Raw genomic sequence first — 230,686 nt, forward strand, 5'->3', positions numbered from 1 at the left:
TTACTCGGTTTTGGATTCGGAGGAACTTTACTAGCATTATTCATGAGAGTTGGCGGCGGTATCTATACAAAAGCAGCAGATGTTGGTGCTGATCTTGTCGGTAAAGTTGAAAAAGATATTCCTGAAGATGATCCGCGTAATGCCGCAACAATTGCTGATAACGTTGGTGATAATGTAGGCGATTGCGCAGGTATGGCTGCAGATATTTTTGAGAGTTATGAAGTAACAATAGTTGCAGCAATGATTCTTGGTATGTCAACATTCGGTCATAAAGGAGTAATCTTTCCATTGTTAGTTCGCGGTATCGGTGTTCTTGGTTCAATCATTAGTACTTACACTGTGAAAGCCGGACCAAACGATACATCAGATACAGCACTTAAAAGTGTCCATCGCGGGTTCTGGATCGGATCTATGATCAGTGTTCTTGGATTCTTTTTACTCGGATTCGGTTACTTGCATTTTGATGCAAATTATTTTTTGAATAATCCAATGGCTCTTGCAGGATTTCCAAACGGAGATCCGGCTAACTTAGGATGGTTCGCAAATTTTGGAATGATGGGTTTGGATTTACGTCCAGCTTATACTTGTTTGATCGGAGTTTTTCTGGCAATCGCATTAAATAAATTAACAAGCTACTACACACACACAAGCCATGCACCGGTAAAAAGTTTGGCAAAATCTTGTCAGACCGGACATGCAACAAACATCATTCAAGGATTTGCAGTTGGTTATGAAAGTACTGTTGCAGCAATCGTTGTTATTGCAATTGCTATTCTACTTTCAGTTTTAGTTTATGCCGGAACGCCGCCTCTCTTTATTGCATACGGTGTAGCTATGACCGGTATCGGTATGCTTACACTAACCGGTAATACAATTTCGATGGATGTTTTTGGACCAGTAGCAGATAATGCAAATGGTATTGGTGAGATGGGCTACGATAAAGAAGAAATGGAAAAAGCACAACCCGGAAGTTATAAGAGAGCAAGGCAAATTCTTTCTGATCTTGATGCTGTTGGCAATACAACAAAAGCTGAAACAAAGGGAATTGCAATTGGCTCCGCTGTAATTGCTGCTGTATCGTTGTTCTCCAGTTTCATAGCTATTATTGCTGTGGGAAGTGAAGAGAAAATTAATATGATGACGGTTAGTCAATATCTTACTGAAGCTGGAAAGATTACAGTTGCTAATCCAACAGTGTTCATCGGATTCTTAATTGGCGGCGCTGTTCCATTCTTGTTCAGTTCAATGTTGATTCGCGCGGTTGGGCGTGCTGCTTTTTATATTGTTAACGAATGCCGGATTCAATTCCGCGATAAAGAAATTTGGGCCGGAACAAAGAAACCTGATTACGGCAGAGTTGTAAATATTTGTACAGTTACTGCTCAGAAAGAATTAATTGGTCCTGGGATCCTTGCAATAATGACTCCAATTTTTGTAGGATTTATTTTAGGTCCTTATGCACTTGGCGGATTTTTAGCTGGAATGATTCTGGTTGGTCAGTTACTTGCAGTATTCATGGCTAATGCCGGCGGTGCATGGGATAATGCTAAGAAGATGATAGAAGATGGTCTTTATGGCGGTAAAGGTTCTGAAGCTCATAAAGCTGCAGTAACCGGCGATACAGTTGGCGATCCTTTAAAAGATACTGCCGGACCTGCGATCAATCCATTGATAAAAGTTATGAACATGGTTAGTTTATTAGCGCTTGGACTTGTTCTAAACTATAATTTAATTGCACCGAAATCAGATGGAAGAGTAATCGGAGTAATTGTTGTTCTTGTCTGTGCTGCTGCAATTGGATGGGCTATATGGCAAAGTAAACGAGATACAGGTGATTTTGAAATTGAATCGTAGTAATGAATAAATCACTGATTTGAGAAAAGCCCGTTATGATATAACGGGCTTTTTGTTTTAACTAAAGTGCAAAACCAAATGCATAACGGATGGATAAGAAAAGTAGAAGTGCTCCAATTAAAGCTAAATTTTTTGTAAAGTTTACCGTATCGCCCATCTTCTGCTGTATATCTTGAACAGCCCAGAAGTTGTGCATCATGAAAGATGTTGGTATTAAGAAAAGAAGTAAGATGATTGTACCTGCTGTTACATGAAAATTTAAAATGTAACTTAATCCTCCGGCCAAAAGCATAAGTCCGGCGCCCATTACTGCAATGTTAGCCATTGGAACTTTTTTACTTGCAGCATAACCGGTCAACATTTTCAAGTTTATGAAATGATTAATACCGTTATAGACAAAATAACCTCCGAACAATATTCTGCCTAAAATGTTTACATATTCCATTTCATTGCCTCCTTTTAATGATTGTTATTTATTTTTTCTATTCCTTATGAAGCAGATTCTGTTTATTAATTAACGAAAAAATACTATTACTGCAATAAAAATTTTTTGGCCTCACCCCAGTAAAAAACACCGGGCAGACCCCAACCCCTCGATACTCTGAGCTTGTCGAAGAGAAGGAGAGGGTGGCCTGAAAGGTCGGGTGAGGTCGGAGTGAGGTTGAGTTTAATGATAGGGAAGGAGATTAAATCTCTTTCCCTTTTTTGCTAGTATATCAATGGTTTGCTGCTGCAGGTTTCGGTGCGTTCTTTTTTAAGTAAGCAATTATTGTTGAATAATTTTCATTACCTAAATGTTTAGCAGATAATTTTATAATTTTTGCGAAAGCGGTAATTTCTTCATCACTTCCCGGGTAACCAATATTTTGATTCTCCGGCATTACATTAGAGTCAGCAAGCTTTTTCCCGGCAGCATCAAGGAAAACGTAGAAAGGCAGTCCGGATTTTTCTCCACCAAAACTTTTCATTACTTCATTACCACCCGGATTTTCCAATTCTTTTATCTTGTCTCCACGTTCTTGTACATCTAAGTGAGTTATAATAAAATTATCCTCAAATATTTTTTTGAGTTCATCGCTTTGCATTGCATTTTCCAATCGTTTGCACCAACTGCACCAAGAAGCATGGAAAATAAGAAAAACATTTTTATCAGATGCTTTTGCTTCTTTATATGATGCTTTTAGAATGTTATCTGCGGTCTGAGGTTTTGTATCTTGTCCAAGTAAAAAAGTAATAGTAAATAAAGATACGAGCAGAGTTAATGTTAATTTTCTGAACATGGAATAATCTCCTAATTATATTGACTAAGATTTGCGAATCAAATATACAAATACATTTTAGCGGCAAAAAGAAAAAATAATAATGTTGTCATTACGAAGATCCCTACAATGCCAAGGAATATTTATTGTGAATTTAATTCGGTAATTTTAAAATAGAGCGGACAATTATTACGTATTAAAAATAGGATATGTTCTATGTATGAGTATCAGAAGGATAATGTTTTTTTTGCTCAAGTCCCGGGAATGATGGAATCACTTTGTGAAGAGGAACTAATTGAGCTTGGTGCAAAGAATACTAGAGTCGCATATAGAGGTGTTTATTTTGAAGTTGACTCCGCTTCATTATACAGAATAAATTATTTATCACGATTGATCTCACGTGTGCTTGCGCCATTAATTACTTTTCATTGTCAGAATACAAATGTACTTATCAAGACCGCAGAAAAAATTCGTTGGGAAGAAATATTTAATATAAAACAAACTTTTGCTATTTCTGCTTCAGTAGCAAAAAGCAACATCACCAATTCGTTGTATGCTTCTCAATGTTTGAAGGATGGAATTGCAGATTATTTCCGGAAAGTTAGCGATGGTCTTCGCCCTGATGTTAGTACTGTAAATCCGGATGTGCGGATTAATCTTCATATCGAAAAAGATGAAGCTGTTATTAGTTTAGATACATCGGGTGAATCGCTTCATAAAAGAGGATACAGATTATTGGCGGGAGAAGCACCAATGCAGGAAACACTTGCCGCAGCAATTATCCGCATCAGTAAATGGGATGGACAAAATCCTTTATGGGATTGTATGTGCGGATCGGGGACAATTCTTTGCGAAGCGTTAATGCATTATTGCAGAATACCCGCTCAGAAATTGAGAACAAACTTCGGATTCTTTTATATGCCAGATTTCGATAAACAGATTTGGGAAAAGATAAAAGATGAATCTGATCAGAAAATTCGTCCGTTACAAAAAGGATTGATCAGCGGCAGCGATAAATCTCAAAGAGTAATTGATGTTGCAAAAGAAAATCTATCCCGGCTTCCATTTACCGATGCTGTAGATTTATCATGTCATCCATTTCAACATGTTAAACAATTTGAAAACGGAACACTAATAACAAATCCTCCTTACGGAATCCGCATGGGTGAGTTCGAGGATGTGAAAATACTTTATACCGAGCTTGGTGATTTTATCAAGCAAAAATGTAAAGGCACAACCGCGTTTATTTATACAGGCGATCCGGTACTTCGAAAATCAATAGGATTGAAGACATCGAAAAGAGTTCCGTTAGTTAATGGAAAACTTGAAGGAGTGCTGGTTCAAATTGACAGCTATGAAGGAAGTAAAAAAAAATATTATGCTGAATATAAAGCCGAGGAAGAATTATTAAAGAAGAAATCTGAAGATGAATAAAAAATATTTTATTAAAAAGTTATTAATAGCAATAAACAACGAATCATTCTTGATTACTCATCAAATCTAACTCTTAGCAGTATAGTTCTCTTTTCATCCCTTGGGAGTATTGATTGTCGTCCAATCTCTTGGTACATTATTCTGAAAATAATTCAAGCAACCTCTCTATCTGTTTTGGAACTAATAGAATATGAAAATGGTTAGAGATGAAAACTAAGAAAGGACTTCAATGAATAATTAATACAATTGTCTTAAAGAGGAACCTGATTATGAAAAAGCCGGTCATAAGTAAAAGCAATCTATTTGATTTTTTCCAGAAGAGCGATGGTTATGCAAAATATTTTCTTGCCATCATATTTCTATCCTTATTTAGTTTTCCCATTCTAAAAGCACAAGAATTGACATTTAATTCTAGTAAATTACTAACACCTTCCACATTCAAATTCTCAGATTCATTAAGTAGAGGTGAATCACTTGCATTCGCAAATACAGTCCTATCTGATACGACAATTCAGACATTCAAACCAAAATTATTACCTGATAAAATGAGTTTTTTCGAAAGAGGATTGTGGGGAGAGAATGGATTGATGAGAGGAATTGGTCTTGCCTCACCGCTTACACCTGAAGTTAGGAAATACGAACTTGAAGTTCGCAGAACTATGTTAACAGCACATCAAATAGGTGGTTTTGCTACTCTGGGATTGATGTTGGCAACCTGTTATTATGGTCAGCGCATTATTGATGGAGGAGTTGATGGAAGAAGAAATTTTCAATCAACAAAAAATACTTTAGTTGCGGCTACAATAACATCATATTCAATTACAGCTTTACTATCAATTCTTTCGCCACCACCACTTATACGCCGTGATGAATTTAGTACAACTACGTTACATAAATTTCTCGCATGGTTTCATGTTGCCGGAATGATTGTTACTCCTATTCTTGGTTCTTTGATTAACTCTAACCGCACGATTAATTCTGACAAGGAACATTTTCATCAAATCGCCGGTTATATCACAACAGCAATATTTGCCACAGCCATGATTGTAATAACATTCTAACAGGAGAGAAATAATGAAATTAAAAATAAATGTTGTTCTCATATTACTCTTAATTCAATTTTCTATAGTGCTATCTCAATCCAAACAAATTGAAGCAGTAAAACAAGAATCTTCTATAACATATCAACTTACCCATCCGCTACATGAAATTGAATCAACAAGTAAAGAAGCATACTGTAAAATTGATTTTGATCTTAGCAAAAAGGAGATCAAAAATGTTTTTGTTCAGGTAGATGTAACAACCTTCAACAGTGGAAATTCAAGTCGCGATTCTCATGCTATGGAAGTAATTGACGCTCTTTCTTTTCCTGATTCAAGATTTACAAGTTCATCTATTACACAAAAGGGTGATAGCTTGAAAGTTTACGGCAAGCTTACTTTTCATGGGATTACAAAAGATATTATGATCTCCGCTGCTACCAAATGGTCGGATAATAAATTAGTGGTTAATGGAAATTTTGATATTAGTTTAACTGCATTCAAAGTTGAGAGACCATCATTATTGTTAATTCCATGTAAAGACATTTTAAAATTTACTCTCACTCAAGCATTTAATCTGTAGTAAGAAGTAATCGGTTTTAAAAAATAATTAATGAAAAAGGGAAATATATATGGATAGAAAAGAATTTTTAGTAACACTTGGTAAAGGAGCAGCAGTTGCCGGATTAGCTTACTGTGTTGGTTGTGCTGCCAACGGTAATGATGTTCCAACAGCACCATCCAACGTAGATATGACACTTGATCTCAGTCAATCGGCTAATAGTGCCCTAAACAATGTAGGCGGTTCAATTGTGAATAATGGCATTATTATAGGTCGTATCGGTGCATCATCATTCGTAGCTGTTTCTTCCGCGTGTACACATCAGGGAACAACAATACAATTCCAGTTGAACAATAACAGATTCTATTGCAATAACCATGGATCAACTTTTGCATTAGATGGAAGTGTTACTTTAGGACCGGCCACCCAGTCTCTTGCAAAATATAATACAACTTTTAGCGGGAATAGTTTGAGGATTTACAGCTAAGATCTCCCTGTTATAAAACAAAAAAAGCCAACTCACGTTGGCTTTAGTAAATTTATTTTATTGAATCGTGATTTTACATACCTAGGATTACCAAACAACTCTTTGCCGCATCTACCAAAGGCGAAAAGTAAATTCCAAAAACAAGAATTGCTGCAACTAATACTGAAACAAGAATTGTATTTGGAAGTGATGTGATAATAGTTAGAGTTTCTTTTTCAGGTTTGGTTAAGAACATATGTTTAAGAACGCGTATATAGTAATAAAGAGAAACAACCGAATTTAATAAAGCTATTACTGCAACGGCAATCATTTTTGCATCTACAAGCGCAATGAACAAATATAATTTACCGATAAATCCCGCAGTTGGCGGAAGCCCGGTTAACGAAACTAAAAATATTGCAAGCGATACGCCAAGAAAAGGTGATGTAATTCCAAGACCATTATAATCATGAATATCTTCCGATCCGATCTTGTTGGCAATCAACATCACAACCAAAAACGCACCGAGGTTCATTATCAAATAAACAGAGAAGTAAATTAAGATTGCGAGCAATCCTTGATTTGATAGAACAACTAAACCGAGAAGTAGGTATCCTGCATGAGCGATAGAAGAGTACGCAAGCATTCTCTTCATATTGTTTTGCCAGAGAGCAGAGAAGTTACCAAGAGTCATAGAAAGGATTGAAATTGCGATAAGCAAAGTTTTCCAATCAAAGACATTGATCAATTGCCACATACCGTTTGCATCGGCATAAGAAACAAAAGTTGTTCTTATAAATCTTATAAGAAGAGCAAATCCTGCGGCTTTACTTGCAACAGATAAAAACGCGGTAATTGTTATCGGAGCTCCTTCATAAACATCGGGTGTCCAAAAGTGAAATGGTGCAGAAGAAATTTTGTATCCAATGCCGGCAAAAATTAAAAGACATGCAAATGCGAGTGTAAAAAGATTGATATGCGGATTTTGAATCAGCGAATTAATTATATAAAGATTTGTACTACCGGTTAATCCATAAATTAAAGAAATACCGAAAAGCATTAACCCGGATGATATTGCACCGTATAATAAATACTTCAATGCTGCTTCGCTGTTTCTCTCTCTTAATTTTGTAAATCCGGAAAGCACATAAGATGAGAGCGACATTAATTCCATTGAAAGATAGATCAGGATAAGATCTGAAGCAGAAATCATGAAGAACATTCCTAAAACCATACCGAAGATCAAAGCATAATATTCACCGATTCTATCTTTGATCTTAATAATTTCTTCCGAGCCAAATGAGAAGAAAATAATAAAGATAGTTGCGACGACTACAATCACCTTGAAGAAAACGCCGAAAGAATCTACCGCAACCATGCCATACGTATATAATGCTGGCTGGAATGCAAATCCTTTTTCTCCGAATTGATTTAATACAAAGTAACCGGTAATTAAAATACCGGCGAGAGCAACGTAAGGGATAATTTTTTTGTCTTTATGAAAAATCAAATCGGTAAGAACCAGTACAAGCAAAACAACAGAGAGAACAATTTCCGGTATTATTAAACTAAGTGAATGATATAGATTTGTATTTGCCATCAGTAAATTAAAATTCCGCTATTGGTGAATTAATAGCTCCGTCTTTTAAGACGGAGATTAAATTTGACCACCCCCTTTAATTCCCCCTCCTTATTAAGGAGGGGGATATAGGGGAGGTTAAATAATTTTTCCCACGACATAAATGTCGGGGCTATTAAAAAATATTAAAGAGCATTCGTTACAAAATTTACTAGAGAATTTACAGATGAATTCATAATGTCCAGCATTCCCGAAGGATAAACTCCTAAGAAAATAATAATTATAGTAAGAGGAATGAACATAGCATATTCTCGTTTGTCTAAATCTTTAAGTGTTGCCCATTTTTCATTTAGCGGACCGAAGAAAATTCTTTGAAGAGTCCACAACATATAGCCTGCACCAAGAAGAATTCCAAGAGTGGAAATTAATGTGAGAACTCTAATTGCACTAACACCAAATGCACCGATGAATACAAGCGCTTCAGAAACAAATCCGCTCAAGCTTGGTAAACCGATTGCAGCAAAGAAAGCAACAGTAACAAATCCAGTGTAGATCGGCATTTGAGTAGCAAGTCCGCCAAAATCATTTAATCCTCTTGTATGAGCTCGATCGTAAACAACTCCGACAATCAAGAAGAGCATTGCAGTAATTGTTCCGTGATTGAACATTTGGAATATTGCACCGTTAATTCCGATAGTTGTAAGCGATGCCATTCCAAGTAGAACGTAACCCATGTGAGAAATAGATGAGTAAGCAATTAATTTTTTGAAATCTTTTTGTGCAAGTGCAACAAGTGCACCGTAAACTATATTTATCATTCCAAAGAGAGCAATGTACCACATCAACTGTCGCGTAATATCAGGAAAGATTGGATAGCTGACTCTCAAAATTCCATAAGTACCCATCTTTAAAAGAACGCCGGCAAGAATAACAGAGATTGGTGTTGGTGCTTCAACGTGTGCATCAGGTAACCATGTATGGAACGGGAACATTGGAATTTTAATTGCAAAGCCGGCAAACAATGCGATGTATGCAATTAATCTTAAGTTGTTTGGATTCAATGCAGATAAAATTCCATCTGCCGAGTAATTAGCCGGGTTCATTAAAGCAAGTAAACTGAATGTATGAACTTTACTTCCGTCTAACATTAATTCTGTTGCGCTGAAGTATAATCCAATCATAACTAAAAGAATGAACACACTTCCAAACAATGTATAAATGAAAAACTTTATAGCGGCATATTCTTTTCTTGGTCCGCCCCAAATACCGATTAAGAAATACATCGGCAGCAACATCAATTCCCAGAAAATGTAGAATAGGAAAAAATCGAGAGAGACAAAAACGCCCATCATTCCGGCATCAAGAAGAAGGAAAAGTGCAAAATATCCTTTAACAGATTTTTCAATTGTCCATGATGAAATAGCAGCGATAAATGAAATGAGCGCAGTCAAGAGAACCATCGGCATACTCAATCCATCAATTCCCAAGAAGTAATCTACCTTAACATTACCGATCCATGAAATTCCGCTGATATTTATCCATCTAAATTTTTCTATGAATTGAAATGACTTTTCTTCATAAATACCTGCGGCTGAGTAATTATAATGTGCAAGAAGAATTACTGCTAATACAACTTGTAGTGCAGTAATACCAAGCGTCAAGTATTTTATTGATTTGGGCTGTTCTTTTTTCATGAATAAGATTAAGAACATTCCCAGCACAGGAAGAAAAGTAATTAACGAAAGTATCGGAAATCCAATCATACAACTAACCTATATTTTTTAATTTTGTAATTGTCATTCTGAGAAGTGAAACGACGAAGAATCTCTAAATCAATTAATTAGGAGATCCTTCGCTCCGCTCAGGATGACGTAAAACGTCAAAACGGTTTAAAGAACATCAATAAAATAATTATTGCAAAAATTACAAAGACAATGTATGTCTGAACTTTTCCGGTTTGCAATCTTCGGAAAGATAATCCTACAAAACCGCTGAAGAAAGCTGTAAAGTTTACAAAACCATCTACAACAAATGTGTCGAACAAACCGCTCATCTTAGAAACGAATCTTGTTACAGTTGCAGATCCGTTCACAATTCCATCAACAACTTTGTTATCGAACCATGCAAGGATTGAACTGAAACTTAATGTACCTGCAATTGCCGTCATATCGTAAAGTTCATCAAGGAACCATTTGTTCAAAGAGAAATTGTAGAGAGGTTTAAGCTTCTCTGCAAGTTTATCGGCATTAAGTTTTTTCCATTGGTAGAACATGAATGCAAGTAATATTCCTAATCCAGCTACTGCAAGAGATAAAAACATAGCAGGGTAATGCGCCCAGTGCATTGTTTCTGTATATTCAATGGAATGAGTTACTTCTCCGTGTATTTCAGCTTTTGCTTCTTCAGTGCTTGGTTTCATAAAGTCGAAACGAGTTGTAATCGGTACAACCTGCGCAGGAGTTTTAATCCAATTCTTTATTACCCAACCGTCTGCAGCACCAATTGGATTTGGTGTGTACCAAATAAAAATTGAAAGTGCCGCGAGAACAACAAGCGGAGCCGTCATAACAAAAGGTGATTCATGTGCATGATCGAACTTGTGCTGATCCCTTGGTTCTCCATGGAATGTTAATATTACCAAACGGAACATATAGAACGCAGTTAATCCCGCAACTGCAAATCCTATGAATGGTATGAGCCAGTGTCCGGTAAGTTTACCGAATGCTAAAGTGCCGGCGAGAATTCCGTCTTTACTTAAGAAACCTGAGAAGAGTGGAATTCCGGAGATTGCCAAAGTAGAAATTAAAAATGTGTAATAAGTAACCGGCATTTTCTTTCTCAATCCGCCCAAGTTGCGTATATCTTGTTCATGATGCATTGAATGAATAACAGATCCGGAACCTAAAAATAGACATGCTTTGAAAAATGCGTGAGTAATAAGATGAAAGAATGCAAATGCATAAGCACCGACTCCAAGAGACATAACCATATAACCTAATTGCGAAACCGTTGAGTAAGCTAAAACTTTTTTAATATCATTCTGCGTGAGAGCAATTGTAGCAGCGACTAGAGATGTAAATGCACCTACTACTGCAATGACTAACATTGCATCAGCAGTAAGCATAACAAAAATTCTAACAACTAGATAAACACCAGCAGCAACCATTGTAGCGGCGTGGATTAATGCACTAACCGGAGTTGGACCTTCCATAGCATCAGGTAACCAAACATGAAGAGGGAACTGAGCAGATTTACCAACGGCTCCCATAAAAATCAAAATACCGGCGGCTGTTAACCATGCATTACTTCCAAAAGGAATATTTCCTGCTGCAATCTGTTGATATATAACATCGAATGTAAATGTTTTGTATTGAGTAAAAAGAATAAGTATACCGGCAAACATTCCGATATCGCCGATACGGTTTACAATAAATGCTTTCTTAGCAGCATCGGAAGCGGATTTTTTCTCAAACCAAAAACCAATTAATAAGTATGAAGAGAGACCAACTAATTCCCAGAAGATGTACATCATTAACAAATTGTGTGTAAGAACTATCCCAAGCATAGAGAAAGTAAAAATTCCGAGATAAGCAAAGTAACGTGTGTAAAGTTTATCACCACGCATGTATTCAATAGAGAAAACATGAACAAGAAAACTGATAAGATTTACTACTAAGAGCATCAGTACTGTTATGTTGTCAATCTTGAACCCGAGTTCTATATTAATTGCACCAGGTGATGGAGCGTTGCCCATTGTTATCCAAGTGAATGCAGCAACTATATCTTTTGTATTGTAAAACGAAAGTTTTGCATAAGCAGCAATTATTGATAGAAGTAATGCAATCCCAAGAATCGCAACTTCGAACAGATATAATTTTGGAATTCTTTTACCAAAGAAAACAACAATAGTAAATCCAAGTAAAGGAAGAAAAAGAATAACAATGGAAATATTGATTAGTAAACTTTCGCTCATAGCCTATTCTTTTAAGTGATCTATTTCGTCAACATTAACGTTTGAAAAAGTTTTATATATATTTAAAACTATAGCAAGTGCTATTGCTGCCTCTGCTGCTGCAAGGACAATTACGAACAGAGCAATAACTTGTCCGCCTAAACCGAAATTACCATACTTAGAAAAAGCTATGAAATTGATATTAGCGGAATTAAGTACAAGTTCTATTCCCATTAAAACCATCACAGCATTTTTTCGGGTTACTATTCCATAAATGCCGAGAGAGAACAAAATTGCACTGACAATCAAAAAATGTGTTAATCCTACTTGTAACAACTTATTTCTCCTATTTTATTCTGATCCCGATTATAAGGGAAGAGAATCTCGACTATGTGAAGGATAGAGACTCTTCACTTCGTTCAGAGTGACAAAAAATTTATTCTTTATCTCTTCGTGCTATAGATGCCGCACCAATCAATGCTATAAGCAATAAAATTCCAAGTAATTCAAAAATCAAAACATAATCTGTTAATAATAAATGACCGATATCTTTAGTTGTAGTTAATGGTATTACTGACGGTTCGGATTTCCATTCAGTCCAAACCATAACTGCAACAACAGCACCCATAAAAATTCCTGTAGCGATTGCTGCTGGTAACATATGAATGGTACCTGTACGGATCTCAACATTAGTAATTTTATTAGTAAGCATCACACCGAACAATAACAAAATTAATATACCACCGACGTAAATCAGTATTTGTGAGATTGCAATAAAATCAGCACCAAGTAAAACATAAATTCCGGCAACACCAAAAAAAGTAAACAGCAAATAAAAAGCAGAGTGTACGATATTTCTTGTTGTAACTACAAATAAAGCAGATAATAAAGTAATGGCTGCGAATATGTAAAAGATGATATCGTAAAAATTCATTGAATCAATTCTCTAAAATATTTACTCAGATTTATTTTCAGTTTGTGCTGGTGTTTCCGGTTTTGGTTTTGCAGCTGCAGCAGCTTTTTCAGTTTGGAATTTTTCATAATTTATTTTTTTCTGTACGGCTTCTTCATCAGTTAATGTTGCAAACTTGTAAAGAAAATTACTTCTTTCGTATTCAGCAAATTCATAAACGTCCGTCATGTAAATGCATTCGGTTGGACAAGGGAAAACGCATAATTGGCAATAGCAGCATTTTGCAATATCTATATTAAATTTTGTAACCCAGAGAGCTTTCTTTTTCCCGTTGGAAGTAACACCCAAATCTTCTCCAGGAATACTTTTTACAGTTTCAATTTCGATACAACTTACCGGGCAAGCACGTGAACATTGATCACATCCAATACAATCATCCATATTAACGTATAATCTGTTTCGGACTCGTTCCGGCAATTTAACTTTTACATCGGGATACTGAATAGTAACAGCCGGCGTAAATAAATGTTTGAAGGTAACCTTCATTCCAACGAGAACAGTAAAGATGCCATCATATGTATTTTTGAAATATTGTTTCATCTATTTATAGTATAGAAATTATTCCAATGATAATTAAGTTTATGAATGCGTAAGGAATTAAATATTTCCAGCAAACGGTCATAAGTTGATCAACTCGTAATCGGGGAAGTGTCCAACGTAACCACATCTGGATAAATACCAATGTTACTCCTTTTACTATGAACCAGAATCCTTGTTCAAATGGAACGAGCCATTGAGCGCCAATCGTATTTCCTAAATAACCAAACGGAGATTGATAACCACCGAAAAATAAAATTGAAATAATTGCACTGACGGCAAACATATTACCGTATTCAGCAAGCATGAACATTCCCCATTTCATCCCGCAATATTCGGTAAAATAGCCGGCCACTAATTCTGATTCAGCTTCGGGAATGTCGAATGGTACTCGATTAACTTCTGCAAGTGTGCTAGTAAAGATGATCAATGCACCTACAATCATAAATGGGATCAATAAAAATTTTGATAAACCGAAAACCGCTCCGCCGAAAATATTCCAATTCCAAAAAGAAGCTGTTTGCATTTGGCTTATTTTATCTAAGCTTAATGTTCCGGTAAGCATAACCATTGAAAGTACAATCAAAGCAGTCGGAATTTCATAACTAATAATTTGAGCAGCTGCACGCATTGCACCAAGTAAAGAATATTTATTATTTGCCGACCATCCGGCCATTAATATTCCAGCTACAACTAAACTGGAAATTGCAAGAACATAAAAAAGTCCTATTTCAACTTCACTACCGAGTAGTTTACTAGAGAAGGGAATAACTGCATATACAGCAAAACTTCCGGTGAAGACAAGAACAGGAGCGATATTATAAAGAGTTTTGTCTGCATCCGTTGCAATAATATCTTCTTTCTGCAGCATCTTCATTAAATCTGCAACAGTCTGAAGCCAGCCATGCCAACCCGTGCGCATTGGACCTAACCTATCTTGCATATGTGCTGAAACTTTTCTTTCCAACCAAATACCAAAGAGTGCAAAGACAAGAATTATGGTAAGCGGAACCACTGCAACAAGTAATCCTGCAATTATTTCGTTACCAATCAAGTTGTAAAAGAATTGATACATTATCTGTCTATCTCTCCTAAAACAATATCTAAACTTCCAAGAATTGCAATTACGTCTGCCACTAAATGACCTTTACACAATTCTCCCATGAGTTCAAGATTTACAAATGATGGTGCGCGAACCTTCACTCTGAATGGATTTAGGTTACCATCGCTAATTATAAAATATCCTAATTCGCCGCGCGGATTTTCTACGCGGGAATAAACTGTGCCCTTAGGTGGTTTAATTCTTTTAGGAATTGCAGAATGAACATCTCCTTCAGGGATATTATCAATAGCTTGTTCGATAATTCGTAAACTTTGTTCCATCTCTAGAACTCGAACATAATAACGATCCCAGCAATCACCAACAGTTCCAACTAAACCTTTACCTGTTGGAATCTCAAAATCAAAACGATTATAAATTGAATAAGGATCCTCTCTACGAACATCAAATGATAAACCGCTGCCTCGCAATACGGGACCGCTTGCACCAAAATTTATTGCTGTGTCAAGAGGAAGAATACCAACATTTGCAGTTCGTTCAATAAAAATTTTATTGAATGTTAGAAGATTATTCAACTCAACTATTGTAGGACGGAAATGATTAATGAATTCTTTTGTTTTTCTTATAAAGTCTGGGTGTATATCATGTGAAAGCCCACCAATCCACATATAATTATATAGCATTCTCGCACCGCAAGTCATTTCAAAGAGACTTAAAATATATTCGCGATCACGGAAGAGATAAAGAAAGGGTGTCAGAGCGCCTATGTCTGCACCATTTGTAGCAATTGCAACCAAATGCGATGCAATTCTCTGTAGTTCAGCCATAATAACACGAATATACTCTACACGTTCAGGAATTTGAGTACCTAACAATTTTTCTACAGCTATAACGTAGCCAAAATTATTACCCATAGCTGCCAAATAGTCTAATCTATCTGTATATGGAATTACTTGAGGATAAGTCATCGCTTCAGCGTGTTTTTCAAAACATCTATGTAAATAACCAATATGAGGTTTGACACTTAATATTAGTTCGCCTTCAATCTCAAGCTCAAGTCTCAATACACCATGTGTAGATGGGTGTTGTGGACCCATATTAAGAACCATTGTTTCTGTTTTGAATGCCATATCAGTAGGGGACCTTCATACCTTTATAAAATTCGGGGTTCTTATAATCCTTTCTAAGCGGGTAACCTGCTTCCCAATCGTAAGGCATTAATATTCTTCTTAAGTCTGGATGATTTAGAAATATGATCCCGAGCATATCGAAAGCTTCACATTCGTGCCAATCAGAAGTTCTCCAAACATTATAAACAGATTCAACTTTAGGATTTTCTCTTGGTGTAGAAACTTTTAAGGTAATTTTTTGTTTCAAACTTGTTGAATGTAAATGATAGTAAACACTTAGAATACCACCACTTATCATATCTGTTCCATCTTCATCTTTAGCCTTAGTTCCATTAGCATCATCGACTCCGGAGAGAACCATTAGACTATCAAATTTTAGCTCATCACGATCACGTAAGAATGCTCCGATTTTATGTATTTGCATAGAATCAATGGAAATAATAGGTTCTGTGGGAGTTTCTTTATCTAAACCCAAAATCGCTTCGGCAAACTCATTCTTTAATAATTCAAAGATTTCTTCAGGATTCTTCATGCAATTTTCTTTCTTAAAGATTCATTACGAATTTTTTCTTGTAATTTGAGTAAACCTTCTAATAATGCTTCGGGTCTTGGTGGACAACCTGGAACGTAAACATCAACCGGGATCACGCGATCAATTCCTTTTAGTACATGATAACCGTGTTCCCAATAAGGACCACCACAGTTAGCGCAGCTACCCATAGAAATTATATATTTTGGATCGGGCATTTGTTCGTAAAGCCTTTTTATGCGGGTAGCCATCTTTAATGTAACAGTGCCTGAAATAATTATTGCGTCAGCTTGTCGAGGAGTATTTCTGGGGATAACACCGAAGCGATCAAAATCGTAGTGTGAAGCGGAAGTAGCCATCATTTCAATTGCACAGCATGCAAGACCGAAACCTAGCTGCCAAATTGATGAAAGTCTAGCCCAGTTCATTAAGTCATCAACTTTTGCGAGGACTATATTACCGTCAGAAAACTCTTTATCTAATAAACCCATTAATATTCTCTTTTCGAAAAATTAAGACTTCGGTTTTAATATTTCATCTAACTGTGGTGGTTTCGGATGCGGACGAGCCCATTCCAAATCGCCTTTTCGCCACTCATAAGCCATACCTAGACCTAAAACTAAAAGAAATATTAGCCCGACAAGAAAGCCATAAACACCATATTCTTTATAAATAAGTGCCCAAGGGAAAAGTAGAACGACTTCTACATCAAAAATGAGGAAAATTAGAGCAACAACATAAAATCGGATGTTAAATTTTACCCAGGGTGAGCCTTGAGGATTTTCACCACATTCATAAGTTAAATATTTTTCGCGGGTAGGTCTATTTGGGCTTAAAAGTTTTGAAATAATGAATACTGCAACCACAAAAACGATTGCAAGCATAATAAAAATCAGAATTTTCCCGAATTCAGTAAGCATCAAGTTTCAAAAAATGTTGCGTGCAAAATAGCACATCCAAGTATTTTTGTCAAGAAATTGTATAAGATTTCATCCATTGAATAAAAATTTTTATGAATTTTTTTTTAATTAAATTTGTATCAGTTACTAAGAAAAGTTTTAGAATGAGAAAACAAAACCTAATTATTTTTATTCTTGTTTTGTGTGGAATAGAACTTTACGCACAATCACCCGGACAAAAGTGGGAAAGTGTTTTCGAATCTAAAGATCAAATAGTATATGTTGATACTTCCAGCATAAAGCAGTTCGAAAATCAGATTTCGGTCTTAAGCATAACTTCATATAAACAACCGCAATTAATTGAATCCTTAAATAAGGAAGCAAAAAGTGTAAAATCGCAAATACTTTTTAATGCGGCTTCTAAAAAGTACACTGTTATAGGAACACTTTATTATGATAAAGATCTAAAAATACTTGGTGAAACGTCATTACCAGGATTTACATCCGGCAGCGAAAATTTTTCGATTCCCTTGGAAGGAAATGAAACTATGACAATTGTATTCAACAAATCAGTCGAATTCTTAAAAAGCGGTGTTGCAGTAATTGAACAGAAAGATTTTTCTAAAAGCAGTGATAAGAACAAAGAACTTTCAAATGCTGATTCTCGGAGAAGTAAATTGTCAGGTAATCAGTTAAATAAAACAACAAAAGATTCTGTAAATGCAAAAGATCGAGTAGCTCTTTTCCTTAGTAAAAAAGATTCTATTCAAAAATCTTCACAGATAAACAATAATATCAAAACCTTCGATGACAAGACGAAATCAGGCACTAATTTGAAAGTCTCTATAACTGAGAAGAAAAAGGATAAACTCTTACAGAAGGGAAATGAAAGTGAAACAAATCCCAAGAGCACAATATTTACAGATGGAACAAAATATTCCTTTCAAGTTTCATCATGGAAAAATAAATCAAAAGCCGAAAGTGAAGTTGCAAGATTAAAATCCGAAGGTCACAATTCCTTTATCACTGAAGGGTATGTTAAAGGTACTACATGGTACCGTGTTCGAATCGGATATTTTAATTCCCTCGAAGAAACTGAAAAGTACATGAAAAAAGTAAAATAATTTTTTGTAAGGTATTACTTACTCTACATTCCGTCTCTACTAATGATTCAAAAAAAAAAAAGGTTTACAATGAAGAAGAATATATTTCTTTTCATGTTGTTGATTCTTGCAACAAGCATAATCATCTGTGCACAGCAAAATATAAAATTAGATAATTCGAAAGGGAAAGAAATGAATGTGAAAGTTCAAAAGACAGATAAGGAATGGAAAGAATCCTTAACTCCCGAACAGTATCAAGTATTGAGAGAGAAAGGAACTGAAAAACCATTTACAGGTAAATACTGGAACTCTGATGAAAAAGGGATATACAATTGTGCAGCATGCGGACAAGTTCTATTTGATTCCGACACGAAATTTGATGCCGGCTGCGGATGGCCGAGCTTTTCAGATGTTGTAAATAATAAAAATGTGATTTTAAAAGATGATAATAGTTCAGGTATACACAGAATTGAAGTTATGTGCAGCAATTGCGGCGGACATTTAGGGCATGTGTTTGATGATGGACCGAAACCTACAGGGCAACGGTTTTGTATCAATTCTGCTTCAATAGTGTTTGAGAAAAAGAAAAATGATGTGCACTAATAAATGTATTGCCGCAATAATTTTTCTCTTCTAAATTGGAATACAAAAAGACGAGGGACTATGAAAAGATATTTGTTTGCTCTGATATGTCTTGTGCTTGTTTACACAAATAATGCTCAGATAAAAAATCCTAATCTTAATGCTTTGATTGCAACAGAATATGCATTTATATCTTCTGCTGCCGAAATCGGAACTAGAGATGCATTCCTAAAATTTATAGCAGATGACGGAATTATCTTTAGACCTAATGCAGTTAATGGAAAGACATATCTAAGTAACGCACCCAAAAGACCAGGCTTACTTAGCTGGTATCCAACATATGTAGGGATTTCACGTGATGGAGATATGGGTTTTACAACCGGTCCGGCAGATTTTAAAAAAGATAAAGACAGTTCGGCTATTTGGTTTGGTAATTTTTCTACAGTTTGGCAAAGACAATTAGATGGTAAATTTAGATTCGTTATTGATATGGGTAGTAGCAATAATAAACCGACGGAACAATATATTCCCCTTAAATATGAAATGATTAGTTCGAATTCATCTTATCTAAGAAAGGGAATGAAAAGAATAAAATCTGATGAACTTTTTAATAACGATAAAAAATTTACAATGATAATTTCTAAAATTGGTGTTGCATCAACATATAAGAAATTTATTAATGAAGAATCACGATTACTTCGAGATGAACTTTATCCAATAATTGGAACTACCGCGATTACGGATTATTTTACAAAAAATATCGGAACCTATATATTTAATCCTATTGGAGGAAAAATTTCTTCATCAAAAGATCTTGGTTTTACTTATGGCGAGTTAAAGATTACTAACTCCGATGAAAATAAAAACGGAACTTACAATTATATGCACATCTGGAAGAAAGAAGGGAGGCGATGGATAATCATTATTGATGTTGCGAATAAACTGGAAACAAAATAAAAACTAACTCTTCACGTTGTTAAGATTGATTCGCGAAACTTTTATTATACTGAAGATCAACACTGCCACACCAATCCATTGAACCGGATTCAAAATATTACGATGAATAAAATATTCAAGTACTACTGCTGTTAGAGGAAATGCCAATTCGCAAATTGTTGCAACAGAAGCTGTGATTTTTTTTAGCCCGTAGTAATATAAAAAAATTGCAGCTCCGCCCGTCGTAAATGCAATTATTAAAAAGATCATCCATTGATAAGAAGATACACTTGAAATTGTTTTAATATCTCCCATCAAAGTTGCAATTACTATCATTATAATAGTAGATAATAAAAATCTTAAATAAGTACCCATTTCAAAACCAACATCTCTTAATGCTCTTTTACTAAAAACTGTTGATGAACTAAAACTTACTGCGGCAATCAATGAAAAACCTGCCGCAACTAATGTCTTATCTCCGGTTAAAAAATTCGGGAGTGAAAAACCGAATGTCATAAAATATGCACCTGTTACAGCAAGAAATGCCCAGAAGAAAAATATTTTTGGAAGTTTTTCCTTCAATAAAATTCCGGCAAGCGACAATGCAAATACAGGTTGAAGTTTTTGGATCAGTATAACGATTGAAAGATTTACAAAATTGACATAGAAAAGAGCTTTTGTTATTGCCATCGTTCCAATGGCTCCGCCAAATAGTGCAACTCCAAAAAAAGCAAGCCAATCTAGTCTGGAAAGAACTTTCATCTTGGAATATTGTCTTATAAATATTGGCGATAATAATATAGCAACGATTGTACTTTCAATAAATACTACCAGCGGGACTGGTAAACTATAAAGAGCTGGACGTAAAACAATTCCATCGAATCCCCAAAGAGCTGCGGCGACAATAACAAATAGTGGGGCTAATCTTCCCATTCATCCTTCTTTCTATTAATTAGATTATAAAGTGTGGACAAAAATAAATATTATTTCACTATTAAATAGGATTTAGACGGTCTAATCCAAAAATATTTTTTTACTTTTAATATTAAATCTGAAAAGCATTGTTATACCTAATGAAGCTAATCCTAAAAGTAAACCGACCCAAATTCCAGCCGCACCGAATTTGAAAACAAAACCAAGAAGATAAGATATGGGTATTGCAACGACCCAATAAGATAATATTGATATCAATAATGGAATTTTTACATCAGTCAATCCTCTTAGAATTCCAATTCCAGTAGCTTGTAATCCGTCAAAGAGCTGAAATAATCCTGCTATAATTAAAAGTACACTTGCAACTTCGATTACTTCCGGGTTACTATTATAAAATGTTGGAAGAATATTCCTAAATAGAAAAAAGATAGTAGCAAATGTTAACATCACGGCTGAAGCCAAACCCAACGCACTGAATCCAGCCAAACGAATTTGGCTTATGTTCTTTTTCCCAACTGCATCACCGACACGAATGGTACCCGCAGATGCGATTCCCAAAATAATCATATAAGTTGCCGAAGCTAAACTAATCGCAATCTGATGCGCAGCAAGTTGTTTTGCACCAATCCACCCGATCATTATTGCACCGAATGAAAAAGCTCCGACTTCCAACAAATATTGAAAACCACTTGGTAATCCAATGCTGATTAATTTTCGTATTAGATTATTATCTACAGGTTTAATTTTGAATTTTGGTTCATAAATTTTTACTCGTACATATTTTAAAGTGAAGATCATAAGAGCAGCAGCCATAACCCAACGCGTTGTTGTTGTTGCAATACCGGCGCCAGATAGACCCATTGCCGGGAAACCAAAATTACCGTAGATAAAAATCCAGTTTAGAAATGCGTTCAATAGATTTGCAGCGATTGCAATTACCATCGGCGGATTTGGAATTGATAACCCTTCCAGAAATTGTCGATAACACTGAAAAACCATAAACGGAATTACTGATAGAGTTAAAATCTGTAAATATGGTATTGCTTCTCTAACAACTTCTTTTGGTTGATTCATGTGTGGGATAAGAAATGATAATGAGAAAGTGCCTAACATTAATACTATTGAGAATATCACATTGACCAGTAATGAATGATTCAGAATTTTTCCGCAATCATTTTGATTATTTGAACCTTTAGCAATTGCAATTAAAGGAGTTGAAGCATATGTCATTCCAATGCCAACAACTATAACAAGAAAAAATAATCCATTCACTAGTGAAGCAGCGGCAAGAGAAGTATAACTGACTTTACCAACCATCAAACTGTCAACTACACCCATCATTACATGTCCCAATTGTCCTAAGGAAATTGGTAATGCAAGTTTGATAGTCTCTTTTATATGCGTTCTAAAATTCATCTTCTATGTTTTGTTAGATAAATAACTCTAAACGAAAATTAGTAAATTGTAGCCACAACTCATTATTAATATAGAAATGAAATACTCAAAAATATTTGCATACGGTTTGCTTGCAATAATTATTGCTCTCTTTATTTCTAACATGCTTGATGTAAGATTTATTCAGGATGATGCTTATACTTCTTTGCGTTACGTAAAAATTTTTTTGGAAGGGAAGGGTTTGGTATTCAATGAAGGAGAGCGGGTAGAAGGATATACAAATTTTTTATGGATTATGATTTTAAGCGGAATAGAATTTCTAAAACGAAATTTCCATCTTGCTTTTGATCTTGAAAATACCGCACAGTTATTGTCAATTATTTTTAGCATTTGTGTCTTAATCTTAACATATATCCTTTCTAAAATGATAAATCAAGAAAGAGAAAATGAGTCTTCATTAGAAAGAATTATTTATGAATTAAAAAATCTTTTACCGGTTTTCCTCTTAGCATTTTCAACTCCAATGGTTTATTGGGGAGTGAGTGCGATGGAAACAACTTTATTTGTTTCCTTAATCTTACTATCTATTATATATTACTTAAAAGGAGAGAACAGCAAGCCAAACATTGCTTTTGTTATTGTCTCGGTTTTGAATTCACTTCTACGTCCCGAAGGATTAATATTTTTTGTCCTGATAATATTTCATAAAATATTATTCAATTTTTTCGAAAGGAAAGTACAGGAAGAGAAAAAATCCATATCAGTGATATTTGATAAGATTACCCGTAAAGAAATTTTATTTTTCCTTGTTCCTTTGGCTACCTACATTATTTTCCGATGGGTTTATTACGGTTATCCTTTGCCCAATACATTTTACGCAAAAACAGAATTTACTCTTCAATTCTTACAGCGCGGAATAAATTACTTCTATGATTTTGCACGCTCATATTTGTTATACGGATTTGTTTTAATTCTGCCGATAGTTTTATTCAGAAATAAAATCACTATTAAAAATTTCACACTATTGTTTGGGTTGAACATTTCATGGACAGTTATTGTAATTTTAATAGGCGGAGATGTTCTTCCAATCCATCGTTTCTTTCTTCCTATTATGCCGATAATTATGATTCTATTTGTTAAAGCTGTTGTTGAAATTATCGAAAAAATCTTTTCACGAAAAAAAATAATTCTTCAACCGGTTCTCATATTTGCTTTTGTTCTAATATCTCTGTTTGGTTATCTGAACTATGGCAATCAAAAAAATGAAATTATGAATAAGCGATCTTATGAAGCGGGGTTAGTGAAGAAAATGAAAATTTATGCGGAATGGGTAAAAGAAAAGAGTGACCATAAAGAAAGAAAAATTTCCGTTGCTTTATCAACTATTGGCTCATTCTCATATTTCTCTGATGCAAAAGTAATTGACCTTGTTGGACTAACAGATGAATATACTGCACATAACCCGAAAGAAGTTTATGGAATTAATGATGAACTTCCCGTTTTGTGGAAAGAAAGACATTATAATTCTGAATATGTTCTTTCGCAAAAACCGGATTATATAATTTTCCCCGCCGGGGCAAAACCAAGCGCATTTGCAGAATGTGCCGTCTTTGTCCAAAAAGAATTTCAAAAAAATTATTATACACAATTGTTTTATTCTGAAGAATTGCATCAACTCTTACCTATATTCACTCGCCGGGAATTTCCAGTTGAAATTGAAGCATGTGATGTTAAGTTTATGAAATATTATATAAACGCCTATAATGATTTATTGAATATGATTTCAAGCGGAAACAAAAATAGTCTGCAAATGATTTTACAAGATTGCGATTTAATAATTCAATTTTGTCCGTCAAGAAAATCAGACGCACTTACAATAAAAGGTTTGGCATTCTATCATGCAGGGCAAATACTTGTAGCGGAACAATATTTAACAAAAGCTGTTGAACTTGATGAAACAAATTCTATTGCACGGATTTACTTAAAAAATATTTTTGTTAAACTTGGCAAAATTAATGAAGCCGGAAAACTTCTTGCTCAAATAAAAAGATATTCTCCCGATGCTCTGCCTAATTTGGAATAATCTAAAAAGATTATGAAACTTTTTTTGAAAAACAGTTTTGTAAACAATGTAATTGTATCTATTTTTTAATCAGATAAAAAAGAAAGGTTGCTATATGGAAAATATTGGCTTTGGGGAACTTCTTATAATCGTACTAATTCTTGTTTTGTTATTTGGCGGTAAGAAAATTCCGGAATTAGCAAAAGGAATTGGACAGGGTATTAGATCATTCAAAAAAGCATTAAGTGGAGAAGAAGAAGATAAATCCAAAAAAGAATAATTAAATGAACTTTAATTATTCGGGTTGATGGAATAATCTTCTCTTCTTATTTTTGCACCAAATTAAACAAACAATATTTGTTTATCATTTCTTAGCAATTTCATTTAGCATTATGGAGGAAAGAATGAGCGGGAGTCAAACTGCAAAAAAATATGAGTTCAAAGCGGAAGTTAAAAAGCTGCTTGATATCCTTGCCCACTCACTTTACACGAGTAGAGAAATATTTCTGCGGGAATTAATTTCAAACGCTTCAGATGCATTAGATAAATTTCGTTTCGAATCGAACCGTGGCTCAGAAATATCCGATAAAGATTTACCGTTAGAAATTAAAATTGAATTCGATGAGAAGAATAAAATTCTCAAGGTTATTGATACTGGAATTGGAATGACTCGCGATGAATTGATAGCAAATATTGGAACAATTGCAAAATCCGGTACTGAAGAATTTGTAAAGATGATAGCCGAAACTAAAGCTGATGCGGGTAATATTATCGGAAAATTCGGAGTCGGTTTCTATTCTGTTTTTATGGTTGCAAAAGAAGTTGAAATACAAACAAAATCTTTCCGCATTGATGAACCGGCTATCAAATGGAAGTCTGACGGATTAGGCGATTATGAACTTGAAGAACTTAAAGGTAAGCATTTACGCGGGACAGAAATTGTTATTCATCTTAAAGATGATTCAGCAGAGTATGCACAAAAATGGCAGCTTGAAAATATTATTAAAAAACATTCCAATTTTATTTCCTATCCGATCTTACTCGGCTCTGAAAAGATAAACACTGTAACAGCACTTTGGCGTGAACCGAAAAGTTCGATCAAGAAAGAACAATATGATGAGTTCTATAAGTTCCTTTCGTATGATAATGATCCGCCGATGGATATTATTCATAAATCAGTTGATGCACCAATTCAGTTTAATGTACTTTTGTTTATTCCAAAAAAGAGTAGCGAGTTTTTCTGGTATGACCGCGAGAATTACGGTTTAGATTTATATGTACGAAGAGTTTTAATCCAGCATAAGAATAAAGATTTATTGCCGGAGTATATGAGTTTTGTAAAAGGCGTAGTTGATTCCGAAGATCTTCCGTTAAATATTTCGCGCGAGACGCTGCAAGAAAATATTGTCTTCTCAAAAATAGCATCGAGTGTAACTGCGGCTGTATTAAGTTATCTCTCTGATAAAACTAAAAATGATTTAACTGGTTATATTGAATTTTGGAAAGAGCATGGGAAAATATTCAAACTGGGTTATCAAGATTTTACTAATCATGAAAAATATATTGAATTGCTAAGATTCAATTCTTCTACTTGTAAGGATAAGGATGAACTTATTTCTTTAGCAGATTATTCTTCTCGTATGAAGGAAGGGCAGAAGGAAATTTATTATATAACCGGAGTGAATCGGGAAGCGATTGCTCTTGATCCTCACATGGAAATATTTAAGAGTAAAGGTTTGGAAGTTTTATTCTTACTCGATCCAGTTGATGAATTTGTTATTCAAGCTATCCGTAAATACAAAGAATATGATTTTAAATCGGCAGATTTGGTGGATTGGAAGAAACTGAGCGACTTAAAAAATATTGAAGAGAAGAAAAGTGAATTGGATGATTTGAATAAAGATGATGAAAAGCATTTTTTCAGTCTGCTTTCTAAAATGAAAAGTATTTTATCCGATAGAGTCGAAGACGTAGTAAAGTCTAACAGATTGGTTGACAGCGCTTCCTGCGTTGTATCAAAGGATGAAGGGTTATCGGCTTCGATGCAGAAAATATTGAAAATGGCGAACAAAGAAATGGGCGAGCAGAAAAAAATATTTGAAGTTAACCCAAATCATAAATTGGTACGTAACCTTCTAAAAATATTCAAAGCTGATGCAGACGATGATTTTATCAGAAATGCAACCGAACAGCTTTTTGAATCCGCACTATTGCAAGAGGGAAGTCTGGACGATCCGCACAAACTTGTAAAAAGAATAAATCAGTCTTTAGAGCAATCAAGTGAATGGTATGTTGAAGTAAAAAAATATAATTGATTATCCCGTAAAAGGTTTAATGCACCTGCACTTTGTGCGGGCTTTTTTATTTTAAATCAATTATGTTATGTTAGTTCTAATAGAATTCATTATTACACAAAATGGAAAAGAAATTTGTTGAATAATTTTATCAATATTTATGATTTCTTTGAACTGATCCGCATGTTAAAAACGAATCCCAAAATAATATCTAAAATTACAAACAAAATATTTTTTGGGCAGAAACAAAAAGTAAAATCAACATGGGCACATACGGATTCCGCCCCAATTCATTGGTGGAATATACCGGAAGTTATTTCCCGGTGGAATTTTATGATTACCGGCGATCCGCAAAAAGAGTATTACTGTTATTTCTCTGAAAAATATTTATCAGGATCGTCTCTATTAACTGCTTTATCTTTAGGGTGCGGGACAGGTCATAGAGAATTGAAATGGGCAGAGACGAAAAAGTTTAAAATGATTGATGCATACGATCTTTCTGAAACAAGAATTGAGTTTGCTCGAAAGATGGCAAAACAGAATAAAATGAATAGTATGATCAGCTATCATGCTGAGGATATCTATAAAATTCCTCTTAAAGAAAATTATTACGACGTAATCTTTGGCGAACAATCACTTCATCATTTTACACCATTAGAAGAATTATTTGTTCGGGTAAAAAAAATGATGAAACCAGGCGGTTATTTTGTTATAAATGAATATGTAGGATCGAATCGATTCCAATGGAAAGAAGAGCAATTGAAAGCTGCCAATGATTTGTTGAACCAGCTTCAAACAAAATATAAAACATACTGGCAGCAGAATACGATAAAAAAAAGAATTTTTAGTCCCAGCCGATTGCGGATGTTATTAAATGATCCGTCGGAAGCTGTTGAATCTGAAAACATTCTACCGCTGATGGATAAACATTTCCAATTAATAGAATTAAAAAATTACGGCGGAACAATTTTACAATTGGTATTTGATAAAATTGCGCATAATTTCTTGAGTGATGAACTTGAAACAAAAGAAATTCTATCGCGTTGTTTTAATTATGAGGATAAACTTATTGCAGACGGTATATTGAAGAGCGATTTTGTTTTTGCCGTATTCAAAAATAAAAGCTAATTGTTTTTGCGGCACTTTATTAAATTATAAAGTAAAGTCATTTTAAAAACGAGGGACTAAATATGGCAAACAGCCCAACCTCAGTTCATCAAGAATCATCACAAGGATTTAAACGGGAACTCGGTTTATTCGATTCCACTATGATCGTCATCGGCTCGATGATCGGCTCCGGAATTTTTATTGTCAGCGCCGATATTTCCAGAACAGTCGGCTCAAGCGGAATTTTATTATTGGTTTGGCTGATTACCGGAATAATTACACTTATCGGTGCATTAAGCTACGGAGAACTTGCTGCTATGATGCCCAAAGCCGGCGGTCAATATGTTTATCTCCGCGAAGCTTATAATCCGCTTGTTGGTTTTTTGTACGGATGGACTTTATTTCTTGTTATTCAAACCGGAACAATTGCCGCCGTTGCCGTTGCGTTCTCAAAATTCACTGCAGTAATTATTCCTTCTGTTAGCACAAAAAATATTCTTTTCTCTCTATTAGGATTAAAAATTTCCGCCGGACAAATTCTTGCGATCTGCTCGGTAATTATTCTTACATACATAAATATCCGCGGACTTCGTGAAGCAAAATTCGTTCAGGATATTTTTACAATTGCTAAAACACTTGCGCTCTTTGGTTTAATATTACTTGGGTTATTTATTGGTGCTAATGCACAAGCTATCAGCGCAAATTTTTCAAACATGTGGGATGCAAAATGGCTGCACATTTCAAATGGAAAAATTGATTGGGTGGAATCTCTTACCGGTTTTTCAATTGTTATAGCAATAGCAGTCTCAATGGTTGGTTCTCTTTTCTCCAGTGTAGCGTGGGAGAATATTACATTCACTGCCGGAGAAATAAAAGATCCTAAAAAAAATATTCCACGAAGTTTGTTCTTAGGAACCTTGGTTGTTACAGTTCTCTACGTACTTGCCAATGTGGCTTATCTTTGTGTCTTGCCATTAGTAGGTAATATTAATGGGAATGATGTAATGAGTTCGGGAATTCAGTTCGCTGCTGAAGACCGTGTTGGAACAGCCGCAGCAAATTTATTTTTTGGAGAACCTGCCGCTATAATTATGGCGCTCTTAATTATGGTCTCAACATTCGGATGTAACAATGGATTGATCCTTGCCGGTGCAAGAGTCTATTATGCAATGGCAAAAGATAATTTGTTTTTCAAATCCACCGGAACTTTAAACAAAAATTCCGTTCCGGCAAAAGCGTTGATCTTTCAAGGTGTGTGGGCAAGTTTACTTTGTCTCTCAGGTACTTATTCTCAGCTTCTTGATTACGTAGTTTTTGCTGTACTGTTATTTTATATTCTTACAATATTTGGGATATTTATTTTAAGAAAGAAACGACCAGATGCAGAGAGACCTTATAAAGCTTTCGGTTATCCGGTTCTCCCGATTCTATATATAATTCTTGCCGCAACAATTGCTGGAATTCTTTTAATAGAGAAACCAGATTATACCTGGCCAGGTTTAATTATTGTTTTGCTTGGTATTCCGGTTTATATCGGATGGAATTATTTCCAAAAGAAAAAATCTTAATAGAGTTTGAATGGAACTGGGATCTGTATCTGAACTTTCGCATATCGTCCTTTATCTTTCCCCGGTTTAAATCTTGAAGCTGATACTGCTCTAAGTGCAGCTTCATCACATCCTCCGCCAATACCTTTTGTTAGAAGAGTTTTTCTTACGGAGCCGTTCTCATCAACAAATGCAAGTACAAATACTGTTCCGGCAACACCATTTCTTTTTGCTTCAGCAGGATAAACAACCTGTGAAATAATTTTTTGCATTCCGCCAATTGGTTCAGGCATTTCATCAACAGCTACTAAATATATTTCTTCCACTTTTGGCTTTGGTGGAATAAGTAAACTGGGTGATATTCCGGATTTATTTTCAGTTCCTGTCCCATCTCCGGTGCCAGTACCTTTAGTTCCGCTATCATTTAATGGCGTGGATAGTTTTTCACTATTAACATTTATCTTCTTGGTATTAATAAATTCATCAGCGGACTTCTTTGGTAATTCTGCTTTTTCACTTTTATTAATAAATGAATTTCCTTCACCGCTAGAACCTGAGTCTAAATGGAATTCAATTAATTGATTTGATTTTCCCAGTGAATGAAGCGCAACAAAATAAAAAAACAGAATTAGCAGCGAATGTACAACAAATGAGATAATTGAAGAAAAGTATTTATACGGAATTTCATACATAAATCAATTTGTATTATTCATTTTCATTAAGGAGTTTCTGTCTCAACACGAGTTGTTGATATCAAAAGTTTCACAGCTCCGGCTTTTTTAAGTTCATCAAGTAACTTAATAAATGAACCGTGTCTTACATTTTTATCAGCTTTTATAATAACATCCTTTGTTCCTTTGCTCTCAAATTCATTCTTCACATTCCATCCCACATCCAGAAGTTGAATTACTTTGCCGTTGATTATTACTTCATTGTTTTCTGTTAAATAAACTTCTATACCTTTGCTGACATCAGTTGCAGAATTGGTTGACTGAGGCAATTTGACTTTATAGGAACCCATTATAAGGAACGGACTGGTTATCATAAAAATGATTAGCAGAACTAGAACAACATCTGTAAAAGGTGTAATATTAATTTCAGAAAATTCTTTCTCATCTATTTTATATCGTCTCATTTCTTATCCTTTAGAATTTTTCAAAGTGCGGATCAAATTTTGAATCGCTTCATCAAATAACGGTAAAGTAAGTTTTATTCTTTTTGTAAAATAATTGTAGAATAATACGGACGGAACCGCAACGAATAAACCCGCCGCTGTTGCTATCAAAGCTTCTGCAATTCCGCTCATTACATGAGCATAGTGTGAAGTATCAGTTGATGAGAGTGCACTGAATGATTTTATAATTCCTACAACGGTTCCGAACAAACCGATAAAAGGAGAGATGGCGCCTAATGTTGCAAGTACACCCAATCCTTTTTCTAGTTTTACAATTTCCTGATCAAGTTTGTTATATGCTGATTCAAAAAGTTCTTCTTTAGTAAGATGGGTATTGTGAAATATATATTTAAATACATTAGCTAATGGAAGGCTCAATTTAAAGTATAAAGAAGGGACTCTGTAAGTCTTGCATACAGATAGTGCTCCTTTTAAATCCCTTTCTTTTAACAAATCAGTAATTATATCTGAAAAATCGGTTACATATTTCTCCTTTAAGCAATTGAACTGGATAAATTTCTCGATAATAACTTTTATAGAGAGTATAGAACAAACTAAAAGTATGAAAATAGTAAAACCGCCTTGCATTAATAATCCAAGTAAATTCTGGTCAAACATAATTCTCTCCTAAGGGAAAATATTATAAGATTAATTATTTATTAATATTTTTTTGTCGATGCTTTATAAATTCAATGAGTGCTGGTAATGTCGAAATTATTATTATTGCTATAATAACAATTGAAAAATTATTTCTTATAACTGGAATATTACCGAAGAAAAATCCTCCATAAACAAATAATCCACACCAAAGAACTCCACCGGCAATATTAAAAAGAATAAACTTTGAATATGTCATATCTCCAATTCCGGCAACGAAAGGTGCAAACGACCGTACTATAGGAACAAATCGTGCTATGATAATTGTTTTGCCGCCATACTTTTCAAAAAATTGATGAGTACGATCAAGATATTCTTTCTTCAAGTAGCGTGAATTTTTTGCAAACAATTTTGGCCCGATATAATGACCGATCCAATAATTAACTGTATCACCAATAATAGCAGCAATAGAAAACAGAAAGAATAAATAATGAACATTTAATGATCCTAATACTGCAAAAGTTCCGGCTGCGAATAAAAGCGAATCACCGGGAAGAAAAGGAACAAATACAAATCCAGTTTCGGCAAAAATAACCAGAAATAATATTCCATAAGTTAAAGTACCATACTGGTTAATTATTTCATTTAAATATTTATCTAAATGAAGAAATAGATCAATTAAATATTGCAGAAATTCCATAACAGGCTACAGTTTTGAATTGTTAACAAAATTATAATTTCAACTTCTTAATACAAAAGTAAATAATTAATAACGGATTCCGAAAAGAAAAGAGATTAGAGAAATAAAAGTGGTCTGTGTGCAATAGCAAATAAGTCGAACCGTTTAAAAGTGTTTAATCCAAAAGATGGGACAAAATAACATAAATGGATTCCCTTAATTATACGACTTTTCATCAAATAGCAATGAAAGATTTATTGATCTATAAAATCTTGAATTGAAAATGGAGCTCAAGGGATTTTTAATTGAACAGAATATTAAATACCGAACCGATATTTTTTTCACTTTTCACTAACATGGTTAAATTATTTAAATCCGCATATTTTTTTATCAAAGCTAATGCTAGCCCGTTACCTTCATATCTTCTTGTATAACCGGTTTGTTCTTGTGTAAATGGTTCAAAAATATGATTTAAATAATCAGAAGAAATTCCAATTCCAGTATCAGTAATGCTAACACAAAGTTTTCCGTTCTCATCTAAAAATTGTCTTACTTGAATACTGCCTTGCTCTGTAAATTTAACGGCGTTTTCAATTATCTCGGCAAATATCTGATGAATCATAAACTTATCACGAATGATTTGATTGAGATCAGTTGTTTTTTCAAAATGTATATCAACATTTTTCTTATGTGAAATATTTCGAAAATGTTCTAAAATAGGAAGCAGTATATCTTTTTCAAGTTGGATGATCTCATTATTCAGTTCATAATCACCGGAATTTATTTTTGACATTTCAATAATACCTTCGATCGTTCTTATTATTCTTTGACTGCCTCTTTCTAACATTTCCAATAGATCATTCATCTCATCAGCGTCAAGATTGGTGGAGTTCATTTTCAATAATTGAGATCCGCTTAAAATAATATTTAAAGGAGTTCTGATTTCATGGGACATCTGTGCAAGAAAATGCGTTTTGAGAAGTGCGGTTTTCTCAGCTTCAATTTTAAGTAATTTCAATTCTTCATTAATAGAAATTTGTTTCTGAAGCATAAGAGCATTATTAATAGCAATAGCTGAGTGAATTGAAAGTGCAATTAAAAATTTTTCATCTCGTTCGCTAAATTCTCCATTCTTGTTGTTTAATAATTGTAAGACTCCAATGATTTCATCCCTATTATTTTTAATAGGGAAACAGATCATATCTTTTGTATCGTAACCTATTATCGAATCGAATTCCGGTTTGAATCTTGGATCAGATCTAACATTTTTAATATTAATCGTTTCACCTGTTTGAGCACAATAACCGGCAAGACCTTCGCCAATCTTTAAACGAATTTCATAAGTTCCGGTGCCCATTGCTATCATTGACCATATTTCATTTTTGTTTTTATCAACAAGATATAATGTTCCCCTGTCGGCATTGGTAAGATCAACTGCAACATTTACAATATTTTTTAGGACTTCTAGAAGTTCTATGTTGGAATTAACAAGTTCGGCAGCTTTAATTATTTTTTGAAGCTCATAACTATCCATGTTTACTGCTTATGAATTGATTATTAGAACCGGAGATAAGTTAAAAGATTGTTTTTAGAATTCCAATAAATATTTTTTTGAAAAAAATGAACTGAAATAAAAAAATCTTGCAAGGCAAGGTTTTTTTAACGGAGAGAGAGATTCGAACTCTCGGTAGCAGTTTCCCCTTACAGCGGTTTAGCACCCGGCAACTACCGGGTCAGCCACTCCATAAAATAAAAAAAATCTCAAGTGATTTAGAACTCTAAGAGCGGAGAGAGAGATTCTTCGAACTAGGGGGAAAGTGTGCGTTTTTACTTCATAATGTGGCTTTTTTAAAAGTGATGTCCTAAAAGTGTCCCAACTTTTTTTGATGATTTTATAGATAAAGAGAAACCAGAAATTTCTTTAAGGATTCTTCGGAAAATCATGGATCTATTTTCCCTTTGTGAAAAATTTATCCGGGACTGAAAAATTTTAATGCTATTCCTTCATTACATTTTTGCAGAGTTATTGATTACTAATTAATTATAGTATTACATGGAGTTTTAGACATGATAGAAGATTTTTTCGAAATATGGATCGGGTCTTTGATCGTATAGATTTGCAAAGTGCAAAAGGGTGATACATCGGTCATCCTTTCAATATTGCGATTTTTTTGTGAATGGAGTTTTGGATATTGAATATCAGAAGTACTTCTTGACATTAATAGTTAAAATCACTAACTATACAAAGTTATTCCCATATTAATTCCAGCCGCTATCAAAGAGAAATCTTTTAAGATTTATTTTCCCAAATGAAGATTTGTATTTGATATAGATTCTTCCTTTTCTCCTCAAAAAACTTATTCCAATCTAGATCTAATAAAAATAATATGTTGTATCTATTCTTGCATATTTAAATAGTAAAACGAAATTGAGTTGACTTTACTATTAACAGATTAAGGGAAGGAATAAACCCATGAAATCTTATCATGTATTTATGAACAAAATTATAACGGTAATGATCATATCATTTCTTCTTTTCTCAGGATCATTACTAGCACAGATGACACCTCCTGGTAATGCACTCCAATTTGACGGAAGAGATGATTATGTAAATACCACTCTTTGGGCTAACGGTGGAACCTTCCCAAATACGATTTGGACAATTGAGTGTTGGGTAAAAGGAACACACGACCCCGAGAGCTCAAAAATGGATGGACCCATTTATGGAGACCAGTCATTCGCAATACTCTGGGACTATCAACCAAGTGAATTCAGAGGAACCGCATCAGTCTGCACTCGGTCAGGGAGTTATAGTTTTGCATCCTTTGGACCTCTCGTGGGTGGAGTCTGGTACCATCTATCGGCAACATATGATAGATATAACTTAAGAGCATATAAAAATGGTGTCTTAGTTACTACAACATATGCACCTGGGGCTGCACCATATTACGCTGGTTATCCAGTATCAATTGGTAGCCATCCCTTACCTAGCAATGGTCACTTCCAAGGATTTGTTGATGAAGTTCGTATCTGGAATGTTGTTCGCACCGAAGATGAAATTCGTTCTAATATGAATAATGTTGTGAGTTCTTTATCGCCTGGACTTTTAGCATACTACAACTTCGATCAAACAAGAGGAGAAACTTTACCAAATTTAGTTTCAAGCAATTATACCGGTACATTGAGCAACGGGCCTATGTGGACCGAGAGCTATGCAATGGTTGTACCCGTCGCCAAACCTGCAACTGACGTAATGAAACATTCTTTTACTGCAAACTGGAATGCGCCGGCAATTGGAACTGTTGAAAAATATTTCATAGATGTTTCTACAGATCCTAATTTCAATTCTTTTTTCCCGGGGTACAGTAATAAAGATGTTGGAAATACGCTTAGTTATAATATATCTGTGGTGAATTATGGCACTTACTATTATTACCGGGTTCGGGCTTATAAAGCTTCTGTTGGATATGGAAATTATTCTGCCGCGATTACTGTAGTTACTCTTCCGAACACACTTCCGATTGCAAATGCTGGTCCTGATCAGACTATTGATTGCGCTCCGATCTACGGTGCTACTTATGTTACCTTAGACGGAAGCCGTTCATACGATCCAGATCATGATCCGATCGCTAATTACGAATGGAAGGATTATACAGGAAGAATAATTGATACCGGAGTTAATCCTCAGATTTATTTTCCCAGCGGAGTACATTCAATTTTTTTAACCGTGAAAGATGCGGAAGGGTGGCCAGGAGTAGCTGATGAAGTTATTATTACTATAAATTCCGATCGCACTCCTCCGGTGCCTAACGTTCCTCAAGTTCCTGATATTGTTGGAGAATGCAGTGTAACACTTGTTTCACCAATGGCAAGAGATAATTGTTCAGGAACAATTATTGGAACAACAACTCAACCGCTCTCTTATACTGTGCAAGGAACTTATACTGTAACTTGGAGCTATGCTGATGCAAATGGCAACACCACTCAACAAATTCAAAAAGCAATTGTAAAAGATATAACTCCGCCAGTATTGACTGCGCCGAGTGCATTAACAACTTACAGAAATTCTATAGATGGTTATACAGGATCGATAGGCAGAGCATCGGCAATTGATAACTGTAGTGCAGCACCTGTGATTGCATGTGACGCGCCGCAGCTTTTTCCACTTGGAGTTACAAAGGTAACTTGGAGAGCAGTAGATGATGTTGGAAATATTTCAAGTGCAGAACAATTAGTTACAGTTGTTAACAGAGAACCGGTTGCAAATGCTGGAGTAGATCGACAATTTAATTGCATTTCAACTCCACAAATAAGCGTTACATTAAATGGCAGTGCATCGAGCGATGCTGATAGTGATCAACTTATATATACATGGACTGAAAATGGAAATTCCATTGCTGGAGGAGTTACTCCTTCAATTAATTTAGGAGACGGCACTCATTCAATTCTACTTACAGTGAATGATGGCAATGGTGGAATTGCTAACGATGAAGTTCTTGTAATTGTCAATTTAGATAAACAAGCTCCAGTTATTACTCTTCCTCCAGATGTTATTGTGGAAACAAATATTTCTGGTGGATATATTGGAAATACTGGAACAGCTACTGCAATAGATATTTGTGATGGGCAAGTTTCTGTGACAAGTAATGCACCTCAAACTTTTCCAATTGGAATAACAAAAGTAACTTGGACGGCAAAAGATGCCGCTGGAAATATTGCAAACGCAATTCAACAAGTTACAGTTACAACCCATCCTCCATTTGCAAATGCAGGCAACGATCAAAAATTTGATTGCGCTCCAAAGAATGGCGTAACAGTTCAGCTTGACGGCAGCGCTTCAAGCGATCCGGATAACGATCCATTAACTTTTGTTTGGTTGGAAAGTGGAAATACAATTGCATCTGGAGTTAAACCGCAAATAAATATATTCGGTGGTGTTCATACAATTAAATTAACTGTGAATGATGGTTTTGGTGGAATTGCTGTTGATGAAGTTATTGTAACAGTAAATGTGGATAATGAAGCTCCGAAAATAATAGCGCCAAATGCGATAACAAAAATTGCAAATATAGCTGGAGGATATTCTGGTTCTATTGGAACAGCGACTGCGATAGATAATTGTGATGGCTCTCCAGTAATCTCAAATAATACACCACAAATACTTCCACTTGATATTACAAAAGTTGTATGGACTGCAACTGATGCAAATGGTAATTCAAGTAAAGCAGAACAACTTGTAACAGTTGAAGCCATACCGGTTATAGTTGATGTAAAACCGGGTGAAGGTGATGCGCCTATTAATCTAAAAAGTAAAGGTAAAATTCCAGTAGCTATAATTACGGGTGGAGGATTTGATGCTGCAAATGTAGACAAGGCAACAGTAAAATTTGGGCCGAACAAAACTCCTGTATTGATGGGGAATTTGGAAGATGTAGATAAAGATGGTGATCTAGATTTAATGCTGCATTTTGATAATGAATCAACCGGTATTATTAAAACTGATACAAAAGTTGAACTGATAGGCAAAACAAAAACCGGAGTTGATTTAAAAGGTAGTGATAATATTAAGATAGTAGGAAACTTGAAAAAAGAAAGAGCCGAAAGTGAAATTGATGAATTATTGCCAACCGAATATATGCTTTCACAGAATTATCCTAATCCTTTTAATCCAGTGACAGTGATAAAATATCAATTACCGGAAGCTGGATATGTTTCTTTAAAAGTCTATGATGTGCTTGGACGAGAAGTAGCAACTCTCGTTAATGAATATCAGCAGCCGGGTAATTTTGTAAAGATCTTTAATGGAAAATCTCTACCGAGTGGAATTTATTTCTATAGAATACAAACAGAACAATTTACCCAAACAAGAAAATTAATTTTAATGAAGTAAGTTTACATATGTAAATAGGGAGTAACCTCTTTTGGTTATTCCCTATTTATTATTTGATTAGGAAGAAAGAAAGTTACCTCTGTACGTTATATTCCAAGTCGTTGTATGCAACTCAAGTCACTATTTAAAATAAAAAAGTTCTCAAGTCATTGAGAACTTTCTTGCGGAGAGAGAGAGATTCGAACTCTCGGTAGCAGTTTCCCACTACGACGGTTTAGCAAACCGTTGGTTTCAGCCACTCACCCATCTCTCCGTGCTGAAATTTTTTCAGTAAATTTTCGATGCAAATATAATACTTAACCCTGAATTATGTAGGGAAAAATTATTTATAAATCCGGACTTGTATTATCCTCTTAACTTCTTTATTAAAAATACTATCAAGAATAAAATGAAAGCAGTTACAACAGCAGTAGGACCGCTTGAAAAATCAAATTTGAATGCAAAGTAAATTGAAATCGGCGGAACAATAGCTCCTACCAAAACTGCAATTAGAAAAACATTTTTAACTTTTTTCGAAAGCAATATCCCGATGGAAGAAGGGATTATCAAATAAGCAAATGCAAAAACATCACCCACGAAACGAGTTGTAAGAGAAATACCAGTTCCAACTACTATATAAAAAATAAGCAGCCATGTTTTGGAATTAATACCGTGTGCACTTGCTGACTCAGCATCAAAAGTAACAAACTGTAATTGTTTTCGAAAAATAGCAAATACAGAAAATGTAAAAATTAATATCATAGCAAGAATAAAAAATTCCTTTTGACTTATGAATAAAATATCGCCTTTAAGAATTGTTTCCACTTCCGCAATATCTGCAATTGGACTTTTTTGAATAAACATTATTCTTGCGGCGATTGCTACAACGAAAATAATTCCGAGAATTCCATCTTGAGTTAAATATTTTTGGTGGTGTGTTTGTGAAAAAACTATCACTGTCGAAATAGCAAATAACAATGAATAGAATATCGGTTCAAAATTATTGAGGAAATCATTTCCTTGAACTGTTATGCCCAATATGTTCGCAATGAAAGTTTCGATGTGAATAACGTGCAAGAATGAAAAAGCAACTCCTGCAATTGCGACTTGGGTTAATACGGCACCAAGGAATACCACTCTTTGTGATACGATAAATATTCCGAGAAAGCTGCAGATAATTCCTGCCAAGATACTTCCTAAAATTGCATAAGGAAATAATTCAATTAGTTGATGTATTGTTTCCATTAATTTTTCTTTAAATGTTTTGGTGTAATAATATATTCGCCGTCAATCTGTGATACGTGAAAGTCCGAAGAATAAGTGTTGCGCAAATTTGTCTCGGAAAGTATTTCTTCGATATTGCCGAATTGAAAGTAATTTTGATCTATTAGAATAATTTTCTTGACGATGTTTGCTACATCAGTTAAGAGATGGCTTACGAGAAAGATCGTTAATTTTTTTTCGTTGTGAAGTCTTGTAATCAAATCTAAAAGGGAATAATGCGAAGGTGTATCCATTCCGTTGGTTGGTTCATCAAGAATTAATACAGTCGGTTCAACTGCTAACGCACGGGCAATTAATGTACGCTGTCTCTGTCCGCCGGAGAGCGAATTGTAATTTTTATCTTTCAATTCACTCATCCCGATATACGCAAGACTTTCTTCTACAATTCTTTTGTCTTCAGCACTTATTTTCTTAAACGGACCGGATAGAGAATATCTTCCCATCATAACAACATCGAAAACAGTATAAGGAAGAAGAGGTTGTACAGTATCGCGCTGAGGTACATAACCAAATCGAATCTGATCTTTATATAGATTACCGCTGATAAGTTTGATATTTCCTAAAAGAGATTTTAGCAGTGTTGTTTTCCCGGCACCGTTCGGTCCAACAATTCCTACAAAATCATTTTCGACTATTGAAAGATTAATACCTGATGCAATAACAGTTTTACCGTAACCGATAGATGCATCAGTAAATTTTATTATTTCCTTATTCATAATCATTAACTGTTTTGAATGATTTGATTTATTATGTTATCCATCATATCAAAGTATGAGTTCACACCTTTTGATCCATAGATCGCAGTCGCAACTTTTACAACCTTAACTCCGGTTAACTGAGAAAGTTGATTCGGTGCGGAGTCGCTGTAGAAATTTTCCATCACAATTGTTTTGATTCCTTTACTCCTAATTATTTGTACTAACTCAGCATTGTGAGAAGGTGATGGTGCTATACCTGGTTTAGGTTCAACAAATCCAGCGGCTTTTATGCCAAATCTTTCTGTAAAATAAATCCAACTTGCATGAAAAAATAATAAAGATTTCCCTTTTACTTTTTGCATAGTGTTCGTCCACTCTTGCATTTTTTTATCTAGTCTGGAATTAAATTCATCTAAGTTCTTTTTAAAGTAAGCTTCGTCTTGATGAGATTCACTTGCAAGAGTTTCATAAATTTCTTTAGCCATTACTTTTGCATTTTCCGGGTCAAGCCAATAATGTGGATTCCCAAAAGGGTGAACATCTCCATAACTTGCATCCGGTTTATAATTTGGGACTTCTTTTTTATCTATATCTGTTGCGAGATCAATAACTTTCAAATTATTGTTTCGCGATCCATCAATAAGCTGATTAGACCACATTTCTAATCCCATTCCGATTCTAAAAAAAATATCTGCGTTGCGGAGTTTCAACATGTAACTTGGTAAAACTTCTACAAAGTGCGGATCTTGATCACCGCGTGCGATGAAATCAACAGTAACTTTATCTTTACCGATTTCTTTAACTAAATCATAAATAACAGTTGTAGATGCTACAACTTTTATATTTGCAAAATTTGTGCTGACGATTGCTATGAGTAATATTAAAATTATCTTTTTCATTTTATCCTCTTAACTTAAAATGGATGAGCTTTATGCGGCCCAAGTGAAAATAAAAATTGCAATTTAATTGTTGTTTCTGACGGACGGTTTGTACCATTGCCATAATTATAAAATAGATTCTGCAAACCTAAACGCACTACTGATGTTTCTTCAACCGGGTAATATGCAAACCAAGTTTCAATTCCTTGTGTGGAATTTTTATCATCATTACTTAACGAATAAAATGTTGGTAAGTCTCCTAAGATGCCTGCTGTGTAATCATACTTAACTCCAAAACTAAATTGTTTTTGGAATTTATAATCTGCATAGATAAAAAAGCCTGAGTTCGTTATTGTTTGTGTGGAAGCTTTGGTGAAATCAATTCCAATATTATCTATACGCGGTACACTGCGGTGATTTAAAATTCCTTCACCTTGCAAAGTTAGAACAGTGTATGCGTCGGGCGAATACTTAAACTTAAAATCGAGACCGCCATAAAGATAATTGAATGTTTCTATGTCTGTTAAATTTCTTGGGATACTAAAAAGGATTAAATTTCCTTTTGAATAAGCTCCGTACGAACCGCTCAATCCGACCTCAAGATTTGTGTAATCATCAAGTGACCAAAATGTACTAAGTCTTCCTACAAAAATTGGATTGATACCGCGATCTACAGCACTGCTATCCTTTTGCGGGATCATTGATCTTCCTTTAAATATTCCAAGATCAAGATTTGTAAAAACATCACCCGTTGGCAAAAGAAAATTGAAACTAATTCCTACATCATTGAAGCCGCCGTCACCAAAAAATACCTGATGATATAACGGTCGTTCTAAAAACGGCCAAGCATGGGGGTGTACCGTATTCAACTTTCCAAAACCGACTAAAAATTTACCGGCTTTGATCTGCATATCAAAAGGAAGACCTCGTAAAATGTTTCCATAAAGTTCTTCCACACTAAAAGTATTTTGTTCGTATGAAATATTTGCTGCTGCCCGTGAATATGGATTTAAATATCCCTCAACAAATAATTCCATTTCGGGATCGTTAAAATTTAATTTGCCGTATCCCGGTGAACCTTTTATGAAATTGGTAAATGTATTGAACGTCCCTATTAAACTAATATCCGGGTTTATACTTGATTGTGCGTATATGCTTCCGGTTACAACAAAAAATAACAATAGTGCAAATAATAATTTCTTCATAATAATTCCATTATTTATAAATAAAAATATTAATTAATACGGAATTGGATTATGAAAGCGGTGGTGCCCTTAAATCGAAATTGTAGAAATATTTGGTGAGATAAAGATTTGTATAATTTTTTTGTTGGATGGAAGATACTTCCGGTATTTCAACAGATAAATCAATTGTAGGTGTGTAAATAAATTTGTCTGTAGTAAAATAATAAAGCCGGCATTTGGAATTTTCATCAAGGAAAGGATCTGCCTGTTTGTTGGAAGATTTTGATTCTTCTAAACGGTAGGAATTTCCATTTTGAAGATTGATCTTATGCGTATGAAAAGCGGCAAAAACTAAAAAGAAAGAATAGAAGATGAGAAAGGAGGTTGCTATTCTATTTATAAATATTTTTTTACGTTTCATCAATTATTTTTATTTCTCACTTATGAAGATATAAAATAGAGTTCAAATAAAAAATACATTCTAACTTCTTATTGATTTTCTTACCATCCAAACGTAACTTCGTTCCCAAAGTAACAATTAAATAATTCTAATTTCTTTCTAGCCTGGAGTCTATATGTCTAACAAAAAATTATCCGGAGAAGTTTACTTTCCATCAGAAAAAGTTATCGAGCAAGCTCATATTAAGGATAGGGATGATTTAGATAATAGGGCTAAAAAAGATTATTCCGGATTCTGGGGTGAAATTGCTAATGAACTTCACTGGTTTCAAAAGTGGGATAAAGTGATTGATGATTCAAACAAGCCATTTTACAAATGGTTTACAGGTGCAAAAACAAATATTGTTTACAACTGTTTGGATGTTCATATAAAAACATTTCGTAGAAATAAACTTGCACTTATTTGGGAAGGCGAAAATGGAGAAAGTAAAACGATGTCTTACTTTGCTCTTCACCGTGAGACATGCAAGTTTGCAAATGTATTAAAAAGTATGGGAGTTCAGAAAGGTGATAGAGTTACAATTTATATGGGACGAACACCTGAGATTATTATTGCGATGCTCGCTTGTGCAAGAATCGGCGCTGTTCATTCAGTTGTGTATGGCGGTTTCTCAGTTGAATCCCTTGCAGAAAGAATTGAAGATAGTAATTCAAAAGTGTTGATTGTTTCAGACGGCGCTTATCAACGCGGAAAAATTGTTCCCTTAAAACAAATTGCAGATGAAGCTCTTCAGCGCTGCGGGACTATTGAACATTGTTTAGTTGTTAAGCGTACCGGACAAGAAATTAATATGGAACAAGGTAGAGATATGTGGTATCACGAATTGATGAATCTTCCGATTGCAACAAAAAATAACAATCTGGAAATAGTAGATTCTGAAGACCCGCTTTTTATTTTATATACATCCGGCACAACCGGAAAACCGAAAGCAATTCTTCATACTCATGGCGGATTTATGGTCGGCACATACGCTACTCTAAAATATGTTTTTGATATTCATGAAGAAGACCGTTACTGGTGTGCCGCCGATCCCGGATGGATTACCGGGCACAGCTACATTGTGTATGCACCTCTTCTTAATGGAACAACTTCTTTTTTGTATGAAGGCGCTCCAAATTTTCCGTATCCAAATCGTTGGTGGGCAATGATCGAGAAGTACGGAATTAATATTCTTTACACTGCGCCAACTGCAATTCGTGGATTAATGCGGTTTGGGGAATCGTGGGTAAACCGGCATGATCTTTCTTCTTTGCGTTTGCTTGGTTCCGTTGGCGAACCAATTAATCCTGAAGCTTGGAAATGGTATTACCGTGTTGTAGGAAAAGAAAAATGTCCGATCATGGATACATGGTGGCAAACGGAAACCGGAATGTTCATGATTACTCCGATGCCAAGTGATCCGCTGAAACCGGGTTCAGGTACAAAACCATTTCCTGGAATTGAAATGGATATTGTAGATGAATCTGGAAAATCTGTTAAGGCAAATGAAGAAGGTTTTTTAGTTATCAAAACTCCCTGGCCTGCAATGATAAGGACTGTTTACAGAGATGACGAACGTTATGTGAGTCAGTACTGGAGTAAATATCCCGGAGTTTATTTAACCGGTGACAGCGCACGCAGAGATGAAGACGGATATTTCTGGATTATCGGCAGAGTTGATGATGTTATAAAAGTTTCCGGTTACCGTTTGGGTACTGCAGAAATTGAAAGTGCATTAGTAAGTCATCATAGCGTTGCGGAAGCTGCTGCTATTGGTCTTCCTCATGAATTAAAAGGGAATGCAATTTATACTTATGTTATTCTGAAATCGGGAATAGAAAAGAGTCAACAACTTATAGAAGAACTTCGTCAACATGTTAGTCATGAAGTTGGGCCGATAGCGAAACCGGAACATATTGAGTTTGTGGATTCACTTCCGAAAACTCGCAGCGGAAAAATTATGAGACGTGTGCTCAAAGCAAGAGCTCTTGGACAAGATCCGGGAAATATCTCAACGTTGGAAGAATAACCGCGTAGTATAAATTTAGATAGAGAAGAAATACTGCTTTAATTAAAGTTAAATAATGTTAAAAATAAATTTCGTTACTACTTTTATCCTCTTATAAACAGTATATACTTTTTTTGGACTGGAAATTATCCAATAAAGGCTTATCTTTCTTTCTAAAGTTTATACTAATTCAGCTCTAGTCATTAATATTAACATTTAATGAGAAAGGTTTTTTATTCACATCTGATTCAGCTTTTACTTTTCTTTCTGTTATTGCTTCCGATAAAAAATTTATTAGCACAAGAAACCGGAACTCTACGCGGATTAGTTGTAGATTCCACTACTTCCGAAGCCCTCGCATTTTCCAGCGCATACATTAGAGAATTAAAAATCGGTGCCAACACAGATGCACGTGGTTATTTCTTAATTACATCCGTTCCGGCAAATCAAAATTTAACTTTAGTTGTTTCTTACGTAGGATATAAAACTAAAAGTTTAAAAATTAGAATTTCGGAAGGAAAACTAACACACTATAATATTTCCTTGTCTCCCACTCAGATTGAATTGCAAACCATTGAAACAATAGACAAACGCAATGTGGAAAAAAATGAAACAAATATAAGTTTACAAAGAATTGCCATACGTGATCTCGAAGCATTACCAAAAGGTGTTGAGACAGATGTTTTTCGATCAATAAAATATTTACCAGGCATTCAATCAACAGGTGACGTGTCAGCACAATATTATGTACGAGGTGGTGCAAGTAATCAGAATCTTGTTATGATAGATGGGATAACTGTTTACAATCCTTTTCATGCGCTAGGTTTATTCAGTGTTATAGATCCAGATATGATCAACAATATTGAATTTTATAAAGGGGGATTCAGTGCTGAGTACGGAGGAAGGCTTTCGTCTGTAATGAAAATTGTGACTAATGATGGTAATAAAAATACTTATGGTGCTAAAGCAACTGCAAGTTTACTTTCTGGTAAATTACTTCTTGAGGGGCCAATTCCTTACGGTTCATTTATTATAACAGGTAGAAAAAGTTATTCAAATGATATCATAAAAAAATTTATGAATAATCAAACTATTCCGATTGATTTTTATGATCTCTCATTCAAATTGAATTATTCCAATCCTGAATTTATTTTAGGAAGTAAATTTTCAGTAAATGGATTTTCAAGTGCTGATAATATAATACACAATGATCCTCGTATTGAAGATTATAAATGGTCAAACAACATTTTTGGATTCAAATGGTTTCAACTTAGCGATAGCCCACTTTTTTTTGAGGTTGGTGTTTCAGTAAGCAGTTTCAAAGGCGAAGTACTTCCTAAACTTAGCGATGCACGGTCAACAAAAAATGCTGTTAATGATATAGGCATGCAAATGGATTTTACATACATGTTTGATTCTAAAGATGAGATTGATGCAGGCTTTCATATAAAACAAATCCAAACTGATTTATTTCTTGAAAACTCAACTAATATTCCGGTTAATTTGGGCTCTTCAGCAGCCAACATTATTTTTTATTCTAAATATAAATTAATGCGATGGGATTTCTTTGGTCTCGATGCGGGAATTAGGATTAATCTTACCTCACTATCACGCAATCCCAATGCAAACATAGTTGAACCAAGACTAAATTTTACTTTGCGTCTGTTGTCTCAGGTATCTTTAAAAGGGGCAGTCGGAATATATCAACAGGAAATAACAACAATTAGCGATGAGAATGAAATCATTAACATTTTTGAACCTTGGATAATTACACCTCCGTATTTAACACCATCAAGAGCTATACATTATATACTTGGTCTCGAAGCAGAACCACTTAATAATTTTAGTCTTACAGTGGAAGGATATTATAAGTATATAAATAATCTTCCGTTATTAAATGAAAATAAAGTACTTTGGTCTGATCCGGATTTTGTAGCAGGTAATGGAGAATCATACGGTTTAGAAGTATTTACAAAAATTAATCCTGATCCAATAAATTTTACGATTTCTTATACATATGCACATGCTTATAAGGAACTGGATGGATTACGTTATTACCCGCGATATGATATTCGTCATTCTTTAAACGTAGCACTAGAGTTCAATTTGGGTGATGGTTGGAGATCGAGCGCAGTATGGATGTATAATTCAGGATTACCTTTTACTCAAATCCTTGGGTATTATGATAAATATTACCTCAGTAATATTTTTGCAGCCTGGAATCGGTACGATCCACGACAGCCATTTACTATTCTTGGGATTCAGAATCTTGGTAGATTGCCTGATTATCATCGCCTCGATTTAACATTATCAAAGAAATTTAAAATAAACCCTTTGACAGTGACCATAGATTTGAGCGTAATAAACGTTTACAACAGAGAAAATATATTTTACTTTAAACGCGATACAGGAGAAAGAGTAAACATGTTACCATTTCTTCCTTCTGCGACAGTTAGAGTTGAATTATGAAGAAATGCTTTTTTACAATTGTCATGATAATCACTTCGGTCCTATTTTTTTCTTGTGAAGAAAATTTAAATCCTTATGGTGATTTCAAGGAAAAATATGTTCTAAACTTTATCATACGGGGAGATACAACTTTCCAAACAGCTACGTTAAGTAAAGATTATGTAGTTTATAATGCGGATCCATACTCCAATACCGATGACCATTCGGTGAAAGGAGCAATTGTTAGAATTTGGCAAAAAGATCAAGTACATTTTCTCCGCGATACAACCATTCAGAGACCTGGACCGACAAACTATCAAACGCCTTATTCTGTTTATTATATTAATAATTTTCAACCTGAAGAGAATTCAAAAATTGATATTGAAGCGTTGCTTCCAAATGGAAAAAGATTAACGTCTTCATCAACAGTACCAAGCAAGGTAAATTTTAATTATACACTTACCGATACGATTATACCAATGCCCGGTAAGAAAATAGTTAGTACATTTTGGGCAACTGATAAACAAAATGAAGTTACATTACCAAGATTAATGATCCTATATTATACTTATTCCACAGGAGTAAAAAAATTAAATAAATTTATTATTCCTCTTAGCTATTTGAATATAGATAATAATCTAGTACCTAATTATCCCACACCTTCGTTGATGCAAGGATATACTGTTGATCTTGCAACCGTAAACAAATCCATGGAGTTGCTTTCGGCAGGAGACCCAAACAAAAGTGGTTATGAAATATTAGTTGCGATTATAGAAGTGTATTCGTTCGATACAAATCTTAGTCTTTATTATAATTCAACTGCTAGAAGTGGGGATGTTTATTCAATTAAATTAGATGAAACCGATTATTCCAACATTAATGGCGGTTTTGGCATTTTTGGAATTTATATGAAGAGCCAATGGGCAATTAGATTTTCAAACGACTTTATTAAATCATTCGGATATACACCTGCTTTTAACAATTAGTTCAATGATTATGAGAACAAAAATATTTTTAGCAATTTTTTCACTTATTATTTTTTGTATTAGTTGCGACAAAGAAGTTTTCACTGGTGTAATAGAATCTTCTATAGAACAAGATGGTAAAATCTTTATTCAAAGCAATCCTTCAGCTGCAAAAATATTTTTAGGTACACATAATATGGGGCAGATTACTCCAGATACATTGGTATGGCTCAGATCAGGTGATTATGATATAACATTAAAATTAGATTTTTATAAAGATACATTAATAAGAATAAATGCAAATGATGGTAAAGTCACAAATGTTTTTGTAGACTACACTACTAATCCCGGTCACTATGGAAAAATTGCCTGTTATTCTATTCCTAATGGTGCTGATCTCTATTTGAATAATTTGAAGATGAATAAAAAAACGCCTTATACAATCTCTGGTTTAACCCCAGGATATTATAATGTCAAATGTACTTTCCCTGAGTTCAGATCTGATAGTTTAAAGGTTGCTGTATATGGGGGAAAGGTATCAAATGCTAATCTTATCTTGGAGGATACTACTAAGTATGTGAGTTATACAACTCGTAATTCCGGAATAAACGATGATTATTTAACGTCGATTGTAATCGATAAAAACAATAATAAATGGATTGCTACTGTTGATAAGGGTCTAAACAAATTTGACAGCAAGAATTGGTTTTCTTACAATACTAATAATTCACTTAGGTCTAGCTACATAAACTGTTTGGCTATAGATAATCAGAATAATCTTTGGGTTGGATTTTCAAACGGTCTAATGATGTACAACGGGACTAACTGGACTGATTTTTCTGGGGATATTCAAAATCGTTTTGTAACAGCTATAAAATTTGATAAAGTTGGAAATGGTTGGATTGGAACGCAAAAAGGATTAGTAAAATATGATGGAATTAACTGGCGGATTTACTCAACTTCTAATTCTGGTTTAGCCTCAGATTATATAACATGTTTGGATATTGCTACTGATGGCAAAATATGGATTGGAACTGATTTAGCTGGTATATGCGTTTTTGATGGGTTAAATAGTTGGCAGGTTTGGAACATGCTTAATATGCAGCTAGGGCAAAATTTAGGAAATGTTATTTATTCTATTGCATGTGACTTTTATGGGACGATTTGGGTCTCTCATGCTAGCGATGATAAACTTGGTTACCGAGGAGGTATTAGTCAATACAATGGTAATAAATGGAATATTGCTTCATTTGCTGGATTCTCAAATGATGGTGTTCATTATATTTATGTTGATGAAAATAATGCTAAATGGTTTTGCAGTGTTGGAGGTTTAGGTAAGTTTACATCTGCAAATGGATTTTCATATTATAGTAAAATGTATACCGGTCTACAATCCAATAATATAGTTAGTGTTGCTCTGGATAAATCCGGTAATCTTTGGATTGCAACTTATGGCGGTGGCCTTTCAAAATTTAAGAAAGGAAATTTTTAATTTTATTAGATTCATAAAATTTACATCTGAAGTTGATATACGGAATCTAGGACAGTTCCATCGACCCATTTAACAACTGCAACTGCTTTTTTCTTATCAACTTTTGGTTTTGCAGGTGGACCGCCGCAGATTTCGTATACTTCTTTTTGAATCTCCTTTATAGAACGAATTGGTAACGAAGAATTTTTGACTGCGTTTAATAAATCTTTTCTTTTTGGATTAATGGCAATTCCTCTTTCTGTAACGATTACATCAATTAATTCTCCCGGTCCGCAGAGTGTTGTTACTTCATCAAGTATTACCGGAATTCTATCGCGAAAAGAAGGTACCGCGATGATTGTACATTTTGAGTAAAGGCAATTTTGCCATCCTCCGATTCCATGAAGCAAATATCCATCCGAATGCGAAACAACATTTGCATTAAAGTTTATATCAACTTCCGTTGCACCAAGAATAGCAGCATCAACCATAGAAGCAAAATTTCCTTTACCATGATAATTGTAACTTGTAAACGGAGTTGTCATAACATGATTCGAATTATCACGCATTGATCGTACACCATCAAGATCGAAAGTTTGTCCGTCAAGAATGTAATCTGTCAGTCCTTCTTCCAATAATTCAACTAAATATTTTGTAGAGCCGCCTCGAATGAAACGAGCTTTAATTCCTTTTGCTTTCATGATTTCTTTTAAGAAAAGAATAACAGCTAAGTTTGTTCCGCCTGCACCTGCTTGATATGAAAATCCGTCCTTAACAATTCCAGCTTCGTTCATAAACTTTGCGATATATTCAGCAATTAAAAGTCTATCCGGACTTTTAGTCATTTCAGTTGTACCGCTAACAATCTTTGAAGTATCGCCAAGAGAATCAACATGAACAACATAATCAACATTGTTGCCTTGGATTTGCCAAGGTACACATGGAAATTGAACGAGGTTATCTGTAACAACAATAACTTTGTCAGCATATTCTGAATCAGCAAGTGCAAAACCAAGTCCGCCGCAAGCAGATTTACCATTTACACCATTTGCATTTCCAAATGGATCGGCAGTTGGTGCTGCGATTACTGCAATATCAATATGAACTTCACCATCTTGGATTGATTGATATCTTCCTCCGTGAGAACGAAGAACGCCGATACCTTTCATCTTTCCCTCGGTTGTAAATTTTCCGAGAGGACCATTCATGCTTCCTTCAATATGGTGAATTGTTCCGTCTCTTAAATATCTAATTAAATACGAGTGACAAGGAAAAGATGCGCTTGGAAACCAACGAATATTTTTTACGCTCATCGAATGAATTGTATCAAATAAAATATTTGTCAGTTGATCTCCATTTCTAAGGTGATGATGTGTAGAAATTGTCATTCCATCTTTTAGTCCCGCTTTCTTAAGAGCATCTTTCAAACTTTTTACTTCTTTATTTCCATCAGCAGGATATTCTGCGCATGATCTGATTGGAGGGTTAGCAATTCTTCCACCTGATTTATATTTATCAACACCCTTAAACGAAATTTGTTTTTGTCCGTTGATAATTGTTGGAACTAATCTTCCGACAGCATTTTTTATCAGTTTCATTACTTATTCCAATTTTTATCTAAAAGATTATTTAAGATCGCTAACTTAATTGTATGTTGTGCACGTTTAACAACCGGTGCATCTATCATTTTACTGCCGAGAGCTACAACGCCAAGTCCGTTCTTTTCAGCTTCATTGAATGCAAGAACAATCTTTTTTGCTTTCTCGATTTCTTTTTCAGGTGGTGCAAATGCATCATGTACAACTTTTATCTGACGAGGATGAATACAACCTTTCCCTTCAAATCCAAGAGCTTTGGCTTCAAGAACACTACCTTTTAATCCTTCCATATCATCAACATCTGAAAAGACAGTATCAATTGCTTGAACTCCGGCAGCTTTTGCTGAATTAACAACAGCGCTTCTTGCATAAAAACTTTCTTTACCTTCGTTTGTTCTTTCAACCCCAAGATCGGCAGTGTAATCTTCAAGTCCAACTGCAAGAGCACAAACTTTATCGGAAGCATTGGCAATCTCGTAAGACTTAACAACTCCGAGCGCACTTTCAATTATCGGCATTAAATATATTTCTGCCGAGATATTATTCATCGCTTTAATAACATTTATTTCTTCCTCAACATCTTTAACTGTTATTGCGGATTCACACTTCGGTATGAGAATAACATGTATGTTATGAGGTACAACAAATTTCAAATCATTTAATCCCATCGGCAATTGATTGATTCGTACCATTCTTTCTGCGCCGTAGAAATCAACTGCACAAAGGGCATTACGTACTAAATATCTTGCAGAATCTTTTTCAGTTGGTGCAACACTGTCTTCGAGGTCTAGAATTATTCCGTCAGGTTTATGCAGACCGGCATTCGAATAAAATTTTGGCTCATTACCCGGAAGATAAAGTCTGCTTCTACGCATTCTATCTCTTTGAGTTAAGTAATAATTATTTTTATTCATTGATGGGAGAAATTCTCTTGGATCATCCGGTCTAAGTTTTTTATAAGCAGCTTCAAATCTTGCAGCAAGTGTAAACGGAAGTGCACCATAATCTTCAACCAATATTTCGGCATGCTTGATTTCAAAGAAATCGCATATCAATATTATCATATCATTGATGTCTTGACCGTACATTGAATTAACTTTGCTCTGAACGGAAGATTTAATCCCTTTGATTTTTGTTAACTCAATTTCAACGAAGCAATCGGAGCGGACATTACTTCCGCGTTTTCCTGCCGATCCCTTTTTTACTCCTAGCATTTTTCACCTTTTTGTTTACTACAGATTTCTTTTTCTTAACTGCAGATTTTTTTATTGTAAGCTTAGACATAAAATACCTTGCATTCAAATTATCACAATTAAAGATCATCTCTTTAATTTCTTGCTGTTGTTTCTTTGATAGGATATTATCTGATAATCCATTGAATTTATTTTCTAGGTCTTCGATTGTCATCGGTTCGCGCGGATCACCTTTCGGATATTCCAAATATTTAGAAAACTCTTTTCCGTCTTTTGTCCTTATAACAACTTTTGATGGCTGCTTTGCCGGGAACATATTTCCAAATTCCAAAGATGCTTCACCTTTGATCTTATCAATCACTACCCAGATTCTTGGGTCTCTCATTTTTTCATCACTGAACGATTGAGTTGTGATCTTTCGGTCTACTATTACCGCTGCGATACAGTAGGGGAGTGAGTGATCTGCAGTTTCTCGGGATTCCGGACGATATTTATGAGGATCAAATAATATATCATAAGCTCTTGCGATAGTTGTTAAAGTTACAGATTCGATTTCATCATATTTAATATCGTTATATTTTACAACATCAAGAGTAGCCGAGATGTGAGTATGAGTTAGCGCTTCGGTCGGGTATGCTTTCATACTGCATTCTAAAATTTTCCAACTCTTACCCAAATCTTTAGTCAACGCATCCAAATCCCAAGACCATTCCGATTTACCTTCTCTTCCTTTCATTATTACAGGTTTTAATTTTTCTTCTTTTGAATTCCATCCGCCGAAGCAATCCATAAATCCTTCTTTGCCTTCAAAAACTTTTTCTGTTCCGGTATAACCCTTTTGCGCCATCAATGCGGCAAATACTCCGCTTTGTGTTGCCATCGGATCAACAGTATTTTTCATCATTGTAAGTTTGCCGGCAGTCGGACAGCCGATTGTATGATTATGTGAGCCGCTGATTCCAATTACATTTACCATTTGATCAACTGTTAATCCTAAAATTTTTCCGGCAACAATAGGAGAAACAAATTGTGTCAATGTTGCATGATGCCATTTGCGTTCTCGTACTCCCGGTTTTGCAAATAAGCATAATCTTTGTTCGAACTCGTAGGCAAGAACGATTGCAACGATTACCTCTTTCATTGATGCGCCAACTAACTCAGCAACAGAAAGTGCGGCTGGAATTATATCTGAAGGATGTGATGGATCTTCCTTCCAATAAATATCATTGAAGTCGAGTGAACGTATCATCAAAGAGTTTACAAGCGTTGCATTTACTGCCGGAATTTTTTCACCAAAGGCAAATACAGTTGCTTCCGGTTTACCTCCCATCTGTTTATAAATATTGCGGATGATATTTACATCTTTTGTTTTGTAAGCACCAAATGCACAGCCGATCGAATCATATAAATATCTTTTGACTTCATTGATTACTTCCTTCGGTAAATCTTCATATTTCAAGTTGACTGCAAACTCTGAAATTACTCGTGAAATGGATTTTCCCATGTTTGTTTCCATAGTTTTTATATTGATGAATTTCTAAAAGAAAAAGAAAAGCGTGAGAACTATTTATTTTGCCAGTTAGTTTCGAAAACTTTTGGAAAGTTGAGCCAAGGGAAGAGTTGTTTTGAAGTATTTGATTTTTTCTTTTGCATAAAAATTTGTCAGACTGAAATATTTTTGATGCTAAATTATCGTTTTGCTTTCAGTTTAGCAATTCGTTTCTATCGTCTAAAAATGACTTAAATATTAAAATTCTCAATTATAAATTTCTCTTGACCCATTCTTCCAATCCGCCGGTAACAATAAGTTCTTGAGCAGCTTCGCCCACCGGATCAATAGAATAAGTTTTGTTATTTGCTTTCAAGACAGAATTTTGAAAATCTATCTTGGCAGTAATTTCTGTCTTAACAGTTAGTTTATCTTTGCTGTACTTAGCTTTCAAATCATCAACTAATTCGGGACATTCAATAACAAGAAAACCGTTGTTGAGTGCATTGCGTTTATATGTTTCGTTGAACGAACCGGCAATTACTAAACTGATACCGCGATACTTAAGAGCTGTTGCAGCTTGTTCACGCGAACTTCCGGTTCCAAAATTGAATCCGCCGACAAGAATATCTCCGTCATTTACAATCTTGCCAAACTCAGAATCGTAATTTTCCATTACAACTTTAGCTTGATCTTGCGGGGTCATATCATCATTGTACGTGTACTTGCCAGGATAAATTCCATCTGTGTTCAAATTATCTTGATAGCAGAAAATTAATTCACCGCTAAGTTGAGAAGGGAATCCATCTATGATATTAACTTTCGTTTTAGTTTTTTCTTTTTTGGAATTTATTTTTATTTCACCAAGTATTTTGCCTGGAGAATCTTGAAAATCGAAACTAATAAAACCGGCTAAAGCAGAAGAAGCAACAACAGCCGGAGAAGCGAGATATGCTTGAGCATTCGGCGAACCCATTCTTCCTTTGAAATTTCTGTTGGTTGCAGAAATACCAACTTCACCATCTTCAAGCAAACCAGTTCCAAGTCCGATACATGGACCGCAGCTTGGCGGGAGGGGAATTGCACCGGCATCAATTAAAATTTTCCAATCACCTCGCCTTTCACTTTCTGCCTGTACTTCACTCGATGCTGCGGCAATATAAAATTTAACATGCCCGGCAAATTTTTTACCTCGAACAACTGATGCAGCTTCTGCAATATCATCAACCCGGGAATTCACACATGAGAGTAAATATGCTTTGTTGATCTTCACTTGTTTCTTCTTGATCTCTGAAATCGAAGTCATAGTTTTTACTGTGTTCGGACCGGAAACATGTGGTTCAATTGAGGAGAGATCAATTGAAAGCTCTTTTGCATAGAAAGCATTTGCATCTGCTTTCAATTCTGACAATTCTTTTTCGAGTTGAGCAATTTTTTTTTCATTTATGCGTGGATGAATACCATTCCCATCAATATCAGAATGAACTCCTTCTAATCCGCGAAGAGCAATAAGTTTTGCGCGACGCTTCAACCATTCGATTGTGATTTCATCAATTGGAAATACGCCTGCCATTGCACCCCATTCTGTTGTCATGTTCGAGATTGTAAGTCTCTGATCAATTGCTAATTGTTTTATTCCATCGCCGACAAACTCAATTGCATGATTTAAAACTTCATCATGATTAAAAAATCCACAGAGAGCAATAATAATATCTTTACCTGTCACACCAGGTTGGAGTTTCCCTTCCAATTCTACTTTTGCAATCGGAGGAACTTGCCACCATGTACGCGATGTCGCCCAAATAGCAGCAGCATCAGTACGGACGATTGGAGTTCCAAGACAACCAATTCCGCCATACATATTTGAATGACTATCGGATGCAACCGCCATAGTTCCGGGCCAAGCATATCCTTCTTCGATCATAATTTGATGTCCGATACCACGACCCGCTGGATAAAAATCTGCACCCATTGATTTTGAAAATTCTTCTATCTTTTTGTACTTCTGTAAATTTTTTTCATCTTTGTTTTGAATATCATGATCGAGAGTGTGAACAACTTGCCTGGAATTTGCAAGTTTAGTGGCGCCAATACTTTTAAATTTTGGAATTACAGCACCGGTGTTATCGTGTGTCATTACATAAGCAGGACGAATTGAAATGTAGTTTCCTGCATGAACAATATGATTGGGTGATAATCCTACTGCATGTTTCTGAGCAATCTTTTCGATTAATGTCTGGTTCATAATTTATTCCGTGAAAAGTCAAAGGTTAAAAGTGAAAATGATTAAGTCCTTTGAATTAATTTTGACATCATTGCAAATATTTGATTTATAAGAATATTTAATTTATCAATTTGTTCAATATTGATATAAGATAATCGCTGAGCAATTTCAATCTGCGCATCTATTTCAACCAAAGATGATCTTGATATTTCATAAAATCGTTTTCTTTCGAGACTACTTTTACGAGCAGAACCTTCTGCAATGTTAGATATTACTGAAACCGCAGCTCTTCTAAGCTGACTGCTTAATCCAAAAATTTCTTCTTTTGGAAAATTTTTTGTAATACGATATATCTCGGTAACTAATTCAAAACTTCTATTCCATACCTCTAATTTTTTATGATTAAGCTCCAGCATTTTACCCCCTCATTTATTTTTAAAGTTACTGTATTCTTTTCACGTTTGATGATTGACCTTTCACCTTTGACTTTTCACCTTTCACGCCTTAAACGGTTCGAATGAAACAAAATCTGCATGATGAACAATTATTGATTCAACACTGCGTTTGCCTAGATCACCTTCTTTTGAATGATAAGCGATTATGTGTAAAACTTCTGGCGGTAAACCGAAACGATCTGCTATTGCAACTCCACTGAATGGATGGCGAAGTAATTTACCTGTTGGACTTGTAGTTAACTTACCATCAACTTTATCATATTCGATCAACTTTCCTACATCAATTAAAATTGCACCGGCAATAAGATAATCCATATTGATTTGTATCGAATCGCCGAAATTTCCTTTCATTCTTTTTGCAATTTCAACTGCAAGCTGTACACAAGTACGCTTATGATTCATGAATGAAATGTTGCAGTCTTTTATCAGTAGAGAAAATGGGATCACTTCTAGATCTTCAATTGATAAAACTGAATTTTCTATTGCATATATCCAGCAATCAATTACTTTCTCTCTAAGCACACTATCGTTAAGCAACTCAATTTCCGGCCAGAGTTTTTTTACTATTTCTTTCATGGTTACTCCGTAAGAGGTAAGAGGCGAGAAGCTAGAGGTTTAACTTCTAACCTCTTGCCTCTAGATTTTTATAATTTATTAATAACGGCATCCGTCAATTGTTGTGTAGAAACTGCACCACGTTGGAAAACATCCGCCCCACCTTTTAATTTTAACATATCATAAGTGCGGACTTTTCCTTCCTCAATAACTTTTGCAATTGCATTTTTTATTTTTGAAGCAATTTCTTTTTCACCAATATGTTCCAGCATCATAACAGCACTCATAAACATAGCAATTGGATTAACAATTGATGGATTTAATTTTTCATATTTTGGTGCTGAGCCATGAGTAGGTTCAAACACTGCAACTTCATCACCAAGATTTGCACTGCATGCAAAGCCAAGTCCGCCTATCAATCCGGCAAAACCATCGCTTATAATATCTCCAAACATATTTTCTGCAACGATAACTCCGTACTCTTCCGGATTTTTAGTAAGCCACATCATCTGCGCATCAATATTAGTATCCCACAAAGAAATTTTTGGATATTCTTTCGCAATTTCTTTTGCAATCTTAAACATCATACCTGATGTTTCTCGAAGTACATTTGGTTTTTCGCACAGGGTAACATTTGAATATCCAAATTTTTTGGCATACTCAAAAGCCGCACGGATAATTCTTTCACTCGCTTTTTTTGTTACGATTCTTGTTGAGATAGCCATCTCTTCACTTGGCACATGTGCGAATGTTTTCATTCTTGGATTTGTTTCAAATGCGTCACGAACAACTTTAGGCGGATTAGTCCATTCAACACCGGCATATAATCCTTCCGTATTTTGTCTGAAAATAACTGTGTTCACCATCGGTTCTTCAAATCCACCTTCTGCACTTCTACGTATAAAGTTTAAAGGATTTCCCTTAAAAGAAATACAAGGACGAATACAAATATCTAAATTAAATTTTTGTCTTAGCGAAACGATTGGTGAAAAATAAATGTATCCTTTTCCTTGAAGTGAGGCACTAAGTTCTTTTTCAGCAGCATCTTTAGGTTTGCTTGTAATAGCACCAAACAAAGCAATTTTGTAATGTGAAATTAGATCAACAGTTCTTTGCGGAAGTGCGTTTCCTTCTTTGCACCAAAAATCCCATCCGATATCGCCCCAAACATAATTAGCTTTGAACCCGGTGGCTTCTAATAATCTTATTGATTCTGGTAATACTACTTTTCCAATTCCATCTCCGGGAAGGGCAACAATTGTTCTCATGATAAGTCCTCAATAATTAGAAAATTTTGTAATGCAACTTAGAGAGTATAGTACAATTTGGCAAGGTAAAGAGATTAGAGTTGAATGAATTGTAAAATTATTTTTGATCAAAACTTGAAATCCAACTGAAAACTTAATCTATTATCAACATTACTGTTAATAAGTGTATCACCACTTCCCATAGTTTTATCATTTGGTTTGATTAGCTCTGAATATTTCATCGAAAGTGATAGACCGAATGATGTGTTGTATCTCGCAACCAGATACCATCGCATTCCATCGCCGTAAAGAGCAGGGTTAGACATTACTCCTGTCAGATCATTTTCAAATTCATAAACACGTGAATCATATGAATCAGTTTGGAAGAAAACTATTCTACCGGAAAAACTTAGCGAAGCTGTAGGCGCATATTTTACATCTTGAAAAATCAATAATCCTCTTTCACTTTCACTAATAGTAGTTGTATAAATTTTCACAAATTCAATTCTTGATCTCATCTGGACGAAATTAGACAACTTGTAAAGTAATTCCGTTCTCAAATTGTCTTTTCTTCTACTGAGTACACCGTATTCTCCATTTAATGCGGCAACACTTTCTTTTAATTGATTTGTATATCTTAAACGGAATTCCGTATCACGGAATGGTTTTACAGAATAGTAGATTAAAAATTCATTCCCTTTAATCGCGAGAGGTAATTTTTCATCACCGATCGGATACTTAAATTGATCGTAATAGAAATTAAATTTACCGTAGATTGTCTGCCACCTAAAACCGGTATAAAAACCGGATTCATTTTGAGTTCCATCTTTCTCTCCAAAACCGTTTGAGTGTAAGCTCCAATAATCATAAGGATAATTTCTGTAAGAAAAGAGAAGAGAGAAATTTTTATCAACGGCGATTTCTGCGCTGTTTATTGTAGCAAGAGAGATTTTATTATATGCAGCTTCTCCGCTTAAATAAATTTTTCCAAATGAAAAATTGTAATTACCAGCAAAGTAATCGAATCTACTTCCGGATGGATCAAGCAAGGAGTTATATTGAAAATCATTTCCAAAAGTTGAATTGTAGTATAGAAGACCAACCGACCCGGTCTCACCAAAAGTATAATCGGCAGATATTCCAAATAATTTTTCATTTATTATTCTTTTGTGTGCAACTTCGGAAGAATCGCGGTGAAGTCCGTCTAATCTTATTGAAGTGATTTGATTTGTAGATTTATCAATCGAACCGTCTAAATTTCTTACTGAATAAAATGTATAGAAGTTTATATTATTAAAACTAAACTGCACTGCAGCACCGCGTAGGAACATGTTCTCATCTGGACTTAAATATGGAATGATACCTTTACCATTTCTTGGAAGTATCCCAACAGTTTCAATTCCTTTGCTGATTGAATACCGGCTCCAAAGCGCAAGACCATGACCAAACTCGAACAAGAAATCTCCCGCAACAAAATTTTTAATAAAACTAATATCTCTTGCATAGAAATGAAATGTAGTGAAATCGTTAAATGATTTTTCTCCGGGATCTTTTTCTGCTAAAACTCCAACACGAATATTATTGTCTTTGCTCACAACGAAACGATTATAAATTTTCCAGCTTGAGCCGTAATATTTCCCATCACTAAAAGCTTTGTCCTGTTGAAGATCATAAATACCACGGGAACGAAGTGTGAAATCAATTGCCTTAAAACTTTTATTTATCGAATCAAAAAAAGATACATCTTTAACATCGCCAAAAATCAAATAGGGAATTATTCGATCAATCAATTCCTCGCTAACACCTTCGACCGATCTTAAATCGTTCTCGTTTTTAATTCCACCCAATAAATTTCTCTGTCTAACAATTGCTATTGCCGATTGCCTATCAATATTTGGTATCTTCATTAATTCTGCAATTGAAGCTGTGTTGACAGCAATTTTATTTTGCATCAGATATTCAACCAGATCATAGTACTCCACACCTTCTTTATCTGTTGTTGCATCCTCGAGGACATCGTAAAGATTTTTTTGCAAAGCGGTGCTATCAACTTGTGAGTGTATTGTAAGTGTAAAAGAAAATATTATTATTAGTAGGAATAAGAAGTTCATCAAAGATTAATTATTTGTAAAATGAATGATTAAACCAAACTGATGAGTTAAACCAAGATCGGGATGTGAGAAAAAAGCATAATCAACTTGAACGAACTGATAAATAATTCCAATACCACCCGAGTAAGTATTCGGTTCGTTCGATGTCCCAATCCTAAGTTTGAAAAAATCCACCATTGAATATTCAGTACCTAATCTGATTGATGGATTAAAACCAATTTCCTTTTTTACGGCTGCACTGAATACAAGATCTTTAACAAATTTTAGATCTGCACCAAGCCAAAATACAGTTGGTATATCGTTAGATTCATTTGTTATTGATGATCTGGTTACATTATTAATAGCAAATCCAATTCCTATCTGATCATTCAACTTTGCAATAGCTCCAACGTTGAAAACAATAACACCTTTACTACCGTAATTTTTTATCGAGATGCTATGATAAACTGAGCTCAATCCGATGAAGAAATTATTTGCGATCTTTTTTCCGTAGCCGATAGCAAACTTATTTTCTTTATAAAGTTCGAAACCATAATTACTGTAACCTGCGCTGAAAGAGCCAAATTGGGTTGGTTCGCAATATGCAACAAATGCATTAGCAAGTTCTTTAACTCCAAACGGAGCGGGTGAATAATAAAAACCAATTTCACGCGTCTTTAATAGAGCCAAACCTGCGGGATTATTAAATAATGAAAAAACATCATTAACTGAAGAAACATCAGAGTGAGCTAAAGCAATTTGTCCTGCCCCAGGTTGTTCTTGCGCGAAACTTTCACCCACAAACTTTAGTAGAAGGCAAAAGAGTACAAAAACGTATTTCATATATCTAACTTAAATGATTGTTTAATTTTTTCCAAATCTCTATTTTGAAATGTGAAATAAAGATTGGAGTGCAGGTATGAAAAAAATATTTGTTGTTTTTTGCATAATTACCTTTCTTCCTGCTTTTCTTGTTGCTCAGGAACTTGATGCAACTGTTATCGTGAAGGATGAACAACTTGATATTTCTTCGCGTGAACGAGTGAACAATTTTAAGGATCAAATCCAGGACTATCTTAATAACACAAAATATACCCGCAAAGCATGGGAAGGTGAAAAGATCAAATGTACATTCAATATTTTTTTTAACGGATCGAGCGATGAAGTAAGTTATTCAGCGCAATTAGTTGTATCCAGCCAAAGACCAATCGAAGGAACTCAACTCAATTCATTAACGATGAGCATTCTCGATAATTCATGGTCATTCAAGTATCAGAAGAATCAAGCAATGTATTTTAATCAAACAGATTTTGATCCGCTTACCAGTCTTCTCGATTTTTATGCATACATAATAATTGGATTCGATTTTGATTCTTATTACAAATTAGGCGGTACTGAATATTTTCAAAAAGCACTAGACATAGCAGCTAAAGGAGGCAGCAGTTCACCTAAGGGCTGGCAATATGAAAGCACTGCATATAATAGAAGAGCATTGGTTGATAATTTATTAAATGCAAAGTATCAGCAATTCCGCCAAGATTATTTTGATTACCACTATAACGGACTCGATCTTTTCCATACCGAAGACCAAAAACAAAGTGCATACAATAATATTGTGAAGTTGATTAATAATTTAGAAAAGATGAGAGATCAGATAGATACGAGAAGTGTTTTGATGAAAATATTTTTTGATGCTAAGGCGGGTGAGTTTATAGAATATTTAAAAAACTATCCTGATAAATCAATTTTTAATACTCTAAAAAAACTTGATCCGCCACATATTTCAAAATATGATGAAGCGATGAAGTAGTTAAATACCAATTTCATAAACTCGGTATTTTTTATAAATCTCACCATTCATTACCTGAGCACCGCGGTTCATCATATCGTTATCTTCTAATATCCAGCTTGCTTCACCAAGAAAAATTCCGTTTTGTGCAGCACGGTTAACTATCTCCCAATAAAATACTGCATCAAGTCCGCGCTTTTGGTATTCAGGAATTATTCCAAGTGTTAGAATTCTTGACCACGTCATTTTTTTCTTTTGTGTATAAAGTTTTAAGAACCCAAATGGGAAAAGTTTTCCGTTCATAGATTTAAAGATTTGATTGTAATCCAACATAACCAAAGCAAAACCGGCAAGTTTATTATCAATCTCTCCAAATAAAAGAAGAGAAGGTTCAACAAGCGGTTTTAAATCTTTTGCCATAGCATCAACTTCTTCTTCTGTGAATGGAACAAAACCCCAGTTCGGTGCCCAAGCTTTATTATAGATATATTTAATTTTTTCTACTTCTTTCTTGTACTCTTTCATGTTAATTGGATAAACTTTTATTCCGGAACGTTTTTGTGCAATCTCAGCAACACGTTTTAGTTTATCAGAAGAGAGAACTTTTTTGCTCTCTAGTTTGTATGCATAAAGATCTTTTGCTTTTTTGAATCCGTAATTATCACAAAGAGCTAAATAGTATTTCGGATTGTAAGTCATCAGTAAACGCGGTTCGTCGTCGAATCCATCAAGTAACATAGCGTACTCATCGTTTGAAGAAGGATTTGCCGGTCCGCGCATTGCATCGCATCCTTTGGATCTTAACCATTCTTTTGCAGTTTCAAAAAGTTTGTTCGCAACTTCTTGATCATCTATACATTCAAAAAATCCGAAGAATCCTACTTTATCATTATGATATTTATTGTGAAGATCATTTTTTATTGCAGCAATTCTCCCGACAAGCTCACCGTTTCTTTCGGCTAAGTACATCTCCATTGCGGCATGTTTGAAGAATGGATTTTTATTCTTATCAAGAATTTTTTTCTTATCGAAGATTAAAGGCGGGACCCAATGAGGATAATCTTTGTAGATTTTCCATGCGAATTTTATGAATGTATCAACGTCCTTTTTAATGCGGACGGTTCTAATATTTATTTGTGACATCGAAATTCCATATCTAATAAATAAGGCTGCTGAGATTTTTGTTCTAGATATTAAATCACAAAGCAGCCTTTCAAAGATTTTTTAGATTAAGCCGATTTCTTTACCAATTTTTTTGAATGTGTTAATTATAAAATCTAAATGTTCATCTTCATGAGTTGACATATAGCTCGTTCTCATCATCTGTCGTCCTTGAGGAACACCAGGAGAAATAAATACATTTACGAAAACACCGGCATCATAAAGTTTACGCCACATTGCAAAAGCTAATTCATCATTTCCAACAATAACAGGAACGATAGCTGTTCTCCCATCAATTATCTTAAAGCCGGCTTCGGTTAATTCTTTTCTTACTTTGTTTGCATTATTAATCAACTTTGGAACTCTCCAAGGTTCTTTTTTCAAAATATCTAAAGCAGCAAGAGCAGCAGCAACAGCCGCTGGAGTTGGAGATGCACTGAATATTAATGCTGCTGAATGATGCTTGAGATAATTAATAACTCTTTCTTTACCGGCTACAAATCCGCCGAGTGATGCAAATGTTTTACTGAAAGTTCCCATTGTTAGATCAACCTCATTTTCCAGATTGAATTCGCTTGCTGTTCCTCTTCCACCTTTACCGATTACACCGACAGCATGAGCATCGTCTATTAATGTTTTTGCATTGTATTTCTTAGCCAAAGCTACAAGCTTTTCTAGATTAACAATTTCTCCTCCCGTACTAAAGACACCATCGCTAACAATTAGCTTACCTGCATCTATTGGTAATTTCTGTAAAACTCTTTCGAGGTCATCCATATCGTTATGTTTGTAACGTTCAAGATTTGCAGTAATTCCTTTAGCCATCATCTGTCCGGCAACAATACAAGCATGATTATCTTTATCGGAAACAACGTACTCATCTCTCCCTTGAACCAAAGTTGGAATTATTCCTTGAGCGGTTTGATATCCAGTAGAAAATAGAAGGACTGCTTCAGAACCAAAAAATTCTGCAAGTTTTTTTTCTAGCTCTATGTGTAGATCTAAAGTTCCTGTAAGATAACGGGAACCTGAACAACCGGTTCCATATTTTTCAACAGCTTTAATAGCAGCTTCTTTAACCAATGGATGAGCAGTGAGTCCTAAATAATTATTTGACCCCGCCATTACCATTTTTTTGCCTTCGATTTGAACAACTGGACCTTCGTTCTCTTCTATGGCGCGGAAATATGGATACAACCCCAATGCTTTGACATCGTCTGCACGCGTGAAATCATAACATTTTTGAAATAGGTCCAAAATTCCTCCGGATTATTTTTCTTGTATTAAATTTTCTATTTTTAGATTGCTTGAAATTCGAGTAAATGATTTTACGAGCGTCAATATAATGAAATTATATTTATAATTAATAAAACGTATATGAAAAATATCTCTGTTGTAACCGGTGCTTCAGGTTTCGTAGGCAGTCACCTTGTTGATAAACTATTAGCTGAAGGTCATCAAGTTAAGTGTATCTTAAGAAAAACAAGCTCTAAGCGCTGGTTAGAAAATAAACCTGTAGAAATTATTGATACCGGGTTATTCGATAAAGATACTCTTAAAAAAATCCTCAAAGATGCTGATTATCTTTTTCATGTGGCAGGAGTAGTAAAAGCAAAAAATAAAGAAGATTACTTTAAGGGGAATGTTGAAACAACACAAAATCTTTTGGATATACTTTCTGAAGTTAATCCAAATATAAAACGTGTTGTTATTGTAAGCAGTCAAACTGCATGCGGTCCTTCGCTTGATGGGAGACCTGTTACAGAAGAAACAAAAGAGCATCCCATTACAACTTACGGAAGAAGTAAGTATGCCCAGGAACAATTAGCAAAAAAGTATATGGATAAACTTCCGATTACTATTATTCGTCCGCCTGCTATTTATGGTCAGCGCGATACCGAGATCTATCTTTTTTTCAAAACTTATAAACAAGGATTAATGGGTCTAATCGGTTTTGATAAAAAACAAGTTAGTATTGTTCATGTTGAAGATTTGGTAAACGGAATTTATTTGGCGGCTACATCTAAGAAATCAATTGGACAAACATATTTTATTGGAAGTGAACAATATTACAATTGGAAAGAAATCGGTGAAGTTTGTCATAAAGCATTCGGGAAGAAAGCTTTCACAATAAAAATTCCTCACTTTATTGTTTACACTGTAGCGGCAATTGCACAATTTTTTGCACTCTTCAGTTCGAAGGCTGCAACATTTAATTTAGAAAAAGCACGTGATTTTGTTCAGAGCGCTTGGACGTGTGATGTTTCAAAAGCAGTTGATGATTTAGGATTTCGTCAGAATGTTTCTTTGGAAGATGGAATGAAGCGGACAATTGATTGGTACAAAGAAATGAAATGGCTATAATTAATTGAGAATTTAGAATGGCGAATTGAGTCTTAAATTAATTATCAATTCTCAATTCGCAATTTTCAATTATCCTTAGCTCCTTCTTGAATCCATATTTTTATTCCATTAATCTGATTTGTATTAAGTGGCTTATAAGGTGAACCAAGCGGCGGCATTATATTTCCGCTTGTTCCTTCTATAGACCAAACAAGTTTACTGTTCTGCGGCAATCCGGGAAAAACCACTTGACTGTTTGCTCTTGTGTTTGACCACGATGTTAAACTTAATCCCGCTGCACTTGTCTGATCATCATGGCATCCGGCACCTGTGCAATGTGCTGTTAGTACCGGTTGAATATATTGTGCGTATTTAACATTAGACGATGGAATTATTATGTTATCAATTCCTGTTATGTTCGCTGTGTCATCGCATGCTGATATAAACATTATACTGAAAAGAGAGAGTATTAAAAAAATATTTATTGCTGATCTATATTTCATTTATTCTAGCCGTTGTTTAATACAAAGATATTTTTGTTCTCTATCTAATTCAATTCTTTTATTGGGGTATCAAAAATTATTCATTATTTTTCTATTAATGAAAATCATTATATAAGGAATATGAAATGAAAGTTCCTGTCAAAATCTATTTTATCTGTATTCTCTTTTTCTTATCGGCTGAGTTATTTGCTCAAGATCTCTTGCAAGCCGGTCCGATGGTTGGTTATAGCTCAATGCGAGAATCAGTACTTTGGGTACAAACTAAATCATCCGCAAAAGTTAAATTCGTTTATTGGAATGTAAATGATCTCCAGAGAAAATATTCTACAAAAGAAATAATTACAAAAGATGAAGATGCGTTTACTGCTAAATTGATATGTGATCAATTAGAGCCGGGGCAAAAATATAATTATGAACTTTATCTTAATGGGAAAAAAGTTGTACGTCCATATGATCTGAAATTTCAAACTCAAGAACTTTGGCAGTGGAGAAAAGATCCGCCGGAATTTAATTTTGTAACCGGAAGCTGTTTGTATATAAATGAACCTATATATGATAGACCGGGAAAACCTTATGGTTCTGAATTCGAAATCTTAGAAAGTATTTATGATAAACATCCTGACTTTATGCTTTGGCTTGGTGACAATCTTTATTTACGTGAAGTTGATTTCGATTCTTGGACTGGAATTATTAAAAGATATACACACGACCGCGCTTTGCCTGAACTGCAACCGGTTCTTGGTTCGATGTCTAACTATGCAATTTGGGATGATCATGATTATGGTCCCAATGACAGCGACAGAGGGTTTTATTTAAAAGATAAAACTTTAACAGCATTTAAACTTTTCTGGGCAAATCCTTCTTATGGAATTAATGGGAAACCGGGGATTACAACTTTTTTCCAGTGGGGAGATGTAGATTTCTTTTTGCTTGATGACCGTTATTACAGAACTCCTAACGATCGTAAAACCGGTGATAAAGAAATGTTTGGCAAAGAACAAATTCAATGGTTGATTGATAACCTTGTTAAAAGTCAAGCGCCCTTTAAAATAATTGCAACCGGCGGACAAATGCTAAATCCCGTTGAAAAAGATTACATAGAACTTTATAACAGATTTCCTGAAGAGAAAGCCAAACTTCTTAAACTAATTCAGGATGAAGGTATTGAAGGCGTAATATTTTTAACGGGTGATAGACACCATTCAGAATTAACAAAACTTGAGAGAGCCGGGGCTTATCCGTTATATGATTTTACTATTTCGTCTTTCACTGCCGGAGTTTCACCCGGTAAAGATGAATTAAATAATTTGAGAGTGCCTGGTAAAATTTCCGATGAGCATAACTTTGCAATTTTCAACATAAGCGGAAAAAGTAAAAACAGAGTTATGAAATGCACAGTATATGATGTAAAAGGGAAAGAGTTATGGAATTATATTATCAATGAAAATGATTTGAAGAACAAATGATGTTTTGATTGGTGATGAGTTGTTAGTGATTGTTTCAATGATTGACAATTCGAATACTGATTATTAGTTTTGATTCATTCGAATTTGTTTTTTGCAATTCTCAATTAGCAATTCTCAATTCTGAATTGCATTTGGGGCTATAGCTCAGTTGGGAGAGCGCTTGAATGGCATTCAAGAGGTCATCGGTTCGAACCCGTTTAGCTCCACAAAAAAAGCGACATAAGTCGCTTTTACTTTAATAACAAGTTCCTTATTAACCAACTTGTTTAATGCCCACTCTCAGCTTTTTTTGTTAGGTCCGCTATTTGTGTAAAACTTGATTGCAGCTTTCTTAATTCAGTTTCTAATTTGTAAATCTTGTAAGATTCAATTGATTCTTTTCCGCCAAGAAGCCAATTAACATCGCATCCTAATTTTAAAAGTTTAACTAAAATTCTTGTCCCAGGTTCTCTTTTTCCGCTGATGTATTGTTGTAACTGCTGCGGGGAAATCTTCATTGCTTCGGCAAGCTTTTTTAATGTGCCGTATTTTCTTTTTGCAAACAAGCGCAACCTTTCACCAACGCCAAGTTGAAGTTTATCATCAGTGAACAAATCTATACTGTCAACGTAATCGCCTTCAAAAAGATTTAGCTCAAATTGGTAATCATCAATTATTTTTTTTATTTGATGATAAAGTTCATCATCAAATTGCGGACTCTCGTTGAGTAAATAGGTAAGTGTTTGGACTTTAATACCAAGTTTCTCGGCAATCATGTTTTGTTTGATGCCGAGCGTGTGGACAAGATATTTTATTTCTTCCTGCTTTGTCATTTTTATTTTAGACCTTTTATAAAGCAGTTGCTTATGCAAAATAGCAAACCTGATTCCATCTGGCAAGTTTTATCTATACCTGTAACATTAATGATGGCGATAAGTCTAAATTTCACAATAAATTCTGTTATGAAGTTTCATTGTTAATTCAATATCTTAGTAACATATGAAATTACAGTTCAATAAAGATCATAAATACATTCTTCACTTAGCCCTACCTGCAATTGCTGGATTATCAACTCAAATGGTTGTTTCGCTTGTTGATACTGCAATGGTTGGCCGTCTTTTTAACGCCGAGTATTATCTTGCAGCAATGGGTATTGGTGTATTTGCCACCTGGGCTGTTGTAAGTCTATTCTCAAGTCTTGCAACCGGAACTCATGTATTGATTGCAAGAAGATTTGGTTCAAAAGAATTTGATAAATGCGGTGATGTTCTTAATACTTCTCTTATTATAGCTTTGTTAATAGGAACTGTTATTGCTTCCATTGTTGTTGCATTTTCTTTCGACATCGCTAATTTCTTTGCAGTTGATCCCAAAGTTGGATTCTATGCCGGACAGTTTTTGCATTACCGTTTTATGGGGATTCCGTTTTTTCTAATAACAGTTTCCTATCGTGGATTTTTCTTCGGGATAGGGAAGACAAAGATTTTTATGTATTCCGCAATTCTTATAAACTTCCTGAACATAATCTTCAATTATTTTTTCATCTATGGCGGATTTGGTATGAAGGGCATGGGTCTCGCCGGATCCGGACTTGGTTCTACAATCGCAACAATTTGCGATGCTTTTTTTTATTTCACTGTTTCATTGTTACCTTCATTCAGACATAAATTTAATTACTTCAGAAATTTTAGATTTAATAAATCAATTGCTTCTTCGATAATAAATATTTCACTTCCGGTATCACTTCAAAATATTTTTATACTTGTTGGATTCTTAAGTTTTATATCTATTACCGGATTTATCGGAACAGCAGAACAAGCAGCAAGTACAATTATTTTTTCTGCACTACAATTTTCTCTTATGCCTTGTTTCGGATTTGGAATTGCCATTCAAACTCTTGTTGGCAATAGTATTGGAAGTGAAGATATTGATAAAGCAAAATATTATGGTTATGAAACTAGTAAACTTGCAAGCATATTTACTCTTTTTGTAGCAATCATTTTCGTAACTATTCCAAGATTAGTTCTTCATCTTATTACTAATGATCAGGTTGTTATTGAAACAGCTGTGCCGGCATTAAGAATAGCCGGAATTGGACAAATATTTTATTCGGTAGGAGTTGTACTCGCAAATGGATTACAAGCTGCAGGTCAGACTCTTTATGTAATGTTGTCCGAGGTAATTGTTAATTGGTTTGTTTTTGTCCCCATCGCTTATTTCTTGGGAGTCTATCTGAAATTTGGTTTGTTAGGCGCTTGGTCTGCACTTCCGTTTTACGTCGTCCTTTATGCGGGTGTTATTTTTTTAAAATTCAAATTTGGCAATTGGAACAAGTATAAGCGTGTGTGACATAAAAAACTTGACAATCTTATCCACGAAGGATATATTTATTACGTAAAAATGAAGAAAACTACATATTTCATATTGTTTATCATTCTTTCCGCTTTAATAACCTACGCGGGAGTTGATCTGTTAAAATTTTCGGCACACAGCCAAGATGGAAATGTTGTTGTTTCGTGGCAGACTATAACTGAATCAAATCTTAATTATTTTGTTGTTGAAAGAAAAACTGTTAACGGCAGTTTTATGGAAATTGGAAATGTATCGCCTCGATCAGATAAAAATTATGAATATGTTGATCAATCTGCATTTAAAACTTCAGATCAATTATACGTTTATAGATTGAAGATAGTTGATAACGACGGTTCTGTTTCATATTCTCAAGTAGTATCGGTTACACATAGTAATATATCAAGCGTAAAGAGAACATGGGGAAGCATTAAAGCTTTATTCCGTTAATCTTTTCATCCGCATTGAACCACTTCTTATTTTAACCGATAAAAATTTTTCATGTTCAAAACAAACCTTCAAATATATTTAGCTTCAAAATCGCCCAGACGGAGAAAGCTGCTTAAACAATTAGGCATTTCCTTCAAATCATTTTCAGTTGATCTTAAAGAAGAAGTCTTAGACGGAGAACATCCTGTACAAACAGTCCGCAGACTTGCTCTCCACAAATCTGAAGCAGCTAGTTTGAAAGTGAGGAAAGGAATTATAATAACTGCCGATACAATTGTAGTTCTTAATAAAGAAATTATCGGAAAGCCCAAGGATGAAAAAGATGCTTACAATATCTTATTAAAACTAAGTGGAAAGACACATCTTGTTTTTACCGGATTTGTTGTGAAAAATTTGATGAACGGGAAAAGTGTTGTGGATTATGAAAGAACAAAAGTTACATTCAGAAAATTAACATCAAAAGAAATTAACGATTATATTAGAACTGGCAGTCCAATGGATAAAGCCGGAGCTTATGGTATTCAAGATGATTTCGGTGCAGTGTTTGTAGAAAAAATTGATGGCTGCTATTATAACGTTGTCGGTCTTCCGCTGGCAAAACTTTATGGATCACTAATGGAAATTTTGTGACTTGTTTGAAAAACTAAAAAAAAATCTAATAATATCTCTTCTTCTTACCGCACTAATTATTTTTCTCTTCGGTGTACTCACTGATTTTAATTCTATAATTAATTCTTTCAAACAGTTTAACTGGCTTTTACTACCTGCCTTGTTATGTCTGTCTTTAGGTAATTATGCATTTCGATTTATTAAATGGGAATACTATTTAAAATTATTAAAGATCAAAATTTCAAGATTACTCTCTATTAAAATATTTTTTTCCGGTTTGGCAATGAGTGCATCTCCTGCAAAAATGGGAGAGGTACTAAAATCATTATTGCTTAAAGAAATAATAAATGAACCGATCTCTAAAACGGCATCAATAATTTTTGCAGAACGATTAACAGATCTTTTATCACTAACTTTTCTTGCATTAATAGGCGGATTATATTTCCATTATAATAGTGTATTAATTTACGTTGTCGGTTCTTTCTTCATCATTTTGATAATTGTAATTAGCAACCGGGCAATTGCTGAACGCATAATAATGTTTTCTGCAAAAATACCTTTCATAAAAAAACAAATTTCTAATATTAAAAATCTTTATGAAAGCGCTTATATATTACTGCAACCTAAAGCAATTTTCTCAATGCTCGGTGTAAGTATTTTTTCATGGTCCTTTGAGTGCTTTGGATTTTATTTGATTCTCTTTAACTTTGAACAGGGTTTTTCGATTCTATGGACTACATTTGTTTATGCATTTTCTATAATAGTCGGTGCGGTTTCTATGTTACCGGGTGGATTAGGTGTAACGGAAGGTTCATTAAGTTTAATCTTGATTAAAGGCGGTATTCCTAACGAGACCGCAATTGCTACAACGATTATTATTAGAATGGTAACTTTATGGTTTGCGGTAATTCTGGGTTTAGTTGTTTTGTTCTTTCTTCGCAAAGAATATAAAAATTCATTGAATAAAACACGGAGTAATAATGGCTAAGTACAAAAAAATAGTAGTTCCAAAAGAAGGCGAAAAGATTACGATTAAAGACAGTAGGTTGTCAGTTCCAAATAATCCGGTTATTCCTTTTATAGAAGGAGACGGAACAGGCCCTGATATTTGGTTTGCATCTAAAATGGTTTTTGATGCCGCTGTTGAAAAAGCTTACAATGGAAAAAAGAAAATTGTTTGGATGGAAGTGTTTGCTGGAGAAAAAGCTGTAAAGACTTACGGAAAGAATCAATGGCTTCCGGGTGAAACTCTTGATGCAATCAAAGAATACATGATTGCAATTAAAGGTCCGCTTACCACGCCTATCGGAGGCGGTATTAGAAGTTTAAATGTTGCTCTCAGAAAAGAACTTGATCTCTTTGCTTGTGTCCGCCCTGTAAAATATTACAAAGGAACACCAAGCCCGGTAAAGCGTCCGCAAGATTTAGATATTGTAATTTTTAGAGAGAACACGGAAGATGTTTACGCAGGAATAGAATTCAAAGCTGAATCAAAAGAAGCAACAGATCTCATCAAGTACATTAACAAAAAATTTCAGAAAAAAATCCGTATGGAATCCGGTATAGGAATTAAGCCGATGAGCAAGTTCGGAACTGAAAGACTTGTAAAGAAAGCAATTGAATATGCAGTCGCTAACAAAAGAGAAAGTGTTACACTTGTTCACAAAGGTAACATCATGAAGTTTACCGAAGGTTCTTTTAAAGAGTGGGGATATGAAACTGCTAAAAAATATTTTGGCGATGTTACTGTTTCTGAAGATGATCTCTGGAAGAATTATAATGGCAAATTACCTCAAGGAAAAATTTTGATCAAAGATCGTATCGCTGATAGCATATTCCAACAAGTTTTGCTACGTCCAACCGAATATTCCATTTTGGCTACACCAAACTTAAATGGCGACTATTTATCTGATGCAACTGCAGCTCAAGTTGGCGGTTTAGGAATTGCGCCGGGCGCTAATATGAGTTATTTCGGCGGAGTGTTTGAAGCTACACACGGAACCGCGCCAAAATATGCCGGACTTGATAAAGTTAATCCGGGTTCAGTTATTCTTTCTGGCGTTATGATGTTTGAATACATGGGCTGGAAAAAAGCTGCTCGATTAATTGAAAAAGCTATCGGTAAAGCAATCAAATCTAAAACAGTTACTTATGATTTTGCACGTTTGATGAAAGGTGCAACCGAATTAAGTTGTTCTGATTTTGGAAGAGCAATAATTAAAAATATGTGACAAAAAAGCCGTGAGACATGAAAGGTCAGAGGTGAAAAGAATTAAAGATTTTACTTTTACCTCTCACTTTTCACCTTTCATGTTTGATTAACACCCGTTCACATCAAATTTTCCTACAGACCTTTCTATCCTTGATTTTAGAGCCCACTGTTTATATTTTAACACCACTTCAAATAAAACTGATGGAGGTTTGAGATGAATAATGAAGAAAATGGAATTGGTAAAGGATTATTGATAGGTTTTTTGACAGGCGCTGCTGTAGGTTCAATCATCGCTCTTCTATTTGCGCCAAAGTCCGGTAAAGAATTACGCGAAGAAATTAAAAACAAATCGCAGGATTTTATGGAAGATGCGGAGAACTATGTAGCAAACGCAAAAGACAAAGCATCACAACTCATAAATGAGGGTAAAAAAAAATCCGAAAAATTGGTATCTGATACAAAAGAAAAAGTAGATACTCTTTTAGGTGAAGCTGAAAAGATTTTAAGCGATGCAAAAGGTAAAGTCGGTAATTATACACAAGCCGGTAAAGAAAAAATTGAAAAAGAAGGTGAACGGCTGAAAACAGCAATTAGAGCTGGCATGGATGCTTATAAAACAGAGAAGGACTCATAAAAATTTATGAATATAATAGATATTCTTCTTATCATATTAATCCTATCGGCTTCTACTTTATGTATTTTCCTAATTATTTATTTGAAGAAATTAGTCGATCATGTAGAAGCTGTACGCAAAGATGTTCACGAGCTGGTTGAAAAAACAACTCCCGTTTTTGAAAATCTAGATGATGTAACGCGAAGAGTAAATCGCATTGTCTCGGAAGTCGAAAATTATTGGAATGAAATTGACAGCTCGATCAAAAAAGTGCGTGAACAGATTTCCGGTCTCACTTCTCTAAAAAGATATATTGATGCGGAGAATCCAGTCTCAGAACTCATCAAAAATGTTAAAGCTTTCACAAAGGGCTTCATTACTTTTTGGAAGACGATAAAACACAGGTAATTTTTCTTGTTCAAACATAAGGAGAATCAATTTTGAAAGAGTATAACGCAGATGCTATTAGAAATATAGCGTTTATTGGTCACGGTGGAAGTGGGAAAACTACGATCTCGGAAATTCTTTTATTCACTGGCGGAGAAATTAATCGTATTGGTAAAGTAGAAGAAGGCAACACTACTTCCGATTTTAATGCAAACGAAATCGAAAAACGGATTTCAATTGCAGCTTCAACTCTTCATCTGGAATGGAATGCTACAAAAATAAATATCCTCGATACGCCGGGTTTCCCTGATTTTATCGGACAGGTTATTTCTTCTCTGCATGTAGCAGATTTGGCTGTTTCAGTCATAAAAAGTTTTGAGGGAATTGAAGTAGGTACAGAACAAACATGGGAGTATGTAAGAAAGTATAAACTACCGGCGGCAGTTATTATTAATAAAGTTGATAATGAGCATTCAAAATTTTTTGAAACTATTGCACAAGCTAAAACTCGTTTGAGCCATGATATAACTGTTGTTTCGTTCCCGGTAAAAGAAGGTTTGAATTTCAATTCTGTTATTGATCTGGTAAAAATGAAAATGATAACGTATGCAGATGCCGGTTCTAAAAAATTTACTGAAGAAGATATTCCTACTGACTTAAAAGTACACGCAGATAAACTTAGAGAGGTTCTTGTTGAAAAAATCGCTGAGGCAAACGAAGAATTAATGAATAAATTTTTTGAAGAAGGAGCTTTGAGCGATGAAGAAATTCAGAAAGGATTGAAAGCTTCGATACTAAGCGGCGGATTGATTCCGGCTTTTGCCTTTGCCGCAACTAAAGGAATTGGACAAAACACTTTTCTCGATTTTGCAGTAAAATATTTTCCAGCACCGAATGAAAGAGAACCAATTGAAGCATCAATGAAAGACGGCGGTAAAAAAGTTAAATTAACTTGCGATGTAAAAGGCGAACCCGCTCTGCTTATTTTCAAATCATTATCTGAACAGCATGTTGGAGAACTTTCAATATTCAAAGTTTACTCAGGCTCATTAGCACCAGGACTAGATCTTCAAAACACTCACAGAGATAAAATCGAACGGCTAGGACAAATTTATGTATTGAACGGACATAACAGAAAAGATATTACAAAATTAAATGCAGGCGATATCGGCGCAGTTGTAAAATTGAAAGATAGTCACACCGGAGATACTCTTAGTTCGAAAAATTTTACAATACTTCTGCCTGAAATCCAATATCCTGAACCTGTAATACGTTTTGCTGTCAAACCTAAAGCAAAAGGCGATGAAGATAAAATTTCCGCCGCATTACATACCGCTCACGAAGAAGAACCAACACTGAGAACAAAATTTGACCCAGAAATTTCACAAACTGTAGTTTCAGGACAGGGTGAGCTTCAACTTAATCTTGGAATCAAATTATTAAAAGATCGTTACGGTGTTGAAGTTGAATTAGTTGAACCGAGAATTCCGTACCGCGAAACTATAAAAGGAAAATGTGAAGACTCAGAATACAAACACAAAAAACAATCGGGTGGACGCGGACAGTACGGGCATGTTCATTTAAAATTAGAACCAATGCCGCGCGGAAGCGGATATGAATTTGTTGATGACATCGTCGGCGGTGTTGTCCCGGGTCGCTTCATTCCTGCTGTAGAAAAAGGATTGAAAGAAATTATGACCAAAGGAATTCTTACTGGAAGTAAAGTTGTTGATGTTAAAGTTTCTTTGTTCGATGGAACTTACCATGCTGTTGACTCTGACGAAGTTTCATTTAAAATTGCCGCATCAATGGCTTTTAGAAAAGGATTTATGGAATCTAAACCGATGCTTCTTGAACCGATCTATGATATCAATGTTAAGATTCCTGATAAGTATATGGGCGATGTGATGGGCGATATTTCCGGAAGACGCGGTAAAATCCAAAACATGGATTCGGAGAATTCATTTCAAATAATCAAAGCTAAAGTACCCCTGGCAGAACTTCACAAATACTCTACTCAACTTCGCAGTTTAACTTCAGGGCGCGGAATGTTTTCGATGAGTTTCTCTCATTATGAAGAGGTTCCTAAGGAAACAGAAACAAAAGTAATCGAAGAATATCAAAAACATAAAGAAGAAGAAGCAGAATAAATTTATTCTGATTAAATTGCGGGTGGAAGTAACATCAACTTCCGCCTTTTTTATTTATGGATAAACTCTGGTCACCTTGGCGGTCTAACTACATCGAATCTTTCAAAACAAAAAAAGATTCTGATGCATGTATTTTTTGCGAGGCGTTAAAGCTTCCAATCAAAAGCAACAAATCGTTAATTGTTTTCAAAAACGATTTATGTTATGTGATGCTGAATTTGTATCCTTACAACAGCGGACACTTAATGGTCATTCCAAATAAACACGTTAGTGATATTCATGCTTTGAGCCGGAATGAATTGAATGAAATGATGAGTACAGTTCGTCTTTCAATGAAAGTTTTGGAAAAATCCATGAAGCCGCAAGGGATGAACTTTGGTGCAAATCTTGGTAAAGCCGCCGGCGCCGGAATAGATTCGCATCTTCACTTTCATGTTGTACCGAGATGGAGCGGCGATATTAATTTTATGCCGGCTATCGGTGAAGTAAAAATTATTTCTCAAGATTTACTAGTAAAAAAAAAAAAACTTATTAATTCTTTTAACGAAATTCTAAAAACAGACAAATAAAAATAATGGACGTAAAAAAATTTAATATCTTAATTGCCCCGAACAGTTTTAAGGGATGTGCTGACTCGGTTGAGATTACTGAGTATATCAAAGGATCATTGTTCAAATTACTGCCGGAAGAGATAAAATCTAAAATTGATTTTTTACTGAAGCCAATTTCTGACGGCGGTGACGGTTTTCTACAAGTATGTCAGAGAAACTTTGGTGTGGAATTTCTTCATTTTGAAATCTCAAATCCTTTCAATGCAGACAAATTTTTCTGCCCGGTCGGATATTATCAGGAAACTAAAACCATTTATATTGAATCGGCAGAAGTCTTAGGTATGAAATTAATTCCGGAAGAATTTAGAAGACCAATGTCACTTTCATCAAAAGGTATGGGTGATTTGTTACTTCAGATATATGATTTTGTGATGGACGGAATTATGGATGTTGAAAAAGTAATTATTGGAATTGGCGGGACCGGGACTAATGATCTTGGTATGGGAATGATGGAAGCATTTGGTCTTGAGTTATACGATTCGAAAGATAATATGTTGGAAGTCAAGCCAAGAAACTTTTCTAAGGTGGAGAAAATTGTTGTCCCGGAAGTAACACTGCCATACAAAATAGAAATGATTTTAGATGTTGAAAATCCATTACTTGGAATTGACGGAGCCAGTTTGCTATTTGCCGAACAGAAAGGTGCTACCGATGAAGAAGCAAAGGAAATGGAAAAAGGATTTTCACATATTCTTGATGAACTTGAGATAGATGATGATTCACAATCCAATATGAATGGTGCAGGCGGCGGTTTAGCTGCGGCAATGAAAATGTTTTTTAATGCTGATGAAAAATATGCAGATCAGTTCATAAAAGAAGATTTGAAAGTTGATGCTGCTAATTATAAAGTTGATCTTGTCATTACCGGTGAAGGTAAATTAGATTCACAAACATTTCTAAACAAAGGTGCTTTCATAGTCGTTAATGAATTCGCGCAAAAAGATATTCCGATTATTTTTCTATGCGGTGCGAGTGAAGGCGATCTGCCTAAAGTGGAAAATCTTAAAGTGATAGAGATTTCGGAATACTTTGATACAATTGAAGAATCAATTGAGAAGATTGATAAAGGCATTGATATAGCAAGCAGAAAGATCAGCAAAGAAATTATACAGCTTTTTGCGAAAAAGAACGCTATCTAAAAATGTTGATATTCACTTTGCGATCTTTGCGAAAAACTTTGCGCACTTTGCGTTTTGCTTTTTAACCGCAGAGAACGCCAAGAAGGCGCAGAGTACACAAAGATTAAATCCTATAATCATAAGACAGAATTAAAATGGAAAATCAAACAGAGACTTTTGAAAAAATAAAAATAGATGCGTTAGAAGAAATTCTTGGGAAGAAATTTCCCGTACTAGATGATGGTTTTGTCCGCGTTGTAGATTATATGGGCGGTGATGAAGCTATTGTTCAGGCAGCACGAGTTTCTTATGGCAAAGGAACGAAAAAAGTTTCTGAAGACCGCGGGTTAATTCGATATCTGTTAAGAAACTTCCACACTACTCCTTTCGAAATGAGTGAAATAAAATTGCATGTTCGTGTTCCGATGGATGCATGGCGGCAATGGATACGCCATAGAACTGCAAATGTTAATGAATACTCAACTAGATATTCAATTGCAATTGATGCATCACAAAAAACTGATGCAGGTAATTGGAGAATTCAAGCAATGGATAATAAGCAGGGAAGTGAAGGATTTTTTGATAACGCGATTGGCAGCAAACTAACTGAACGTGAAGTAGAACTTCAGCAATTTGCTCGCGAGATCTATCAAGAAAGATTACAGCTTGGTGTTGCAAGAGAACAAGCACGTAAAGATTTACCGCTTTCAACTTACACAGAAGCGTATTGGAAAATTGATTTACACAATCTTTTAAATTTTCTTGCCCTTCGTATGGATAATCATGCTCAGTTCGAGATCCGCAGTTATGCAAATGTCATTGGCAATGAAATTGTTTCGAGATGGTGTCCGATAGCTTGGGAAGCATTTAAGGATTACAGAATGAACTCAATGAGTTTTTCTTCTCTTGAACTGCAGATACTTAAACAATTAGTAACCGGTAATAAACAAGCAGCACTTAAATTGGCGGAAGATTTCGGCTGGCTCAATAAAATTAATGATAAACTTTCCAAAAACCGTGAAAGAATTGAGATGGAGGAAAAGCTTATTGAGTTAGGTATTGAAAAGCCATGGTAAGAGAAAGATTCTTTTTGTGAATTAATTATTGGATTGTAGGTTTCTTTCGAGAAAAATATATCAACATCAGCTTTAGCGGGTATTAGTTATTGGAAAAAATAATTATCGCTGCCATTTCAAAGAACAACGTAATCGGGAAAGATGGCAAGGTACCTTGGCATTCTAAAGAAGAGTTACAGCATTTCAAACAAACTACAATGAGCTTTCCGGTAATAATGGGAAGAAAAACATGGGAAGCTATCGCTAAACCGCTCAAAGGAAGATTAAACGTAGTAATAACCCGCGATCAGAGTTTTTCAACGCAATTTCATGAAGTAATTGTTTTTCAGTCACTTCATCTTGCGTTTAGTTATTTTAGCACCAGCATTTATAATAAAGTGTTTATTATAGGAGGCGGTGAAATATTCTCGGAAGCTATTGATAAAGTTGATTCATTAATTTTATCTGAAATGAATTTTGAAACTGAAGGAGATATATTCTTTCCGGAAATTGACGGAACGAAATGGACACTTGATACAAACGAATTATTTACTGATTTCACAGTCCATCATTATATTAGAAAACAAAATTAGAAAGTATAGGTACTGATTGTCTCAGAAAATAAAAATATTACCGGAAATTCTTGCTAACAAAATAGCAGCCGGCGAAGTTGTAAACAGGCCTGAATCCGTTGTAAAAGAGTTAATGGAAAACGCGATTGATGCAGGAGCGTCAACTGTTGAAGTGATGATAAAAGGTGCAGGCAAAACTTTAATACAAGTTTTTGATGACGGCGAAGGAATGAGTGAGCAAGATGCGGTTCTTTCTATTCAAAGACATGCGACGAGTAAAATTACAACACTTGATGACCTTGAGGGAATTAGAACATTTGGTTTCAGAGGTGAAGCGTTGGCCTCAATTGCCGCTGTTAGTATTTTTGAATTGAAAACTGAACGTAGAGATGAAGAGCTAGGTACTTTCTTAAAGATTGATGAAAACTCCAACATCGTAAAAGAAAAAGGATCTTTTGCAAAAGGCACGTCTATCGCCGTGAAGAATCTTTTTTACAATGTTCCTGCACGCCGTAACTTCTTAAAGACTAATCAAACCGAACTTAAACATATTATTGAAACATTTAAGAAAATTTCTCTCAGTCATCCTGAAATTGCTTTCAAGTTTTACAACGATGATGATATAGTTTTCGATTTTCCTATCGGAACTATTCAAGAAAGAATGAAACATGTCTTTGCAGAGAATATTCTAGATGCAATTCTAGAAGTAAAAGAAATTACAGATTATATTTCCATCACAGGATTCGTAACCAAACCCGCCTATCTACGCAGAAGTAAAGGTGAACAATACTTTTTCCTGAACAAAAGATATGTACAAAGTAAAATTATTAATCATGCTGTTTTTACTGCTTATGAACACGTTCTGGAAAAAGGCGATTATCCATTCTTCGTTTTGTTCATGACAATTGATCAGAAAAAAGTGGATGTAAATGTTCATCCGTCAAAATTGGAAGTTAAGTTCGAAGATGAAAAAGAAATTTATTCTTTCGTTCAGGCTGTTATTAAAAAAACACTTGGAAGTTATGATCTTGTTCCTAACATAACTTTTGATGGGTCACAAACCGAGAAAGAATCTTTACGATACCGGAAATATTCTCCGAGTGATCGTCAAGATTTTAGCGACAGACCATTTACTGCCAGATCTAGTGATGGAGAACGCCGCGCTCCAATAATGAGCGAAGAAGAAATGGACCGGATGTTCGATGATCTGAATCAAGAAATAAAATCGTCAGCGCCATCTTCGCCGGTTTCTACTCCCTTCGATGAAAAACAAACAACGGAAGTTTATCATGAAAGCGGGATTTCACAAGAATTCGAGACACCGTTTCTAGTTTTGCTTCACAATAAATACATTCTATCACAAATAAAAAGCGGATTAATGATAATTGATGCTCACGTTGCCCATGAACGTATTCTTTATGAAGTAGCGATGCAATCTTTTGAAGCAAACATTCCGTTTGCACAGCATCTTCTTTTTCCGCAGACAGTGAATCTTGATCCGGCTGATTACCAGTTGATGAAAGAATTAGAACCTTATCTTACAAATCTGGGCTTTGAAATTAAATTCCAAGTAAAGAATAAAATTGTAATTGTTGGAATCCCATCGGATGTAAAAGTTGAATATGAAGTTGAAACGTTGCTGGATATTCTTAATGAGTATAGGAAAAACGAACAGCATAATCAGCTTGAAGTACGCGACAATCTTGCAAAATCTTTTTCATGCAAAGCAGCTATTAAAGCCGGAGATAAACTTACCGAAAAGGAAATGAGAATTCTTGTTGACAAACTTTTTGCAACGTCTATGCCATATGTTTGCCCACATGGCAGACCAATAGTAATAAAAATTCCTCTCGAAGAGTTTGATAAAAGATTTGGAAGGACTTGATCACTTTCGTATTTTTTCTACAATTCACTTTAGAAATATGAGTAATTCAATTTGAAAGTCGAGGTTTTAATGTCTTTAGATAAATATAATAAAGCAAAAAAAGCATACATTAATAAACTTTTGAAGTCGGATGAAACCGGAATGAAATTTTCTACAGTATCCGGCGAACCGATCAATCCGCTTTATACTCAAGATGATATTGGAAATAATAATCAACTTGAAGAAATTGGATTCCCGGGAGAATATCCTTACACACGGGGGATTCATACAAACGGTTACCGAGGGAAGAATTGGACAATGAGACAGTTCGCCGGATTCGGAACGCCTGAAGATACAAACCAGCGGTTCAAATATTTACTTGAGCATGGACAGACCGGACTTTCTGTTGCATTCGATCTTCCCACATTAATGGGGTGGGATGCAGATTCACCGATGAGTCAAGGCGAAGTAGGAATTTGCGGAGTTGCTGTCTCTTCACTTCAAGACATGGAAATTTTATTTGATGGTATTCCACTTGACAAAGTCTCAACATCAATGACGATCAATTCTCCGGCAGCAATGATCTTTGCATTTTATCTTGCAGTTGCTCAGAAGCAAGGAGTAAGTTTTGATAAACTTCGCGGCACTCTTCAAAACGATATTTTAAAAGAATACATAGCTCAGAAGGAATTTATTTTTCCACCGCGTCCTTCAATGAGAATTATAACTGATATGATAGAGTACTGTGCAAATGAAGTACCTCAATGGAACCCGGTTTCAATCAGCGGTTACCATATTAGAGAAGCCGGATCTACTGCTGCACAAGAACTTGCATATACTTTAGCGGATGGATTTGCATACATTGAAGCTTGTCTGGAAAGAGGAATGGATATAGATTCTTTTGCACCGCGTCTTTCATTTTTCTTTAACTCACATTTAGATTTCTTTGAAGAAATTGCAAAGTACCGTGCGGCAAGAAGAATTTATGCAAAGAGATTGCGTGAAAAATATGGAGCTAAAAATCCAAGATCGTGGTGGCTGCGGTTCCATACTCAAACTGCGGGATGCACATTAACCGCTCAGCAACCTGAAAACAATATTGTCCGCACTGCTTTTCAAGCAATGGCAGCAGTACTTGGCGGTACGCAATCGCTCCACACAAACTCGATGGATGAAACATTGGCATTGCCGAGCGAGAAAGCAGTTAAGATTGCTCTCCGCACGCAGCAAATTCTTGCTTATGAAACAGGAATAATAAATACTGTTGATCCTCTCGGCGGAAGTTATTTTGTTGAATCACTTACGAATAAAATGGAAACGGAAGCAAATAGAATTTTCGGTGAGATTGATTCTCTTGGTGGAGTTATAGATGCAATCGAACACGGATATTTTCAGAAAAATATTGCTGATTCGGCTTACCGATATCAGAGAGAGTTGGAGAAAAAAGAAAAATTTATTGTTGGGATTAACGAGTTTGTAGAAGAAGAAAGCAAAATTGATATTCCAATTTTAACAATTTCTCCGGACGTGGAAATCCAACAGAAAAAAAGATTAGCGGAACTGCATCAGAGCAGAAACCAAAATGAAGTTGAAATTAGTTTGAAAGAAATAAGTGAAGCTGCACTTAATGGAAATAATTTGATGCCGGTTTTTGTAAAGGCGGCAAATAATTATGTTACTCTGGGCGAAATGGTTGGTGAATTGAAACAACACTTCGGGACTTATGAAGAAACTGTGGTTTTCTAATATATCTGTTTTTATAAAATTAATTAGAGTTACCAGCTGGCCTAAGAATTTTTTTGTCTTCGTACCGGCAGTCTTCTCAAAACATATTTTTAGTTTAGATTATTTTCTTACTGTATTGCTGGGATTTTTTACATTCTCGATCGCTTCAAGTGCAGTGTATGTATTTAATGATATTATTGACGCGCCAAAAGACAAATTCCATCCGTTAAAAAAGAATAGACCTATTGCAAGCGGGACTGTCTCCAAATTTACTGCAACAGTAATATCGGCTATTTTCTTTTTAACACTTGCAGCAATTACATTGCAAATGTCTCTTTATTTTAGTTTGATCGTATGGGCTTATGTTATCATAAATATTTTTTACACTTCATTCTTAAAAGAAGTTGTGATAGTTGATATATTTTGTATTGCATCGGGATTTATGCTTCGTGTAATTGCCGGTGCATTTTTAATTTCGGTTGATATATCAAATTGGTTGATACTTACTACAATGTTCCTTTCACTTTTTCTAGCTGTAATGAAACGACGTGTGGAGATTGCAAATAGTTCTAATCCTTCAGAGCAAAGATTAGTTCTTAAAGACTATTCTCTAAGTTTCATTGATCAAATTGCAGCTATGACCGGAAGCGGAGTTATTTTAAGTTATGCTTTGTATTCTGTTGCTGATAGAACAGTCCATTTTTTTGGTTCTGAAAATTTAGTATTTACAACTACGTATGTGATTTTCGGAATTTTTAGATATATGTACTTGGTCTATAAAAAAGACAAAGGTGAAAACGTAATTGAAGTATTAATGACTGATATTCCCATGATAATTAATTTAGTTCTGTACATAGTAACAACTATGTTTATCATTTACTCAAGATAATATGATTAGGAAATTGAAATGACCGATTATCTGCTAAGCTTATTTATTTTACTTTTACTAAGCGCATTTTTCTCATCTTCCGAGATTGCTTTTATTGTTGGGAATAAAATTAAAATAGAAATTCGCGCACGGAAGAAAAATTTATCCGCTCTGAACGCAAGATATTTTATCAATAACCCCGATCAATTTTTCTCCACAATATTAATTTCAAATAGTACTGTTAATATTGCTTTTGCATCACTCAGCTCTATATTTCTTCCTAAATTATATGGATTCAAGGAATTCGAAATTCTCTTGATATCCACTGCACTAATTCTTCTGTTTGGTGAATTGATCCCGAAATATTTTGGTAGAGAACTTGCGGACCGGCTTGTTATGATCGTAGCAATTCCATTGAGGGTGATTGCTATTGTACTATATCCGTTGGTAAAAATAACATCTAAAATATCTTCAGTCTTAAGTAGAACGAACTTAAAAGAGGAAGAAGAGATACAGCATCTATTCGATAAAGAAGATATCCAGAATTTAATTGAAGAAAGTTCCGAAGCCGGAAAAATGGATGAAGAACAATCTGATATTATCAGCAAAGTTATTGACATACGCGAACAGCGGGTCTACGAAGCAATGACCCCGCGTACCGATATTGTTGGAATTGAGATTACATCAACAATGCAAGAAGTATTAAAAACTTTTATTGATTCCGGTTACTCAAAACTTCCGGTCTATGATGAAAATTTGGATGACATCAAAGGTGTGGTTTTTGGTAAAGATATTTTTAAGCAGCCGACTGATCTTAAAACCGTTATGCGTGATGTTGTCTTTGTACCTGAAACCAAAAAAAGTTTGGAAATGCTTAATGAATTTTTAGATAAACAATTTTCAATTGCAATTGTGGTTGATGAATTTGGCGGGACTGCAGGAATGCTTACCGTCGAAGATTTGATAGAGGAATTATTTGGCGAGATACGAGATGAGTTTGATGATGTAGAAGAAAAAATTGCCAAAAAGATAGATGCTAATTCTTACTTAGTTAATGGTAAAGTAGAAATAGATTATCTGAATGAAGAATTAAATTTTCAAATACCCGAAGGAGATTATGAAACTATTGCCGGTTATGTAACGTTTAGAATTGGAAGAATCCCTGTAAAAGGAGAATCATTCAAGATTCATAATTTATCGGTTCAAATATTAAAAGCAGACAAAACTAAAATAGATTTATTGAAACTTACACTAATTCCGGAAACGGAAATTTAACCAGATCAAATTCAGAAAGTAAAAAATATGGCATCACTCTTATCCTCTCTCTTTGAAAATCATAATTATATACCTCACTTTGATTCAGATTCATTTGAAAGAATGATGAATGAAGAAAAGAAATCTATTCTTTTAGATGTGAGGACACTTGAAGAGAATAAAACTTTAAGAATACCTAATTCAAAGCTAATAGATATTCATAAACCTAATTTCTTAGATCAAATACGTAAACTTGATCGTTCAAAATCTTATTTTATTTATTGCCGTTCCGGAAGTAGAAGTTATTCAGCTTGCAGACAAATGAAAAGTTTGGGATTTGAGAAAGTTTACAATCTAAAAGGCGGGATTATTAACTGGGGTGGTGAGACTGAACAAGGATAATTACTTTTTCTCGACTCAGTTCCTTTTGCCTTTGCATGCAAATCATGTTATGAATTCATTCCAATCTCAAATGGAGAATGTTCATATTTTCCATTATCTTTAGCATCAAATTTCTATTAAGTGTTTTGTTAAATTTTACAGTAAATCACACAGATAAAAATTCTAAAGCAAGAGTAGGCGAGTTCAAAACAGATCATGGTGTTGTGCAAACGCCAATATTTATGCCGGTTGGAACTCAAGGTACTGTTAAAGCTATAACTCAGCGCGTTCTTGAAAATGATATTAATGCTGAGATCGTTCTTTCAAATACTTATCATTTGTATTTAAGACCGGGAACAACAATTCTAGAAAAAGCCGGCGGTCTTCATCAATTTATGAATTGGAACAGACCGATTCTTACAGATAGCGGTGGATTTCAAGTTTATAGTTTATCGGATCTTCGCAAACTCAGAAAAGATGGTGTTGAGTTTCGTTCGCATCTTGACGGTTCAACTCATTTTTTTTCTCCGCAAAAAGTAATTGAAATTCAGCATAGCATCGGTTCTGATATAATGATGGTATTAGATGAGTGTACACCATTTCCTTGTGAATATGAATATGCGAAAAAATCTAGAGAGCTAACATCAGATTGGGCTGTGTTGAATAAGAAAGCTTTTGATGAAACTAAACCGCTCTACGGACATCAACAATTTTTATTCGGGATTATTCAAGGAAGTGTTTACAAAGATTTGCGTGAAGCATCTGCAAAAGATTTAGTGAAATTGGATTTTGACGGATATGCGATAGGCGGACTTGCAGTAGGCGAACCGATGGAAACGATGTACGATCTGGTTAATTTTACAACTGATTTTATGCCCGTTGATAAACCCAGATATTTGATGGGAGTAGGCAGACCGGAAAATATTTTAGAAGCAATCGCTCTCGGTGTTGATATGTTCGATTGTGTAATGCCGACACGAAATGCGCGTAATGCATATCTGTTTACATCGCAAGGAATTGTCTCGATGAGGAATGCGGCTTACAAAGATGATATGGATCCACTAGACAAGGAATGTGATTGTTATACATGCAAAAGTTTTTCAAGAGCATATTTAAGACATTTATTTAATTCAAAAGAAGTTCTTGCTCTTGAATTGGCAACAATACATAATTTAACCTTTTATCTTAACTTAGTTCGCGAAGCAAGAAAAAGAATTGTAGACGGAAGTTTCATCGAATGGAAAAATTATTTTTCTAAGATCATTTCAATAAACGTTCAATCAATAGAGGAGCAGTAATGGAAATTCTTTTAGCAATGGCACCTTCACCGGATGGATCAGGCGGCGGAGGAAGTATGGTCAGCACTTTGATCATGTTCGGTGCAATCTTTGCAATCTTTTATTTCATGATTATTCGTCCCCAGCAAAAGAGAGCAAAAGAAAGAGCAAAACTTTTATCAGCAATTGAAAAAGGCGATAAGGTTATAACAAGCGGCGGTATGCACGGTACAATTGCCGGCATTGAAGATAAAATTGTTTTACTTGATGTTGGAAATAATGTTAAAATGAAATTCGACCGCTCTGCAATTGCTACAGTATTAAAAGAGAACTCAGACAATAAATAATTTACTTCCCCAAATCCCCCTCTTTAGCAAGCTTGTCTACCGGCAGGCAGGGAGGGGGAACTAAAGAGGGTGGGTGGAATAATTGAAGTTATGAAAGAACTCGGCATAAAGGAAAATTTTCTTGCAATAGAAAAAGAATATTCCAATTACAAAGATTCTAAGATTGTAATCGTTTCCGCTCCGTTAGAAAAAACTGTTTCTTATGGTAAAGGTACAAGCAAAGGACCGGGAGAAATTTTAGAAGCTTCTCATTACGTTGAATTTTATGATGAAGAGCAGAGCAGGGAATTATGTTTTGAAAAAGGGATTTGCACGCTTGAAGCATTAAACTTTCAAAAGCTATCTGTTGAAAAATCATTTGATAAAATTTATAAAGAAGTATCAAAACACTTAGATGCCGGAAAATTTGTTGTAACGTTAGGCGGTGAGCATTCATTATCTGCTGCACCAATTAAAGCACATCATGAAAAATTCCCTAATCTTTCTATTTTACAAATTGATGCACATTCCGATCTCCGTGATAGTTACGAAGGATCAAAATATTCTCATGCAAGTGTAATGTCGAGGGTTGCTGAATTCAATTCTAATATAGTGCAGGTTGGTATCCGCGCACAGTGTAAAGAGGAAGTCGAGTTAAGAAAACGCAAGTGTATAAAAACTTTTTATGCCCGTGAAATTAAACTAGGTATGTATGGCAACAATTGGCAAGAATTAGTTGTGAATAATTTATCTGAAAATGTTTACATCACATTTGATGTTGACGGATTTGATCCATCGCTTATGCCGGCGACGGGCACAACAGAACCGGGCGGATTATTCTGGGATGAAACTATGAATCTTCTGAAAATTGTCGGACTCGAAAAAAATATTGTTGGATTTGATGTTGTAGAATTGGCTCCATCGAAATATATGCCGTCATCAAATTATATCGCAGCTAAACTCGTTTACAAAATTCTGAATTATGCCTTCATAAATCGGTAATCATTTCTATTGAATAATTTCTTGTTTTTGAGTAAGTAGATCATGGAATTATTCACTTCATAAGAGAAAACCTTGAAACGTTCAATTTTATTTTTTGTTCTCGTCACTTTGGCTTTGTTAAATAGTATATCTGCCCAGCGCCAGAAAATTTATATTGGAAATATTGAAGGTGAAATTGATCTTGGAATTGCACCATATGTAAAACGAGTTGTTGAAGAAGCTGATAAGAATGGCGCCAATGCAATTATTTTTAGAATTAATACTTTTGGCGGAAGAGTTGATGCGGCAACACAAATTAAAGATGCTATTCTCAACAGTAAAATCAGAACTATTGCTTTTATTGATAAGCGCGCAATATCAGCCGGTGCATTAATTGCGTTATCATGCGAGAAAATTGTAATGGTACCCGGTGCTTCGATGGGTGCTTCAACAGTTGTTGATCAATCCGGACAAAAACAATCTGAAAAGTATCAATCATACATGCGTTCTGAAATGAGAGCAACGGCAGAGAAGAATAAAAGGCGGACGGATATTGCGCAAGGTATGGTTGATGAAACAATTTCCGTTGCTGATCTTAAAGACGACAGTACTAAATTAATAACACTTACCGCCGAAGAAGCTCTTAAATATAAAATGGCTGATACAGTTCTAACAAGTATTCAAGAGACCAAAAAATATTTTGGATTAGAAAAAGCAGAAGAAATTTCGATCAATTCAAACTGGGCTGAAGGATTTGTCCGCTTTCTAAATAATCCGATCGTTTCTTCCTTGTTAATTATGATTGGACTTCTTGGAATCTTTACGGAAATAAAAATGGGAGTCTGGGGTTTTCCCGGAACAATTGCTGTTATTGCTCTTGTACTATTTTTTGGTTCGGGATATATTCTTCAGCTCGCTTCGGTGATTGAGATTGTAATATTTATAGTTGGTGTAATTCTGCTTCTGATTGAAATATTTATAATACCGGGATTTGGAATCGTTGGTGTTTTAGGAATTATCATGATGATAAGCGGATTATTCCTCGGTTTGATTGGAGATTTTGAATTAACAGACCGGTCATTAATATCCGTTGCAATTATTCAGTTAGCAGCAGTTTTTATAGGAACAGGAATATTTATTTATCTACTTTCAAAAATATTACCTAAGTCAAATATTTGGAACAGATTAATTTTGCAAGAACACAGCCCCGGTAAATCGGGATATACAGCTAAACCAATCTTTGATCATCTCATTGGTGTTGAAGGAATAGCATTAACAAATCTACGTCCGGCCGGCTCTGCAATAATCAATGGACAAAGAATAGATGTTGTTACGGAAGGTGATTATATAAGCCATGATTCCAAAATTATTGTCAAAGCAGTAGAGGGATCTAAAATTGTAGTTGGGATAAAAAAATGATCGTCATTCCGAACAGAGTGAGTGTAAAGACATTCACTCTGTTCAACGTGACAGTGAGATTATAACAATTCAACAATATTTTTGTTCACAGAAATATCCTTGCGGAAAGTTCTTTTCATTTTTTTCGTAGCATCCTTTGCATCAATCTGAACGCCCATTTCGATGTTGGTAGTTGTTTCACCGCGAATAACTTTGCCTTTATCAACATTAAAAAGAATTGTACCGCCTCCGGTAACTTTAGGATCTTCAAACAAATAGTTCATTCCATTCTCAGTCCCTTTTTTATCGCCTGACCATTTTACGGAAAGTACCGCTGAAAGCTTAGCAGCTTTATCATCGCCAACCTTTACGAAATCGTTTACTTTATAGTTGATAATATTTTCAAGTTTGAAAACACCCAAACTAGCCGGTGTAGATTTCTGCCATGTTGAATCCTTACCAACTTCGTTTGTTGTTAATTCTCTAAATAAAAGTTGTGTCCTCGGTTTAAGTTCGCCTTCGCTAATATTTTTTATCAAAGAAGCTTTTTGATCGGCGGGCATTTTTTGCATTTCGGGCTGGAGCGAAATCATTTTATCAACCATCTTATCAATTCTTGTCACTTCTAAAATTTCTCCCTTTTGATTTACTCTTGCTCTGAATGGAGTATTTGATACAGTTTCAAATTCTACATATTTCACTTTATCTTCTTTGGATACATTTGCTTTGGAATCATAGTGCAATTTTTGTCCGTTAACTTGTCCGTCAAAAATAATTTGAGAAATATTAAGTGAAAGCTCAGCAATATTATCGGCATCAACTTCTAAAACTTCGATATTGAAAAAGTAAGTCAATGTTTGATCACCGGCAGATTTCATAAGTGAATCTACTTTGATTGTTTGTTGCGATGTAGTAACCGTAATGAGTTTATAACGGAGTTTTTCACCTTTCTCGAATTTATATTTCAGAAAAACTTTTTGTCCATTCAAGTCAACACTTTTCAGATTATTTAATTCCTCTGAACTTACAGCAGGCTGATTATTTTGTTTCTCATCTTTCTTACCGCATCCTATTCCTATAACAATTAACAAAAGAAGTAATGCTATTCCGGTTAATTTACTTTTCATTTGATTCTCATTTTATGATTATAAAAATCTTCCCTTGATCATTTCACAGAAGAAGGGGAGTATGTTAAATTTTAGAAACCATTTATATCAAGAAGTTCTTTGCGTGAGAAGAAGTGTGAAATTTCAATTGCAGCGTTCTCACTAGAATCAGAACCATGAACAATATTTTCTTGAATACTATCAGCATATAATTTTCTAATTGTTCCTTCTGCAGCTTTTGCCGGATCAGTTGCGCCTATTAGTTTCCGGAAATCTTCAACTGCATTTTCTTTCTCAAGTGCGATTGGAACACACGGACCTGATGTCATATAAGTAATGAGATCATTGAAGAACGGTCTGTCTTTATGTATCGCGTAGAATCCTTTTGCTGCATCCGGTGTTAACTTAACCATTTTCATTGCTGAAACTTTAAATCCGGCTTTCTGTATTAATGTTACTACTTTACCGATCAAATTCTTTTTTACACAATCAGGTTTAAGAATTGCGAGTGTCTTATTGTTCAATTTTCTCTCCATTATTTTTTCTTTTTCTTTGTTGATATTTTTTTCTTTACAACTTTCTTAGTAATTTTTTTCTTATTGGATATTTTCTTCTTCACGATTTTCTTCTTTCCTTTATCCAATGCTTTTTTCATTGTTATACCAATCTCTGCCGGGCTTTCTACAACATGAATACCGGCTTTTTTCATTGCAGCCATTTTTTCTGCAGCAGTTCCTTTCCCACCGGAAATAATTGCGCCAGCATGACCCATTCTTCTCCCTGGAGGTGCTGTCCTTCCGGCAATAAATCCAACAACAGGTTTCTTAACATTTTTCTTTATGAATTCTGCTGCTTCTTCTTCTGCACTTCCGCCGATTTCACCGATCATTACAATTCCTTCTGTATCTCGATCTTCATTAAATAATTTTATTATATCAATAAATCTTGAGCCGATAATCGGGTCACCGCCGATTCCAACGCATGTTGATTGACCGATTCCAAGATCAGTAAGTTGTTTAACTGCTTCGTAGGTTAACGTACCGCTGCGCGATACAACTCCAACTTTACCTTGCTTGTGAATGAAACCAGGCATGATGCCGATCTTTGCTTTGCCCGGAGAAATTACACCGGGGCAATTTGGTCCAACCAATCGTACATTTTTTTCTTTGATCGAATTATAAACTGCGATCATATCTTTTGTGGGAATACCTTCAGTTATGCACACAATAAATTTAATTCCTGCATTTGTTGATTCAAGTATTGCATCGGCTGCAAACGGTGGCGGAACAAAAATAGCTGATGCATCAGCTTTGGTTGCTTTAACTGCTTCAGCTACAGTGTTAAAGATCGGAACATTTGTGTCTTCAAATTTTTGACCGCCTTTACCCGGTGTTACACCTGCAACTACATTAGTGCCATACTCAATCATTTGTTTGGTATGAAATGAACCTTCACCGCCTGTAATTCCTTGAACTACTACTCGTGTTTTTTTGTCGAGAAGAATACTCATATCTATTCCTTAGATTATTGATTTCAAAAATTGACTGGACAAAATTAAGAAAGGTTAAGGAATTTTACCTATCTAAAATCTATACAGAATGTTATTAATTTATTTTCATCAAACTGATTTGCCATAATTTGCATACCAATCGGTAAACCTTGATTATCTTTTCCAATTGGAATACTAATCCCCGGAATACCGGCAAGATTTGCCGAAGTTGTATAAATATCTTCAAGATACATTTCGAGCGGGTCGTTAGATTTTTCCCCTAACTTAAATGCAGTAGTTGGAGTTGTTGGTGTTAGAATCAGATCAACCTTCTTAAAGGCATCATCAAAATCATTCTTAAGTAATCTTCTAACCTTTTGAGCTTTGCGGTAGTATGCATCGTAATAACCGGCTGATAAAACATAAGTGCCGAGCATGATTCTTCGTTTCACTTCAGCACCAAATCCCTCAGTCCGGGAATTGAGATACATATTTTTCAGAGTGTTACTTTCTTTTGAGCGGTAACCGTAACGCGCTCCGTCAAATCGTGCAAGGTTGGATGAAGCTTCTGCTGTTGTAAGTATATAATAAGTAGCGATTGAATATTCTGTATGCGGAAGTTCGATGTTAATTATTTCATGTCCGGCTTTTTTAAACTGTTCAACTTTTTCAAGAATGGCATTTTTAATTTCTTTGTTCAATCCTTCTGCAAAATATTCTTTAGGTAAGCCGATCTTAAATTTTCTCTCTGATCTTAGATAGGAATTGAATTCCGGTACTTCAACATTCTGACTGGTAGAATCTTTTGGATCATAACCGGAAATGACAGAGAGAACAAGTGCAATGTCATAAATATTTTTTGCAAATGGACCGATTGTATCAAATGATGAAGCAAAAGCTGTTAATCCGTAACGCGAAACTCGTCCGTAAGTTGGTTTGAGTCCGTAGACACCGCAGAATGCTGCTGGCTGGCGTATTGAACCGCCGGTGTCTGTTCCGATTGAAACATCACAAAGATTTGCCGCCACCGCTACTGCAGATCCTCCGCTTGAACCACCTGGTACGCGCGAAAGATCAACCGGATTTTTTACTGCGCCAAATGCTGAGTTTTCATTTGATGAACCCATAGCAAATTCGTCGCAGTTTGTTTTACCGATAATGATTGCGTCTTCATCAATCAATTTCTGTATTGCAGTTGCTGTATAAAGCGAATTGAAATCTTTTAGAATATTTGATGAACAGGTTAACGGTCGGTCTTTAATTGCAAGAACATCTTTAACAGCTATAACCATCCCGGCTAATTTACCTGCGCTGTTATTCTTTATTTTCTTCTCAATAAGATCAGCGCTTTCGATACAATCTTCAAAAACAAAATTATAAGCATTAAGATTGAAATTATCTTTAATCCGATTTAGAAAGGAAGCAACATTCTCGCGCAAAGAAAGTTTGCTCTCTTTTATCAAAGAAATTTTTTCGGAGTGATTTTTGTAACTCAGCAAATTAAATCACCGGAAGGATTTTAGAATCAGTTAAATTATTTTTTTTCGTCTGAGGAATCTTTCTTATCAGTAATCTTTATGTCTTCCTGAACATCATTAAGAGCTTTTTTGAATTCTCTCATTCCTTTACCAATCCCTTGAGCAAGTTCCGGAATTTTTTTTGCACCGAAGAGTATTAAAATTACAAGGACTATTATAAGTACTTCACCAGCACCTACGTTTCCAAACATAATGACCTCTATTTGTTGTTATTAATTATTATTTAATTAAGAAAATGCTGAGCGACCGATCTAAATATTAATGAACCATCGGTATCTCCAAGAAGAGGATTACAGCACCGTTCGGGATGGGGCATAAGTCCCATTACATTTTTTCTCTTGTTCATTATTCCTGCAATGTTCATAAAAGAACCGTTCGGATTAGATTCCAAATTAACTTTTCCATCTGATGAAACATAACGAAATAATATTTGATTATTCTCTTCAAGTTCTTTCAGCGTTACTTCATCTGTAAAATAATTACCTTCTCCGTGAGCAACAGGTATCTTTAAAATATTTTGTGAAATAGATTTTGTGAAAATATTTTCTTTATTCTCTATGTTAAGATGAACATCCTTGCACACAAATTTTAACGATTCGTTTTTTATCATAACGCCGGGTAATAATCCTATCTCTAAAAGAATTTGAAATCCGTTACATATACCAATTACAACACCGCCGTTTTCGGCAAACTTATATACAGAATCCATTATTGGTGAAAATCTTGCAATGGCACCTGTTCGGAGATAATCTCCGTACGAAAAGCCGCCGGGTAAAATAATAACATCGCTTCCTTTCAAATCTTTTTCTTTGTGCCAAAGAAATTCTGCATCATAACCTAAAACTTTTTTCACGGAGTAATAAGCATCATGATCGCAATTAGAACCGGGAAAAACAACAACTCCGAATTTGGGTTTCATTTCACTTCTTCCAAAGTATAATCAAAATCTTCCATGATCGGGTTCGAAAGAAGTTTTTCGGAATATTCGCGGACTTCATTTTCCGCTATTTTTTTATCAGTTGTATCCACAAAAAATTCTATGTATTTGCCAATCCGTGTTTGTTTAACATTATTAAAGCCAAGAAGTTTCGCGCCTTGTTCAACTGCTTTCCCTTGCGGGTCCAAAATCTTCGGTCGTCTCTTTACAATAACTGTGGCTTTAAACACTTTAATTCTCCGTTACTTTTGATCCATTACCGTTCTCATCTTTAATATTGAAAACTAAATAATAAATTTTTCTAAATATTCCGAATAGAACGATCCAAATAAAAATATAAAAAAGAATTTCTCCGTTTGTTACAATCGCTAAAATTAATGCAACTATTAGAATTGCAAATAAATAAATCTTCTGTTTAATATCTTTCTTTCGCAATTTTGGCAGAGCATTATATCTTATCTTGCTAACCATAAGAAGCGATAACAAAATGATCAATGGGATTACCATTTTATTATACGGTTCAATAATAATACCATTTCTAAAAAATGATAAGACAAAAAGAGAAATTGTTATTGCTGATAACGGAATTGGCAAACCTTTGAAATCAGTTTTGATATTTAAATCTTCAACTTGAATATTAAAACGAGCCAGGCGTAAAGCGCCAAAAATCAAAAGGCAAGAACTCAATAATATTCCAAGACCGCCAAGTTGGAACATATAGGATTTGTAAATTAAAAATGCCGGCGCAGCACCAAAACTAACCACATCGGAAAGAGAATCAAGTTCAACACCAAACCGGCTTGATGTGTTAAGTAATCGCGCAACTATTCCGTCAAGTAAATCAAAGCTTGCGGCAGCAATTATCATAATTGATGCAAGGCGGAATTCGCCTTGAGAAGCATATACGATTGATATAAAACCGCATACTACATTTAGAGCAGTAACTGTATTAGCAATAAATGATTTTGAAAATGGAATTTTATTCATTATTCGATCTCGAATAGTATTGTTTCGCCTGCTGTTACTTTATCACCGAGTTTTACTTTCAATTTCCAATTTGAAGGAGCAATTACATCGGAACGGCTGCCGAATTTTATCATTCCAAATCTTTCTCCCATCTTAACCGAATCACCTACTTGAAGTGAACATACAATTCTGCGTGCAATAAATCCGGCAACTTGTGTAAAAAAAACTTTTCCGTAATTACTTGTTATACCAATTTCAGTTCGTTCATTTCGTTTATCGGCTTTTTCATGATATGCAACAAGGTATTCACCTTTTACGTAATTAACATAATCAACTTTACCGTCTATTGGAATACGATTTACATGAACATTAAGAGGTGACATAAAAATAGAAATCTGTTTGCCATTTTCTTTCAAGAATTCATTTTCAACTACATCTTTCACAATAACTATTTCGCCGTCTGCCGGTGATACAATAACATTTCTTTTGTTTGGTGGAATTCTTTCCGGATCCCTAAAGAAATTAATACAAAATAATAGGAAAGTAATACTTAGAATTAATATCGGGTATTTTATCCAGTGATTTTGAATAAACAAAGAAATGATTATTAATATTACCGAAATGCCGGCACAAAATAGAAATGTACTTAATCCGTATTTAGTTATCATCATTTGAATAGTTAACTGTTGAAAAATGGAAAGCTTTTTTCTGAATAACAGCACAAATGTAATATTTTCTACGTTTAATTTCTTGTGAAACTTTTTTTTGCTAACTTTCGTCCGCAATTAAGATGAAAGAAATCATTAAATTTTACAAAAAAGCTAATCAATTTGTAATCCGGAGGAAGAATGAAGTTGAATATGCAGGATATGCTAAAACAAGTACAGAAGATGCAATCTGACATGGCAAAAGTTCAAGCAGAATTGGAAAATAAAACTGTTACTGAAGAGAGCGGCGGCGGAATGGTTAAAGCAACAGCAAATGGTAAAAAGGAAATCATTTCGATTGTTATAGATGAAGAAATTGCAAAAAGTGGTGATAAAGAAATGCTGGAAGATCTTGTTGTTGCCGCTGTAAATAAAGCTCTACAATCAGCCGGAAAAATGGCTGAAGAAGAGATGGGTGTTATAACAAAAGGAATGATGCCTCCGGGCATGAATATACCGGGATTTTAAATGTTAATAGCCGAGCCGTTACAAAAAGCAATTGATGAATTAAGTAAGCTGCCATCCATAGGCCGAAAAACTGCACAGCGATTGGCAATTCATATTCTGAAAAATGATCAGCAAAATGTTGATGCATTAGTTAGGTCGTTGATAGATTTAAAAGAGAAAATTCGATTTTGCGATGAATGTTTTAATATATCTGAAGAAGAAAAATGTGATGTTTGCAAAAGTGCAAAACGTGATCGCTCAATTATTTGTGTTGTGGAAGATGCAAGCGATGTCATTGCAATTGAAAAGACAAATGAATACAATGGACTTTACCACGTACTGGGTGGTGTATTAAATCCGTTAGCAGGAATAACTGTTGATTTACTAAAAATTAAAGAACTTCTCACACGACTTAAGAACGATAATGTAAAAGAGATTATTCTTGCCATGAATCCCGATTCGGAAGGTGATACTACATCATTATATCTTATGAAAATTTTGAAAGATCTACCTATTAAAGTTTCTAGAATTGCAAGAGGACTTCCAATCGGTGGCGATTTTGAATTTGCAGATTCGGCAACAATAGGGCGTGCATTTATAGGAAGAATTTCTCTTTAATGGAAAACTGGTTTAAAGATTGGTTCAGTTCTGAAGAGTATTTAAGTGTTTATCAACACCGCGATGATGAAGATGCAACTAAGCTACTGGAATTAATTCTTAAACAAACAAATCTAACTCGACAAAATTCTATCCTTGATGCAGCATGCGGTGCAGGCAGGCATTCAATATATTTGGCATCGAAGGGATTTAATGTTTTTGGTTTCGATCTGAGTAAAACCCTTCTTTCCAAAGCCAAAGAGAATGCTAAAAAGAGATCAGTAGAAAATAATTTTGTATGTGCCGATCTAAGAAATATTTATTTTAGGAAAAAATTTGATTTGATTATTAATCTATTTACAAGTTTCGGCTATTTTGAAAATGATGAAGAAAATTTCAAGTTTATTAATACTGCATACAGTTTATTAAATGAAAACGGTTTTTATGTTTTAGATTTTTTTAACAAAAATTATCTTTTGGCAAATTTAATTGCAGAAAATAAAAAATTAATTGACGGTAAAATAATTATCGAAAAAAGGGAAATTGTTAATAATCGAATTATAAAAGAAATCCAAATTAAAAATGGTCTTGAAGAAAAACGTTTTATTGAATCGGTACGGTTATATTCAAAAACTGAAATTGAAAATGAATTTAAGAAAATTGGTTTTATACCGGTATCTGTATTCGGTGACTATGATGGGACCAAATATGATGAACAATACTCTTCCCGATTAATATTATTTTTCAAAAAATGAAAAAAATAATAACTGCATTTTTAATTTTTTCTCTTGTCTCTTGTGATTTATTAACTACAAGAGATCCAGAACAGCCCAATACTGCGGGTAATAGTAATATCCCGGCTATAAGTCCAGATATACTTTTCAATAATTTCAAATCCTCTATACAAGACAAGATATTAGAAAATTATATGCAGTGTTTTGTCGATCAATCTTTCCTTCAAAAAGAATTTAGGTTCATTTCATCAACTACGCAGTACCCGATTCTTAATAATTGGGATCTTGATTTGGAAAAACAAAACTTTGTTAATCTGAAATCTCGGTTAGGGACAGGCAACTCAATTGTACTTGAATCATCATATGCCACTACAACCCAAATCGGAGATAGTGCAATTTATCAATTTGATTATACCTTAACTCTCTCTGCAATTGGTCAGGATATCAATGGGGTTTATAAAGGGAGAGGTGAATTCAAAATATTTCTGGATAAAAGAAACCCACCACAATGGGTTATTGTTGAATGGCGTGATTTTGCAATCGAAAATTCATCAAGTTGGAGTGAATTAAAAGGGAGACTCTCTCTATAAAAAGGTTAATTATATATTGCTTAATAATTTTTGCTATGAACAGTTGCGTTAACCCGTTTGCACCAAGCATTGATGAGAATTTAGGAAGCAATGAAGGATTGATAAGCGATCAAACCGAAATTGGAGGAGTTTTTCAAAATTTTCAATATGCTTATACGTTTAAGGACACTTTGATTTATCGCCAGGTCTTAGATAAAAACTTTACATTTACTTATCGTGATTATGATCTTGGTGCTGATATTTCTTGGGGGCGTGATGATGAAATGAAAGTAACAAATGGCTTATTCCAAAATTCTCAACGGTTGGATCTTATTTGGAATAATATTGTTTCAATGACAGGCGATTCAACAAGAATAGTAAGGAGTTTTAATTTAACAATTACATTTAACCCGACAGATATTATTTTTGTAGACGGCAGAGTGAATTTGACTCTTGCTAAAGACGAAAATAAAAAATGGAAAGTACTTCGTTGGGCTGATGAATCAAATTTCTAAACTTTATGATAATATTTTATTTTCAAGAAGCATTTAGAATATTTAGAAAATCATCACTTGCTACTGCAATTACAATAACTATAACTACTATTGCAGTAATCTTGAGTACTATCTCAATTTTTCTTGTATTCAGTGCAAATACATTTTCAGATCAAATAAAACGTTCCATTGAGGTTAACGTTTATTTAGATGATGATTTAACACAAAACGGTATAGATGAATTAAAAATTGAAATTCAAAAAATTACGTTGGTCCTTTCTGTTGAGTTTGTAAATAAAGATCAAGCTGTTAAAAATTTTGTAAAAGAAACCGGACAGGATTTTAGATCTGTTATTGATGAGAATCCTTTACCTAATTCTTTTATTGTTAAATTCAAACCACAGCCGTTGGATGAAACAAGTATTGAGCGATTAACCGATCTGATTAGAAGAATGAAAGGGGTCACCGATGTTATTTATGATTACAAAACAGTTTTGCGGATTTTAAACCTGTTAAAATCATTCGAGTACGTTATTTACTTCCTATCAATCACTTTAATACTCTTAGCAACTTATCTTGTCTATAGTAATAATAAAATACAGATGTATGGTAATAGAAATCATTATCTGACTATGAAATTAGTTGGCGCCAAAATTAGTACGATGAAAATTCCTCTGATATTGAATGGAATAATTATTGGGATTATATCATCTCTAATTTGTGTGATCTTATTCAATGTAATATCGGTTTTATTGACTAAAGCTCTGATTAATTTTAATTTCACTAATCCTATTAAGCTAATGGATTTATTTATTCTGTTGATCGGGGTCGTATTAGGTCTTGTTGGTAGTTTTATTTCTTCCTTAAAAATTTCTCAATTACTAGAAGAGAAATAAATAAAAAATATTAGAACATATTTTGAATCTATGGATAATGATTTTATTAATCCTCAGCTTATTAACCAAGAGCTTAAAAAAACTAATTTAGAGTATAGTAAATGAAAAAAAAAGTTGCTGTAGTTACTGGCGGTGTTGGATTTCTTGGTTCTCATCTTTGCGATAGATTAATTTTAGAAGGAATGAGGGTTATCTGCTTGGATAACCTTCTTACCGGAAGATTAAAAAATATTGAACATCTCATCTCCAACAAAAATTTTCAATTCATAAAACTCGACGTCACAAATTATCTTCATGTTCCGGATGAAGTAAATTATGTTCTGCATTTCGCTTCGCCTGCCAGTCCAATTGATTATCTAAAATATCCCATTCAAACATTAAAAGTCGGTTCATTAGGAACACATAAAGCTCTTGGTTTAGCTAAAGAAAAGGATGCAATATTTTTATTAGCTTCAACATCAGAAGTTTACGGAGATCCGCTTATTCATCCGCAAAGCGAAGAGTATTGGGGAAATGTAAATCCTGTTGGACCCCGGGGAGTTTATGATGAAGCAAAACGTTTTGCTGAAGCATTAACAATGGCTTATCATAACTTTCATAATCTTAATACAAGAATCGTTCGTATTTTTAACACTTATGGTTCAAGAATGCGCCTTGATGACGGACGTGCTCTACCGGCTTTTATTTCTCAAGCTTTGAAGAATGAAGATATTACGGTGTTTGGTGATGGCTCACAAACAAGAAGTTTCTGTTACGTTGATGATTTAGTAGATGGAATTCTTAAACTTCTTTTATCCCACGAAACATTACCTGTAAATATTGGTAACCCAAATGAAGTTACTATAGAGAATTTTGCTAAAGAAATAATTCGTTTAACTAATTCTAAAAGTAAAATTGTTTATAGAGAATTACCGATAGATGATCCAAAAGTTCGTCAACCTGATATCAGTAAAGCTAAATTAATATTAGGATGGGAACCGAAGGTCAGCAGGGAAGAAGGACTTAGAATTACTTTGGAATACTTTAAGAAGGAATTGAAACAAAAGTAGTATTACTGAGATTGTATTTTAATTGTAATCCAAAAAAACCCCGACATAATCGGGGTCTTTTTTGAACATGAATCTATGCTAATCTTAATACATCCCGTCCATACCGCCGCCGTGAGGCATCTGAGGCATTGCTTCTTTTTCTTCTTTCTTTTCGTAAACAACAGCTTCAGTTGTTAGTAACAATGCAGAAACTGATGCAGCATTTTCAAGCGCAGTTCTTGCAACCTTTGTTGGGTCTATAACTCCACTCTTGATTAAGTTCTCATATTTTTCTGACGCAGCATTAAATCCATAATCACCTTTACCTTCAAGTACTTTGTTTAATACTACTGCACCTTCAAAACCAGCGTTAGCAGCAATTTGTTTTAACGGTTCTTCTAATGCTTTAGCGATGATCTTGATACCGGTATTCTGGTCTGGATTCTCGCCTTGTAGTTTGTCTAGAGTAGCAATAGCTCTTACCATAGAAACTCCACCACCGGCAATAATACCTTCTTCAACTGCTGCACGTGTTGCATGAAGTGCGTCTTCAACACGAGCTTTTTTCTCTTTCATTTCAACTTCCGTAGCTGCACCGATCTTCAATACAGCAACACCACCGGAAAGTTTTGCAAGTCGTTCCTGTAATTTTTCTTTATCGTAATCTGAAGTTGTCTTTTCGATCTGAGATTTGATTTCGTTAATTCTTTTCTTGATGTCGTCGGATTTACCTGCACCTTCAACAATTGTTGTATTGTCTTTATCAACAGTGATCTTTTTAGCTTTGCCAAGATATTCAAGTGTAGCGTTTTCAAGTTTGAATCCGCGTTCCTCGGAAATTACAGTCCCATTTGTGAGAACTGCAATATCTTCCAACATAGCTTTTCTTCTATCTCCGAATCCAGGAGCTTTAACAGCACAGACTTTTAATGTACCGCGTAATTTATTTACAACCAATGTTGCAAGAGCTTCACCTTCAAGATCTTCAGCAATAATTAAAAGTTGTTTACCTGCCTGAGCAATCTTTTCAAGAATAGGAAGAAGATCTTTCATAGCTGAGATTTTTTTATCGTGGATTAAAATGTATGTATCTTCTAAAGAAGCTTCCATCGATTCTGAATTTGTAACGAAGTATGGTGATAGGTAACCGCGATCGAACTGCATTCCTTCAACAACATCAAGAGAAGTTTCTGCAGATTTGCTCTCTTCAACTGTGATGACGCCATCTTTACCAACTTTTTCCATTGCATCAGCAATCAAGTTACCGATTGTTTTGTCGTTGTTCGCTGAGATAGAACCAACTTGAGCAATTTCTTCTCGTCCGCCAACTTCTTTACTGCTTGATTTCAAAAATTCGATTACTTTTACAACTGCGAGATCAATACCGCGTTTCAAATCCATTGGATTTGCTCCCGCTGTTACATTCTTTAATCCTTCACGGTAAATTGCTTGTGCAAGAACAGTTGCTGTGGTTGTTCCGTCACCGGCAACATCGCTGGTTTTTGAAGCAACTTCTCGAACCATTTGAGCGCCCATATTCTCAACCGGGTTTTCAAGTTCGATTTCTTTCGCAACTGTGACACCGTCTTTTGTTACTGTTGGTGCACCGAATTTTTTGTCAATAATTACATTTCTTCCTTTAGGTCCAAGTGTAACTTTAACTGCATTAGCTAGTTTATCTACACCTGCTTTAAGTGAACTTCTAGCATCACTGCTATATTCTACGATTTTTGCTGCCATAATTATTCTCCAATTTTATTATTCAAACTTTTTTATTTAACTATTCCGTAAACATCGCTCTCGCGCATGATTAAATATTCTTCACCATCAATTTTTATTTCTGTACCTGAATATTTACCATAAAGGACTACATCTCCAACTTTAACATTCATTGCTACAAGCTTACCTTCTTCCGTAACTTTTCCTGCACCAACTGCAACTATGGTTCCTTCAATTGGTTTTTCTTTTGCTGTATCCGGAAGAATGATTCCTCCTTTGGTAGTTTCTTCTGCTTCTTTTGCTTTAACAATTACTCTGTCGCCTAATGGTTTGATTTTAAAATCTGCCATAGTTTGACCTCCTATTAATGATTTGTTTGATTAGCACTCTAAATTAGCGAGTGCTAATATATGGAAGGTTAATTTATTTGTCAAGAATTGTTAGTAAATAAGCAGAAAATGAAGAAAATAATTGATAAGAGAAGGAAGATGCTAAACTTTTAATAAGGTTGAATTTAGCTCATTTCTATTGATCTTGAAAAAATATAATCAACATTCTTCAAGAGTTTATCCGGATCGAATAATTCATCAATATCTTTTTGGGATAGGAATTTTTTCACTTCAGATGAATTCAATAGTTCGTCTTTGAGGTTCTTAGATGAATCCTCCCAAACTTTCATTGCTGAAGTTTGAACTACTTGATAGGCGTCTTCACGCAACATCCCTTTCTCAGTTAGTTTGAGTAGAACTGTTTGAGAGAAAATTAGTCCGCGTGTTAGATTAAGATTCTTCAACATATTTTTCGGATAAATGATTAAATTATCTATTAGTTTGATTGTAAGACCCAAAGCATAATCAAGTGCAATACATGAATCCGGAATAATAACTCGTTCAACAGATGAGTGAGAAATATCACGCTCATGCCAAAGTGCAACATTCTCTAAAGCGGCAATAGAATTTCCGCGAAGAATTCTTGCAATGCCGGTAATTCTCTCGCTCACGATTGGATTTCTTTTATGCGGCATTGCAGAAGAACCTTTTTGTCCTTTCGAAAAATATTCTTCTGCTTCTAAGACTTCTGTCCTCTGAAGATGTCGAATCTCAATTGCAATTTTTTCTAATGAAGAACCAATTATTGCAAGAACAGATAGAAATTCTGCATGACGGTCTCTTTGCACAACTTGGGTTGCAACGGGCTCAGGTCTTAATCCGAGTTTTTTACAAACATATTCTTCAACCTTTGGTGAAAGATGTTCAAACGTACCAACTGCACCGGAGATTTTTCCAGTACTTACTGAATCAACAGCATGCTGAAGACGTTCGATATTTCTTTTTGATTCTTCATACCAGAGAGCAAATTTCAAACCCATAGAATAAGCTTCTGCATGAATTCCATGACTTCTTCCAACGCAAATTGTTTTTTTATGTTCAAGAGCTCGTTTTTTCAAAACTTGTTTTAGATCGTATAGATTTCTTAATAGTAATTCACCCGCAGCTTTCATTTGACAAGCAAGAGCAGTATCTAAAACATCGGAAGATGTCATTCCATAATGAATGTGCCGCGAAGCAGGACCGACATATTCAGCGACATTTGTTAAGAAGGCTATTACATCGTGTTTTGTAGTCTCTTCAATTTCTAATACTCGTTTAAGATCGAAATTGGATTTACTTTTTATTTGTTCTAAGTCAGACTTTGAAATTTCTCCCAATTCTGCCCGTGCTTCGCATGCAAGAATCTCAACCTTCAACCAAGTTTCTAATTTGAATTGATCATTCCAAATTTTTCCCATCTCGGGACGAGTATACCTTTCAATCATTTATTTCTTCTCCAATTTCATCGAATGGATTTGTTCTTTTCCATCTCTCAATATTTTTATTTTGACTTCATCACCGGTTCTGTATTCCTGAAGAATACCGATCAAAGTAGTCTCATCATTAATCCTGAAATCATTGACGGAAGTAATAATATCTTCAATTAAAAGTCCGGCTTTAGATGCAGGTGAATTCTTTGCTATCTGTGTAACCACTACTCCTCTTGATGATTTTAAGTTATAAGTTTTTGCTATTGATTCATTTATTGTAAGTATACTTAATCCTGTCCAAAAATCACGATCCACTTTTCCTTTTTCTTTTATTTCAGCAACAACTTTTTTGATTTTGTTTACCGGAATAGCAAAACCAACTCCAATACTTCCTAAATTTAGACCATACCTTTGAGCATCTTGTGATTGTAATATAAGAGTATTCATTCCAATCAAATCACCAACAGCATTTACTAAAGGTCCGCCACTGTTTCCGCTGTTAATTGCTGCATCTGTCTGAAGCATATTTACATAGTAGCGATTGTTATCAGTCCCTAAATTCATACCGGTTGCACTGATCACTCCAACAGTTACAGTAGGTTTATCATTTATATCGAATAATCCAAACGGATTGCCAAGAGCTATAGCCCATTCGCCGGGCATAATGTCTTCAGAATTACCAAGTCTGATGTATGGAAGATTCTTCGCATCAATTTTTAATAAGCAAATATCAGACGTTGGATCAGTGCCGATAAATTTTGCGTTATATTGGCTGCCGTCTGTTAGTGTTACAATTGCTTCGAGTGCATTGCCTGCAACGTGATCGTTTGTCAAAATAAATCCATCGGGAGAAATGATAGCGCCGCTTCCTAAACTTTTTATTTGTTGATTATAAACTCGATCACCAAAAAATTGCCGCCAGAAAGGATCCATACTCCAGTAATCCCGTATTTGGCGAATCTCAGTAACATTAATTCCAACAACAGCCGGACTAACTTCTGCAACAGTTTTTGTAATAATATTTTGTCTTTCATTTAATAATGTAGAATTCATTTGCTGACGTTGTAAATAATTTGATGAGGGTTGATTTAAGATTGAACTGAGATAATCACGCCCTGTTGAATCATTCTTGATAAAGATTGTAAAAACAACAGATGCTATAATTAAAGTAACAGCAGATGAGAATAGAATATGTTTTAATCTGTTCATAATAGTAGATCCCTAATTTATTTTTTTTTCATTAATCTTTCTTTTAAAGGGGATGAGTGTTTGGAGATTATAATTAACATCACTACAGATACTAAAAATCCAAATTCAAAATTGCTGCGGGCATGAAAATAAGAAAATTTATTCATGACTGAAAAACCAAACACAGAAGAGACTGCTGTCATAATCGAAGCATAAACACTTGCAAAATTAATATCTCTACGAAATTGATAAAGGACACTCCACATAAAAATCCATATTACAATAACCGGAATTGATAAACCGAGTGAACCGCCAGTAGCAGTTGCTAAACCTTTACCGCCTTTTAAATTGAGCCATGGAGAATAACAATGTGATAATACTGCTGCGGTAATGCTAAGCATAGGGAAAATAAATTCAGGTCCAAATAATAAGATTGTGAGTATTGCACTTAGGAACCCTTTTAAAAAATCTATAATTAAAATTAGTAAAAAAATCCGTTTTGATTTTGTTATTCGAAATGAATTTAATGCTCCTACATTTCCGGAACCGGTTTGGGTAATATCCAAACCATGAGATTTTCTTAAAATAATAAACGCAGTTGGAAAAGAACCAATTAAATATCCGATTGTTAAACTTATTAAGTAATTCATTATTCCAAAGACTTAGTTACGGAACAAATTTACTAAAAATCATTAGGTTGTAAAACATTATTATCTCGATATAATTTATACTTTTATATTCATAGATAATGAATTGTTCCCAAAAGTAAAATAATGTGTTACCAGTTATATCGGATCATTAAGATTGCCGGCCATGTTCACAAATTTTATCATACATGAAAGATATACGTAATTAAGAAATAGTTAATTATTCAAAAAATATATATTAAATTTACTCTGCAAATGTTATTTGCTTACAAACGGAGAAATTGATGGTAGATTATATTGGAAGATTTAATGTTATTCCTTCTTTACCGGAAAAATTAGAACCATTACGTGAAATAGTTTATAATCTATTCTGGACTTGGAACCACGATGCCATTGAGCTGTTCAGAAGACTAGATCGGAAATTATGGGAAGATACCCATCATAATCCGGTATTATTGCTTGGTAAGATTAGCCAAGACAGACTAAATGAAATCGCAAATGATGATAGTTATATATCTCATATGAACCGTGTTTCGGTACATCTTAATGTTTATCTTGAAGAGAAAAGCTGGTATCAAAAAAATTATAAATATAACGGCGATAAATTTATTGCATATTTTTCTGCCGAATTTGGTTTAACGGAATGCTTGCAAGTATATTCAGGTGGTCTTGGCGTTCTCTCCGGAGATCATTTAAAATCTGCAAGTGATCTTGGATTGCCATTAGTGGGAATTGGCTTATGTTACAAAGAAGGATACTTTCAACAATATCTTACAAACGATGGCTGGCAGCAAGAGCGTTATGAATTAACCGATTTTTTCAATCAACCCATCTCGTTGGTTACAAACAAAGACAATTCACCATTAAAAATTGAAATGGAATTTCCCGGACGAAAAGTTGTTTTACAAATTTGGAAAATTCAAGTCGGTCGTATTCCTCTATTTCTTCTTGATACAAACGTTGCTGAAAATTCAGAAGAAGATAGAAAAATTACTCGCACATTATATGGCGGTAATATAGAAACAAGAATTCAACAAGAAATTGTTCTTGGTATAGGTGGTATGCGTGCATTACGTGCAATGAATATTAAGCCCTTAGTATGCCATATGAATGAAGGTCATTCTGCATTTCTTTCGTTAGAGCGGATCCGTCACTTAATAAAAAACCACAATCTTACTTTTGATGAAGCGAAAGACATTGGTTTTTATTCAAATGTTTTCACCACCCACACTCCAGTTCCAGCAGGAATTGATATTTTTCCAAATGATCTTGTTGAAAAATATTTCGGGCAATATTATAGAGATGAATTAAAAATTAGCGACAAAATATTTTACAGTCTTGGTACTATCATTAGAGAAAAACCAGCAGCTAACTTTAACATGGCACATCTTGCTATGAATATGGCAGGATTTGTTAATGGTGTAAGCAAACTTCATGGAAAAGTATCTAAGAAAATGTGGATGACCGGATTTGTTGATGTTCCATTTGATGAAATCCCTATTGACTATGTTACAAACGGTGTGCATATACATTCACATTTATCGAACGATATGCAGGAATTGTTGTACCGTTACCTAGGTGAAAAATTTATGCAGAACCCTTCCGATAAAGATGCTTGGAAACGAGTTGATGAAATACCCGATGAAGAACTCTGGCGTACTCATGAAAGAAGAAGAGAAAGATTAGTCGCTTTCGCAAGAAACAGATTAATAAAACAAATTTCCGAACGCGGCGGTTCTGTTTCGGAACTTGCATTTGCAAAAGAAGTCTTAGATGTACAAGCACTAACTATTGGTTTTGCACGAAGGTTTGCAACTTATAAACGGGCTACACTAATCTTTAAGGACGTTGATCGTCTTAGCAATATACTTAGCAATCCTGATTATCCTGTTCAACTAATTATTGCGGGTAAAGCTCATCCTAAAGACGAAGAGGGGAAGAAACTTATCCAAGAGGTTATTGCAATATCTAAAGAACCTCATTTAAGAAAGAAGATTGTTTTTATTGAAAATTACGATATGAATATTGCCCGCTACATGGTTGCCGGTTGTGATGTATGGTTGAATAATCCGCGCCGTCCTTTTGAAGCAAGCGGGACTTCCGGAATGAAAGTAATTGCAAACGGAGGATTGAATTTAAGTGTGATGGATGGTTGGTGGGACGAAGCGTTTACACCTAATGTAGGCTGGAGGATAGGCAATAGAGAAGAATATGATGATTTGGATTATCAAGATGAAGTAGAATCTCGTTTGATTTATGAAACAATTGAAAAAGAACTTGTACCAATATTTTATAATCGAGGTGAAGATAAACTACCGCGCAACTGGATCTCAATAATGAAAAATTCCATGAAAACTTTGGGATCAGAATACAATTCACACCGAATGGTTGAAGAATATGCTAAGAAATTTTATTTCGAATCTTATGAAAAACGAATGAACCTTATGAAAAATAATTGGGAAAAAGGAAAAGAATTTTCTCATTGGAAAAGTATTTTGTATGAAAATTGGAACAAAGTAAAATTTTTAAGTGTTACCGAAGAAGAAAAAAACGGCGATCTGAAATTTGGGCTTAAATATCCAATTCTTGCTGAAGTGGAACTTGGCGAACTTACTCCTGATGATGTAGAAGTTCAGATATATTACGGTAAAGTTGATGAGGGTGTGAATGGTTCTAAATATTCAATTACTATGGCTCATGTTGGCAAAAAATCAAAATCGGCTAAGTATGCATACCGCGGACAAATTGAATGTAACGATACCGGACAATTTGGATTTACCTTAAGAATACTTCCAAAACATCCTCAGTTAATTAATCCTTTTGAATTAGGTTTAATACGCTGGGCTGAAAATTAATAAACATATAACTAAACGGAATATTCAGAAAAAAAATGTTATTAGAAACTCTTGATTTGCGAAATAATGATCTACTGATTTACTCTCAGAATCTATTCAACTTCAATGATAGCTTTAAGATCATATTTAAGAATGAAAAGCAGAGAAGGCCGAATCGTATTAGTTACTTTGATGTTTGTTCTTATGTGAAAGATCCTTCACCAAAAAATTTGATCATTTACAGACTTCTTACTAATGTCAATCAACTAGACGCTTATTCAACTAAGTACGGATATTTTATTAAGATTAATAACAAAGTGGAATTAATTTATTTTGACCCGATCTTTGCAATTAAAGATTTACGCCATTTACGATTTGATCTTGATCCGTCAAGATTTAGATTTAAGATACAGCAAGTAGGATTAACTTCGTTAACAAAAAAAGAAGATGAACCTAACTTTGCAGAAGTTTATTGTTTTGATCTAAAAGCTGTTGAAGCTCAAAGTCAAAATGATAAAATATTTGCAGATGCAATTTTTGCTTTCGATGAAAATTATTCTGATAAAGAAATTCCAGAACAATCGGAATATGAAAAAGAAAAACCGGTGCAAGATTCTATAATTTCTTCTGATTCAAAGCAAGAATTAATACCCAAAGGGAAAAATATTTCCGAAGATGATGCTGATGTTAAAACTTCATTTAGATCTCCTACACCGCCGGATATTAGTAGAATTCAAGATTTACGTGAAGAAATTATTGTGATTTTAAAACAAGCTCTTGGAATACCAGAAGGCAGCCAAGATGTTTTGGCTTCATTCCGAAAAACTACTAATGTGATAGATGAAAATCCGTTTCAAAAAGAAAAGGATGAAATTAAAAAAGCTAATGCAGAAGTCCATAATATTTTTGATTTGTTCAAAACAACTAATAAATCAGACGAACTTTCTGCACGAGAGAGAGATTCTATTATTCTTAAGTTCGATTGATCTAACAAAACAAATTAGTATTTACAATCAAGCTATTTAATTTATTGGAAATCAGTTAATGGAAAATAAATACGACGTAATTATTATTGGCAGCGGACCGGGAGGCGAGGGCGCTGCAATGACTTGTGCAAAAGAAGGGAAGAAAGTCGCAGTTTGTGAAGAGTTCTCTCTTGTTGGAGGAAACAATACTCACAAAGGTACAATTCCAAGTAAAGCATTAAGACATGCAAGCCAAATTTTATATGACAGTAATAAGTTTGAAGGGGCTACTTACCAAGAATTATTAGTACAAACCGGAACTGTTATTAGATCTCAAGTTGAATTAAGACATGGTTTTTATACTAGAAACAATGTTGATTTGATTATCGGCCGTGCAAAATTTCTTGATAAAAATACTGTTGAAGTAACTGAATCAACAGGACTAAAAAAGAAGTATCGAGCAGATGCATTTATAATTGCTGTCGGTTCTCGTCCATATCACCCGCCAGACGTCGATTTTTTACATCCAAGAATAATTGATAGCGATAAACTTTTAAAAATAAAAGAAAATCCAAAAACGTTAACAATTTATGGTGCCGGTGTAATTGGTTGCGAATATGCTTCTATCTTCAGAGGATTAAGTGTAAAAGTTAATCTGATAAACACACGCAACCAGCTGCTGGCTTTTCTTGATGATGAAATTATTGATGCATTAGCATATCATCTCAGAGAAAATGGAGTATTGTTAAGACATGGTGAGGAATATGAAAAAGTTGTACCGGATGATTGCGGAGTTACAATTTATTTAAAGTCTAACAAAGAAATTAGAAGTGATTATTTATTGTGGGCTCAGGGTAGAACCGGTAATACACAAAACATTGGTCTTGAAGAACTTGGAATTAAAACTGATGCAAGAGGTTCAATACCGGTTAATGAATTTTATCAATCATCAGTTCCTAATATTTATGCTGTAGGTGATGTAATTGGTTATCCAAGTCTTGCCAGTGCTGCTTATGATCAAGGAAGATTTGCCGGAAGACATTTAATTTTAGGTGAGGGCACAACTCTAAAAATCGAAGATATACCAACCGGAATTTATACCATTCCAGAAATTAGTTCTGTTGGATTAAACGAACGGGAATTAACTGAGAAAAAAATTCCTTATGAAGTTGGGCATTCATTTTTCCGACATTTAGCAAGAGCACAGATAACCGGAAGAACAGTCGGTATGTTAAAAATTCTTTTTCACAGAGAGAATTTAAAAATTCTTGGTATCCATTGTTTTGGATATGAAGCTTCGGAAATAATTCATATTGGGCAAGCTATAATGTCACAAGAAGGTGATGGGAATAGTTTGATGTATTTCATCAACAGCACGTTTAATTATCCTACTATGGCAGAAGCTTACCGCGTTGCAGCTTTAAATGGATTGAACAGAGTTGAGTTGGGTAAAAAGTCTCACAACTAGTTTTGATTATTAATCCATTGAATCAATTTTAACTTTACCTCTGAATATTCATTATCATTTCAAACCGAACAAACGACACACCGATCAATGCTATTATCAGCATTAATTTTAGAATCTGTTGAAAAAGGGAAGTGAAACTTCCAAGACAATTCAAATAGAGAACATAATTTAATATTTCTGACCTCACCCGCCCGGCTTAGCCGGACACCCTCTCCTTACAAAGGAGAGGGGCAGGGGTGAGGTTGTCGATAATTATTTGTGCATTTTTATTATTGACATAGTCTTATTCAATTCTTTTAATTCGATAGTCTTAGGATCAATTGATGCTAAAGTTTTGATTATCGCCTTTAATCCTTCCATATTTTTTTCAGCTTTCATTATTATTTCTTCGTGTACGCCTTCATCTTTCATATCCATTATTAATAACTGTATGGAAGAAGATGAGTTGTGCAGAATGTCCTGCACTGTACGCATGATTGCATTAAATACTTCTATCCTTTCATTAATAACTTTTCTATTCATACTCATATAGAACAGCAATAATCCGAATAATAATAAAATAGTTGTAGGAATTATCCAGTAGTATTTTTTACTCTCTAAATACTTAATGAAATCAAGAAGAGGGTAGATGCCAAGAACATAATTTACAAATAGTGTCAGCAAAACAACTATTACAAATAGAATGATGATTGTGGAATTATTTTTTAATAATTTCATTGTACACCTGAATATGCATTGAGAATTTTATTAACTATCTATCGGCTGGCTGGAACGATTTTATTTTAAGCTTGCCCACACCTTTTTGGTGGGAATCTGTTTTTGTAATGTAAATAAATAATTACAAAAATACCGTATAGAAAAAGCGGTTGCTGTTGAGGCGCGGGTTAGGCGATTATTATTTTGCTAATGCTTCTGTTCCAATTCTTTCACTATAATATTCTATCGAAAGTATATGATGAATATATTTCTCAACTTCCACAATGATTTGTTTTGCTGTTTTAGCATTAATTTGTTTTTGAGGAATCGAAGGAGTATAATCTTTTAAACAGTCTACGTAAAGTGAATCCATTCTTAATTTGAAAAGTGGCTTTGCATTTTTATTATTGTATTCAACCGTCCAAGGTGAAGTTCGATCAGTATTTATTACTATTTTTCTATTATTATATGAAGTTTTAAGATCGTGACTTCGAAATGATAACCAAAATTCTTCTTCCGAAGCTACTCCCGTAATATAATCCGAAACTAATTGTCCTTTACCAAATTCTTCATAAGATGTAAAAGCAAGCGCGAAAGCCCTTGGATATCTACGATGTTTATATAATAGTTTTGCATCATTAAGTAACTCAATTGAATTTTTAATACAAGAACGCCTTAAATTCCACAATTGTGGAATATCTCTCCATTTTTTCCCAGACGATTCAAGACGACTTTTGATTGTTTGCATAAAATATTTTTTCGCCTAACTATTAATTATACTGCATAAAATTAATGTATAGACGCCACATGTGGCGTCTAAAAAACAAATGAGACGGGATGTACCTGCCTGCGGTAGGCAAGTCCCGTCTCTACGAAAAAAATTATTTTTCTTTCACAACAAATTTATTATACAAGTACATAAAGAAAGCTGCAGAGAGTCCGATGGCAATCATTGAATACCAAACATATTCCGGATGACCAGACGCTTTCGAGTTTTGATATAACCATCCTCCGAACGGATCTCCTACAAATCGTGCAATAGCAATTGGTAAGAATGCATAACCTTGATATAATCCTTGCTGACCTTCGGGTGCTATCTTAGAAATATATTCATAATATCTTGGTGCTTGCATAGCTTCGCCGATACCAAATGCAATAATTCCGGCTGCTATTGTTATAATACTCGGCTGAATCCAAATAATAATCCAAATCAAACTTGAAACTGCAAATCCGCTTAGAATAGCATTCGGGGTTGACATTTTTTTTGTCAATCTATTAATTGGTATTTGAAAAAGAATTATAGCGCCTGCACCGGACCAAGATTGTAGAATTTCGTAAGAGAAAAAATTTGGTATGTAATCAGTTACATAATAAGGAACTATGATAAACTCTTGCCAAAAAATAATCCAATAAAGCGAGTAGATTAATAAAAAGATCATGAATTTGAAATTGCCAAGTACAACAAACAAATTGGTAATTTTTTTCCCGAGTGATTCAACTACAACGGCTTCTTTTGCATTCTTATAAAACAATGAATTAACTGCAAGCATTGCAATACAACTTGCTGCTGATACCAGATAAACAAATTCATTACCAAAACTATCTCGTACAAAGTAAGCTATTGTTGGTCCAACCATTGCACCGATATTTACTAACCAATAATAAATTGCATAACCGAGAGATTTAACTTCTTCTTTGGAAGTTACTGCAACTGTTCCGAGAACCGACGGTTTAATAAATGATCCGCCGAATGCTGTAAAAACTAGAAAGCTCATTAGCAGCCAGTAATTTGGAGCAGTTCCATATATACCGGAGAATACCGACATTCCCATCGAGCCGATTAAAAAATATCCTATAGCAAGAATTGAAAATGCGATACTGAATGCGCGGCGGAATCCCCATTTGTCAGCAAGTGTACCGGCAAGAATTGGTAATAAATAAATCAACCCTCCAAACATACCGGAAAGTTGTCCGGCTTCGGATTCAGAAAAACCTAAGTTGTTTCTTAAGTAAACCATAAAAACAATTTGCTGACCGTAGTATGCTAAACGTTCGAACAATTCCATTCCGTTTGCAACCCAGAATGAACGGTGAAAACCGGTTTTTACTTTTTGAATTTCTGCAGTAAGACTCACAATGACTCCTGTACGATTTGAAGTTGGGCAAATTTAATCTAATTCCATATAGTTATTCAAACACTATTTGCTAAATTTGACAATAAAATTATTGCACTTAGTTATGAAAAAGTTTGCCTTAACGGGAACAGCCGGATACATAGCTCCGCGCCACTTGAAAGCAATAAAAGAAACCGGGAATCTTCTTGTTGCTTCGTTCGATCCGCATGATTCCGTAGGTGTGTTAGATCAATTCTTTCCGCATGCTGATTACTTTAATGAGTATGAAAGATTTGAAAGATATCTCGTAAAACTTTCACAGCACAATAATTCTAAGATTGATTTTCTAAGCGTCTGCTCTCCAAATTATTTGCACGATTCACAGATCAGATTGGGATTAAATCTTGGTGCAAATGTTATTTGTGAAAAACCAATTGTTCTATATCCTCAAAATTTAGATTCGCTGGAAGAACTTGAATCGAAATCCGGGAAAAAAGTTTATACAGTTATGCAGTTGAGATATCATCCTTCGATAATTGAGCTTAAAGAGAAATTAAAAACTGCTGCAAATAAAAAACATGAAGTAGAACTGACTTACATTGCTTCACGCGGAAATTGGTATCATTATTCATGGAAGGGTGAAGATGAAAAGAGCGGAGGCATTGCAACAAATATCGGGATACATCTTTTCGATCTGTTAATATGGTTGTTCGGAGATGTTCGAAAAAGTGAAGTATATCTTTCTGATAATAAAAAAATGTCCGGGTCACTCGAATTAAAAGATGCAAATGTTACATGGTTTCTATCTATTGATGAAAATGATCTACCGGCTGAAATTCGATCACACAAAAAAATGATGTACCGATCTATAAATATTGATGGTAATGAAATAGAATTCTCAGACGGATTTGCAGAACTTCACACAAAAGTTTATCAAGAAATATTAAAAGGAAACGGATTAGGAATTTCAGATGCTCGTCCTTCGATCGAGACAGTTTATAATATCCGTTTTGCAAAAGTTTCTACTAAGAAAGATTTTATTCATCCATTACTTCGAAAATAATTTGAGGTGGAAATGAGTTACTTCAAACATGATTCCGCTTACATTGATGAAAACGTTGAAATTGGTGACGGAACAAAGATATGGCACTTCTCTCATGTTCAGTCGGGTGCAAAGATCGGAAAGAATTGCATCTTAGGTCAGAATGTAAATGTCGGTTCGAATGTTGTAATAGGAAATTTTGTAAAAATTCAAAATAACGTTTCTGTTTATGAGGGTGTTACGCTTGAAGATTATGTTTTTTGCGGTCCTTCAATGGTCTTCACAAATATTATTGACCCAAGAAGTAAATATCCGCAAGCCGGTTCAAAATTTTATATCAAGACATTAGTAAAAGAAGGAGCTTCATTTGGAGCTAACTCAACAATTATTTGCGGACATACAATTGGTAAATTTGCATTTATTGGTGCCGGTGCAGTTGTAACGAAAGACGTTCCCGATTATGCTTTGGTAGTTGGTAATCCGGCTAAGCAAGTCGGATGGTTAAGTGAAGCAGGACAGAAATTAATTTTTGATAAAGATGGCATGGCTAAATGTAGTAAGTCAAACAAAAGTTATAAACTGGGAAAAGGTAGAGTGGTTGAATGTTAGAATGAATTAATGCTTGGATGTTTGATTGTTTGGATGATTGTAAACAATAGAAAATAATTTTTGGGGGAATTATGAAGAGTGAGTTTTTAGAAAGAAACAAAAATATTAATCGTGGTTTTCGAAAACTTGAAATATGGAAAAAGGCGGTGGAAATATATCGTCTAGTTCATAATGTGATACAGAAGAATCGAGATATACCATTTAAAGTAAAAGCTCAGATTGAAGATTCAGCTTTATCAGTATCCAGTAACATCGCCGAAGGTTATTCAAGAAGAAGTATAAAAGAAACTTTAAGATTTTATGAAATAGCTTTAGCATCATCAGCTGAAAATTATTCACAAATATTTACACTCTTTAATGCAGAGCAGATTATGGAAGATGACTTTAATGATTATGATGCCAAATCATATGAATTTGAAAACGGACTAATTAAAATGAATAAGAGTTTAATCAGCAGAATGAATTCCGGGCAAGAGTGGAATTTAGATTATGAATAAGATCATTTGTTCATCCAAACAATCAAGCAATCAAACATTCAAACAATCATGCATCCCAAATACAAAACTGTAATACATTATATAGCATGGTTATTTCTTATACTTTAAACCGGAGTAGAAATGAAAGTCCCTTTGTTAGATCTTAAACCTCAGTATCTATCGTTAAAAAAAGAAATTGATGAAGCTGTTCAACGCGTTATTGATTCGCAATATTTTATCATGGGTCCAGATATTCAAAAACTTGAAGAAGAAATTTGCCGATATCTAAAATGTAAAAAAGCAATTGGTGTTTCATCAGGTACAGATGCATTACTGTTGGCTCTGATGGCGCTTGATATTCAACCGGGTGATGAAGTTATCGTGCCGACATATTCTTTCTTTGCAACTGCAGGAGTTGTTGCAAGATTAAATGCGATTCCGGTTTTTGTTGATTGCGATCCGGTTACTTTTAACATTGATCCAAAAAAGATTGAAGAGAGAATAACTTCAAAAACAAAAGTGATTATCCCGGTTCATCTTTATGGACAAAGTGCTGAAATGGTTGAGATAATGCTCATCGCAAAAAAACATAATATAAAAGTTGTTGAAGATGCGGCTCAAGCTATTGGAACACAATATAAAGATGGAAGGTTTGTCGGAACGATCGGTGATATCGGATGTTTCTCATTTTTCCCGAGTAAAAATCTTGGCGGATTTGGAGATGGCGGGATCGTAACAACAAATGATGAAGCACTTGCAGAGAAACTTAGGATTATGCGTGTTCATGGAATGGAACAGAGCTACTATCATAAAGTTGTTGGTGGAAATTTCAGACTTGACGCACTTCAAGCAGCAGTACTTAGAGTTAAACTTCCTCGTCTCGATTCATGGTCCTCAAAGAGAAGAGAAAATGCTTCTGCATATACAAAATATTTTATTGAAGAGGGTCTTGCTGTTGGTGAAGGGTTGCTAAATTTTGATGACAAGAATAAAGTGCTTTTACCAAAAGCAATTTATCAAAATACCGGACATAAAAATTTTCACATTTACAACCAGTATATAATAAGAGTACAAAATAGAAACGCACTTTTGGAATTCATGAAAAAGAAAGAAGTTGGTTGTGCAATTTATTATCCCGTTCCTTTTCACAGACAAGAATGCTTTGCCTATTTGAATTGTAAGGATGCAGAATTTCCAAATTCAAATTCAGCTGCAGAAGATTCTTTGGCATTACCGATTTATCCTGAGTTATCAAACGAACAAATTAAATATGTAGTTGATTCGATTTCAGAATTTGTAAAAAATAAATAAAAAAAAAGCCCCGATCAGATCGGGGCTTTTCACATCTTTATTTCATCAGCATTATCTTTTTCGTTACAGAGTAATTACCTGCATTCATTTTAATAAAGTAAACACCACTTGCTAAATTATTACCGTTCAATTCTATCTCATGATTTCCAATCTGCTGTTCAGAATCTATCAAAGTTAATATTTGCACACCAAGAACATTATATAAAACTAATTTAACATGAGTTGTTTGAGGTAGTGAATAACGAATCTTTGTAGATGGATTGAATGGATTTGGATAATTTTGATATAAAACATAATTGGAAGGGATCTCATTTATATTATCTTCAACACCCGTTGAAACACTTAAGACGGCTGCAATCCACATATCGGCATCTAAGCTTACGCTTTGGATGGAATATTGTGAAAACATATCGTGGTACGTTCCATCACTCCACTTTTCCCAAGCCCTTTTTTGATTTTCACCTTGAAGGTTCGGATCTGCAAGAATTGCGAATGAGTCATCAATACTTCCAGTCCATTCAATGCCAATGAAAAATGGAGAGGAAACGGAAAGCGGGGTATCGAGTACAAATGTATTATAAACTACACCTTTGTTGGAAGTATCAATTATAGAAACTGAGTAAGTTTTAGAATATAAAAGATTTTGCGGTGCACCAGCGGTCCCTACACTTCTAACAACAACATTAAAATTATCAGTTGCCCCAACAATTTTCTTAACGGAAAAATAAATTCTAGCTGCCGTTAATTGACCACTGCCTGTAAAATCGAATCTTTGATATTTGCCAATGTCTAAATAGGAATTTGCACCAAAAACATAACCTGTATTTGCACCAGATAAGGTATATGTTGTGCCGTTACCATTTCCATAGAATAAAACTTGAGTAGTTGTTGAACCGCTAATCGCTAATTGAACAACTAGACTTGCACTACTAAGATTATTGGATGTGTCAAAAGCTTTTAACATGAACCAATAATTTCCTGCCGCTAAGCCGGTTAATGTTATTGATGTTGAATTGATAATCAGAACAGGGGAGTTACCTTGATTTGCACCGGTCGCAGTAGTATAATTAATTCCGTCGGTGCTATAATATAAAAAGTAGCCTGCTAAATCCGTTGCAGTATTAGCATTCCAAGTGAATGAAGCAGAACCTGATCCGGCAACTTGACCGCTGAATCCTTGAGGCGCAGATGGCGGGACTGCATCAGGTACATTAACAGCCCGGTTAAGAATCTTTGTAGTTAAACCGGTGGCGGCGATCGATAAATTGTAACGATTGAATCCGGATATTGCTGGATTAGCAGTGATAGAGAAGTCGGCTGTTGCAGTTGTACTTGCATTTATAGTTCCCACAGTTCTAACAAGAGTTACTGAAGACAACCCTTCAAATAATGCTAAGGTTACAACTACATTCGTTGCAGCAACAGCACCTGTGTTAAAAATATCAAGGTGAACAGGAAAAGGATTTGGAGTTAACACCCCACTTGAGAGTAATAAACTAGATGTGGCAGTAACAGAAATTGCTAACGGCGGTTGAAGATCAACGCTGGGTCTTATACTTCTTTGCGCTTTATTATTCGATTCGTTTGATTCTATAATTTGATTAGTAGGATCAACTTTAACAACCAGCTGATGATACTCCGGACTTGTTGGAACTTTGTAAGTAAAACTAAATGTACCGGTTCCATTAACAGCGATTGTTGAAATAGTACCATTGCCAATTAATGGTGCATTTCCACCGGCATCCGGGTCACCATCATAAGCATAGCACAAAACATTTGATGCCGCTATACTTCCGTAATTATGAACAGTTACGGTAACGGTAATATTATCGCCCGCGTTAATATCCGCATCTGTTTTACTGTATGCAATATCACCTGTAGATACCGCTAAGTCAGGATAATCTGATGAATAAGCTAACGGCATAAAATCAGCACCGTATCCACCATTGCTTTGTACTACAGAGGAATTTTTTGTGGATTCGATTTTATAGACATAATGACCATCAGTAGAAGTGAAATTGTAATATTGACCTTCATTTAAAGTACCGGTATAAACTTGTGTTGGAGTTGGATAAGGGAACAGAGTATAGTCACCAAGTCGAGTTATTGTTACATTATTTCCTGCTTCGAAAGAAAATACATAAATGCTACTCCCAATAGTAGGCATAAAAAATAGTTTCCCAAATCCATGACCTGTTTCATCAATAGCTCTCGTCATATATTGGTAAGCACCGGTGAATTCCGGGGCAAAAGGAATATTCGCTGCCGACACAGATCCAGTAGATGTAACAGACCAAAAAGTTGGAGCTGTAATCCTCTCGCTATAAACTTGACTCCTTTGAAGAGTAACTGATTTAATTGTAGCGCCTGTAGCAAGATTTTTTATTACAATATTATTATTATCTGCATAAGATGTTACCGTAATAGTGTTTGCCCAAGAACCTATATATGCAGAATATCCATAGAATAAAGTGCCAACGAATGTTCCATTACTTGCAGGCACATAATAATCTTGATCGGTATAAGACAATGCTGAAATCGGTTTTGTGCCGATGACTTGAAGAGGCGTGCTAAACGGAATAGTTCCAGATGCATTGAAAGAATAATATTGTCCTGCATTCAATGTACCTGCTGCAAGAACAGCACCTGTTGTTAGGTTTTTAACTGTGAACCCGGTGTTATCATTATAAGCGAACACAATAAAATCATTTCCCGTATCTCTATATCCCATCATCCAGGTACTTAACTTTGTTGAAACTCCTCTACCGGCTTCATCTATTGCGAAATAACCATTTGTTGTATTTGTAAATGCATCTCCAACAAGTACAGTATATGTTTTATTGCCGACAATTCTATAAACTCCGGCTCCGATTGAAGTCCAGCTTTTATAACTGTCCACAGTTAGTGTTTGACTATATTTCAATACATTGGATGCATCATATACAGATATTTGTGTGTTATCGAAATAGGAAAAAACAGCAATATCACCAAAAGTATAAACAGTAGTACTGAAATCACCGTTAGTTTCTTTTGGCGTTAAAAACTGATTAGAACCAAGTGAGGATTTAAATATTTCCGGTGTCTTTGTTGCCTCCGGGTAAGCCTGCCGTAAATTTTGAGCTTGATAATTAAGTGAAGTGAAAAGAAAGATTAAGAATAAAAACAACAATTTGGATTTATCGTAAATTGGTTTCATAGTTGCTCCTCCTTCAGTTGAAGAAATTGTTATGAGAGTAAAAGGAAATATTTATATATAAAAAACTTATTAACTGAAGATTATTCACTCTATAAAACAGCGACAGATGATTCAAATATATTTAATTCTCTTATATAAATTAGGATTGAAGCGTGCAATAGTCAAGATAGATTTTGAAGGTCTGTGTCCAACATCAAATAAAAAAAAAGCCCCGTCTCTCGCCAACGCTCGAGATGGGGCTTTCTGCATCTTTATTTCATTAGCATTATTTTTTTTGTAACTGAGTAATTGTCTGCATTCATTCTAACGAAGTAAACACCGCTTGCTAAATTACTGCCGTTCAGTTCTGTCTCATGATTTCCAATAGTCTGTTCAGAATCTACCAAGGTCATTATTTGAACTCCGAGAACATTATACAAGATAATTTTTACACGGGCAGATTGCGGAAGTGAATATCGAATCTTTGTAGATGGATTGAATGGATTGGGGTAATTCTGTTCTAACGAGAATTGAGTTGGAATAATATTGTTCTCGTTTTTAACATTTGTAGGTGTATAATTAAAACCAAAAACACCGCCACCATATGTTGCTACTAAAAATGAACTCGTTGACCCGGGTTGATTTCTAACCATAAAACAATTTTGGTAAGTAAGACCAACATTACTTTGTGCCCAATTTGTACCGCCGTCTGTAGTTTTATAAACGCCCGAACCCCATGAACTTGCATATAACGTGTTAGCTGCACCTGGTACAGAATAAATATCCCGTATGTAAAGATTAGGATAAACAATATTCCATGTTACTCCAGAATCAGTAGATTTTGAGATATTATCTTGCGAATTAATATATTGATCAGCATAAAGTATACTTGGATTTGTAGCATCAACTGTAATACTGTATAGATTAATTGTCGTACTTTGTAATGTCCAAGTTGAACCATAATCGGTAGATTTATAAATTTTACCACCTGATGCAGTATATGCATACCAAATATTTTTGGAAGAAGGACTAATGTCCAAAGCTTTAATACTTTCATTATTCACTTTGTATTCGGTCCAACTATCGCCTGAATTAGTTGAGGAAAATATTTTTGATGAACCTTCTAATAAGAAAACATTGGTGGGATTCTGCGGATGAAACCCAAAAGCATTTATAGAACCAGCAGTTAATCCTGTAAGACCTGTGGTTTTTTCTATCCAATTCTCACCGCCGTCCGTAGTTCTATAAACTACACTTCCAAACGAACCGGCAAAAATAGTATTAGTATTTTGCGGATTGATACCAAGACTAAAAATATCATTATCATATATTCCGTTACTTTTTTGTACCCATGTTTGACCACCATTTGTTGTTTTAATTACTCCTCCAAGACTTGCTAAATAAATTACACTGTAATTTGCTGGACTAAAATGAATTTGGAAAATATCAGTATTTACTAGATCACCCGATAAAGACTGATAACTAATTTCGTTTGTTGTTTTGTAAATATTACTTCCTGTAAACACATAAAGATTATTTTGAGAATCAAATTGTATCCCGTAAACATAACGATCAATTATACTCGGCATAATATCGGTCCAGTTTACCCCAGCATCTATTGATTTCATTAGACTTGTACCACTTCCACAAGCGTAAATAATATTTGAATTAGTGGGATGAAAAGCTATAAAAGAAATTTTTGAAAATTTTCCAAATCCTGTTGTGGCAACTGTCCAGTTATTTCCGCCATCTACACTTTTCAGGAATCCGTAACCTCCAGTAGCTGTTCTATCTGTTGAGCCGGCATATACTTGACTAAAATCGTTTGTTGAGATTTTTATTGCACCATACCAATAACTTAATGTTTTAATTTTTGTCCATGTTACACCACCATTCAACGAATAGAATAATTCATAGTTGTATGGGGATGCGGGTTGGTAGGCAAAGGCATATAACTTGTTCGGATCTTGATCAAATACATCATATGTTTCAATTTTCGGTAGACTAGTATATTCTGTCCATGTAACTCCAGCATCACTACTTCTGTAAAGATAGTAACCTTCAGAATAAATAATACTTGGATCATTTTTAGCAAAAACAATTTTCCCATCATTTAAACCATTAGTTGTTTTTACAATAGTCCAATTAGTCCCTCCATCAGTAGAGCGATATATATAACTACTACCTGTTGTGTAACTATATCCGTTAGCAATTATTATATTATTATATGTAGGATGGAATTTTACTCCTCCAATCCGAACATTATAAAACATACTGTTGGCAATATTCCAATTAGTACCGCCATTTGTAGTTATGTACAATCCTGATAATCCTCCCGCAATAATTTTATTATTGTTTAGAGGATCAATTGCTAAATCCTGAACACATATACCTTTTGGGCCAAGAGCATTCCATATATCGGCATTGGTTTTTTCTAGAAAAAGATTATTGGAATTAGAAGGGGAATAGATTTTAGAAGATTGTTTTGAATCAGGTTCTCTTAAATCTTGAGCTTGATAATTAAGTGAAGTGAAAAGAAAGATTAAGAATAAAAACAACAATTTGGATTTATCGTAAATTGGTTTCATAACAGATCCTCCTTCGGTTAAAAAATAGTTAGGAGAGTAAAAGGAAATATCTATTTATATAAAAAACAAATTAACTGAAGATTATGAACGGAATAAAACCGCAGTAAATGATTCTAAAATATCTAAATTTCTAATATAAATTAGGATTGAAGCGTGCAATAGTCAAGATAGATTTTGAAGGTCTGTGCCCAGCATCAATTGAGTATTTACAGAAAACTTGAAAATATAAATCTTCACAAATAATCGAGACCGGACAAATAGCTCATTAATATTTAATTAAAATCATTTATTTTCCCACTGTCATATTTCAGGTTCATATCTATTCCGATGAAGAATTCTTAAATAAAAAGTGAATGGTAAAATGAATGGAAAATTAGTAATACTTGCCGGAGGGATTTCCTCCCGAATGAAGAAATCACAATCACCTGATAGTGAATTAGATCCGCAATTAATAAAAGATGCTGATTTAAAATCGAAAGCTATGATTCGTATTGGTGAGAATGAGAGACCATTTTTGGATTATCTATTACTTAATGTTTATGAAACCGGTTACCGGGACATTGTTATTGTGATCGGAGAAAAAGATGATTCAATAAGAAAATATTATGAATCGAAAGAAAGCAAGAAATTATTTCAAGAGCTTTCATTCAGTTATGCTGTTCAACCTATACCTGACAGAAGAGAAAAACCTTTAGGCACTGCCGACGCATTGTATCATGCTCTTAAATTAAAATCTAATTGGAGTGGTTCTTCATTCACTGTTTGCAACAGCGATAATCTTTATTCTAAAAATGTGCTTAAGCTGATGCTCGAATCGAAATATAAAAATGCAATGATTGATTATGACCGCGACGGGTTGAATTTCGAAAAGGAAAGAATTGAAAAATTTTCTGTTACCAAAAAAGATAATGAAGGATTTCTTGTTGATATAATTGAGAAACCAACGATTGAAGAAATTGAATCAGCAAAGAATAAAGATGGAACGATTGGTGTTAGTATGAATATTTTCAAATTGAATTATGATATGATCTTTCCGTTTCTAAAAATCGTTCCTCTTCATCCGGTTCGAAAAGAAAAAGAATTACCTATTGCAATCAAAATGATGATAGATAAATTTCCAAAATCACTTTATGCTTATCCAGTAAGTGAAGAAGTTCCTGACCTGACTAGTAAAAGTGATATTAATAAGGTAAAAATCTTTTTAGAAAAACACTTTCCCAATCTTTCGTGAATGGAGAAATGAACAAATTAAAAATTGTTGTAACCGGCGGTGCCGGATTTATTGGAAGCCATATTGTAGAACACTGGATTAGTAAAGATGCTGAAGTTCATATCTTCGATAATCTTCGTACAGGATATTTATCTAATGTTGAAATATTTCCTAAAGCAATTTTCCATAAGGGGAGTATTACGGATCGCGATCTTGTTTTTCAAGTATTAAAAGATACAGATTACGTTCATCATCTCGCCGGATTCGTTTCTGTCCCCGAATCAATTGAGAAGCCGGAAGAATGTTACGATATAAATGTAAACGGACTGATCAATGTATTAGATGCATCCAAAGAATTTAGGATTAAAAAAATAGTATTCAGTAGTTCTGCTGCTATATACGGAGAAAATCCGATTTCGCCAAAAACAGTTAATCTTAAACCCGATCCAAAATCTCCATACGGTGCAACTAAACTTGAAGGTGAATCATTACTAAAACTTTATAATGAACAAGGAGGTGTCGGAGCTACATCGTTGAGATACTTTAATGTATTTGGACCAAGGCAGGATCCCAAAAGTCAATATGCAGCGGCAGTACCGATTTTTATTGAGAAAGCATTGAAGAACGAATCAATTATTATTTATGGAGATGGCGAACAAACACGCGATTTTATTTTTGTGAAAGATGTTGTATCGGCAAATATTTTAGCCGCTACTAATGAAAAAGTGAATGGAGTTTTCAATGTCGCATCGGGTAAGGCAATTACAATCAATGAAATTGCACGTGTTGTTATTACTGAATTACAAAGCAGTAGTAAAATAGTTTACGAAAAAGAAAGAGCAGGTGATATTAAACATAGTCTTGCTTCAATAAAAGAAACGGAAGAGCAACTCAATTTTCATCCAGAATATGATTTAATGGAAGGGTTGAAAGAAACAATAAAATATTTTACAAAGAAAAAAGTCTAGATTTTATAAGTTGTTTAAATGAAAAAACCCTCTATAATAGAGGGTTTTTTGTGGGCCCTGAAGGACTTGAACCTCCGACCCGCTGATTATGAGTCAGCTGCTCTAACCAACTGAGCTAAGAGCCCAAAAGCGGTGGTAAAAATAGTTATTCTTTAAAACGTTTGCAAATCATGAATGAAATTATGAAAAACGATTGCATTGTATCTTAAGTAATATAGTTTCGTTCATAGTTAATCATCTTACCTAAAGAAAGTTATTAATTGAGAGCCTAAAAGAGCAAAACATTGCAACGAATTGAAAAAAAAGTTTATATTTGCACCGCGTTTTTGCCGGGGTGGCGAAACCTGCCTACCGGCAGGCAGGTTGGTAGGCGCATATAAAAATATATATACAGTTTATGCTATCGAAAGTGTAAAGAGAAATTATATCTATGTTGGGTTAACAAATAACCTTGAACGACGATTTCTGGAACATAATTTAGGTTATAATAAAACAACAAAACCCTATAGACCTTTTAGAATTTTATATTTTGAAGAAGTTTCTGGAAGAATAGAAGCTCGTAAAAGAGAGAAGTATTTAAAATCTGGAATTGGGAAACAGTTCTTAAAATCAGTGAAGTAATATCTGCCGGGGTGGCGGAATTGGTAGACGCACAGGACTTAAAATCCTGTGGGTGGTTTCACCCGTGCCGGTTCGAGTCCGGCCCTCGGTACTTTAATTTGTGATATGGGTTTTATAACAATGACGAAGTAATTCTGCGGGTTCTTAGCTCAGTTGGTTAGAGCGTCTGCTTGACGTGCAGAAGGTCATAGGTTCGAATCCTATAGAACCCACAATCTATCGGAGGATTCTCCGTTTTTTTTTAATATAGGAATGATGGAAAAAATAAAAATTACATTTCCTGATGGATCAGTTAAAGAATTTGATAAAGGCATAACTGCTTTTGAAGTTGCAAAATCAATTTCTAATCGTTTAGCTGATGAATCTCTCGTAACTAAGATCAATGGTGAGATACGAGATCTTTTGACACCAATCAATAAAGATGTTTCTTTGCAAATTTTCACTTTCGAAAATCCGGAAGGAAAGCATACTTATTGGCATTCAACTTCTCATTTAATGGCTCATGCAGTTCAATCAATTTATCCTGAAGCAAAGTTTGGAGTTGGTCCGGCAATAGACGCAGGATTCTATTATGATATTGATATTAACTCAAACTTAACAGAAGAAGATTTGGTTAAGATTGAGAAGAAGATGATGGAAATTGCATCACAAAAAAATCCATTTAAGAGAACAGAACTTAGTAAAAATGATGCTGTAAACTTTTTCAAAAAGAAGGGCGATAATTACAAATTAGAAATCTTAAGTGAACTTGATGATAAAGCAGAAGTAATCAGCATTTATGATGAAGGTGATTTTACCGATCTATGTTTAGGTCCGCATGTCCCTGATGCAGGTAAAATTAAATTTGTAAAGTTGTTAACTGTTTCCGGTTCATATTGGCGCGGTGATGAAAAGAATAAGCAAATGCAAAGAATCTACGGCATTTCATTTCCTAAAAAGAAAATGCTTGATGATTATTTAATTTTCTTAGAAGAAGCTAAAAAAAGAGATCATCGTAAACTTGGAAAACAACTTGATCTTTTCAGTGTACATGAAGAAGCAGGTGCAGGTCTAATCTATTGGCATCCGAAAGGTTCTAGAGTTAGAAATACTGTTGAGACATTTTGGAGATCAGAACATTTTAAAAATGGTTATGATCTTCTTTATTCTCCACACATGGGTAAAAGCTGGTTGTGGGAAACAAGCGGACACTTAGTTACATATAAAGAAAATATGTATGCACCAATGAGTGTGGATGATCATGATTATTATATTAAACCTATGAACTGTCCGTTCCATATAATGATCTATAAAACAAAACTTCGTTCATACAGAGATTTACCTTTACGTTGGGCAGAATTAGGAACAGTCTATCGTTATGAAAAGAGCGGAGTGCTGCACGGATTACTTCGTGTACGTGGATTTACTCAAGATGATGCACATATTTTTTGTTCGCAAGAACAAATCGAAGATGAGATTATAGAAGTAGTAAGATTTTCGATTTCTATTCTTAAATCATTTGGTTTTAGCGACTTGAAATTTTACGTTGCTACTAAACCGGAAAAAGCAGTTGGAGAAGATAAAGACTGGGAAAAAGCAACCAACTCACTTAAACATGCAATGGAAAGAGAGCATCTTCCGTACGAAATGGATGAAGGCGGCGGCGCATTCTACGGACCAAAGATTGATATTAAAATTAAAGATGCATTAAACCGTGAATGGCAGTTAAGTACAATTCAGTTTGATTTCAATTTGCCACAACGATTTGATATGAAATACATTGGTGAGGATGGAAAAGAACATCAGCCATATATGGTTCACAGGGCATTGCTCGGTTCTATAGAACGTTTTATGGGTATCTTGATTGAACATTACGGTGGTGCATTCCCTACATGGTTAGCGCCGGTTCAAGTTGCTGTTCTGGCAGTCTCTCAGAATTTTATGGAATATGCCGGACAAGTAAGAGATATTCTTGCTAAGAATGATATTATTGCCGAACTTGATGAGCGAAATGAAAAGATTGGTTATAAAATACGCGAATGGGAGATGCAGAAAGTTCCTTACATGTTAATCTTAGGTGAAAAGGAAAAAGAATCCGGAACAGTTTCTGTAAGACAACATAAACTTGGAGACAAAGGAAGTTTATCTATAGATGAATTTGTTTCTAAAATAAAAAATGAAATAGATAACAAAGTAAATCACAATTAAGAGAGGTCTTTTATCACTCAAATTAAATACCGAGTCAATCAGGAGATTAGAATTCCTGAAGTTAGACTCATTGGACCAAACGGCGAAGTGTTAGGTGTTGTATCATCAAAAGAGGCAATTAAAAGAGCAGAAGAAGTTCAGATGGATTTGGTTGAGATCGCACCGCAAGCAACTCCTCCGGTTTGTAAGATCATTGATTTCGGAAAATTTGTTTATGAACTGCAGAAAAAAGAGAAGCTACAAAAAAAGAAACAAGTTGTTAGTGTTCTAAAAGAAATTCGTTTACATCCAAATACAGATACTCATGATTTTGATTTCAAAGCAAGGCATGCTGTTAATTTTATAGAGAATGGTGATAAGGTTAAAGTTTCAGTAATATTTAAAGGAAGAGAATTAGCTTATACGGAAATCGGCGAAACATTGCTTAGAAAATTTCTTGAAAGACTTTCTGACGTTGCTAAAGTTGAACAAGAACCAAAATTTGAAGGACGAGCAATGCACGCAATATTAGCGCCTCAAAAAGGTAAAAAGAAAAAATAGATAGGTGGAATAATGCCAAAGATGAAAAGTAATCGTGGAGCGGCAAAAACTTTTAGAAAAACCGCATCCGGAAAAATTAAAAGAAGCAAAGCATACAAATCGCATATTTTAACAACAAAATCTACCAAAAGAAAAAGAGGGTTGAGAAAATCAACACTTGTTTCTAAGGCAGAGACCAGAAGAATTACAATTTTGTTACAATAAGGAGTAGTAAGTCATGCCAAGAGCACAAAATAAGGTTGCATCCCATAGACGCCGTAAAAAAATTATGGCAATGGCAAAAGGATATTGGGGCGCCCGCAGTAAAGTATTAACCGTTGCAAAACATCATATTGATAAAGGTTTGCAGCACGCATATCGTGACCGTAAACTTAAAAAGAGAGAATTTCGATCATTATGGATTATCAGAATAAATGCAGCAGCAAGAATGCATGGAACAACTTATTCGCGTTTGATTCACATGCTTGATGAAAAAGGAATTGTGATCAACAGAAAAGTACTTGCAAGCATTGCAGTTGAAAATCCGCAAGCTTTCTCTGATATAATTAAATTTGCAACGAACTAATTTTTTCCCTCTCGAACTTTTAGCTTAAGTTTCGGGAGGGAATTTTTTTAAACTTGCCTGCCGCAGGCAAGTTCTCGGGATTGTTGCTATGATAGATAAAATTAATGGAACCCGAAAAAGTTTTGATGAAGATTTATCAAAAGTTGAAAACCTAACTTCACTTGAAGACCTTCGAATAAAATTCCTAAGCCGTAAAGGATTAGTCTCACAACTTTTCGAATCGCTAAAAGATGTTTCAAAAGAAGAAAAACCTAAAGTTGGGCAAGCTCTTAATCAACTTAAGATTCATACTCAATCAAAATTCGACGAGTTAAAAGAGAAATTAGAAAAAGGTCAGAAAAGTTCGGATGAATTTGTTGATCTTACTTTACCCGGAAGAAAACGGGTAATAGGAAGTAAACATATTATTACTCAAACGCTTGACGAAATAAAAAATATTTTTAAAGGGCTCGGCTTTTCAGTTTATGAGGGACCGGAACTTGAATCGGACTATTATAATTTTGAAGCATTGAATTTTGCACCAGATCATCCCGCAAGAGATATGCAGGATACTTTTTTTGTTACTGATAAATTCTTACTCAGAACTCACACATCGCCCGTTCAAATACGACTGATGAAAGAAAAGAAACCGCCGCTAAGAGCAATAATGCCGGGAAAAGTTTTTCGGAATGAAGCCATCAGCGCAAAGAGTTATTGTTTGTTTCATCAAGTTGAAGGACTTTATGTTGATACAGATGTTACCTTTGCAGAATTGAAAGGAACTCTTGTTGCATTTGTAAAACAGTTTTTTGGTCAAGATATAAAATACAGATTCCGTGCAAGTTTCTTTCCATTTACAGAACCAAGTGCTGAAATGGATATTTGGTGGGAACCAAAAGGCAAACAGGGTAGATGGATGGAAATTCTTGGCTGTGGAATGGTTGATCCAAATGTTTTAGTGAACGTGGGAATTGACCCCGAAATATATACAGGATATGCTTTTGGAATGGGTATTGAAAGAACAGCAATGCGCAAATATGGTATTGATGATATCAGAATTTTATTTGATAACGATAAACGATTCTTGACGCAATTCTAAGCGAGGATACAAAGTGAAAATTTCTATTAACTGGTTGAATGATTACGTTGACTTAAAAAATATTTCCGTTAGCGAAATTGTAGATAAACTTACCTATGCTGGATTGGAAGTTGAAGAAGTTAATGATCAAGCGAAAAAATTTGAAAATATTATCATCGGTTATGTTCAAGAAGTAAAGAAACATCCTAATGCTGATAAATTATCTCTTTGCAAAGTAAATGACGGTAAAGATGATTATAGCGTTGTTTGCGGCGCCCCAAATGTTGCTGCCGGGCAAAAAGTAGCATTTGCTAAAGTAGGTGCTGTAATTCCTAATGGCGGAATGAAACTTGAAAAAGTTAAAATTCGCGGTGAATTATCTTTTGGTATGATCTGTTCGGAACGGGAATTAGGTCTTGGCGATAATCACGAAGGTATTATGGTTTTAGATCCTTTATTAAAAGAAGGATTATCTTTTGCTGATGCAATGGAAATGAAGGATACGATTTTAGAAATTGCAATTACTCCAAATCGGGCTGATGCGTTAAGTCATATAGGAATTGCACGTGAGTTATCCGCATTGTTCAATCTGCATTTAAAATATCCCGATGTTAATTTGAAAGAGTCCGGGAAAAAATCAGAAGAATTGGCGTCAGTCGAAATCAAAAATCCAGGTAATTGTCCCCGCTACATTGGTAAAGTAGTTAGCAAAGTTGAAATAAAAGAATCACCTGATTGGCTACAGAAACGATTGAAAAGCATTGGCTTACGACCTATAAACAATGTTGTTGACGTAACGAATTTTGTTTTACATGAAGTAGGACAGCCGCTTCACGCATTTGATCTTGATAATTTAGGCGGAAAGAAAATAATTGTTCGAGATGCCGGTAAGGATACAAAATTTACTACTCTTGATTCTAAAGAAAGAAAATTGCAACCGGATGATCTAATGATTTGTGATGCAAATAAACCTGTAGCAATTGCCGGTGTTATGGGCGGAGAAAACTCCGAAGTAATATTATCAACTAAAAACTTGCTTATCGAGAGCGCATATTTCAATCCATCATCCATACGAAAGACTTCAAAGAATCTTGGATTATCAACTGATGCTTCCTACAGATTTGAAAGGGGAACTGATCCTGGGATTACTAAATGGGCTGCAAGACGCGCTGCTCAGTTAATCCAACAAATATCAGGCGGAGAAATCGCAATAGGTGAAATTGATGCCTATCCACATAAAATTACTCAACGAAAATGCGAACTACGCTTCAATCGTTTAAATAAAATTTTAGGTTATCAAATCGGAGCAACAAATGTTGAAAAAATTCTTATCAAACTTGGTTTTATCATTGGGAAAAAATCAGCTGATGAATTAACAGTCACAGTCCCTTCTTATCGGCACGATATCGAACGTGAAATAGATTTGATCGAAGAAGTAGCAAGAATATATGGTTATAATAAAATTCCTGAGGTAAGTAAGATCTCAGTTACATTGGAAGAGAAAGTAGATCATTCTGCATTTAATGATAGAGTAAGAGAATTATTAACCTCGCTTGGCTTTTATGAGATTATTACCAATTCACTGTTAAGTGAATATATTGCAAAACGTTTTGGCAATGTTATTAATCTTTTAAATCCACAAAGTAGTGAACTGTCGCACTTAAGGACTTCTTTAATTCCTGGGTTATTAACATCTATATCTAATAACATTAAAGTAAATGAAAAAGATCTTCAGTTATTTGAACTTGGAAAAATTTTTGAGAAAGTATCAGCTTCAAACATTAGTGATTTCAAGGACTTTAATGAATCGGAGCATTTGCTTCTCGCATTGACAGGAGACCGAATTAGAAATGAATGGTTTGAAAAAGATTCTCCTGTTGATGTTTACGATCTTACCGGATTTGTAGAATCATTCTTTACTAAAATTTTACCTGAGGTTACAGTTAATGTAAAATCTATGAATGATTCGGGATCGAGATTTGATCATTCGTTTGGTTTGATCTGTGAAAATCAAAATATCGGTTTCGGAGGAAGTCTTAAAAAAGAATTATGTTCATTATTCGATGTTGATCAAGATGTTTACATGATTCAAGTTGATCTATCTGTTTTGAAGGGTATTAGTATTACAAAAAAAATATTTAATGAATTACTGAAATTCCCTAAAGTTTATAGAGATGTGGCTTTTGTTTTAGATGTTAACATTACTTCTGACCAAGTTATGAGTATTATAAAAGAAGTCAGTTCTAACTTGTTGCATAATATAAAGTTATTTGATATCTTTCAAAGTGAAAGCTTAGGTAAAGACAAAAAGAGTCTTGCTTTTCAATTAGAGTTTTTTAATTCGAGCGGAACTCTTACTGAAGAAGAAGTTGAAAAAGATTTTAGAAATGCAATTAAAGCAGTAGAAAAAATATTTAACGCACAACTCAGAGGTAGTTGATTGGCAGAAACAACGAAATATGATTTGTTTATTGATGAGTTGAATACTCTCGAAAAGCAGATATATTATTTCATTCAAAAAGGAATAGAAACACTCGAATCCAATCAAGCGTTAAATAATAGAATTACTTTACTCGAAAGAGAAAACGATGCACTTAAAAAGAAAATTTCAGAAATCGAATCAAAAGTTAGTAAGTCATTTGTTAATAGTGAAAACCTTTTTGGTAATGAATCATTTAACTTAGAGGAGAAAGAAGCACTTAAGAACAAAATAAGTGAACTGATAGCTAGAATTGACTATCATTTACGTTCTTAAATTAGTTTTTGAAGATGGAATAGACATAACATGAACGAAAAAAAGAAGCTTAAAGTAAAAATTTTTGATAAAGAATATTCCCTTCTTGTGGAAAACCAAGAAATAGCGGCAGAACTAGCTGAATATGTAAATACAATGATGGAAGAAACAAAAGATGAATTACCTGATCAATCAAAAGATACAATTGCCATCATTGCTGCGTTAAACATTGCTTATGATTTATTTGTAGAAAAAAATAAATATCGTGAATTCAGCATTCAAGCCACAGATAAAATCAAAAAAATAAAGCTTCTTTTGAACGAATCTAAATTTATGTCCTCTCCATCCTAACTTTTTCCACACTGCCGGTTCATTTATAAAAAAGAACTAATAGTAAAACTATAGGGTTATCGACTCACGTCGTGTATTACAGGCCTCATCCCGACTTGTCGGGATCTCGTAATACGGGACAGTGGAAGTAAAAAGCGGCGGGCGGTTTCCCACATTGTTATAGGAAAAATGTTCTTTTCCTATAATAGGATCGGCAGTTGTGGTTTAAATATACTGTTATATTGGAGGAAAGATGCAGAGCGATTTAATTATTGTAATAGCGGTTGCTGCCATATTGGTAGTGTTGTCTTTTGTTCTTGGCTGGTTTATTAACTCAAAGATGGGCAGAAATAGTCTTTCAGTTGCCAAAGAAAAAGCACAAAGTATTATTGATGATGCTGAAAAAGAAGCTAAACATACTAAGAGAGAAAAATTATTAGAAGTAAAAGACGAATGGTTAAAAAAGAAACAAGAATTCGATACGGAAGTAAATGCTAAAAAACAGAAACTACAGAATCATGAAAAGCAGTTGGAATCACGTGAAGAAAGTCTTGAGAAGAAATATGAGGTTGTTACTCAGAAAGAAAAGGTATTAAAAGATGCCGAAAAGACCTTCACTACTCAAAAAGAAGATTTTGATAGAAAGCATACCGAATTAGATCACTTGATCTCTGAACAAAATGTACGACTTGAAAAAATTGCCGGATTAACTTCCGAAGATGCTAAAAAAATGCTGATGGAAAATATGGTCAACAAAGCAAAAACCGATGCCGCGCAATCTATCAAAGAGGTTCGTGATCAAGCAAAAATTGATGCTAAGAAAGAAGCACAGAGAATTACAATCCAAGCAATTCAAAGAACTGCAGTAGATCATTCAGTTGAATCAACTGTCTCAGTTGTGCAAATACAGAACGATGAAATGAAAGGCAGAATAATTGGCCGTGAAGGAAGAAACATCCGCGCATTTGAAGCCGCTACAGGAGTTGATGTAATTGTAGACGATACACCTGAAGCTGTAATCCTTTCTGCATTCGATCAATTTAGAAGAGAAGTAGCAAGAATTTCTCTCGAGAGATTGATTGCTGATGGAAGAATTCATCCGGCTCGTATCGAAGAAATTGTTGCTAAGGTTGAATTGGAATTAGATGAAGAAATTCAGAAAGAAGGAGAGAACACTTTAATTCAATTAGGTTTACACGGACTTCATATAGAACTTGTAAAACATATTGGTCGAATGAAATACCGTTCAAGCTACGGACAAAATCTTTTGCAGCATAGCATTGAAGTTGCATACTTAACCGGAATTATGGCAGCTGAACTTGGCTTCGATACAAATCTTGCACGCAGAGCAGGACTCCTTCACGATGTCGGTAAAACAATTGATAGAAATGTTGAAGGTCCGCATGCTTTGCTCGGTTATGATCTGGTAAAGAAATACAATGAGCATCCTATCGTTGTAAATGCTGTAGGAAGTCACCATGAAGATATTGAAATGGAACATCCGATTGCAGCTTTAGTCCAGGCAGCAGATGCAATAAGCGGTGCAAGACCGGGTGCAAGAAGAGAACCTCTTGAAAGTTACGTTAAGCGATTGGAAAATCTGGAAGCTATTGCAAAATCTTTCGAAGGAGTTGCAAAAACTTATGCTATTCAAGCGGGAAGAGAAGTGCGTGTTATCGTTGAACCCGATAAAGTGGATGACGTATTTTCAGATCGTCTTGCAGCAGATATTGCGCAGAAAATTCAGGAGGATATGGAATACCCGGGACAAATTAAAGTAACGGTAATTCGGGAAGTTCGAAAAATAGCTTACGCAAAATAAAATTATAACCTAAACCCGATTTATATCGGGTTTATTTTTTTTGAGTGTGATATGAAAAAGAAATTAAAAATTGCAATAACCGGTGGAATTGGTTCCGGAAAATCTTCTGTATCAAAAATAATTGAGTCATTCGGATTTCCAGTTATTAAAACAGATGATCTTGCTAAAGAATTGATGCTGAAGGATGAATCAATAAAAAAGAAAATTATTAAATCATTCGGCAAGGAATCATTCACAGAAAAAGGAATTAACACAAAATATCTTGCTGATAATGTTTTTATCAACAAAGAAAAAGTTGAAAAGATTAATTCCATAATTCATCCTCCAACAATCAGAAAGATTGAAGAGATTTCAAAAAAATTTTTTAAAAAACATAATTTAGTATTTGTTGAATCCGCTTTAGTTTATGAAGCTAAGATTCAGAAATTATTCGATTACGTAATTCTTATTTATGCTGAAGAAGAAATTAGAATTGCTCGTAAGATTGAAAATAATAGTATGAACAGACTTGATGTTGAAAAGCGAATGAGTTTTCAGATCCCCGATGAAAAGAAAACTGACCGGGCTCATTTTGTAATTGATAATAATTCAACATTCGATAAACTGGAAACCAGAACCAAGTTTGTTATTGAATTGATAAAAGCTGCAATTGTTTAATCGAATTAAAAAGTTGAAAACATCCTTCCTTGATTTATAACTCCTCTTGCTCTAATTTTACCCTCACATTTTTCAAAATAAGGTGCTTTGTGAAAGTAATTAATGATGCTCTTGTAGGTTTTGTAAAATTATTACCAAGATCAGTAGTTCATATCTTCGCTAAAAAGTATATTGCCGGTGAAACATTAGAAGACGCTGTGCGTGTAGTTAAAGGATTGAATGATAAAGGTATTTTAGCCACGATAGATGTTCTCGGAGAATCTGTAAACACAAAAAAAGAATCTGGACAAGCAATGAAAGAATGCTTGATGGTCCTCGATACTATCAATGAACACAAGCTCAATTCAAACTTATCTCTTAAACCAACTCAATTGGGATTGATCATTGATAAACAATTTTGTTTTGAACAGATCTCTGCAATATTAGAAAAGGCGAAAAGTTATAACAATTTTGTCCGCATTGATATGGAAGATTCATCAACAACTGATGCAACTTTGGAACTTCACAGCAAATTGAAGAAAAAATATTCCAATGTTGGTGTTGTTGTTCAATCTTACTTAAAGCGAACGTACAGTGATGTTAGAGAACAAAATAAGCTCGGAACAAATTACCGTATCTGTAAAGGTATTTATGTTGAGCCGGCTGAGATCGCATTCAAAGAACGCCAGCAGGTAAGAGATAATTTCTTAAAAACTCTTGAGAAAATTTTTGACGATGGAAATTATGTCGGCATTGCCACGCATGATGATTATTTGGTAAAAGGCGCTTACGAATTGATCAAGAAGAAAAATATTCCTAAGGACAAATACGAATTCCAAATGTTGTACGGCATTAATGAATATCTGCGCGATAAGATCAAAGCGGACGGACATAAAATTCGGATCTATGTTCCTTTCGGCGAACATTGGTACAAATACTCGATTAGAAGATTGCAAGAGAATCCGCAGCTTGCCTGGTATATAACAAAAAGTATTTTTTCTTTTAACTGATAAATGATGAATGTTTTAGGAATAGAAAGCTCGTGCGATGAAACTTCTGTTGCGGTAATTTCTGATGGTAAGCTCTTATCAAATTTAATTTCATCTCAAGATTTCCATAATATTTACGGTGGAGTTGTGCCTGAACTTTCGAGCAGAGCACATCTCCAAATTTTATTGCCGCTAGTAAAAAAATCTCTACAAGAATCCGGAATTTCTCTTAATCAAATTGATCTTGTTTGTGCAACAGCTGGACCGGGATTGATCGGTGCACTTCTCGTCGGTTTAACTTTTGCAAAAGGACTTTCATATTCATTGCAAAAACCATTTGTTCCGGTTAATCATATTGAAGGACATATCTTTTCCGGATTTTTAATGAAGGACAAACCAGCATTTCCATATTTGTGTCTTGTTGTTTCCGGCGGGCACACATTACTTCTTCTAGTGGAAAGCGACACACAGATAACTAAGCTCGGTTCTACAATTGATGATGCCGCCGGTGAAGCGTTTGATAAAATTTCAAAATTGTTGGGGCTTGGTTATCCAGGCGGACCTAAGATACAAGAAGTTGCAGAAGACAGGAAAACTGATTTTGCCGATTTCCCAATCGCACGATGTAAAAATGAATACGATTTTTCATTCAGCGGATTAAAAACCTCTGTATTACGATTCATTCAGAAAGAATATGGTGATGCTTCCAAGATTCCGGCTGCAGATATTCCTTTGATAGCGGCTTCTTTTCAATACTCTGCTGTAAGAGCACTATTAAATAATACTGAAAAAGCGTTGAATAAATTCAATGTGAGCTCAATTTCGCTTGTTGGCGGTGTAGCAGCTAATAAAATGCTTCATGACGAATTCCAAAAGTTAGCTTTGAAGTATAAAAAGAATCTGGTTATTCCTTCTCTTGAATTCTGCGGTGATAATGCCGCTATGATAGCTTACCGCGGTTTGAAACTTCATCAAGCCGGAATTAAGTACCGGTATGATTTTAATGCTTATCCTAGTTTAAGCGATTACTCGTTTATTAAGTAGCTGATTCAAGCCGGATAAATTCACACACCGCATAAGAAAAAAAATCTATATATTGGAATTGTTCTAATCAAAAAAACTGAATGACTAAACAGAAAATATCTGCAAAACGGTTTTTATCACGCACTCAATTTTATGTTGTTGCGCTTTTCTTTGTATTCATTCTTGCCGCTCTTCTCTTTACATTTTATTCTCCGAATTATTACGAACATGAATCACCTTACCGGATTGATATCAAGCGTGGTGAATCATTAACGAATGTGATTGATAGTTTGTACGAGCACAAGATTATTCCAAGTAAATTGAAGATGAAGATCATCTCTTTCGTTTACGGAGTTGAGAAAAAAGTGAAAGCGGGGAGATATGATATTCCAAACGGATTGAGCTACGTAAAACTTATTGAACTTTTGGTAAATGGTTCTCCGGCAGAACAAGTTTCTGTAACTTTACCGGAAGGAATTTGGCAAAGCGAGATTGCACAGATTCTTAGAGAAAAATTAAATATTGATTCTTCACGAGTTATCGGTTTAAGTACAAGCAGATCATTTATCAATTCGCTTGGTTTGAATACAAAAAGTTTGGAAGGATATCTGCTGCCTGAAACTTATTATTTTTATCCCAACAGTACTGCCGAAGAAATTTTACGGAAGTTAAAACTGCAGATGGATAAAGTTTTTACTCCGGAAATTGAAAAGCAGATGGCTGAATTAAAAATGACGAAGCATCAAATCTTAACACTTGCTTCGATAATTGACGGCGAATCGAATTTGGTCTCTGAGTTTAAAACAATATCCGGTGTTTATCACAACAGATTAAAAATCGGAATGGCGCTTCAAGCTGATCCGACCGTGCAGTATCTTATCCGCGAAAAACATAAAAATAAAATTCTTAAGAAAGATTTGTTAATTGATTCAAAGTTCAACACGTACAAATATACCGGACTTCCGCCCGCACCGATTAACAATCCCGGTAAAGATGCAATTATGGCGGCGCTCTATCCAGAAAAACATAACTATTTATTTTTTGTTGCGAATGGAGACGGAGGGCATACTTTTTCCAGGACAGTAGAAGAACACGAAAAAAATGTAATGAAGTATAGACAATGGCGAAAAACTCAAAATCAATAATTAAAATTCTTGCTGTAATATCTCTGATATTATTTGCAAGATGTGCAAACCAGCTTCCGCCGGGCGGCGGGGAAGTTGATGCTGTTCCTCCGAAGATTATTGAAGTCTATCCGGAGAACGGAACCATAAATTATCACGAAGATTATTTTGAAATTTCTTTCAGCAAATATGTTGATAAGCGTTCTGTTCAAGATGCAATTTTTATTTCTCCAGCTTTGCAGAAACCACTTAAATATAATTGGAGCGGAAAAACTCTTACAGTTTATTTCAACGATACACTTAAAGCAAATACAACTTATACAGTAAGCATCGGTACCGATGTGAAGGACGTGAACAACGGCAACAAGATGGCTGAATCTCTAACGTTTGCTTTCTCAACCGGAAATAAAATTGATAAAGGAAAGATCAAAGGAAAAATTTATGATACATCGCCTGAAGGCGTAATGATCTTTGCTTATCAAACGAATGGGAAAGAAGCCGATCCTACAAAACAAAAACCGGATTATGTTTCTCAAGCCGGGAAGAACGGAATTTATTCTTTGCTCGGTCTCAGAGATGGTGATTATTCCGTCTTTGCAATCCGCGATAAATTCCGCGATCTGCTCTATCAAAAAAATGAAGATGGTTTTGGCGTGCAGAATAAAAAAATTGAGTTGAAAGATAAGACGGCTGAATATGATAATGTTGATTTCTTCTTAACAATGGAAGATTCGATTGCACCGAAGATCTCGAATGTTATTATGAAAGACCGGAATCATTTGCAGATCGAATTTAATAAACCGGTTGACAGCACAAGAATCTCCGGTGATAATTTTATTCTTTATGATTCTACCGCGAACAAAAAAATAATTCCGAAATATTTCTTCAAAGGTGAAGGAAGACCAAATCAGTTTTATGCTTCGTTTACAGATTCACTTGAAAAGAAAGAAGGTTGGGTGCTGATCTCTAAGAATATTCCCGATATGAAAAACAATTTATCTTCCGAAGAAAAAAATTCTTTTGCGATCAAAAATGACCGCGACACACTCGCATTGAGAATAATTAAATCTGCCGGATTACTTCCCGGAGAAAAAGTTGATTTCGAAGAACCGATATTAATGCTCAACTTTAATGATGCGGTAGAATTCTCAACTGTGAAAGAGAGACTTAGCATTCAAGATGCGAAAGGGAAAAAGATTCCGCTTGAAGTTGAACGAGCTGATGATGCTTCTTTCTTAATTCGTTTGTCTGAAAAATTAAAGCAGAGTACGGATTATACTTTAAAACTCAATCTGAAAAATTATTCCGATCTGTCCTGGAATAAAATTGATTCAGTATTCCAGAATAAATTTTCTACATCTAACGAACTTGATTTCAGCGGGGTAAGCGGGACAGTTTCGGTAAATGATTCAACGCAGACTTTTGTTGTGCTCGAAGCAGCAGAAATGGTGAAGAGAACTTACAAACAAAAAATTGATACGAAGAAAAATTTTGATTTCAAAAAAGTTATACCGGGGAAATATTTGGCTTGGAGTTTTAAGGATAAGAACAAGAACGGCAAATATGATTTCGGTACAATCTTTCCTTTTAAACTTTCCGAAGAATTTAAGTTTTACCCAGATACATTAAATCTCCGTGCACGCTGGCCAGTTGGCGGAGTGAATATAGATTTTCAAAAATAAATTACCCACCCCTCCGGCTTCGCCGTTTCCCCTCCTTGGAAGAGACTTAAGGGGTGGGTGTGTAAAATATTTCTTGACAACCTTCAATCTTAAATCTATGTTAAACCAAGATTATATTTTCTCCTTCTTCTTATCTATTACAAATATTCTTATAGAATTTATTTTCGGAAATAAAATATCTATAGATCTTTCTGCCTGGGAAAAAATAATAATGTTTCTTATTCCGCGTTAGTTTTTGTTTAATTAAAAATATATTAATGAGGTGATCTATGTTAAATAAAAAAATAACACTCTTTATTTTCTCGTTCGTACTTCTATTAAGCACTACTAAAATTTATTCACAAGGCTATAAATTCGAATCAATTAAAACTTATGAGGGTGGTCGCGATGATATTAATAGAGAAGCAAGAGTTTATGAAAATTCCTACAACCAAATTAGCACAAGATACATAAGGTGTGAGGTTGCACTAAAAAATAATTTATACGGAACTCAGTCACAGACACATAAGGCAAAATGGAATTATTACAAACCGGATGGGAGTCTTTTTGGAACAGTATCAGATGATTGGACAATTGAAAGTAGTTGGGAAACTACCTGGTTTTCCAGAGGTTGGGGATGGGATGAACCCGGCAATTGGGAAAACGGCAAGTACTTAATAGAATTTTATTTGGATGATAATTATATCGCTTCAATTAGTTTTTTCATTGTGGGTACTAATAGAATTTCTCCTACTATTAGTTATAAATCTTTAAGGTTTTTTGAAAATCCAATTGTTGCGGTGGAACAGGATAAAAGAATTTATTCAACAACATTTTCTAAAAGTAAAGCGCGGTATATTCGTTATGAAGTTTATGTAGATAACCTGCTTTATAATATTAGCGATAATCAGATTACTCTAAATGCTACTTATTATAACGGAAATAATGAGATAGTGGGTCAACCTGTATTAAACTTTAATATTCCAATGAGCTGGTCGGCGGGTTATCTTCATCATGGTTGGGGATGGGATGAACCTGGAAATTGGAAGCCTGGTAATTACAAAGTTGAGATTAGATATTTGAATGACTTATTTGCAGTTAGTTACTTTACAATTACGAATGATTAAAGAGTCAGAATAATACTTTTGAATTGATTGAACCGGTTGCTTAAACGAAAAGTTTTAGTCAATGTATGGACCTTGACTGCTAAGAAAAAACTTCTTGACAACCTTCTTCTATAAATTTATGTTGATGAAGGGATAATCTTCTTAAACTTCTTTTTACCCCGGGGAAAAGATGATGACTACTTTTTTTGAAATAGATTATTGGCAGTAGAATTAATAGTTATACAACAAAAGAGAATATCAATTGGAAACCAAAATATTAAAATGGTTGGAAAAACAAGGCTATCCATTAGAGATGTATGTTTCTCAAAAATTTAGAGAAAGAAAATTTACGGTTTCTCAGTCGATCTATTATTATGACTATGAATTTAATATAAATCGAGAAATTGACGTGTTAGCTCATAAAGGAATATGTATTGAAGATAGATTTGCTTCGATAGATTATATAATCGAATGTAAATCGTCAAAAAAACCTTGGTTATTGTTTTCAACTAAAAAAGAAATTTCTTACGACCCTATTATTGAGGCAGAGCGATATATACACAACGAAAATGCTACCTCTCTTATTGTACATTTAAGCTCAACCGACCTAATAAAAAAACTATATCCTTTTTACTATGACTTTGGTACAACTGGTTATGGTCTCACTCAAGCATTCACTTCGGGAAATGATATAGCTTATAAAGCTATTAATACTCTGTCAAAATATTGTAATTCTGCGATTAGATCCTCAAATGGTAAAATGTATCCCGATAGTAAAATTATTATTCCAATTCTCGTTATTGATACTCCTCTTTTTGAGGTTACACTGTCTGAGAATTATGAACAAAAAATTGAAAGAAAAAATATTGGTTGTTTGTCTTTTAATCATGTCACAATTATAGTTGTTATCAGAGAATATCTTGATGAATTTTGCATATTGATAAATGATTCTTCTGAGTGGTTACTTGAATACTGTAAAGCCAATTTACAAACTATACAACTTGAACATGAAAAATCGATAAAAAGTCTTTACAATAATATGGATAAGTAATTGATTGTCGTTGCAAGCCACTCAACACGGACAGCGTTTTTCAAAGTGGCATTTGTTCAATTATAAAGTTGCATTTGGAAAAGTTAGTTGCTCTTTAAAGTAGGTTGTTCTTAGAAATATTTTTATAAATAAAAGTTGCAACTGTTAATTGGCATTGCTGTTCTGCTGCCGGTTAGTTGAGACGACGTTCAGTGGCTAATAAAACGGAGGATTTATGTTTTGTCCTAAATGTGGAAATCAAAACAGTGAAGAAGTCAAATTTTGTTCTAATTGTGGTAATAGTCTTGTGAGTGTGAATACTCAACGGTTATCTACACATGCATTTGAAGAATCAGAAGAAAAAGATACTCCGGTTGCACTTATTATTATTACTTGGTTACTAATAATTTTTAGTCTTTTCCCGATGGGGCAAGTAAGTCTGCTGATAAGTATCGCCATTTTATTTTGTTCCGTTTTATTACTTTTTTCAAAAAATTCTACTGGGAAAACTAATGGATGGGTGGTTTTAATAATTTGGATAATTACATTTATCATAGGTTTTTTAGGTGCATTAAATAAAGGTATTCACTACAACTAGAGGCATTTGCACGGTAGTCAAGGACCACTCCTTGACGAAAATAAATAACTCTCAATCAAGGTATGGACCTTGACTGCCAAGGGAAAGATTGGATTCAGCTAATTGTATAAGTAATATCTCTTAGAAAGTTTTCTGAACCAGTCAATATCTTTGTGTAGAAGTTTCTTTATATCATCCACTTGGAATCGCTTCGAGAATTTTAATCTTACTCTATCAGTTCCCATTACAAGATCAAACATCTTCATACGATTTGTTGTTGCAAGAGTAAACGGGTTTGTATCGGGATATAGTTTGTGATAGACTTGCAGAAAATAAAATTGAAGTTCAAGCAAGTTAACTTTTTCAAAATCGGTGATATGAATCTGCACACCGTTAAGTATTTGATCTTTCCAATCACCGTAAAGAACTTTGTAAGAAATCGGACGGAATAAAACTCCGGGTAAATCAAGAGCGTTCATTTTAACAGCAAGAGTATCGGCATCAATCCATTCAGCCGCAAATGTTTGAAAGGGAAGTGTATAAGTAATTCCAATTCCAAAAACGACAAGTTCACCCAGCACTCCGCTTGCAACAAGATAAGAAGGAGTTTCCATATACGGAACGTTCGGGGAAGTAGGAACCCAGATCAATCCGGTATCCTTAAAAAGCATATTTCTTTCCCAGCCTTCCATCTTAACAACTTTGAGTTTGCACTTAACTTTGTTGCCGAGCGCACTTTTTGTGTTGATAAGATTTGCAAGTTCGCCGCAAGTTAATCCGTACACATAAGGAATTGCATAATTGCCAACGAAGGATCTGAAATCATCTTCAACAACATTTCCTTCAATTCGCAATCCACCTAAAGGATTAGGACGATCTAAAACTATGAATTGAATTTTATTTTCTGCTGCTGCTTCCATTGCAAGTCCAAGTGTAGAGATGTAAGTATACGAACGAACGCCGATATCTTGAATATCATAAACTAGTGCATCAATTCCTTCCAACATTTCTTTTGTAGGTTTAGCGGTCTTGCCGTAGAGTGCAAAATATTTTATTCCGGTTAATGTATCTGTGTAGCTTTCGAAAGATTGTCCGGAACCAACTAATCCTTTTAATCCGTGTTCGGGAGAAAATACTGCGGCGAGTTTAAAATTATCCGCGTGTTTGAAAAGATCGAGAGTTGATTCTAATTTACTGTTAACTCCGGTATGGTTTGTAATTAATCCTACGCGTTTACCGGTGAGAAGGGAAAAATGATCTTCTTGAAGTACATCTATACCGAGAGAGACTTTCTGTGCTGAACAAACATTAACAAAAAAAACTGCTAACAAAAAAAATCTTTTCATTTCGTTCGCACTACTTTCACAACTTGTTCTACTAGTCTATCGCTAGTAAGTGTAATCTCTTCAATTAAAATGTCAGCGGTCTTTTCCAATTCAGCGGCGATAGTCTGATTGCTCAAAGAAGAACAATTGATCAATACATTCAAGTAAGCGCCTTTGGCTGCCGTTCCTACTAGTGCGGCAGCAACTCCGGCATCAGAAATAGAATTTTTATTTCCCTTATCAATTATGATTTCCAAAATAGGAAGAAGTGCTTTCGATGTTTGAATAACATCCATCGGAGCTGAAGTTGCGCCGATAGTTGCTTCTTCAATTGCTTTAGAGCGGATATTTTTTTCTTGTTCAGTTTCTTTCGGCAATTTAAATGCATCCATAACTTTATCGAATGATGCATTATCCTGTTGCCCAAGTTCTATAAATTTTTTTTGTATTTTTTCTAAATTATCTTTTAAGTTGATCATTTGCAGTTCTACATCTGCATATTTCTTTTTACCGATCGTAAGATTGCAGACCATTATTCCCAAACTTGAAGAAAGAGTTCCGCATAATGCAGCTACATTTCCTCCACCTGGAGTTGGTGAGTTGGATGAGAGTTCGTTGAAATATTCTTGTAAAGTTTTTGAGAGATTCATTTAATATCCTTTTTTTTGAACCACCCCCTTTTATTCCCCCTCCTTAGTACAAGGAGGGGGACAATGGGGGAGGTTAAATCATATACTCAATTATTTTTTCTTCCGGCTTAAACGGATGAAGCGCGCTTAGTCCTAATTTTTCAATGGCAATGTTCACTAAACTCTTTTCATCTTTCTCTTTACCATTCGAATAGAATCTTCCTGCTTGCAGCATTGCCTCAAGCGGAACCAATCCGACAATCTCACTTCCATTAACTTCAACACCGAGTCGTGCGGCTTCTTTCTTAACTTCTTCGAATGCAACATGCATTGGTGTTATATTATAGTTAGTTAAGTTCATCGAAACTTGTGAGATGCTATATTTTTCAAGAGCAACTCCCATTCCTTTTACTTCTTTCAACCGTCCAGGAACTTTTATTGTCTTTCCGTCAACTTTTATAACATTCCCATTCTCATCACGTTTAGCATAACCACTCTCTCTTAATATTTCGCCAATCTCTTTTGAGTATTTAACATCATTAGATTTAATGTTTACATTATATGCAATTAGAAAGAACCGTGAGCCGGTAACTATTGCACCAAGTTTTGGATTAAAAACGGGTTCACCATAATCGGGAAGCCAATTATTATCTTTCAATTTTTCTTCAAGACCTTCGTATTCACCCTGACGTATACTTGATAAACTTTTTCTGTCTACTTTACGGGCGGCATTTTCATAAAGATAGACCGGAACTTTTAAATCTTGAGAAATAATTTTTGCAAACTCTTCCGAAATCTTAACGCATTCTTCCGTAGTTACATTTGCAACCGGAACGAATGGAACGACATCAATCGCACCGAGACGCGGATGTTCTCCTTTGTGTGTGCGCATATCAATCAATGATGCAGCAGTTCTGCAAGCATTTAATGTTCCGTTTAATATTCCTTCTTCATTTCCTGCTAATGTTACAACAACACGATTATAATCTCCATCCGGTTCAAGACTTAATAATTTTACATCTTTAGTTTTAGCTACGGCTTCTTTTATCGCTTCAAATGTTTTTTGATTTTTCCCTTCACTGAAATTCGGGACGCACTCAATAATTTTCATAAAGTATCCGCTCTCTGAAAAATGATTTGACCTTTTTTAATTGTGTATTTGTTCAAATTGATTCCAATGCTATAAATTATTTCTTGGTAATCTTTAGCAGCAAAAACTGCAAAATCCGCTTGCTTACCGACCTCAATGCTTCCCGACTTATCATTTAATCCGAGCGCTGCAGACGCATTTATGGTAACAGCAGAAATAATTTCTTCGGCACTCATTTTCATTTTAAGTGTGGCAAGCTGCATAATAAAATGAAGATTGGAAATATGTGATGATCCAGGATTATAATCAGTCGCCAAAGCAACAATCGCATTATGTTCGATCAACTTTCTTGCGGGCGCATAATCATAATCTAAAAAGAATGATACACCTGGCAATAGAACTGAAACTGTTTCGCTCTTTGCTAATTTCGGGATATCATCTTCGTTAATTACTTCAAGATGATCAACAGAAAGGGCTTTGTGTTTCAATGCAACTTCTAAACCGCCGATATTATTAAACTGTTCTGTATGAAGACGTAATTTGTAACCAAGTTTTTTTGCTCTGGTAAAAATCTTATCAACTTCATCGGAAGAGAACGCAGACTTCTCACAAAATGCATCAACAGAATCTGAAAGTTTATTCTTAATGATGTAGGGGAGAAGCTCTTTAATGATAAGATCTAAATATTGTTTGTGATCGTTCTTATATTCGGGAGGATAAGTATGAGCACCTAAAAATGTAGAAATTATTTCTATCTGTGAATGAGTTTTAAAATAATTTATAACTTGAAGAAGTTTTATCTCATCGTAAAAACTTAATCCGTATCCGCTCTTGATCTCTAAAGTAGTAATTCCTTGCGTAATGAAATAATCAATTCTTGGTTTAAGTATTCTAACCAATTCTTCAAAAGATGAATTGCGGACAGCTTTAACTGTAGAAATTATTCCGCCGCCGGATTTTGCAATTTCTTCATAAGTTGCACCGTTAAGTCTCATCAAAAATTCGTTTGCACGTGAACCGGCAAAAACGGAATGTGTGTGACATTCAACTAATCCCGGAAGTAGAATTAAGTCTTTTAGATCAATAGTTTTATCGGCAGATGTCTTTGAAGTAGACGAATTAGGTATTAAATCTTTAATTATACCATTCTCAACTAGTATAGAATGATCGGTAATTGGATTAATATCACTTAATTCGGAACCGCGCTTTAAATTCTTGCCGTTAGTATTAACTGTAATTATCTGAGATGGGTTTTTAAAGAGTGTTTTCATGCTTTTTTAGTTATTAATAAAGGTAAACTACTATTAATCATAGATGAACGTTTCAAAAATAGAGAAATCGAATCTTTATTTGCTAATAATTTTGTCAATGCCGACGTATTTTCGTAATTTTGCATGTTAAAAATCGAAGGGCTTAAAAAACATGTCTTCAGGCAAAAAATTAAAGATTCTTTTCGCAACTTCAGAAGTAGTTCCTTTCATTAAGACAGGCGGTTTAGCAGACGTGTCGTCTGCATTACCTCAAAAATTACAAGAGATGGGGCATATAGTAAGAATTATAGTTCCAAAATACGGCGCTATTGATGAGAGAAAATTTAAGATTCACGAAGTTGTTCGCCTGAAGGACTTAAAGATTAACATTGGTAATAAAGAAGTAATCTTTTCTTTACGGTCTTCTTTTTTAATTGGACCAAAAACAAGAGTACAGATTTATTTCTTAGATAATCCAGAATACTACGGTAGCCGACATAGTCTTTACGCAGACCCAATCACAGGTGAAGATTATCCCGATAACGATGAAAGATTTATTCTTCTTTCACGTGCTGTTTTTGAACTGATCACAAAGTTAGGATGGACACCGGATATAATTCACTGCAATGATTGGCAGACGGGATTAATACCGGCTTACTTAAAATCCACGTACAAAAACGATCCTACATTTAAATCAATAAAAACTATTTTCACAATTCATAATCTTTCATTCCAGGGTATTTTCCCAAAAGCAAATTTTGCTAAGACAGATTTACCAAAAGAGTTGGAAAGTGAAAAAGGAATTTTACATAAAGGTAAAATCAATTTTTTAAAGAGCGGATTGCTTTATTCCGATATGATAAATACAGTTAGTGAAACTTATGCAAAAGAGATTTGTCAGCATAAAGATTACGGGCTGGGCTTAGAAGCAATTCTACTCAAACGGAAAAAAGATCTTTACGGAATAATAAATGGAATTGATGATACAATTTGGAATCCGGAAGTAGATTCTAAAATACCGCACAAATTTTCTATGAAAAATATCGAAATGAAAAAAGAGAGTAAAAAAGCTCTTGCAAATAATTTCCACTTCACAGCAAAAGATGATGTACCGGTTATTGGAATGATCTCTAGACTTTATGATAATAAAGGAATGGACCTTATAGAAAAAGCATTTCCAAGTTTAATGAAAATGAATATTCACTTTATTCTACTTGGCACCGGCGATAAGAAATATCATAAATTCTTTACCAGCATGGCTTCAAAGTATCATAATAAATTTTCGTGCTATATCGGATTCGATGATGAGCTAGCACATTTAATTGAAGCAGGTTCTGATATTTTCTTAATGCCTTCTAAATATGAACCATGCGGTCTGAACCAAATGTATAGTTTAATGTATGGGACCATACCAATCGTTCGTCATACAGGAGGACTTGCAGATACAGTTCAAGCATATAATCCAAAAAATAAAACCGGCAATGGATTCGTCTTCAAAAAATATTCTGCATCAGAAATGTTAAAAGAAATCAAAAATGCAGTGAAGATTTTTACCAAAGATCAGGATAAATGGCAGAACATTATGCGTAACGGAATGAAATCCAATTTTACTTGGATGAATTCTTCCAAGAAATATGTTGATCTGTATAAAAAGCTTACCGACTAATTGATGAAACGCCATGCGATTTTTTTAGATCGTGACGGAACTATTAATCACGATTCCGGTTATATAAAAGACCCGTCTGAAGTTGTTTTACTTTCCGGAGTATCAGAAGGAATTAAGAAACTAAAGAATGAATATGGTTTCAAAGCGATTGTCATATCAAACCAGGCAGGTGTCTCTAAAGGAATTATGACGATCGGGGATGTTGATTCTGTAAATGATCGCATCAATCATCTTTTAAAAAAGAACGGGACTGAAATTGATGCATTCTATTATTGTCCTTTTCATCCTGATTTTGATCCGCCTGAAAAATCAAATTGTAGGAAACCTTCTCCGGTTATGATTGTTCAAGCTGCAGAAGAACATGAGATCGATCTTTCTAAATCATTTATGATAGGCGATAAAGCAAGTGATATTGAATGCGGCATTAATGCAGGAGTGAAGACAGTACTAATAAATAGTGAAGACAATCGTAATGAAATTTCTATCTTGCATAATCTTGGAAAAAAGCCCAATTTTACAGCCGCTAATTTCAAAGAAGTATGCGATTTTATTATCAATGATTTTTCCGGAGGAATTTAATTGATCAGATTTTTGAAACTTGCCTTTTATCTATTTGCAGTTATAATTCTAATTGTTTCCTGTAGTCAAGATCCTACATCAGTCGGTTCAGAATTAATTTCCCAAAATGAAAAGATTGCATTTCAGGAATTAGACAGTTATCAAGCAAACGTTTTTCAGAAGTCGGTTAACTATCAAGATAAATTTAAGTTCGGTTTATCTAATGTGGTCTTAATGGGAAAGAATTCTTTTGCAGAATCTTCTATTCTAATGCGTTATCATATTTATTTGCCGGATTCTCTATTGGCATTAGTTAAGAGCGGGCAATACACTGTTAAATCAGCTACGATGAAAATGATTCCGCGTTATCTCTTGGGAGATAAAACTGCGACTTTAGATTTTTCTGTGTTCCAAGTTCGAAGTGATTGGAGTCCTAGTGGATTTGATAGAGATAGTATTCCAAATTTAATTTATGATCCTGTTGATGTTTCATCAGGATTAACTGTAAATGATACACTTGTAAAATTTAATTTAAAAAATGATGTTGTTACTCAATGGTTAAAATACGCAGCTGATAGTAATTCAGCACCAAAGAATTTTGGTATACTTCTAAAACCAAAACTATCATCACAAAAAATTGTAGGTTTTAATTCAGCCATTGCAAGTTCATCAACAAACGAGACAGTTCTTACGGTTGAACTGGAAAGACCTTCAATAAGAAAAGACACACTGGGAATATCTCCATTTTTTCATATTTATTATTTAACAGGACAGGTACCTCAACAAAATAGTAACTTAACTTTTCAAGGTGGTATAGGATTAAAAGGGACTTTATTTTTTGATTTAAGTTTGTTGCCTAAAAATATAATTGTTAATAAAGCATATCTTGAATTGAATGTTGATACAACTTCAACTTTAGATGGAAATCCTTCTTCAGATTCTCTTTTTGCGCAAATACTTGCTGACAGTACAACGAAAAAATTGACAAAAGATAGTACTGTTGTTACCGTACTTGCTAAGAAAAATAAAATTTATACCGGTGATATTGCATGGATGGTTCAGAAATGGCAAAACGGAGAATCGAACCAAGGAATTTTACTTTCTCTCTGGGATGAATATGCTTCGGCTGCACGTATTGCATTCTTTGGAAGCAAGGATCAAAACAAAGCACTTAGACCTAAATTGAAAATTATTTATATGCAAAAAAAGTAGTCTAAATGAAAAAAATAAAAATCATAATGTTATTACTTCTTGCTACAATCCCATTGATGGCGCAAGGAGGTTCGCTTTATTCGGGGTTTGGTATTGGTGATTTAAGAACATCATACTCTGCACGCAGATTTGCAATGGGTGAAATGGGAATTGCATTAAGTGATGTTGACTATTTAAATTCTATGAATCCGGCTGGATGGAACTCGCTTAGATTAACACGTTTTGAATTAAGTATGAATTATAACGGAAGTAATATACAAAGCGCTTCCTCATCTGCATTTTACAGCAAGACAGGATTTAACGGAATGATGTTAGGATTTCCTGTTGAACATGATTTGGGCTTATCAGTTACATTAGGACAAGTACCATATTCGCAAGTCGGTTATGAAATCAAAACAAATGTTAATGATACTTTAGTAGGGAATTATAATTACAGTGATCAAGGTGAAGGCGGAATTTCAAAAATGTTTATTGGTACTTCATACCGTTTACCTTTTGATTTCTCAATCGGCCTTTCCTATGATTATTATATTGGCAGAGTTACTCATAATCTCGTCGCTAATTTTGATGCTACTTCAACTTTTAAGAGTGCAACTTTCGAAAAAGAAACCAGTTATCATGGAATGGGTTTTACTTCAGGAATTATTTCAAGCGATCTTTCAAAATTATTTGGATCTACCGAGTTTAAGGATTTTAGAATTGGATTCGTATATACTCCATCAGTTACTTTAAGTGCAGATTCTGTAAATAATTCTACAACGTCTATTGGCACAATTACTACATCAACAGGTTCTATAAAAAATAATCTTCCTTACAAATTGGGAATCGGTACTACCTTTAAGTATACGAACAATTATACGTTCACACTCGATTATTTATACCAGCCCTTCAGCGAGTATACTTCAAACGGTAAACAAGATATCAATTTGCAAAATTATTATAAGCTGGGTTTAGGATTTGAATATAGAAATGCCGATACACGATCAAATGCATTTTGGGATCATGTCATGTATCGTACCGGATTAAGTTTTGAACAGACTCAATTTAAAATAAAAGAGACTGGAATAAATCAATATTCAATTTACGGCGGTATTTCACTTCCGATAAGTTTTGACAACACAATTGATCTTGCTTTTCAATATGCAAAAAGAGGAACTACCGATAATAATTTATTACTTGAGAATATCTATAAATTTACTGTAACAATAAGTATTGGCGATCTCTGGTTTATCCGTCCTGATAGATAAGATTATCACTTACTGATTATTTATGATATCAATTTTGAATTATTCTCCCATTCCTACTAACAATTACATCTTATCATTCAATCACTTTTCTTTTCGTAAACTTTATTTTGAATTGAATTTCCAGAACAGCATATTTGAAAGAGAAATTTCTATTCACTAATGCAAATTAATTTTATCAAATAAAAATGAAGTGATATGTACAATCAATTACAAAACGACAAAGAAGCTTTTAGAATTTCTCAATTAGAACTTAATCGTCAAGAAACACAACTTGAATTAATTGCGTCAGAAAATTTTGTTTCCCAGGCGGTTTTGAATGCAGCCGGTTCAGTTCTAACTAACAAATATGCAGAAGGTTATCCTGGTAAAAGATATTACGGCGGATGCGAATTTGTTGATTTGGCTGAAGACCTTGCCCGTAACCGCTTAAAAAAATTATTCGGTGCGGAATATGCTAACGTGCAGCCGCATAGCGGTTCTCAAGCTAATATGGCCGTCTACATGACATTGTTGAAACCCGGTGATACGATTCTTGGATTGAGTCTCGATCATGGCGGACATTTAACTCACGGTTCACCCGTAAATTTTTCCGGACAAATTTATCACTCAGTTGGTTATAGCTTAAATAAAGGAACTAAACTTTTAGATTATAACTTAGTTGAAGATCTTGCAAAGAAAGAAAAACCAAAATTAATTGTTATGGGTGCGAGTGCATATTCACGTGATTGGGATTATGCAAAGTTCAGAGAGATCGCCGATAAAGTTGGTGCATTATTAATGATGGATATGGCTCATCCGGCAGGATTAATTGCAAAAGGTTTGCTGAATAATCCGCTTCCATATTGCGATGTTGTAACATCAACGACACACAAAACTTTGCGCGGTCCAAGAGGCGGAATTATTTTAATGGGAAAAGACAGAGATAATCCTTTCGGAATAAAAACCTTAAAAGGAGACCGCTTAAAATTAATGTCGGAAATTTTAGATAGTATGGTAATGCCCGGAATTCAGGGCGGACCGCTTATGCATGTAATTCTTGCAAAAGCAGTTGCATTCGGAGAAGCTCTTGAAGATTCATTTACAGATTATGCAAAACAAATAATTAATAATGCAAAGATGTTATCAAACGAACTGACAACTTTAGGTTATAATATTGTTTCCGGCGGAACAGATAATCATTTAATGCTAGTAGATCTAACTAATAAAGAATTAAGCGGGAAAAAAGTTGAGAATACACTCGGAGCTGCCGGAATTACAGTAAATAAAAATATGATTCCGTTCGATACTAAAAGTCCTTTTGTTACAAGCGGTATTAGAATTGGAACGCCTGCAGTTACAACGCGCGGTATGCAAGAAAACGAAATGAAAAATATTGCATCGTTCATAGATAAAGCAATAAAAAATGTTGAGAACGAATCAGTATTGTCTCAAATAAAAAGTGAAGTTGCAGAACTCTGTTCCAAGTTCCCTTTATATCCTCAATTAAAACAAAACTAAAATGACAGAGCAAGAAGAAAATAATATTGACAGCGAGGATCCGAAAGAAGAAGTGGAGATGACTTTTCTTGATCATCTTGAAGAGTTAAGATGGAGAATAATTTATACTGTAATTGGAATTTTTATTGGGACAATTATAGCGATGATATTTATTGATTTTTTCGTTGATAAAATTCTTCTTCTTCCGGCTCGAACAGCAAATTTTAAATTACAAAACCTCCGACCTTTCGGTCAGCTTTTTCTCTACTTCCAAGTGGCTATTATGCTCGGTTTGATTTTTAGTTTCCCCAATGTAGTCTATCAATTATGGAAGTTTATTGCACCGGCATTGAAGTCTAAAGAAAAAAAATATATAAAATGGATTGTATTGTTCACTACTTTTTGTTTTATGTGCGGGGTAGTTTTCGCTTATTACATCATGCTTCCGCTTACATTAAAATTTGCTGCAGGATTCGGCTCTGCTGCTATACAAAATAATTTTTCAATAGAGGAATATCTCTCAATAGTTCTTAATATCATACTTGGTGCAGGTCTAATATTTGAACTTCCGATGCTTTCATTTTTCCTTTCTAAGATTGGTTTACTTTCACCAAAACTGATGAGAAAATATAGAAGACATGCTATTGTGGTTATAATGATAGTAGCCGCATTTCTATCTCCAGGAACAGATCCAGTCTCACAAGTGCTTCTTGCTGTTCCATTGGTTTTGTTATATGAAATAAGTATTTTTGTTTCAAAAATATTCCAAAAGAAATCTTGATAAATAAATCCTTCGCAGAAATTACACTCCCGATTGAAGACGAACTTTCGAAATTTAGTGAGCTCTTCAAGCAATCCTTAAAATCGAAAGTTACCCTCTTAGAATTAGTAACAAGATATATTCTAAAGCAAAAAGGGAAAAAAATTAGGCCTATCTTAGTTCTACTTTCAAGTGATTTATGCGGCGGTATATCTGAACGCAGTTATCGAGGTGCTACTTTAGTAGAATTACTTCATACAGCCACTTTAGTTCATGATGATGTTGTTGATAATGCAGAAACAAGAAGAAATTTCCCTTCGATCAATGCTGTTTGGAAGAATAAAATTGCTGTATTAATGGGTGATTATTTATTGGCGCGCGGTTTAATGCTTGCAGTAGATGGAAACGATTTCGATTTTCTCAGAGTAATAACAAATACAGTTAAGAGAATGTCGGAAGGGGAATTGCTGCAGATTAGTAAAACAAGAAAATTAGACATAGATGAAGAAACATATTTTAGAATTATTTCCGATAAGACTGCATCGCTTTTATCAACATGCTGTGAAATAGGAGCGCGTGCGTCTACTGATGATGGAAAAAAGATAAATGCAATGAAGGAATTCGGTGAAAATCTTGGAATTGCATTTCAAATCCGCGATGACATTTTAGATTTCATCGGCACTAAAAATATATTCGGCAAATCGCTCGGTGCTGATATCAAGGAAAAGAAAATAACACTTCCGTTAATATATGCGTTAAAAAACGCACCTCAAGAAGAATCAAAAAAAATCATTAATTTACTAAAGAGTAAAGAGAGAAAAACAAAGGTAGATGTTGTAATAAAGTTTGTTAAGATGTATGAAGGTATAAAATACTCTGAAAAAGTTGCTCTTGAATATTCTAATACGGCTTTATCTAAATTAGAACAGTTTCAGATATCCGAGTCACGATTATCATTAGAATCATTAGTAAGTTTTGTTGTCGAAAGGAAAAATTAGATAAAATTATTTTTTAGAAGTTAAAAATTTTTGATTTTAAATTTCGTTTCTTATCTTTGGCAGTAATTTTTTAGCTAATTGTATATCTTATCTCTTTAATAATTTCTAGCGAAAGCTAAGCTAAATAACTCAAGAAAGATTCCAATAAAACGATCTGTTAATTATACTATTACAGGTATTCAATGAAGAGAACGGTACTGGATTATGCACTCAAGATTCGCCTCCCGTTAACATTATTTGTTGTAGCAATATCTTTCGTATTAACTTTTTATTTCTCCCGTGCTGAAAGAGATAGTGTAGGATACAAACCTGAACAACCAATAAAATTTTCTCATAAACTGCATGCAGGACAAATGGTGATAGATTGCCAGTATTGCCATATAGGAGTTACCAAAGAAAGACAAGCTTTAATCCCTTCTGTAAATATCTGCATGAACTGTCATACTATATCACGCAAAGATAAACCTGAAATAATCAAGCTGACAAAATATTATAATGATGGGAACATAATTCCTTGGAAGAGAATCCATAAGGTCCCGGAATACGCATATTTTAATCACAGCGTTCACGTAAATAAAGAAATTGATTGTGCAAGCTGCCATGGTGATGTAAAAGAAATGGATGTTGTTGAACAAGTTAAACCATTTACAATGACTGCTTGTTTAGATTGTCATAGAAATCCTGAAGAAAAATTGCCTTATTTGAAGAATGTTAAACTTGGTCCGGAATATTGTTCCGCATGTCATAGATAATTAGGAGATTTACTTTGATAGCATTAAGCAAGATAAATAGAAAAAGTTTTTTTGAAAAAATTGGTAAAGGTGCACTTGTGGCTGTTGTTGCATCAGTAATACCGTTTAAGTTCTTTACATCAGTTGCAAAAACATCATCAAATAAAAATATTAAAATTAAAATTCATCCTTTTGCAGTTAAAAGAAAAGATAAGGTCTAAGATGAGCGATTCCTCAAAATCATCAGATAAAAAACAATTGTGGAAAAGTCTGAATGACTATAACAACGATCCGGAAGTTTTAAAATTTAAGCATGATGAATTTGTTGAAGGTGTAACTGAAGAATTTGATCCTTCAAAGCTTTCGGGAATTTCAAGGAGAAAATTTTTAGCTCTTCTTTCTGCTTCTGCTGCGCTTACCGCAACTGCATGCACAAATTACCGTGATAAAGGTGAAATAATTCCTTACAACAAAAGACCCGAAGAAGTAATGCCGGGTGTTGCAAATTATTATGCATCAACTTGTAATGGTTGCGGACAAGCTTGCGGTATTTTAATTAAGACTCGAGAAGGAAGACCGATAAAGATCGACGGTAATCCCGATCATCCGATTAATAAAGGAAAGATTTGTGCAAAGGGACAAGCAAGCATTCTAGATTTATATGATCCGGAAAGATTAAAAGCACCACGCTTTAATAGAAATGATATTAGTTGGAAAAGTGTTGACAATGATGTAATGAATGCGCTCAACAGTTCTCAATCAAGCGGAAATGAAATCGCAGTTGTTACCGGTTCGATTACTTCTCCGACAACAAAAAAAGTCTTGAACGATTTTGTTGCAAAATATTCGAACACAAAAATTTATTCTTATTCTTTGATCAATGATCAGCAGAGAAGAAATGCGTGGATGGATTCTTACGGAACCGATGAGTATCCGGCGATTAAATGGAAAGATGCAAACGTTATTCTTGCTCTCGATGCCGACTTTCTTGGTAACGAGGGAAGTTATATCGAGAACATGAGAGAATATACTCAGCGCAGAGAAACGAACGGCAAAACGGATTTCAACCGTTTGTATGTAGGCGAAGGAAGAATGAGCGTTACCGGCATGCTCTCCGATTACAGATTCCGACTTTCTCCCGACTCTCAATATGAATTTGTTATGGCTTTGATCAATGAACTGAGCGGTCGTGGTTCCTCGATTGCTATTGATAGCAACGCGAAATCTAAATTTGGAAAGTATTCACTAGCAAAATTTGAAGCGTTAATCGGCAAAGATAAATTGGATCATCTCGTTAATGATTTAAACGCCAACCGTGGTAAAAGCATTATTTATGCCGGAGATACTTTGCCTAAAGAAGTTCATGTTGCGGTAAATCTGCTAAATGAAATTTTAGGCAATACTGTTCTTTATGATTATACATCATTATTAAAATCTTTAATCAATCAATCAACGAAAGAGGAAATTTCTAAATTAATTGATTCGATGAATGACGGAAAAGTTGGAGCAGTAATTCATTTTGATTCTAATCCGGTTTTCACATTGCCTGGAGATTATGGTTATACCTCAGCATTAAAGAAAGTTAATACAGTTGTAACTTTAACAGAAGCAGAAAATGAAACATCTGCAGCGAGCAATTACATACTTCCAATTAATCATGCATTTGAAAGTTGGGGAGATGCCAATACCCGCAGTAATGTTTATAGTTTACAACAACCTGTAATCTCGCCAATATTCAACACTAGACAAAAAGAAGCTGTGCTGCTCACTTGGATTTCGGGCGATGCAAACTCTTACAAAGAAGATTCATATCACCAATACTTGATGAATAATTTTAATGCAACTGTTTATACTAAACAAAACACATTTGCCGATGCAAAAACTTTTTGGTATTCAGCACTTCACGATGGAGTTGTTTTACTCAATGAACCTTCGCAACAAAATAAATTTAATCTCACTGCATTTAATAATATTAAAGAATTAGAAAATGGAAATGGCTTTACTCTTCATCTAACTGAGAGTTATTTTGTTGGCGATGGTAAATTTGCAAACAACGGCTGGCTTCAAGAAACTCCTCATCCTGTTACAAAAGTAACATGGGATAATTACGCCGCAATTTCACCCAAGCTTGCAAAACAGCTTGATGTTGAAATGAACGATTTAGTTTCAATCGGAGTTGGTAAAACAAATTTAGAATTGCCGGTTTTGGTCCAGCCGGGGATGGACAATAAAACGATCAATATTGAATTAGGTTATGGAAGAACTGTTGTCGGTGAAGTCGGGAAAGAAGTCGGATTCAATTCTATTTCGTTAATGTCAAAAGAATTTTCATTATCACCTTACATTTATCAAAATGTAATAATCAAAAAAGTTAATGAGACACATAAATTAGTATCAACTCAAGAACATCATTCACTCGATGATACTTTTGTTAAAGATTTTCATCGCACAAGAAAGATTATTCAAGAAGGAACAGTTGAGAAGTACAAGAAAGAACCAAACTTTTTACATGAAGTAGAAGAAAAGTTAATTGGTATCACAAGAGAGCATCAATACACCGACTTAAAATGGGCGATGGCAATTGATCTCAACAAATGTACAAGCTGCAGCGCATGTGTAACATCGTGTAATGTTGAGAACAATATTCCTGTTGTTGGTAAAGATCAAGTTGGACGCGGACGTGAAATGCAATGGATAAGGATTGACCGTTATTATTCCGGAACCCCTGATGAACCGATTGTAAGTAACCAACCGATGCTTTGCCAGCATTGCGATAACGCTCCTTGCGAAAATGTTTGTCCGGTTAACGCGACTAATCACAGTCCCGATGGATTGAACCAGATGGTTTACAATCGTTGCGTTGGTACGCGTTATTGTTCAAATAACTGTCCTTATAAAGTACGGCGATATAATTTCTTTAATCACCGCGATCACTTTGCTGATGCTTATTATGATAACGATTTAACATCCCTTGTACATAATCCAGAAGTCACTGTTCGTTCTCGCGGAGTTATGGAAAAATGCACTTTCTGTGTTCAGCGAATTATGGAAGCTCGCTCGAACGCCACACGCGATGGAAAAATTATAAAGGGAAGTGATGTTGTTACAGCATGTCAGCAAGCTTGCCCGACAAATGCAATTACTTTTGGTGATACGAACGATCCAAATTCTGATGTAGCAAAATTAAGAGAACATAATTTGTCATATCATGTTTTAGAAGAATTATATATTAAACCGAATGTTACATACATTGCCAAACTTCGAAATACTCATTCGGAGGAAATTTAGTGAGTACTGTTGATTACACACGGGAATTATCTGTCTTAGAAGGTAAACCAGCATTAAGAGAACTTGATGATCTAATTGCTAAACCTCTTGAGACAAAGCCGGATAAGAAATTTTATATCGCGCTTGCAATTACTCTTTCCATGACAGGATTACTAGTCCTCGGTCTCGCTTTAACTTTTTATTACGGTATTGGAATGTGGGGAAATAATATTCCGGTAGGTTGGGCTTTTGATATTATAAACTTTGTTTTTTGGGTTGGTATCGGTCATGCAGGAACTTTGATCTCTGCAATTTTATTTTTGTTCAGACAGAAATGGCGTACGGGTATTGCTAGATTCGCGGAAGGTATGACGGTCTTTGCTGTTATGACAGCGGGATTATTTCCGTTAATACATGTTGGTCGTCCTTGGTTGGCTGGATATTTATTCCCTTATCCAAATCAGCATTCAGTTTGGGTAAACTTTACATCACCTTTGTTGTGGGATGTTTTTGCTGTTGCGACTTATTTAACAGTCTCGTTGATTTTCTGGTACGTTGGATTAATTCCCGATCTGGCAACATTACGCGAGCGGACAAATCATAAAATTAAAAAGATGATTTATTCTACTTTCAGTTTAGGTTGGAGATTTTCGAATCGTCATTGGCATCATTATGAAATGGTTTATTTAATACTTGCCGGATTTGCAACTCCACTTGTTCTTTCCGTTCATACAATAGTAAGTTTTGATTTTGCAGTTTCTGTAATTCCCGGTTGGCATACAACAATCTTTCCTCCGTACTTTGTAGCCGGTGCTGTATTCTCCGGATTTGCAATGGTGCAAAATGTTTTGATCATAGTTCGAAAAATTTTCAACTATGAACATATTATTACTGTTGATACGCTTGAGAAGATGAACAAGGTAATGCTTCTCACCGGTTCTATGGTTGGTTACGCATATGCAATGGAATTTTTTATTTCTTGGTACAGCGGAGTAGAAGCAGAACGATTTGTTTTCTTGAATAGAGCACTTGGACCTTATGCATGGGCATATTGGATTATGATAACATGCAATGTCGTTTCTCCTCAGCTTTTCTGGTTCAAAAAAATTAGAAGAACAATTCCGGTAATGTTTGTAATTGCAATTTTTGTAAATATCGGAATGTGGTTCGAAAGGTTTGTTATTATCGTTACATCGCTTTCAAGAGATTTCTTACCTTCAAGCTGGGCTTATTATAAACCAACATTAGTTGATGGAATGATTTTAATAGGAAGTTTTGGATTTTTCTTTACATGGATTTTGCTATTTACAAAAGCTTTGCCTGTTGTTTCTATGGCTGAAGTAAAAGCTGTTGTGGACGGCGCTCAACCTTCTCATAAGGATCATTGATTATGAGCGAAAAAATCTTATATAGCTACACAAGTATTTTTGATACACCGGATGAAGTAACACATGCGGCTGAAGAAGCTGTAAAGCAAGGATACACTAAGTATGATGTTAACACGCCTTATCCGTTGCATGGGATGAATAAGGCGATGAATCTTCCTGCTTCAAAACTTGGGTATGTTGCATTGATCTTCGGAATGTCTGGAGCATTGGGAGCTTTACTAAGTTTATGGTGGGTCTCTGCAATTGATTATCCTTTAGTGATTGGCGGTAAACCATTCTTTTCCTTCCCGGCTTATATACCGGTAATATTTGAAGTAACGGTTCTATCAGCTTCAATTGCAACTGTTCTTGCGATGTTGTTTTTCTTTTTCAAACTACCCAATAATGCTCATCCGCTTCATGCAACTGATTACATGAAAAAAGTTTCTAATGATAAATACGGAATCGTAATTCAAGCAGAAGATCCAAAATTTGATGAAGCATCAGTTAGAAAATTTTTGGAAAGTGTTCATGCAAGAGAAATAAATGCTGTTTATTGGGCCGAAGAGGAAATTACTCATAAACATAAAATCTTCGAGCCGAAGTTTCTAACTTTCTTATTAGCAGTTGCTGTCATTACTTCCGGTGTAACATATTTTTCGTTGAATAAATTAATGTTCATGCTTCCTTTTAATTGGATGATGGAACAACATAAACAAAATCCTCAGCAAAAAAGTCTTGTCTTTGCTGATGGTTATGGAATGCGTCAACCGGTTAATGGAACAATTGCACGAGGGTTTCTTCCATACAATTTTCAAGGTCAACCCGATCTTGCCGGAGAAAAATTAGTTAATCCTATTCCCATCTCTAAAGAATCATTACAACTCGGACAAACTAAATATGATATCTACTGCAGTCCTTGTCACGGATATCAAGGAGAAGGGGACAGCAGATTACGAGGACAATTTCCTAATCCTCCAAGTTTACATTCGGAAAAAGTTAGAACATGGAGCGATGGAAGAATTTTTGCAGTTTTAACAGACGGACAAAATGTTATGCCGTCTTATTCAACTCAGCTAACAGTTGACGAAAGATGGACAGTAATAAATTATGTAAGAGCATTACAAAGAGCGCTTAACGCTAAGGAGTCCGATCTACAATGATTTCTTCTTCAGTTGAATATCAGAAAAAGGAATTGCCGTCAAAAGTTCAAACAATTGGTCTTGGTTTACTGTTAGTAGGATTGTTAATTGTTGTTCTTGGTTATCTTATTAATCCCGAAAGAAGCGCATACAATAATATTATTGGATTAACATTCCTTATTAGTATTGCAGTTGGTTCTCTCTTCTTTGTTGCGGTTGAATTTTTATCCGGCGCAGCGTGGAGTACTCCGTTTAGAAGAGTCGGCGAATTTTTATCATCTACGGTTTGGATTCTTCCATTACTTTTTATCCCGCTCTTATTGAATGTGAACACAATATTTCATTGGACTCATCCTGCACCGACAGATAAAACTTTGATTGATAAGGCTCCATATTTAAATGTTTCTTTTTTTGTAGTGCGTGTAATTGGTTTTTGGCTTCTATGGTTGTTGTTCTATTATTTGATGATTAGAAATTCCCGTAAGCAAGATCAAACAAAAGATCAACATCTGACAAAGAAGAATATTAAACTCTCAGCTATCTTTATGCCATTATTTGCGTTAACGATTTCTTTTACGGCTATAGATTGGTTAATGAGTATTGAACCTCATTGGTTCTCAACAATTTTTGGCGTTTACTATTTCTCGGGAACTATCCTTGCTGCATTGGCAATCGGAGCTATCTTTATTGTTTTGTTGAATGAACGTGGATTTTTTGTTAAAGGAATTCATACAGACAACTACTATAGTCTTGGAGCGTTGATATTTGCATTCACAAATTTTTGGGCATACATTGCATTCAGCCAGTTCTTATTGATTTGGTATGCAAATCTTCCCGAAGAAACTTTCTGGTTCCTTGCAAGATGGGAAGGGAATTGGAAATTTTTCTCTGTCGGATTAATCATAGTTCATTTCTTAGTCCCTTACATCGGTTTGCTTTCACAGCCATCAAAGATGAATCCTAAGCGGTTAATTTTTATGTCCGGCTGGATTTTGTTTGCACATTATTATGATTTGTATTGGCTCGTAATGCCAAATTTCTTTAAGGAAGGAATTCCATTCAGTTGGATTGAATTAGGGTTCCCTTTATTAATAGCCGGTTTGATAATTCTTGTCTTCTATTATCAAGCAAAGAGAAATAATTTAGTGCCGATTGGCGACCCAAAACTAAAACGCGGAATTGATTTCAGATTATAACAGAATATATCTATGAGCTTAAATAAAAAACCAGAAGATGAATTGAAGTTTAGAGAATTATTGAAAAATCCAATACGATTATTCGGCTGGGTTTTCGTGTTGTTCTTTGTAATCATTCTTTTATTCGGAATTTATTTTGTTAATAATCTTAACCAGATTTCTTTTAATGAACAAGTTGTTGGGATAGCAGATACAACCGGCATCAAAAAAGAAATTCCCATAAAGAAAGGCGGTGTGATGCCTGCTGTGGATTTGGATCTTGTGAAGAATCCCGCTCCGGATTTTATAGCAAACGGTAAAAAATTATATGAAGCAACATGTATGTCTTGTCATGGTGAAAAGGGATTAGGCGATGGAACTGCCGGTACTATGTTAAATCCAAAACCAAGAAATTTTAATGCTGTAGATGGCTGGACAAATGGAAGAGATGTAGATCAGATGTATAAAACACTTCAAGAGGGAATTCCGAAAAACGGAATGGCTGCCTATGAATATTTGCCAAAGATAGATCGCTTCGAAATTATTTCTTACATAAGAACTTTTGCACAATTTCCTCCGGTTACAGACGATCAACTGATTAATCTTGATATGAACTACCAGGTTTCGCAGAGTGCAACAGTAACCAGCACTATTCCGGTTAGTCTTGCTGAGACAAAACTTGAAGAAGAAAATTCTACACTGAATATGCAGTTTTTAAAATTTCAAAAACATGTGAATGATGCACAAGGAAATGCCGGAGCCAATGTTTTGAAGAATTATTCAGTCAATCTAAAAAAAGTTTTTACTTCCTTCTCACGTTTAGGCGCTAATCAAAGTCTTGATAATTATGTTTTTATTGTAATAGCAGATCCGATTAATGCCGGTTTTAACCCGACAGTTGTTCAGTTATCTAAAGATGTATGGAAAATGCTTTATGATTATCTGAAATCTTCAACGATGTAAGACAATAAATGAAAAACACAAAATTATATCTGATATTATTTCTTCTGATTTCTTTTCCTTTGTTTGCGCAAAAGAAAATTGAAGTTGGAATTGACGAAAAGCTTGGCAATACTTTACCTATGGATTTAAATTTCCAGACTTCGGAAGGTAAGACTGTAACTCTTAAAGACATTATCAGTAAACCAACTTTAATTGCTTTGGTCTATTATGAATGTCCCGGTATATGCAATCCTATGCAGAATGAATTAGCATGGACAATTGATAAACTCCAACTTGAACCCGGGAAAGATTTTCAAGTAGTAAGTATTAGTTTCGATCATAAAGAGACTCCGGCGGTTGCAGCGAAATGGAAAAGAAATTATTTATTAACGATCAAAAGAAAATTTGACCCAAGCAGTTGGCTTTTCTTAACCGGTGATAGTTTGAATGTTCATAAACTTACCGAAGCTTGCGGATTTTATTTTAAACCGGCTGATAAACAATTTGTCCATGCTGCAACTTTAGTAGCTATCTCACCTCAAGGAAAGATTTCCCGCTATCTATTCGGAACTAATTTTAATCCGTTTGATGTTAAGATGGCATTACTCGAAGCTGAAAGCGGAAAAACATCTCCGACAATTTCTAAAGTTTTGCAATTTTGCTTCAGTTATGACCCCAATGGAAGACAATACACACTTAATATTACGCGAATCATCGGAGCTGTTATGCTTATTGGTATCGGAATATTTTTGAGTGTTTTATTAATGAAGAAAAAAAATAGAATCAAGGAGCTAAAATAAATGGCTAATGAAATAGCCGTGAAAAATTTTTATCAGCAGAGTACAAACAAACATACCGGAATTCTTTCCTGGTTGTTGACAAAAGACCACAAGAGAATTGGCCTGATGTACATGATGGCGATTATGACATTCTTTGTCGTTGGAATGATCATCGGGTTACTGATGCGGCTGGAATTGATAGCACCGGGCCGCACGATTATGGGTGCACAGACTTACAATACATTATTCACTCTGCACGGAGTGATAATGATTTTCTTGTTTATCATTCCGGGTCTTCCGGCTATTTTCGGAAATTTCTTTTTACCGATTCAAATCGGTGCGGCTGATGTTGCATTCCCAAGATTGAATTTGCTTTCGTGGTATATTTATATGATCGGTGCAACATTGGTTCTTGTTTCACTTTTTCTTCCGGGCGGACCGATTGATACAGGGTGGACATTTTACATTCCATATAGTATTAGGAGCTCGACAAATGTTTCGATGGCATTATTTGCGGCATTTGTACTTGGGTTCTCTTCCATTCTAACCGGAATAAATTTTATAACAACAGTTCATAGATTACGCGCTCCCGGAATGGGATTTTTTAAAATGCCGTTGTTTGTTTGGGCAACTTATGCTACTGCTTGGATCCAAATTATTGCTACACCGGTTATTGCAATTACAATTTTGCTAGTGATAATCGAACGGGCATTTGGTGTGGGGATATTTGATCCTGCTCTTGGCGGCGATCCGATTTTATTCCAGCACATGTTCTGGATCTATTCACATCCGGCTGTGTACATAATGATCTTACCGGCAATGGGTGTGGTCTCGGAAATTATTCCTACATTTTCTAGAAGAACGATTTTTGGATATAAACAAATTGCGTATTCATCGTTAGCAATTGCGTTTATCGGATACCTTGTTTGGGCGCATCATATGTTCAGCAGCGGAATGAGCGATACGGCACGATGGATTTTTTCTTTACTCACATTCATTGTTGCGCTGCCCAGCGGAGTTAAAATATTTAATTGGGTAGCTACAATGTATAAAGGTTCTATTGATCCTCAACCGCCATTCTTATGGGTCATGAATTTTATTTTTCTTTTTTCAATCGGCGGATTAACCGGACTCGTTCTAGGTTCGCTTGCAACCGATATCCATCTTACCGATACTTATTTTGTAGTGGCGCATTTCCATTATGTTATGTTTGGAGGAACTGGTACAATCTTTTTTGCCGCACTTCATTATTGGTTTCCAAAAATGTTCGGTAGAATGTATAATATGAAATTTGCACGCATTGCAGTTGTATTATACTTTATTGGATTTAACATGCTCTACTTCCCAAAATTTATTATGGGTTATATGGGAATGCCGAGAAGATATTACGATTATCTACCGCAGTTCACACCTTATCAGAGAATTTCTACAATAGGTTCATGGATTTTAGTTGGAACGATATTTTTCATTTTTGGATACTTAATTCATGCATTAAGAAAAGGAAAGAAAGCTACATCAAATCCTTGGGGTGGTGTTACATTGGAGTGGCACATTCCATCTCCGCCGCCGTTAGAAAATTTTGAAACTATTCCAACCGTTACGCATGAACCATACGATTTCAGCCAGCTTAAGGAGATGAAGAATGAGTGATCATCAAGAAGCTGCTGTTCATCAAGTTCATCGTGATGATGCTGGTGCAAGAATGGGAATGTGGCTTTTCCTTTTTACCGAAGTACTTTTATTCGGTGGAATGTTTTTAGTTTACGCTGTTTACCGTTATCAATATCCTGATCAATTTCATCTTGCTGCGAAGGAACTGAATACAACTTTGGGTACGCTGAATACAATTATTCTTATAACAAGCAGTTTGACAGTTGCACTTTCGATCGCAGCTCTACAGAAAGGGAATAAATTTCTTTCGCTGATTCTTCTTTCTGCAACTTTATTATTTGCTCTGATGTTCATGGTAATCAAATATTTTGAGTGGACAGCCAAAATATCACATGGAATTTATCCCGGATCGCCTGAACTATTAACTAAACCCAATGGGCAAATTCTTTTCTTCGGTTTATATTATGTGATGACCGGCTTGCATGGTCTTCATGTTTTGGTCGGAATGGTTGTAATCTCTTTCATGATCGTATTCATTGCAAGAGATAAAGTTACTCCTGATAATTATGTGAAGCTGGAGAACTCAGGTTTATACTGGCACTTAGTAGATCTAATTTGGATTTTCTTATTCCCACTTTTCTACTTAATTCAATAAAGGAAGATTCATGAGCGGAAACAATAAACACCATATTAGTTACGGAACATATATAATAGTTTGGCTTGCGCTGCTTGCGTTTACATCACTTACAGTAACGATCGCCGGTGTAAATTTGGGAAGATATACTTTATTTATTGCATTATTGATCGCTGCAATAAAATCCGCACTGGTTATAAATATTTTTATGCATATAAAATTTGACGAACCGATCTTCAAAGTATTTCTTGGAATAAGCGGCTCTACTTTATTTATAATTTTTCTCTTAACATTTTTTGATTACATCTATCGTTGAGGAATTAAATGGGTTTTGGTCCAACTACACATACTGATTCAGTTGATTTTGTGATGTTATATATTGTTGCTATTTCCGTAGTTCTTCTTCTGGGAATTACGGCGACAATGATCTATTTCGTTTTCAAATTCAATAGAAAGAAAGGACACGCCCCTGTTGATATTCACGGCAATATTCTTCTTGAAGTAGTATGGATCGTTATTCCAACATTACTTGTCCTTTCAATGTTTTATTTCGGCTATTCAAGTTTTAGGGAGATAAGAGATATTCCGGCAAATCCTTACACAGTTAAAGTAACCGCAAGGATGTGGCAGTTTTCTTTCGAATATAAGAACGGGAAAAAAGCAGATACACTTTATGTACCTGTAAACACCGGAATAGATTTAGAGATGCAGTCAATGGATGTGAACCATGCTTTTTATATTCCTGCATTTAGAATTAAAGAAGATATTCTTTATGGTAAAACAACGCATTTATATTTTACACCTAAGATAGTCGGTGATTATGATGTAGCATGTGCGGAGTATTGCGGATTGAATCATTCAGCTATGTATACAAAAGTAAAAGTTTTACAAGACAATGATTTTTACAAATGGTTAGAACGCCCCGGTGTTCCTTTAACAAAAATTCAAACGAATAATTGAGCAATAATTGTTTCATCAATTGAAAAAACATATTGGAATAATTTTAGAACTCGGCAAAGTTAAAATAACTTCCTTTGTTGCAGTTTCTACATCGGTAGGGTACATTTTACATTCCGGAAAGTTTGAATGGACTCTGCTGTTTATTGTGATCGGAGTATTCTTATTAGCTTGTGGTTCATCCGCGTTGAATCATTATCAAGAAAGAGATCTTGATGCACAAATGGAACGAACGAAGGGGAGACCGATACCTTCGGGAAGAGTTACACCTTTCTATGCAGTTGTTGTTTCGTTCTTGTTGGCAATCATTGGTTTGGCGATAATTTATTTCTCATCAAACTTAACAGCGTTAATACTTGGTTTTATTGCGTTGATCTGGTACAATATAATTTATACTCCGTTGAAAAAAAGATTTGCGCTTGCTGTTGTCCCGGGTTCTGTCATAGGCGCTCTTCCGCCAATGATAGGCTGGACTGCTTCAGGAGGAAATGTATTTGATATGAAGATATTATCACTTGCATTATTCTTTTTCATCTGGCAGATACCGCATTTTTGGCTCTTGCTTTTACTTCACAGTAAAGATTATGAGAAAGCCGGATTTCCGACACTTACAAAAATATTTAATGAACTTCAGCTTGGAAGAATAACTTTTATTTGGATTGCCGCACTCGTTACAAGTTGTTTGTTGATTCCTTTCTTTAACGTATCATCAAGTTACTATGTTCTAATAATTTTGTTTCTGCTGGGTGTTTGGTTGATGTGGAAAACGAGAGGAATATTATCAGATTATCTTGAAAGGATAATTTTCAGAAAAGCTTTCTTGAGTATTAACTTATATGTCTTAGCTGTTGTTTTGATTATCTCTATTGATAAATTATTTCTTAAAGTATTATAACCCGCCAGAGGCGGATAAATCGGATGTACAATGGAATTTTTAGATAAAGCAATATTACCTCAATCAGCTCATCATATGGTCTTGATCAAATATTTGATCGTGGTTGCATTTGTTATTCTGATCCCTTATTTGAGTTTACTGTTTGGTAATCTGGCATACTCGCTTTATTTCAGAAAGAGAGGTATTAAAGAGAATAATGAAAATTTCTACAAACTCTCTGAAGACTTGATTGAAATGATCACGTTTAACAAAAGCGTGGCTTTTGCTTTAGGAATTGTACCGATGTTGAGTTTAATATTTGGGTTTGCTCAATTGCTCAATCAGACAAACGCAAGTGTGCATGGGTATCTTTTCATTTCTCTTCTATTTTTGTTCACTGCACTCTTGTTGATTTATTATTATAAAAATGGTTTTCTTTTCAAAGTAAAAGTAAGTGATGAAAGCCCTAGCCTGACAGACATTGAAAAAAACAGAATTGCAAAACAAGAAAGAGCAGTAAAGATTTTTGGTAAGTCGGGTAAGTATGGTATTACTTTACTTCTAATCTCGATCTATATATTCTGTGGTGCTATACAATTATCATTCGATACAGAAAGATGGGAGAGTGTAGGCAACATTGCTGAAATGGTTTTTTCTTTTAACGCATTAGTTGGTTTCGTACAATTTATTTTATCTGCTTTCTTAATTACTTCAGCAATGATCTTATACCGTTACTTTAAAACTAATTCGGAAGTTTCTAATTATAGTGATGAATTTAAGAGTTACATCAGAGATTTTGTTTTATTGAGAGGATTATTGGCATCCATAATTCTTCTGTTGTTCGTTGTCTTATCAGTAATGATGAGATCAAAGTTGTCGCTCTCATACGGTGTATTCGGTTATTCAGTTTTTGCACTTTGCTTGATCTTAATTGTGTCCAGTTTGTTTTATGTAATGCTGAAAGAATCGAGTACAAAATATAATTCTGCAGTAATCTATTTAATTATAGTTGCAGTGTTTGTTCTTATTATACGCGATCAATATTCATTTGATGTAAGTACTAAAAAACAATATGCAATTCTAGCCGCTAACTACGAAACATATCAAACTAAAATAAATGAAGGACTTGGGATCGGTGTTGCAGCAATAAGCGGTGCTGATATTTACAACGGAAGATGCATAGCTTGCCATAACTTCGATAAAAGAATAGTTGGACCTCCGTACAATTCAACAATGCCTAAATATGAGGGGAAGAAAGATCTTCTTGTAAAATATATTTTGAATCCTACCAAAGTTAATCCAGAATATCCTTCAATGCCTAACCAAGGTTTAAAACCGAACGAAGCAGATGCTGTTGCTGAGTATCTTCTTACAACTTATAAAAAATAATTTGTTTACTCAGAAAAAGATATCCCATCATAGACCGGATAATTTATTTTATGAATCTGAATATTTTATTCTTATTTTCGATCAGCCAAATATAAATTAGCAAAGACCGTGAGAAAGGATAAAAGTTATTTCCAGTACATTATAGCTGTAGATTCTCACTATTCAGAAAATCATTTCTGGTTGTCAAGGACCACTCCTTGACAAGAGTAACAGTAATTCAGTCAAGGTATGGACCTTGACTGCCACACAAAGATAATACAAGGATGAGCATAATTGCCGGAACGAATTTTATACGGCAATCAAAATTGTTGAGTTTGATATGTTCACATCTTCGATAAATAACAAGCGAGGATTGCCATGCAAAAAATCTTGTTAAATGAATCTGAAAAACCGACAAAGAAGCATTACCAGATCTTAATTATGAGCTGGGCAGGATGGGTATTCGATTTTTATGATCTTGTTCTTTACACTTTTCTTTTGATACCGATCGGAAAGGAATTGCACCTCAGCGATGTTGCACTTTCATTCGTATTAGGTTCATCGCTTGCAGCAACTGCATTAGGAGGAGTTTTATTTGGAATTCTTTCCGATAAAATCGGTCGGCGAACGGTTCTTCAATTGACAATTTTAGTCTACAGTATCGGAACATTCTTATGCGGATTATCATTTAGTCTTTTCACTCTTGTCATTTTCAGAATAATAACCGGTTTAGGAGTTGGCGGTGAATGGGCAACCGGGCAAACATATGTGGGTGAAACTTTTCATGCAAAGATGAGAGGAAAATATTGCGCGTTCATGCAAACCGGTGCGCCAATCGGCGTTGCTCTTGCCTCAGTGGTTGGCGGATTAATCGCTCCGATGGTCGGCTGGCGGATCTGTTTTTTCGTTTCAGTTCTACCGGCTTTGCTTGTAATATTTATTAGAAAACACTTGCCGGAATCGGATTTATGGGAAGAACGGAAAAAAATCATTTCCGGTAAACAGATTTCCGAAAATGAAATCATTACTGAAACTGAAAACAAATTTGTACTACTGTTTTCAAAACAGTATAGAAGACTTTTCATTCAAGCATTGATACTGGCAATTTTCGATATGTCCGCTTACTGGTTCACATATTCTTGGTTGCCGGGATATCTTCATCAGCAAAGACAATTCTCTCTCACGAAATCAGCCTTGTGGATTTTGGTAACTCAAGCCGGTGGGTTCATCGGTTATTTTATATTCGGGTATATTGCCGATCATTTTGGCAGACGACCTGCATATTCGATCTACTCGGTTATTATGGCGGCGGGATTGATTATGATTACCATTATGTGGGATGTGATAGTTTCCGTTCCGCTCGTGATCTTAGTATTCATGTTTTTGGTTGGATTCGGAACCGGTATGTTCGGCGGATTCGGTTCTCTCTTTTCCGAAATTTTTCCTACGTCGATCAGAAATACAGCGATGGGTACTGCATTTAATCTTGCTAGAGGTGTTCAATTCTTTACACCTGTAGTAATTACTTTGATAGCCGCTAAATACGGATTGGGCGGAGGAATTTCACTTGCAGCGCTGTTTGCTTTGCTCACCGGAATATGGATTTGGACTTTTCCGGAAACTAAAGGTAAAGTGCTGACTGCTGTCGGCGTATCACTGTAATGATTTTATGAAACTTCCTCCAACCGAGAGATTCAATAGCTGCGTCAATGCATACATTAAGTATTTTCTTTTTTTAATATTTCTTTCTACTTCTATAGTTGCACTAAAGCTTCCTCCTATTGGAAGTGGGCGCGAGTTTTTAGAATATGGTATTCTTACGGGTTAAATTATTTTATAATATTTTTACATTTATAATCATAGATTTTCAAAACTAATTAAATAAATCAATTCTCAAGGAGTTCGTTATGTCTGAGCTCATCGAATTCAAACTTAACGGTAAAGCAGTTAAAGTAAACGCAGACGGTGAAAGAATGTTGTTATGGGTTCTTAGAACCGACTTCGGTTTAACCGGTACTAAGTACGGGTGCGGAGAAGGATTTTGCGGTGCCTGTACTGTTCTAATTAATAATAAAGCTGAACGTTCTTGCAGTATAGCAGTTAAAAGTGTTAAAGGGAAAGAAGTGCTTACGATTGAAGGATTAATAAATAACGGCAAACTGCATCCTTTACAAAAAGCATTTGCAGAGAAAGATGCACTTCAATGCGGTTACTGCACACCGGGAATGATTATGAACGCTTACGGTTTACTAAAGAAGAAACCAAAATCGACTTACGACGAGATCATAAAAGAAATGGATGATAATTTTTGCAGATGTAGTGCTCATAAAAGAATTGTTGAAGCTATTCAAACAGCATCAACTGAAATGAAGTAGGAGGCATGAAATGAAAAATGATAATTATTTAGATCTGGATTTCAAAGATATTAAAATTCCGTTCGAAGTTGATAGAAGAGAATTTATAAAACTTCTCGGCGGCGGATTGTTTATTCTTTTCACAGTCGGAGATACTTTAGGATATGTTCAACAAGAACAGAGAAGAAGAGGTGAACTGCCCACCGACTTCAATGCATTCTTAAGAATAGATGAACAGGGAAGAACCAGTTGTTTTACCGGCAAGATTGAAATGGGGCAAGGAATAATTACTTCGCTTGCACAAATGCTTGCCGATGAATTGGATGTAACTCTTGATTCGGTTCAGATGATCATGGGCGATACTGATCTATGTCCGTGGGATATGGGAACGTTCGGTTCTATGAGCACAAGGTTTTTTGGACCACCGTTAAGAGCAGCAGCAGCAGAAGCAAGAAACGTTTTGTTAGAATTAGCTTCCGAACAGTTAAAAATTCCGGTTGATAAATTATCCGTTGAGGAAGGTGTAATTTATCAAAAGTTAAATCGTAAGAAAAATATTTCTTATGCAGAACTTACAAAAGGGAAGAAGATAGAACGGCATCTAAAAGGCAAACCAAAAATAAAAGATCCATCCGAATTCAAGATTATGAATAAATCTATAACAAGAGTTGATGCTATTGAGAAAGTTACAGGTAAAGCAAAGTTTGCGGGTGATATGCAGTTCCCCGATATGCTATACGCAAAAGTGTTAAGACCGCCTGCGCATGGCGCAAAACTAATTGATGTTGATTTATCCGAAGTGAAAAAGATGAACGATGTAGTTGTTGTTCAAGATGGAGATCTTGTTGCTGTACTTCATAAATATCCCGACGTTGCAGAAAAAGCATTGGAAAAAATTAAAGCAAAATTTAGCCCTTCCGAATCCAAATTAAATAATGAAAATATATATGAACACCTCATGCAAGTTGCCGGTGATGGAAAGGTAGTATCGCATAACGGAGATATAAATCAAGGAGAAAAGCAGTCTGCTACGGTTATAGATGAAACTTATTATGATAGTTATGTTGCTCATTCGCCTATTGAACCGCACACTGCAGTAGCCAAGATGGATGGTAACAAAGTTACAGTATGGGCATCAACACAAAATCCTTTTACAGCTAAAGAAGAAGTAGCTCGTGCTCTAGGAGTTGCTTCTGAGAATGTCCGCATTATTACTCCATATGTCGGTGGAGGTTTTGGAGGCAAAACAAGAAATCTGCAAATAGTTGATGCAGCTCGATTAGCAAAACTAACCGGTAAACCGGTTATGGTTGCATATTCTAGAAAAGAAGAATTTTTTTACGATGCATTTCACCCAGCAGCAATTGTAAAAGTCAGATCGGGATTAACTAGTTCAAACGATATTAGTTTTTGGGATTACAATGTTTACTTTGCCGGTGAAAGAGGTGCAACACATTTTTATAATATTCAAAATTCAAACACAAAGTCTTATAGCGGTAATAGGAATAGTTTGGTCCAAAATCATCCATTTGCAACCGGTGCATGGCGAGCGCCCGGCAACAATACAAATACTTTTGCAAGAGAATGTCAGATTGATATTATGGCTGCTAAAGCCGGTGTGGATCCGCTTGAATTCAGAATGAAAAACTTGACCGACAAAAAAATGATTGAAGTATTAAAAGTTGCGGGAGAAAAATTCGGATGGAAATCATTTTCGAAAAATCCGAGCGGAAAAGGTTTTGGAATCGCGTGCGGTATTGATGCCGGATCTTATGTAGCTATGATTGTAGAAGTTGATGTGAATTCAAAAAACGGAAATGTTAAAGTGAACCGGGTTGTCTGTGCTCAGAATATGGGACTTGTTATTAATCCTGAAGGAGCAACTATACAAATGGAAGGATGCATTATGATGGGACTCGGTTATGCATTAACAGAAGAAATTAAATTTAGTAATGGAGAAATCTTAAATAAAAATTATGATACTTATGAAATTCCAAAATTCTCATGGTTGCCAAAAATAGAAACTGTTATTCTGGATAAGAAAAATGAACCGCCTCAAGGTGGAGGTGAACCGGCAATTATAACAGTTGGTGCTGCAATTGGAAATGCTATATATGATAAACTTGGTATTAGACTAAATAGAATGCCGATGACACCGGAAAGAATTAAGGACGCGATTGCAAAAAAAAGTTAATTGAGTATTAGTCCATAAAATATTCCCAAATACATTTTGTAAAGACGCCCCATGGGGCGTCTCTATGTAATAATTTTGTTTGAATAGTTTCTATTTTCTCCTAATTTGCATTTGTAACAATTGGAATAGTTTAGTGGGGAATGAAACAACAAATTTCTCTTGCGGACAAACCGGAAACACAAACTGCGCCGAATACTACACAAGCATACTACTTTACGTTAATATAAATTCGATTGGGATATTTAATAGTTAACCCTTAATGATATTACATATGGCGCAACAAAGCAATATTGATGGACTACTTAAGATATTTGAAATAAATAAGAAGAGTATCTTAGAAAAACATTGTAAAAAATTAACGATTTATGCAAAAGATTTTTCAAACCTTATTAATATGGCGGAAGATAGAAAGTTAAATTATTATCATAAAATATATCATCGAGAAATAGTCCCTAACGATTTACAATCGACATTAAATACATTACCCAAAATACATATCGATAAACTAAGTCCTGTTGATACTTCAAATCTTTTAAGAAAACTTGCTCAAGTAATAAAAGTTAGACGCCAATTAGTCGGGCATATGTTCTATAATAGAGATATTACCCAGTGGCGTTTTTTTTATTTTGATCAACGCGACGCTTCGGAGAAAGGTAATCGTTGGGATTATGGTTCACATGTGCACTTTATGAATTATCTGTGGCCAAACCATGACCCAGTATTTATTCTGAAAGAATTTTTGGAAGATAAACCACACTTTAAAGGACATCTACACATTCGTTTCATTGAAAAATAATCGATAAAATATATATTCATTGAGGGCTAACCAGCAACTCAAAACTGACCGCGATTAAGATGCGGTCTTAGGATTTGGCAATTGGTTTTAGTTTTTAGGACTAATTGTTCTTGTAAAGTTTATTAGTAATACAAAACTGATTTATAAAATAAAGTTGCGTTGATAAAACTTAGCCGTTTGTTCTGGGTGGCGGTTTCGTTGTAAAGACCGTTATACGTCAGGAGAAAATCATGTTTAAAAAAATCAGCGATAGCTCAAGCGTAGTAGATCAATTTCTATCCACGATAAAAGGCTTGGGTCATCCTGAGTATCCAATTCTAGACAGTCGGTATGCACCAAATTCTCGGGTTCCGTGTACAGACTTAGTGCCATTTATTTCCGAGCGGATTGTAGTAGGTGACATAGACAGCATCAAATATTTAATGCGAATGGTGGTTGAAGGTAATCCATTTGGCAACGGGTGGATTGAAAAGAGCGTTGATAATATTCTATCAATTCCATTCGAGAAGTATGTTTCGTTTTCATCAGCATGCGCATTACCGGAGCTAAAAGCATTGTTTATTGTAGCGGAAAAAGGCGGTGGTGGCAGGGCGTTCATGATCACTGGAGAAATTCCTCGAATTGTATCGTGGGCCTGCATAGTCCACCAACCGTTATGGTCAACTGATCTACAATCACTTGCTAAAAAGGCGAACTCATGGATAAGCATGATGGCAGAAGAATTTCCAGAAACCCTTTGGGCGGGATATGAGAAATTTGATGTTAGAGAAATCCCCAACAGAACTATCGAAACTAAGATGAGGGAAAAGATCATAGCGCTTACGCCGGCCGCGCGGTTACAGCTTTTTTATGCTGTAGAAAAAAGGGGCGGGTCTTTGCTCAACTTATTAACCAACAATCTAACCAGCGGTCCAATTCGTAGCCTCGGTATAAATTTTGACAAAACATCCCAAGAATTGCTTGAATCTGGTCTGGTTATACCTTCGTTTTCTTCAGAGGCTATCGAGACAGCGTATTCAAAACAAGAATTAGTTGAGCTTTGCGAATCGAGTGACGTAAGCTTCCGAAAATCATGGAAGAAAGAACAGCTATTAGGAGCACTTGCAAAAAAAGACTTAGCAATGTTGGAGAAAATTGCAAACTCCAAGAACGTAGTATCACCAAATATCCAACTTTATCCAGCGTTAAATGACGTAGTACATATTGCTGATGAACATCAAGTAGGATTCAAATTGTTATGTTTTGCGTAGTGGCAATACGCTAGGTTGTCGCGAACAACCCATGGCATATAATTAATTTTACAAAGATTGTTCGAACATCTTACGGTTATAAATCCAATAGTTTTTTTTATTTTTCAGTAACAGCTTTCAGCAATCAGTGGTCAGCTATCAGATAATACCAATCATGGAAATAAATTTTGACAGTTTTAGAATCATTACAGCTATCTACAGACTTTCTTGAAAAGAAAGGAATAGAATCGCCGCGCTTAAATGCTGAACTGCTTCTCTCTGAAATCTTAAAATGTAAGCGATTGGATCTTTATCTAAAGTTCGATCAACCGTTAAAGGAAAACGAAGTTGATATTTACCGGGAATGGATCACTCGTCGTGGAAAGTTTGAACCGCTCCAATATATTATCGGTAATGTTGAGTTTTATGGTTTACCTTTTAAAGTAACACCAGATGTTCTAATACCACGACCGGAAACAGAAATATTGGTTGAAGAGGTAATTAAGTTCTGTAAAGATAAACCCGGATTGAAAATATTAGATATCGGAACTGGAAGCGGAAATATTTCTATTTCTTTAGCGAAAAATTTAGATAATGTAGAAATAATTGCTGTTGATATTTCTGAAAAAGCATTATCTATAGCCAGAGAGAATGCCGTGGCTAATAGAGTTGAAGAAAAAATTCATTTCATTACTGCTGATGTTAAAAATTATGTGTGTAGTTATCAATTCGATATAATAGTTTCTAATCCTCCATATGTCAGCAAAGAAGAATATCCGATTCTTCAAAATGAAATCAAAAATTACGAACCTATGGTTGCCGTTACGGATTCGAGTGACGGATTAGATTTATATCGAACGATAGCGGAAAGAGCACAAATATTATTTAAGAATAATGGTAAGATCTTTTTAGAAGTCGGCAAAGATCAAGAAAAGTTTATAGCAGATATTTTAGAAAAGAATGATTTCATAAATATTTATTTTGTAAAAGATTATCAGCAAATTGATAGAGTCGTTGTTGGAGAATTGAAATGAGAGCATTGGTTCAAAGAGTAACGGAAGGATCAGTTCTTATTGTTGAGCAGAAATATTATTCAGAAATAAAAAAAGGGATGGTGATTCTTCTTGGAGTAAAAGAAGGTGATACCGAAGAAGATTTGAATTTTGTTGCCGACAAATGTTCCAACTTGCGGATCTTTGAGGACGAAAATGAAAAGATGAATCTTTCTCTAAAAGATATTAATGGGGAAGTTCTAATTATTTCTCAATTCACTTTATACGGAGACGCAAGAAAGGGAAATCGTCCGAGTTTTACAGATGCTGCTCGTCCTGATGTTGCAGAATCAATGTATGAAAAATTTATAGCTCGGATGAAAAGTAATCTTGGAAATGATAAAGTTAAATACGGAGTGTTTGGCGCGATGATGATGGTAAAAATATTTAATGATGGACCGGTAACAATTTTACTTGAACCTTAACTAAGGAGGGGGACATGGGGGTGGTTGAAAAAGAAAGGATCAAGAATTGCACTCAACAATAATGATCTTCATGGATGGTGTTGGAATCGGAAAGAAAGATTACGAATACAATCCCTTCTTCAAGTATGGCTTCAAAACATTCTCAGAAATCTTCGGTGAGATTCCTCATATTGATAAACAAAAACTAAAAGGTAATAATGCCTTTCTTTTTCCTGTTGATGCTTCCATGGGTATTCCTGATATACCTTTAAGCGGAACCGGACAGACATCAATCTTCTGCGGCATTAATGCACCAAAATATATCGGAAAACATTTCGGACCTTATCCTTACTCAACGCTTGTACCAATCATAAAAGAAAAAAATATCTTTCGTTCTTTCATGCAAAGAAGAAAGAAAGTTTATTTCGTAAATGCATATCCAAAACAATTTTTTGATTATGTAAATTCCGGAAGAAGAAGATTAAGTGTAACCACTTTAAGCTGTATTATGAATGGAATGAGGTTGAATAATATAAGTGACATTCATAAAGGAAAAGCTTTGGCCGCCGATATTAACAACCGCCTCTTTGTAGAAAAGATGAATTATAAATTGAAGGTTATAAATGCTGAAACTGCGGCGGATCGTTTAATACGGCTTGGTTCGAAAAATCATTTTACATTATTTGAAATATTTCACACAGATCATCTTGGTCACGGCAGAAACAGTGAATGGCTTGAATACACAACGGGAATTCTGGATCGTTTTCTTTTTCATATAATTACAAATCTAAAAAAAAATATGACACTTGTTGTTTGTTCTGATCACGGAAACTTTGAGGATCTTTCTATTAAGATGCACACACTGAATCCTGCAATAGGAATTACAGCCGGGAAGGATGCAGAATTATTATCAAAGAAGATTAAGAAGCTTTACGATATCAAACCGGCAATAATGGAGATGTATGATTGAGTAAATATCCTCTCATAAAATTTGTAATTCTTTTTATGATTGGAATAATCTTCCAGTCTATTTTGTCCATTCCATTAATTACACTTTTAATTTTCTTCTCGTCTGCTTTATTCATCTCGGTAATATTTCATTACCTAAAATCAACTTATACTGAACAGTTAAAAGTTATTCCAATAATTATAGCAATACTTCTTTGCGGGTCGCTTTATTATTCAGTTGTATCACCTCCGAAAGTTCGCTATCCGTTTCATTTAGAAAAATATACTAAAACTTTAATCAGCGGTACGATAGATAATATAGAATTGAAAAAAGAAGGCAGAATAATTTTATATTTATCTGCCGACACTGTAACTACAAAAGAGCAGAAGTTTCAAGGCACATTTAAAATACTTTGTTCTGTTTATGATGAAGATAGAAAAACATCAAAACTATTTGATCAATTAGAAATTGGGAACAGAATACAAATCTTTGGAAATATTATAAAACCAAGGAATGAAAGAAATCCGGGCGAATTTGATTATGAAAAATATCTAAGCGGAAAGGGAATTGTTGCAATCGCAAATATCTATAAAACCGATGACGTAAAATTTATCTCGAAGGAAGTTTCGGTTTACAAAAACACAATTCATCAAATCAGAAAAAAGTTGGATGAGCAAATCACATCGCTGCATAACAAAACTACAGCCGGCTTACTTCGCGGATTACTACTAGCTGATCAAGGCTCGATTGATTATGTTATCAAAAATGAATTTATTAATTCTGGAGTTGTGCATGTATTGTCTGTCTCCGGCTTACATGTTGGTTACATTGTTCTGATCTTCTTAGTTGTCTTCAATAGGTTTAATATTTTTACGCGCTACACATTAACATTGATCGGCTTGTTGTTCTATCTGATAATAACCGGTGCAGACGCGCCGGTGTTCAGATCAACAGTAATGGCTGTTGCCTTATTAGCAGCACCGGCTATGGGCAGAGAATACAACAGCTTAAATGCTTTGTCTCTTTCGGCTTTTATCATTTTATTGATTAGTCCGAATGAATTATTCAATCCAAGTTTTCAATTATCCTTCTCAGCGATATTATCGCTGATCTTAATCTACCCGCCAATGAAGCGTGCAGTTGATAACATGCACATAAAAATAAAATGGCTGAATTGGTTTTTAGTTTTTTGCGTTACCTCTTTATCGGCACAAATAGGAACGCTTCCTTTTACGCTAACTTATTTCCATCGTCTTTCTGTATCTGCTTTGCTTGCCAACTTAGTTGTTATTCCGGTTTCAGGTGCAATTGTAGCCTTGGGAATATTCACATTGTTTATCGGTTCTATTTTCAGCTGGTTCGGTTCCGTATTTGCTTCTGCTAATGAACTGCTGACATACGTTATGTATTTCTTCGTTCGTTTAATGGGTGGAGATAAATACTCATACATTTTTATTAACCAGTTCAGTGTTTACGACGCAATATTATTTTATCTCGTCTTAGCATTTATATTTTTCATCTTAAAAATATTTACAAATAGAAACGCAAAAATTGCCGGAGTAACTTTATCAGTTGTGCTATGGATTATGTTCATGCGTTTAGATAATTATGAATTGATGCCGAAGAATATTTTATCAGTTACGGCTGTAGATGTTGGGCAAGGTGATGGCCTATTGGTAAAATTTCCAAATGGTAAAACAGCATTGATAGATGCGGGTGAAGCGACGGAATATTTTGATAACGGCGAACGCGTGATTTTACCTTTAATGGATAAATTAGGTATTGATAAAATTGACTACGGATTTATTTCTCACGTTGATTCCGATCATTACAAGGGATTCTTATCAATAATAAAAAAACATAGAATTAAATTTATTTATAAACCAAAGCTTGATCCGAAATTTCAAAAAGATATTGATCTTGAAAAGATGTTATCAGAAGAAGGAGTTCCATTCCAATATTATTCAAAACAAATAATTCCGATCGGCAACAGCCGTATTTATGTTTTGAATGACACTACAAACCATTATTTTGAATCTATGAGTTCGAATGATCAAAGCGGAATGCTTAAGTTGGTGTATGGGAATAATTCTTTTTTGTTTACAGGCGATGCAAGTACAAAAGTTGAAAGCGACTACGTGAGTAAATACAAAACATTTTTACAATCTGATGTTCTAAAAGCTGGGCATCACGGAAGCAGATCAAGTACAAGCGAAGAATTTCTGGATTTTGTTAAACCAAATTACGCGATCATTAGTGCCGGAGTTATGAACAAATTTAATCATCCGCATAAAGATATTATTGAACGGTTCAATCAAAATAAAATTAACATTGTAAGAACTGATAAGTCCGGCGGTATAATGTTTAGATCGGACGGATATAAAATAGAAGAGATTAATTGGAAGAAAGTGGAATCAACGTTTAATCTATAACCATGCTTAAAATTCAAGAAAACAAATCCTTAAAATCCTACAACACATTCGGTGTTAATGTAAAAGCTAATTATTTCATGTCTGTTGAATCTGAAAAAGAGATATTGGAAATATTACAATCCAAACGTTTCAACAGTATGAATAAACTTATTCTTGGCAGTGGAAGTAACATCCTGTTCACTAAAAATTATGACGGTTTAGTCATCCATTATGTTGAGAAGGGAATACGCGTAGTAGAAGAAAATGAAAAGTATGTAATCATTGAATCTTCAGCCGGAGAGATTTGGAATGACTTGGTTTCCTACTGTGTTGAGAATAAATATTACGGAATCGAAAACCTTTCACTCATTCCCGGAACTGTCGGAGCCGCACCGATTCAAAACATCGGCGCTTACGGTGTAGAAATTAAGGACGTATTCGTATCTCTTGAAGGAATTAACTTAGAATCGGGAGAGAAAAAGATTTATAAAAAAAATGAATGCAAGTTCGATTACCGAGACAGTATTTTCAAAAGGGAATTGAAAGGGAAGTTCATAATCACTAAAGTTATTTTGAAATTACAGAAAGAAAAACAGTTCAATCTTAATTACCGTTCCTTGAATGATTATTTAGGAAAAGCGAACAAAGAAAAGTTGACGATCAGAAGAGTACGTGAGACAATTAACAAAATTAGAATGAGTAAGCTTCCCGATCCTCAGCGTTTTGGAAATGCGGGAAGTTTCTTTAAGAATCCGGAAGTGAATGAAGAAAAATTTTTAGAATTGAAAAGAGATTTTGAGGAAACTGTATTTTTCAAATTAGATAAAAATAAATACAAATTACCTGCCGGATTTCTAATTGAAAAATGCGGCTACAAAGGTAAGAGAATCGGAGACGTAGCAACATATAACCGTCAAGCGTTGGTTATAATCAATATGGGCAGTGCAACGGGAGAGCAGATCAAAACATTCTCGCAAGAAATTCAGAAAGCTGTCTTTGATAAATTTGGAATTGAATTAATTCCTGAGGTAAATATTTTATAACCTAACTAATGGTGAACTATGGATTTATTAGTTTCTGTAATCGGTCTGACATTAATAACTTACTTTGTTATTCTGCTCGGTGCAACTCGTCTTGCAATTAAGAAAGGATTTAATGCACCAGCAATGTTTACGTGGGCGTTGTTTTTCCCGCCTATTGCTGCGATAATTGTGCTATTCATTTATAGAAGAGAAAATGTAGAACGTGATGAAAAAAATACTTTCTCAAATATCATTTGGGAAGTTACACAGCCTTTCATAGATCTTGCACATACTTCCCGTGCGTTACTCGGTTTGAATATATCTTACATTCTTGAAGGACTAACTTACTTTGGAGTAGTAGGACTTCTTGCAATTTATTTTAATGATTACATAAAACTCGATGATATCCGTGCGGGAAATATGGTTGGCGTTCTTACTGCGGGAATTACGTTGAGCATGTTATTCCTTGGTGCTACAGTAGATATTGTCGGAGTACGCAAAGCGTTATTGTATTCACTCTCATTCATGTTTTTTGGAAGAATACTTTTATCAACTGCACCGCATCTTGGCGCTACGGGACTATGGGGTTCGGCTCACATCTACTCAATGCTTGGAATACTTGGCGTAGTGATCGGTTATGGAATGTATCAACCCGCGGCTTATGCAGCTGTTAAAAAATTTACAAATGAAAATACTGCTGCAATGGGTTACGCAATGTTGTATGCGTTGATGAATCTTGGCGGATTTTTACCGGGATTAATTTCTTCACCAATTAGAAGATCTACAAGCATTCTCGGTGTTTTCTGGGTTTATGTTGGTCTCACGGTTGCTGGAATTGCAGTCGTCTATTTTATTATAACTAAGAAAGCAGTTGCAAAAGCTATAGAGATAGCTTCTAAGGAGAAAAATGTTAATCAGCAGGAAGATGAAGATGAACTTGCTAAAATGACGGCAAAAGAAAAACTGAAATTCTACTTGAAAAATTTTCCGTTGAAAGATAAACGGTTTTTGTTCTTCATTTTTGCATTGATACCAGTACAAACTTTGTTCGCTCACAATTGGTTGACTATTCCGCTTTATGCAAGCAGGGCATTTGGAGGATTTGTAAAGGATAATTATGAATTTTTTGTAAACCTCAATCCTATCTTCATCTTCATTCTAACTCCTATGATCGCGGCACTAACATCGAAAAAGAATGCGTACACAATGATGATCATCGGAACTTTTGTAATGGCTTCTCCAACTTTTATTCTTGCATTGGGACCGAACTTAAATACACTTATCGCCTATATAATTATTATGACTATCGGTGAAGCGATGTGGCAGCCGAGATTTTTGCAGTGGGTTGCAGAAATTGCACCGAAGAACATGACCGGCATCTATATGGGCATCGGACAATTCCCATGGTTCCTTACAAAAGTAGTTACAAGTCTTTACTCCGGCTGGTTCTTGATGCACTATTGTCCTTCACCTGAACAAACACCGTCCGTACCGATGAATACGGAATTCATGTGGCTCATCTACGGATTCATTGCAATTATGTCGCCGGTATTTTTGATATTAGCACGTAAATGGATGATGAAGGGATTCAAAGAAAAGCACAGCAGATAGCTATTAGCGGTTAGCTTTTAGCTGTTGGCTTAAAAGAATGTTTGTCATTGCGAGGAGTTCTGAGCTTGTCGAAGAATGACGAAGCAATCTCAGACTTAAATATTTAACTGAAGATTACTTTGTCACTCCGGACTTGATCCGGAGTCTATAAAATGCAAAGTGCTTGTTGTAATTTATCTTTACACAAAAGAAAATTTAATTTAAGTTGTAATTGGGTTTTGTACGCTGCTTACTCGATTGTCCCCAAAATAAAATTTTTAATAGTAGAAATAAAACAGCCGCTATTATGTCATTTGGCGGGTTAACTAATAGTTATACAACCAAATAATGTGAGTGCAAAATGAACTCAAATATTAAAAGTCTTTTATTAACTGCTGTATTCGGTTTTGTAGTTTGTATTCTTCTTGGGCTTCTATTTTTTGGCACAGCTATTTTCAACTTTCGATATCCAGTATCAGTCATTGTCTTGTCTGGATTTTATGGTGCCATCTTTTTTAGTGTATTAAAGTATCAGAAGAAGAAAGAACAATTTTTAACCGCATTTGTTATTTTAATTCTAGACTTGCTTCTGCAAGGAAAATCAATAACTACAAAATTTCTGATAAGAGACATCATATTTATTGCAAGCTTACTCAGTTCAATTTTGTGCTACAAATTATTTATAAATAAATACAATTCATTGCCTTTGTTCATCAGAAGTTTGTCACTTCCATTATTATTAGGATTGTTTAACATTCTTGCTACTCTGATCTTGATTCTTATTTTTAATCCAAGTGCAATGAAAATTGATTCTGCAATATTTCTAAATGCTAAATTCGCTGCATTTATTGGTTTAGGTCTCGGAATTGGGTTTGATCTTTTTGAAAAACTGAAGACAAAAATTATATAATAAAATAAAGGTTGTATAACCAGCAACTCAAAGCGACCGCATCTTCGATGCAGTCGTTTGATGTGGTAATTGGGTTTGGCTTTTCAGAGTTGGTTTGTTGTTCAAAGTTGATTTATACTTTTAAACTGATTTATAACTAAAAAGTCGTTTGCAATTGTGGCATCGCTGTTTTGGGCGGCGCTTTAGTTGCCACGTCGTTAGCCATTTTTGATTTAGGATAAAATTATGTCTGGAGTTCTAATAACGAAGGGTATGAGAATGGCAATTCCCGTTGGCGGAATTAAAATTAGAATGGATCAACAAGAGGAAATGCAAGTTAAGGTTGTAGTCCACTATGATGTTTGCCCTAAATGGTTAGAACTATCTTTAGAACATTTGTTGGAAGCACAAAAAAGTAAAAACAGTCGAATAATAGCTTGGAATGAAAACAAAGAAAACAAAATTGATTTCCTTGAAGAAGAATTTGCATTTTCAATGCAATCAATAATGGCGGCCTCAATTGCATTAGATGCATTTTACAGTTCAATTAAAGAATATGTAGAAATTCCGCAAAGTTTGACAGAATTATGGAGAGAGAGAAGAACTTCAAGACATGCACAAATTGGAGAAGTTCTAAGAAGAGCATTTTCTCTCAAATCGAATGGGACCAAAAATTTGCGAAAGTTTCTTCAAGTTATTTTCAAATTCCGTGATCTTGCTGTTCATCCATCTGGTAAATTAGAAGAACCAATTTTACATCCTGAATTAAATGTAGGTGTTGAATGGCGTTTTGTTTATTTCAGTTTTGAAAGAGCCAAAAATATTTTGATGGCTACACTTGAAATAATGTGGCAATTAATTAATTCGAAAAATATTATTAATCCAAAGATCAATGATCATTGCAAATCTTTAATACAATTGCTATCACCAGTTTATGAAAAATGGAAATGTAATTATGGTTCTCTTGAGGCAACTAAAGGAAAAGTTGTAGAAATAAAATAAATGGCTAACAAGCGCCTCAACACGACCGCTTCTTGACTGAAAAGAAAGAAGAGAGGACTAAGGAGTAGAAATCCTCTCTTCTTTATCAATGTGTGGGATTATTTAATCAGCATCATTTTTCTAATAAGATTTACTCCGTTACCAAATAACTGATAGAAATAAATTCCGGATGATAAATCATTTCCGTCAAAAGTAACTTTGTAATTCCCGACAGAAAATTCTTTTTCAGCAAGGACACGAACAGTCTGACCAATCGCGTTAAAGACTTTCACAACATAGTATCCTGTAATAGGAATTCTAAAATCAATTATTGTGGTAGGGTTAAATGGATTCGGATAATTTTGAACAAGTTCGAACTTAGAAGGAATTCCATTCCCGTAATCATTTTCAATACCGGTAGTACCTGTATTTATCGAAGTTCCGGTAACTTCTTTCCCGTCGTTTATCTTATATCGCGTATTAATAGATCCACCGTTCACTAAAGTTCCGTTCTTATTTTTAAGTGTAATACTTCCCGCTGAAAAATTATTATTCATCAATTCGTTAGAAGCAAAAACAAACTTAGCTTGTCCCGGTGAAACTTGACTTGCTTTTGTTATTGTATTGGATGAATTGATTCCGGCACTAAAAGATTGGAAATCAAACTTTGTAGCGTCATAATCTACCGTTACTTCCAGACTTCTAACATTTGCTGCATTTTTAATATTTAAAGGAAGAACCACTCCGCTATTATTTACTACCGGATTATCAATAGATAAATATGCATTTGTCAAAGGAAAAAGTATTGAAAGGGAATAGCTCCAATCACCGAATGTGCAATAGAGTATTACACCGACAGCATCAGCAAGCGTTATATTTCCGCTGTGGTCAACATCAGCATTTAATAATGCTTGCCCATGCAATGTAAAGACGTTAAATACATGATTGATTATTGTAATTGCATCATTGAAATCTACATTAAAGTTCCCGTCAACATCTCCGGTAACAAATGATGTACTTTGGGATGTAATAGTTATTGTTCCCGGATTGATTGCAGAAAATAATGCCGGCGTATTTGAATTATTGCTCAACCAATAAGAAGGTAAACTTGTTATTTGTGTTGATCCGGATATATTTGAAATGATATCAAAGTTTAGGTTAAATAATATTCCGTCTGATGAGATTGCATTATAACCGGTCGCAGTAAAATCAAATTCTCCCGCAATAGTTGAGTACCCGGTGAATGTCCAGCCCATCGCAGTAAATAAAGAACCAATAGAATTGCTTCTGTATGCAAGTTTAGTCGGATCAAAAGTAATTTTACCTTGAAGAATATATCGAGGAATATTTGCGCCGCTTGCAAAATGAACTCTAACAGGAATTGTTACACTCGATCCCGCAGTTGCTGTAGTAGATCCTATTTGGATGTAAGTGCTGTTATCAATTGCAAAGCTTGCAGTAATATTTTTGTTCCCGTCCATTGTGACTGTCAGTGGATTTGTAGAACCGGTTGCATCGCCGCTCCAACCTGTAAATGTAAATCCGAATGCTGGTGTTGCAGTAAGTTGAACTGTTGATCCATGAGAGAAATTTGTTTGATCTGGATTTTTTGTAACTGTTCCGTTTACTGATGTAATAGTCAGTGTATAAGTATTGATTGTAAAACTTGCAGTGATTGTATGATTGGCTGTCACATTATTAAATGTATGACTTAAAACAGCTCCAACAGAAATTCCATCTACTAATACATCAGCAATATGATAACCGGCATTTGATGAAATTGTAAAAGTTTGACTTCCACCATGATTTACAATCACGCTTCCTGATGGTGAGATCGAACCTCCACTTCCGGCACTTGCATTAATTGAAAAGTTTGTAACAGAATATTCATAAGCTCCAATATCAACTGTTCCGCCGAAAATTCTATTGTTGCCACTGAGATCATTTGCACCTGCCATCCATGCTTCATTCAAACCGTTATTGATACTTGGCGATGTAGATAATAGTTGATAATTATGTGTCACGACATCAACAAATTGAGGATCAGTAGTAATGTTTCCCGTTCCAGTAAATAGAGGAGTTGTACAACTGTATGAAAGACTGTTTCCCGTTCCCGCATCTATGATATAATTACTACTGCCGGTATTAAAATAAATGATCGAGTTTTCAACTACACCATTGTTCCAAAGTCTAATTCCTGCGCCATCGGTTGCAGTGTTATTCGTGATAGTACAATTCTGAACAATTCCGCCGCTCCAAATATTTATTCCGCCACCGTGAGGAGTAGCTGTATTTCCAGTAATTAAACAACCTCGAACAGTTCCATTAAAGCACCGTACACCGCCGCCCCAATCCGCTGTATTGTTTCTGATGATACAATTAATAACCATTCCTGAATTATCTAATGCAACACCACCGCCATCTCTTGCTGCATTGTTCTCTATAATACAATTCTGGACAGTTCCATTGTCGCACTGAACGCCTCCTCCGTAGCCAGAGAGGTTACTTCCATGTGTAATTGTAAATCCATCAATCACTGCATTCGCATGATTAATATAGAAACACCGTGTTGAGTTATTCCCATCAATTATTGTTAATGTGTAACCATTAACACTGCGTATCGTTACTGATTTAGTAACCGAAATATTAGTAGTAAGAGTGTATGTTCCATTGCCGACAAGAATGAGATCACCTATATCTGCTGCATCTACAGCACTTTGAATATTGTTTGCGGCAGTTGCCAAACTGGAATAAGGTGAAATGTTAGTACCGCTTAACGACACATAATGTATTGGAGTAGGAGCGAGGATATTAAAACTTGCCGATATAGTATGATTGGCGGTTACGTTTGTAAATGGATGACTTAAAACAGCTCCAACAGAAGAACCGTCAACTAATACATCAGTGACCTGGTAACCAACAGAGGGTGAAATTGTAAATGTTTGATTGCCAGCGTAATTTATAGTAGTAATTCCAGGAGGTGTAACTGTTCCGTTAGCTCCTGATGTTGCAGTGATTGTGTAAGTATTGATTGAAAAACTTGCTGAGATAGTATGAGTAGCTGTTACGTTAGTAAAAGTATGACTCAACACTGCACCAACTGAAGAACCATCAACCAATACATCAGCAACATGATAACCGGCATTGGATGAAATTGTAAAGGTTTGACTTCCACCATAATTTACTATAACACTTCCTGATGGTGAGATTGAACCACCACTTCCTGTACTTGTAGTAATTATTAATTTCAACGGCTGTTCAGCATTAATTGAAAATGTAGGTTCCGGATCGGCATATCCTCGAACACGTAACCAATCAACATTCATTGAAGAACCGCCAAGCACGAAAAACCATGGTCCCAAAAGATCGCTTGATACTCTGTTCGGTCGATCTGCTGTATTTGAAATTGTTGTAATTGGAAAATTATCTAATTGAAATTTTACATTGTTGTTATCTACACGCATTACCTTGTGCACAAGATAGTTTGAGAAATCAAGTGGTGTTGAAGTAACAACATAATCACCAGGGGATTCAACATGTTCAGAGTTGTCAGCATCGATAATAAATCCCGCACCGCTTATCGGGCGTAAGTCCATAATACGTTGATTCTTAAATCCATATGGAGGACCGCTCCATGCTGAACCTGATTCTAATCTGCCAAAACCAATCTCACCAGCAAATCCAGCAGAACTGTGTTTTGCACGTGCCTCAAACATTTTTCCTATGCCAAATAATTGTTTGGCTGATAATTCACTTATGAAACCGCCTGTGTTTGTAACCACTAGCTCACCATTAGAAACAGTTGCTGTCCCGGTGTATCCTGGATCGACACTAGTTCCACTGCCATTCCATTTTGATCGATCTAAAGTAATACCATCGAAGCCATCATAAAAATCAAACACTGATTCGGCGCCATAAAGTGATTGTCCCGGTATTGTACCGGTTGCAGGTTGTGTAGTAATCATAAAAGGCCCGCCGCTGCTTCCACTGCTGCCTAAATATGAGAAGTAATATGTATTATTAAATTTTGATATTGCACCGCGGAAAGGCGAGTTACCTTCATTAGTATAAACATAAGAAGTAGATTTTGTTACATTCTCCCAATCCGTTGTTGTTAGATACATTGTACTCCATCCGAAAGTAGAAGGAGAAGCTGCATAAAATATATAATATGTATTTCCAAATTTTACCGGATGAGCATCTGCTATTGTCCCTGCATCAAGAGATCCTGAAGGTCCGAATGCAATGAATGGTTGACTACCGTTATGCCATTTTGTGTACGGTCCCGTTATGTTATCTGCAATTGCATAACTGCATTGTTCGATATAATAAAGATTTGGATTTCCCGGATCATCAAAATTTCCTTTATCTGCCATAAAAAGCATAATCCATTTTCCATCATCACGTTTGAAAACATTCGGCTCTGAAACACGAGCCCAATCCCATGAATCAGTATCACCTTCACGAGCGGAAGATTTTAGTATGAATGGATCGATCTCTGTATATGGACCGGTGATTGAAATTGCACGTGCCATTCCAATTTCTGCATAAGCGCCAGGTGTCCAACTCCATGTGCCATTTACACCACAAGAGCCATGTGGATCGCCGCCAACAATCCAATGATAGAATAGGTACCAATATCCATCGTCACCTTTCACAATGTGTGGACAATCTAAGTATGGATCTAAAATATTTCCCGGTGTATTATTTAATCGTAGATCACCGGCAAAAGCGGGATTAGTAGATCTGTTCGAAAAATCAATAATCAGATTACCATTCCAATTCCATCCGCTTGCATTACCAGGATCACCTGTTATGTTATTTGCTAAACCGAGCTGTGCATTACAAAAATTTCTATCAGCAAACAGTTGCCAGTATGTTCCATTTTCTTCAACCATATTTTCTGCAAGTAGCCCACCGTTTCTTCCGTTAACAGTTACGCCTGCAACATTTGTCCACGGACCGGTATGAGGAAGATCAACAGTTGTAGGAGGAGCTGGTGAAGGAAATATTGCGCTTGGATTACCATAGTATAGATAAATTGTTGTTCCTGCGGTGGGTATTGTAGGAACTTTAACCCAAATTGTTGCCGAAGTCCCGGCAGGATTCCATTCTTCAATCCAGTATGGAATTAGTGTTTGAGAATCATCGCTTGTGAATCGGATATCGCTTCCGTCTGTTTTACAGCGACCGAAATCGAATGAATTATTGAGAGTAACTTTAATCTGGAAATTGGTTAGTAAATTTCCAGTCGAGTTGCTTTCTGTAATTGCTCTTCGATATCCCCAATCCTGACTATTCCAACTTGATTGAGCATTTGTCGTTATACCAAATAAAAAAATGGTAATTGAGAGGAAGAGTCCAAAGTAATTGAATCTCCTCAGAGTTTTAGTACTCATCGGTATTCCTCTATTTTTGTTTCTAATTTATACAATAGGGACTGGGGCAATAAGAATGCCGATGAAAGATTCATAATTTGGAAAGAAACTGCTTTTGAGGACTAACTATCACTGTTTTAAAATGATTATCAGTTTCGTTTTAAGGCAAAGGAAGTTTAGAAGTGATATTCGATAGTTGTATAAATAAAAGTAGCAACTATTCGGAAGAATCATTTCCTTTAATACTTGGAATGAATTCTGGTAATCTGTATCAGATCATAGATTTTTTCTTTTCTAAACTGATTTTATGACGGAAGTTCAGTTTATTACAGATTTTAATCCAATAGCTATTCTAATATGCTCTGAAATTAATCCGTAAAATTCCTTACATTTATCACGTAAATTTTCAAGTATTTAATACATCTACATAAAAAAATAATTTAACCAAAAGAGTTCCTACAATTAATAAAGACTAACTTTGGATCTGGCTAAACAATATATCATACAATGCATTGTAGCCGCAGCCAATAACCTTCGTTTAAGCTCGGAGAAAATTGAAACTGTAGCAATTCTCCGTGAAAGATTGAACAACTGCGAATCTCTTTCTGAGGAGATTAAAAACTTCAAGAAAATTACAGAACTTTCTAAACTTGGTATCAAACTCGGTGATCTTCAGAATTTTATTGATAACGGTAAGATTGAGTTTGTGAAGCTATCGGATAAATTCAAAGAGCATAGTTACGGTCTGGTTAAAGAACTGAATGGAGTACTTGATATTTTTACTCCGCAGGCGACCAGAATGTCATTTCAGAAATTTGATATCAGCGGATTAAATATTGATCTAACCAATCAAAAAATAAATTCATTTGATGCTATTGTTCAATCACCACCGGAAATTGAATTACCGAGAAGATCGCGCGCTGATGAATTAAGGGAAGCGATAATCTTTGAAGAACTTAATAAAGAAAACGATTTTAATTTTGAAAACTTTGAAGAGAAAGTTTTGAGACCCGTAAAAGAGCTTGATCCATTCCTAAACCGTGTTCTAAAATATGAATACACAGAAAACGAAATTAACAGTCACATTAAGATAATGTTTGAAAATGCCGAGCTATCTAAGAAGGTAGGATTTGAGATACTATCAAATATGCACAGCATTTTCGCAAAAGGTCTGGAATTAATAAATCAGAAAAAAATTGCTCCAAGCTCCAATGTAGTTGAATCATTACGCGCATGTTTAATTGTTATTGTTGCAGTAGTTCGCGGCAAAGAGGTTGATATAACAAATTATTTAACTCGTGCAGAAAATTTTGGTAAGACCATTTCTCCAAAACAGAAGGAAAGATAAATGGAATTATTTGCTGTTATTATGGCAGGCGGAGTAGGTTCACGGTTTTGGCCAAGAAGTAAAGAGAAAAAACCGAAACAGTTGATCCGCATCTTTGGCGAAAACACGATGATACAAGATACAGCAAAACGATTGGAAGGATTGGTTGCGAATGATCATATTTATATTGTTACGAATAAAGTACAGAAGATGAGAGTTAAGGAACAGCTGCCGCAAATTCCGGAAGAAAATATTATTGATGAACCGTTCGGGAAAAATACCGCTGCTTGTATCGGACTTGCATCAGTCATTATCAAAAGTAAAAATCCGGATGCAGTTACAATTACTTTACCTGCAGACCACTTGATTAAAGATGAAGAACAATTTAGAAGATGTCTTTCTACGGCTGCAGATTATGCTTATAAATCAAAAGGATTAGTAACGATCGGTATAACTCCAAATCGTCCTGAGACCGGTTATGGATATATTCAATTTGATGAAAAGGGAATTGATAACAACATTTATAAAGTGGTGACTTTCGCCGAGAAACCAAATCTTGCAACTGCAAGACAATTTATTGAATCGGGAGATTTCTTGTGGAACTCGGGAATATTTATTTGGCATGTTGAGACTATTCTCGGAGAAATTCAAAAACATTTGCCCGATCTTTCAGACGGACTTGATCAAATTGAAGAGACCATTGGTACAAATGATTTCGAAAAACAAGTTGTACTTGTGTACGGGCAGCTTAAAAGCATTTCGATTGATTACGGTGTGATGGAGAAATCGGATAATGTTTATCTTACAAAAGCAGATTTTTACTGGAACGATGTAGGAAATTGGGAAGCTGTATATGAGATCTCTGAAAAGGATGAAGATGGAAATGCTATTATCGGCGATGTTTACACTGAAAAAACATTTAGCTCGTACATCTTTTCACCAAGAAAATTTACTGCAGTTATCGGTGTTGAAAATTTAGTAATCATTAATACGAGCCAAGCGTTGCTGGTTTGCGATAGAAATAACGCTCAGGATGTAAGAGAAGTTGTAGACTATCTAAAAATGAATAAGAGAAATGAATTAGTCTAAATAAATATTTATCAGTTACGTAATGAAAAAATTAATTACAGAAGATGATGTTAAGAAAGTTATTAAAAGCGGAAATAAAGAGATCGTAGTTGAAAAAGGATCTGTACTAACTCCGCTTGCAAAGGATAGAATTCTTCATTCCGGTTTAAGGATTGTTGAAAGTGAATCCGGTTCTTCATTATCATGTTCAAATTCTCAAGTTAAAATTGCAGTAGGTTCAGATCATACCGGCGTTAAGATTAAAAAAATAGTTTTCGATTTTCTGAAAGAGAAAGGTTACGATATAATTGATGTCGGTACTTTTACAGAAGATTCTGTTGATTACCCGGATATTGCATTCAATGTGGCTAACAGAGTTGCAATTGGTGAAGTGAAATACGGAATATTAATTGACGCAACAGGAATACCATCTGCAATCACAGCAAATAAAATTCCCGGCATACGCGCAGCAACTTGTTACAATGAATTTTCCGCCAAAAGTTCACGAGAACATAATGATGCAAATGTGCTGGCGGTCGGTGCAAGATCTTTAGGCGAGGAAACAATAAAATCAATTACAGAAGTTTGGCTCTCATCTAAATTTTTAGGAGACCGGCATCAAAAACGACTTGATAAAATTAAAGCGATAGAAGAAAAGTACTCAAAGAAATTATAGAGTAGGAAAACCTCTCATTATCATTAATTATTCATAAATAAATTTAATTCATTTCAAGAAAGAGAAAATTCTTGTACGTAGAAAAATCTAAAGTTGAATCAGTTCAAAAGATATCCGATAATATATTTCTAATAAAAGTATTATCTCCCTCAATCGCTTCAATTGCAAAACCGGGACAGTTCTGCAATATCAAAGTCTCTGAAAATTCTTTTCCGCTTTTACGAAGACCATTCAGTATCTGTGATGTTGAAGGTGATTTTCTTTTCTTTTTATTCGATATACATGGGGAAGGAACAAAGTTAATATCTGAGAAGAAACCGGGAGAATCACTAGAACTTCTTGGTCCATTAGGAAACGGATTTGATTATAAAGAAGGTTATGATACAGCCGTAATTGTTGCCGGCGGACTTGGTGTTGCACCATTCCCATTTTTGGTGAAGAATCTTTCCTCAAATAAAAAAGTAATCAGTTTGATCGGAGGAAGATCAAAGAAAAATATTGTTACGAAAGGATTGAAGAATGTTTTAATTGCAACAGATGACGGCACGGAAGGTTTTCACGGTACCGTAATAGAATTATTAAAAAGAGAGATCAAAAACATTTCACAGAATAAATTTAGAATTTATGCGTGCGGACCAACACCGATGTTAAAAGCATTGCAGAATTATTGCGTCGAAAATAATTATGATTGCCAGATTTCTGTTGAATGTGCTATGGCATGTGGTTTCGGGATTTGCCAGGGCTGCCCGATTGATCCAACTAATGGAGAATCATATTTGCTTGTATGCAAAGATGGTCCTGTGTTTGAAGCTAAATCAGTTAAATTATAATTATGGTTGATCTATCTGTAAATATTGCCGGACTAAGACTTAAGAACCCGGTTCTTTTAGCTTCCGGAACAGTCGGCTACGGGAATGAGATAGCAGAATTTACCGACTTGAACAAACTTGGCGGCATTGTAACAAAATCTTTATCACTAAAACCGCGTAAAGGTAATCCTCCGCCGAGAATAACAGAAACTCCTTCGGGAATGTTGAATGCAATTGGTCTCGCTAATGTTGGTGTGGAATCTTTCTTGAATGATAAAATTCCTTTTCTAAAAAAGTTGAACACAACTTTGATCTGTAATATTGCAGCAAGCTCGATTGAAGAGTACATTGAATGTACAAGAATATTAACTCAAGAAGAAGCTATCCATGCATTTGAAATAAATGTTTCCTGTCCCAATGTTAAAGAGGGCGGACTTGAATTTGGAAATGACCTGAATGCTGTTGGAAGAATTACAGAAAAAGTTAAAGCTGTTACTAATAAACCAATATTTATAAAACTCTCACCGAATGTTTCGCGCATTTCTGATTTTGCAAAAGTAGTTAAAGAAAATGGAGGCGATGGTGTTTCTGCAATTAATACTTTAGTCGGGACAGCTTTTGATATTTACACAAGAAAACCAAAAATAAAAAATATTACCGGGGGATTATCAGGACCGGCAATTAAGCCCGTAGCTCTTGCAAAAATTCTTGAGATAAAACGCAATGTTGATATTCCAATCATTGGTATTGGAGGAATTATGGAGTGGCAAGATGCAGTTGAAATGATGATCGTTGGCGCTTCTGCATTCCAAATTGGTACTGTAAACTTTATTAATCCCAATGCCGGCGTCGAGATTGTTGAAGGATTAAAAACTTATTGCGAACAAAATTCAATTCAAAACATTTCTGAGTTAACAGGGTCATATCAAATCTAAGTATGGATATAAAATCCTCACTTGAAAAACTTTTTTCACTTCACCAATTCGGAATGAAACTTGGGCTGGATAGTACACTTCAGTTGTTGGAGAGAATAGGGAATCCGCATAGAGATTTGAAAACATTTCATATTGCGGGCTCAAACGGTAAAGGAAGTACTGCTTCATTCATGGCAAGTTTATTAATGGAAGCGGGATACCGAGTTGGTTTTTACACTTCTCCGCATTTTGTAAAATTTAACGAACGGATAAGAATCAATGGCGTTATGATTGAAGATGAGTTTGTTGCAAAATTTGTAACTGATTTAGAAGATTATATTGAAAAAAATAAACCTACTTTTTTTGAGATCACAACTGCGCTCGCATTCCAATATTTTTATGAACAGAAAGTTGATTACGCTATAGTAGAAACCGGACTTGGCGGAAGACTGGATTCGACAAATGTTATAAAACCAGCCGCTTCGGTGATTACTTCAATTAGTTTAGAACATACCCAGCATTTAGGAGATACTCTCGAAAAAATTGCTTTTGAGAAAGCGGGAATCATAAAACAAAATTCAAAAGTCTTTGTTGGTAAAATGGCAGATCAACCTGAGAAGATAATTCGTAATAGAGCAAAAGAACTTAATTGTGGTTATAACTTGATTAATGATTTCACCACTATCGAAGGTGACAGACTAATAGTAGCTATGCAGAAAAAATCCTTCTCGATTTATTCTACTCCTCTTATTGGCACTCATCAATTTTACAATGCTGCCTTAGCCTTAAAGACTATAAATAAAAGCTTAAACATGGAAGACGGAATTATTATTTCAAGAGGAATAAGAAATGTAGTTGAGAATACCGGAATTCAAGGTCGTTACGAGATAATTTGCAAAAAACCAAAAATCATTTTCGATTCTGCACATAACCCTGAAGGAGTTAAATCGTTCATAGACGAATATTCAAAAGAATATAATTCTTATAAAGAAAGGATTTTACTTTTTGGTGTTATGAAAGACAAATCAATCAGTGAAATGCTTGAATCTCTCAGGCCTTATTTTAACCAGATTTATGTAACAAAAATTGATATAGACCGTTCAGCTACACCTGATGAGATAGAAGTAATAGCCCATTCAGCTGGGATGCAGATTAAGATTGTTCAAAATGGGTCTAAATTAGTTCAGGATTTCTTCAATGAGCGTACAGATAAGTGCCTGGTAGTGCTTGGAAGCATGTATCTACTAGGTGAAATAAAAAGTAAAATGTTAGAGAAAAGTGCTTGACAAAGTCGTGTAGGGAGATTAATTTTCACCCGTGCCTCAATAGTCTTCAGTTTATAATTAATTCACTATTATCAATTATTGAAATCCCCAGATTGTCAATCAATAAAGAATATTACAAGAATTTCTCACAAGCAATAGGATTTACTCATGCCAATGGATATCTCAGAGCTGCAATCAAAAAAGATTGTAGATCTCTACAAAATCGCTAAAGATTTTTCAATAGCCGGTTACAGCGATCTCCGCAAACAAGAACTCATCTTCAAAATTTTAGAAGCTCAATCACAAAAAGACGGTCTTACATTTTCAAAAGGAGTGTTGGAAGTCTTAGCCGATGGATATGGTTTCCTGCGTTCGGCAGATTATAATTATCTGCCTTCGCCGGATGATATTTATGTTTCACCTTCACAGATCAAAAGGTTCAGTTTAAGAACAGGTGATTTTGTAAGCGGTCAGGTTCGCCCGCCAAAAGAAGGTGAAAGATTTTTTGCTTTATTACGTGTTGAAGCTGTTAATGGAAAAGATCCGGAAGCGATCCGCGAAAGAACTTTATTTGACAACTTAACTCCGCTTTATCCTACGAAAAGATTAAAATTGGAATCTGCACCAGGTGAGTATTCTATGCGTATCATAGATATGCTTTCTCCAATCGGTAAAGGGCAAAGAGGTTTAATCGTTTCTCCTCCGAAAGCCGGTAAGACAGTATTATTACAAAAAGTAGCCAACTCATTATCAAGAAATCATCCGGAAGTAAAAATTATAATGTTGTTAATAGATGAACGTCCTGAAGAAGTAACAGATATGCAGCGTTCAGTTCAGGCAGAAGTTATAAGCTCAACTTTTGATGAACCGGCAGAGCGACACGTTCAAGTTGCCAATATGGTTATTGAAAAAGCAAAACGAATGGTTGAAGCCGGTGATGATGTGGTGATCTTACTAGACTCGATTACACGTCTTGCACGCGCACATAATACAGTTATTCCTCACAGCGGAAGAATATTATCCGGAGGTGTTGATGCGAACGCACTTCACAAACCGAAAAGATTTTTTGGAGCCGCAAGAAATACTGAAGACGGTGGAAGTTTAACAATCATTGCTACAGCATTAATTGATACGGGGAGTAGAATGGATGAAGTAATTTTTGAAGAGTTCAAAGGAACCGGTAATATGGAATTGGTTCTTGATAGAAGTTTATCTGATAAGAGAATATTCCCGGCAATTGATGTTAATAAATCCGGAACAAGAAAAGAAGAATTATTACAAAAAGAAGACGAATTAAGTAAAGTCTGGATCCTCAGGAAAATTATTAGTGAATTTGATTCTGCAGAAGCAATGGAATTTCTTTTAGATAAGATGAGAGGGACAAAAAATAATAAAGAATTCATGCTTAGTATGAATAGTTAATCAATTTATGGAAAGCATGGTTCGATTGAATTTTAAAAAAATATCTTTCTTTTTTTTATTTTCTTTTTTAGTTACTATTTCGGCACAACAAAGAGAAAGACACTTTCAGTTTTCAAGGGTACCAATCTTTTTAGAGAAGAATATTTTCTTTTATGATAGTTCTTCTGTCTGTTATTTTTCATATAGAATCCCATTTAAGGAATTATTTTTTACAAAGAACGACAATAAATATACTGCTGGATTTGTCTTTGACCTTGAAATCAAAAACGCTGATAAAATTGTTGATCGAAAATCCTTAAAAAAATCAGTTGTTGTTAACTCTTATGAAGAGACTAAAGCTGTTGATAATTATGCCCAGGGTGTTCTGAGTATTGAAAACAAAAGTCAAGAATATGTAATCTATCCTTATATAAGTATAATAAACAGCAATCAAAACATTCCACTTGATTCAATATCTGTTCACAATAATCTAATCCTTAAAGAAAAGATTGGCAGACCAATCGTGGTTCAGAATAATGAATCTCTGTGTGAATCAAAGAATAGCTTTCAGCTTGTTAATTTTATGAATACAATACCGTTCTCTCTCAATAATTATTCAATTCTCATCCCGGTTTTAGATTCAACAGCGAAGGAATTGAATATAAAAATCGAACAAGATGGGAAGGAAAAAGTTAATCAAAAAATTACTGATTACTTCCATAATGGATATGATCTCAAAGAATGTGAAAATATGATTGTTCTTTATTCCGATAAGAAACTTCTGAATACAAAGTATTTTATTATGAAAAATTTTAGTTATTTTCTAGAAGAAGGGAATGCTCGATTAATAATCTCGAGAGACAATGCAAAGCCGGTTGAGTTTGAATTTATTGTTCTATGGAATGATAAACCTAAATCTCTTATGAATCCTGAATTCGCAATTCAAGCTCTCGGAGCTATTGAAAGCGCACAAAAAATAGAAACACTATTAGATTCAGATAAAAATGAATATGCCAAAGTTCTTAAGAAATATTGGGATGATAAGACCGGTAACAAGAAATATGCATTCAATGAACTTGAGAACGAATATTACAAACGAGCAGATTATTCGATTGATAATTTCAGTACAGTTAGTTATCCTAATGGTACGAAATCTGACCGTGGGAAAATATATATGAAGTACGGTAAACCTGATGAGATAAAACGGGAGTATTCAAATTCGAACATTGTTGTAGAAATTTGGAAATACCCAAAACTAAAAAAAGAATTCTCTTTTACGGATAAATCGGGATTAGGGAACTATACGTTAGACTAAAAAATGAAAACACTTGCGTTTACATGCGGTGACATAAACGGTATCGGTCCGGAAATCTGTATAAAGACCATCAATCAGATCTATAGCCCGGCTGAAAGAAAAATTGTATTATTTTGTCCTTCAAATATTATTGAAGAAGAATTACTCAGCACTACTCATTCATTTAGTTATCAGATAATTAAAGATAAATTCCCGCAAAATTTAGATCCTTCATATGTTACGATCATAAATATCGGTAACTATAAACAGCAAGTTGGCAAACCAACTATCTTTTCTGGTAAAGCTGCGTTCGCATCGCTAAAGAGAGCTTATGAAGCTGTATCATTAAAATTAGCCGATGCAATTATTACAGCTCCGGTTTCAAAAACAGCATTTAAATATGCCGGAATAAAATATCCCGGACAAACTGAGATACTTGCAAAATTTTCTAAATCAAAAAATTATTTGATGGTTTTTCTATCTAATAAATTTATTTGCGGATTGACAACAATACATGAACCAATAAATCATGTAAGCAAGCTGATAACAAAACAAAGAGTTGTTGCTGCTATTAAAACCCTTCACGATACTTTAGTAAAAGATTTAGACAAAAGTTCACCAAAGATTGCAGTTCTTGGATTAAATCCGCATGCTGGAGAGAATGGGTACATCGGAAAAGAAGAATTATTATCTATAGCTCCCGCTTTAAGATCAGTCAAAAATATTTCAGTAGAGGGTCCTTTTGTACCGGATGCTTTTTTCGGCAATCATAAGTATGAAGATTACGATGCTGTTCTAGGTATGTACCATGATCAAGTCTTAATACCTTTTAAGATGATGAATTTTAATAGTGGTGTAAATTATACAGCAGGACTTCCAATCATTCGCACTTCACCAGATCACGGGACAGGATTTGATATTGCAGGCCGCGGAATTGCTAATCCACAAAGCATGCTTGAAGCAGTTAAATGGGCAGAAAAAATAATTACGAACCGGAGACAAAAAAAATAATTACCGTAAACAATTACTCCGCTATTGCAGAGATTTATCCACACATAATGCGTTCCATCAATTATGAAAAATGGGCTGATTACATTTATCAAATTAGTAAAGAAGTAAAGAAAAAAAATATTTCAGTATTAGAACTTGCGGGTGGAACAGGACATATTGCAGCTAATCTCAGCTCTAGAATAAAAAAAATTATCATTTCAGATTTATCCTTCTCAATGTTGTCATATCTTAAAAATTTCCAATTATTAAAAATATGCTGCGATATGAAATCTCTTCCGTTTAAAAAGAAGTTTGATTTTATTTTCTCCACATTTGATAGTGTAAATTATCTTAACAAGAAAGAGAATATTAATAAATTGTTAGACGGCGTCAGTAATTGTCTAACTGATAACGGACTATTTGCTTTTGATGTTAGTCTTGAAAAAAATAGTTTGAAATATGAGAAGTATCTTAACCGAAGAGGTAAGGTAAATGGTGTAGTTTTTCAGCAGAGAAGTTTCTTTGATAAACGTACTCGAATTCATTATAATCACTTTGAATTAATACTTGCCAATGGCAAAAAGGTTGAGGAAATTCACAAACAGAAAATTTACTTATTCGAAGATTATTTTAATTTTATTGATAAGTCGGATTTTTATGTACACAAATGTTATAAAGCATTTACTTTCGAAAATGCAGATGCAGAAACAGAACGGGCACAATTTATCTTAAAGAAAAAATCTTATGCTTAGTTTTAATCACGTTGATTTTCAATATTCAAATCAACCGGTCTTTAATGACTTAAATCTTCAAGTAAGTCAAGGCGAGTTTGTTTTTCTGATCGGTAAGAGCGGAGTGGGAAAAACTACCTTACTCAAAATGATTTATATGGATTTGTTACCCGATTCCGGAGATGTTCAAGTGGGTGATTATTCATCAGAGTCCATACGAAATAAAGATCTTCCTTTTTTAAGAAGAAATATCGGAGTTGTATTCCAAGATTTTCAATTGCTTCAAGACAGAAATGTTTACGATAATTTGGCATTCGTTCTTCAAGTAACGAGCATTCCTAAAAAACAGATTAAAAGAAAAATACTTAATGCACTTTCTGATGTAGGATTGGCGCATAAACAAAACAATATGCCTCACCAACTTTCCGGTGGAGAAAAACAACGTGTAGCAATCGCACGTGCAATAATAAATGATCCGTTCTTAGTACTTGCCGATGAGCCAACAGGGAATTTAGACCCTGAAACAACTGAAGAAATCTTAACAATTCTTAAAAAAATAAATTCTCGAGGAACCTCGATGATCTTTGCTACACATAATTATGAAGTAGTTAGAAGAATAGATTCGAAAATAATAAGGTTGGAGGGTGGCAGAGCAGTAAAGGTATTGATCAAAAAGAAAGGGGAACCAGAAACTAATTAATATTTATCATCCCTAAGATTTTATTTGTCACTTCTTCTATACTTTGAGTTCCATTAACTTCAATAACACGTGTTTTGTCTGAGTAATAATCAAATACTTGAGAAGTAGTTTCGTGATAAACTTTTAATCTGCGCTTGATTACTTCTTCATCATCGTCTTTGCGTTTATAGTAACTATTAGTTGATTTACATACATGACAAGTATAATCTTCTTTATATTCGCTCTTACCGATGATATTTCCGCATTTGTTACAAACTAATCGGTTCGTTAAACGATCAATGATAATATTATCATCTACATTTAATTTGATTATGAATGACTTTTCAATGTAAAGTTCTGCAAAAATATTATCGAGTATTTTTGCTTGAGCAATCGTTCTAGGAAAACCATCTAATATAAATCCGTTTTTACATTTATCTTCTTTTAAAACTTCTAAGATAATTCCTGCCATAACATCATCAGGTACAAGTTCGCCTTTCTCCACAATAGCTTTTGCCTTTTTACCAAGTTCTGATTCTTTTTTAATTGCTTCACGTAAAATATCGCCAGTTGAGATATGAGCAATGTCCATCTTTAAAGCCAAAATTTTTGCTTGTGTTCCTTTACCAACTCCTGGTGAACCAAAAATTATTATTTGCATATAGATTGTATCTCGTGTGGGTTTGAAGTTGAATAATTTCTAAAAGAAAATTAAACAGAATTGTGAAAAGATGCCAATCAAGATTTTATTTGGATTCATTTCTTTTTTGTAGAAAGAATTTTTCAATAAGATGTTTAGATTCATCTGCATAAATTCCGGAAAAGACATTAGGTTTATGATTGTATTTTCCGCTTTCTAAAATGTTAAATAATGATCCGGATGCACCAAATTTCGGTTCATAAATTCCAAAATAAATATTATTTATTCTTGTAAGAAGTATAGCACCGCAGCACATTACACAAGGTTCAAGAGTTACATAAAGATCGCACTGATCAAGAAATTTTGATTGAAGATGATTAGAAGCAGCTGTAATGGCGAGCATTTCAGCATGAGCAGTGGAATCTTTTAACATTTCAACTTGATTATGACCACGTCCGATTATTTTATTTTGATGAACTACAACGGCACCGATAGGGACTTCATTTAATTCAACGGCTTTTTCGGCTTCTTGAAGTGCGGCATACATGAATTTGTAAACTTGTTCTTGGAAAAGCATAATTAATAATTGAGAATTTAGAATTGCGAATTATTAACGGAAAAACTGAGACAGAAAATGAGAATGTGATTTTATTAAAATGAAAATGCTGTTAACTTCCAATACTTTATACTCCAGTTGTGGTTGTTAGTAAAATTCTCAATTCGACATTCTCAATTTGCCATTAAATGAGTACGCCCGGAAGGATTCGAACCCTCAACCCTTTGATCCGAAGTCAAATGCTCTATCCAGTTGAGCTACGGGCGCATATAAATGTACAATGGTTGGTGTGTCCTTGAAGATGTAAAACAACTAATTTTCCATCAACCTTCATACATCTTTCATCAATCATTAATTTTGTACACCCGCAGGGATTCGAACCCCGAACCTCTTGATCCGTAGTCAAGTGCTCTATCCAATTAAGCTACGGGTGCATTAAATCTCATTAACATTACAAATATAATATTAACAGTTTTAACAAACAATTTAGCATGAAATTGCAACTCACGTATAGTTGTATTGATAATGCTGCTAATTTTTCTCAAATTAACAACACAAAAATTCATTAATAAGATAAAAAAGAATGAATAATTATTATCTAACCTCAATAGAAAATTTTTGTTCTCGAAAGCTAAATGAGCTTTTCTTACGTCCTTGTCCAGATCATTAAAAATCCCCCGTACCTTACCAAAATTTGTATTATTTAATAGGAGATAACTATATGTGTGGAATTGTAGGATATATTGGTGATAAAAATTGCGTTCCGATTATAATCGAAGGACTTAAAAGATTAGAATACCGAGGATATGATTCAGCCGGTATAGGAATAATTAATGGTAAAGAATGCAAAGTTGTTAAGACAAAAGGAAAAGTATCCGAATTAGAAAAACTTGTCTATAAAGAAAAACTCGAATCAAACTTAGGAATCGGACACACGCGCTGGGCTACACATGGGGAGCCCAGCACAGTTAATGCCCACCCGCATTTGAATAAAGATAAAACTTTATTTCTCATTCACAACGGAATCATTGAAAACTATTTATCACTAAAAAAAGGATTACTTAAAGAAGGTTATGAATTCCTAAGTGAAACAGATACAGAAGTACTTGCTCATTTAATAGATCATTACTTAAAACTAAAACACTCACTTTTCCAAGCTGTAAGATATGCTTTGAATGAAGTTGAAGGCACTTACGGAATTGCAGTAATCTACAAAGGAGAACCCGATAAAATTATTGCTGCACGAAAAGGTTCACCGCTTGTTTTAGGAATTGGTGATAATGAAAATTTTGTAGCTTCAGATGTTAATGCATTAATAGCTCACACAAAAAAAGTTGTTTATTTAGAAGATGGAGAAATAGCTGAAGTTTATAAGGATAAGTTCGAAACCAAGACCGTTGCTGATGAAACAATTATAAAAGAAATTCATCAAGTTGATATGAAGATTGATGAATTAAGTAAAGGCGGATACGCTCATTACATGCTAAAAGAAATTATGGATCAACCCGAATCAATCTACAATTCTATGAGAGGCAGATTAGTTTATGATGAAGGAGTTCCTAAACTTGGTGGTTTACAAGGATTTGAAGAAAGAATAATTAATTCAAGAAGGATTATCCTTGCTGCTTGCGGCACATCTTGGCATGCTGCTTTAGTAGGTGAATATATGATTGAGCAGTTTGCTGGTAAAGCAGTAGAGGTTGAATATGCATCTGAGATGCGTTATAGAAATCCGATAATTGATAAAGATGATACAGTTATTTTTATTTCTCAAAGCGGTGAAACTGCTGATACATTGGCTGCAATGAAAGAAGCAAAGAAAAAGGGTGCATTATGTATCGGTATTTGTAATGTTGTTGGTAGTACAATTGCACGTGAAAGTGATGCGGGTGTTTATATTCATGCCGGACCGGAAATAGGAGTTGCTTCTACTAAAGCATTCACTTCTCAGATTGTTGTACTGGCGTTAATAACGTTATTACTTGCTAGAAAACGGAACATGAATTTGCCGCAGGGTCAGGAAATAATAAAGAGTATGCAAGAGCTGAATAAAAATGTTGAGAAAATACTTGGGCAAAACGAATATATAAAGAGTATCGCAGAAAAATATGCTGACTCAAAAAATTTCTTGTATTTAGGAAGAGGATATCATTTCCCTGTAGCTTTAGAAGGTGCATTAAAACTAAAAGAAATATCCTATATACATGCAGAAGGTTATCCTGCTGCAGAAATGAAACACGGACCCATTGCTTTGATTGACGAAAATATGCCTGTAGTTTTTATTGCAATAAAAGATTCAGTTTATGAAAAAGTAATAAGTAATATACAAGAGGTTAAAGCAAGAAAGGGTAGAATACTTGCTATTGTTAATGAAGGAGATACTCAAATCGAGGAAATGGTTGATCATGTTATAAAAATTCCGAAAACAAATGAAATCCTTTCACCAATTTTGAGTGTTATTCCTTTACAATTAATAGCTTATCATATAGCAGTAATGAAAGGATTGAACGTTGATCAGCCGCGTAATTTAGCAAAGAGCGTAACAGTTGAATAAAAATAAATGAGGTAAAAAATGCCAAGAACAAACGTCCTTATTATGGGTGCTGCAGGACGAGATTTCCATAACTTCAATGTATTTTTCAGAGATAACGAGAATTACAATGTTGTTGCTTTTACTGCCACTCAAATTCCAAACATCGATGGTAGAATTTATCCTACAGAATTAGCCGGAAAACTTTATCCAAACGGAATAAAGATTTACGAAGAATCAGAACTTGTAGCTTTAATCAAGAATCTAAAAGTTGATGAAGTAATATTCGCATATTCTGATGTAACTTATGACTATGTAATGAACAAAGCATCAATTGTAAATGCTGCTGGAGTATCTTTTAGATTAATGGGTTCTGAAGAGACAATGATTAAAAGTACAAAACCTGTTATTGCAGTTTTAGCAGTTAGAACCGGTTGTGGTAAATCTCAAACTTCAAGAAGAATCGTTTCACTTTTACAGAAAGCAGGGAAGAAAGTTGTTGCAATTCGTCATCCCATGCCTTACGGTAATTTAGTGAAACAAAAAGTTCAAAGATTTGCAACAATTGATGATTTAAAAAAACATGAATGCACTATTGAAGAAATAGAAGAATATGAACCGCATATTGCACGAGGCGGAGTTATTTACGCTGGTGTTGATTATGAAGCAATCCTTCGCGAAGCTGAAAAAGAAGCAGATATTATTTTATGGGATGGCGGAAATAACGATATGTCTTTCTATAAAGCTGATTTAACTTTTACGGTTGTGGATCCGCATAGACCTGGTCACGAAATGCGTTACTATCCCGGCAACACTTCCTTAAGAATGGCAGACGCTGTAATAATTAATAAAGTAGATTCAGCAGATGAAAATGGAATTGTAACTGTTAGAAATAATATTCACGCTGTAAATCCAAAAGCGATTGTTATCGAAGCAGCCTCTCCAATAACAGTAGATAAACCTGAACTCATTACGGATAAACGTGTGCTTGTTGTTGAAGACGGTCCAACTCTTACACACGGTGAAATGAAATACGGAGCAGGAACTGTGATTGCACGAAAACTTGGTGCAAAAGAAATTGTTGATCCAAGACCTTACACTGTAAATTCAATTTCAGATACATTTAAAAAATATCCGAACATTGGTGTACTTCTACCGGCTATGGGTTATGGAGATGAACAAATAAAGGATCTTGAAGAAACAATTAATAAAACAGATTGTGATTCTGTTGTAATCGGAACTCCGATTGATCTTGGCAGAATTTTAAAGATCAATAAACCGTCAACAAGAGTAATGTATGAATTGCAGGAAATCGGCGTGAATACATGCGAGTCAGTTCTTAAATCAAAAGGTCTAATATGAAAAAGATTGCGGTTGTTGCATTTGGCGGCAACGCACTCTTACGCGCAAATGAAATTGGAACCATTGAACAGCAAGAGAAGAACACACTCGATACTTGTGAGAAATTAATTGGTTTACTCAGAAATGGTTACAATATAATTATTACTCATGGTAATGGTCCGCAAGTAGGAAATATTCTTCTTCGAAACGAAGCAGGATATTCACAATACAAGATTCCCAAAATGCCGTTAGATATTTGTGTAGCTGATTCACAAGGAGGGATTGGCTACATGATTGAGCGGCAAATGCGTAATGCAATTAGTAAAACAAATCTTCGTAGAAATGTTGTTGCGGTTATTACCGAAACTCTTGTTGATATTAACGATCCCGCATTTACAAATCCAACAAAACCAATTGGCCCGTATTATTTAAAAGAAGAAGCTGAACTTTTAGCAAAAGCTAATAATTGGGTTTTTAAAGAAGATGCTCGAAAAAGAGGTTGGAGAAAAGTTGTCGCTTCTCCAAAACCGATTGATATCATGAATAAAAAAGTTATTAAGGATTTAGTAAATCATGGTCATATCGTAATTGCAGTTGGTGGCGGAGGAATTCCGGTTTACTGGCATACTGATACAAAATATCTTGAAGCCATAGAAGCTGTTGTTGATAAAGATTTAGCTTCATCTGTATTGGCAAGAAATATTAAAGCAGACAGATTTTATATTATTACAGACGTTTCTAAGGTTTGCATCAACTTCAACAAACCAAATCAGAGAGAACTTAATAAACTCAGTGTGTCTGAAGCTAGAAAGTACTACGATGCTGGTGAATTTCCAGCCGGAAGTATGGGACCTAAAATTCTTGCTGCAATAGAATTTGTAGAAGAGACAGGAAATGAAGCAATCATAACTTCTGAAAGTGAAATTGGAAAAGAAAATTGCGGGACAAGAATAACGTTGTAAATAATCAAGAGCATGATCGTGCTCTTGATCTTAATCTTTCTCAAACTTTAAGAAATGGTTAATGAATTCATACATCCTCGGCATATCAGCTTATTATCATGATTCAGCCGCATGTTTAATACGTGACGGAGAAATTATTGCTGCCGCTCAAGAAGAAAGGTTCACACGTATAAAACATGACCACAGTTTTCCTAAAAATGCTATACGTTTTTGTTTACAATATGCCGCTATATCAATAGAGCAGTTGGACGCGGTTGCTTTCTATGACAAACCGATAATAAAATTCAACCGCTTACTAGAAACTTACATGAGTTTTCCGGGACGCGGTTTAAAATCTTTTTTAATGGCAATGCCTTTATGGTTAAAAGACAAACTTTGGATGCAAGATTTGATATCCAAAGAATTAAAATATAAAGGGAAGATTTTATTTCCTGAACATCATGAATCGCATGCTGCTTCTGCATTTTTCCCTTCTCCGTTTAAGCGTGCTGCTTTTTTAACGATTGATGGATGTTGGAAATGAAAATAGAGTTGAAATAATTTCTGAACTACATTATCCGCATTCTCTCGGACTTTTATATTCTGCGTTTACTTATTTCACCGGATTCAAAGTTAATTCCGGTGAGTACAAGGTAATGGGACTCGCTCCGTATGGTGAACCAAAGTATGTCCAGAAAATTTATGATCATTTAATTGATCTGCGTGATGACGGTTCGTTTAAGATGAATATGGAGTATTTCAACTACAATACCGGACTAACGATGACAAATGATAAGTTTGCAAAATTATTCGATGGACCGCCAAGAAAACCGGAAACAAATTTGACTCAGCGTGAAATGGATTTAGCACGGTCTGTTCAAAATGTTACCGAAGAAATAATGATTCGCATGGCTCGTAATATTAAAAATGTGACAAATGAAAAATATTTATGTCTGGCAGGTGGTGTTGCTCTTAATTGTGTCGGAAACGGGAAACTGTTAAGAGAAAATATTTTTGAAGATATCTGGATCCAACCGGCAGCAGGTGATGCAGGCGGAGCTTTAGGTGCGGCGATGATAGCACATCACCATTACTTTAATAAACCAATTGTAAAAAATAGCAGTCGAGATTTACAGAAGGGATCTTATTTTGGAACCGAGTACAATGATGATGTGATTGAAAAATTTATTAAGAAGCATAAACTAACTGCACAAAGACTAAAACCGGAAGAACTTATTGAAAAAGTAAGCGATTTAATAATTCAAGAAAAAGTTGTAGGGTGGTTTCAAGGCAGAATGGAATATGGGCCGCGCGCTCTTGGAGCCAGATCTATTATTGGTGATGCACGTTCATCTGAGATGCAGAAGAAAATGAATCTAAAAATTAAACATCGGGAAAGCTTCCGCCCATTTGCGCCAACGGTTCTTGCAGAAAAAGTATCCGAATGGTTTGAACTCGATCGTGAAAGTCCGTACATGCTTTTAGTTGCTGATGTAAAAAAAGATAAACAACGAGTAATGGCAGACGAAGAAAAGAAATTATGGGGTATAGCTAAATTAAATATTGTGCGTTCGGAAATTCCGGCAGTTACTCATGTTGATTACTCAGCAAGAATACAAACTGTTCACAAAGACGATAATCTACTTTATCACAGATTAATCGAAAAGTTTTATGAAAAAACCGGATGCCCAGTAATAGTTAATACTTCATTTAATGTTCGTGGAGAGCCGATAGTAGAATCTCCTCTTGATGCTTATAAATGTTTTATGAGAACGGAAATGGATAATCTCGCTATTGGTAATTTTCTTTTTTACAAAGATGAACAGCCGAAATTTAATGACGAAATAGATTGGAAGGCGAAGTATGAGTTGGATTAAAGATGTTGTGCATGAATTAGGTGAACTTGACATTTCGAAGAAGTCGCTAAAGAAATTTGGTATTACAGTCGGTGGAATTTTACTTCTTTTCGGGATAATATTATTATGGCGTAACCATTGGCAAAATTCGCGCGGTTACTTTATTGGTTTTGGAATCTTCCTTTTTTTTGTCGGATTGATATCACCGCAAAGGTTGGTCAATATTTATAAGGTATGGATGGGATTTGCTTTTGCTTTAGGGTGGGTAATCTCTAGATTTATTTTAATAATTTTGTTTGTGTTTATTCTAACTCCGTTAGGTTTTAGTGCCAAACTATTCGGTAAGAAATTTCTCGACCTGAAATTTAAGGACGGCAAAAACTCTTACTGGATCCCAAAAGAAAAAAGAAAAATTGATTATGAGAAAATGTTCTAATACTTATTTTTGTGGTAATAATAAATTAAAATAGAAGGTGCATCATGGCAGTAAATATGAAAGGGAAAAGTTTACTAGAAATTAATCATCTCACGCTAGAAGAGATTTATCAAATATTTGATTTAAGTGCTGTATTAAAACAGAAAAGATTAACTGGTGAACCTCATCGTGTATTAGAAGGGAAGAAATTGGGAATGATCTTTTCAAAACCATCAACAAGAACTCGTGTTTCTTTTGAAGTTGGAATTTACGAGCTCGGTGGTTACGGAATGTTTTTCAATCAAAATGATTTACAATTGAAGAAAAGTGAAAGTATTTCTGATACTGCTAAAGTGCTTTCACGTTATCTCGATGGAATAATGATTAGGACTTTCGACCATCAAGATGTTGTTGATTTAGCAAAGTATGGTTCAATCCCAGTAATTAACGGATTAACGGATCTACATCATCCTTGCCAAGTCCTTACTGATTTGTTTACAGTTCTAGAAAAGAAAAGAACTTTGCGCGGTTTAAAATTAGCTTACATCGGCGACGGCAATAACATGGCGCATAGTTTACTTCACGGCTGTTCAAAAGTTGGAATGGATATTTCAATCGCTTCTCCTTCCGGTTACAAACCTTTGGATTTTGTTGTTAATGAATCGAAAGCGAATGCTAAGTATATGGGAAGTAAGATCGAGATTTTTAATAAACCGATTGATGCCGTGAAAAATGCAGATATTATTTATACAGATGTTTGGGCAAGTATGGGACAAGAAAAAGAAGCTGATGAACGAAAGAAAAAATTTGCCGGTTTTCAAGTAAATGCAGAAATGGTAAAACATGCAAAAGAGGATTATATATTTATGCATTGTTTACCTGCACATCGCGGTGTTGAAGTCACAGATGAAATTTGCGATTCACCTAATTCAGTAATTTTTGATGAAGCAGAGAACAGATTACATGTTCAGAAAGCAATTATGGCTTTGTTGATGTAAAGCAGATCAAAATACAATTTAAGGAAAAGAGCGCTAATTGGCGCTCTTCTTTTTTCTTATAGTTCATATTGATAGAAAACGAATCAGAATTGAAGTTGGTTTATAAGTATTCCTAGAGTTCAAACTCTAATTCTTGTTTAACGTTGCCTGTCTTACTTACCGCTTTAACAGTTAGGCTTTTTGTTTGATCAGATTGTGCATAACCCCAGTATATAGCAAGTTGCTGAAATTGTATTTCTGGTGAATACTTTACTGAAACACCTAAATAAACTTCATCAACATTTAATTCTGCTGCAGTATAAGCAATAGCATATAGAGCGTTGTTTGTTGGAACAACTATCGGTTTTACAGTCTTACCTTCTTTTTCCGCAAGCGTAATCACCTTACTAAAAAGCTCATCTTCCGTTAACCCCATATATTTATCTTGAACCATGTTGATTATTTCAGGAATTACTTTTGCGTACATTACAATTATTTCAGTATCATCTTCTGCAGTTTTTTCCAAACATTTTTCTAAATGATATAATCTTGAAGGGGAACTTACTGCAACAAGTTTTCTTTTTCGATTCGGACTGCCCTCTAATAGTTTGGAAAAACTTGTTTGCGGAGTAATGATAAATTTTTCTAACGAATGATGTTCTGCCGAAAGCTTTTTATTTTTTCTTTCAGAGATTCCAAAAACGATATATAAAATTATTGTAAATGTTACACCTCCTACTGTAGCAAACGGTTTAGTAAATAAATTCACAACTCCTAATAGAAGTAATACTAAGAAGATGAGTCCAAGTCCCAAAGGAATTTCCTTTTTACCGATCTTAAAATTGGGTCCAACTTTCCATTCACGTTTAGTTTTGTCTTTGAATCTCAAAACGATCATTGAGAATGCTTTCATAATAAAACTCCACACAACACCAAACGCATAAGCTTCACCAATAAGAAAAACATCCCCACGGCTCATAACGATTATTAATACTTGAAAAAAGGCAAGAGTATTAATTATCCGGTAAGTCGTTCCATATTTTGGATGGGGTTTACGAAACCACTCATGAAGAACTCCATCTTCAGCAACACGGTTCAAAACACTGTTCGAACCAATAAGAGCTGTGTTTACTGCTCCGGCAAGCACCAAAAAACCCACAATTACTACAAACGCTTGAAGAATTAAAAGAAGCCATCTAGGACCAATCTGATGCATTGCTAATCCACTCAATGCATTATCATTGTAAATACCTTGAAGTTCGTTGTAAGGAACAATCATGGACGCAAATAGAGAGTTGACCCCTGTGAACAAAAGACTAAATAAAAATATAATTAAACCAGCTTTTAAAAAATTTGGAAGCTTAGGTGCTTCAATTTCTCTATAAACTTGTGCAAGTGTTTCCTCTCCGCTAACGGCAAGAATTGCATGCCCCATTCCAACGATTACTCCAATCCCTGCAATTGCCTTAAACCAATCAACGTGTTTTAAAACTCCTAATGCATCCTCAGAAAGTTGAATTGAAAATGGGGGAATATGTACACCATTAACAAAAATTGTAATCAAAGACCAGATTAATAAAACAACAGCTAACGTTGCAGTAATTTGAAAAATTCTGAGAGCTTTCTTGCTTGATTCTTCGATTCCAATAATATTTTTTCGCCAGAAATAAATCTCAATTAGAAGTGCAATTATTACAGCTATTGTCTGATCGGAAATTGATAGAGATAGGCCAATGTGAAAGTGAAACGAGCTAATCAATCCAGCTATGTATAATCCGGCAGATACTGCACTAATTGGTGCAGTAATCAAATAATCAAATATAAGAGCCGAAACTGAAAACTTGGCTAAAGTTTCTCCCAGGGCTTCATGAACAACTTTATAAACACCTCCGCGTACAAACATACTCGATGATTCAGTATAAACAGCTCTAATTGCATAAGCGAAGATCATAACGAAGAGAACAAACCAAGGAGCAGAAGGTCCAACAGCTTTAATTGCAATTCCAAGTGCATAGTAAGCACTTGAAGCGAGATCTGACAAAACAATTGCAGCGGCGCGCCAGTAAGAAATGAACGCAAGCATTACAGAAGAAAGAATTACAACTTGAATTTTTTTTGCACTTACTTTTGCTTGATTCCCACTACTGTCCGGATTATCCACAATATTTACTCCAAAAATTTCGCCGACAAAAATAGACTAATATCATTACCAAATCAATAAAACTATCGTTGATTTAACACAAAAACAATTTATTGCATTTATGAAAATAGTCCACTAAAAAATGTATTTTACTTTTGTCATTAACTCAAAAATATTTATTTTTACGCCTCAATTTAAGGCGGGCAGATAGCTCAGTCGGTAGAGCAAAGGACTGAAAATCCTTGTGTCGGCGGTTCGATTCCGTCTCTGCCCACAAAAAAAGGGATGATGATTCATCCCTTTTATGTTTATAACCGGTTGAATCCCGCACTCCCTCTCTTTATATTTCAATATCAAAATTCATGAAGAAAAATGCCTGCTAAAACAATCACCAATACAAATTTTAGTAACCTAAAATTATTCAAGCAAGGTAAAGTCCGCGATGTGTATGAAGTTGGAAACTATTATCTGATTGTTGCTACAGACCGTCTTTCTGCTTTTGATGTGATTATGAACGAGGGAATTCCTGATAAAGGGAAAATATTAAATCGTATTTCTAAGTTCTGGTTCAATTTCACAAAAGAAATTATTCCAAATCATCTAATATCAATGAATGTGGATGAATATCCGTCAGAATGTTTACCTTATAAAGCGATATTAAAAGATCGTTCCATGCTGGTTAAAAAAGCAGAATTAATTCCAATCGAGTGCATAGTTCGCGGGTATATAACAGGATCAGGTTTAGTGGATTATAAAAAAACCGGAATGATTTGCGGAATTAAATTACCTGAGGGATTGGTTGAGTCGGAAAAACTTCCTTCACCGATTTTCACTCCATCAACAAAAGCAGAAATTGGTTTACATGATGAAAATATAACAGAACAAGAAACCGAAAAAATTATTGGTAAAGATGCATTTCAATTTATTAAAAATGCTGCAATAGAAATTTATACCAAAGCTGCAGAATTTGCACTCACAAAAGGGATAATAATAGCTGATACAAAAATGGAATTTGGTTATTATGCTGGTAAAATTATTTTAATTGATGAATTACTAACACCGGATTCTTCAAGATTCTGGCCATTAAATGAATATGAAAAGGGAAGATCTCAAAATAGTTTTGACAAACAATATGTCAGGGATTACCTTCTATCAATCAAGTTTAATAAGAGACCGCCGGCGCCGCCTCTTCCTGGGGAAGTAATTCTGAACACAAGTAAAAAATATCAAGAAGCTTTGTTCAAGTTAACCGGAGAAACTTTATAATAATGATTCCGGTACAGATAAAGATTAAAGAGAAAAATTATTTATTCATAAAATGGAATGATGATACAGAAACCAGTATTAAACTCGCCAATCTAAGAAAGAATTGTCCGTGCGCAGTTTGTGTTTCTGAAAGAGATAATAACGGCAGTAAATACATTCCAATTTATTCTGATGAACAACTTTTCATTAAAGATATTCAGATGATTGGGAGCTATGCTATTGGAATTGTGTGGGCTGATAAACACAATACCGGTATTTATGATTTCACTTATTTGAAAAAGATTTCTGATTTAAACAAACAAAACTAATCGCTGAAAAATGGTTCTACCTAATCAATTAACTATATTAAGAATTATTCTTACACCGATATTTCTCATTCTCTTTCTAACAGGTGAACCATTACTGATCCAAATTGCATATTTAATTTTTATAATTGCTGCTATTACTGATTGGTATGATGGCTGGCTTGCCCGTAAATTTAATTATATAACTGAATGGGGTAAATTTATGGATCCGTTAGCAGATAAAATATTGACTTCTACTGCCTTCATTGCTTTTGTAATAATAGGAGTGCTTCAGCTCTGGATGGTTCTCTTAATAATAATCAGAGATCTAATAATTACTTTGTTGCGTGTTTATGCTGATTACAGGAAAGTATCATTCAGTACAAGTCGTACAGCACAGGTGAAAACTTTTATACAAATTATTTTCCTCTATTACATATTAACAATTTATACATTAAAAACATTTGAAATATTACACATTAATTACAATTACTTATTTGAAATTCTTTTGAATGCCCGAGCAATATATTTCGCAATGTTATTTATAACTTTATTCACAGTTATAACAGGCATTACTTACATATTCAGTAATCGTTTATTAATTAGGAAGATGATCAAAGGTGAAAATTAATTTTGTAGAAAAACTTCTCGGCTCAGGTTTCTATACCGGATATATAAAGACAGCTTCCGGTACATGGGGAAGTTTTGCCGGTTTAATCATTTACTTAATTCCCGGATTTGAAAATCCTTCTTTAATGATTTTCATGATCTCTCTTTTTATTTTGATCGGTGTACCGATTGCTACTAAATTTGAAACGATTTATGGAATAGATCCCAAAGAGTGCACAATTGATGAAATAGTTGGCATGTGGATTACCTTGTTATTTCTTCCTAAAAAAATTTGGTGGATAGTATTGGCATTCTTAATTTGGCGTGTGTTGGATATTATCAAACCTTATCCGGTTCGTAATTTAGAAAAAGTTAAAGGCGGTTGGGGAATAATGCTTGATGATATTATGGCGGGAATTTATTCATTCATTCTAATTCAACTAACGATTTATATTTTTAATTTAATCACAAAATAGACTGTAAAAAATGAAAGCTCACATTATAACTATTGGTGACGAAATACTTATTGGTCAAGTAACAAATTCAAATGCTGCCTATATAGGAGAAAAATTAACTCAAGCAAACGTACATATAAATGGTTCAAGTGTGGTTGGTGATAATGAAACAATTATTGTAAATGAATTTAAAAGAGTATTCGAAATAAATGATATAGTATTGGTTACGGGCGGATTAGGTCCTACTCACGATGATGTAACAAGGAAATGTGTTGTAGATTTTTTTAAGACAGAATTAATTGTTGATAACGAAGTTCTATCAGATATTAAAAAATTCTTTGAAGTAAGAGGACGTATACTCACTCCCACAAATGAAGATCAAGCGCTTATTCCTAAAATATCTAAAACGATTCGTAATCCTTTTGGAACTGCACCGGGATATTGGATTGAGAAGAAGAATAAAATATTTATTTGTATGCCCGGTGTTCCCTATGAAATGAAAAATATGATGGATAATATTGTAATACCCAGACTTGCTGAGAGAGTAGAAAAAGATAATTACATTTTAACAAAAAATTTGTTAACGACGGGAATCCCAGAATCCATGCTATATGATAGATTAGGAAATGTTGATGAACTCTTACAAGGAGCTAAGTTAGCATTTTTGCCTAATCAGTTTGGTGTAAGAATGAGATTAACAATCATCAGCAAGAATGAAGAAACTGCAGTCAATAAGTTAGATGAGATAGAACAAAAAATTCGTGCTGTAGTTGGAAGATATATTTACGGCACAGAAAACGATACATTAGAAAGTGTTGTATCAAAACTTTTTATTGATCGAGGATTGAAATTAGCTATTGCAGAATCATGTACCGGCGGTTTAATAATGAGCAGATTAACTAATATCAGCGGCAGTAGTAAATTTTTGGAAAGAGGAATTGTTGCTTACAGCAATGCAGCAAAAGTTGAACTTCTTCATGTTGATGAAGATACAATTCAGAAAAATGGTGCAGTTAGTTTAGAAGTTGCAAGACAATTGGCAGAAGGCGTTAAAGCCATTAGCGGGACAGATGTAGGTCTTTCTGTTACCGGAATTATGGGTCCAACTGGTGCATCAGCAGGTAAACCTATCGGTTTGGTCTTTATCGGATTATGTAATGAAAAAATTTGCACTGCAAAAGAATTCCATTTTGGGGATGACAGACTTCTCAATAAAGATAGAACATCACAAGCAGCATTAGAGATGTTGAGAAGAAATCTTCTCGGTATTTCTTATGATGATTAGAACTTTTATTGCTCTTGAAATTCCTGATGATGCTTTATCTCATATAAAAGAAATTATTAGAAGTAAGATTGGAGAATTACATAATGTTAAATGGGAGTCCCGGGAGAAACTTCATCTCACATTAAAATTTCTTGGAGATACTAAAAAAGAATTTATTGATACCTATATTTCTGGTATTGAAGGAATTATTAAAAAATATAATTCATTGGATTTAAGTTTTAATAGATTTGGTGTGTTTAGAAAAGGGAATGAACCTAAAATCTTTTGGGTAGGGATGAATGAAAATCGTAAACTCGGCGAAATTGTCTCAGAAATAGAAACAACATTTTCAGAGTACGGATTCAATAAAGAAAACAGAAAATTTCAACCGCATTTAACTTTATTAAGATTTAGGGGGTATGAAGATGCAGAAAAAATATTATCTTTGACTGAAGTAAATCTTCCCTTAATAAAATTTACTGCAGACAAAATTACATTTTATGAAAGTAAACTATTACCGAGCGCATCGGTTTATAGATCAATAAAAAGTTTTTATTTGAAAATCTAAGGAGGAAAAATGGCTGTAGATAAAGATGCCAGAATGAAAATTCTTGAGGAAACAATTGCTAATATTGATAAAACATACGGCAAAGGTACAATAATGAAATTGGGCGACGGTGTAATTAATCCAGTCGAATCAATTTCAACAGGTTCACTTTCATTAGATTTTGCTTTAGGAATTGGAGGAGTACCGCGTGGAAGAATTATTGAAATTTATGGCCCCGAATCATCCGGTAAAACTACTTTGTGTTTACATATAATTGCAGAAGCTCAAAAGACAGGCGGACTTGCAGCTTTCATAGATGCAGAACACGCAATGGATTTGAATTACGCAAAGCGATTAAACGTTGATACAAAAAATCTTCTCTTATCTCAACCAGATTTTGGTGAACAAGCTTTGGAAATCGTTGATACATTAGTTCGCAGCAATGCACTTGATGTTATTGTGATTGACTCAGTAGCAGCTCTTGTACCGCGTTCGGAAATTGAAGGAGATATGGGTGACCCTCAAATGGCAATGCAGGCACGATTGATGTCTCAAGCTTTACGTAAATTAACCGGTGCAATAAGCCGTTCCAAAACATGCGTGATCTTTACTAATCAATTGAGAATGAAGATCGGAATTATGTTTGGCAATCCGGAAACTACAACCGGCGGTAATGCATTAAAGTTTTATGCTTCCGTAAGATTGGATATTCGAAGAATAGCTGCCATAAAAGACGGGCAGAATGTAATAGGAAATAGAACAAAAGTAAAAATAGTTAAAAGCAAAGTTGCACCGCCTTTTAAGGAAGTTGAGTTTGATATTATCTACAATGAAGGAATAAGCAAAGCCGGAGAGATAATTGATCTGGCATCCGAGAAAAATCTTCTTAACAAAAGCGGTTCTTGGTTTACCTATAAAGAGAATCGTTATCAAGGAAGAGATCAACTAAAAGCAAAAATGTTGGAAGATCCTGAACTTTTTGCTTCTCTTGAAAAAGATGTTAAAACTGCTATTGGTATGATAAAAGATGAAAAAGCAAAGCCTGTAAAAGAAAAAGAAGAAACGGAAACTAAGTCAAAGAAAAAATAGCAGATGATAATCACTGCTCTACAGCAAAAGGGTAATAATGTTTTGGTTTGTTTTGATGATGGAGAGTTTATCACTCTTGATTACAGAACTGTTACCGATAATGCTCTGCGGAAGAGTGATAAATTAGATGAGAAAAAAATTGAGTTTCTGATTTCCGCAAGCGAATATCAGAAAGCAAAAGATTCTGCTTTTCGTTTTTTAGGTATGAGGCATCATTCAACATCCGAATTAAGAACTAAGCTTATAAAGAAAAAATATCCAAAGGATATCATTGATAAAATTCTGATTGATCTAACCGACAAAAAATTACTGGATGACGAACAATTTGCCGAAGCATTTCTTGAAGAAAGATCAGTCAAAAAGAAAATCGGCATTAATAAACTGAAAGCAGAACTATTCAAAAAGGGAATCAATAGAAATATTATTGAAAAAACTTTATTAAGAGTTGATCATGAATTAAGTTATAATCAAGCGCTTGAATTGGCAAAACGTAAAATTGATTCCATTAAAAGAAAAGAAACAGATAGAAGAAAAATTAAAGCTAAATTATATTCATCACTTAGTTCTCGCGGTTTTGAATCTGACTTAATAATGAAAGTTTTGAACGAAGTATTAGAAGATTTTGACTAAATACATTACACACTAAGAAGTAATTTTGTTCTCTTTAACAGTTTTCCATATTTTTGTGACCAACTTTTAGGTTACCATGAACAAGTTCAAGGGGGTAGATTATTTTAATGTAGATAGTCTTTTATCAGAAGACGAAGTAATGGTGCGCAATACTGTTAGAGAATACGTTGACGAACAAATAATTCCAATCATTGAAAAACATTACCGCGAAGAAAAATTTCCTTATCACCTAATAAAAGAACTTGGCAAACTTGGATTATTCGGCATTACCCTACCACAAAAGTATGGTTGTGCTGCAATGAACAATGTGGCTTACGGTTTAGTGATGCAAGAATTAGAAAGAGGTGATAGCGGTATTCGAAGTTTTGCATCAGTACAAACTTCATTAGTTATGTACCCCATCTACACGTTCGGAAATGAAGATCAAAAAAATTATTGGCTTCCGAAACTTGCAACCGGAGAAAAGATCGGATGTTTTGGATTAACAGAACCGGATTACGGTTCTAATCCTGCTGGAATGATAACAAGGGCCGAAAAAGTGGATGGCGGTTTTAAGTTGAACGGTGCTAAAATGTGGATCACTAATGGAACTATTGCTGATGTTGCGGTTGTGTGGGCAAAATTTGATGGAGAAGTAAGAGGATTTTTAGTCGAAAAAGGTATGAAAGGTTTTTCCGCACCGGAGATGAAAGGTAAACATTCACTTAAAGCATCTGTCACTTCAGAATTAATTTTTCAAGATGTTTTTGTACCGGAGAAAAATTTATTAACCGGAAGCAAAGGATTAAAATCACCGTTGATGTGCTTGAATCAAGCACGTTATGGAATTGCTTGGGGTGTTGTTGGATCTATGATGGCTTGTTACGACTCCGCCTTGAACTACTCAAAATCCCGTATCCAATTCAGCAAACCGATTGCAGCTTATCAATTGACACAAGAAAAGTTAGTTTATATGCTGACTGAAATAACAAAAGCACAATTACTCAATTTGCAACTCGGACGATTAAAAGATAAAAATGAAGTAAAGCATACACAAATTTCTATGGCTAAAAGAAATAATTGTGAGAAAGCTTTAGAGACAGCACGCATTGCCCGTGAAATTCTTGGTGCAAATGGAATACTTGATGAATATCCGGTTATGCGTCATTCGCAGAATTTAGAATCAGTAAAAACTTATGAAGGTACACACGAGATGCACACTTTGATAATTGGTGAGGATATAACCGGTTATGCTGCATTTGATTAAATTAGAGACCACCTTGTGTGGTCTTTTTTGTAATTAGAAGAGGAAAACATGAATAAGAACAAAGTTGATTTTGAAGGTTTAACATTTGATGATATACTTCTTGTACCCGCTCGATCGAATGTTCTTCCGCGCCAAACAGATATTTCTTCGTACTTAACAAGAGAGATAAAATTAAATATTCCTTTTCTTTCTGCAGCGATGGACACAGTAACAGAATCTCAAATGGCAATTGCAATGGCAGCTCAAGGCGGAATAGGAATTATTCATAAGAACATGTCAATTGAAAAACAAGCCGATGAAGTTGATAAAGTTAAAAGGTCAGAGAGCGGAATGATAGTAAACCCAATTACTTTAACTCCGGACCGCACGATTAGAGAAGCTGAACAGATCATGTCGAAATATCATATCTCAGGTATACCTGTTGTTGATGAAAAAGGAAAGTTGGTTGGTATTCTTACTAATCGAGATTTACGATTTGAAAGAGAATCAAACAAACTTGTTAGTCAATTAATGACAAAAGAAAATTTAATTACTGCACCGCTAGGAACAACGCTTCATGAAGCAGAAAAAATATTACATAAGTACCGCATAGAAAAACTTCCTGTTGTTGATAAAAAAGGAATAATTAAAGGATTGATCACTTACAAAGACATAATGAAGAAAAAAACATTTCCTAATGCGTGTAAAGATGATTTAGGGCGGCTTCGTGTAGGTGCCGGTGTTGGTGTAACAAGTGATACATTAAAAAGAGTAGAAGCGTTAGTCCATTCTAATGTAGATGTAGTAGTTTTAGATACCGCACACGGACATTCCGAAGGAGTATTAAAAGCAATTAAAGAAATAAGGAAAAAATATAAAAACTTACAGTTGGTTGCAGGAAATATTGTTACAAAAGAAGCCGCTCTTGAATTAGTTTCTTGTGGTGTTGATGCCGTCAAAGTAGGAATTGGTGCAGGTTCTATTTGTACTACACGTGTTATAGCTGGTGTTGGAGTTCCGCAGATCAGTGCAGTTATTGTAGTAGCTCAAGCATTAAAAGGGAAAAATATTCCTGTAATATCGGATGGTGGAATTAAACAAACAGGAGATGTAGCCAAAGCAATTGCAGCCGGTGCAGATACTGTTATGATGGGTGGAATGTTTGCCGGTGTAGAAGAAACACCTGGAGAAAAAGTTTTATTTGAAGGAAGAAGTTTTAAAGTTTATAGAGGAATGGGTTCATTAAGTGCAATGAAACAAGGAAGCAGTGACCGTTATTTTCAGGATGTTGAAGCAGATATTAATAAATTAGTGCCGGAAGGAATTGAAGGTCGAGTTCCTTATAAAGGTTCTCTTGCAGATACAATTTATCAATTCATCGGTGGATTGCGAGCGGCAATGGGTTATTGTGGTGCAAAAACAATTAATGATTTGAAATCTAAATCAAAGTTTGTAAAAATTTCTAATGCCGGATTACGCGAAAGTCATCCGCACGATGTTTTAATAACTGAAGAAGCACCGAATTATCAAATGACGAAGAAAAATCAGTACTAAATTCATAAATAAAATCTCGAATATGTTTAAAGTATTAGTTATTGCTTATTACTATCCTCCACTTGGATTAAGCGGCGTTCAACGAACGCTTAAATTCACTAAATATATGAGCAAGTTTAACTGGCAGCCCACTGTAATTACAACGGGTAATGTTGCATATTTTGCTCATGATTTTTATTTATTGAAAGAAGCTGAGAATGCCGGTGTAAATATTATCCGTACAGAAGCTTTTGATGTTAATACAATTATCGGGAAACAGTATCAAACTGTTACTATGCCTAAAGAATTTTTTAGAAAGATACTTTCAAGGATTAGTAAGGCAATATTTATTCCTGATAATAAAAAATCTTGGGCTAGAAAAGCATATAAAACTGCAAGAGAACTACTTCAAAAAGAAAAATATGATATCATTTATGTAACGATTCCTCCCTTTTCAAGTTTTGTTTATGCTGCTAAACTCAAAAAAGAATTTGGTATTCCTTTATTTGTAGATTATCGTGATTTATGGTTTGGCAATCATTTTGCGTTTTATCCAACGTTTTATCATCGCTATAAACATAAAAAGTTGGAATATAAATCGCTACGATTAGCTGATAAAGTTGTTGCAATTAATCGCAAAATAAAAGAGAAGCTTCTTTTGACTTACCCATTTCTCTCATTTAATGATGTAATGATTATACCACACGGTTTTGATCCTGCTGATTTTGAGTACAATGAAGATAATGCTGTGCAATCACAAAAGATGCGTTTGACTTATGCTGGAATATTTTATGAGAATATAACTCCGGAATATTTTCTAAAAGCTTTCAAGCAGTTATCTATTGAGAGACCGGATATTGCAGCAAATATAGAATTAGAATTTATTGGTCATCTTCGAAAAGAAAACAAAAAACTTATCACTGAACTCGGTATTAACGAATTTGTTAGAGACCATGGATATCTTGATCATAATGAAACTGTAAAGAGATTAAAAACCAGCGATGTTTTATGGATGATGATTGGAAACATTCGGAATGCTGACACAATTTCTACAAGTAAATTATATGAGTATATAGGAACTGGTAAACCAATTCTTGGATCTGTTGTCGAAGGAACTGCAAAATCTGCTCTTCAAGAATATGGTGCATCTTTTATTACAAAACCGGATGATATACAGGAAATCAAAGACACGATAATATTCATTCATGAATTGTATCTGAAGAAAAATTTACCTTCTCCAAATAGAGATTTTATACAGAAACACGATAGAATAAAATTAACGGAAGAACTTACGAAAGCGTTTCAGTTTTATTTAAAGGCATAAGCATGAGAATAGCAATAATCGGTTCCGGGGGAAGAGAACATGCTTTAGCTGTTAAAATAGTAGAATGTGAAAGCTGCAGTAAATTATTTATTATTCCAGGAAATCCAGGTACTAAACAAGTTGGGACAAATATCCCTATCGATCAGGATGATCATCAAAGTATAATCATTTTTTGCTTGGAGCAAAAGATAAATCTGGTTGTGGTCGGGCCTGAGAAACCTTTGATAGAAGGTTTGGCTGATAAACTTCTTAATAAGGGAATTAAAGTATTTGGTCCATCTATGAAAGCTTCTAGAATAGAAGGGGAGAAATCGTTTGCAAAAAACTTGATGAAGGAATATAATATTCCTACTGCAGCGTTTGAGGTATTCAATAAAGAAAATTATGACGATGCTATAAACTATTTACATAAAGTAAATTATCCAATAGTAATTAAAGCAGATGGTATTGCCGCCGGGAAAGGTGTTATAATCGCAGAATCTTTTGATGATGCTAAGGAAGCATTGAAAGAGTGTTTTGTAAATTTTTCCTTTGGTACCGCAGGTGATAAAATTGTAATAGAAGAATTTATGTTAGGTCAAGAAGCTTCCATTTTTGCCATTACAGATGGATTTGACTTTATTGTACTTCCTGCGGCACAAGATCATAAAAGAATTTGTGATGACGATAAAGGTAAGAATACCGGTGGAATGGGTGCGTATGCTCCAACTCCTTTTGTGAACGAAAAAAATATTGAAGTAATTGCAAAAAAAATTATTGAGCCAATATTAAAGGCGATGAATGAGAAGGGAAGTCCTTACGCTGGTTGTCTTTATTGCGGATTAATGATGACTAATCAAGGACCGAAAGTAGTTGAGTTTAACTGTCGCTTTGGAGATCCTGAGACACAAGTTATTTTGCCTTTGCTTGAAGGAAATTTTGTTGAGTTGCTTTATTCTGCTGCTTGTGGAAAAATTAACAAAGAAGCAGTGAGATATAATGATGGTGCTTCGGTTTGTGTTGTTGTTGCTTCCAAAGGTTACCCGGATAAATTTGAAAACGGTTTTGAGATTCACGGATTAGATCAGACCCCACAAAAAATAAAAGTTTATCATGCTGGGACAAAAGATGTAAGTGGCAAGATATTAACCAACGGTGGAAGAGTTCTAAATATTACTTCGTTCACAGAGAAGAACGACTTAAACGAAGCTAAAAGAATAGCTTATGAAGCTCTTTCAAAAATTAGTTTTGATGGAATGCACTATAGGAAAGATATTTCTGATAAAGCATTTCTTTCTAAGAACTAAATCAACCCGGCGGCCAATTCATCTTACGTCCGCCAAGAAGATGCATGTGTAGATGATATACTTCCTGTCCGGCATCTGCTCCGCAATTTAAGACTAATCTGAACCCGGTCTCATTCACTCCAAAATCTTTTGCAATCTTGTTGGCAGCTTCAAACATAGCGGCAAGTAGATCCAAATGTTTGCTCGAATCAATATCTTTTGTTGTTTCAATTTCAGTGATTTTTGGAATGATAAGAACATGTACCGGAGCTTGAGGTTTGATATCTTTGAACGCGAGAACTTTATCATTCTCAAAAACAATTTCAGCGGGTATTTCTTTCCGAATAATCTTGGAAAAAATAGTTTCTCCCATGGCTATTCCTTTTCAATTTCATATTTCTTTAGTTTGTTATAAAGGTGGCTACGTTGAATCCCAAGTATATCTGCAGTCTTGCTGATATTCCAGCTATTCGCATTTAACTGTTTAATTATAAAAGCCTTTTCAGATTTCTCCTTAAATTCTTGAAAACTATTTGAAATATTTAATAAATCATCAACATTCGAACCTTGATTTGGTGCAAACATGGAAATATCTTTTTCATTGATATCGGTTTTGGGAATCATAATTACTATACGTTCTACAACATTTTTTAGTTCACGGATATTTCCTTTCCAAGTAAGGGACTGAAGAACTTTTATTGCTGCGTCTGAATATTTCTTTTGTGCAAATTTATTCTTATCGCAAATAATTTTTGAGAAGTGCTCTATAAGTAGAAGGATATCATCTTTACGTTCACGAAGCGGGGGAATATGAATGGGGATAACATTTAATCGGTGAAAAAGATCCTCGCGGAAGTTGCCTTTCTTTATTTCTTCTTGTAAATCTTTATTTGTCGCAGATATAATTCTAACATTGACATCAATCTTAGCATTTCCCCCAACACGCTCAATTTTTCCTTCTTCAATTGCACGTAAGACTTTAGCTTGTGCTTGAAGACTCATATCACCGATTTCATCAAGAAATAAATTCCCTCCGTCAGCCTGCTCAAATTTACCGATGTGTTGTTTTACAGCACCGGTAAATGAACCTTTCTCATGACCAAATAATTCGGATTCTATAAGTTCATGATGAATTGCAGCACAATTAACTTCAATAAACTCCTTGTTAGATCGAGGGCTTTGTCTGTGTAGTTCTTGTGCAACTAATTCTTTACCTGTTCCATTCTCTCCGGTAATTAGAATTCGTGCATCAGTTTTAGCAACACGCTTTATTGTTTCGTAAATAGTTTTAATTGCTGTACTATTCCCAATTATTTTTTCTGAAGAGAAGAGTTCTTTCTTAAGCTTTTTATTTTCTTTAACAAGACTTGATTGTTCAACAGCATTTCGTACACTAATCAAAAGTTTATCACGATCAACCGGTTTTTCAAGAAAATCAAATGCACCAAGTTTTGTTGATTTTACAGCATTCTCAACACTTGCATGTGCTGAAATCATTATTACTTTCATATCAATTTCTTTTTCAAGAAGCCAATTCAATACTTCAAAACCATTCTTACCCGGCATTTGAATATCAAGTAACAGTGCATCATAATTTCCGTATTCGATTTTCTGTAATCCTTTGTATGAATCGGTTGTATAGTCAACAAGATAATCTTCATATTCAAGGATCATCTTGATGCTTTCGCAAATTTCTCTTTCATCGTCAATTACTAAGATTGATCTCATGGATAAATTCTTAATATAAGTAGTTGATAAATTTTTAACGCCTCAGACGGCTTTGCATTTTTATTCTTATGAACCATTTCAGCAAAGATCTCGCCAAGATGATTTGCAATCAAATCTCTTCTGTCAAATCCACCTTGAAGAAAAAATCCCTGCTCGAAATACTCAACAAAGATACCGAGAATTTCAGACAAATTAAAAAAGCTTATGTTATAATGAAGAAAAGCATTCGCAAAAAAGTGCGCAAGTTTATCCTTATCACCAAAGTCGTTAGATGGGGAATCGCTAAACAATCTTTTGGGAGTATTTTTTAATTTCTCATCAAATTTTTTTTGGGGAGGTGATGGAAGCGGGACTGTAACATGCGAACCAATGACGGGAAGTTTCATTAAAATTTTATTGTATGGTATTAATGTGAAAGTTAAACAAAAAAAGGTTTCGGAATAATCTCCTTCAAAGAAAGTCAGTGCTTTTTCATAAATGTGATCCACAGTTTCCAAATCATTGTGAGTGTGTAAGAACAATTTGTACTCATCTGATGTCATATAATTCGTTAAATAAAACAAACCACCGTAAAAAGATTTATCGTATTTCTGTTGAGCTGTTAGAGAAGAAGAGATCAAGAATGTAAACGTGATCAAGAGAAAGAATTTATTTCGTGCACATTTGTTCAATATAATTTCTATGTTTGAATTACACCGGGATTGAAACGAGGAATATTAGAATTATTGTTTGCACATTCGATTGAATAAGAAATATATTCTCTGCTTAATGTAGGATCAATAATTTCATCAACCCACAAACGAGCCGCTGCGTGAAGCGGATTACTTGTTTCTTCGTATGATTGAATTATTTCATTAAGTAATTTTTCTTTTTGTTCTTTTGTGAATTCCTTACCGGATTTTTCCATTTGCTTTAGTCTAATATCAAGAAGAACAGAACTTGCTTGTGCACCACCCATCACAGAAATTTTTGCGTTTGGATATGCAAAAATAAATCGCGGATCATAAGCTTTACCGCACATTGCATAATTGCCAGCACCATAACTATTGCCTACTATAATTGTAATTTTCGGTACAACAGAATTTGCAACCGCATTCACCATCTTTGCGCCGTCTTTTATAATTCCGCCGTGTTCAGCTTTGCTTCCAACCATAAATCCGGTTACATCTTGTAAAAAAACTAAAGGAATTTTTTTCTGATTACAATTCATTATGAACCGTGTTGCTTTGTCGGCACTATCAGAATAGATTACTCCACCGATCTGCATTTCTCCTTTTTCAGTTTTAACTACACTTCGCTGATTAGCAACAATACCAACTGCCCAGCCGTCAATTCTTGCGTAAGCAGTTATCAAACTTTTTCCGTATCCGGATTTGTATTCATCAACTTCTGAGTTATCAACAATTCTTGCAAGTAATTCGTATGTGTCGTAAGGTTTAGCACCATCTTCAGGAATCAATCCATAAATTTCTTTTGCATCATATTTTGGTTGAATTGATTCTACACGATTGAAACCGGCTTGAGCTGATTCACCGAACTTACCTACTAAACTTCTAATTTGAAGAAGACATTCATCATCGTTCTTCATTATGTAATCAGTAACACCGGAAATATTTGATTGAACGCGAGCACCGCCAAGATTTTCATTTGCAACTTCTTCACCGATTGCCGCTTTAACTAAATGAGCACCCGCAAGAAAAACTGATCCTTCACCTTCAACTATTAATGCTTCATCGCTCATGATAGGAAGGTAAGCACCACCGGCTACACACGGACCCATAATTGCTGATGTCTGGGGAATTCCCAACGAAGACATAATTGCATTGTTACGAAAGATTCTTCCGAAGTGTTCTTTATCGGGGAAAATATCTTCTTGAAGGGGGAGGAAGACACCGGCACTATCAACTAAATAAATAATTGGTAAACGATTTTCTATAGAGATTTCTTGTGCACGTAAGTTTTTCTTTGCAGTGATAGGAAACCATGCACCCGCTTTAACCGTTGCATCGTTTGCAACGATTACAAAATTCTTACCGTTAATTTTTCCAATTCCGAAAATTGTTCCGCTGCTCGGCGCTCCTCCATATTCCTTATACATATCATAAGCGGCAAAAGTATTTAATTCAAAAAAAGTCGATCCTTTATCAATCAATTTTTCAATTCGTTCGCGTGCTGTAAGTTTTCCTTTTTCGTGTTGTTTATCTATTGCACTTTTTCCGCCGCCGAGTTTAATCGTTTCGCGCACAGCAATAATTTTTCTTATAAGATTTTTATGGAAATCTTCTCTGCGAAGAAAAGTTTCATTCTTATTTATATGAGAGCCGATTAGTGTCATATCAAATTGAGTTTAGTCTGTTAATAATGATCTTGCTATAACCATGCGTTGAACTTCTGAAGTTCCTTCACCAATAGTTAAAAGTTTTACATCGCGGTAGAATTTTTCTACAGGATAATCTTTAGTAAATCCATAACCGCCAAAGATCTGTACGGCTTCATTAGCGGCGCGTGTTGCAACTTCACTTGCAAAAAGTTTTGCTTTGGATGCAATTTCAAGTATATCTTTTCTCTCATCTTTCATTCTAGCTGCTTTGAACGTCATTAATCGTGCGGCTTCAATTTCTGTTGCTATATCTGCAAGCTTAAATTGTATCGCTTGAAATTCAGAAAGACTTTTTCCAAACTGTTTGCGTTCTTTAGAATAGGCAAGTGCTGCTTCAAGACAACCCTGGGCAAGTCCCACGCTCAATGCAGCGATCGAAATTCTACCGCCTTCTAGAATCTTCATTGCTTGGGTAAATCCTTCTCCTTCATTGCCAATCAAATTTTCTACGCTCACACGGCAATTCTCAAAAATTAATTGTGTCGTTTCACTTGCACGCATTCCAAGTTTATTTTCTTTTTTCCCCGTATGAAATCCTGCGGTCCCTTTTTCAATTATGAAAGCTGAAATTCCTTTTTTCTTTTTTTCTTTATCAGTAACTGCCATAACAACTGTAGTCTCTCCGGATTTGCCGTGAGTTATAAATGCTTTAGTTCCGTTTAGTACAAAATATTTTCCGTCTTTTACAGC

General features: G+C 34.8%; 209 protein-coding genes, 8 tRNA genes and 1 pseudogene (2 of these 218 only partly in view). 144 read left to right on the forward strand and 74 right to left on the reverse strand.

Translation table 11 applies throughout. From position 1 onward, the window contains the following. Nucleotides 1–1,854, forward strand: partial view of a sodium-translocating pyrophosphatase gene (locus tag NTZ27_01545; protein MCX6173421.1) — the 3' portion only. Its footprint begins 672 nt before the window's first position; 1,854 of the gene's 2,526 nt are visible here — the last part of the coding sequence; its start codon lies off the left edge, out of view; it ends in the stop codon at nt 1,852–1,854. A 61-nt stretch (nt 1,855–1,915) separates the two neighbouring features. Here the strand turns inward: NTZ27_01545 and NTZ27_01550 are convergent, their stop codons facing one another. Together NTZ27_01550 and NTZ27_01555 are read right to left on the reverse strand one after the other, a co-directional pair. After that, on the reverse strand, nt 1,916–2,299 hold the full coding sequence (locus NTZ27_01550; GenBank protein ID MCX6173422.1) for a DoxX family protein: 384 nt from the start codon (nt 2,297–2,299) through the stop codon (nt 1,916–1,918). Between the two features lie 271 nt (nt 2,300–2,570). Then, a complete protein-coding gene (locus NTZ27_01555; GenBank protein ID MCX6173423.1) occupies nt 2,571–3,134 on the reverse strand; it encodes a thioredoxin family protein in 564 nt (187 codons plus the stop codon). Nucleotides 3,135–3,329: 195 nt separating this feature from the next. On the opposite strand from NTZ27_01555, the gene NTZ27_01560 reads away from it, so the two are divergent. The 4 genes from NTZ27_01560 to NTZ27_01575 all read left to right on the forward strand — a co-directional run bounded on the left by NTZ27_01560 (nt 3,330) and on the right by NTZ27_01575 (nt 6,636). Then, nucleotides 3,330–4,547: a THUMP domain-containing protein gene (locus NTZ27_01560; GenBank protein MCX6173424.1), complete on the forward strand. Its 1,218-nt coding sequence runs from the start codon at nt 3,330–3,332 to the stop codon at nt 4,545–4,547. A 269-nt stretch (nt 4,548–4,816) separates the two neighbouring features. Further along, nucleotides 4,817–5,608: a hypothetical protein gene (locus NTZ27_01565; GenBank protein ID MCX6173425.1), complete on the forward strand. Its 792-nt coding sequence runs from the start codon at nt 4,817–4,819 to the stop codon at nt 5,606–5,608. A 13-nt stretch (nt 5,609–5,621) separates the two neighbouring features. After that, complete coding sequence (locus NTZ27_01570) at nt 5,622–6,170, forward strand: YceI family protein (GenBank protein MCX6173426.1); 549 nt, start codon at nt 5,622–5,624, stop codon at nt 6,168–6,170. A 49-nt stretch (nt 6,171–6,219) separates the two neighbouring features. After that, nucleotides 6,220–6,636 (forward strand): Rieske 2Fe-2S domain-containing protein, encoded by a 417-nt coding sequence (locus NTZ27_01575; GenBank protein ID MCX6173427.1) that lies wholly within the window; start codon nt 6,220–6,222, stop codon nt 6,634–6,636. A 73-nt stretch (nt 6,637–6,709) separates the two neighbouring features. Here the strand turns inward: NTZ27_01575 and NTZ27_01580 are convergent, their stop codons facing one another. From NTZ27_01580 to NTZ27_01630, 11 genes are all read right to left on the reverse strand, one after another. Further along, nucleotides 6,710–8,215, reverse strand: a complete 1,506-nt coding sequence (locus NTZ27_01580; GenBank protein ID MCX6173428.1) for an NADH-quinone oxidoreductase subunit N — start codon at nt 8,213–8,215, stop codon at nt 6,710–6,712. A gap of 164 nt (nt 8,216–8,379) precedes the next feature. After that, entirely contained in the window at nt 8,380–9,957 is a 1,578-nt protein-coding gene (locus NTZ27_01585) for an NADH-quinone oxidoreductase subunit M (GenBank protein ID MCX6173429.1), read from the reverse strand. A gap of 116 nt (nt 9,958–10,073) precedes the next feature. Next, a complete protein-coding gene (gene nuoL / locus NTZ27_01590) occupies nt 10,074–12,167 on the reverse strand; it encodes an NADH-quinone oxidoreductase subunit L (protein MCX6173430.1) in 2,094 nt (697 codons plus the stop codon). Between the two features lie 3 nt (nt 12,168–12,170). After that, on the reverse strand, nt 12,171–12,482 hold the full coding sequence (gene nuoK / locus NTZ27_01595; GenBank protein ID MCX6173431.1) for an NADH-quinone oxidoreductase subunit NuoK: 312 nt from the start codon (nt 12,480–12,482) through the stop codon (nt 12,171–12,173). A 100-nt stretch (nt 12,483–12,582) separates the two neighbouring features. Continuing rightward, nucleotides 12,583–13,080, reverse strand: coding sequence for an NADH-quinone oxidoreductase subunit J (locus tag NTZ27_01600; protein MCX6173432.1), 498 nt, complete (start codon nt 13,078–13,080; stop codon nt 12,583–12,585). Between the two features lie 21 nt (nt 13,081–13,101). Then, nucleotides 13,102–13,659 (reverse strand): NADH-quinone oxidoreductase subunit I, encoded by a 558-nt coding sequence (locus tag NTZ27_01605; GenBank protein MCX6173433.1) that lies wholly within the window; start codon nt 13,657–13,659, stop codon nt 13,102–13,104. 4 nt (nt 13,660–13,663) lie between these two features. Then, nucleotides 13,664–14,731 (reverse strand): NADH-quinone oxidoreductase subunit NuoH, encoded by a 1,068-nt coding sequence (nuoH, locus tag NTZ27_01610; GenBank protein ID MCX6173434.1) that lies wholly within the window; start codon nt 14,729–14,731, stop codon nt 13,664–13,666. Continuing rightward, a complete protein-coding gene (locus tag NTZ27_01615) occupies nt 14,731–15,846 on the reverse strand; it encodes an NADH-quinone oxidoreductase subunit D (protein MCX6173435.1) in 1,116 nt (371 codons plus the stop codon). The genes nuoH and NTZ27_01615 overlap by 1 nt, the downstream gene beginning before the upstream one ends. A gap of 1 nt (nt 15,847) precedes the next feature. Continuing rightward, entirely contained in the window at nt 15,848–16,378 is a 531-nt protein-coding gene (locus tag NTZ27_01620; GenBank protein ID MCX6173436.1) for an NADH-quinone oxidoreductase subunit C, read from the reverse strand. Continuing rightward, nucleotides 16,375–16,866: an NADH-quinone oxidoreductase subunit NuoB gene (nuoB, locus tag NTZ27_01625; protein ID MCX6173437.1), complete on the reverse strand. Its 492-nt coding sequence runs from the start codon at nt 16,864–16,866 to the stop codon at nt 16,375–16,377. Before nuoB ends, NTZ27_01620 begins: the two co-directional genes overlap by 4 nt. Nucleotides 16,867–16,887: 21 nt before the next feature. Beyond that, nucleotides 16,888–17,295 carry an NADH-quinone oxidoreductase subunit A gene (locus tag NTZ27_01630; GenBank protein MCX6173438.1) on the reverse strand — a complete coding sequence of 136 codons (408 nt, stop codon included), beginning with the start codon at nt 17,293–17,295 and terminating at the stop codon, nt 16,888–16,890. 143 nt (nt 17,296–17,438) lie between these two features. Here NTZ27_01630 and NTZ27_01635 point away from each other — a divergent pair, with 143 nt between their 5' ends. The 3 genes from NTZ27_01635 to NTZ27_01645 all read left to right on the forward strand — a co-directional run bounded on the left by NTZ27_01635 (nt 17,439) and on the right by NTZ27_01645 (nt 19,916). Beyond that, a complete protein-coding gene (locus tag NTZ27_01635) occupies nt 17,439–18,398 on the forward strand; it encodes an SPOR domain-containing protein (GenBank protein MCX6173439.1) in 960 nt (319 codons plus the stop codon). A gap of 69 nt (nt 18,399–18,467) precedes the next feature. Further along, complete coding sequence (gene msrB / locus NTZ27_01640; protein MCX6173440.1) at nt 18,468–18,980, forward strand: peptide-methionine (R)-S-oxide reductase MsrB; 513 nt, start codon at nt 18,468–18,470, stop codon at nt 18,978–18,980. Between the two features lie 60 nt (nt 18,981–19,040). Further along, nucleotides 19,041–19,916, forward strand: a complete 876-nt coding sequence (locus NTZ27_01645) for a hypothetical protein (protein ID MCX6173441.1) — start codon at nt 19,041–19,043, stop codon at nt 19,914–19,916. A gap of 3 nt (nt 19,917–19,919) precedes the next feature. On the opposite strand, the gene NTZ27_01650 is transcribed toward NTZ27_01645, so the two are convergent. Next, nucleotides 19,920–20,828: a DMT family transporter gene (locus tag NTZ27_01650; GenBank protein ID MCX6173442.1), complete on the reverse strand. Its 909-nt coding sequence runs from the start codon at nt 20,826–20,828 to the stop codon at nt 19,920–19,922. A gap of 81 nt (nt 20,829–20,909) precedes the next feature. Beyond that, nucleotides 20,910–22,244 carry an MATE family efflux transporter gene (locus tag NTZ27_01655; GenBank protein ID MCX6173443.1) on the reverse strand — a complete coding sequence of 445 codons (1,335 nt, stop codon included), beginning with the start codon at nt 22,242–22,244 and terminating at the stop codon, nt 20,910–20,912. A 76-nt stretch (nt 22,245–22,320) separates the two neighbouring features. On the opposite strand from NTZ27_01655, the gene NTZ27_01660 reads away from it, so the two are divergent. From NTZ27_01660 to NTZ27_01680, 5 genes are all read left to right on the forward strand, one after another. Next, nucleotides 22,321–24,306, forward strand: coding sequence for a hypothetical protein (locus NTZ27_01660; GenBank protein ID MCX6173444.1), 1,986 nt, complete (start codon nt 22,321–22,323; stop codon nt 24,304–24,306). A 94-nt stretch (nt 24,307–24,400) separates the two neighbouring features. Further along, nucleotides 24,401–24,565, forward strand: a complete 165-nt coding sequence (tatA, locus tag NTZ27_01665; GenBank protein ID MCX6173445.1) for a twin-arginine translocase TatA/TatE family subunit — start codon at nt 24,401–24,403, stop codon at nt 24,563–24,565. Between the two features lie 124 nt (nt 24,566–24,689). Continuing rightward, the gene (gene htpG / locus NTZ27_01670) at nt 24,690–26,600 is read left to right on the forward strand and encodes a molecular chaperone HtpG (GenBank protein ID MCX6173446.1); all 1,911 of its coding nucleotides are present in this window, start codon (nt 24,690–24,692) and stop codon (nt 26,598–26,600) included. A 117-nt stretch (nt 26,601–26,717) separates the two neighbouring features. Next, complete coding sequence (locus NTZ27_01675) at nt 26,718–27,707, forward strand: class I SAM-dependent methyltransferase (GenBank protein MCX6173447.1); 990 nt, start codon at nt 26,718–26,720, stop codon at nt 27,705–27,707. A gap of 62 nt (nt 27,708–27,769) precedes the next feature. Next, complete coding sequence (locus NTZ27_01680) at nt 27,770–29,254, forward strand: amino acid permease (protein ID MCX6173448.1); 1,485 nt, start codon at nt 27,770–27,772, stop codon at nt 29,252–29,254. Here the strand turns inward: NTZ27_01680 and NTZ27_01685 are convergent. The 5 genes from NTZ27_01685 to NTZ27_01705 form a co-directional block, all read right to left on the reverse strand. Continuing rightward, nucleotides 29,251–29,925, reverse strand: a complete 675-nt coding sequence (locus NTZ27_01685; protein ID MCX6173449.1) for an energy transducer TonB — start codon at nt 29,923–29,925, stop codon at nt 29,251–29,253. The two genes, NTZ27_01680 and NTZ27_01685, sit on opposite strands and share 4 nt — an antisense overlap. A 26-nt stretch (nt 29,926–29,951) precedes the next feature. Beyond that, the gene (locus tag NTZ27_01690) at nt 29,952–30,368 is read right to left on the reverse strand and encodes a biopolymer transporter ExbD (GenBank protein MCX6173450.1); all 417 of its coding nucleotides are present in this window, start codon (nt 30,366–30,368) and stop codon (nt 29,952–29,954) included. 3 nt (nt 30,369–30,371) lie between these two features. Further along, on the reverse strand, nt 30,372–31,025 hold the full coding sequence (locus NTZ27_01695) for a MotA/TolQ/ExbB proton channel family protein (GenBank protein ID MCX6173451.1): 654 nt from the start codon (nt 31,023–31,025) through the stop codon (nt 30,372–30,374). Nucleotides 31,026–31,059: 34 nt separating this feature from the next. Beyond that, entirely contained in the window at nt 31,060–31,704 is a 645-nt protein-coding gene (locus NTZ27_01700; GenBank protein MCX6173452.1) for a DedA family protein, read from the reverse strand. A 280-nt stretch (nt 31,705–31,984) separates the two neighbouring features. Beyond that, nucleotides 31,985–33,217, reverse strand: coding sequence for a GAF domain-containing sensor histidine kinase (locus NTZ27_01705; protein MCX6173453.1), 1,233 nt, complete (start codon nt 33,215–33,217; stop codon nt 31,985–31,987). Between the two features lie 939 nt (nt 33,218–34,156). Between NTZ27_01705 and NTZ27_01710 the strand changes: the two genes are divergently transcribed. Beyond that, on the forward strand, nt 34,157–37,573 hold the full coding sequence (locus NTZ27_01710; GenBank protein ID MCX6173454.1) for a T9SS type A sorting domain-containing protein: 3,417 nt from the start codon (nt 34,157–34,159) through the stop codon (nt 37,571–37,573). Between the two features lie 164 nt (nt 37,574–37,737). On the opposite strand, the gene NTZ27_01715 is transcribed toward NTZ27_01710, so the two are convergent. The 6 genes from NTZ27_01715 to NTZ27_01740 form a co-directional block, all read right to left on the reverse strand. Next, a tRNA-Ser gene (locus NTZ27_01715) sits at nt 37,738–37,826 on the reverse strand. A 92-nt stretch (nt 37,827–37,918) separates the two neighbouring features. After that, a complete protein-coding gene (locus NTZ27_01720; protein ID MCX6173455.1) occupies nt 37,919–38,797 on the reverse strand; it encodes a metal ABC transporter permease in 879 nt (292 codons plus the stop codon). Then, nucleotides 38,797–39,552 (reverse strand): metal ABC transporter ATP-binding protein, encoded by a 756-nt coding sequence (locus NTZ27_01725; GenBank protein ID MCX6173456.1) that lies wholly within the window; start codon nt 39,550–39,552, stop codon nt 38,797–38,799. Before NTZ27_01725 ends, NTZ27_01720 begins: the two co-directional genes overlap by 1 nt. 5 nt (nt 39,553–39,557) lie before the next feature. Then, on the reverse strand, nt 39,558–40,433 hold the full coding sequence (locus tag NTZ27_01730; protein ID MCX6173457.1) for a metal ABC transporter substrate-binding protein: 876 nt from the start codon (nt 40,431–40,433) through the stop codon (nt 39,558–39,560). Nucleotides 40,434–40,447: 14 nt separating this feature from the next. Beyond that, on the reverse strand, nt 40,448–41,617 hold the full coding sequence (locus tag NTZ27_01735; protein MCX6173458.1) for a hypothetical protein: 1,170 nt from the start codon (nt 41,615–41,617) through the stop codon (nt 40,448–40,450). Between the two features lie 49 nt (nt 41,618–41,666). Next, nucleotides 41,667–42,017, reverse strand: a complete 351-nt coding sequence (locus NTZ27_01740) for a hypothetical protein (protein MCX6173459.1) — start codon at nt 42,015–42,017, stop codon at nt 41,667–41,669. A gap of 154 nt (nt 42,018–42,171) precedes the next feature. Here NTZ27_01740 and acs point away from each other — a divergent pair, with 154 nt between their 5' ends. The 4 genes from acs (at nt 42,172) to NTZ27_01760 (ending at nt 48,948) form a co-directional block, all read left to right on the forward strand. Then, nucleotides 42,172–44,064: an acetate--CoA ligase gene (gene acs, locus NTZ27_01745; GenBank protein MCX6173460.1), complete on the forward strand. Its 1,893-nt coding sequence runs from the start codon at nt 42,172–42,174 to the stop codon at nt 44,062–44,064. Nucleotides 44,065–44,262: 198 nt separating this feature from the next. Continuing rightward, the gene (locus NTZ27_01750) at nt 44,263–46,512 is read left to right on the forward strand and encodes a TonB-dependent receptor (GenBank protein ID MCX6173461.1); all 2,250 of its coding nucleotides are present in this window, start codon (nt 44,263–44,265) and stop codon (nt 46,510–46,512) included. Further along, nucleotides 46,509–47,477, forward strand: coding sequence for a DUF4249 family protein (locus NTZ27_01755; protein MCX6173462.1), 969 nt, complete (start codon nt 46,509–46,511; stop codon nt 47,475–47,477). The genes NTZ27_01750 and NTZ27_01755 overlap by 4 nt, the downstream gene beginning before the upstream one ends. A 10-nt stretch (nt 47,478–47,487) precedes the next feature. Further along, nucleotides 47,488–48,948, forward strand: a complete 1,461-nt coding sequence (locus NTZ27_01760; protein MCX6173463.1) for a PEGA domain-containing protein — start codon at nt 47,488–47,490, stop codon at nt 48,946–48,948. 20 nt (nt 48,949–48,968) lie between these two features. On the opposite strand, the gene citF is transcribed toward NTZ27_01760, so the two are convergent. The 9 genes from citF to NTZ27_01805 form a co-directional block, all read right to left on the reverse strand. After that, on the reverse strand, nt 48,969–50,525 hold the full coding sequence (gene citF / locus NTZ27_01765) for a citrate lyase subunit alpha (GenBank protein ID MCX6173464.1): 1,557 nt from the start codon (nt 50,523–50,525) through the stop codon (nt 48,969–48,971). Continuing rightward, nucleotides 50,525–51,739 (reverse strand): aldolase/citrate lyase family protein, encoded by a 1,215-nt coding sequence (locus tag NTZ27_01770; GenBank protein ID MCX6173465.1) that lies wholly within the window; start codon nt 51,737–51,739, stop codon nt 50,525–50,527. Before NTZ27_01770 ends, citF begins: the two co-directional genes overlap by 1 nt. Next, nucleotides 51,696–53,222: an MmgE/PrpD family protein gene (locus tag NTZ27_01775; protein MCX6173466.1), complete on the reverse strand. Its 1,527-nt coding sequence runs from the start codon at nt 53,220–53,222 to the stop codon at nt 51,696–51,698. Before NTZ27_01775 ends, NTZ27_01770 begins: the two co-directional genes overlap by 44 nt. A 256-nt stretch (nt 53,223–53,478) precedes the next feature. Continuing rightward, entirely contained in the window at nt 53,479–55,452 is a 1,974-nt protein-coding gene (gene lysF, locus NTZ27_01780) for a homoaconitase (protein MCX6173467.1), read from the reverse strand. A gap of 41 nt (nt 55,453–55,493) precedes the next feature. Next, nucleotides 55,494–55,847: a four helix bundle protein gene (locus NTZ27_01785; GenBank protein MCX6173468.1), complete on the reverse strand. Its 354-nt coding sequence runs from the start codon at nt 55,845–55,847 to the stop codon at nt 55,494–55,496. A gap of 81 nt (nt 55,848–55,928) precedes the next feature. Further along, nucleotides 55,929–56,462 carry an HD domain-containing protein gene (locus NTZ27_01790; GenBank protein MCX6173469.1) on the reverse strand — a complete coding sequence of 178 codons (534 nt, stop codon included), beginning with the start codon at nt 56,460–56,462 and terminating at the stop codon, nt 55,929–55,931. 68 nt (nt 56,463–56,530) lie between these two features. Then, complete coding sequence (locus NTZ27_01795; GenBank protein ID MCX6173470.1) at nt 56,531–57,709, reverse strand: isocitrate/isopropylmalate family dehydrogenase; 1,179 nt, start codon at nt 57,707–57,709, stop codon at nt 56,531–56,533. A gap of 107 nt (nt 57,710–57,816) precedes the next feature. Beyond that, nucleotides 57,817–59,799 carry a helix-hairpin-helix domain-containing protein gene (locus NTZ27_01800; GenBank protein ID MCX6173471.1) on the reverse strand — a complete coding sequence of 661 codons (1,983 nt, stop codon included), beginning with the start codon at nt 59,797–59,799 and terminating at the stop codon, nt 57,817–57,819. Between the two features lie 6 nt (nt 59,800–59,805). Further along, complete coding sequence (locus NTZ27_01805; GenBank protein MCX6173472.1) at nt 59,806–60,621, reverse strand: hypothetical protein; 816 nt, start codon at nt 60,619–60,621, stop codon at nt 59,806–59,808. A gap of 76 nt (nt 60,622–60,697) precedes the next feature. Between NTZ27_01805 and NTZ27_01810 the strand changes: the two genes are divergently transcribed. Next, entirely contained in the window at nt 60,698–61,588 is an 891-nt protein-coding gene (locus tag NTZ27_01810; GenBank protein ID MCX6173473.1) for a DUF4835 family protein, read from the forward strand. Here the strand turns inward: NTZ27_01810 and NTZ27_01815 are convergent, their stop codons facing one another. Together NTZ27_01815 and NTZ27_01820 are read right to left on the reverse strand one after the other, a co-directional pair. Further along, entirely contained in the window at nt 61,589–62,710 is a 1,122-nt protein-coding gene (locus NTZ27_01815) for a hypothetical protein (protein ID MCX6173474.1), read from the reverse strand. Between the two features lie 81 nt (nt 62,711–62,791). Then, complete coding sequence (locus tag NTZ27_01820; protein MCX6173475.1) at nt 62,792–63,985, reverse strand: aminotransferase class I/II-fold pyridoxal phosphate-dependent enzyme; 1,194 nt, start codon at nt 63,983–63,985, stop codon at nt 62,792–62,794. Nucleotides 63,986–64,105: 120 nt separating this feature from the next. Here NTZ27_01820 and NTZ27_01825 point away from each other — a divergent pair, with 120 nt between their 5' ends. Continuing rightward, nucleotides 64,106–65,092 carry an NAD(P)-dependent oxidoreductase gene (locus tag NTZ27_01825; protein MCX6173476.1) on the forward strand — a complete coding sequence of 329 codons (987 nt, stop codon included), beginning with the start codon at nt 64,106–64,108 and terminating at the stop codon, nt 65,090–65,092. Nucleotides 65,093–65,157: 65 nt separating this feature from the next. Here the strand turns inward: NTZ27_01825 and NTZ27_01830 are convergent, their stop codons facing one another. Further along, nucleotides 65,158–65,574 carry a hypothetical protein gene (locus NTZ27_01830; GenBank protein ID MCX6173477.1) on the reverse strand — a complete coding sequence of 139 codons (417 nt, stop codon included), beginning with the start codon at nt 65,572–65,574 and terminating at the stop codon, nt 65,158–65,160. Nucleotides 65,575–65,699: 125 nt separating this feature from the next. On the opposite strand from NTZ27_01830, the gene NTZ27_01835 reads away from it, so the two are divergent. Continuing rightward, entirely contained in the window at nt 65,700–67,040 is a 1,341-nt protein-coding gene (locus tag NTZ27_01835) for an alkaline phosphatase D family protein (GenBank protein MCX6173478.1), read from the forward strand. A gap of 133 nt (nt 67,041–67,173) precedes the next feature. Beyond that, a tRNA-Ala gene (locus NTZ27_01840) sits at nt 67,174–67,246 on the forward strand. A gap of 60 nt (nt 67,247–67,306) precedes the next feature. Here NTZ27_01840 and NTZ27_01845 read toward each other — a convergent pair. Beyond that, nucleotides 67,307–67,852, reverse strand: a complete 546-nt coding sequence (locus tag NTZ27_01845) for a helix-turn-helix transcriptional regulator (protein ID MCX6173479.1) — start codon at nt 67,850–67,852, stop codon at nt 67,307–67,309. 166 nt (nt 67,853–68,018) lie between these two features. On the opposite strand from NTZ27_01845, the gene NTZ27_01850 reads away from it, so the two are divergent. The 21 genes from NTZ27_01850 (at nt 68,019) to NTZ27_01950 (ending at nt 89,240) form a co-directional block, all read left to right on the forward strand. Next, the gene (locus tag NTZ27_01850; protein MCX6173480.1) at nt 68,019–69,368 is read left to right on the forward strand and encodes an MATE family efflux transporter; all 1,350 of its coding nucleotides are present in this window, start codon (nt 68,019–68,021) and stop codon (nt 69,366–69,368) included. A gap of 51 nt (nt 69,369–69,419) precedes the next feature. Next, nucleotides 69,420–69,818, forward strand: a complete 399-nt coding sequence (locus tag NTZ27_01855; GenBank protein MCX6173481.1) for a hypothetical protein — start codon at nt 69,420–69,422, stop codon at nt 69,816–69,818. Nucleotides 69,819–69,869: 51 nt separating this feature from the next. After that, nucleotides 69,870–70,448, forward strand: coding sequence for a Maf family protein (locus NTZ27_01860; protein MCX6173482.1), 579 nt, complete (start codon nt 69,870–69,872; stop codon nt 70,446–70,448). Between the two features lies 1 nt (nt 70,449). Beyond that, complete coding sequence (locus tag NTZ27_01865; protein ID MCX6173483.1) at nt 70,450–71,415, forward strand: lysylphosphatidylglycerol synthase transmembrane domain-containing protein; 966 nt, start codon at nt 70,450–70,452, stop codon at nt 71,413–71,415. Beyond that, the gene (gene icd, locus NTZ27_01870) at nt 71,408–72,658 is read left to right on the forward strand and encodes an isocitrate dehydrogenase (NADP(+)) (protein MCX6173484.1); all 1,251 of its coding nucleotides are present in this window, start codon (nt 71,408–71,410) and stop codon (nt 72,656–72,658) included. The genes NTZ27_01865 and icd overlap by 8 nt, the downstream gene beginning before the upstream one ends. A gap of 195 nt (nt 72,659–72,853) precedes the next feature. Continuing rightward, nucleotides 72,854–73,273: a YtxH domain-containing protein gene (locus NTZ27_01875; protein ID MCX6173485.1), complete on the forward strand. Its 420-nt coding sequence runs from the start codon at nt 72,854–72,856 to the stop codon at nt 73,271–73,273. 6 nt (nt 73,274–73,279) lie between these two features. Then, entirely contained in the window at nt 73,280–73,660 is a 381-nt protein-coding gene (locus NTZ27_01880; protein MCX6173486.1) for a DUF948 domain-containing protein, read from the forward strand. Nucleotides 73,661–73,692: 32 nt separating this feature from the next. Further along, nucleotides 73,693–75,789: an elongation factor G gene (fusA, locus tag NTZ27_01885; protein ID MCX6173487.1), complete on the forward strand. Its 2,097-nt coding sequence runs from the start codon at nt 73,693–73,695 to the stop codon at nt 75,787–75,789. 56 nt (nt 75,790–75,845) lie between these two features. Continuing rightward, a complete protein-coding gene (locus NTZ27_01890; GenBank protein MCX6173488.1) occupies nt 75,846–76,358 on the forward strand; it encodes an HIT domain-containing protein in 513 nt (170 codons plus the stop codon). Between the two features lie 5 nt (nt 76,359–76,363). Then, on the forward strand, nt 76,364–77,539 hold the full coding sequence (locus tag NTZ27_01895) for a glycerate kinase (protein MCX6173489.1): 1,176 nt from the start codon (nt 76,364–76,366) through the stop codon (nt 77,537–77,539). A gap of 134 nt (nt 77,540–77,673) precedes the next feature. Beyond that, complete coding sequence (gene thyX / locus NTZ27_01900) at nt 77,674–78,594, forward strand: FAD-dependent thymidylate synthase (protein ID MCX6173490.1); 921 nt, start codon at nt 77,674–77,676, stop codon at nt 78,592–78,594. Nucleotides 78,595–78,683: 89 nt separating this feature from the next. Next, nucleotides 78,684–79,166: a dihydrofolate reductase gene (locus NTZ27_01905; protein ID MCX6173491.1), complete on the forward strand. Its 483-nt coding sequence runs from the start codon at nt 78,684–78,686 to the stop codon at nt 79,164–79,166. A gap of 16 nt (nt 79,167–79,182) precedes the next feature. Further along, nucleotides 79,183–81,030: a DNA mismatch repair endonuclease MutL gene (gene mutL, locus NTZ27_01910; GenBank protein MCX6173492.1), complete on the forward strand. Its 1,848-nt coding sequence runs from the start codon at nt 79,183–79,185 to the stop codon at nt 81,028–81,030. Nucleotides 81,031–81,099: 69 nt separating this feature from the next. Further along, nucleotides 81,100–82,755 carry a methylmalonyl-CoA mutase family protein gene (locus NTZ27_01915; protein ID MCX6173493.1) on the forward strand — a complete coding sequence of 552 codons (1,656 nt, stop codon included), beginning with the start codon at nt 81,100–81,102 and terminating at the stop codon, nt 82,753–82,755. Further along, nucleotides 82,733–83,623 (forward strand): decaprenyl-phosphate phosphoribosyltransferase, encoded by an 891-nt coding sequence (locus NTZ27_01920; GenBank protein ID MCX6173494.1) that lies wholly within the window; start codon nt 82,733–82,735, stop codon nt 83,621–83,623. The genes NTZ27_01915 and NTZ27_01920 overlap by 23 nt, the downstream gene beginning before the upstream one ends. Nucleotides 83,624–83,641: 18 nt before the next feature. Then, complete coding sequence (locus tag NTZ27_01925) at nt 83,642–84,877, forward strand: hemolysin family protein (protein ID MCX6173495.1); 1,236 nt, start codon at nt 83,642–83,644, stop codon at nt 84,875–84,877. Nucleotides 84,878–84,904: 27 nt separating this feature from the next. After that, nucleotides 84,905–85,258: a rhodanese-like domain-containing protein gene (locus tag NTZ27_01930; GenBank protein MCX6173496.1), complete on the forward strand. Its 354-nt coding sequence runs from the start codon at nt 84,905–84,907 to the stop codon at nt 85,256–85,258. Nucleotides 85,259–85,335: 77 nt separating this feature from the next. Continuing rightward, nucleotides 85,336–86,535, forward strand: a complete 1,200-nt coding sequence (tgt, locus tag NTZ27_01935) for a tRNA guanosine(34) transglycosylase Tgt (GenBank protein MCX6173497.1) — start codon at nt 85,336–85,338, stop codon at nt 86,533–86,535. Then, complete coding sequence (gene yajC / locus NTZ27_01940) at nt 86,535–86,861, forward strand: preprotein translocase subunit YajC (protein MCX6173498.1); 327 nt, start codon at nt 86,535–86,537, stop codon at nt 86,859–86,861. The genes tgt and yajC overlap by 1 nt, the downstream gene beginning before the upstream one ends. 69 nt (nt 86,862–86,930) lie before the next feature. Beyond that, entirely contained in the window at nt 86,931–87,842 is a 912-nt protein-coding gene (gene speB, locus NTZ27_01945; protein MCX6173499.1) for an agmatinase, read from the forward strand. Between the two features lie 72 nt (nt 87,843–87,914). Next, nucleotides 87,915–89,240: an ATP-dependent Clp protease proteolytic subunit gene (locus NTZ27_01950; protein ID MCX6173500.1), complete on the forward strand. Its 1,326-nt coding sequence runs from the start codon at nt 87,915–87,917 to the stop codon at nt 89,238–89,240. A 59-nt stretch (nt 89,241–89,299) separates the two neighbouring features. Here the strand turns inward: NTZ27_01950 and NTZ27_01955 are convergent, their stop codons facing one another. The 9 genes from NTZ27_01955 to NTZ27_01995 all read right to left on the reverse strand — a co-directional run bounded on the left by NTZ27_01955 (nt 89,300) and on the right by NTZ27_01995 (nt 95,926). Next, a complete protein-coding gene (locus NTZ27_01955; protein ID MCX6173501.1) occupies nt 89,300–90,346 on the reverse strand; it encodes a DUF6263 family protein in 1,047 nt (348 codons plus the stop codon). A gap of 71 nt (nt 90,347–90,417) precedes the next feature. Continuing rightward, a complete protein-coding gene (gene ndk / locus NTZ27_01960) occupies nt 90,418–90,849 on the reverse strand; it encodes a nucleoside-diphosphate kinase (protein ID MCX6173502.1) in 432 nt (143 codons plus the stop codon). Between the two features lie 11 nt (nt 90,850–90,860). Further along, nucleotides 90,861–91,835 carry a succinate--CoA ligase subunit alpha gene (gene sucD, locus NTZ27_01965; protein ID MCX6173503.1) on the reverse strand — a complete coding sequence of 325 codons (975 nt, stop codon included), beginning with the start codon at nt 91,833–91,835 and terminating at the stop codon, nt 90,861–90,863. Between the two features lie 68 nt (nt 91,836–91,903). Further along, on the reverse strand, nt 91,904–93,313 hold the full coding sequence (gatA, locus tag NTZ27_01970) for an Asp-tRNA(Asn)/Glu-tRNA(Gln) amidotransferase subunit GatA (protein MCX6173504.1): 1,410 nt from the start codon (nt 93,311–93,313) through the stop codon (nt 91,904–91,906). Between the two features lie 35 nt (nt 93,314–93,348). Continuing rightward, nucleotides 93,349–93,543 carry a twin-arginine translocase TatA/TatE family subunit gene (locus tag NTZ27_01975; protein ID MCX6173505.1) on the reverse strand — a complete coding sequence of 65 codons (195 nt, stop codon included), beginning with the start codon at nt 93,541–93,543 and terminating at the stop codon, nt 93,349–93,351. A gap of 32 nt (nt 93,544–93,575) precedes the next feature. Further along, entirely contained in the window at nt 93,576–94,271 is a 696-nt protein-coding gene (purQ, locus tag NTZ27_01980) for a phosphoribosylformylglycinamidine synthase subunit PurQ (protein ID MCX6173506.1), read from the reverse strand. Then, nucleotides 94,268–94,519 (reverse strand): phosphoribosylformylglycinamidine synthase subunit PurS, encoded by a 252-nt coding sequence (purS, locus tag NTZ27_01985; GenBank protein ID MCX6173507.1) that lies wholly within the window; start codon nt 94,517–94,519, stop codon nt 94,268–94,270. Before purS ends, purQ begins: the two co-directional genes overlap by 4 nt. Before the next feature lies 1 nt (nt 94,520). Further along, entirely contained in the window at nt 94,521–95,276 is a 756-nt protein-coding gene (pssA, locus tag NTZ27_01990; protein MCX6173508.1) for a CDP-diacylglycerol--serine O-phosphatidyltransferase, read from the reverse strand. Next, on the reverse strand, nt 95,276–95,926 hold the full coding sequence (locus NTZ27_01995) for a phosphatidylserine decarboxylase family protein (protein MCX6173509.1): 651 nt from the start codon (nt 95,924–95,926) through the stop codon (nt 95,276–95,278). Before NTZ27_01995 ends, pssA begins: the two co-directional genes overlap by 1 nt. Nucleotides 95,927–96,103: 177 nt before the next feature. On the opposite strand from NTZ27_01995, the gene NTZ27_02000 reads away from it, so the two are divergent. From NTZ27_02000 to NTZ27_02030, 7 genes are all read left to right on the forward strand, one after another. Further along, nucleotides 96,104–96,430, forward strand: a complete 327-nt coding sequence (locus NTZ27_02000; protein ID MCX6173510.1) for a YbaB/EbfC family nucleoid-associated protein — start codon at nt 96,104–96,106, stop codon at nt 96,428–96,430. Beyond that, entirely contained in the window at nt 96,431–97,027 is a 597-nt protein-coding gene (gene recR, locus NTZ27_02005; protein MCX6173511.1) for a recombination mediator RecR, read from the forward strand. Beyond that, a complete protein-coding gene (locus NTZ27_02010; protein MCX6173512.1) occupies nt 97,027–97,761 on the forward strand; it encodes a class I SAM-dependent methyltransferase in 735 nt (244 codons plus the stop codon). The genes recR and NTZ27_02010 overlap by 1 nt, the downstream gene beginning before the upstream one ends. Beyond that, complete coding sequence (locus NTZ27_02015; GenBank protein MCX6173513.1) at nt 97,758–98,330, forward strand: hypothetical protein; 573 nt, start codon at nt 97,758–97,760, stop codon at nt 98,328–98,330. The genes NTZ27_02010 and NTZ27_02015 overlap by 4 nt, the downstream gene beginning before the upstream one ends. 35 nt (nt 98,331–98,365) lie before the next feature. Further along, nucleotides 98,366–98,824 carry a hypothetical protein gene (locus tag NTZ27_02020; protein MCX6173514.1) on the forward strand — a complete coding sequence of 153 codons (459 nt, stop codon included), beginning with the start codon at nt 98,366–98,368 and terminating at the stop codon, nt 98,822–98,824. Between the two features lie 5 nt (nt 98,825–98,829). After that, a complete protein-coding gene (locus NTZ27_02025) occupies nt 98,830–99,699 on the forward strand; it encodes a permease-like cell division protein FtsX (protein MCX6173515.1) in 870 nt (289 codons plus the stop codon). A gap of 101 nt (nt 99,700–99,800) precedes the next feature. Then, nucleotides 99,801–100,748 carry an SDR family oxidoreductase gene (locus NTZ27_02030; protein ID MCX6173516.1) on the forward strand — a complete coding sequence of 316 codons (948 nt, stop codon included), beginning with the start codon at nt 99,801–99,803 and terminating at the stop codon, nt 100,746–100,748. 84 nt (nt 100,749–100,832) lie between these two features. Here the strand turns inward: NTZ27_02030 and groL are convergent, their stop codons facing one another. From groL to NTZ27_02055, 5 genes are all read right to left on the reverse strand, one after another. Beyond that, nucleotides 100,833–102,467 carry a chaperonin GroEL gene (groL, locus tag NTZ27_02035; protein MCX6173517.1) on the reverse strand — a complete coding sequence of 545 codons (1,635 nt, stop codon included), beginning with the start codon at nt 102,465–102,467 and terminating at the stop codon, nt 100,833–100,835. A gap of 32 nt (nt 102,468–102,499) precedes the next feature. After that, nucleotides 102,500–102,796 carry a co-chaperone GroES gene (gene groES / locus NTZ27_02040; GenBank protein ID MCX6173518.1) on the reverse strand — a complete coding sequence of 99 codons (297 nt, stop codon included), beginning with the start codon at nt 102,794–102,796 and terminating at the stop codon, nt 102,500–102,502. A gap of 164 nt (nt 102,797–102,960) precedes the next feature. Further along, nucleotides 102,961–104,262, reverse strand: coding sequence for an adenylosuccinate lyase (gene purB / locus NTZ27_02045; GenBank protein ID MCX6173519.1), 1,302 nt, complete (start codon nt 104,260–104,262; stop codon nt 102,961–102,963). Continuing rightward, on the reverse strand, nt 104,263–105,456 hold the full coding sequence (locus NTZ27_02050; protein MCX6173520.1) for a trypsin-like peptidase domain-containing protein: 1,194 nt from the start codon (nt 105,454–105,456) through the stop codon (nt 104,263–104,265). Nucleotides 105,457–105,473: 17 nt separating this feature from the next. Beyond that, nucleotides 105,474–106,085, reverse strand: a complete 612-nt coding sequence (locus tag NTZ27_02055) for a glycerol-3-phosphate acyltransferase (GenBank protein MCX6173521.1) — start codon at nt 106,083–106,085, stop codon at nt 105,474–105,476. Nucleotides 106,086–106,366: 281 nt separating this feature from the next. On the opposite strand from NTZ27_02055, the gene glgP reads away from it, so the two are divergent. From glgP to sthA, 3 genes are read left to right on the forward strand one after another with little or no spacing between them, the layout of a single operon-like run. Continuing rightward, nucleotides 106,367–108,937: an alpha-glucan family phosphorylase gene (glgP, locus tag NTZ27_02060; GenBank protein ID MCX6173522.1), complete on the forward strand. Its 2,571-nt coding sequence runs from the start codon at nt 106,367–106,369 to the stop codon at nt 108,935–108,937. Between the two features lie 35 nt (nt 108,938–108,972). Further along, a complete protein-coding gene (locus NTZ27_02065; GenBank protein MCX6173523.1) occupies nt 108,973–109,902 on the forward strand; it encodes a hypothetical protein in 930 nt (309 codons plus the stop codon). A gap of 58 nt (nt 109,903–109,960) precedes the next feature. Next, nucleotides 109,961–111,349, forward strand: a complete 1,389-nt coding sequence (gene sthA, locus NTZ27_02070) for a Si-specific NAD(P)(+) transhydrogenase (GenBank protein MCX6173524.1) — start codon at nt 109,961–109,963, stop codon at nt 111,347–111,349. A gap of 252 nt (nt 111,350–111,601) precedes the next feature. Here sthA and NTZ27_02075 read toward each other — a convergent pair whose 3' ends face one another. The 3 genes from NTZ27_02075 to NTZ27_02085 form a co-directional block, all read right to left on the reverse strand. Next, nucleotides 111,602–112,066 carry a hypothetical protein gene (locus NTZ27_02075; protein MCX6173525.1) on the reverse strand — a complete coding sequence of 155 codons (465 nt, stop codon included), beginning with the start codon at nt 112,064–112,066 and terminating at the stop codon, nt 111,602–111,604. A 178-nt stretch (nt 112,067–112,244) separates the two neighbouring features. Next, on the reverse strand, nt 112,245–112,793 hold the full coding sequence (locus NTZ27_02080) for an AbiV family abortive infection protein (protein MCX6173526.1): 549 nt from the start codon (nt 112,791–112,793) through the stop codon (nt 112,245–112,247). 133 nt (nt 112,794–112,926) lie between these two features. Further along, nucleotides 112,927–114,180 carry an MFS transporter gene (locus tag NTZ27_02085; GenBank protein MCX6173527.1) on the reverse strand — a complete coding sequence of 418 codons (1,254 nt, stop codon included), beginning with the start codon at nt 114,178–114,180 and terminating at the stop codon, nt 112,927–112,929. Between the two features lie 103 nt (nt 114,181–114,283). Between NTZ27_02085 and NTZ27_02090 the strand changes: the two genes are divergently transcribed. The 4 genes from NTZ27_02090 (at nt 114,284) to NTZ27_02105 (ending at nt 117,597) form a co-directional block, all read left to right on the forward strand. After that, nucleotides 114,284–115,222 (forward strand): Gfo/Idh/MocA family oxidoreductase, encoded by a 939-nt coding sequence (locus NTZ27_02090; protein ID MCX6173528.1) that lies wholly within the window; start codon nt 114,284–114,286, stop codon nt 115,220–115,222. Nucleotides 115,223–115,234: 12 nt separating this feature from the next. Next, nucleotides 115,235–115,810 carry an acyltransferase gene (locus NTZ27_02095; GenBank protein MCX6173529.1) on the forward strand — a complete coding sequence of 192 codons (576 nt, stop codon included), beginning with the start codon at nt 115,235–115,237 and terminating at the stop codon, nt 115,808–115,810. A 71-nt stretch (nt 115,811–115,881) separates the two neighbouring features. Further along, the gene (locus tag NTZ27_02100; protein MCX6173530.1) at nt 115,882–116,307 is read left to right on the forward strand and encodes a four helix bundle protein; all 426 of its coding nucleotides are present in this window, start codon (nt 115,882–115,884) and stop codon (nt 116,305–116,307) included. A 120-nt stretch (nt 116,308–116,427) separates the two neighbouring features. Then, nucleotides 116,428–117,597: a DegT/DnrJ/EryC1/StrS family aminotransferase gene (locus tag NTZ27_02105; GenBank protein ID MCX6173531.1), complete on the forward strand. Its 1,170-nt coding sequence runs from the start codon at nt 116,428–116,430 to the stop codon at nt 117,595–117,597. A 37-nt stretch (nt 117,598–117,634) separates the two neighbouring features. Here the strand turns inward: NTZ27_02105 and NTZ27_02110 are convergent, their stop codons facing one another. Both NTZ27_02110 and NTZ27_02115 read right to left on the reverse strand, forming a co-directional pair. Then, nucleotides 117,635–120,793 carry a T9SS type A sorting domain-containing protein gene (locus NTZ27_02110; protein ID MCX6173532.1) on the reverse strand — a complete coding sequence of 1,053 codons (3,159 nt, stop codon included), beginning with the start codon at nt 120,791–120,793 and terminating at the stop codon, nt 117,635–117,637. A gap of 251 nt (nt 120,794–121,044) precedes the next feature. After that, nucleotides 121,045–123,360: a T9SS type A sorting domain-containing protein gene (locus NTZ27_02115; protein MCX6173533.1), complete on the reverse strand. Its 2,316-nt coding sequence runs from the start codon at nt 123,358–123,360 to the stop codon at nt 121,045–121,047. Nucleotides 123,361–123,721: 361 nt separating this feature from the next. Between NTZ27_02115 and NTZ27_02120 the strand changes: the two genes are divergently transcribed. Continuing rightward, nucleotides 123,722–124,591 carry a sugar phosphate nucleotidyltransferase gene (locus NTZ27_02120; GenBank protein ID MCX6173534.1) on the forward strand — a complete coding sequence of 290 codons (870 nt, stop codon included), beginning with the start codon at nt 123,722–123,724 and terminating at the stop codon, nt 124,589–124,591. A gap of 8 nt (nt 124,592–124,599) precedes the next feature. Further along, on the forward strand, nt 124,600–125,538 hold the full coding sequence (locus NTZ27_02125; GenBank protein ID MCX6173535.1) for an NAD-dependent epimerase/dehydratase family protein: 939 nt from the start codon (nt 124,600–124,602) through the stop codon (nt 125,536–125,538). Nucleotides 125,539–125,589: 51 nt separating this feature from the next. Here the strand turns inward: NTZ27_02125 and NTZ27_02130 are convergent. Next, nucleotides 125,590–125,663, reverse strand: a tRNA-Ile gene (locus tag NTZ27_02130). 169 nt (nt 125,664–125,832) lie between these two features. Between NTZ27_02130 and NTZ27_02135 the strand changes: the two genes are divergently transcribed. The 20 genes from NTZ27_02135 (at nt 125,833) to NTZ27_02230 (ending at nt 143,561) form a co-directional block, all read left to right on the forward strand. After that, nucleotides 125,833–126,159, forward strand: coding sequence for a GIY-YIG nuclease family protein (locus tag NTZ27_02135; GenBank protein MCX6173536.1), 327 nt, complete (start codon nt 125,833–125,835; stop codon nt 126,157–126,159). Between the two features lie 5 nt (nt 126,160–126,164). Beyond that, nucleotides 126,165–126,250 (forward strand) — tRNA-Leu (locus NTZ27_02140). Nucleotides 126,251–126,297: 47 nt separating this feature from the next. After that, nucleotides 126,298–126,371: transfer RNA gene (locus NTZ27_02145), tRNA-Val, on the forward strand. A gap of 43 nt (nt 126,372–126,414) precedes the next feature. Further along, nucleotides 126,415–128,346, forward strand: coding sequence for a threonine--tRNA ligase (thrS, locus tag NTZ27_02150; GenBank protein ID MCX6173537.1), 1,932 nt, complete (start codon nt 126,415–126,417; stop codon nt 128,344–128,346). Nucleotides 128,347–128,367: 21 nt separating this feature from the next. Then, nucleotides 128,368–128,886, forward strand: a complete 519-nt coding sequence (gene infC / locus NTZ27_02155) for a translation initiation factor IF-3 (protein MCX6173538.1) — start codon at nt 128,368–128,370, stop codon at nt 128,884–128,886. A gap of 12 nt (nt 128,887–128,898) precedes the next feature. Next, nucleotides 128,899–129,090 carry a 50S ribosomal protein L35 gene (gene rpmI / locus NTZ27_02160; GenBank protein MCX6173539.1) on the forward strand — a complete coding sequence of 64 codons (192 nt, stop codon included), beginning with the start codon at nt 128,899–128,901 and terminating at the stop codon, nt 129,088–129,090. A gap of 13 nt (nt 129,091–129,103) precedes the next feature. Then, a complete protein-coding gene (gene rplT, locus NTZ27_02165; GenBank protein ID MCX6173540.1) occupies nt 129,104–129,451 on the forward strand; it encodes a 50S ribosomal protein L20 in 348 nt (115 codons plus the stop codon). 88 nt (nt 129,452–129,539) lie between these two features. Then, nucleotides 129,540–130,529: a phenylalanine--tRNA ligase subunit alpha gene (pheS, locus tag NTZ27_02170; GenBank protein MCX6173541.1), complete on the forward strand. Its 990-nt coding sequence runs from the start codon at nt 129,540–129,542 to the stop codon at nt 130,527–130,529. Between the two features lie 13 nt (nt 130,530–130,542). Further along, nucleotides 130,543–132,948, forward strand: a complete 2,406-nt coding sequence (gene pheT / locus NTZ27_02175) for a phenylalanine--tRNA ligase subunit beta (GenBank protein ID MCX6173542.1) — start codon at nt 130,543–130,545, stop codon at nt 132,946–132,948. Next, nucleotides 132,949–133,263: a hypothetical protein gene (locus NTZ27_02180; GenBank protein MCX6173543.1), complete on the forward strand. Its 315-nt coding sequence runs from the start codon at nt 132,949–132,951 to the stop codon at nt 133,261–133,263. 30 nt (nt 133,264–133,293) lie between these two features. Further along, on the forward strand, nt 133,294–133,593 hold the full coding sequence (zapA, locus tag NTZ27_02185) for a cell division protein ZapA (protein MCX6173544.1): 300 nt from the start codon (nt 133,294–133,296) through the stop codon (nt 133,591–133,593). 232 nt (nt 133,594–133,825) lie between these two features. Continuing rightward, entirely contained in the window at nt 133,826–135,394 is a 1,569-nt protein-coding gene (rny, locus tag NTZ27_02190) for a ribonuclease Y (protein ID MCX6173545.1), read from the forward strand. Between the two features lie 51 nt (nt 135,395–135,445). Then, nucleotides 135,446–136,051 (forward strand): dephospho-CoA kinase, encoded by a 606-nt coding sequence (gene coaE / locus NTZ27_02195; protein MCX6173546.1) that lies wholly within the window; start codon nt 135,446–135,448, stop codon nt 136,049–136,051. 89 nt (nt 136,052–136,140) lie between these two features. Then, entirely contained in the window at nt 136,141–137,040 is a 900-nt protein-coding gene (locus NTZ27_02200) for a proline dehydrogenase family protein (protein ID MCX6173547.1), read from the forward strand. 3 nt (nt 137,041–137,043) lie between these two features. Further along, nucleotides 137,044–138,063: a tRNA (adenosine(37)-N6)-threonylcarbamoyltransferase complex transferase subunit TsaD gene (gene tsaD, locus NTZ27_02205; GenBank protein ID MCX6173548.1), complete on the forward strand. Its 1,020-nt coding sequence runs from the start codon at nt 137,044–137,046 to the stop codon at nt 138,061–138,063. 80 nt (nt 138,064–138,143) lie between these two features. Further along, complete coding sequence (gene mltG / locus NTZ27_02210) at nt 138,144–139,187, forward strand: endolytic transglycosylase MltG (protein MCX6173549.1); 1,044 nt, start codon at nt 138,144–138,146, stop codon at nt 139,185–139,187. Next, nucleotides 139,163–140,848 (forward strand): Ig-like domain-containing protein, encoded by a 1,686-nt coding sequence (locus NTZ27_02215; protein ID MCX6173550.1) that lies wholly within the window; start codon nt 139,163–139,165, stop codon nt 140,846–140,848. The genes mltG and NTZ27_02215 overlap by 25 nt, the downstream gene beginning before the upstream one ends. A 269-nt stretch (nt 140,849–141,117) precedes the next feature. Then, nucleotides 141,118–141,954 carry a hypothetical protein gene (locus NTZ27_02220; protein MCX6173551.1) on the forward strand — a complete coding sequence of 279 codons (837 nt, stop codon included), beginning with the start codon at nt 141,118–141,120 and terminating at the stop codon, nt 141,952–141,954. Between the two features lie 241 nt (nt 141,955–142,195). Continuing rightward, nucleotides 142,196–142,984: a hypothetical protein gene (locus NTZ27_02225; protein MCX6173552.1), complete on the forward strand. Its 789-nt coding sequence runs from the start codon at nt 142,196–142,198 to the stop codon at nt 142,982–142,984. Between the two features lie 214 nt (nt 142,985–143,198). Next, complete coding sequence (locus tag NTZ27_02230) at nt 143,199–143,561, forward strand: zinc-ribbon domain-containing protein (GenBank protein MCX6173553.1); 363 nt, start codon at nt 143,199–143,201, stop codon at nt 143,559–143,561. A gap of 98 nt (nt 143,562–143,659) precedes the next feature. Here the strand turns inward: NTZ27_02230 and NTZ27_02235 are convergent, their stop codons facing one another. The 4 genes from NTZ27_02235 to hutI form a co-directional block, all read right to left on the reverse strand. Continuing rightward, nucleotides 143,660–144,886 (reverse strand): DUF1343 domain-containing protein, encoded by a 1,227-nt coding sequence (locus NTZ27_02235; protein MCX6173554.1) that lies wholly within the window; start codon nt 144,884–144,886, stop codon nt 143,660–143,662. After that, nucleotides 144,883–145,515: a cyclodeaminase/cyclohydrolase family protein gene (locus tag NTZ27_02240; GenBank protein ID MCX6173555.1), complete on the reverse strand. Its 633-nt coding sequence runs from the start codon at nt 145,513–145,515 to the stop codon at nt 144,883–144,885. The genes NTZ27_02235 and NTZ27_02240 overlap by 4 nt, the downstream gene beginning before the upstream one ends. 73 nt (nt 145,516–145,588) lie before the next feature. Continuing rightward, complete coding sequence (gene ftcD, locus NTZ27_02245; protein MCX6173556.1) at nt 145,589–146,605, reverse strand: glutamate formimidoyltransferase; 1,017 nt, start codon at nt 146,603–146,605, stop codon at nt 145,589–145,591. Next, nucleotides 146,602–147,855, reverse strand: coding sequence for an imidazolonepropionase (hutI, locus tag NTZ27_02250; protein MCX6173557.1), 1,254 nt, complete (start codon nt 147,853–147,855; stop codon nt 146,602–146,604). The genes ftcD and hutI overlap by 4 nt, the downstream gene beginning before the upstream one ends. 151 nt (nt 147,856–148,006) lie before the next feature. On the opposite strand from hutI, the gene glgA reads away from it, so the two are divergent. From glgA to NTZ27_02420, 34 genes are all read left to right on the forward strand, one after another. Beyond that, complete coding sequence (gene glgA, locus NTZ27_02255) at nt 148,007–149,500, forward strand: glycogen synthase GlgA (protein ID MCX6173558.1); 1,494 nt, start codon at nt 148,007–148,009, stop codon at nt 149,498–149,500. A 3-nt stretch (nt 149,501–149,503) separates the two neighbouring features. Continuing rightward, a complete protein-coding gene (locus NTZ27_02260) occupies nt 149,504–150,079 on the forward strand; it encodes an HAD family hydrolase (protein MCX6173559.1) in 576 nt (191 codons plus the stop codon). Beyond that, the gene (locus NTZ27_02265; GenBank protein MCX6173560.1) at nt 150,080–151,270 is read left to right on the forward strand and encodes a hypothetical protein; all 1,191 of its coding nucleotides are present in this window, start codon (nt 150,080–150,082) and stop codon (nt 151,268–151,270) included. A 5-nt stretch (nt 151,271–151,275) separates the two neighbouring features. After that, a complete protein-coding gene (locus NTZ27_02270; GenBank protein ID MCX6173561.1) occupies nt 151,276–152,517 on the forward strand; it encodes a hypothetical protein in 1,242 nt (413 codons plus the stop codon). A gap of 195 nt (nt 152,518–152,712) precedes the next feature. Next, nucleotides 152,713–154,014, forward strand: coding sequence for a serine hydroxymethyltransferase (locus NTZ27_02275; GenBank protein ID MCX6173562.1), 1,302 nt, complete (start codon nt 152,713–152,715; stop codon nt 154,012–154,014). A 1-nt stretch (nt 154,015) separates the two neighbouring features. Continuing rightward, a complete protein-coding gene (gene tatC / locus NTZ27_02280) occupies nt 154,016–154,774 on the forward strand; it encodes a twin-arginine translocase subunit TatC (GenBank protein MCX6173563.1) in 759 nt (252 codons plus the stop codon). Further along, nucleotides 154,771–155,751, forward strand: a complete 981-nt coding sequence (locus tag NTZ27_02285; protein MCX6173564.1) for a polyprenyl synthetase family protein — start codon at nt 154,771–154,773, stop codon at nt 155,749–155,751. Before tatC ends, NTZ27_02285 begins: the two co-directional genes overlap by 4 nt. Before the next feature lie 182 nt (nt 155,752–155,933). Then, complete coding sequence (locus NTZ27_02290; GenBank protein MCX6173565.1) at nt 155,934–156,503, forward strand: cytochrome c3 family protein; 570 nt, start codon at nt 155,934–155,936, stop codon at nt 156,501–156,503. A 14-nt stretch (nt 156,504–156,517) separates the two neighbouring features. After that, the gene (locus NTZ27_02295; protein ID MCX6173566.1) at nt 156,518–156,703 is read left to right on the forward strand and encodes a hypothetical protein; all 186 of its coding nucleotides are present in this window, start codon (nt 156,518–156,520) and stop codon (nt 156,701–156,703) included. 1 nt (nt 156,704) lies between these two features. Then, a complete protein-coding gene (locus NTZ27_02300) occupies nt 156,705–159,770 on the forward strand; it encodes a TAT-variant-translocated molybdopterin oxidoreductase (GenBank protein MCX6173567.1) in 3,066 nt (1,021 codons plus the stop codon). Further along, a complete protein-coding gene (gene nrfD / locus NTZ27_02305; GenBank protein ID MCX6173568.1) occupies nt 159,770–161,137 on the forward strand; it encodes a polysulfide reductase NrfD in 1,368 nt (455 codons plus the stop codon). Before NTZ27_02300 ends, nrfD begins: the two co-directional genes overlap by 1 nt. A gap of 2 nt (nt 161,138–161,139) precedes the next feature. Further along, nucleotides 161,140–162,279 carry a DUF3341 domain-containing protein gene (locus NTZ27_02310; GenBank protein ID MCX6173569.1) on the forward strand — a complete coding sequence of 380 codons (1,140 nt, stop codon included), beginning with the start codon at nt 161,140–161,142 and terminating at the stop codon, nt 162,277–162,279. Then, nucleotides 162,276–163,454, forward strand: a complete 1,179-nt coding sequence (locus NTZ27_02315) for a quinol:cytochrome C oxidoreductase (GenBank protein MCX6173570.1) — start codon at nt 162,276–162,278, stop codon at nt 163,452–163,454. Before NTZ27_02310 ends, NTZ27_02315 begins: the two co-directional genes overlap by 4 nt. A gap of 12 nt (nt 163,455–163,466) precedes the next feature. Then, complete coding sequence (locus tag NTZ27_02320; GenBank protein MCX6173571.1) at nt 163,467–164,396, forward strand: cytochrome c; 930 nt, start codon at nt 163,467–163,469, stop codon at nt 164,394–164,396. An 8-nt stretch (nt 164,397–164,404) separates the two neighbouring features. Further along, on the forward strand, nt 164,405–165,175 hold the full coding sequence (locus NTZ27_02325) for an SCO family protein (GenBank protein ID MCX6173572.1): 771 nt from the start codon (nt 164,405–164,407) through the stop codon (nt 165,173–165,175). Then, nucleotides 165,176–166,804, forward strand: a complete 1,629-nt coding sequence (locus tag NTZ27_02330; protein MCX6173573.1) for a cbb3-type cytochrome c oxidase subunit I — start codon at nt 165,176–165,178, stop codon at nt 166,802–166,804. It begins immediately after the preceding gene. Next, nucleotides 166,797–167,420 carry a cytochrome c oxidase subunit 3 family protein gene (locus NTZ27_02335; protein ID MCX6173574.1) on the forward strand — a complete coding sequence of 208 codons (624 nt, stop codon included), beginning with the start codon at nt 166,797–166,799 and terminating at the stop codon, nt 167,418–167,420. The genes NTZ27_02330 and NTZ27_02335 overlap by 8 nt, the downstream gene beginning before the upstream one ends. Nucleotides 167,421–167,430: 10 nt before the next feature. After that, nucleotides 167,431–167,715 carry a cytochrome C oxidase subunit IV family protein gene (locus NTZ27_02340; protein ID MCX6173575.1) on the forward strand — a complete coding sequence of 95 codons (285 nt, stop codon included), beginning with the start codon at nt 167,431–167,433 and terminating at the stop codon, nt 167,713–167,715. Between the two features lie 8 nt (nt 167,716–167,723). Next, the gene (gene coxB / locus NTZ27_02345) at nt 167,724–168,359 is read left to right on the forward strand and encodes a cytochrome c oxidase subunit II (GenBank protein MCX6173576.1); all 636 of its coding nucleotides are present in this window, start codon (nt 167,724–167,726) and stop codon (nt 168,357–168,359) included. A gap of 7 nt (nt 168,360–168,366) precedes the next feature. Next, entirely contained in the window at nt 168,367–169,251 is an 885-nt protein-coding gene (locus NTZ27_02350; protein MCX6173577.1) for a protoheme IX farnesyltransferase, read from the forward strand. Between the two features lie 30 nt (nt 169,252–169,281). Further along, on the forward strand, nt 169,282–170,619 hold the full coding sequence (locus tag NTZ27_02355) for a hypothetical protein (protein ID MCX6173578.1): 1,338 nt from the start codon (nt 169,282–169,284) through the stop codon (nt 170,617–170,619). A 357-nt stretch (nt 170,620–170,976) separates the two neighbouring features. Beyond that, nucleotides 170,977–172,260 carry an MFS transporter gene (locus NTZ27_02360; GenBank protein ID MCX6173579.1) on the forward strand — a complete coding sequence of 428 codons (1,284 nt, stop codon included), beginning with the start codon at nt 170,977–170,979 and terminating at the stop codon, nt 172,258–172,260. A gap of 245 nt (nt 172,261–172,505) precedes the next feature. Continuing rightward, complete coding sequence (locus NTZ27_02365; protein MCX6173580.1) at nt 172,506–172,973, forward strand: (2Fe-2S)-binding protein; 468 nt, start codon at nt 172,506–172,508, stop codon at nt 172,971–172,973. A gap of 10 nt (nt 172,974–172,983) precedes the next feature. Then, a complete protein-coding gene (locus tag NTZ27_02370; protein ID MCX6173581.1) occupies nt 172,984–175,146 on the forward strand; it encodes a molybdopterin-dependent oxidoreductase in 2,163 nt (720 codons plus the stop codon). Nucleotides 175,147–175,417: 271 nt separating this feature from the next. Next, on the forward strand, nt 175,418–175,942 hold the full coding sequence (locus tag NTZ27_02375; GenBank protein MCX6173582.1) for a hypothetical protein: 525 nt from the start codon (nt 175,418–175,420) through the stop codon (nt 175,940–175,942). A 293-nt stretch (nt 175,943–176,235) separates the two neighbouring features. Beyond that, nucleotides 176,236–177,192: a hypothetical protein gene (locus NTZ27_02380; GenBank protein MCX6173583.1), complete on the forward strand. Its 957-nt coding sequence runs from the start codon at nt 176,236–176,238 to the stop codon at nt 177,190–177,192. A 167-nt stretch (nt 177,193–177,359) separates the two neighbouring features. Next, complete coding sequence (prmC, locus tag NTZ27_02385; protein ID MCX6173584.1) at nt 177,360–178,205, forward strand: peptide chain release factor N(5)-glutamine methyltransferase; 846 nt, start codon at nt 177,360–177,362, stop codon at nt 178,203–178,205. Then, nucleotides 178,202–178,648 carry a D-aminoacyl-tRNA deacylase gene (gene dtd / locus NTZ27_02390; GenBank protein MCX6173585.1) on the forward strand — a complete coding sequence of 149 codons (447 nt, stop codon included), beginning with the start codon at nt 178,202–178,204 and terminating at the stop codon, nt 178,646–178,648. The genes prmC and dtd overlap by 4 nt, the downstream gene beginning before the upstream one ends. A gap of 46 nt (nt 178,649–178,694) precedes the next feature. Continuing rightward, a complete protein-coding gene (locus NTZ27_02395; protein ID MCX6173586.1) occupies nt 178,695–179,597 on the forward strand; it encodes an alkaline phosphatase family protein in 903 nt (300 codons plus the stop codon). Next, complete coding sequence (locus NTZ27_02400) at nt 179,594–182,008, forward strand: DNA internalization-related competence protein ComEC/Rec2 (protein ID MCX6173587.1); 2,415 nt, start codon at nt 179,594–179,596, stop codon at nt 182,006–182,008. The genes NTZ27_02395 and NTZ27_02400 overlap by 4 nt, the downstream gene beginning before the upstream one ends. Before the next feature lie 2 nt (nt 182,009–182,010). Then, complete coding sequence (gene murB, locus NTZ27_02405; protein MCX6173588.1) at nt 182,011–183,030, forward strand: UDP-N-acetylmuramate dehydrogenase; 1,020 nt, start codon at nt 182,011–182,013, stop codon at nt 183,028–183,030. An 18-nt stretch (nt 183,031–183,048) separates the two neighbouring features. Beyond that, nucleotides 183,049–184,620 (forward strand): MFS transporter, encoded by a 1,572-nt coding sequence (locus NTZ27_02410; GenBank protein ID MCX6173589.1) that lies wholly within the window; start codon nt 183,049–183,051, stop codon nt 184,618–184,620. A 340-nt stretch (nt 184,621–184,960) separates the two neighbouring features. After that, the gene (locus NTZ27_02415) at nt 184,961–185,509 is read left to right on the forward strand and encodes a hypothetical protein (GenBank protein ID MCX6173590.1); all 549 of its coding nucleotides are present in this window, start codon (nt 184,961–184,963) and stop codon (nt 185,507–185,509) included. Between the two features lie 225 nt (nt 185,510–185,734). Next, nucleotides 185,735–186,490 (forward strand): hypothetical protein, encoded by a 756-nt coding sequence (locus tag NTZ27_02420; GenBank protein ID MCX6173591.1) that lies wholly within the window; start codon nt 185,735–185,737, stop codon nt 186,488–186,490. Between the two features lie 98 nt (nt 186,491–186,588). On the opposite strand, the gene NTZ27_02425 is transcribed toward NTZ27_02420, so the two are convergent. Continuing rightward, on the reverse strand, nt 186,589–191,868 hold the full coding sequence (locus NTZ27_02425) for a DUF2341 domain-containing protein (protein ID MCX6173592.1): 5,280 nt from the start codon (nt 191,866–191,868) through the stop codon (nt 186,589–186,591). Nucleotides 191,869–192,325: 457 nt separating this feature from the next. On the opposite strand from NTZ27_02425, the gene NTZ27_02430 reads away from it, so the two are divergent. From NTZ27_02430 to ftsE, 11 genes are all read left to right on the forward strand, one after another. Further along, nucleotides 192,326–193,195 carry a hypothetical protein gene (locus NTZ27_02430; protein ID MCX6173593.1) on the forward strand — a complete coding sequence of 290 codons (870 nt, stop codon included), beginning with the start codon at nt 192,326–192,328 and terminating at the stop codon, nt 193,193–193,195. Next, on the forward strand, nt 193,196–194,263 hold the full coding sequence (locus NTZ27_02435) for a mannose-1-phosphate guanylyltransferase (protein MCX6173594.1): 1,068 nt from the start codon (nt 193,196–193,198) through the stop codon (nt 194,261–194,263). A gap of 22 nt (nt 194,264–194,285) precedes the next feature. Further along, complete coding sequence (rpiB, locus tag NTZ27_02440) at nt 194,286–194,918, forward strand: ribose 5-phosphate isomerase B (GenBank protein ID MCX6173595.1); 633 nt, start codon at nt 194,286–194,288, stop codon at nt 194,916–194,918. Nucleotides 194,919–194,989: 71 nt separating this feature from the next. Next, nucleotides 194,990–195,748, forward strand: a complete 759-nt coding sequence (locus tag NTZ27_02445) for a dihydroorotate dehydrogenase electron transfer subunit (protein MCX6173596.1) — start codon at nt 194,990–194,992, stop codon at nt 195,746–195,748. 2 nt (nt 195,749–195,750) lie between these two features. Further along, on the forward strand, nt 195,751–196,662 hold the full coding sequence (locus NTZ27_02450) for a dihydroorotate dehydrogenase (protein ID MCX6173597.1): 912 nt from the start codon (nt 195,751–195,753) through the stop codon (nt 196,660–196,662). Nucleotides 196,663–196,664: 2 nt separating this feature from the next. Further along, nucleotides 196,665–197,927 carry a bifunctional folylpolyglutamate synthase/dihydrofolate synthase gene (locus tag NTZ27_02455; GenBank protein ID MCX6173598.1) on the forward strand — a complete coding sequence of 421 codons (1,263 nt, stop codon included), beginning with the start codon at nt 196,665–196,667 and terminating at the stop codon, nt 197,925–197,927. Nucleotides 197,928–198,080: 153 nt separating this feature from the next. Beyond that, nucleotides 198,081–199,328 carry a transcription termination factor Rho gene (rho, locus tag NTZ27_02460; GenBank protein MCX6173599.1) on the forward strand — a complete coding sequence of 416 codons (1,248 nt, stop codon included), beginning with the start codon at nt 198,081–198,083 and terminating at the stop codon, nt 199,326–199,328. Between the two features lie 25 nt (nt 199,329–199,353). Next, nucleotides 199,354–200,622, forward strand: a complete 1,269-nt coding sequence (locus NTZ27_02465; protein MCX6173600.1) for a GWxTD domain-containing protein — start codon at nt 199,354–199,356, stop codon at nt 200,620–200,622. Between the two features lie 3 nt (nt 200,623–200,625). Next, nucleotides 200,626–201,612, forward strand: a complete 987-nt coding sequence (pdxA, locus tag NTZ27_02470) for a 4-hydroxythreonine-4-phosphate dehydrogenase PdxA (protein MCX6173601.1) — start codon at nt 200,626–200,628, stop codon at nt 201,610–201,612. Continuing rightward, a complete protein-coding gene (locus NTZ27_02475) occupies nt 201,570–202,343 on the forward strand; it encodes a class I SAM-dependent methyltransferase (GenBank protein MCX6173602.1) in 774 nt (257 codons plus the stop codon). Before pdxA ends, NTZ27_02475 begins: the two co-directional genes overlap by 43 nt. Further along, nucleotides 202,336–203,022 carry a cell division ATP-binding protein FtsE gene (ftsE, locus tag NTZ27_02480; GenBank protein ID MCX6173603.1) on the forward strand — a complete coding sequence of 229 codons (687 nt, stop codon included), beginning with the start codon at nt 202,336–202,338 and terminating at the stop codon, nt 203,020–203,022. The genes NTZ27_02475 and ftsE overlap by 8 nt, the downstream gene beginning before the upstream one ends. Here the strand turns inward: ftsE and NTZ27_02485 are convergent. The 4 genes from NTZ27_02485 to NTZ27_02500 form a co-directional block, all read right to left on the reverse strand. Then, a complete protein-coding gene (locus NTZ27_02485) occupies nt 203,015–203,662 on the reverse strand; it encodes an adenylate kinase (GenBank protein ID MCX6173604.1) in 648 nt (215 codons plus the stop codon). The two genes, ftsE and NTZ27_02485, sit on opposite strands and share 8 nt — an antisense overlap. An 85-nt stretch (nt 203,663–203,747) precedes the next feature. Beyond that, on the reverse strand, nt 203,748–204,218 hold the full coding sequence (locus NTZ27_02490; protein MCX6173605.1) for a nucleoside deaminase: 471 nt from the start codon (nt 204,216–204,218) through the stop codon (nt 203,748–203,750). 172 nt (nt 204,219–204,390) lie between these two features. Further along, nucleotides 204,391–204,464, reverse strand: a tRNA-Arg gene (locus NTZ27_02495). Nucleotides 204,465–204,557: 93 nt separating this feature from the next. After that, nucleotides 204,558–204,631, reverse strand: a tRNA-Arg gene (locus NTZ27_02500). A gap of 287 nt (nt 204,632–204,918) precedes the next feature. On the opposite strand from NTZ27_02500, the gene glmS reads away from it, so the two are divergent. The 7 genes and pseudogenes from glmS (at nt 204,919) to argF (ending at nt 212,278) form a co-directional block, all read left to right on the forward strand. Further along, nucleotides 204,919–206,751 carry a glutamine--fructose-6-phosphate transaminase (isomerizing) gene (gene glmS, locus NTZ27_02505; GenBank protein ID MCX6173606.1) on the forward strand — a complete coding sequence of 611 codons (1,833 nt, stop codon included), beginning with the start codon at nt 204,919–204,921 and terminating at the stop codon, nt 206,749–206,751. 18 nt (nt 206,752–206,769) lie between these two features. Then, entirely contained in the window at nt 206,770–208,089 is a 1,320-nt protein-coding gene (locus NTZ27_02510) for a cyclic 2,3-diphosphoglycerate synthase (protein MCX6173607.1), read from the forward strand. Then, complete coding sequence (arcC, locus tag NTZ27_02515; GenBank protein ID MCX6173608.1) at nt 208,086–209,030, forward strand: carbamate kinase; 945 nt, start codon at nt 208,086–208,088, stop codon at nt 209,028–209,030. The genes NTZ27_02510 and arcC overlap by 4 nt, the downstream gene beginning before the upstream one ends. Nucleotides 209,031–209,091: 61 nt before the next feature. Further along, nucleotides 209,092–210,025: pseudogene (locus NTZ27_02520) on the forward strand (hypothetical protein). Between the two features lie 279 nt (nt 210,026–210,304). Next, complete coding sequence (locus tag NTZ27_02525) at nt 210,305–210,886, forward strand: hypothetical protein (protein MCX6173609.1); 582 nt, start codon at nt 210,305–210,307, stop codon at nt 210,884–210,886. Then, nucleotides 210,873–211,301, forward strand: a complete 429-nt coding sequence (locus NTZ27_02530) for an SxtJ family membrane protein (GenBank protein ID MCX6173610.1) — start codon at nt 210,873–210,875, stop codon at nt 211,299–211,301. Before NTZ27_02525 ends, NTZ27_02530 begins: the two co-directional genes overlap by 14 nt. A 44-nt stretch (nt 211,302–211,345) precedes the next feature. Continuing rightward, complete coding sequence (gene argF / locus NTZ27_02535; protein MCX6173611.1) at nt 211,346–212,278, forward strand: ornithine carbamoyltransferase; 933 nt, start codon at nt 211,346–211,348, stop codon at nt 212,276–212,278. Between the two features lie 112 nt (nt 212,279–212,390). On the opposite strand, the gene NTZ27_02540 is transcribed toward argF, so the two are convergent. Beyond that, nucleotides 212,391–214,418, reverse strand: coding sequence for an APC family permease (locus NTZ27_02540; GenBank protein ID MCX6173612.1), 2,028 nt, complete (start codon nt 214,416–214,418; stop codon nt 212,391–212,393). A 180-nt stretch (nt 214,419–214,598) separates the two neighbouring features. Here NTZ27_02540 and NTZ27_02545 point away from each other — a divergent pair. The 13 genes from NTZ27_02545 (at nt 214,599) to purD (ending at nt 225,909) form a co-directional block, all read left to right on the forward strand. Further along, a tRNA-Phe gene (locus tag NTZ27_02545) sits at nt 214,599–214,671 on the forward strand. 98 nt (nt 214,672–214,769) lie between these two features. Beyond that, nucleotides 214,770–215,663 (forward strand): phosphoribosylaminoimidazolesuccinocarboxamide synthase, encoded by an 894-nt coding sequence (locus NTZ27_02550; protein ID MCX6173613.1) that lies wholly within the window; start codon nt 214,770–214,772, stop codon nt 215,661–215,663. Between the two features lie 2 nt (nt 215,664–215,665). Further along, nucleotides 215,666–215,971 (forward strand): DUF971 domain-containing protein, encoded by a 306-nt coding sequence (locus tag NTZ27_02555; protein ID MCX6173614.1) that lies wholly within the window; start codon nt 215,666–215,668, stop codon nt 215,969–215,971. A 10-nt stretch (nt 215,972–215,981) separates the two neighbouring features. Further along, nucleotides 215,982–216,578, forward strand: coding sequence for a CDP-diacylglycerol--glycerol-3-phosphate 3-phosphatidyltransferase (gene pgsA / locus NTZ27_02560; protein MCX6173615.1), 597 nt, complete (start codon nt 215,982–215,984; stop codon nt 216,576–216,578). Next, the gene (locus NTZ27_02565) at nt 216,568–217,032 is read left to right on the forward strand and encodes a phosphatidylglycerophosphatase A (GenBank protein MCX6173616.1); all 465 of its coding nucleotides are present in this window, start codon (nt 216,568–216,570) and stop codon (nt 217,030–217,032) included. The genes pgsA and NTZ27_02565 overlap by 11 nt, the downstream gene beginning before the upstream one ends. 10 nt (nt 217,033–217,042) lie before the next feature. After that, complete coding sequence (locus NTZ27_02570; protein ID MCX6173617.1) at nt 217,043–218,296, forward strand: competence/damage-inducible protein A; 1,254 nt, start codon at nt 217,043–217,045, stop codon at nt 218,294–218,296. Next, nucleotides 218,286–218,843 carry an RNA 2',3'-cyclic phosphodiesterase gene (gene thpR, locus NTZ27_02575; protein MCX6173618.1) on the forward strand — a complete coding sequence of 186 codons (558 nt, stop codon included), beginning with the start codon at nt 218,286–218,288 and terminating at the stop codon, nt 218,841–218,843. Before NTZ27_02570 ends, thpR begins: the two co-directional genes overlap by 11 nt. A 9-nt stretch (nt 218,844–218,852) precedes the next feature. Continuing rightward, nucleotides 218,853–219,911, forward strand: a complete 1,059-nt coding sequence (gene recA / locus NTZ27_02580; protein MCX6173619.1) for a recombinase RecA — start codon at nt 218,853–218,855, stop codon at nt 219,909–219,911. A 3-nt stretch (nt 219,912–219,914) separates the two neighbouring features. Further along, entirely contained in the window at nt 219,915–220,541 is a 627-nt protein-coding gene (locus NTZ27_02585; protein MCX6173620.1) for a regulatory protein RecX, read from the forward strand. Nucleotides 220,542–220,617: 76 nt separating this feature from the next. Next, nucleotides 220,618–221,787 carry an acyl-CoA dehydrogenase family protein gene (locus NTZ27_02590; GenBank protein MCX6173621.1) on the forward strand — a complete coding sequence of 390 codons (1,170 nt, stop codon included), beginning with the start codon at nt 220,618–220,620 and terminating at the stop codon, nt 221,785–221,787. 48 nt (nt 221,788–221,835) lie between these two features. Further along, nucleotides 221,836–223,320 carry an IMP dehydrogenase gene (gene guaB, locus NTZ27_02595; GenBank protein MCX6173622.1) on the forward strand — a complete coding sequence of 495 codons (1,485 nt, stop codon included), beginning with the start codon at nt 221,836–221,838 and terminating at the stop codon, nt 223,318–223,320. Nucleotides 223,321–223,342: 22 nt separating this feature from the next. Then, nucleotides 223,343–224,623 carry a glycosyltransferase gene (locus NTZ27_02600; protein ID MCX6173623.1) on the forward strand — a complete coding sequence of 427 codons (1,281 nt, stop codon included), beginning with the start codon at nt 223,343–223,345 and terminating at the stop codon, nt 224,621–224,623. 2 nt (nt 224,624–224,625) lie between these two features. Further along, nucleotides 224,626–225,909, forward strand: coding sequence for a phosphoribosylamine--glycine ligase (purD, locus tag NTZ27_02605; protein ID MCX6173624.1), 1,284 nt, complete (start codon nt 224,626–224,628; stop codon nt 225,907–225,909). 1 nt (nt 225,910) lies between these two features. Here purD and NTZ27_02610 read toward each other — a convergent pair whose 3' ends face one another. The 5 genes in view from NTZ27_02610 to NTZ27_02630 are tightly spaced (at most 12 nt apart) and all read right to left on the reverse strand, a layout consistent with a single transcriptional unit that may run on beyond the window. Continuing rightward, a complete protein-coding gene (locus tag NTZ27_02610) occupies nt 225,911–226,261 on the reverse strand; it encodes a histidine triad nucleotide-binding protein (GenBank protein ID MCX6173625.1) in 351 nt (116 codons plus the stop codon). Nucleotides 226,262–226,263: 2 nt separating this feature from the next. Beyond that, nucleotides 226,264–227,616, reverse strand: coding sequence for a sigma-54 dependent transcriptional regulator (locus NTZ27_02615; GenBank protein ID MCX6173626.1), 1,353 nt, complete (start codon nt 227,614–227,616; stop codon nt 226,264–226,266). Then, nucleotides 227,613–228,287, reverse strand: a complete 675-nt coding sequence (locus NTZ27_02620; protein MCX6173627.1) for a hypothetical protein — start codon at nt 228,285–228,287, stop codon at nt 227,613–227,615. Before NTZ27_02620 ends, NTZ27_02615 begins: the two co-directional genes overlap by 4 nt. 8 nt (nt 228,288–228,295) lie before the next feature. Beyond that, a complete protein-coding gene (locus NTZ27_02625; protein ID MCX6173628.1) occupies nt 228,296–229,951 on the reverse strand; it encodes an acyl-CoA carboxylase subunit beta in 1,656 nt (551 codons plus the stop codon). 12 nt (nt 229,952–229,963) lie between these two features. Continuing rightward, nucleotides 229,964–230,686, reverse strand: partial view of an acyl-CoA dehydrogenase family protein gene (locus tag NTZ27_02630; GenBank protein MCX6173629.1) — the 3' portion only. Its footprint extends 447 nt past the window's final position; the window shows 723 of its 1,170 coding nt (coding positions 448–1,170); its start codon lies off the right edge, out of view; it ends in the stop codon at nt 229,964–229,966.

This window comes from Ignavibacteriales bacterium (assembly GCA_026390775.1).
Taxonomy (GTDB): domain Bacteria; phylum Bacteroidota; class Ignavibacteria; order Ignavibacteriales; family Melioribacteraceae; genus Fen-1258.

Excerpts from the sequence above, each read along its gene's own strand:
- NTZ27_01550 (MCX6173422.1), bottom strand. The coding sequence starts at position 2,299 with ATGGAATATGTAAACATTTTAGGCAGAATATTGTTCGGAGGTTATTTT.
- NTZ27_01555 (MCX6173423.1), bottom strand. The coding sequence starts at position 3,134 with ATGTTCAGAAAATTAACATTAACTCTGCTCGTATCTTTATTTACTATT.
- NTZ27_01560 (MCX6173424.1), top strand. The coding sequence starts at position 3,330 with ATGTATGAGTATCAGAAGGATAATGTTTTTTTTGCTCAAGTCCCGGGA.
- NTZ27_01565 (MCX6173425.1), top strand. The coding sequence starts at position 4,817 with ATGAAAAAGCCGGTCATAAGTAAAAGCAATCTATTTGATTTTTTCCAG.
- NTZ27_01570 (MCX6173426.1), top strand. The coding sequence starts at position 5,622 with ATGAAATTAAAAATAAATGTTGTTCTCATATTACTCTTAATTCAATTT.
- NTZ27_01575 (MCX6173427.1), top strand. The coding sequence starts at position 6,220 with ATGGATAGAAAAGAATTTTTAGTAACACTTGGTAAAGGAGCAGCAGTT.
- NTZ27_01580 (MCX6173428.1), bottom strand. The coding sequence starts at position 8,215 with ATGGCAAATACAAATCTATATCATTCACTTAGTTTAATAATACCGGAA.
- NTZ27_01585 (MCX6173429.1), bottom strand. The coding sequence starts at position 9,957 with ATGATTGGATTTCCGATACTTTCGTTAATTACTTTTCTTCCTGTGCTG.
- nuoL (MCX6173430.1), bottom strand. The coding sequence starts at position 12,167 with ATGAGCGAAAGTTTACTAATCAATATTTCCATTGTTATTCTTTTTCTT.
- NTZ27_01600 (MCX6173432.1), bottom strand. The coding sequence starts at position 13,080 with ATGAATTTTTACGATATCATCTTTTACATATTCGCAGCCATTACTTTA.
- NTZ27_01605 (MCX6173433.1), bottom strand. The coding sequence starts at position 13,659 with ATGAAACAATATTTCAAAAATACATATGATGGCATCTTTACTGTTCTC.
- nuoH (MCX6173434.1), bottom strand. The coding sequence starts at position 14,731 with ATGTATCAATTCTTTTACAACTTGATTGGTAACGAAATAATTGCAGGA.
- NTZ27_01615 (MCX6173435.1), bottom strand. The coding sequence starts at position 15,846 with ATGGCATTCAAAACAGAAACAATGGTTCTTAATATGGGTCCACAACAC.
- NTZ27_01620 (MCX6173436.1), bottom strand. The coding sequence starts at position 16,378 with ATGAAGAATCCTGAAGAAATCTTTGAATTATTAAAGAATGAGTTTGCC.
- nuoB (MCX6173437.1), bottom strand. The coding sequence starts at position 16,866 with ATGGGTTTATTAGATAAAGAGTTTTCTGACGGTAATATAGTCCTCGCA.
- NTZ27_01630 (MCX6173438.1), bottom strand. The coding sequence starts at position 17,295 with ATGCTTACTGAATTCGGGAAAATTCTGATTTTTATTATGCTTGCAATC.
- NTZ27_01635 (MCX6173439.1), top strand. The coding sequence starts at position 17,439 with ATGAGAAAACAAAACCTAATTATTTTTATTCTTGTTTTGTGTGGAATA.
- msrB (MCX6173440.1), top strand. The coding sequence starts at position 18,468 with ATGAAGAAGAATATATTTCTTTTCATGTTGTTGATTCTTGCAACAAGC.
- NTZ27_01645 (MCX6173441.1), top strand. The coding sequence starts at position 19,041 with ATGAAAAGATATTTGTTTGCTCTGATATGTCTTGTGCTTGTTTACACA.
- NTZ27_01650 (MCX6173442.1), bottom strand. The coding sequence starts at position 20,828 with ATGGGAAGATTAGCCCCACTATTTGTTATTGTCGCCGCAGCTCTTTGG.
- NTZ27_01655 (MCX6173443.1), bottom strand. The coding sequence starts at position 22,244 with ATGAATTTTAGAACGCATATAAAAGAGACTATCAAACTTGCATTACCA.
- NTZ27_01660 (MCX6173444.1), top strand. The coding sequence starts at position 22,321 with ATGAAATACTCAAAAATATTTGCATACGGTTTGCTTGCAATAATTATT.
- tatA (MCX6173445.1), top strand. The coding sequence starts at position 24,401 with ATGGAAAATATTGGCTTTGGGGAACTTCTTATAATCGTACTAATTCTT.
- htpG (MCX6173446.1), top strand. The coding sequence starts at position 24,690 with ATGAGCGGGAGTCAAACTGCAAAAAAATATGAGTTCAAAGCGGAAGTT.
- NTZ27_01680 (MCX6173448.1), top strand. The coding sequence starts at position 27,770 with ATGGCAAACAGCCCAACCTCAGTTCATCAAGAATCATCACAAGGATTT.
- NTZ27_01685 (MCX6173449.1), bottom strand. The coding sequence starts at position 29,925 with ATGTATGAAATTCCGTATAAATACTTTTCTTCAATTATCTCATTTGTT.
- NTZ27_01690 (MCX6173450.1), bottom strand. The coding sequence starts at position 30,368 with ATGAGACGATATAAAATAGATGAGAAAGAATTTTCTGAAATTAATATT.
- NTZ27_01695 (MCX6173451.1), bottom strand. The coding sequence starts at position 31,025 with ATGTTTGACCAGAATTTACTTGGATTATTAATGCAAGGCGGTTTTACT.
- NTZ27_01700 (MCX6173452.1), bottom strand. The coding sequence starts at position 31,704 with ATGGAATTTCTGCAATATTTAATTGATCTATTTCTTCATTTAGATAAA.
- NTZ27_01705 (MCX6173453.1), bottom strand. The coding sequence starts at position 33,217 with ATGGATAGTTATGAGCTTCAAAAAATAATTAAAGCTGCCGAACTTGTT.
- NTZ27_01710 (MCX6173454.1), top strand. The coding sequence starts at position 34,157 with ATGAAATCTTATCATGTATTTATGAACAAAATTATAACGGTAATGATC.
- NTZ27_01720 (MCX6173455.1), bottom strand. The coding sequence starts at position 38,797 with ATGGAAACAATACATCAACTAATTGAATTATTTCCTTATGCAATTTTA.
- NTZ27_01725 (MCX6173456.1), bottom strand. The coding sequence starts at position 39,552 with ATGAATAAGGAAATAATAAAATTTACTGATGCATCTATCGGTTACGGT.
- NTZ27_01730 (MCX6173457.1), bottom strand. The coding sequence starts at position 40,433 with ATGAAAAAGATAATTTTAATATTACTCATAGCAATCGTCAGCACAAAT.
- NTZ27_01735 (MCX6173458.1), bottom strand. The coding sequence starts at position 41,617 with ATGAAGAAATTATTATTTGCACTATTGTTATTTTTTGTTGTAACCGGA.
- NTZ27_01740 (MCX6173459.1), bottom strand. The coding sequence starts at position 42,017 with ATGAAACGTAAAAAAATATTTATAAATAGAATAGCAACCTCCTTTCTC.
- acs (MCX6173460.1), top strand. The coding sequence starts at position 42,172 with ATGTCTAACAAAAAATTATCCGGAGAAGTTTACTTTCCATCAGAAAAA.
- NTZ27_01750 (MCX6173461.1), top strand. The coding sequence starts at position 44,263 with ATGAGAAAGGTTTTTTATTCACATCTGATTCAGCTTTTACTTTTCTTT.
- NTZ27_01755 (MCX6173462.1), top strand. The coding sequence starts at position 46,509 with ATGAAGAAATGCTTTTTTACAATTGTCATGATAATCACTTCGGTCCTA.
- NTZ27_01760 (MCX6173463.1), top strand. The coding sequence starts at position 47,488 with ATGAGAACAAAAATATTTTTAGCAATTTTTTCACTTATTATTTTTTGT.
- citF (MCX6173464.1), bottom strand. The coding sequence starts at position 50,525 with ATGAAACTGATAAAAAATGCTGTCGGAAGATTAGTTCCAACAATTATC.
- NTZ27_01770 (MCX6173465.1), bottom strand. The coding sequence starts at position 51,739 with ATGCTAGGAGTAAAAAAGGGATCGGCAGGAAAACGCGGAAGTAATGTC.
- NTZ27_01775 (MCX6173466.1), bottom strand. The coding sequence starts at position 53,222 with ATGGGAAAATCCATTTCACGAGTAATTTCAGAGTTTGCAGTCAACTTG.
- lysF (MCX6173467.1), bottom strand. The coding sequence starts at position 55,452 with ATGAACCAGACATTAATCGAAAAGATTGCTCAGAAACATGCAGTAGGA.
- NTZ27_01785 (MCX6173468.1), bottom strand. The coding sequence starts at position 55,847 with ATGCTGGAGCTTAATCATAAAAAATTAGAGGTATGGAATAGAAGTTTT.
- NTZ27_01790 (MCX6173469.1), bottom strand. The coding sequence starts at position 56,462 with ATGAAAGAAATAGTAAAAAAACTCTGGCCGGAAATTGAGTTGCTTAAC.
- NTZ27_01795 (MCX6173470.1), bottom strand. The coding sequence starts at position 57,709 with ATGAGAACAATTGTTGCCCTTCCCGGAGATGGAATTGGAAAAGTAGTA.
- NTZ27_01800 (MCX6173471.1), bottom strand. The coding sequence starts at position 59,799 with ATGAACTTCTTATTCCTACTAATAATAATATTTTCTTTTACACTTACA.
- NTZ27_01805 (MCX6173472.1), bottom strand. The coding sequence starts at position 60,621 with ATGAAATACGTTTTTGTACTCTTTTGCCTTCTACTAAAGTTTGTGGGT.
- NTZ27_01810 (MCX6173473.1), top strand. The coding sequence starts at position 60,698 with ATGAAAAAAATATTTGTTGTTTTTTGCATAATTACCTTTCTTCCTGCT.
- NTZ27_01815 (MCX6173474.1), bottom strand. The coding sequence starts at position 62,710 with ATGTCACAAATAAATATTAGAACCGTCCGCATTAAAAAGGACGTTGAT.
- NTZ27_01825 (MCX6173476.1), top strand. The coding sequence starts at position 64,106 with ATGAAAAATATCTCTGTTGTAACCGGTGCTTCAGGTTTCGTAGGCAGT.
- NTZ27_01830 (MCX6173477.1), bottom strand. The coding sequence starts at position 65,574 with ATGAAATATAGATCAGCAATAAATATTTTTTTAATACTCTCTCTTTTC.
- NTZ27_01835 (MCX6173478.1), top strand. The coding sequence starts at position 65,700 with ATGAAAGTTCCTGTCAAAATCTATTTTATCTGTATTCTCTTTTTCTTA.
- NTZ27_01845 (MCX6173479.1), bottom strand. The coding sequence starts at position 67,852 with ATGACAAAGCAGGAAGAAATAAAATATCTTGTCCACACGCTCGGCATC.
- NTZ27_01850 (MCX6173480.1), top strand. The coding sequence starts at position 68,019 with ATGAAATTACAGTTCAATAAAGATCATAAATACATTCTTCACTTAGCC.
- NTZ27_01855 (MCX6173481.1), top strand. The coding sequence starts at position 69,420 with ATGAAGAAAACTACATATTTCATATTGTTTATCATTCTTTCCGCTTTA.
- NTZ27_01860 (MCX6173482.1), top strand. The coding sequence starts at position 69,870 with ATGTTCAAAACAAACCTTCAAATATATTTAGCTTCAAAATCGCCCAGA.
- icd (MCX6173484.1), top strand. The coding sequence starts at position 71,408 with ATGGCTAAGTACAAAAAAATAGTAGTTCCAAAAGAAGGCGAAAAGATT.
- NTZ27_01875 (MCX6173485.1), top strand. The coding sequence starts at position 72,854 with ATGAATAATGAAGAAAATGGAATTGGTAAAGGATTATTGATAGGTTTT.
- NTZ27_01880 (MCX6173486.1), top strand. The coding sequence starts at position 73,280 with ATGAATATAATAGATATTCTTCTTATCATATTAATCCTATCGGCTTCT.
- NTZ27_01890 (MCX6173488.1), top strand. The coding sequence starts at position 75,846 with ATGGATAAACTCTGGTCACCTTGGCGGTCTAACTACATCGAATCTTTC.
- NTZ27_01895 (MCX6173489.1), top strand. The coding sequence starts at position 76,364 with ATGGACGTAAAAAAATTTAATATCTTAATTGCCCCGAACAGTTTTAAG.
- thyX (MCX6173490.1), top strand. The coding sequence starts at position 77,674 with ATGGAAAATCAAACAGAGACTTTTGAAAAAATAAAAATAGATGCGTTA.
- NTZ27_01915 (MCX6173493.1), top strand. The coding sequence starts at position 81,100 with ATGTCTTTAGATAAATATAATAAAGCAAAAAAAGCATACATTAATAAA.
- NTZ27_01920 (MCX6173494.1), top strand. The coding sequence starts at position 82,733 with ATGAAGAAACTGTGGTTTTCTAATATATCTGTTTTTATAAAATTAATT.
- NTZ27_01925 (MCX6173495.1), top strand. The coding sequence starts at position 83,642 with ATGACCGATTATCTGCTAAGCTTATTTATTTTACTTTTACTAAGCGCA.
- NTZ27_01930 (MCX6173496.1), top strand. The coding sequence starts at position 84,905 with ATGGCATCACTCTTATCCTCTCTCTTTGAAAATCATAATTATATACCT.
- tgt (MCX6173497.1), top strand. The coding sequence starts at position 85,336 with ATGTTCATATTTTCCATTATCTTTAGCATCAAATTTCTATTAAGTGTT.
- yajC (MCX6173498.1), top strand. The coding sequence starts at position 86,535 with ATGGAAATTCTTTTAGCAATGGCACCTTCACCGGATGGATCAGGCGGC.
- NTZ27_01955 (MCX6173501.1), bottom strand. The coding sequence starts at position 90,346 with ATGAAAAGTAAATTAACCGGAATAGCATTACTTCTTTTGTTAATTGTT.
- sucD (MCX6173503.1), bottom strand. The coding sequence starts at position 91,835 with ATGAGTATTCTTCTCGACAAAAAAACACGAGTAGTAGTTCAAGGAATT.
- NTZ27_01975 (MCX6173505.1), bottom strand. The coding sequence starts at position 93,543 with ATGTTTGGAAACGTAGGTGCTGGTGAAGTACTTATAATAGTCCTTGTA.
- purQ (MCX6173506.1), bottom strand. The coding sequence starts at position 94,271 with ATGAAACCCAAATTCGGAGTTGTTGTTTTTCCCGGTTCTAATTGCGAT.
- pssA (MCX6173508.1), bottom strand. The coding sequence starts at position 95,276 with ATGAATAAAATTCCATTTTCAAAATCATTTATTGCTAATACAGTTACT.
- NTZ27_01995 (MCX6173509.1), bottom strand. The coding sequence starts at position 95,926 with ATGATGATAACTAAATACGGATTAAGTACATTTCTATTTTGTGCCGGC.
- NTZ27_02000 (MCX6173510.1), top strand. The coding sequence starts at position 96,104 with ATGAAGTTGAATATGCAGGATATGCTAAAACAAGTACAGAAGATGCAA.
- recR (MCX6173511.1), top strand. The coding sequence starts at position 96,431 with ATGTTAATAGCCGAGCCGTTACAAAAAGCAATTGATGAATTAAGTAAG.
- NTZ27_02010 (MCX6173512.1), top strand. The coding sequence starts at position 97,027 with ATGGAAAACTGGTTTAAAGATTGGTTCAGTTCTGAAGAGTATTTAAGT.
- NTZ27_02015 (MCX6173513.1), top strand. The coding sequence starts at position 97,758 with ATGAAAAAAATAATAACTGCATTTTTAATTTTTTCTCTTGTCTCTTGT.
- NTZ27_02020 (MCX6173514.1), top strand. The coding sequence starts at position 98,366 with ATGAACAGTTGCGTTAACCCGTTTGCACCAAGCATTGATGAGAATTTA.
- NTZ27_02025 (MCX6173515.1), top strand. The coding sequence starts at position 98,830 with ATGATAATATTTTATTTTCAAGAAGCATTTAGAATATTTAGAAAATCA.
- NTZ27_02030 (MCX6173516.1), top strand. The coding sequence starts at position 99,801 with ATGAAAAAAAAAGTTGCTGTAGTTACTGGCGGTGTTGGATTTCTTGGT.
- groL (MCX6173517.1), bottom strand. The coding sequence starts at position 102,467 with ATGGCAGCAAAAATCGTAGAATATAGCAGTGATGCTAGAAGTTCACTT.
- groES (MCX6173518.1), bottom strand. The coding sequence starts at position 102,796 with ATGGCAGATTTTAAAATCAAACCATTAGGCGACAGAGTAATTGTTAAA.
- purB (MCX6173519.1), bottom strand. The coding sequence starts at position 104,262 with ATGATTGAAAGGTATACTCGTCCCGAGATGGGAAAAATTTGGAATGAT.
- NTZ27_02050 (MCX6173520.1), bottom strand. The coding sequence starts at position 105,456 with ATGAACAGATTAAAACATATTCTATTCTCATCTGCTGTTACTTTAATT.
- NTZ27_02055 (MCX6173521.1), bottom strand. The coding sequence starts at position 106,085 with ATGAATTACTTAATAAGTTTAACAATCGGATATTTAATTGGTTCTTTT.
- glgP (MCX6173522.1), top strand. The coding sequence starts at position 106,367 with ATGGTAGATTATATTGGAAGATTTAATGTTATTCCTTCTTTACCGGAA.
- NTZ27_02065 (MCX6173523.1), top strand. The coding sequence starts at position 108,973 with ATGTTATTAGAAACTCTTGATTTGCGAAATAATGATCTACTGATTTAC.
- sthA (MCX6173524.1), top strand. The coding sequence starts at position 109,961 with ATGGAAAATAAATACGACGTAATTATTATTGGCAGCGGACCGGGAGGC.
- NTZ27_02075 (MCX6173525.1), bottom strand. The coding sequence starts at position 112,066 with ATGAAATTATTAAAAAATAATTCCACAATCATCATTCTATTTGTAATA.
- NTZ27_02080 (MCX6173526.1), bottom strand. The coding sequence starts at position 112,793 with ATGCAAACAATCAAAAGTCGTCTTGAATCGTCTGGGAAAAAATGGAGA.
- NTZ27_02090 (MCX6173528.1), top strand. The coding sequence starts at position 114,284 with ATGAAAAAGTTTGCCTTAACGGGAACAGCCGGATACATAGCTCCGCGC.
- NTZ27_02095 (MCX6173529.1), top strand. The coding sequence starts at position 115,235 with ATGAGTTACTTCAAACATGATTCCGCTTACATTGATGAAAACGTTGAA.
- NTZ27_02100 (MCX6173530.1), top strand. The coding sequence starts at position 115,882 with ATGAAGAGTGAGTTTTTAGAAAGAAACAAAAATATTAATCGTGGTTTT.
- NTZ27_02105 (MCX6173531.1), top strand. The coding sequence starts at position 116,428 with ATGAAAGTCCCTTTGTTAGATCTTAAACCTCAGTATCTATCGTTAAAA.
- NTZ27_02110 (MCX6173532.1), bottom strand. The coding sequence starts at position 120,793 with ATGAAACCAATTTACGATAAATCCAAATTGTTGTTTTTATTCTTAATC.
- NTZ27_02115 (MCX6173533.1), bottom strand. The coding sequence starts at position 123,360 with ATGAAACCAATTTACGATAAATCCAAATTGTTGTTTTTATTCTTAATC.
- NTZ27_02120 (MCX6173534.1), top strand. The coding sequence starts at position 123,722 with ATGAATGGAAAATTAGTAATACTTGCCGGAGGGATTTCCTCCCGAATG.
- NTZ27_02125 (MCX6173535.1), top strand. The coding sequence starts at position 124,600 with ATGAACAAATTAAAAATTGTTGTAACCGGCGGTGCCGGATTTATTGGA.
- thrS (MCX6173537.1), top strand. The coding sequence starts at position 126,415 with ATGGAAAAAATAAAAATTACATTTCCTGATGGATCAGTTAAAGAATTT.
- rpmI (MCX6173539.1), top strand. The coding sequence starts at position 128,899 with ATGCCAAAGATGAAAAGTAATCGTGGAGCGGCAAAAACTTTTAGAAAA.
- rplT (MCX6173540.1), top strand. The coding sequence starts at position 129,104 with ATGCCAAGAGCACAAAATAAGGTTGCATCCCATAGACGCCGTAAAAAA.
- pheS (MCX6173541.1), top strand. The coding sequence starts at position 129,540 with ATGATAGATAAAATTAATGGAACCCGAAAAAGTTTTGATGAAGATTTA.
- zapA (MCX6173544.1), top strand. The coding sequence starts at position 133,294 with ATGAACGAAAAAAAGAAGCTTAAAGTAAAAATTTTTGATAAAGAATAT.
- rny (MCX6173545.1), top strand. The coding sequence starts at position 133,826 with ATGCAGAGCGATTTAATTATTGTAATAGCGGTTGCTGCCATATTGGTA.
- coaE (MCX6173546.1), top strand. The coding sequence starts at position 135,446 with ATGAAAAAGAAATTAAAAATTGCAATAACCGGTGGAATTGGTTCCGGA.
- tsaD (MCX6173548.1), top strand. The coding sequence starts at position 137,044 with ATGATGAATGTTTTAGGAATAGAAAGCTCGTGCGATGAAACTTCTGTT.
- mltG (MCX6173549.1), top strand. The coding sequence starts at position 138,144 with ATGACTAAACAGAAAATATCTGCAAAACGGTTTTTATCACGCACTCAA.
- NTZ27_02215 (MCX6173550.1), top strand. The coding sequence starts at position 139,163 with ATGGCGAAAAACTCAAAATCAATAATTAAAATTCTTGCTGTAATATCT.
- NTZ27_02220 (MCX6173551.1), top strand. The coding sequence starts at position 141,118 with ATGTTAAATAAAAAAATAACACTCTTTATTTTCTCGTTCGTACTTCTA.
- NTZ27_02230 (MCX6173553.1), top strand. The coding sequence starts at position 143,199 with ATGTTTTGTCCTAAATGTGGAAATCAAAACAGTGAAGAAGTCAAATTT.
- NTZ27_02235 (MCX6173554.1), bottom strand. The coding sequence starts at position 144,886 with ATGAAAAGATTTTTTTTGTTAGCAGTTTTTTTTGTTAATGTTTGTTCA.
- NTZ27_02240 (MCX6173555.1), bottom strand. The coding sequence starts at position 145,515 with ATGAATCTCTCAAAAACTTTACAAGAATATTTCAACGAACTCTCATCC.
- ftcD (MCX6173556.1), bottom strand. The coding sequence starts at position 146,605 with ATGAAAATTATTGAGTGCGTCCCGAATTTCAGTGAAGGGAAAAATCAA.
- hutI (MCX6173557.1), bottom strand. The coding sequence starts at position 147,855 with ATGAAAACACTCTTTAAAAACCCATCTCAGATAATTACAGTTAATACT.
- glgA (MCX6173558.1), top strand. The coding sequence starts at position 148,007 with ATGTCTTCAGGCAAAAAATTAAAGATTCTTTTCGCAACTTCAGAAGTA.
- NTZ27_02260 (MCX6173559.1), top strand. The coding sequence starts at position 149,504 with ATGAAACGCCATGCGATTTTTTTAGATCGTGACGGAACTATTAATCAC.
- NTZ27_02270 (MCX6173561.1), top strand. The coding sequence starts at position 151,276 with ATGAAAAAAATAAAAATCATAATGTTATTACTTCTTGCTACAATCCCA.
- NTZ27_02275 (MCX6173562.1), top strand. The coding sequence starts at position 152,713 with ATGTACAATCAATTACAAAACGACAAAGAAGCTTTTAGAATTTCTCAA.
- tatC (MCX6173563.1), top strand. The coding sequence starts at position 154,016 with ATGACAGAGCAAGAAGAAAATAATATTGACAGCGAGGATCCGAAAGAA.
- NTZ27_02290 (MCX6173565.1), top strand. The coding sequence starts at position 155,934 with ATGAAGAGAACGGTACTGGATTATGCACTCAAGATTCGCCTCCCGTTA.
- NTZ27_02300 (MCX6173567.1), top strand. The coding sequence starts at position 156,705 with ATGAGCGATTCCTCAAAATCATCAGATAAAAAACAATTGTGGAAAAGT.
- NTZ27_02310 (MCX6173569.1), top strand. The coding sequence starts at position 161,140 with ATGAGCGAAAAAATCTTATATAGCTACACAAGTATTTTTGATACACCG.
- NTZ27_02315 (MCX6173570.1), top strand. The coding sequence starts at position 162,276 with ATGATTTCTTCTTCAGTTGAATATCAGAAAAAGGAATTGCCGTCAAAA.
- NTZ27_02320 (MCX6173571.1), top strand. The coding sequence starts at position 163,467 with ATGAGCTTAAATAAAAAACCAGAAGATGAATTGAAGTTTAGAGAATTA.
- NTZ27_02325 (MCX6173572.1), top strand. The coding sequence starts at position 164,405 with ATGAAAAACACAAAATTATATCTGATATTATTTCTTCTGATTTCTTTT.
- NTZ27_02330 (MCX6173573.1), top strand. The coding sequence starts at position 165,176 with ATGGCTAATGAAATAGCCGTGAAAAATTTTTATCAGCAGAGTACAAAC.
- NTZ27_02335 (MCX6173574.1), top strand. The coding sequence starts at position 166,797 with ATGAGTGATCATCAAGAAGCTGCTGTTCATCAAGTTCATCGTGATGAT.
- NTZ27_02340 (MCX6173575.1), top strand. The coding sequence starts at position 167,431 with ATGAGCGGAAACAATAAACACCATATTAGTTACGGAACATATATAATA.
- coxB (MCX6173576.1), top strand. The coding sequence starts at position 167,724 with ATGGGTTTTGGTCCAACTACACATACTGATTCAGTTGATTTTGTGATG.
- NTZ27_02355 (MCX6173578.1), top strand. The coding sequence starts at position 169,282 with ATGGAATTTTTAGATAAAGCAATATTACCTCAATCAGCTCATCATATG.
- NTZ27_02360 (MCX6173579.1), top strand. The coding sequence starts at position 170,977 with ATGCAAAAAATCTTGTTAAATGAATCTGAAAAACCGACAAAGAAGCAT.
- NTZ27_02365 (MCX6173580.1), top strand. The coding sequence starts at position 172,506 with ATGTCTGAGCTCATCGAATTCAAACTTAACGGTAAAGCAGTTAAAGTA.
- NTZ27_02370 (MCX6173581.1), top strand. The coding sequence starts at position 172,984 with ATGAAAAATGATAATTATTTAGATCTGGATTTCAAAGATATTAAAATT.
- NTZ27_02375 (MCX6173582.1), top strand. The coding sequence starts at position 175,418 with ATGGCGCAACAAAGCAATATTGATGGACTACTTAAGATATTTGAAATA.
- dtd (MCX6173585.1), top strand. The coding sequence starts at position 178,202 with ATGAGAGCATTGGTTCAAAGAGTAACGGAAGGATCAGTTCTTATTGTT.
- murB (MCX6173588.1), top strand. The coding sequence starts at position 182,011 with ATGCTTAAAATTCAAGAAAACAAATCCTTAAAATCCTACAACACATTC.
- NTZ27_02410 (MCX6173589.1), top strand. The coding sequence starts at position 183,049 with ATGGATTTATTAGTTTCTGTAATCGGTCTGACATTAATAACTTACTTT.
- NTZ27_02415 (MCX6173590.1), top strand. The coding sequence starts at position 184,961 with ATGAACTCAAATATTAAAAGTCTTTTATTAACTGCTGTATTCGGTTTT.
- NTZ27_02420 (MCX6173591.1), top strand. The coding sequence starts at position 185,735 with ATGTCTGGAGTTCTAATAACGAAGGGTATGAGAATGGCAATTCCCGTT.
- NTZ27_02425 (MCX6173592.1), bottom strand. The coding sequence starts at position 191,868 with ATGAGTACTAAAACTCTGAGGAGATTCAATTACTTTGGACTCTTCCTC.
- NTZ27_02435 (MCX6173594.1), top strand. The coding sequence starts at position 193,196 with ATGGAATTATTTGCTGTTATTATGGCAGGCGGAGTAGGTTCACGGTTT.
- rpiB (MCX6173595.1), top strand. The coding sequence starts at position 194,286 with ATGAAAAAATTAATTACAGAAGATGATGTTAAGAAAGTTATTAAAAGC.
- NTZ27_02450 (MCX6173597.1), top strand. The coding sequence starts at position 195,751 with ATGGTTGATCTATCTGTAAATATTGCCGGACTAAGACTTAAGAACCCG.
- NTZ27_02455 (MCX6173598.1), top strand. The coding sequence starts at position 196,665 with ATGGATATAAAATCCTCACTTGAAAAACTTTTTTCACTTCACCAATTC.
- rho (MCX6173599.1), top strand. The coding sequence starts at position 198,081 with ATGGATATCTCAGAGCTGCAATCAAAAAAGATTGTAGATCTCTACAAA.
- pdxA (MCX6173601.1), top strand. The coding sequence starts at position 200,626 with ATGAAAACACTTGCGTTTACATGCGGTGACATAAACGGTATCGGTCCG.
- NTZ27_02475 (MCX6173602.1), top strand. The coding sequence starts at position 201,570 with ATGGGCAGAAAAAATAATTACGAACCGGAGACAAAAAAAATAATTACC.
- ftsE (MCX6173603.1), top strand. The coding sequence starts at position 202,336 with ATGCTTAGTTTTAATCACGTTGATTTTCAATATTCAAATCAACCGGTC.
- NTZ27_02485 (MCX6173604.1), bottom strand. The coding sequence starts at position 203,662 with ATGCAAATAATAATTTTTGGTTCACCAGGAGTTGGTAAAGGAACACAA.
- NTZ27_02490 (MCX6173605.1), bottom strand. The coding sequence starts at position 204,218 with ATGCTTTTCCAAGAACAAGTTTACAAATTCATGTATGCCGCACTTCAA.
- glmS (MCX6173606.1), top strand. The coding sequence starts at position 204,919 with ATGTGTGGAATTGTAGGATATATTGGTGATAAAAATTGCGTTCCGATT.
- NTZ27_02510 (MCX6173607.1), top strand. The coding sequence starts at position 206,770 with ATGCCAAGAACAAACGTCCTTATTATGGGTGCTGCAGGACGAGATTTC.
- arcC (MCX6173608.1), top strand. The coding sequence starts at position 208,086 with ATGAAAAAGATTGCGGTTGTTGCATTTGGCGGCAACGCACTCTTACGC.
- NTZ27_02525 (MCX6173609.1), top strand. The coding sequence starts at position 210,305 with ATGGAATATGGGCCGCGCGCTCTTGGAGCCAGATCTATTATTGGTGAT.
- NTZ27_02530 (MCX6173610.1), top strand. The coding sequence starts at position 210,873 with ATGAGTTGGATTAAAGATGTTGTGCATGAATTAGGTGAACTTGACATT.
- argF (MCX6173611.1), top strand. The coding sequence starts at position 211,346 with ATGGCAGTAAATATGAAAGGGAAAAGTTTACTAGAAATTAATCATCTC.
- NTZ27_02550 (MCX6173613.1), top strand. The coding sequence starts at position 214,770 with ATGCCTGCTAAAACAATCACCAATACAAATTTTAGTAACCTAAAATTA.
- NTZ27_02555 (MCX6173614.1), top strand. The coding sequence starts at position 215,666 with ATGATTCCGGTACAGATAAAGATTAAAGAGAAAAATTATTTATTCATA.
- pgsA (MCX6173615.1), top strand. The coding sequence starts at position 215,982 with ATGGTTCTACCTAATCAATTAACTATATTAAGAATTATTCTTACACCG.
- NTZ27_02570 (MCX6173617.1), top strand. The coding sequence starts at position 217,043 with ATGAAAGCTCACATTATAACTATTGGTGACGAAATACTTATTGGTCAA.
- thpR (MCX6173618.1), top strand. The coding sequence starts at position 218,286 with ATGATGATTAGAACTTTTATTGCTCTTGAAATTCCTGATGATGCTTTA.
- recA (MCX6173619.1), top strand. The coding sequence starts at position 218,853 with ATGGCTGTAGATAAAGATGCCAGAATGAAAATTCTTGAGGAAACAATT.
- NTZ27_02585 (MCX6173620.1), top strand. The coding sequence starts at position 219,915 with ATGATAATCACTGCTCTACAGCAAAAGGGTAATAATGTTTTGGTTTGT.
- NTZ27_02590 (MCX6173621.1), top strand. The coding sequence starts at position 220,618 with ATGAACAAGTTCAAGGGGGTAGATTATTTTAATGTAGATAGTCTTTTA.
- guaB (MCX6173622.1), top strand. The coding sequence starts at position 221,836 with ATGAATAAGAACAAAGTTGATTTTGAAGGTTTAACATTTGATGATATA.
- NTZ27_02600 (MCX6173623.1), top strand. The coding sequence starts at position 223,343 with ATGTTTAAAGTATTAGTTATTGCTTATTACTATCCTCCACTTGGATTA.
- purD (MCX6173624.1), top strand. The coding sequence starts at position 224,626 with ATGAGAATAGCAATAATCGGTTCCGGGGGAAGAGAACATGCTTTAGCT.
- NTZ27_02610 (MCX6173625.1), bottom strand. The coding sequence starts at position 226,261 with ATGGGAGAAACTATTTTTTCCAAGATTATTCGGAAAGAAATACCCGCT.
- NTZ27_02615 (MCX6173626.1), bottom strand. The coding sequence starts at position 227,616 with ATGAGATCAATCTTAGTAATTGACGATGAAAGAGAAATTTGCGAAAGC.
- NTZ27_02625 (MCX6173628.1), bottom strand. The coding sequence starts at position 229,951 with ATGACACTAATCGGCTCTCATATAAATAAGAATGAAACTTTTCTTCGC.